At 70.0% G+C, this 227,405-nt stretch carries 194 protein-coding genes, 9 tRNA genes and 1 pseudogene (2 of these 204 running past the window's edge); 95 read left to right on the top strand and 109 right to left on the bottom strand.

All coding sequences use genetic code 11. The annotated features are described in order from the left end of the window. The 6 genes from queA to secF all read left to right on the top strand — a co-directional run. Positions 1-1,061: the 3' portion of a tRNA preQ1(34) S-adenosylmethionine ribosyltransferase-isomerase QueA gene (gene queA / locus BN3794_RS08340; RefSeq protein WP_066095960.1), read on the top strand. It extends 1 nt beyond the left edge of the window; the window shows 1,061 of its 1,062 coding nt (coding positions 2-1,062); only part of the start codon is in view: it crosses the left edge, with 2 bases visible at positions 1-2; the stop codon is at positions 1,059-1,061. Further along, positions 1,051-1,659, top strand: a complete 609-nt coding sequence (locus BN3794_RS08335; protein ID WP_066095955.1) for a flavin reductase family protein — start codon at positions 1,051-1,053, stop codon at positions 1,657-1,659. The genes queA and BN3794_RS08335 overlap by 11 nt, the downstream gene beginning before the upstream one ends. A gap of 17 nt (positions 1,660-1,676) precedes the next feature. Next, a complete protein-coding gene (gene tgt / locus BN3794_RS08330; RefSeq protein ID WP_066095952.1) occupies positions 1,677-2,816 on the top strand; it encodes a tRNA guanosine(34) transglycosylase Tgt in 1,140 nt (379 codons plus the stop codon). Positions 2,817-2,940: 124 nt separating this feature from the next. Next, the gene (gene yajC / locus BN3794_RS08325; RefSeq protein ID WP_066095949.1) at positions 2,941-3,291 is read left to right on the top strand and encodes a preprotein translocase subunit YajC; all 351 of its coding nucleotides are present in this window, start codon (positions 2,941-2,943) and stop codon (positions 3,289-3,291) included. A 55-nt stretch (positions 3,292-3,346) separates the two neighbouring features. Continuing rightward, entirely contained in the window at positions 3,347-5,191 is a 1,845-nt protein-coding gene (gene secD, locus BN3794_RS08320) for a protein translocase subunit SecD (protein ID WP_066095946.1), read from the top strand. Positions 5,192-5,255: 64 nt separating this feature from the next. Then, positions 5,256-6,224, top strand: coding sequence for a protein translocase subunit SecF (secF, locus tag BN3794_RS08315; protein WP_066095942.1), 969 nt, complete (start codon positions 5,256-5,258; stop codon positions 6,222-6,224). A 1,166-nt stretch (positions 6,225-7,390) separates the two neighbouring features. Here the strand turns inward: secF and BN3794_RS08310 are convergent. From BN3794_RS08310 to BN3794_RS08300, 3 genes and pseudogenes are all read right to left on the bottom strand, one after another. Continuing rightward, positions 7,391-10,561 carry an efflux RND transporter permease subunit gene (locus BN3794_RS08310; RefSeq protein WP_066095940.1) on the bottom strand — a complete coding sequence of 1,057 codons (3,171 nt, stop codon included), beginning with the start codon at positions 10,559-10,561 and terminating at the stop codon, positions 7,391-7,393. Between the two features lie 33 nt (positions 10,562-10,594). Continuing rightward, positions 10,595-11,752 (bottom strand): annotated as a pseudogene (locus BN3794_RS08305) (efflux RND transporter periplasmic adaptor subunit); the annotation flags it as partial. Beyond that, complete coding sequence (locus BN3794_RS08300) at positions 11,749-12,414, bottom strand: TetR/AcrR family transcriptional regulator (protein WP_066095937.1); 666 nt, start codon at positions 12,412-12,414, stop codon at positions 11,749-11,751. The pseudogene BN3794_RS08305 and the gene BN3794_RS08300, both read right to left, overlap by 4 nt. Before the next feature lie 155 nt (positions 12,415-12,569). Here BN3794_RS08300 and BN3794_RS08295 point away from each other — a divergent pair, with 155 nt between their 5' ends. The 4 genes from BN3794_RS08295 (at position 12,570) to BN3794_RS08280 (ending at position 20,189) form a co-directional block, all read left to right on the top strand. Continuing rightward, positions 12,570-17,540: an NAD-glutamate dehydrogenase gene (locus BN3794_RS08295; RefSeq protein WP_066097172.1), complete on the top strand. Its 4,971-nt coding sequence runs from the start codon at positions 12,570-12,572 to the stop codon at positions 17,538-17,540. A 93-nt stretch (positions 17,541-17,633) separates the two neighbouring features. Next, a complete protein-coding gene (locus BN3794_RS08290) occupies positions 17,634-18,404 on the top strand; it encodes an NAD kinase (protein ID WP_066095934.1) in 771 nt (256 codons plus the stop codon). 88 nt (positions 18,405-18,492) lie between these two features. Then, positions 18,493-19,461, top strand: coding sequence for a 5'-nucleotidase (locus BN3794_RS08285; protein ID WP_066095931.1), 969 nt, complete (start codon positions 18,493-18,495; stop codon positions 19,459-19,461). After that, a complete protein-coding gene (locus tag BN3794_RS08280) occupies positions 19,458-20,189 on the top strand; it encodes a spermine/spermidine synthase domain-containing protein (protein ID WP_066095929.1) in 732 nt (243 codons plus the stop codon). Before BN3794_RS08285 ends, BN3794_RS08280 begins: the two co-directional genes overlap by 4 nt. Before the next feature lie 135 nt (positions 20,190-20,324). Here BN3794_RS08280 and BN3794_RS08275 read toward each other — a convergent pair whose 3' ends face one another. From BN3794_RS08275 to asnS, 12 genes are all read right to left on the bottom strand, one after another. Next, positions 20,325-21,335 carry an MBL fold metallo-hydrolase gene (locus tag BN3794_RS08275; RefSeq protein WP_066095926.1) on the bottom strand — a complete coding sequence of 337 codons (1,011 nt, stop codon included), beginning with the start codon at positions 21,333-21,335 and terminating at the stop codon, positions 20,325-20,327. Further along, positions 21,332-21,874, bottom strand: coding sequence for a DUF2939 domain-containing protein (locus BN3794_RS08270; RefSeq protein WP_066095923.1), 543 nt, complete (start codon positions 21,872-21,874; stop codon positions 21,332-21,334). Before BN3794_RS08270 ends, BN3794_RS08275 begins: the two co-directional genes overlap by 4 nt. A 394-nt stretch (positions 21,875-22,268) precedes the next feature. Further along, positions 22,269-22,955 carry a DUF2461 domain-containing protein gene (locus tag BN3794_RS08265; protein ID WP_066095921.1) on the bottom strand — a complete coding sequence of 229 codons (687 nt, stop codon included), beginning with the start codon at positions 22,953-22,955 and terminating at the stop codon, positions 22,269-22,271. After that, on the bottom strand, positions 22,952-24,403 hold the full coding sequence (sbcB, locus tag BN3794_RS08260) for an exodeoxyribonuclease I (protein ID WP_066095918.1): 1,452 nt from the start codon (positions 24,401-24,403) through the stop codon (positions 22,952-22,954). Before sbcB ends, BN3794_RS08265 begins: the two co-directional genes overlap by 4 nt. Before the next feature lie 63 nt (positions 24,404-24,466). Then, the gene (locus BN3794_RS08255) at positions 24,467-25,831 is read right to left on the bottom strand and encodes an FAD-dependent oxidoreductase (protein ID WP_066095916.1); all 1,365 of its coding nucleotides are present in this window, start codon (positions 25,829-25,831) and stop codon (positions 24,467-24,469) included. Further along, entirely contained in the window at positions 25,828-27,117 is a 1,290-nt protein-coding gene (kynU, locus tag BN3794_RS08250) for a kynureninase (RefSeq protein ID WP_066095914.1), read from the bottom strand. Before kynU ends, BN3794_RS08255 begins: the two co-directional genes overlap by 4 nt. Before the next feature lie 50 nt (positions 27,118-27,167). Beyond that, positions 27,168-27,701, bottom strand: a complete 534-nt coding sequence (locus BN3794_RS08245) for a 3-hydroxyanthranilate 3,4-dioxygenase (protein ID WP_066095909.1) — start codon at positions 27,699-27,701, stop codon at positions 27,168-27,170. 26 nt (positions 27,702-27,727) lie between these two features. After that, on the bottom strand, positions 27,728-28,390 hold the full coding sequence (gene can, locus BN3794_RS08240) for a carbonate dehydratase (RefSeq protein WP_066095906.1): 663 nt from the start codon (positions 28,388-28,390) through the stop codon (positions 27,728-27,730). Between the two features lie 73 nt (positions 28,391-28,463). Then, positions 28,464-29,102 carry an FMN-binding negative transcriptional regulator gene (locus BN3794_RS08235; RefSeq protein WP_066095903.1) on the bottom strand — a complete coding sequence of 213 codons (639 nt, stop codon included), beginning with the start codon at positions 29,100-29,102 and terminating at the stop codon, positions 28,464-28,466. A gap of 9 nt (positions 29,103-29,111) precedes the next feature. Continuing rightward, positions 29,112-29,426, bottom strand: coding sequence for a hypothetical protein (locus BN3794_RS08230; protein ID WP_066095900.1), 315 nt, complete (start codon positions 29,424-29,426; stop codon positions 29,112-29,114). A gap of 47 nt (positions 29,427-29,473) precedes the next feature. After that, positions 29,474-29,710 (bottom strand): hypothetical protein, encoded by a 237-nt coding sequence (locus BN3794_RS08225; protein ID WP_066095897.1) that lies wholly within the window; start codon positions 29,708-29,710, stop codon positions 29,474-29,476. A 1-nt stretch (position 29,711) separates the two neighbouring features. Then, positions 29,712-31,112 carry an asparagine--tRNA ligase gene (gene asnS, locus BN3794_RS08220; RefSeq protein ID WP_066095894.1) on the bottom strand — a complete coding sequence of 467 codons (1,401 nt, stop codon included), beginning with the start codon at positions 31,110-31,112 and terminating at the stop codon, positions 29,712-29,714. Between the two features lie 110 nt (positions 31,113-31,222). Between asnS and BN3794_RS08215 the strand changes: the two genes are divergently transcribed. The 16 genes from BN3794_RS08215 to BN3794_RS08140 all read left to right on the top strand — a co-directional run bounded on the left by BN3794_RS08215 (position 31,223) and on the right by BN3794_RS08140 (position 54,532). Beyond that, positions 31,223-31,561, top strand: a complete 339-nt coding sequence (locus BN3794_RS08215; RefSeq protein WP_066095891.1) for a HesB/IscA family protein — start codon at positions 31,223-31,225, stop codon at positions 31,559-31,561. Positions 31,562-31,697: 136 nt separating this feature from the next. Beyond that, positions 31,698-32,129, top strand: coding sequence for a 30S ribosomal protein S6 (gene rpsF, locus BN3794_RS08210; protein ID WP_066095889.1), 432 nt, complete (start codon positions 31,698-31,700; stop codon positions 32,127-32,129). 11 nt (positions 32,130-32,140) lie between these two features. Next, the gene (rpsR, locus tag BN3794_RS08205) at positions 32,141-32,371 is read left to right on the top strand and encodes a 30S ribosomal protein S18 (RefSeq protein WP_066095887.1); all 231 of its coding nucleotides are present in this window, start codon (positions 32,141-32,143) and stop codon (positions 32,369-32,371) included. 155 nt (positions 32,372-32,526) lie between these two features. Then, positions 32,527-32,979, top strand: coding sequence for a 50S ribosomal protein L9 (gene rplI, locus BN3794_RS08200; protein ID WP_066095884.1), 453 nt, complete (start codon positions 32,527-32,529; stop codon positions 32,977-32,979). A 223-nt stretch (positions 32,980-33,202) separates the two neighbouring features. Next, positions 33,203-36,709: a chromosome segregation protein SMC gene (gene smc / locus BN3794_RS08195; protein WP_066095881.1), complete on the top strand. Its 3,507-nt coding sequence runs from the start codon at positions 33,203-33,205 to the stop codon at positions 36,707-36,709. A 69-nt stretch (positions 36,710-36,778) separates the two neighbouring features. Continuing rightward, positions 36,779-37,468: a lysozyme inhibitor LprI family protein gene (locus tag BN3794_RS08190; RefSeq protein ID WP_147675708.1), complete on the top strand. Its 690-nt coding sequence runs from the start codon at positions 36,779-36,781 to the stop codon at positions 37,466-37,468. A gap of 109 nt (positions 37,469-37,577) precedes the next feature. Continuing rightward, positions 37,578-38,315 (top strand): cell division protein ZipA, encoded by a 738-nt coding sequence (gene zipA / locus BN3794_RS08185; protein WP_066095875.1) that lies wholly within the window; start codon positions 37,578-37,580, stop codon positions 38,313-38,315. A gap of 170 nt (positions 38,316-38,485) precedes the next feature. Next, on the top strand, positions 38,486-40,984 hold the full coding sequence (ligA, locus tag BN3794_RS08180; RefSeq protein WP_066095872.1) for an NAD-dependent DNA ligase LigA: 2,499 nt from the start codon (positions 38,486-38,488) through the stop codon (positions 40,982-40,984). Continuing rightward, complete coding sequence (locus BN3794_RS08175; protein WP_066095869.1) at positions 40,981-41,451, top strand: GNAT family N-acetyltransferase; 471 nt, start codon at positions 40,981-40,983, stop codon at positions 41,449-41,451. Before ligA ends, BN3794_RS08175 begins: the two co-directional genes overlap by 4 nt. Then, on the top strand, positions 41,448-42,395 hold the full coding sequence (epmA, locus tag BN3794_RS08170) for an EF-P lysine aminoacylase EpmA (RefSeq protein ID WP_066095866.1): 948 nt from the start codon (positions 41,448-41,450) through the stop codon (positions 42,393-42,395). The genes BN3794_RS08175 and epmA overlap by 4 nt, the downstream gene beginning before the upstream one ends. A gap of 86 nt (positions 42,396-42,481) precedes the next feature. Beyond that, a complete protein-coding gene (locus BN3794_RS08165) occupies positions 42,482-43,153 on the top strand; it encodes a DUF3011 domain-containing protein (protein WP_425476711.1) in 672 nt (223 codons plus the stop codon). 34 nt (positions 43,154-43,187) lie between these two features. After that, the gene (gene mtnA / locus BN3794_RS08160; protein WP_066095864.1) at positions 43,188-44,270 is read left to right on the top strand and encodes an S-methyl-5-thioribose-1-phosphate isomerase; all 1,083 of its coding nucleotides are present in this window, start codon (positions 43,188-43,190) and stop codon (positions 44,268-44,270) included. A gap of 639 nt (positions 44,271-44,909) precedes the next feature. Further along, positions 44,910-47,636, top strand: a complete 2,727-nt coding sequence (gene gyrA, locus BN3794_RS08155; protein WP_066095861.1) for a DNA gyrase subunit A — start codon at positions 44,910-44,912, stop codon at positions 47,634-47,636. A gap of 432 nt (positions 47,637-48,068) precedes the next feature. After that, positions 48,069-50,384 carry a TonB-dependent receptor gene (locus BN3794_RS08150; RefSeq protein ID WP_201455261.1) on the top strand — a complete coding sequence of 772 codons (2,316 nt, stop codon included), beginning with the start codon at positions 48,069-48,071 and terminating at the stop codon, positions 50,382-50,384. Positions 50,385-50,440: 56 nt separating this feature from the next. Beyond that, positions 50,441-53,089, top strand: coding sequence for a M14 family metallopeptidase (locus tag BN3794_RS08145; protein WP_066095859.1), 2,649 nt, complete (start codon positions 50,441-50,443; stop codon positions 53,087-53,089). 165 nt (positions 53,090-53,254) lie between these two features. Further along, positions 53,255-54,532 (top strand): alpha/beta hydrolase, encoded by a 1,278-nt coding sequence (locus BN3794_RS08140; RefSeq protein WP_066095856.1) that lies wholly within the window; start codon positions 53,255-53,257, stop codon positions 54,530-54,532. Positions 54,533-54,547: 15 nt separating this feature from the next. Here BN3794_RS08140 and BN3794_RS08135 read toward each other — a convergent pair whose 3' ends face one another. Together BN3794_RS08135 and BN3794_RS08130 are read right to left on the bottom strand one after the other, a co-directional pair. Next, positions 54,548-54,940: a DUF3037 domain-containing protein gene (locus BN3794_RS08135; RefSeq protein ID WP_066095853.1), complete on the bottom strand. Its 393-nt coding sequence runs from the start codon at positions 54,938-54,940 to the stop codon at positions 54,548-54,550. Next, entirely contained in the window at positions 54,918-55,694 is a 777-nt protein-coding gene (locus BN3794_RS08130) for a HipA family kinase (protein ID WP_066095850.1), read from the bottom strand. The genes BN3794_RS08135 and BN3794_RS08130 overlap by 23 nt, the downstream gene beginning before the upstream one ends. A 118-nt stretch (positions 55,695-55,812) precedes the next feature. Between BN3794_RS08130 and BN3794_RS08125 the strand changes: the two genes are divergently transcribed. After that, positions 55,813-60,618 (top strand): alpha-2-macroglobulin family protein, encoded by a 4,806-nt coding sequence (locus BN3794_RS08125; RefSeq protein WP_066095847.1) that lies wholly within the window; start codon positions 55,813-55,815, stop codon positions 60,616-60,618. Positions 60,619-60,640: 22 nt separating this feature from the next. Next, the gene (gene pbpC / locus BN3794_RS08120) at positions 60,641-63,028 is read left to right on the top strand and encodes a penicillin-binding protein 1C (protein ID WP_066095843.1); all 2,388 of its coding nucleotides are present in this window, start codon (positions 60,641-60,643) and stop codon (positions 63,026-63,028) included. Positions 63,029-63,099: 71 nt separating this feature from the next. Here pbpC and BN3794_RS08115 read toward each other — a convergent pair whose 3' ends face one another. Continuing rightward, positions 63,100-63,987, bottom strand: a complete 888-nt coding sequence (locus BN3794_RS08115) for a LysR family transcriptional regulator (RefSeq protein WP_066095842.1) — start codon at positions 63,985-63,987, stop codon at positions 63,100-63,102. Positions 63,988-64,063: 76 nt separating this feature from the next. Here BN3794_RS08115 and BN3794_RS08110 point away from each other — a divergent pair, with 76 nt between their 5' ends. After that, positions 64,064-64,813: a sulfite exporter TauE/SafE family protein gene (locus BN3794_RS08110; protein WP_066095839.1), complete on the top strand. Its 750-nt coding sequence runs from the start codon at positions 64,064-64,066 to the stop codon at positions 64,811-64,813. Positions 64,814-64,838: 25 nt separating this feature from the next. Here the strand turns inward: BN3794_RS08110 and BN3794_RS08105 are convergent, their stop codons facing one another. Both BN3794_RS08105 and BN3794_RS08100 read right to left on the bottom strand, forming a co-directional pair. Continuing rightward, on the bottom strand, positions 64,839-65,198 hold the full coding sequence (locus BN3794_RS08105) for a glycine zipper 2TM domain-containing protein (RefSeq protein WP_066095836.1): 360 nt from the start codon (positions 65,196-65,198) through the stop codon (positions 64,839-64,841). 89 nt (positions 65,199-65,287) lie between these two features. Beyond that, on the bottom strand, positions 65,288-67,423 hold the full coding sequence (locus tag BN3794_RS08100; RefSeq protein ID WP_425476702.1) for a TonB-dependent receptor family protein: 2,136 nt from the start codon (positions 67,421-67,423) through the stop codon (positions 65,288-65,290). Positions 67,424-67,724: 301 nt separating this feature from the next. Between BN3794_RS08100 and BN3794_RS08095 the strand changes: the two genes are divergently transcribed. Both BN3794_RS08095 and BN3794_RS16370 read left to right on the top strand, forming a co-directional pair. Continuing rightward, a complete protein-coding gene (locus BN3794_RS08095) occupies positions 67,725-70,193 on the top strand; it encodes a S9 family peptidase (protein WP_066095833.1) in 2,469 nt (822 codons plus the stop codon). Between the two features lie 194 nt (positions 70,194-70,387). Then, complete coding sequence (locus BN3794_RS16370; protein ID WP_147675706.1) at positions 70,388-71,197, top strand: hypothetical protein; 810 nt, start codon at positions 70,388-70,390, stop codon at positions 71,195-71,197. Here BN3794_RS16370 and BN3794_RS08085 read toward each other — a convergent pair. Next, positions 71,188-72,144, bottom strand: a complete 957-nt coding sequence (locus BN3794_RS08085) for an IS30 family transposase (protein WP_066093824.1) — start codon at positions 72,142-72,144, stop codon at positions 71,188-71,190. The two genes, BN3794_RS16370 and BN3794_RS08085, sit on opposite strands and share 10 nt — an antisense overlap. Before the next feature lie 359 nt (positions 72,145-72,503). On the opposite strand from BN3794_RS08085, the gene BN3794_RS08080 reads away from it, so the two are divergent. After that, entirely contained in the window at positions 72,504-74,231 is a 1,728-nt protein-coding gene (locus tag BN3794_RS08080; protein WP_066095827.1) for a M1 family metallopeptidase, read from the top strand. A gap of 359 nt (positions 74,232-74,590) precedes the next feature. Here BN3794_RS08080 and BN3794_RS08075 read toward each other — a convergent pair whose 3' ends face one another. The 5 genes from BN3794_RS08075 to hutI form a co-directional block, all read right to left on the bottom strand. Next, a complete protein-coding gene (locus BN3794_RS08075; protein ID WP_078059650.1) occupies positions 74,591-75,922 on the bottom strand; it encodes a retropepsin-like aspartic protease in 1,332 nt (443 codons plus the stop codon). An 846-nt stretch (positions 75,923-76,768) separates the two neighbouring features. Continuing rightward, positions 76,769-78,436 carry a urocanate hydratase gene (gene hutU, locus BN3794_RS08070; protein WP_066095822.1) on the bottom strand — a complete coding sequence of 556 codons (1,668 nt, stop codon included), beginning with the start codon at positions 78,434-78,436 and terminating at the stop codon, positions 76,769-76,771. A 97-nt stretch (positions 78,437-78,533) separates the two neighbouring features. Beyond that, positions 78,534-79,391, bottom strand: coding sequence for an N-formylglutamate deformylase (gene hutG / locus BN3794_RS08065; RefSeq protein ID WP_066095820.1), 858 nt, complete (start codon positions 79,389-79,391; stop codon positions 78,534-78,536). Between the two features lie 139 nt (positions 79,392-79,530). Then, positions 79,531-81,117, bottom strand: coding sequence for a histidine ammonia-lyase (gene hutH, locus BN3794_RS08060; RefSeq protein WP_066095817.1), 1,587 nt, complete (start codon positions 81,115-81,117; stop codon positions 79,531-79,533). Further along, positions 81,114-82,325 carry an imidazolonepropionase gene (gene hutI, locus BN3794_RS08055; protein WP_066095815.1) on the bottom strand — a complete coding sequence of 404 codons (1,212 nt, stop codon included), beginning with the start codon at positions 82,323-82,325 and terminating at the stop codon, positions 81,114-81,116. Before hutI ends, hutH begins: the two co-directional genes overlap by 4 nt. A 72-nt stretch (positions 82,326-82,397) precedes the next feature. On the opposite strand from hutI, the gene BN3794_RS08050 reads away from it, so the two are divergent. Together BN3794_RS08050 and hutC are read left to right on the top strand one after the other, a co-directional pair. Beyond that, positions 82,398-83,768, top strand: a complete 1,371-nt coding sequence (locus BN3794_RS08050) for a formimidoylglutamate deiminase (RefSeq protein WP_066095812.1) — start codon at positions 82,398-82,400, stop codon at positions 83,766-83,768. 40 nt (positions 83,769-83,808) lie between these two features. Then, positions 83,809-84,540 carry a histidine utilization transcriptional repressor HutC gene (gene hutC, locus BN3794_RS08045; protein WP_066095810.1) on the top strand — a complete coding sequence of 244 codons (732 nt, stop codon included), beginning with the start codon at positions 83,809-83,811 and terminating at the stop codon, positions 84,538-84,540. 38 nt (positions 84,541-84,578) lie between these two features. On the opposite strand, the gene BN3794_RS08040 is transcribed toward hutC, so the two are convergent. The 3 genes from BN3794_RS08040 to BN3794_RS08030 form a co-directional block, all read right to left on the bottom strand. Further along, positions 84,579-85,535 (bottom strand): restriction endonuclease, encoded by a 957-nt coding sequence (locus BN3794_RS08040; protein ID WP_066095808.1) that lies wholly within the window; start codon positions 85,533-85,535, stop codon positions 84,579-84,581. A gap of 212 nt (positions 85,536-85,747) precedes the next feature. Continuing rightward, positions 85,748-86,281 carry a phasin family protein gene (locus BN3794_RS08035; protein WP_066095805.1) on the bottom strand — a complete coding sequence of 178 codons (534 nt, stop codon included), beginning with the start codon at positions 86,279-86,281 and terminating at the stop codon, positions 85,748-85,750. A gap of 97 nt (positions 86,282-86,378) precedes the next feature. Then, entirely contained in the window at positions 86,379-86,654 is a 276-nt protein-coding gene (locus tag BN3794_RS08030; protein WP_066097164.1) for a polyhydroxyalkanoic acid system family protein, read from the bottom strand. A gap of 129 nt (positions 86,655-86,783) precedes the next feature. On the opposite strand from BN3794_RS08030, the gene BN3794_RS08025 reads away from it, so the two are divergent. The 4 genes from BN3794_RS08025 to aroA all read left to right on the top strand — a co-directional run bounded on the left by BN3794_RS08025 (position 86,784) and on the right by aroA (position 91,378). Beyond that, a complete protein-coding gene (locus tag BN3794_RS08025; protein WP_066095802.1) occupies positions 86,784-87,590 on the top strand; it encodes an FHA domain-containing protein in 807 nt (268 codons plus the stop codon). A gap of 91 nt (positions 87,591-87,681) precedes the next feature. Beyond that, a complete protein-coding gene (gene serC / locus BN3794_RS08020) occupies positions 87,682-88,767 on the top strand; it encodes a phosphoserine transaminase (RefSeq protein WP_066095800.1) in 1,086 nt (361 codons plus the stop codon). 67 nt (positions 88,768-88,834) lie between these two features. Then, on the top strand, positions 88,835-89,992 hold the full coding sequence (pheA, locus tag BN3794_RS08015; protein ID WP_066095796.1) for a prephenate dehydratase: 1,158 nt from the start codon (positions 88,835-88,837) through the stop codon (positions 89,990-89,992). A 66-nt stretch (positions 89,993-90,058) separates the two neighbouring features. Beyond that, positions 90,059-91,378, top strand: coding sequence for a 3-phosphoshikimate 1-carboxyvinyltransferase (gene aroA, locus BN3794_RS08010; protein ID WP_066095794.1), 1,320 nt, complete (start codon positions 90,059-90,061; stop codon positions 91,376-91,378). A gap of 165 nt (positions 91,379-91,543) precedes the next feature. Here aroA and BN3794_RS08005 read toward each other — a convergent pair whose 3' ends face one another. Then, positions 91,544-92,224: an energy transducer TonB gene (locus BN3794_RS08005; protein WP_066097162.1), complete on the bottom strand. Its 681-nt coding sequence runs from the start codon at positions 92,222-92,224 to the stop codon at positions 91,544-91,546. A gap of 112 nt (positions 92,225-92,336) precedes the next feature. Here BN3794_RS08005 and serS point away from each other — a divergent pair, with 112 nt between their 5' ends. From serS to BN3794_RS07985, 4 genes are all read left to right on the top strand, one after another. Continuing rightward, positions 92,337-93,617 carry a serine--tRNA ligase gene (serS, locus tag BN3794_RS08000; RefSeq protein WP_066095791.1) on the top strand — a complete coding sequence of 427 codons (1,281 nt, stop codon included), beginning with the start codon at positions 92,337-92,339 and terminating at the stop codon, positions 93,615-93,617. A gap of 86 nt (positions 93,618-93,703) precedes the next feature. After that, positions 93,704-94,696: a LysR family transcriptional regulator gene (locus tag BN3794_RS07995; RefSeq protein WP_066095788.1), complete on the top strand. Its 993-nt coding sequence runs from the start codon at positions 93,704-93,706 to the stop codon at positions 94,694-94,696. 59 nt (positions 94,697-94,755) lie between these two features. After that, positions 94,756-94,845: transfer RNA gene (locus BN3794_RS07990), tRNA-Ser, on the top strand. 255 nt (positions 94,846-95,100) lie between these two features. Next, positions 95,101-96,021 carry a M14 family metallopeptidase gene (locus BN3794_RS07985; protein ID WP_066095787.1) on the top strand — a complete coding sequence of 307 codons (921 nt, stop codon included), beginning with the start codon at positions 95,101-95,103 and terminating at the stop codon, positions 96,019-96,021. Positions 96,022-96,060: 39 nt separating this feature from the next. Here the strand turns inward: BN3794_RS07985 and BN3794_RS07980 are convergent, their stop codons facing one another. Continuing rightward, positions 96,061-98,289: a penicillin acylase family protein gene (locus BN3794_RS07980; protein WP_066095784.1), complete on the bottom strand. Its 2,229-nt coding sequence runs from the start codon at positions 98,287-98,289 to the stop codon at positions 96,061-96,063. Positions 98,290-98,455: 166 nt separating this feature from the next. Between BN3794_RS07980 and BN3794_RS16620 the strand changes: the two genes are divergently transcribed. After that, positions 98,456-98,860 (top strand): hypothetical protein, encoded by a 405-nt coding sequence (locus BN3794_RS16620; RefSeq protein WP_160330908.1) that lies wholly within the window; start codon positions 98,456-98,458, stop codon positions 98,858-98,860. Positions 98,861-99,069: 209 nt separating this feature from the next. Here BN3794_RS16620 and BN3794_RS16690 read toward each other — a convergent pair whose 3' ends face one another. Next, positions 99,070-99,489 (bottom strand): hypothetical protein, encoded by a 420-nt coding sequence (locus BN3794_RS16690; protein ID WP_066095778.1) that lies wholly within the window; start codon positions 99,487-99,489, stop codon positions 99,070-99,072. 609 nt (positions 99,490-100,098) lie between these two features. On the opposite strand from BN3794_RS16690, the gene BN3794_RS15895 reads away from it, so the two are divergent. Continuing rightward, entirely contained in the window at positions 100,099-100,347 is a 249-nt protein-coding gene (locus BN3794_RS15895; protein WP_078059649.1) for a DUF3653 domain-containing protein, read from the top strand. A gap of 144 nt (positions 100,348-100,491) precedes the next feature. On the opposite strand, the gene BN3794_RS16360 is transcribed toward BN3794_RS15895, so the two are convergent. The 9 genes from BN3794_RS16360 to BN3794_RS16615 all read right to left on the bottom strand — a co-directional run bounded on the left by BN3794_RS16360 (position 100,492) and on the right by BN3794_RS16615 (position 106,426). Continuing rightward, a complete protein-coding gene (locus BN3794_RS16360; protein ID WP_160330907.1) occupies positions 100,492-100,800 on the bottom strand; it encodes a hypothetical protein in 309 nt (102 codons plus the stop codon). Between the two features lie 121 nt (positions 100,801-100,921). Further along, positions 100,922-102,097 (bottom strand): zonular occludens toxin domain-containing protein, encoded by a 1,176-nt coding sequence (locus BN3794_RS15890; protein WP_078059648.1) that lies wholly within the window; start codon positions 102,095-102,097, stop codon positions 100,922-100,924. After that, the gene (locus tag BN3794_RS16355; RefSeq protein WP_147675703.1) at positions 102,094-102,465 is read right to left on the bottom strand and encodes a DUF2523 family protein; all 372 of its coding nucleotides are present in this window, start codon (positions 102,463-102,465) and stop codon (positions 102,094-102,096) included. The genes BN3794_RS15890 and BN3794_RS16355 overlap by 4 nt, the downstream gene beginning before the upstream one ends. 67 nt (positions 102,466-102,532) lie before the next feature. Further along, positions 102,533-103,834, bottom strand: a complete 1,302-nt coding sequence (locus tag BN3794_RS16350) for a virulence factor TspB C-terminal domain-related protein (RefSeq protein WP_160330906.1) — start codon at positions 103,832-103,834, stop codon at positions 102,533-102,535. 259 nt (positions 103,835-104,093) lie between these two features. Beyond that, positions 104,094-104,336 (bottom strand): major capsid protein, encoded by a 243-nt coding sequence (locus BN3794_RS07960; RefSeq protein WP_066095772.1) that lies wholly within the window; start codon positions 104,334-104,336, stop codon positions 104,094-104,096. 422 nt (positions 104,337-104,758) lie between these two features. Continuing rightward, positions 104,759-104,944 carry a hypothetical protein gene (locus BN3794_RS16345; RefSeq protein ID WP_147675701.1) on the bottom strand — a complete coding sequence of 62 codons (186 nt, stop codon included), beginning with the start codon at positions 104,942-104,944 and terminating at the stop codon, positions 104,759-104,761. 3 nt (positions 104,945-104,947) lie between these two features. Then, positions 104,948-105,235 carry a single-stranded DNA-binding protein gene (locus BN3794_RS07950; protein WP_078059647.1) on the bottom strand — a complete coding sequence of 96 codons (288 nt, stop codon included), beginning with the start codon at positions 105,233-105,235 and terminating at the stop codon, positions 104,948-104,950. Continuing rightward, positions 105,232-106,212, bottom strand: coding sequence for a YagK/YfjJ domain-containing protein (locus tag BN3794_RS15885; protein WP_078059646.1), 981 nt, complete (start codon positions 106,210-106,212; stop codon positions 105,232-105,234). The genes BN3794_RS07950 and BN3794_RS15885 overlap by 4 nt, the downstream gene beginning before the upstream one ends. 46 nt (positions 106,213-106,258) lie before the next feature. After that, complete coding sequence (locus BN3794_RS16615) at positions 106,259-106,426, bottom strand: hypothetical protein (RefSeq protein WP_160330905.1); 168 nt, start codon at positions 106,424-106,426, stop codon at positions 106,259-106,261. Positions 106,427-106,588: 162 nt separating this feature from the next. Between BN3794_RS16615 and BN3794_RS15880 the strand changes: the two genes are divergently transcribed. The 5 genes from BN3794_RS15880 (at position 106,589) to BN3794_RS07930 (ending at position 108,004) form a co-directional block, all read left to right on the top strand. After that, positions 106,589-106,972: a DUF3693 domain-containing protein gene (locus BN3794_RS15880; RefSeq protein ID WP_078059645.1), complete on the top strand. Its 384-nt coding sequence runs from the start codon at positions 106,589-106,591 to the stop codon at positions 106,970-106,972. A gap of 572 nt (positions 106,973-107,544) precedes the next feature. After that, a tRNA-Ala gene (locus BN3794_RS07945) sits at positions 107,545-107,620 on the top strand. A gap of 46 nt (positions 107,621-107,666) precedes the next feature. Further along, positions 107,667-107,742, top strand: a tRNA-Glu gene (locus BN3794_RS07940). A 65-nt stretch (positions 107,743-107,807) separates the two neighbouring features. After that, a tRNA-Ala gene (locus BN3794_RS07935) sits at positions 107,808-107,883 on the top strand. Positions 107,884-107,928: 45 nt separating this feature from the next. After that, a tRNA-Glu gene (locus BN3794_RS07930) sits at positions 107,929-108,004 on the top strand. Between the two features lie 15 nt (positions 108,005-108,019). Here BN3794_RS07930 and BN3794_RS07925 read toward each other — a convergent pair. Next, a complete protein-coding gene (locus tag BN3794_RS07925) occupies positions 108,020-108,607 on the bottom strand; it encodes a cytochrome b (RefSeq protein ID WP_066095766.1) in 588 nt (195 codons plus the stop codon). 170 nt (positions 108,608-108,777) lie between these two features. Here BN3794_RS07925 and amaB point away from each other — a divergent pair, with 170 nt between their 5' ends. The 7 genes from amaB to BN3794_RS07890 all read left to right on the top strand — a co-directional run bounded on the left by amaB (position 108,778) and on the right by BN3794_RS07890 (position 116,507). Continuing rightward, positions 108,778-110,310 carry an L-piperidine-6-carboxylate dehydrogenase gene (amaB, locus tag BN3794_RS07920; RefSeq protein WP_066097159.1) on the top strand — a complete coding sequence of 511 codons (1,533 nt, stop codon included), beginning with the start codon at positions 108,778-108,780 and terminating at the stop codon, positions 110,308-110,310. A 25-nt stretch (positions 110,311-110,335) separates the two neighbouring features. Next, the gene (locus BN3794_RS07915) at positions 110,336-110,620 is read left to right on the top strand and encodes a DUF4190 domain-containing protein (protein ID WP_066095763.1); all 285 of its coding nucleotides are present in this window, start codon (positions 110,336-110,338) and stop codon (positions 110,618-110,620) included. Continuing rightward, positions 110,620-111,405: a class I SAM-dependent methyltransferase gene (locus tag BN3794_RS07910; protein ID WP_066095760.1), complete on the top strand. Its 786-nt coding sequence runs from the start codon at positions 110,620-110,622 to the stop codon at positions 111,403-111,405. The genes BN3794_RS07915 and BN3794_RS07910 overlap by 1 nt, the downstream gene beginning before the upstream one ends. A 2-nt stretch (positions 111,406-111,407) precedes the next feature. Continuing rightward, on the top strand, positions 111,408-112,448 hold the full coding sequence (locus BN3794_RS07905; protein ID WP_066095757.1) for a quinone-dependent dihydroorotate dehydrogenase: 1,041 nt from the start codon (positions 111,408-111,410) through the stop codon (positions 112,446-112,448). A gap of 22 nt (positions 112,449-112,470) precedes the next feature. Further along, positions 112,471-113,511 (top strand): UDP-N-acetylmuramate dehydrogenase, encoded by a 1,041-nt coding sequence (gene murB / locus BN3794_RS07900; RefSeq protein WP_066095756.1) that lies wholly within the window; start codon positions 112,471-112,473, stop codon positions 113,509-113,511. Next, positions 113,511-114,413: a DMT family transporter gene (locus BN3794_RS07895; protein ID WP_066095754.1), complete on the top strand. Its 903-nt coding sequence runs from the start codon at positions 113,511-113,513 to the stop codon at positions 114,411-114,413. Before murB ends, BN3794_RS07895 begins: the two co-directional genes overlap by 1 nt. 120 nt (positions 114,414-114,533) lie before the next feature. After that, positions 114,534-116,507, top strand: a complete 1,974-nt coding sequence (locus tag BN3794_RS07890) for an alpha/beta hydrolase family protein (protein WP_066095750.1) — start codon at positions 114,534-114,536, stop codon at positions 116,505-116,507. 62 nt (positions 116,508-116,569) lie between these two features. Here BN3794_RS07890 and BN3794_RS16930 read toward each other — a convergent pair whose 3' ends face one another. Both BN3794_RS16930 and ispG read right to left on the bottom strand, forming a co-directional pair. Then, entirely contained in the window at positions 116,570-117,073 is a 504-nt protein-coding gene (locus tag BN3794_RS16930) for a phosphatase PAP2 family protein (protein WP_066095748.1), read from the bottom strand. Positions 117,074-117,221: 148 nt separating this feature from the next. Next, positions 117,222-118,499, bottom strand: a complete 1,278-nt coding sequence (gene ispG / locus BN3794_RS07880; protein WP_066095746.1) for a flavodoxin-dependent (E)-4-hydroxy-3-methylbut-2-enyl-diphosphate synthase — start codon at positions 118,497-118,499, stop codon at positions 117,222-117,224. Positions 118,500-118,643: 144 nt separating this feature from the next. On the opposite strand from ispG, the gene BN3794_RS07875 reads away from it, so the two are divergent. After that, complete coding sequence (locus BN3794_RS07875) at positions 118,644-119,879, top strand: ATP-binding protein (protein WP_066095743.1); 1,236 nt, start codon at positions 118,644-118,646, stop codon at positions 119,877-119,879. Next, positions 119,872-120,447, top strand: a complete 576-nt coding sequence (locus BN3794_RS07870; protein WP_066095740.1) for a response regulator transcription factor — start codon at positions 119,872-119,874, stop codon at positions 120,445-120,447. The genes BN3794_RS07875 and BN3794_RS07870 overlap by 8 nt, the downstream gene beginning before the upstream one ends. 61 nt (positions 120,448-120,508) lie before the next feature. On the opposite strand, the gene pgi is transcribed toward BN3794_RS07870, so the two are convergent. The 6 genes from pgi to pcnB form a co-directional block, all read right to left on the bottom strand. Next, positions 120,509-122,023, bottom strand: coding sequence for a glucose-6-phosphate isomerase (pgi, locus tag BN3794_RS07865; RefSeq protein ID WP_066095735.1), 1,515 nt, complete (start codon positions 122,021-122,023; stop codon positions 120,509-120,511). Beyond that, positions 122,020-122,400 (bottom strand): aspartate 1-decarboxylase, encoded by a 381-nt coding sequence (gene panD, locus BN3794_RS07860; protein ID WP_066095732.1) that lies wholly within the window; start codon positions 122,398-122,400, stop codon positions 122,020-122,022. The genes pgi and panD overlap by 4 nt, the downstream gene beginning before the upstream one ends. A 133-nt stretch (positions 122,401-122,533) precedes the next feature. Further along, the gene (panC, locus tag BN3794_RS07855) at positions 122,534-123,376 is read right to left on the bottom strand and encodes a pantoate--beta-alanine ligase (RefSeq protein WP_066095730.1); all 843 of its coding nucleotides are present in this window, start codon (positions 123,374-123,376) and stop codon (positions 122,534-122,536) included. After that, the gene (gene panB, locus BN3794_RS07850) at positions 123,373-124,188 is read right to left on the bottom strand and encodes a 3-methyl-2-oxobutanoate hydroxymethyltransferase (RefSeq protein WP_066095727.1); all 816 of its coding nucleotides are present in this window, start codon (positions 124,186-124,188) and stop codon (positions 123,373-123,375) included. The genes panC and panB overlap by 4 nt, the downstream gene beginning before the upstream one ends. Positions 124,189-124,223: 35 nt before the next feature. Continuing rightward, positions 124,224-124,712 (bottom strand): 2-amino-4-hydroxy-6-hydroxymethyldihydropteridine diphosphokinase, encoded by a 489-nt coding sequence (gene folK / locus BN3794_RS07845; protein WP_066095724.1) that lies wholly within the window; start codon positions 124,710-124,712, stop codon positions 124,224-124,226. Position 124,713: 1 nt separating this feature from the next. Beyond that, positions 124,714-126,090: a polynucleotide adenylyltransferase PcnB gene (pcnB, locus tag BN3794_RS07840; RefSeq protein ID WP_187128047.1), complete on the bottom strand. Its 1,377-nt coding sequence runs from the start codon at positions 126,088-126,090 to the stop codon at positions 124,714-124,716. Between the two features lie 69 nt (positions 126,091-126,159). Between pcnB and BN3794_RS07835 the strand changes: the two genes are divergently transcribed. Both BN3794_RS07835 and fdxA read left to right on the top strand, forming a co-directional pair. Continuing rightward, positions 126,160-126,234: transfer RNA gene (locus tag BN3794_RS07835), tRNA-Glu, on the top strand. Between the two features lie 159 nt (positions 126,235-126,393). After that, positions 126,394-126,717 carry a ferredoxin FdxA gene (fdxA, locus tag BN3794_RS07830; protein ID WP_066095721.1) on the top strand — a complete coding sequence of 108 codons (324 nt, stop codon included), beginning with the start codon at positions 126,394-126,396 and terminating at the stop codon, positions 126,715-126,717. 72 nt (positions 126,718-126,789) lie between these two features. Here the strand turns inward: fdxA and BN3794_RS07825 are convergent, their stop codons facing one another. After that, the gene (locus BN3794_RS07825; RefSeq protein WP_066095719.1) at positions 126,790-127,305 is read right to left on the bottom strand and encodes a hypothetical protein; all 516 of its coding nucleotides are present in this window, start codon (positions 127,303-127,305) and stop codon (positions 126,790-126,792) included. A 15-nt stretch (positions 127,306-127,320) separates the two neighbouring features. Continuing rightward, complete coding sequence (dapA, locus tag BN3794_RS07820; protein WP_066095716.1) at positions 127,321-128,229, bottom strand: 4-hydroxy-tetrahydrodipicolinate synthase; 909 nt, start codon at positions 128,227-128,229, stop codon at positions 127,321-127,323. A 140-nt stretch (positions 128,230-128,369) separates the two neighbouring features. On the opposite strand from dapA, the gene BN3794_RS07815 reads away from it, so the two are divergent. The 9 genes from BN3794_RS07815 (at position 128,370) to BN3794_RS16340 (ending at position 134,929) form a co-directional block, all read left to right on the top strand. Further along, positions 128,370-128,945 (top strand): glycine cleavage system transcriptional repressor, encoded by a 576-nt coding sequence (locus tag BN3794_RS07815; RefSeq protein ID WP_147675699.1) that lies wholly within the window; start codon positions 128,370-128,372, stop codon positions 128,943-128,945. Positions 128,946-129,005: 60 nt separating this feature from the next. Next, positions 129,006-129,485 carry a peroxiredoxin gene (locus BN3794_RS07810; RefSeq protein ID WP_066095709.1) on the top strand — a complete coding sequence of 160 codons (480 nt, stop codon included), beginning with the start codon at positions 129,006-129,008 and terminating at the stop codon, positions 129,483-129,485. 82 nt (positions 129,486-129,567) lie between these two features. Beyond that, the gene (locus BN3794_RS07805; protein WP_066095706.1) at positions 129,568-130,971 is read left to right on the top strand and encodes a PhoH family protein; all 1,404 of its coding nucleotides are present in this window, start codon (positions 129,568-129,570) and stop codon (positions 130,969-130,971) included. Between the two features lie 59 nt (positions 130,972-131,030). Further along, the gene (locus BN3794_RS07800) at positions 131,031-131,456 is read left to right on the top strand and encodes a hypothetical protein (protein ID WP_066097155.1); all 426 of its coding nucleotides are present in this window, start codon (positions 131,031-131,033) and stop codon (positions 131,454-131,456) included. Positions 131,457-131,523: 67 nt separating this feature from the next. Further along, positions 131,524-132,210, top strand: a complete 687-nt coding sequence (locus BN3794_RS07795) for a YoaK family protein (RefSeq protein WP_066095703.1) — start codon at positions 131,524-131,526, stop codon at positions 132,208-132,210. A gap of 104 nt (positions 132,211-132,314) precedes the next feature. Next, positions 132,315-132,391 (top strand) — tRNA-Arg (locus BN3794_RS07790). Between the two features lie 35 nt (positions 132,392-132,426). Then, positions 132,427-132,503, top strand: a tRNA-Arg gene (locus BN3794_RS07785). A 348-nt stretch (positions 132,504-132,851) separates the two neighbouring features. Further along, positions 132,852-133,106 carry a hypothetical protein gene (locus tag BN3794_RS16685; RefSeq protein WP_187128061.1) on the top strand — a complete coding sequence of 85 codons (255 nt, stop codon included), beginning with the start codon at positions 132,852-132,854 and terminating at the stop codon, positions 133,104-133,106. A gap of 1,313 nt (positions 133,107-134,419) precedes the next feature. Beyond that, positions 134,420-134,929, top strand: coding sequence for a MarR family transcriptional regulator (locus BN3794_RS16340; protein WP_147675697.1), 510 nt, complete (start codon positions 134,420-134,422; stop codon positions 134,927-134,929). 9 nt (positions 134,930-134,938) lie between these two features. Here the strand turns inward: BN3794_RS16340 and mobQ are convergent, their stop codons facing one another. After that, positions 134,939-136,339 carry a MobQ family relaxase gene (gene mobQ / locus BN3794_RS16335; RefSeq protein ID WP_147675696.1) on the bottom strand — a complete coding sequence of 467 codons (1,401 nt, stop codon included), beginning with the start codon at positions 136,337-136,339 and terminating at the stop codon, positions 134,939-134,941. Positions 136,340-136,578: 239 nt separating this feature from the next. Between mobQ and BN3794_RS16330 the strand changes: the two genes are divergently transcribed. Then, entirely contained in the window at positions 136,579-136,806 is a 228-nt protein-coding gene (locus BN3794_RS16330; RefSeq protein ID WP_147675695.1) for a hypothetical protein, read from the top strand. Between the two features lie 11 nt (positions 136,807-136,817). Here BN3794_RS16330 and BN3794_RS07775 read toward each other — a convergent pair whose 3' ends face one another. From BN3794_RS07775 to rlmE, 16 genes are all read right to left on the bottom strand, one after another. Beyond that, positions 136,818-138,344: a DUF6538 domain-containing protein gene (locus BN3794_RS07775; protein ID WP_160330903.1), complete on the bottom strand. Its 1,527-nt coding sequence runs from the start codon at positions 138,342-138,344 to the stop codon at positions 136,818-136,820. Positions 138,345-138,423: 79 nt separating this feature from the next. Beyond that, positions 138,424-138,516: transfer RNA gene (locus BN3794_RS07770), tRNA-Ser, on the bottom strand. A gap of 87 nt (positions 138,517-138,603) precedes the next feature. Further along, entirely contained in the window at positions 138,604-138,804 is a 201-nt protein-coding gene (gene csrA, locus BN3794_RS07765; RefSeq protein WP_066095697.1) for a carbon storage regulator CsrA, read from the bottom strand. Positions 138,805-138,928: 124 nt separating this feature from the next. Further along, positions 138,929-141,580, bottom strand: coding sequence for an alanine--tRNA ligase (gene alaS / locus BN3794_RS07760; protein ID WP_066095694.1), 2,652 nt, complete (start codon positions 141,578-141,580; stop codon positions 138,929-138,931). Positions 141,581-141,682: 102 nt separating this feature from the next. Then, positions 141,683-142,165, bottom strand: coding sequence for a recombination regulator RecX (gene recX / locus BN3794_RS07755; RefSeq protein WP_066095691.1), 483 nt, complete (start codon positions 142,163-142,165; stop codon positions 141,683-141,685). Positions 142,166-142,266: 101 nt separating this feature from the next. Beyond that, positions 142,267-143,298: a recombinase RecA gene (gene recA, locus BN3794_RS07750; RefSeq protein WP_066095688.1), complete on the bottom strand. Its 1,032-nt coding sequence runs from the start codon at positions 143,296-143,298 to the stop codon at positions 142,267-142,269. A 175-nt stretch (positions 143,299-143,473) separates the two neighbouring features. Next, positions 143,474-144,118, bottom strand: coding sequence for a transcriptional repressor LexA (lexA, locus tag BN3794_RS07745; protein WP_066095686.1), 645 nt, complete (start codon positions 144,116-144,118; stop codon positions 143,474-143,476). 51 nt (positions 144,119-144,169) lie between these two features. After that, the gene (gene ubiB / locus BN3794_RS07740) at positions 144,170-145,846 is read right to left on the bottom strand and encodes a 2-polyprenylphenol 6-hydroxylase (RefSeq protein WP_066095679.1); all 1,677 of its coding nucleotides are present in this window, start codon (positions 145,844-145,846) and stop codon (positions 144,170-144,172) included. 28 nt (positions 145,847-145,874) lie between these two features. Then, positions 145,875-146,375, bottom strand: a complete 501-nt coding sequence (locus BN3794_RS07735; protein WP_066095676.1) for a CinA family protein — start codon at positions 146,373-146,375, stop codon at positions 145,875-145,877. Positions 146,376-146,477: 102 nt separating this feature from the next. Beyond that, entirely contained in the window at positions 146,478-147,782 is a 1,305-nt protein-coding gene (locus tag BN3794_RS07730) for an MFS family transporter (RefSeq protein WP_066095673.1), read from the bottom strand. 165 nt (positions 147,783-147,947) lie between these two features. Beyond that, entirely contained in the window at positions 147,948-149,294 is a 1,347-nt protein-coding gene (gene hflX / locus BN3794_RS07725) for a ribosome rescue GTPase HflX (protein ID WP_066095669.1), read from the bottom strand. Beyond that, positions 149,281-149,556, bottom strand: a complete 276-nt coding sequence (gene hfq / locus BN3794_RS07720) for an RNA chaperone Hfq (protein ID WP_066095666.1) — start codon at positions 149,554-149,556, stop codon at positions 149,281-149,283. Before hfq ends, hflX begins: the two co-directional genes overlap by 14 nt. Positions 149,557-149,628: 72 nt before the next feature. Then, positions 149,629-150,615 carry a tRNA (adenosine(37)-N6)-dimethylallyltransferase MiaA gene (gene miaA, locus BN3794_RS07715; protein ID WP_066095662.1) on the bottom strand — a complete coding sequence of 329 codons (987 nt, stop codon included), beginning with the start codon at positions 150,613-150,615 and terminating at the stop codon, positions 149,629-149,631. After that, complete coding sequence (gene folP, locus BN3794_RS07710; protein ID WP_066095659.1) at positions 150,615-151,511, bottom strand: dihydropteroate synthase; 897 nt, start codon at positions 151,509-151,511, stop codon at positions 150,615-150,617. Before folP ends, miaA begins: the two co-directional genes overlap by 1 nt. 126 nt (positions 151,512-151,637) lie before the next feature. After that, a complete protein-coding gene (gene ftsH / locus BN3794_RS07705; protein ID WP_066095656.1) occupies positions 151,638-153,575 on the bottom strand; it encodes an ATP-dependent zinc metalloprotease FtsH in 1,938 nt (645 codons plus the stop codon). A gap of 57 nt (positions 153,576-153,632) precedes the next feature. Then, a complete protein-coding gene (gene rlmE, locus BN3794_RS07700) occupies positions 153,633-154,262 on the bottom strand; it encodes a 23S rRNA (uridine(2552)-2'-O)-methyltransferase RlmE (protein WP_066095653.1) in 630 nt (209 codons plus the stop codon). A gap of 66 nt (positions 154,263-154,328) precedes the next feature. Between rlmE and yhbY the strand changes: the two genes are divergently transcribed. Further along, a complete protein-coding gene (yhbY, locus tag BN3794_RS07695) occupies positions 154,329-154,634 on the top strand; it encodes a ribosome assembly RNA-binding protein YhbY (RefSeq protein ID WP_066095650.1) in 306 nt (101 codons plus the stop codon). A gap of 13 nt (positions 154,635-154,647) precedes the next feature. Beyond that, on the top strand, positions 154,648-155,025 hold the full coding sequence (locus BN3794_RS07690) for an Mth938-like domain-containing protein (protein ID WP_066095648.1): 378 nt from the start codon (positions 154,648-154,650) through the stop codon (positions 155,023-155,025). Positions 155,026-155,860: 835 nt separating this feature from the next. Here the strand turns inward: BN3794_RS07690 and BN3794_RS07685 are convergent. Genes BN3794_RS07685 through surE form a run of 4 tightly spaced genes read right to left on the bottom strand, consistent with a single transcriptional unit; the run spans position 155,861 to position 158,740 of the window. Further along, positions 155,861-156,649, bottom strand: a complete 789-nt coding sequence (locus BN3794_RS07685) for a peptidoglycan DD-metalloendopeptidase family protein (protein ID WP_066095643.1) — start codon at positions 156,647-156,649, stop codon at positions 155,861-155,863. Continuing rightward, complete coding sequence (locus BN3794_RS07680; RefSeq protein ID WP_066095640.1) at positions 156,649-157,263, bottom strand: YqaA family protein; 615 nt, start codon at positions 157,261-157,263, stop codon at positions 156,649-156,651. The genes BN3794_RS07685 and BN3794_RS07680 overlap by 1 nt, the downstream gene beginning before the upstream one ends. A gap of 14 nt (positions 157,264-157,277) precedes the next feature. Then, positions 157,278-157,955: a protein-L-isoaspartate(D-aspartate) O-methyltransferase gene (locus tag BN3794_RS07675; protein ID WP_066095637.1), complete on the bottom strand. Its 678-nt coding sequence runs from the start codon at positions 157,953-157,955 to the stop codon at positions 157,278-157,280. Then, positions 157,952-158,740, bottom strand: a complete 789-nt coding sequence (surE, locus tag BN3794_RS07670) for a 5'/3'-nucleotidase SurE (protein ID WP_066095634.1) — start codon at positions 158,738-158,740, stop codon at positions 157,952-157,954. Before surE ends, BN3794_RS07675 begins: the two co-directional genes overlap by 4 nt. Positions 158,741-158,833: 93 nt before the next feature. Between surE and BN3794_RS07665 the strand changes: the two genes are divergently transcribed. Next, positions 158,834-159,376, top strand: coding sequence for a Smr/MutS family protein (locus BN3794_RS07665; protein WP_066095631.1), 543 nt, complete (start codon positions 158,834-158,836; stop codon positions 159,374-159,376). Positions 159,377-159,455: 79 nt separating this feature from the next. Here the strand turns inward: BN3794_RS07665 and truD are convergent, their stop codons facing one another. The 9 genes from truD to BN3794_RS07620 form a co-directional block, all read right to left on the bottom strand. Continuing rightward, on the bottom strand, positions 159,456-160,532 hold the full coding sequence (gene truD / locus BN3794_RS07660; protein WP_066095628.1) for a tRNA pseudouridine(13) synthase TruD: 1,077 nt from the start codon (positions 160,530-160,532) through the stop codon (positions 159,456-159,458). After that, entirely contained in the window at positions 160,529-161,017 is a 489-nt protein-coding gene (gene ispF, locus BN3794_RS07655) for a 2-C-methyl-D-erythritol 2,4-cyclodiphosphate synthase (RefSeq protein WP_066095626.1), read from the bottom strand. Before ispF ends, truD begins: the two co-directional genes overlap by 4 nt. 22 nt (positions 161,018-161,039) lie before the next feature. Next, positions 161,040-161,735, bottom strand: a complete 696-nt coding sequence (ispD, locus tag BN3794_RS07650) for a 2-C-methyl-D-erythritol 4-phosphate cytidylyltransferase (RefSeq protein WP_187128059.1) — start codon at positions 161,733-161,735, stop codon at positions 161,040-161,042. After that, positions 161,732-162,091, bottom strand: a complete 360-nt coding sequence (gene ftsB / locus BN3794_RS07645) for a cell division protein FtsB (RefSeq protein WP_066097153.1) — start codon at positions 162,089-162,091, stop codon at positions 161,732-161,734. Before ftsB ends, ispD begins: the two co-directional genes overlap by 4 nt. A 14-nt stretch (positions 162,092-162,105) precedes the next feature. Then, the gene (gene eno / locus BN3794_RS07640; protein WP_066095620.1) at positions 162,106-163,398 is read right to left on the bottom strand and encodes a phosphopyruvate hydratase; all 1,293 of its coding nucleotides are present in this window, start codon (positions 163,396-163,398) and stop codon (positions 162,106-162,108) included. Continuing rightward, a complete protein-coding gene (locus tag BN3794_RS07635; protein WP_066095614.1) occupies positions 163,395-163,775 on the bottom strand; it encodes a hypothetical protein in 381 nt (126 codons plus the stop codon). The genes eno and BN3794_RS07635 overlap by 4 nt, the downstream gene beginning before the upstream one ends. Then, positions 163,772-164,611: a 3-deoxy-8-phosphooctulonate synthase gene (gene kdsA / locus BN3794_RS07630; protein WP_066095610.1), complete on the bottom strand. Its 840-nt coding sequence runs from the start codon at positions 164,609-164,611 to the stop codon at positions 163,772-163,774. The genes BN3794_RS07635 and kdsA overlap by 4 nt, the downstream gene beginning before the upstream one ends. Next, positions 164,608-166,272 carry a CTP synthase gene (gene pyrG, locus BN3794_RS07625; RefSeq protein WP_066095607.1) on the bottom strand — a complete coding sequence of 555 codons (1,665 nt, stop codon included), beginning with the start codon at positions 166,270-166,272 and terminating at the stop codon, positions 164,608-164,610. Before pyrG ends, kdsA begins: the two co-directional genes overlap by 4 nt. Before the next feature lie 123 nt (positions 166,273-166,395). Next, positions 166,396-166,653: a hypothetical protein gene (locus tag BN3794_RS07620; protein ID WP_066095603.1), complete on the bottom strand. Its 258-nt coding sequence runs from the start codon at positions 166,651-166,653 to the stop codon at positions 166,396-166,398. 180 nt (positions 166,654-166,833) lie between these two features. Here BN3794_RS07620 and parE point away from each other — a divergent pair, with 180 nt between their 5' ends. Next, positions 166,834-168,723: a DNA topoisomerase IV subunit B gene (gene parE / locus BN3794_RS07615; RefSeq protein WP_066095600.1), complete on the top strand. Its 1,890-nt coding sequence runs from the start codon at positions 166,834-166,836 to the stop codon at positions 168,721-168,723. Positions 168,724-169,315: 592 nt separating this feature from the next. Here the strand turns inward: parE and BN3794_RS07610 are convergent. Both BN3794_RS07610 and BN3794_RS07605 read right to left on the bottom strand, forming a co-directional pair. Continuing rightward, on the bottom strand, positions 169,316-170,071 hold the full coding sequence (locus tag BN3794_RS07610; protein WP_066095596.1) for a YdcF family protein: 756 nt from the start codon (positions 170,069-170,071) through the stop codon (positions 169,316-169,318). A 105-nt stretch (positions 170,072-170,176) separates the two neighbouring features. Continuing rightward, a complete protein-coding gene (locus BN3794_RS07605) occupies positions 170,177-170,959 on the bottom strand; it encodes a CDP-diacylglycerol diphosphatase (RefSeq protein WP_078059641.1) in 783 nt (260 codons plus the stop codon). A 125-nt stretch (positions 170,960-171,084) separates the two neighbouring features. On the opposite strand from BN3794_RS07605, the gene BN3794_RS07600 reads away from it, so the two are divergent. Then, on the top strand, positions 171,085-172,572 hold the full coding sequence (locus BN3794_RS07600; RefSeq protein WP_066095591.1) for a S10 family peptidase: 1,488 nt from the start codon (positions 171,085-171,087) through the stop codon (positions 172,570-172,572). A gap of 71 nt (positions 172,573-172,643) precedes the next feature. Beyond that, positions 172,644-172,775, top strand: a complete 132-nt coding sequence (locus BN3794_RS16325) for a zinc-binding dehydrogenase (RefSeq protein WP_187128045.1) — start codon at positions 172,644-172,646, stop codon at positions 172,773-172,775. Between the two features lie 49 nt (positions 172,776-172,824). Here the strand turns inward: BN3794_RS16325 and BN3794_RS07595 are convergent, their stop codons facing one another. Beyond that, on the bottom strand, positions 172,825-173,946 hold the full coding sequence (locus BN3794_RS07595; RefSeq protein WP_066095588.1) for an inorganic phosphate transporter: 1,122 nt from the start codon (positions 173,944-173,946) through the stop codon (positions 172,825-172,827). Between the two features lie 133 nt (positions 173,947-174,079). Continuing rightward, positions 174,080-174,706, bottom strand: a complete 627-nt coding sequence (locus BN3794_RS07590) for a DUF47 domain-containing protein (RefSeq protein ID WP_066095585.1) — start codon at positions 174,704-174,706, stop codon at positions 174,080-174,082. A 227-nt stretch (positions 174,707-174,933) separates the two neighbouring features. On the opposite strand from BN3794_RS07590, the gene BN3794_RS07585 reads away from it, so the two are divergent. Together BN3794_RS07585 and BN3794_RS07580 are read left to right on the top strand one after the other, a co-directional pair. After that, entirely contained in the window at positions 174,934-176,247 is a 1,314-nt protein-coding gene (locus BN3794_RS07585; protein ID WP_066095581.1) for a hemolysin family protein, read from the top strand. After that, entirely contained in the window at positions 176,231-176,884 is a 654-nt protein-coding gene (locus tag BN3794_RS07580) for an exopolysaccharide biosynthesis protein (RefSeq protein ID WP_066095578.1), read from the top strand. Before BN3794_RS07585 ends, BN3794_RS07580 begins: the two co-directional genes overlap by 17 nt. Before the next feature lie 4 nt (positions 176,885-176,888). On the opposite strand, the gene BN3794_RS07575 is transcribed toward BN3794_RS07580, so the two are convergent. The 5 genes from BN3794_RS07575 to BN3794_RS07555 all read right to left on the bottom strand — a co-directional run bounded on the left by BN3794_RS07575 (position 176,889) and on the right by BN3794_RS07555 (position 183,096). Further along, the gene (locus tag BN3794_RS07575; RefSeq protein ID WP_066095575.1) at positions 176,889-177,398 is read right to left on the bottom strand and encodes a pyridoxamine 5'-phosphate oxidase family protein; all 510 of its coding nucleotides are present in this window, start codon (positions 177,396-177,398) and stop codon (positions 176,889-176,891) included. A 73-nt stretch (positions 177,399-177,471) separates the two neighbouring features. Beyond that, positions 177,472-178,473 (bottom strand): LLM class flavin-dependent oxidoreductase, encoded by a 1,002-nt coding sequence (locus BN3794_RS07570; RefSeq protein WP_066095571.1) that lies wholly within the window; start codon positions 178,471-178,473, stop codon positions 177,472-177,474. Between the two features lie 120 nt (positions 178,474-178,593). After that, on the bottom strand, positions 178,594-179,868 hold the full coding sequence (locus tag BN3794_RS07565; protein ID WP_236493226.1) for a replication-associated recombination protein A: 1,275 nt from the start codon (positions 179,866-179,868) through the stop codon (positions 178,594-178,596). Between the two features lie 128 nt (positions 179,869-179,996). Beyond that, on the bottom strand, positions 179,997-180,629 hold the full coding sequence (lolA, locus tag BN3794_RS07560) for an outer membrane lipoprotein periplasmic chaperone LolA (RefSeq protein WP_066095566.1): 633 nt from the start codon (positions 180,627-180,629) through the stop codon (positions 179,997-179,999). 118 nt (positions 180,630-180,747) lie between these two features. Then, complete coding sequence (locus BN3794_RS07555) at positions 180,748-183,096, bottom strand: DNA translocase FtsK (protein WP_066095563.1); 2,349 nt, start codon at positions 183,094-183,096, stop codon at positions 180,748-180,750. Between the two features lie 252 nt (positions 183,097-183,348). On the opposite strand from BN3794_RS07555, the gene trxB reads away from it, so the two are divergent. The 4 genes from trxB (at position 183,349) to infA (ending at position 186,614) form a co-directional block, all read left to right on the top strand. Continuing rightward, positions 183,349-184,317 (top strand): thioredoxin-disulfide reductase, encoded by a 969-nt coding sequence (gene trxB, locus BN3794_RS07550; protein WP_066095560.1) that lies wholly within the window; start codon positions 183,349-183,351, stop codon positions 184,315-184,317. Between the two features lie 38 nt (positions 184,318-184,355). Next, positions 184,356-185,495 (top strand): GNAT family N-acetyltransferase, encoded by a 1,140-nt coding sequence (locus BN3794_RS07545; protein ID WP_066095558.1) that lies wholly within the window; start codon positions 184,356-184,358, stop codon positions 185,493-185,495. Between the two features lie 34 nt (positions 185,496-185,529). After that, positions 185,530-186,294: a leucyl/phenylalanyl-tRNA--protein transferase gene (gene aat / locus BN3794_RS07540; RefSeq protein WP_066095557.1), complete on the top strand. Its 765-nt coding sequence runs from the start codon at positions 185,530-185,532 to the stop codon at positions 186,292-186,294. Positions 186,295-186,395: 101 nt separating this feature from the next. After that, positions 186,396-186,614: a translation initiation factor IF-1 gene (infA, locus tag BN3794_RS07535; RefSeq protein WP_005409596.1), complete on the top strand. Its 219-nt coding sequence runs from the start codon at positions 186,396-186,398 to the stop codon at positions 186,612-186,614. A 102-nt stretch (positions 186,615-186,716) separates the two neighbouring features. On the opposite strand, the gene clpA is transcribed toward infA, so the two are convergent. Together clpA and clpS are read right to left on the bottom strand one after the other, a co-directional pair. Continuing rightward, entirely contained in the window at positions 186,717-188,999 is a 2,283-nt protein-coding gene (clpA, locus tag BN3794_RS07530) for an ATP-dependent Clp protease ATP-binding subunit ClpA (protein ID WP_066095554.1), read from the bottom strand. Positions 189,000-189,114: 115 nt separating this feature from the next. Beyond that, positions 189,115-189,435 carry an ATP-dependent Clp protease adapter ClpS gene (gene clpS, locus BN3794_RS07525; protein ID WP_066095552.1) on the bottom strand — a complete coding sequence of 107 codons (321 nt, stop codon included), beginning with the start codon at positions 189,433-189,435 and terminating at the stop codon, positions 189,115-189,117. 105 nt (positions 189,436-189,540) lie between these two features. Between clpS and BN3794_RS07520 the strand changes: the two genes are divergently transcribed. From BN3794_RS07520 to BN3794_RS07500, 5 genes are all read left to right on the top strand, one after another. Beyond that, positions 189,541-190,011: an NUDIX hydrolase gene (locus BN3794_RS07520; RefSeq protein ID WP_066095549.1), complete on the top strand. Its 471-nt coding sequence runs from the start codon at positions 189,541-189,543 to the stop codon at positions 190,009-190,011. Then, positions 190,008-191,195, top strand: coding sequence for a tRNA 2-thiouridine(34) synthase MnmA (gene mnmA, locus BN3794_RS07515; RefSeq protein WP_066095546.1), 1,188 nt, complete (start codon positions 190,008-190,010; stop codon positions 191,193-191,195). Before BN3794_RS07520 ends, mnmA begins: the two co-directional genes overlap by 4 nt. Next, on the top strand, positions 191,195-191,809 hold the full coding sequence (gene hflD, locus BN3794_RS07510; protein WP_066095543.1) for a high frequency lysogenization protein HflD: 615 nt from the start codon (positions 191,195-191,197) through the stop codon (positions 191,807-191,809). The genes mnmA and hflD overlap by 1 nt, the downstream gene beginning before the upstream one ends. Positions 191,810-192,079: 270 nt before the next feature. Next, positions 192,080-193,471, top strand: coding sequence for an NAD-dependent succinate-semialdehyde dehydrogenase (locus tag BN3794_RS07505; RefSeq protein WP_066095540.1), 1,392 nt, complete (start codon positions 192,080-192,082; stop codon positions 193,469-193,471). Positions 193,472-193,577: 106 nt separating this feature from the next. Beyond that, on the top strand, positions 193,578-195,548 hold the full coding sequence (locus BN3794_RS07500) for an oleate hydratase (RefSeq protein WP_066095538.1): 1,971 nt from the start codon (positions 193,578-193,580) through the stop codon (positions 195,546-195,548). A 157-nt stretch (positions 195,549-195,705) separates the two neighbouring features. On the opposite strand, the gene acnB is transcribed toward BN3794_RS07500, so the two are convergent. Genes acnB through BN3794_RS07485 form a run of 3 tightly spaced genes read right to left on the bottom strand, consistent with a single transcriptional unit; the run spans position 195,706 to position 198,990 of the window. Then, entirely contained in the window at positions 195,706-198,297 is a 2,592-nt protein-coding gene (acnB, locus tag BN3794_RS07495) for a bifunctional aconitate hydratase 2/2-methylisocitrate dehydratase (protein ID WP_066095535.1), read from the bottom strand. 44 nt (positions 198,298-198,341) lie between these two features. Further along, positions 198,342-198,740: a type II toxin-antitoxin system VapC family toxin gene (locus BN3794_RS07490; RefSeq protein WP_066095532.1), complete on the bottom strand. Its 399-nt coding sequence runs from the start codon at positions 198,738-198,740 to the stop codon at positions 198,342-198,344. Positions 198,741-198,747: 7 nt separating this feature from the next. Beyond that, a complete protein-coding gene (locus BN3794_RS07485) occupies positions 198,748-198,990 on the bottom strand; it encodes an AbrB/MazE/SpoVT family DNA-binding domain-containing protein (RefSeq protein WP_066095529.1) in 243 nt (80 codons plus the stop codon). Between the two features lie 145 nt (positions 198,991-199,135). On the opposite strand from BN3794_RS07485, the gene acnA reads away from it, so the two are divergent. Further along, the gene (gene acnA / locus BN3794_RS07480) at positions 199,136-201,898 is read left to right on the top strand and encodes an aconitate hydratase AcnA (protein ID WP_066095526.1); all 2,763 of its coding nucleotides are present in this window, start codon (positions 199,136-199,138) and stop codon (positions 201,896-201,898) included. A 63-nt stretch (positions 201,899-201,961) separates the two neighbouring features. Here the strand turns inward: acnA and BN3794_RS07475 are convergent, their stop codons facing one another. Next, positions 201,962-202,399, bottom strand: a complete 438-nt coding sequence (locus BN3794_RS07475; RefSeq protein ID WP_147675691.1) for a nuclear transport factor 2 family protein — start codon at positions 202,397-202,399, stop codon at positions 201,962-201,964. A 99-nt stretch (positions 202,400-202,498) separates the two neighbouring features. On the opposite strand from BN3794_RS07475, the gene BN3794_RS07470 reads away from it, so the two are divergent. Continuing rightward, entirely contained in the window at positions 202,499-204,199 is a 1,701-nt protein-coding gene (locus tag BN3794_RS07470; RefSeq protein ID WP_066095523.1) for a long-chain fatty acid--CoA ligase, read from the top strand. A 172-nt stretch (positions 204,200-204,371) separates the two neighbouring features. Continuing rightward, positions 204,372-205,232: a crotonase/enoyl-CoA hydratase family protein gene (locus BN3794_RS07465; protein WP_066095521.1), complete on the top strand. Its 861-nt coding sequence runs from the start codon at positions 204,372-204,374 to the stop codon at positions 205,230-205,232. A 42-nt stretch (positions 205,233-205,274) separates the two neighbouring features. Here the strand turns inward: BN3794_RS07465 and BN3794_RS07460 are convergent, their stop codons facing one another. The 4 genes from BN3794_RS07460 to prfB all read right to left on the bottom strand — a co-directional run bounded on the left by BN3794_RS07460 (position 205,275) and on the right by prfB (position 211,406). Beyond that, positions 205,275-207,443 (bottom strand): ATP-binding protein, encoded by a 2,169-nt coding sequence (locus BN3794_RS07460; protein ID WP_066097145.1) that lies wholly within the window; start codon positions 207,441-207,443, stop codon positions 205,275-205,277. Beyond that, positions 207,440-208,585, bottom strand: coding sequence for a cyclic di-GMP phosphodiesterase response regulator RpfG (gene rpfG / locus BN3794_RS07455; protein ID WP_078059640.1), 1,146 nt, complete (start codon positions 208,583-208,585; stop codon positions 207,440-207,442). The genes BN3794_RS07460 and rpfG overlap by 4 nt, the downstream gene beginning before the upstream one ends. A 118-nt stretch (positions 208,586-208,703) precedes the next feature. Further along, positions 208,704-210,221, bottom strand: a complete 1,518-nt coding sequence (gene lysS, locus BN3794_RS07450; protein WP_066095515.1) for a lysine--tRNA ligase — start codon at positions 210,219-210,221, stop codon at positions 208,704-208,706. Positions 210,222-210,280: 59 nt separating this feature from the next. After that, positions 210,281-211,406, bottom strand: a protein-coding gene (gene prfB, locus BN3794_RS07445) for a peptide chain release factor 2 (RefSeq protein WP_147675690.1) whose coding sequence is annotated in 2 segments (ribosomal slippage) — positions 210,281-211,330 and positions 211,332-211,406 — 1,125 coding nt in all. Because the reading frame shifts where the segments join, the coding sequence is not laid out codon by codon here. A 174-nt stretch (positions 211,407-211,580) separates the two neighbouring features. Between prfB and BN3794_RS07440 the strand changes: the two genes are divergently transcribed. The 4 genes from BN3794_RS07440 (at position 211,581) to BN3794_RS07425 (ending at position 215,964) form a co-directional block, all read left to right on the top strand. After that, positions 211,581-212,504, top strand: coding sequence for an aldo/keto reductase (locus BN3794_RS07440; protein WP_066095509.1), 924 nt, complete (start codon positions 211,581-211,583; stop codon positions 212,502-212,504). Then, positions 212,491-213,804, top strand: coding sequence for an NTP/NDP exchange transporter (locus BN3794_RS07435; RefSeq protein ID WP_236493198.1), 1,314 nt, complete (start codon positions 212,491-212,493; stop codon positions 213,802-213,804). Before BN3794_RS07440 ends, BN3794_RS07435 begins: the two co-directional genes overlap by 14 nt. 85 nt (positions 213,805-213,889) lie before the next feature. Beyond that, positions 213,890-214,570, top strand: coding sequence for a heavy metal response regulator transcription factor (locus BN3794_RS07430; RefSeq protein WP_066095506.1), 681 nt, complete (start codon positions 213,890-213,892; stop codon positions 214,568-214,570). Beyond that, the gene (locus tag BN3794_RS07425; RefSeq protein WP_078059639.1) at positions 214,567-215,964 is read left to right on the top strand and encodes a heavy metal sensor histidine kinase; all 1,398 of its coding nucleotides are present in this window, start codon (positions 214,567-214,569) and stop codon (positions 215,962-215,964) included. The genes BN3794_RS07430 and BN3794_RS07425 overlap by 4 nt, the downstream gene beginning before the upstream one ends. Positions 215,965-216,014: 50 nt before the next feature. Here BN3794_RS07425 and BN3794_RS17055 read toward each other — a convergent pair whose 3' ends face one another. The 4 genes from BN3794_RS17055 to BN3794_RS07405 form a co-directional block, all read right to left on the bottom strand. Then, complete coding sequence (locus BN3794_RS17055; protein WP_425476710.1) at positions 216,015-216,569, bottom strand: c-type cytochrome; 555 nt, start codon at positions 216,567-216,569, stop codon at positions 216,015-216,017. A 416-nt stretch (positions 216,570-216,985) separates the two neighbouring features. Further along, the gene (locus tag BN3794_RS16985) at positions 216,986-219,232 is read right to left on the bottom strand and encodes a GMC family oxidoreductase (RefSeq protein ID WP_328585343.1); all 2,247 of its coding nucleotides are present in this window, start codon (positions 219,230-219,232) and stop codon (positions 216,986-216,988) included. Then, the gene (locus tag BN3794_RS07410) at positions 219,229-219,987 is read right to left on the bottom strand and encodes a gluconate 2-dehydrogenase subunit 3 family protein (protein ID WP_066095502.1); all 759 of its coding nucleotides are present in this window, start codon (positions 219,985-219,987) and stop codon (positions 219,229-219,231) included. Before BN3794_RS07410 ends, BN3794_RS16985 begins: the two co-directional genes overlap by 4 nt. 286 nt (positions 219,988-220,273) lie before the next feature. After that, entirely contained in the window at positions 220,274-221,140 is an 867-nt protein-coding gene (locus BN3794_RS07405; protein ID WP_066095499.1) for a LytTR family DNA-binding domain-containing protein, read from the bottom strand. A 155-nt stretch (positions 221,141-221,295) separates the two neighbouring features. On the opposite strand from BN3794_RS07405, the gene BN3794_RS07400 reads away from it, so the two are divergent. Then, positions 221,296-222,519, top strand: a complete 1,224-nt coding sequence (locus tag BN3794_RS07400; RefSeq protein ID WP_066095496.1) for an acyltransferase — start codon at positions 221,296-221,298, stop codon at positions 222,517-222,519. Between the two features lie 5 nt (positions 222,520-222,524). On the opposite strand, the gene recJ is transcribed toward BN3794_RS07400, so the two are convergent. The 4 genes in view from recJ to carB are tightly spaced (at most 3 nt apart) and all read right to left on the bottom strand, a layout consistent with a single transcriptional unit that may run on beyond the window. After that, on the bottom strand, positions 222,525-224,291 hold the full coding sequence (recJ, locus tag BN3794_RS07395) for a single-stranded-DNA-specific exonuclease RecJ (protein WP_066095493.1): 1,767 nt from the start codon (positions 224,289-224,291) through the stop codon (positions 222,525-222,527). Next, a complete protein-coding gene (locus BN3794_RS07390; protein WP_066095490.1) occupies positions 224,288-225,208 on the bottom strand; it encodes a phosphoglycerate mutase in 921 nt (306 codons plus the stop codon). The genes recJ and BN3794_RS07390 overlap by 4 nt, the downstream gene beginning before the upstream one ends. Positions 225,209-225,211: 3 nt before the next feature. Next, a complete protein-coding gene (gene greA / locus BN3794_RS07385) occupies positions 225,212-225,688 on the bottom strand; it encodes a transcription elongation factor GreA (RefSeq protein WP_066095487.1) in 477 nt (158 codons plus the stop codon). Then, positions 225,685-227,405 carry the 3' portion of a carbamoyl-phosphate synthase large subunit gene (gene carB, locus BN3794_RS07380; protein ID WP_066095485.1) on the bottom strand. It continues 1,522 nt past the right edge of the window, so the window shows 1,721 of its 3,243 coding nt (coding positions 1,523-3,243); its start codon lies beyond the right edge, outside the window — the gene reads right to left on this strand; it ends in the stop codon at positions 225,685-225,687. The genes greA and carB overlap by 4 nt, the downstream gene beginning before the upstream one ends.

Genomic DNA, 227,405 nt, shown 5'->3' with positions numbered 1-227,405 from the left:
TGAAGAAGTCCGATTTCCACTACGACCTGCCCGAGGAACTGATCGCGCAGGCGCCGCTGCCGGAGCGCTCGGCCAGCCGCCTGCTGGTGGTACCGCCGGCGCCGGCCGCGTTCGCCGACCGCCACGTGCGCGACCTGCCCGGCTACCTGCAGCCCGGCGACCTGCTGGTGTTCAACGATACCCGGGTGATTCCGGCACGGCTGTTCGGCCACAAGGCCAGCGGCGGCCGGGTCGAGATCCTGATCGAGCGGCTGCTGCCCGGCAACGGCGCCCGCGCGCAGCTGGGCGTGAGCAAGTCGCCCAAGCCGGGCAGCCGCATCGTGCTCGATGCCGGCGGCGAGGCCGAGGTGCTGGGCCGCGACGGCGAGTTCTACCGGCTGCGCTTCGACGTGGACGGCCCCCTGGAAACCTGGCTGACCCACGCCGGGCGGCTGCCGCTGCCGCCGTACATCCACCGCGACCCCGGCGCCGGCGACATCGAGCGCTACCAGACCGTGTTCGCCCGCGAACCGGGCGCGGTGGCCGCGCCGACCGCCGGCCTGCATTTCGACCAGGCGCTGCTGGCGGCGTTGGCGGACCGGGGCATCGAGACCGGCCATGTCACCCTGCACGTCGGTGCCGGCACGTTCCAGCCGATGCGCGTGGAGGACGTCAGCCAGCACCACATGCACAGCGAATGGTGCCGGGTCGAGGCCGGGCTGGTGGAGCACATCGCCGCCACGCGCGCGCGCGGCAACCGCGTCGTGGCGGTGGGCACCACGGTGGCGCGCTCGCTGGAGACCGCCGCGCGCGGCGGCACGCTCGCCGCCTTCGCCGGCGAGACCGACATCTTCATCTATCCCGGCTACCGCTTCGCCGCGATCGATGCGCTGTTCACCAACTTCCACCTGCCCGAGAGCACGCTGATGATGCTGGTGTCCGCCTTCGCCGGGAAGGAGCGCATCTTCGCCGCCTATCGCCATGCGGTGCGCGAGCGCTACCGGTTCTTCTCCTATGGCGATGCCATGCTGCTTTTCCCCCAGGACGCCGCCGCGGGGGAAGGATCGGACCATGCGCCTTGATTTTCGCCAGCTGGACGGAGCCGAAGCCTATCGCTGGCTCGCCGCCACGGTCACCCCACGGCCGATCGCCTGGATTTCCACGCGCTCGGCCGCCGGCGTGGACAACCTGGCGCCGTTCAGTTTCTTCCAGGTGATCTGCGACGCACCGCCGACGCTGATCGTGTCGATCAGCCCGCGCCCGGACGGCAGCGAGAAGGACACCCTGCGCAATGCGCGCGACAGCGGCGAGCTGGTGGTGCAACTGGTCAGCCAGGCACAGGCCGAGGCGATGAACGCCAGCTCGGCGACCCTGGGGCCGGAGGTCAGCGAGTTCGAGCGCTGCGGCATCGCCTCGGTCGCCAGCGACACGGTCGCGCCGCGGCGCGTGGCCGGCGCGCCGGTCGCCTTCGAGTGCCGGCTGGTGCAGGCCATGCCGTATCCCGCCGGGCACCCCAGCCGCCACCTGCTGTTCGCGGAGGTGCTGGTGGCCCACATCGACGATGCGGTGCTGGCCGATGCGCGCCATGTCGACCCGCGCCAACTCGACCTGGTCGGCCGCCTGGGCGGCAACCAGTACACCGGCACCCGCGACGTGTTCGCGATGACGCGCCCGGCCTGAACGACCACGAGTAGCCCATGTCACGACTGAGCTTCAACCTGACCCACCGCGACGGCCGCGCCCGCCGCGGCCAGCTGGCCTTCCCGCGCGGCACCGTGCAGACGCCGACCTTCATGCCGGTGGGCACCTACGGGTCGGTCAAGGGGATGCTGCCGGAGCAGCTGCGCGCGCTGGGTGCGGAGATGATCCTCGGCAACACCTTCCACCTGTTCCTGCGCCCGGGGCTGGAGGTCATCGCCGCCCACGGCGGCCTGCACGGATTCTGCCGGTGGGACGGGCCGATCCTGACCGACTCGGGCGGCTTCCAGGTGTTTTCGCTGGCGCATCGCCGCAAGATCACCGAGGAAGGCGTCACCTTCGCCGCGCCGACCGACGGTTCGCGGGTGTTCCTGAGTCCCGAGGTCAGCATGCACATCCAGCACGTGCTGGACTCGGACGTGGTGATGATCTTCGACGAGTGCACGCCGTACCCGGCCACCGATGAGGTGGCGCGCCGCTCGATGGAGCTGAGCCTGCGCTGGGCCGCGCGCTCGCGCGAGGCGCACGACGCGCTGGGCAACGACGCCGCGCTGTTCGGCATCGTCCAGGGCGGGGTGCACCCGGGCCTGCGCGACCGCTCGGCCGAGGGGCTGCAGGCGATCGGCTTCGACGGCTACGCCATCGGCGGGCTGGCGGTGGGCGAGCCCGAGCACGAGCGCAACGCCATGCTCGACCACATGCACCCGCTGCTGCCGGCCGAGCGGCCGCGCTACCTGATGGGCGTGGGCCGGCCCGAGGACCTGGTCGAGGGCGTCTACCGCGGCGTGGACATGTTCGACTGCGTCATGCCCACCCGCAACGCCCGCAACGGCCACTATTTCACCTCGTTCGGCACGGTGCGCATCCGCAACGCCAGGTACGAGCGCGACCTGGACCCGATCGAGCCCGGCTGCGGCTGCCACGCCTGCCGCGGCGGCTACAGCCGCGCCTACCTGCGCCACCTGGACCGCTGCAACGAGATGCTGGGACCGATCCTGGGCACCCTGCACAACCTGTACTACTACGAGAAGCTGATGGCCGACATGCGCGCGGCGATCGAGGCGGGAACCTTCGCCGCGTTCCGGCAGTCCTTCTATGCGGCCCGTGGCGCGCTGCCGCCGCCGTCGCGCGGCGACTGAGCCCCGTCCGGGCAGGCAGCGGCGCGCTCGTGGCATAATCGCGAGCTTGTTCGCCGCCGTGACGGCGGCCTCCACTCCACGGCCCGCGCCAGGCGCAGGCCGTACAAACCATGGGACGTGACCGATGAACCTGCTCGACTTCCTGATTCCCGTTGCCCACGCCCAGGCGGCCGGCGGCGGCCAGCCTGCCGGCGGCATGGGGATCACCACGCTGCTGTTCCCCATCATCCTGATCGCGGTCATGTACTTCCTGATGATCCGCCCGCAGGTCAAGCGCCAGAAGGAACACCGCGCCATGCTCGAGAAGCTCAACCGCGGCGACGAGGTGATCACCAACGGCGGCCTGGCCGGCGTGGTCACCGACGTGGGCGAGAGCTTCATCACCGTGGAAGTCGCCGACAACGTGCGCCTGCGCGTGCAGAAGGGCGCCATCGCCAACGTGCTGCCCAAGGGCACGCTCAAGTCCGCCGCCTGATCCGTTTCTGACCCCACTGGACGCGGTGCCGACCGGCGCCGCGCGGGATTGCGCAATGCTCGAATTTCCCCGCTGGAAATACTTCCTCATCCTGGCCGTGCTGGTCGCCAGCGTGATCTACGCGCTGCCGAACGTGTACCAGAAGGACCCCTCGGTCCAGATCACCGCCAACCGCGGTTCCCAGCTCGACGACGCCCTGCGCCAGGGCGTGCTGGACGACCTGGCCACCGCCGGCATCAAGCCCAAGTCGGTGGCGCGCGAAGGCGACAGCATGATCGTGCGCCTGGATTCGCTGACCACCCAGTCGCGCGCCAACGACGTGCTGCGCGACAAGCTGGGCGAGAACTACGTGGTGGCGCTGAACCTGGCCTCCACCGTGCCGGACTGGCTGACCCGGCTCGGCGGGCGCCCGATGGTGCTCGGCCTGGACCTGCAGGGCGGCGTGCACTTCGTGCTGCAGGTGGACCAGAAGGCGGCGCTGGAAAAGCGCGTGGACGCCTATGCCGAGGACATGCGGGTGACCCTGCGCGATGCGCGCATCGCCTACCAGTCGGTGGACCGCCGCCCGGACAACAGCATCGTGGTGGCGCTGGGCAGCGGCAGCAATCCCGACCAGGCCCGCGACGCGCTGGCCAAGTCGCAGCCGACGCTGGGCTATGCGGTCTCCGGCAGCCGCATCACCGTGACCATTCCCGACAGCGAGCTGGCGCAGATCGCCTCCGGCGCGATCGAGCAGAACATCACCACGCTGCGCAACCGCGTCAACGAGCTGGGCGTGGCCGAGCCGATCATCCAGCGCCAGGGCAGCGACCGCATCGTGGTCGAGCTGCCGGGCGTGCAGGACACTGCCGAGGCCAAGCGCATGATCGGCGCCACCGCCACCCTGGAGTTCCGCTCCGTGGTCGACGGCGATGCGGTCGATGCCGCGCGTACCGGCCGGGTGCCGCCCGAGGCGCGCCTGTACCACGTGCGCGACACCGGCATGCCGGTGCTGCTGAGCAAGCGCGTGCTGGTGACCGGCGACCAGATGGTCAATGCCACCACCGGCGTGGACGAGAACGGCCTGCCGGCGGTGAACATCACCCTCAACAACGTGGGTGGCCAGCGCATGTTCGACTTCACCAGCGCCAACGTCGGCAAGCTGATGTCGGTGGTCTACGTCGAGCGCATCCCCACCGTGACGGTGGTGGACGGCAAGGAAGTGCGCGGCACCCGGGTGCGCGAGGAGGCCCTGTCGCCGACCCGCATCGCCGGCGTGTTCGGCAAGAACTTCCGCACCACCGGCCTGGAGAAGAAGGAGGCCGACAACCTCGCCAAGCTGCTGCGCGCCGGTTCGCTGGCCGCGCCGATGGATTTCGTCGAGGAGCGCATCATCGGGCCCAGCCTGGGCGCGGAGAACGTCCAGCGCGGCGTCACCGCGGTGGTCTATGCCTTCGTGTTCACCCTGGTGTTCTTCAGCATCTACTACCGCGTGTTCGGCCTGATCACCTCGGTGGCGCTGCTGTTCAACCTGCTGATCGTGGTGGCGGTGATGTCGGTGTTCGGCGCGACCATGACCCTGCCGGGCTTCGCCGGCCTGGCGCTGTCGGTGGGCCTGTCGGTGGACGCCAACGTGCTGATCAACGAACGCATCCGCGAGGAGCTGCGCCTGGGCCTGCCGGCCAAGGCGGCGATCGCGGCCGGCTACGACCGCGCCGGGGGCACCATCCTGGACGCCAACCTCACCGGCCTGATCGTCGGCGTGGCGCTGTATGCCTTCGGCACCGGCCCGCTCAAGGGCTTCGCGCTGACCATGATCATCGGCATCTTCGCCTCGATGTTCACTGCGATCACGGTCTCGCGCGCCCTGGCCACGCTGATCTACGGCCGGCGCAAGAAGCTCGCCACCGTGGCCATCTGAGCAGCACGCGAATCCTTCGCAAGAGCCCGCGCCGGTGCGCGGGCTTCCAAGAGAAGAGCACGTCATGAAACTCTTTCCGCTCCACATCATCCCGAACAACACCTCGTTCGACTTCATGCGCCACCGCAAGCCGGTGCTGGCGTTCATGGGGCTGCTGCTGGTGCTGTCGATCGGCGTCATCGCCTTCAAGGGCTTCAACTACGCGCTGGAGTTCACCGGCGGCACCGTGGTCGAGCTGCGTTTCGACAAGCCGGTGGACACCGACCAGATCCGCGCGAAGCTGGCCACCGCCGGCTTCGAGAACGCCCAGGTGCAGAGCTTCAGCGGCGGTGGCAACGACCTGCAGGTGCGCCTGCAGCCGCGCGGCGAGAGCGACAACAACACCGGCAACAACGGCATCGGCCAGCAGGTGGCCCGCGCCGTCGGCACGGCGGACAACACCGCCACGGTGCTGCGCACCGAGTTCATCGGCCCGCAGGTGGGCAAGGACCTGGCCCTGAACGGGCTGTACGCCACGATCTTCATGCTCGCCGGATTCCTGATCTACATCGGCTTCCGGTTCGAGTGGAAGTTCGCCATCGTCGCCTCGCTGACCGCGTTCTTCGACCTGGTCCTGACCATCGCCTACGTGTCGCTGCTGGGGCGCGAGTTCGACCTGACCGTGCTGGCCGGCCTGCTGTCGGTGATGGGCTTCGCGATCAACGACATCATCGTGGTGTTCGACCGCGTGCGCGAGAACTTCCGCAGCATGCGCGCCGACCACCTGGAGGTGCTGAACCGCTCGATCAACCAGACCCTGTCGCGCACGATCATCACCGCGGTGATGTTCTTCCTGTCGGCGCTGGCGCTGTACCTGTATGGCGGCACCTCCATGGAGGGCTTGGCCGAGACCCACATGATCGGCGCGGTGATCGTGGTGGTGTCCTCGGTCATCGTCGCCGTGCCGATGCTCTCGATCGGCTGGTTCAACGTGACCAAGCAGGACCTGATGCCCAAGACCAAGGACGTGGAGGCGCTGGCGCGCCGTCCCTGAGCGTCCGCCGCGGCGGCATGCAGGAAAGGAGAGGGGCCGCGCTTGCGCGGCCCTTTTCCTTGGGCGACTGGAACCGCCATGCGGGCCCGGGAGCGGCCGGCCTTCCGGGGAGGGGGGGGCTGCGGGCGCCGGCGATGGGCCATCGCCGCCCGGGCCCTAGATTCGCAGGCCCCCGGCAGTCGCGGGCAAAGCGACCGCAGCCCTGGCAGATGACCGGCGGCGTACCCGCCGATTTCCGCACGTCGGGTGGGACTGGGACCCCGCGGCTGCCTGCTCCACGCGGGGTCCAGCCGGACCTGGCCGTGCATTTGTCGAATGATCTCCACGGGCGGGAGGGCATTGCCGTGCCTCGAACTGCTTCCCGGTGCGTGCGCCGCAGCGGCCTGTCGCCCATCGGCTGCGTCGGACCGGCCCCGGCAGGCAGAAGGGATGCCTGCGGGGCATCGACAGGCAAGAGATACGACGGCCGGACGGCGCCGCTGTCCCCAAGCCCCCAAGTCGCGGAATCCTGGAGTCCCTGAGTCCTTCAAGCCTTCCTTTCCCCCGATTTCCCGGGATGCTAACGATCGCGCGTCACCTCGCGGCTTGCCGTCCGGCCGTTCTCCGGGGCACTCGCATGCGGAATCCCTCGAGCCTTCCTTTCCCCAGGTTTCCCGGGATGCGAACGATCGCGCGCCACGTCGCGGCTTGCCGTCCAACCATTCCCCGGGTCACTCGCATGCGGAATCCCGGAATCCCTCGACCCGGTCCCCAGGTTTCCCGGGACGCGAACGATCGCGCGTCACCTCGTGGCTTGCCATCCAACCGTTGCCCGGGCCCCTCGTATGTGGAATCCCGGAATCCCTCAAGCCTTCCGGTACCCGGTTTCCCGGGACGGGAGTGATCGCGCGCCACGTTGCGGCTTGCCATCCAACCGTGCTCTGGGCGCTCGTATGCGAAATCCCGGAATTCCTCGAGCCTCCCTGTCCTCAGGTTTCCCAGGATGCGAACGATTGCGCGCCACGTCGCGGCTTGCCGTCCGGCCGTTCCGCGGGGCACTCGTATGTCGTCGTGAGCCGGGAGGGCAGGGAGCGCGTGGCCCAGGCAGGCGTCGCCGGACCCGGGGTGCGGAAACGAAAAGGCCCCGGCACGAAGCCGGGGCCCGATGAAGCGACGCGCGGTCCGGATCAGCGATCCGGACGGTGCACGTCCTCGCCCTGCTGGGCGGCCAGGTACTCGCTGGACTGCTCGTCGAGCTTTTCGCCCAGCACGCGGCGCACCAGCACGAAGAACAGCGGAATGAACAGCACGCCCAGGGTGGTGGCGAACAGCATGCCGCCGATCACGCCGGTACCGATGGAGTGGCGCGAGTTGGCGCCGGCACCGCTGGACAGGGCCAGCGGCAGCACGCCCAGGATGAACGCGAAGGAGGTCATCAGGATCGGGCGGAAGCGCAGGTGCGCGGCCTCGATCGCCGCCTCGCGCAGGGTCTTGCCGGCGGCGCGCTGCTCCACCGCGAACTCCACGATCAGGATCGCGTTCTTGGCCGCCAGGCCGATCACCGTGATCAGGCCGATCTTGAAGTACAGGTCGTTGGGCAGGCCGCGCAGCATCGAGAACAGGGTCGTGCCCAGCAGGCCGATCGGCACCACCAGCAGCACCGCCACCGGGATCGACCAGCTCTCGTACAGCGCCGCCAGGCACAGGAACACCACCACGATCGACAGCACCAGCAGCAGCGTGGCGGCGTTGCCGGCCAGGATCTCCTGGTAGGACATGCCGCTCCAGTCGTAGCCGAAGGTGCTGGGCAGGTCGTCGTGGACGATCTGCGACATCAGGTCCATCGCCTGGCCCGAACTCACACCCGGCATCGGGCTGCCGACGATGTTGACCGCCGAGTAGCCGTTGTAGCGCTGCAGCGAGGGCGCGGCGGTGTCCCACCTGGCCTTGACCACGTTGCTCAGCGGGATCATCGCGGCCTGGCCGCTGCTGTCGGTTGCGCTGGTGCTGGGCACGTAGAAGTCGCCCAGCGATTCCAGGCCGGTACGGTACGGGGCGTCGGCGCGCACGTTCACGCGCTTGATGCGGCCTTCGTAGAAGAAGTCGTTGACGTACACCGGGGCCAGCATCAGCTGGATCGTGGTGTAGATCTCGCTGACCGACAGGCCCATCGTCTGGGCCTGCAGGCGATCCACGTTCAGCTGCAGCTGCGGGGCGTCCTCCAGGCCGTTGGGACGCACCGCGGTGACAGTCTCCGGGTGTGCTGCCGCCTTGCCCAGCACGATGTTGCGTGCCTGGGTGAGGGCGTCGCTGCCGGCGCCGGCGCGGTCCTGCAGCCACATGTCGAAGCCGCCGAACTGGCCCAGGCCCTGCACGGTCGGCATGTTGACCACGAAGATCTGCGCGTCCTTGATCCCGTAGAACATGCCGTTCACCTTCTGGATGAACTCGGTCGCCGTTTCCTTGCGATCGCTCCAGTCCTTGAGCCGGATGAAGCCCATGCCGACGTTCTCGCCCAGGCCGACGAAGCTGAAGCCGGTGACCTGCATCAGGCCCTCGAAGGCCGGATCCTGCTGCAGGATGCCGCGCATCTGCCCGAACACCTCGTTGGTGCGCTCCTTGGTGGCACCCGGCGGCAGCTGGACGATGGCCAGGGCGAACCCCTGGTCCTCGTCAGGCAGGAAACTGGATGGCAGGCGCATGAACAGGAAGCCGCACAGCGCCACCAGCACCACGAACAGCACGATCCAGCGCGGCGCTCGGTTGAGCGTGCGCCCGACCGCGCCGACGTAGCCCTTGGCCAGGCGCTCGTAGTAGCGGTTGAAGGTGCGGAAGATCCAGTTCGGGTTGGCGTTGTGGGTGGGCTTGAGGAAGGCCGCGCACAGGGCCGGGGTGAAGCTCAGCGCCAGGAACGCGGAGAAGCCCATCGCCATGGCGATGGTGATGGCGAACTGCTTGTAGATCGCGCCGGCCGCGCCGGGCTGCAGCGCCGAGGGGATGAACACCGCCGCCAGCACCACGGTGATGGCCACCACCGCGCCGGTGATCTGGGTCATCGCCTTGTGGGTGGCCGGCTTGGGCGGCAGGTGCTCCTCGCTCATGATGCGCTCGACGTTCTCGATCACCACGATCGCGTCGTCGACCACGATGCCGATCGCCAGCACCATCGCGAACAGGGTCAGCTGGTTGATGGTGAAGCCCACCAGCCACATGCCCAGGAACGTGCCGAGCAGGGCGACCGGGATCACCAGGGTCGGGATCAAGGTGGCGCGGAAGTTCTGCAGGAAGATCCACATCACCAGGAACACCAGCACGATCGCCTCGATCAGCGTGTGCACCACCTCGTCGATGGAGATGGTCACGAACGTGGTGCTGTCGTAGGGCGCGAACCAGGTCACCCCCTGCGGGAAGCTCGGCGCCAGCTCGTCCATCTTGGCGCGCACCGCCTCGGCCACGTTCAGCGCGTTGGCGCCCGGCAGCAGCTGGATGGCGAAGGCGCCGACCGGCTTGCCGTTGTACTGGGTGTCGAAGCCGTAGTTGGCCGGGCCGAAGCCGACCCGCGCCACGTCCTTCAGGCGTACCACCGCGCCGTTGGCGTCGGTGCGCAGCAGGATGTTCTCGAACTCCTCGGGCGAGGAGAAGCGGCCCTCGGCCGAGACCGTGGCGGTGAACTTCTGCCCGGCCGGGGCCGGGTCGGCGCCGATCGCACCGGCGGCGAACTGCACGTTCTGCGCGGCGATGGCGCTGTACACGTCGCTGGCCGCCATGTGGTAGCCCTGCAGCTTTTCCGGGTTCAGCCAGATGTTCATGGCGTACTCGGAGCCGAACTGCTGGGTGCTGCCCACGCCGGGCACGCGCGAGATCTGCTCGAGCACGCGCGCACCGACGATGTCGTTCAGCGCGTCGCGGTCGATGGCCGGGTTCTCCGAGCGCAGCGCCACCGCCATCAGGAAGCCGGCGTTGGCCTTGGCCACCACCACGCCTTGCTGGGTCACCTCGGTGGGCAGGCGCGGCGTGGCCAGCGACACCTTGTTCTGCACCTGCACCTGGGCGATGTCCGGGTTGGTGCCGGTCTCGAAGGTGAGGGTGATCGTGACCCGGCCGTTGGCGGAGGAGGACGAGTTGAAGTACATCAGGTGGTCGATGCCGGTGAGCTGCTGCTCGATCACCTGGGTGACGGACTTCTCCGCGGTGTCGGCGCTGGCGCCGGGATAGCTGGCGGTGACCGTGACCTGCGGCGGGGCGATGCTCGGGTAGGACTCGACGCCCAGGTTGAGCATGGCGATGATGCCGGTGAGGCTGATCAGGATCGCCACCACCCAGGCGAACACGGGGTGTTCGATGAAGAATTTAGGCATGGTCGGTTCCCGTCAGTTCTGCTCGGTCTGGTCGGCCGCCGGCTGCGCGGCCTGGCCCGGTTGCGCCTGCGGCTGCCACGGGGTCGCCTTGGCCGGCTCGCCTTCCTTGACCTTCTGCAGGCCCGAGACGATCACCTCGTCGCCCGGCTGCAGGCCGGCGCCGACCAGCCACTTGTCCTGCTGCTGGCCATCGAGCTCCACGTTGCGGCGCACGACCTTGCCGTCCTTGCCGACCACCAGCAGGTAGGCGCCCACGGTGTCGCGCTGCAGGGCCTCCTGCGGCACCAGGTAGGCGCTCTTGCGCTCGCCCAGGGTCGCCTTGAAGGAGACGAACGAGCCCGGCAGCAGCACGTGGTCGGGGTTGGGCAGCAGCGCGCGCAGCGACACCGCGCCGGTGCTGGGATCGACCGTGGCGTCGGCGAAGTCGAGCACGCCCGGCTGCGGATAGGCGCTGCCGTCGGGCAGCGAGACCTGGATGGACGCCTTGCCGTCGCCTTCCAGGGTGATCTGGCCCTGGCTCTGGGCGCGGCGCAGCGCGGCCAGCTCGTCCGAGCTCATCGAGAAGTTCACGTACAGCGGGTCGAGCTGGTCCACCGTGGTCAGCAAGGTGGCCTCGCTGCTGCCCACCAGCGCACCCTCGGTGACCTGCTGCTTGCCGGCGCGGCCGGCGATCGGCGAGGTGACCCGGGCATAGCCCAGGTTGATCTGGGCGGTGTCCACGGCGGCACGGGCCTGCTTGACCGACGCCGCCGAGGAACGTTCGGTGGCCTCGGCGGTGTCCAGGTCGGCGCGGGACACGTAGGCCTGCGGCGCCAGGCTGCGGGCGCGGTCGGCGGCGACCTTGGCGTTGGTGTACTCGGCCTGGGCGGCGGCGAGCTGGCCCTGGGCCGAGGCCAGCGCGGCCTGCAGCGGCGCCGGGTCGATCTGGAACAGCACCTGGCCCTCCTTCACGTCGCTGCCTTCCTCGTACAGGCGCTTGAGCAGCACGCCGGCCACGCGCGCGCGCACGTCGGCCGAACGGTACGGCGAGAGCCGGCCGACCAGCTCGCGCTGCAGCGGCAGCGCCTGCGGGGTGGCGGTGACCACCCCGACCTCGGGCGTCGGCGGGGCGGGTTGTTCCTGCTTCTTGCAGGCAGCCACGGCGAGGGCGACGGCGCAGGCCAGGGCCAGGGTGCGGAAGGGGGAGGTCATCGGGGAGTGCTCCGTTTCTTGTTGTCTTGGAGAGGGCCGGCCGCCGGCGGCGCAAAGGCCCGCAGGAACGCGTCGACCGCGAATTCTGCCCACCGGCCGATGTCGCCGGCGTGCACGCGATGGGGGGTGTTGAAGCGTTGGCGCTCGAAGTCCAGGCCGACAATCATGCCGAGCAGCAGCTCGGCCATATAGTGCGGATCGTCACGACGCAGGCGCCCGTCCGCGACCGCCCGCTCCAGCCACAGGGCGAGCTGGTCCAGCAGCGGGGCCACGCCCTCGCTCCACAATTCCGGCCCGGTGGCCGGGAAGTTGCGCGCGGCGGCGCTGGCCAGCAGGCAGCTCTGCATCACCTCGGGGCGGTTGAGGTTGCGCAGATGCTGCAGTGCGAAGGCGACCAGGCCCTCGCGCAGGTCGTCCCCGGCCGGCACCAGCAGGGCCGATACCGGCTCCAGGTGTTCGTGCATCACCCGCTTGATCAGCTCGTGCTTGTTGCCGTAGCGGCTGTACAGGGTCTGCTTGGAGCAGCCGGCGCGCAGGGCCAGCGCGTCCATGCTCATGTTGACTCCCTGCTCGGCCAGCAGCTCGCGCACCGCATCGAACACGCGCCTGTCGCGCATGCCGGCGCAGGTGTCGCTGGCTTGGAGGGCATCGGGGGACGTCATGGGACGTGGACTATACCGTCCAGTTCAGAATTTTGACAGGCCGGGCGGCGGCGGGGAGGGCGCCCGCGGGCATGTGCTCATGTCGCCCTGCAGCAAGGCCGAAAACGGGGCCGGACTACAATTCGCGTTTCCCAACGCGCTTGTGAATGCTCTTCATGGCCTCCGCAAAGAAACAGTCCTCTTCCCGTTCCAGCACGTCCAAATCCGGGGAGGCGGCCGCCGTCGCGGCCGGATTCTCGCTGGCGCCGGTGTTCGCGGCGCTGGGCAAGCGCTTTGCCGCCGATGCCCAGCCGCTGGCGCGCGCCTTCACCGCCGATTTCTACCGGCGCATGCAGGAGGACGAATTCCCGCACCACAGCGCCGAGGAGTGGGCGGCGATGGCCGCGGACATGCTCGAATTCGTGCGCAACCGCAAGGCCGGCACCGCCAAGGTGCGGGTGTTCAACCCGACCCGGCGCGGCAACGGCTGGGAGTCGGCGCACACGGTGCTGGAGATCGTCAACGACGACATGCCGTTCCTGGTCGATTCGGTGGGCATGACCCTGGCCGGGCTGGGCATCGGCGTGCACGTGCTGGGCCACCCGGTCCTGCGCGTGGCCCGCGACCGCGGCGGCCGCCTGACCGGGGTGGAGGAGGGCAAGCCCGAGTCGCTGATGCTGCTGGAGATCGACCGCCTGCCGCCGGAGGAGATGGACCGGGTCGAGAAGGCGGTGCAGGCCACCCTGGCCGACGTGCGGGCGATCGTCGGCGACTGGAGCGCCATGCGCGAGCAGATGCTGCTGGTGGCCGAGGACCTGGCCACCCGGCGCATGCCGGTGGACGATGCCAGCCGCCGCGAGGCGCAGGAATTCCTGCGCTGGGCCGCGGCCGAGCACTTCGCCTTCTTCGGCTACCGCGAATACCGCGTGGAGAAGCAGGGCAAGGTGGACGTGCTGGTGCCGGACAACGACAGCGGCCTGGGCCTGCTGCGCAAGCCCTCCGGCACCGTGCATCCGGTGGCGTCCCTGGCCGCCCACAACCTGGGCGCCGGCCAGGCCGAGGTGCTGATCCTGACCAAGACCGCCGCCCGCTCCCACGTGCATCGCAGCGGCTACATGGACTACATCGGCGTGCTGGCGTTCGATGCCAAGGGCCGCATCGTCGGCGAGCAGCGCTTCCTGGGCATGTTCACCTCCGGGGCCTACAACCGCCGTCCGTGGGAGATCCCGCTGGTGCGCCGGCGCTACGACTACGTGATGGACCGTTCCGGCCTGGCGCCCAACAGCCACAGCGGCAAGGCGCTGCGCCACATCCTGGAGACGCTGCCGCGCGAGGAGCTGTTCCAGTCCAACGGCGAGGAGCTGTACCGCACCGCGATGGGCGTGCTCGGCCTGCAGGAGCGGGTGCGCAGCCGCCTGTTCGTGCGCCGCGACAAGTACGGCCGCTTCATCTCGGTGATCGTCTACATCCCGCGCGATCGCTTCAACACCGACGTGCGCCTGCGCATCGAGTCGCTGCTCAAGGACGCCCTGCACGGCGAACAGGTCGATTCCTCGGTGGTGCTGGGCGAGTCGCCGCTGGCGCAGCTGCACCTGATCGTGCGCCCGTACCCGGGCCAGGCCCTGGGGGTGGACGCGGCCGCGCTGGAGGCGCGCCTGGACCACCTGCTGCGCAACTGGCAGGACGACCTGCGCGAGCTGCTGGTCGCCCGCCACGGCGAGACCGTCGGGCTGCGCATGGCGGCCAGCGTCGGCCGCGCCCTGCCGGCCGGCTACATCGAGGATTCCTCGATCGAGGCCGCCGCCAGCGACGTGGAGAACCTGGCGGCGCTGACCGGACCCGACGACCTGCGCCTGAACCTGCAGGCGGTGAACCGCGACGGCCGCGCCGGCCTGCGCCTGAAGCTGTACCGCCAGCTCGACGACATCCCGTTGTCGGACGTGCTGCCGATGATGGAGAACATGGGCCTGCGGGTGATCGCCGAGCGCCCGTACCGGCTGCAGGTGGGCGAGATCCCGGTCTACGTGCAGGACTTCGAGGTCGAGTCGGCGGTCGGCGGCATCGACGCCGACGGCCTGGATGGCCTGTTCGACGAGGCCTTCGCCCGGGTCTGGCACGGCGATGCCGAGAACGACGGCTTCAACCGCCTGGTGCTGGCCGCGGCCCTGCACTGGCGCCAGGTCGCGGTGCTGCGCGGCTATTGCAAGTACCTGCTGCAGACCGGCGTGCCGTTCTCGCAGGCCTATGTCGAGGCGACCTTCGCGCGCTATCCGTTGCTGGCCCGGCTGCTGGTGGAGCTGTTCGAGGCGCGCTTCGACCCGGCCACCGGCGCCGAATCGCGCAAGCAGATCGCCGAGGGCCAGCAGCGCCTGCGCCTGCAGCTGGGCGCCCTGGCGGCCGGCGACGAGGCCACGCTGAAGACGCTGGAGCCGGTGATCGCCGCGCGCGGTGCCGGCCGCGCCGAGCAGGAGGCCACCACCCGCGCGGCGCTGCTGGAACTGCTCGACCGCGTCTCCAGCCTGGACGAGGACCGCATCCTGCGCAGCTTCATCGGGGTGATCGGGGCGACCTTGCGCACCAGCTACTACCAGGGCGGGCGGCAGGGCCTGCCGGCGCCGGTGATCGCCTTCAAGTTCGATTCGGCCAAGGTGCCGGACCTGCCGCGGCCGCATCCGTACCGCGAGATCTTCGTCTACGGCCCGCGCGTGGAGGGCGTGCACCTGCGCTTCGGCCCGGTGGCGCGCGGCGGCCTGCGCTGGTCCGATAGGCGCGAGGACTTCCGCACCGAGGTGCTGGGCCTGGTCAAGGCGCAGATGGTCAAGAACACGGTGATCGTGCCGGTCGGCGCCAAGGGCGGCTTCTTCGTCAAGCGCCCGCCCGCCGGCGGCGACCGCGACGCGGTGCTGGCCGAGGGCATCGCCTGCTACAAGGTGTTCATCCAGGGCCTGCTGGACATCACCGACAACATCGTCGCCGGCAGGATCGTGCCGCCGGCGGAGGTGGTGCGCCACGACGGCGACGATCCGTACCTGGTGGTGGCCGCCGACAAGGGAACGGCCAGCTTCTCCGACATCGCCAACGGCCTGGCCATCGATCACGGCTTCTGGCTGGGCGATGCGTTCGCCTCCGGCGGTTCGGTCGGCTACGACCACAAGGGCATGGGCATCACCGCGCGCGGCGCCTGGGAGTCGGTCAAGCGCCACTTCCGCGCGCTCGGCCGCGATTGCCAGGCCGAGGACTTCACCTGCATCGGCATCGGCGACATGTCCGGCGACGTGTTCGGCAACGGCATGCTGCTGTCGCGCCACACCCGCCTGCTGGCCGCGTTCGACCACCGCCACGTGTTCCTGGACCCGGATCCGGACCCGGCCGCGTCCTTCGCCGAGCGCGAGCGCCTGTTCAAGCTGCCGCGCTCGAGCTGGGCGGACTACGACGCCCGGCTGATCAGCGCCGGCGGCGGCGTCTACCCGCGCACGCTCAAGAGCATCCCGGTCGGCGCGCAGGTGCGCCGTGCGCTGGGCCTGGAGGACGGCGTGGACCACCTGCCGCCCGAGGCGCTTATCAGCGCCATCCTGCGCGCGCCGGTGGACCTGTTCTGGAACGGCGGCATCGGCACCTACGTCAAGGCCGCCACCGAGAGCAACGCCGAGGTCGGCGACCGCGCCAACAACGGCCTGCGCGTGGATGGCGGCCAGCTGCGCTGCCGGATCGTGGGCGAGGGCGGCAACCTCGGCCTGACCCAGCGCGGGCGCATCGAGGCCGCGCTCAACGGCGTGCTGCTCAACACCGACTTCATCGACAACTCCGCCGGCGTGGACACCTCCGACCACGAGGTGAACATCAAGATCCTGCTCGACAGCGTGGTCCACGCGGGCAAGCTCAAGATGGACGCGCGCAACCGCCTGCTGGCGTCGATGACCGACGAGGTGGCCGGGCTGGTGCTGTGGGACAACTACCGGCAGAACCAGGCGCTGAGCCTGATGGAACGCATGAGCGTGCGCCGGCTGGGCTCCAAGCAGCACTTCATCCAGACCCTGGAGCAGCAGGGCCTGCTGGACCGGCAGATCGAGTTCCTGCCCTCGGACGCGGAGATCGCCGAGCGCAAGGCCAAGGGCCTGGGCCTGACCCGGCCGGAGCTGGCGGTGCTGCTGTCCTACGCCAAGCTGGTGGCGTTCCAGCAGCTGGTGGAATCGGACGTGCCCGAGGACCCGTACCTGTCCAAGGAACTGCTGCGCTACTTCCCCACGCCGCTGCGCAAGAAGTACGCCCAGGCCATGGAGCGGCACCGCCTCAAGCGCGAGATCATCGCCACCGCGGTGACCAACGCCACCATCAACCGCATGGGCTCGACCTTCCTGCTGCGCATGCAGGAGGACACCGGGCGCAGCATCGGCGAGGTCGCCAAGGCCTACACCATCAGCCGCGAGACGCTGGACGCGCGTGCGCTGTGGACGCAGATCGACGCCCTCGACGGGCAGGTGCCCGAGCCGGTGCAGATCGATGCGCTGGAGGTGATCTGGCGCCTGCAGCGCTCGTTCGTGCGCTGGCTGCTGTTCCGCCCGGGGGCGATCCCGGCGATCACCGACGCGGTGCAGCGCTACCATGGGCCGTTCAACGAGATCCGCGTCGCCGCCGGCGTGCTGCCGGACGCGCGCCGGCCGGAATACGAGGCGCGCGTGGCCGGCTGGAAGGACAAGGGCGTGCCGGCGCCGCTGGCGACCCAGCTTGCCGAGCTGCGCTACCTGGAGCCGGCGTTCGACATCATCGAGCTGGCCGGCGCGCGCAAGCTGCGCCCGGTGGACGTGGCGCGGGTGTACTTCCGCCTGGGCACGGCGCTGCGCCTGCCCTGGCTGTCCGAGCAGATCGATGCGTTGCAGGTGGAAGGCCGCTGGCATGCCATCGCCCGCGGCGTGCTGCGCGACCAGCTCGCCGCCCACCAGCGCGACCTGGCCGCGCAGGTGCTGGCGATGCCGGGCGAGGCGGGCGATGCCGATGCCAAGGTCGCCGCGTGGATGGGGCGCGACGACTCCGGCCTGCGTTTCACCCTGGCGATGCTGCAGGAGCTGGAGACCCAGAAGAACCTGGACTATCCGACCGTCTCGGTGGCGGTGCAGCGCCTGGGCCAGCTGGCCGCGCACGGCCGCTGAGCCGCGCGCGGCCGTCCGTGCCGGTGCCCGCCGGGTGCCGGCACGGATGGGCCGCGGTATCCTCGGCGCACCCGCACCGGAGTCGCCGAATTGATGGACCAGCCGCGCCGCATCGCTTTCCTGGCCAGCACGGTCGAGGCCGCCCAGCTGGCGCTGGAGCGGATGACCGACGAATACGGGCAGTACCGGCCCGACGAGGCCGACGTCATCTGCCCGCTGGGCGGCGACGGCTTCATGCTGCAGACGCTGCACCGCTACGGCACGCTCGGCAAGCCGGTGTTCGGCATGAAGCTGGGCACGGTCGGGTTCCTGATGAACCAGTACCGCGCCGAGGGCCTGCCCGAGCGCATCGCCCGCGCCGAGCCGGCGCGGCTGCGGCCGCTGGAGATGCTGGCGCACACCGAATCCGGCGCCAGCGTCGGCTCGCTGGCCTACAACGAGGTGTCGCTGCTGCGCCAGACCCGCCAGGCCGCGCACATCCGCATCGACCTCAACGGCCAGACCCGCATCGACGAGCTGATGTGCGACGGCGTGCTGGTGTCCAGCCCGGCCGGCAGCACCGCCTACAACTTCTCCGCCTACGGCCCGATCCTGCCGCTGGGCTCGCACGTGCTCGCGCTCACCCCGATCGCGCCGTACCGGCCGCGGCGCTGGCGCGGGGCGATCCTCAAGGCCGATACCGAGTTCCGCATGCGCGTGCTGGAGGCGCACAAGCGCCCGGTCAGCGTCACCGCCGACTCGCACGAGGTGCGCAACGTGCTGGAGGTGGTCATCCGCGAATCGCGCGACCGCCAGGTGACGCTGCTGTTCGACCCGGAGCACAACCTGGAAGAACGCATCATCAGCGAGCAGTTCATGGTCTGAGCGCACGGGATGGCGGGCGGGCATGCTGTAGGCTGATGCGCGCCCCTGGTTGCGTTCCCCGTTTTCCCTTTCCGGTTGCCCCGACCCCATGTCCGACAACACGCCCCGCCTGCTGACCGTCGCGGTGACCTCGCGCGCGCTGTTCGACCTGGAAGAGGGCCATGCGCTGTTCGAGCGCGCCGGCGTGCAGGCCTACGCCGACTACCAGCGCGTCCACGAGGACGACATCCTCGAGCCGGGCATCGCCTTCCCGGTGGTGCGCAAGCTGCTGGCGCTCAACGAGGGCGCGCCGGCCGAGGCGCCGCGCGTGGAGGTGATCCTGCTGTCGCGCAACTCGGCCGACACCGGCCTGCGCATCTTCAATTCCATCGAGCACTACGGCCTGGGCATCGTCCGCGCCACGTTCACCTCCGGCGAGGCCACCTGGCCCTACGTCAAGCCGTTCGGCACCGACCTGTTCCTGTCGGCGAACCCGGACTCGGTGCGCCAGGCACTGGCCAACGGCGTGGCCGCCGCCACCCTGCTGCCGCCCCCGCCGGGCGAGCGCGCGGCCCAGGCCGCCGCCGCCCGCGGCCGCGCCGACGAGGCCGTGCGCCCGGCGTCGTCGCAGCTGCGCATCGCCTTCGACGGCGACGCGGTGCTGTTCGGCGACGAGAGCGAGCGGGTCTCGCGCGAACAGGGGGTGGAAGCCTTCGGCCGGCACGAGCGCGAGCGCGCGCGCGAACCGCTCAGCGTCGGGCCGTTCCACAACTTCCTGGCCGCGCTGCACCAGCTGCAGGAGGCGTTCCCGGCCGGGGTGCAGGCGCCGATCCGCACCGCCCTGGTGACCGCGCGCTCGGCGCCGGCGCACGAGCGGGTGATCCGTACCCTGCGCGAGTGGGGCGTGCGCATCGACGAGGCATTGTTCCTGGGCGGCCGGCACAAGGGGCCGTTCCTGGAGGCGTTCGGCGCGGACATCTTCTTCGACGACTCCCAGCACAACATCGACAGCGCCCGCCTGCACGTGGCCGCCGGCCACGTCCCGCACGGCGTGGCCAACGACCCGCCGGCGCGATGAGCCCGCCGCGGCCGGCCCGCGCGGGCGGTGCGCCCTACGTGCACCGCGGCTGGCGCTACGTGGAACTGCGCTTCCGCGAGGACGTCACCCAGACGCGCATGCTGCGCTGGGCGCCGGACTGGCTGCAGGTGGGCTACACCCGCACCATGCTGGCCGCGCTGCTGCTGCAGCCGCGGCCGGCGCGGATCGGCATCATCGGCCTGGGCGGCGGGGCGCAGGCGAAGTTCTGCCACCGCTACCTGGCGCCGGCGCGGATCGACGTGGTGGAGAACGAGGCCGGGGTGCTGGCCCTGCGCGAGGCGTTCCGGATCCCGGCCGACGATGCGCGCCTGCAGGTGGTGCTCGGCGACGGGGCTGCCTGGTTGCGCGCGCACCGGGCCTGCTTCGACCTGCTGCTGGTGGATGCCTACGACCTGCAGGGGATCCCGCCGGCGCTGTCCACCCAGGCGTTCTACCGCGACTGCCGCGCCGCGCTGCGGCCCGGCGGCGCGATGGCCACCAACCTGTACGCCACCGACCTGCGCACCCATGTGCTGCGCCTGCGCCGGGCCTTCGATGGCCGCGCGAGGGTGCTGGAGGAGCCGGGCATGGACAACCGCGTCGCCTTCGCCTGGTGCGAGCCACGCCCGGCGACCACGCCGGCGCAGGTGCTGGCCGGGTTGCCGTGGCTGGCCCGCCGCCAGCTGGCGCGGCCGATGCGACGGCTGGCGGCGGCACTGTCGCGCTAGCGTCGCCGATCGCCGGCGCGGCGATTGCCCGGCGGCAGTCCGCGTGCCGGAGCCGCCGCGCTGGGTGGCGTCGGCAGGCGCAACAACGGTGCCGGTAGCGGGGACCCGTACCCGGAGGTGGACGGCCCGCGGGCCTCAGGCGATCGCGGGATCGCCCTGGCGGTGTCCGTGGACGGCGGCTTCCCAGGTCTCGCCGGCCTGCAGCGCGGCGAAGCGGGCCGGGTCCAGGCCGCGCTCGCGCAGGGTGCGCACCAGCAGGCCCGGCGGTTCCAGGCGCGGCTCGTCGGTCAGGCGGAAAGTGCCCCAGTGCACGCCGACCGCATGGCCGGCACCGCAGTCGAGCATCGCCTGCACCGCCTCGTCCGCACCCATGTGCTGGGCGCGCATGAACCAGCGCGGCGCGTAGGCGCCGATCGGCAGCACCGCCAGGTCCGGCGCGCCCAGGCGCGCGCGCAGCTGGCGGAACGGCCAGCCGTTGCCGTAGGCGGTATCGCCGGCGACGTAGCAGCTGGCATCGCCCTGCAGGTGGAAGCCGCCCCACAGTGCCATGCGCCGGTCGCCCCAGCCGCGCGCTGACCAGTGCAGCGCCGGCACCAGCGTCACCCGCAGCGGACCGACGGCGGTCGCCTGCCACCAGTCCAGCGTATCGACCTGCAGGCCGGGCAGGTGGCGCCGGATCACCGCGTCGTTGCCCAGTGGCGCCAGCACGCGCGGCGCATGGGCCTGTTGCAGGCGCGCCAGCGTGGCCAGGTCCAGGTGGTCGTAGTGGTTGTGGGTGACCAGCACCGCATGGACCGGCGGCAGCGCCTCCAGGGCGACGGCCGGGGCGTTCCAGCGCCGGGGGCCGAGCCAGCGCAGCGGACTGGCACGCTGCGACCAGACCGGGTCGACGAGCAGGTTCATGCCGTCCATCTGCACCAGCACGCTGGCGTGGCCGACCAGGGTGACGGCCAGCGCCCGGCGCCGGGCCGGTGGCCGGATCGACGGGCTCGGCGGCGGCACGTCCCAGCGCGCATGGCGGTCGAACAGGCGCCAGCGCAACAGCTGGCCCAGGCTGCGGTCGGTGGCGGGATGGTCGGGATTGAAGAAGCGCAGGCCGTCGAAATGGTCGCTGGGCGGGCCGCTGTAGTAGGGATTGCGTTTCATCGGGAGGCGGGCAGGTGGATGTCGGTCAGGCGCCAGCGCAGGCCCTGGCGGGTGAAGACGAAGGCCGCCTCGCCATCGCCGGCAGGCACGCGGGCGAGGAAGCGGGAAGGGGATTCGAAGCGGCCATGGGCCTGCCGCAGCGGCCGGTCGGGCGTGGTCGGGGACCAGCTGTCGCCGCCCACGGTGTCGCCGCCGGCGCGTTTCCACAGGGTGCGCCCCTGTATCGCCGCGGCGAGCCCGGCCGGGGTGACCAGCGTGTCCACGCCGGCAGCGGCGACCCCGCCCAGTGCCTGCTGCGCCAGCGCGGCGAATGGGCCGGCGCGCAGCGCCGGGTCCAGGCGGCGGGCCAGCCAGCCGTCCAGATGCGCCTTCAGGTTGGCCCGCAACGCGGGGAAATCGACGTAACGCTCCAGCGCGGCCGCGTCCTGGCGGGCGATCGCGCGGTCGATGCCGTTCATCGCCAGCCAGGGACCGGCGACGCCATAGCCGGCCAGCGCCAGCACGGCGAGTACCGGCAATGTCCACCACCATTTGCGCATCGAGCGGCTCCGCAGGCGACCGCGGCAGGATACGCGCGGCGCCCGGCTGGCGCTCCCGCGTCCGGTCGCGCATTCAGGCAAGGGCCACCCGGGTCGGCGCGGGTCCGGGCCGGTACCGCATCCGGCGGATGCACACCGTCGGATCGGCGATCCGACGGCTCCTATCCGGTGCAGGGTTGTGGGAACCGGACCCATCGTGCGACGGCCGGCTGGTGCGATGGCCGATCCCCCGGCACGCCCGCCGCGTCGCCCCGGCCACGTGGCCCGGGATGCGCGACGGCGGCAGCCATGGCCGTGGTGGCTGCCTCGCTCGACCGGCGCAACTTCCATGTGCGCCCCATGCCTGCGCCGCGGCAGCGGGATCCGGCCGCGGGCGGTTTCGCCGGAAGGAACCTCAGAACTCCAGGTCCAGCGCCGCGCACAGGTAGTCCACGAACGGGCCGAGCCGGCCCAGGTCGCGGGCGAGCACGCCGCGCAGGCGCGGCCCGGTCATCGTGGCGTCGTCGAGCGGGCGCCACATCACCCAGTTGCGCTGCTTGAGATCCTCGATGAACGCGAAATCGGCGGGGAAGCCGCGCGGGGTACGCACCATCTTCTCGCTCTGGTCGAGGTCGAAGGCGCGGCGGAAGGCCGGGTCGTGCGCGGCCGCCTTCCAGCTGCCCGGGTTGTCGAAGACGAACTGGCGGATGCGGCGCTGCACGTCCGGTTCCGGATGCCAGATGCCGGCACCGACGAAGCTCTCGCCCGGCTGCAGGTGCAGGTAGAACGAGGGCGCCGGCACCTCGCGGCGGCGCGCGTGGAACAGCCGTGCGCCCTGCCAGGACTTGTACGGCGACTTGTCGTGGGAAAAGCGCGCATCGCGGTAGATGCGGAACAGCGAGCCGCCGTTGCCGCGCGGATCGGCGCGGAAATGCGGGCTGACCTCGGCCAGCGCCGGCTGCAGGTCGGCGATCAGCTGCAGGAACGGCAGCCGCACGTGCTGCTCGTAGTCCTCGCGGTGGGCGTTGAACCAGGGTTTCTCGTTGTGCAGCGCCAGCCCGCGCAGGAAGCGCAGGCTGGCATCGGTGAAGTAGGCGCTCATAGGGTGCGTTGCAGGTCCAGGTTCCAGGCGGCCAGTTGGTCGAGCAGGTGCAGGGCCCCGGGATCGCCGGCACGGGCCTGGCGCAGTTCGGCGATCTGGGCGGAGGACTGTTCGAAGGTCAGCTCGGACAGGCCGTGGTCCTCGGTCAGGCGGCGACGGCGGTAGGCGTCCCAGCGCCCGCGCTCGGCCGGGTCCAGGGTCTGCGGCCAGTTGCGCGCGCGGTAGCGGAACAGCAGCTCGGGCAGGCGCGGGTCGCGGAAGCGGCCCTCCAGCGCGGCCAGGTCGGCCGGGGCGGTGGCGCGCACCAGCGGCATCAGCCGGCGGTCGGCCTCGTCCAGGAAGCCGTCGTACAGGGCGCCGTCGACATCGCCGGCGGCCAGGCCCGCGCGCGGCTGCGCGTAGACGCGGCGGACCTTCTCGGCCAGTGCCGGGCCCACCTCGCGCAGGCGCGCGGCACGCGCCTCGATCTGCGCCGGATCCAGCCCCAGGCGCTGGAAATCCGGGGCGCGCAGGTGCTGCCAGGCGGCCAGGCCGGGCACCTTGTTCAGGTGCACCTCCTTGAGCGGGATGCGCTGCTCGCCCTCGGGCAGGTCGGCGGCGCGCACGTACAGGCGCTCGGCGATCTCCTCGGCGGACAGGCGCAGCAGCGCGTCGACGTCGCCGAGCAGGTCGAACACGATCACCCGGCTGTCGATCAGCGGATGGCGCGCCAGCGGCAGTACCGGCGCCGCGCACAGCCGCTCCACCGGGTAGCGCTGGGAAACATGCAGCACCGGCTGCATCGCCACCGTGTCCAGCAGCGAGGCGGCGAAGCGCTTGTCGCGCAGGCGCAGGGCGTAGTCCCACATGCGCGGCTGCGCGCGGCGGAACAGGCGCGCCAGGCCGACGGTGGCGTACACGTCCGACAGCGCCTCGTGGGCATCGCCCTCGCGCACGCCGTTGGCCGCGGCCAGGTGCTCGAGCTTGAAGGAAATGCCGCGGCCGTCCTCGCGCTGCGGCCAGACGATGCCGTCCGGGCGCAGCGCGTGCAGCAGGCGCAGCATGTCCAGCAGGTCCCAGCGCGAGTTGCCGCCGCGCCATTCGCGCTCGTAGGGATCGTGGAAGTTGCGGAACAGGCCGTGGCGCACGAACTCGTCGTCGAAGCGCAGCGTGTTGTAGCCCAGCGTGCAGGTGCGCGGGCGCCCCATCAGCTCGGCGATGCGGGCGAAGGCCTCGGCCTCGTCCACGCCCTCGGCCAGCGCGCGCTGCGGGGTGATGCCGGTGACCAGGGTGGCGTAGGGCGAGGGCAGCAGGTCGTCGGCGGGCTTGACGAAGAAGCTGGTCGGCTCCTCGATCACCTCCAGCGCCGCATCGGTGCGCACCGCGGCGAACTGGGCGATGCGGGTCCTGCGCGGATCCTGGCCGAAGGTCTCCAGGTCGTAGAACAGGAAGCTGTCGCTGTCGGGCATCGGGGGAGGCACCGCGGTCATCGGAAAGTGTCGGAATACATATGGTGGCGCCGGGGCGCCGCGTCAATGCGCCCCGGCCAGCACCGGCAGGCGTTCGTGCACCTGGCGCGCCAGCGCTTCCCAGTCCAGTCCGTCCAGGTCGTGGCGGCCGGCGGTGGCCTGCTCCAGCAGCTCGCGCTGGATCTCGCTGCGGCGCAGGGCCTCGGCGTAGGGCAGGGTCATGAACGTGACCATGGTGTAGTGCGGCACGAAGCGATCGGGGTGGCGCGCCTGCAGTTCGCGCTCCAGGGCGCGCTGCAGCAGGAACGCCGGGTCGTCCACCCGGTCGCGCATCTCGATGTAGTTCTCCAGCGCCATCTGCTGGATCGCGCGCGCGTCGGGCAGGCGCTGCGCCTGGAAGGCGGCGAAGGCCTCGGCCGGGTCGGCATGGGCGCGCAGCTGCGCGGCCAGCGCCACGCAATCCTCGAAGGCGCAGTTCATGCCCTGGCCGTGGAAGGGCACCATGGCATGGGCGGCGTCGCCGAGCAGCACCGCGCGCCGGTCCAGGTGCCAGCGGTCCAGGTACAGCGTGCCGAGCAGGCCGGGCGGGTGTTCCTCCCAGTCGCGGCACAGCTCCGGGATCAGCGGCAGGGCGTCGGTGAACTGGCCGGCGAACAGGGTGTGGGCATCCTCGCCGCTGCGCACCCGGGCGAAGCTGGGGGTGCCGTCGTCGGCGTTGTCCGGCAGGAACAGGGTCACGGTGAAGGTGCCGCCGGCGTTGGGCAGGGCGATGCACATGTAGCGCCCGCGCGGCCAGATGTGCAGTGCGTGCGGCTCGATGCGGAAGCCGCCGCCGGGCGCGGGCGGGATCTCCAGCTCCTTGTACGAGTGGTCCAGGAACGCGGTCAGCTCCTCGGCCGGGGCGCGCCGCTGCATCGCCGCGCGCAGGGCCGAACCGGCGCCGTCGGCACCGACCAGGGTGTCGAAGCGGATGTCGTGGGCCTGGTCGTCGCGGTCGTCGATGAAGCGGGCGTGGCCGGCGTCGAAATCCACCGTGTGCAGGCGCCGGTGGAAATGGATGCGGGCGCCGGCGCGTTCGGCCAGGTCGAGCAGCACCACGTTCAGGTCGGCGCGGTGCACCGACCAGATCACCTCGCTGTCGTCGCGGCCGTAGCGCAGCAGCTGCGGCGCGCCGTCGAGGGGGTGGACCATGCGCCCGCGCATCATCACCGCGTGGGCCATCACCGCGTCCTCCGCCCCCGCGGCGCGCAACGCCATGCGCCCGCGCTCGGCCAGGGCGAGGTTGATCGAGCGGCCGCGCTCGTAGCCGGTGACGCGCGGATCGCCGCGACGCTCGTAGATCTCCACCCGGCGCCCGTCGCGGGCGAGCAGCACGGCCAGCAGGCAGCCGGCCAGGCCGCCGCCGACGATGGTCAGCGGCCGGCTCATGCGCCGCCGCGCCCGGCCCAGGCCTCGACCGTCTCGACGAAGGCGTGCAGGTCCTCGAAGCGGTTGTACATCGGCACCGGGGCGATGCGGATCACGTCCGGCTCGCGCCAGTCGCCGAGCACGCCGTGCGCGTGCAGGTACTCGAACAGCGCGCGGCCGCGCTCGCGCCCGCCGGCCACGCGCAGCGACAGCTGGCAGCCGTGGCGCGCCGGGTCGGCCGGGGTGACGACGTGCAGGACATCGGCCAGGCGCGCCTGGATCAGCGCGCGCAGGTGCGCGTCCAGCGCCAGCGACTTGCCGCGCAGCGCCGCCATGCCGGCCTGCTCGAACAGCGCCAGCGAGGCGCGCAGCGGGGCCAGCGCCAGGATCGGCGGATTGCTCAGCTGCCAGCCCTCCGCCCCGGGAGCCGGGTCGAACCCCGGGCCCATGTGGAAGCGGGTGTGCTTGTCGTGCCCCCACCAGCCGGCCAGCCGCGGCAACGCGGGATCGCGGGCGTGGCGCTCGTGGACGAAGCAGCCGGCCACCGCGCCCGGGCCGGCGTTGAGGTACTTGTAGTGGCACCAGGCGGCGAAATCGGCGCCGCTGTCGTGCAGGGCCAGCGCCAGGTTGCCGGCGGCGTGGGCCAGGTCGAAGCCGACGCGGGCGCCGGCGGCCCGGGCCAGCCGGGCGACCTGGGCCAGGTCGAAGGCCTCGCCGGTGCGGTACTGCACGCCCGGCCACAGCACCAGCGCCAGGCGCGGGCCATGCACGCCGATGGCGCGCTCGATGGCGCCCATGGAGATCGTGCCGTCCGCTTCGTCCGGCTCGACTTCGACCAGGCAGTCGGCCGGGTCCAGGCCGTGCCAGCGGATCTGCGATTCCACCGCGTGGCGGTCGGAGGGAAACGCGCCGGCCTCGATCAGGATCGCCGGGCGCTCGGCTGTGGGCCGGTAGAAGCTGGCCATCATCAGGTGCAGGTTGGTGGTGAGCGAGTTCATCGCCACCACCTCGACCGGCTTGGCGCCGACCACGCGCGCCAGCGGCTCGGTGACCAGCTCCTGGTAGGTCATCCACTGCGCCTGGCCGGTGAAATGGCCTTCCACCGCCAGCCCGGCCCAGTGGTCGAGCACCTCCTGCACCATCGCCGCCGCCGCCCGCGGCTGCAGGCCCAGCGAATTGCCGACGAAGTAGTGCTGCTCGCCCTCGCCGTGGCGCGGGAACAGGAACTGCGCGCGCAGGGCGCGCAGCGGGTCGGCGGCGTCGAGCGCCAGCGCGTGCTGGCGGGAAAGCGGTTCGGCGGGGGACATGGCGGGCCGTGCGGCGGGAAACCCGCGCAGTCTACCCGGCGCTCCGGCCCTCAGGCCGGGTCGAGCGCGGCGTAGCGCCCGGGCGCCGGGTGCAGCTCGCCGCAGGCCTGGCAGGTGCGCAGGGCCCGCGAGCGGTAGAAGCGGTCGAACACCGGCGGGAAATCGGTCTCGATGTCGCGCAGCGGGAAGTACGCCTCGTACAGCAGGTGGTTGCAGGCCTCGCAGAACCACAGCAGGCCGTCGTGCTCGTGCGGCAGGCGCCGGCGCTCGACCACCAGCCCGACCGAGTCGGGCATGCGCTGCGGCGAGTGCGGCACCTTCGGCGGCAGCAGGAATACCTCGCCGGCCCGGATCGGGATGTCGCGCGGCGCGCCGTCCTCCTGCACCCGCAGCACCATCTCGCCCTCGATCTGGAAGAACCACTCCGGGCCTTCGTCGTAGTGGTAGTCGGTGCGGGTGTTGGGGCCGCCGACGATCATGATGATGAAGTCGTCCTGCTGGATGCACTTGTTGCCCACCGGCGGCTTGAGCAGGTGGCGGTGTTCGTCGATCCAGGCCAGCAGGTTGATGGGCGGGGGCAGCATCGCAGGCTCCGTCGGCGGGGTGCCGGTCAGTCGCGCTTGTGGTCCACGGGGATGTTCGCCAGGGCATTGGCGTAGGCGGCAGGCAGCGCCTGCAACGAGTCCACGTCCATGCCCAGCTGGCGCACCAGGCCGTCGAACAGGCTGTAGCACCAGGCGTGCAGCTTCAGCGTCTGGCCGCGCGCCCAGGCATCCTGCACCACCGTGCTGTGGCACAGGTTGACGGTCTGCTCGATGGCGTTGAGCTCGCACAGGCGGGCATGGCGCAGCTCCTCGCCGGGCACCTTCGCCAGCAGCGCGGCGTGCTTCTCGCGCACGTCGCCGACATGGCGCAGCCAGTTGTCGGCCAGGCCCACGCGCTGGCCCACCAGCGCGGCGTGCACGCCGGAGCAGCCGTAGTGGCCGACCACCAGGATGTGGCGCACCTTGAGCACGTCGATGGCGAACTGCACCGTGGACAGGCAGTTGAGGTCCGAGTGCACCACCACGTTGGCGACGTTGCGGTGGACGAAGACCTCGCCCGGATCCAGGTTGAGGATCTGGTTGGCCGGCACGCGCGAGTCGGAGCAACCGATCCACAGGTACATCGGCGACTGCTGCTTGGACAGGCGCTCGAAGAAGCCGGGATCCTCGCGCTGGATGCGCTCGGCCCATTCGGCGTTGTTCTTGAGCAGTTGCTTGAGTTCTGGCATCGGGGATACCCCGCGGGGGAAAGGGGGAGCGCAAGGGTAGCGCCGTTGCCGCGGCCGCGCGATGCAGCGGCGCTCAGCGCCGGGTGTCGTCCGGCGCGGGCAGCAGCTGCGCCATCGCCGCGGCGACCTCGGCCTCGCGCCCGCCGCGTGCCTGCAGCCGGTCGATCACCGCCGCCATGTTGGCGCGCGGATGGTTCTGGCCGAGCTTGCGCTTGATCTGCACCTGCGCCACGCGCAGGCGGAAGCCGACGATGCCGGCCAGCATGCGCGTCTGGCGGATGTCGTCGCGGTCGAACCCCCAGTCGCCGCCGGCGCGGGCCTCATGCACGCGGCTGAGCGCATCGACCACCGCTGCCAGAGCGTCGGCGTCGTCGAACGTTTCCAGCGTGCCGCGCAGGTGGGCGGCCTCGTAGTTCCAGGTGGGCACGCGCCCGGCGCTGGCCTTGTCGGGATACCAGCCGGCCGACACGTAGGCATGCGGCCCGTGGACGATGGCCAGCGCGGTGCCGGCATGGCGCCCTTGCGGGTTGGGCCGCGCCCAGTGGCCTTCCAGCACGATGCCGGCGTCGTCGCGGCGATAGAGCACGGGCAGGTGGCTGGCGAACGGCATGCCTTCGCCGTCGACGGTGACCAGGGTGACGAACGGATCGCGACCGACCAGGGCGTCGAGCCGGGCCAGGTCGTCGGAGGCGAACCCCGCGGGGACGTACACCGGCCGGTCTCAGGCGCGGCCGCCGAGCGGCTGCACCATGCGCGCGACCAGCGCCTCGTCGTCGTCGGCCTGGGGCGGCAGGAGCTCCTCCAGCGCCACGCCGCGGGCGAGCGCGTCCTCCTCGTCGAGCCCGTCCCAGGCGACGAAGCCGGCGTCGAACAGGGCATTGCGCGCCGAATCGGCGCTGTCGTAGGCCAGGGTGGTGCCGGCGCTGTCCAGGACCTCGGCGGTCCCGGCGTCCTTCACCCGCAGGCGTGCCCACACCAGCATCCGCCCCAGGCTGGCCAGCCACCACTGCTCGTAGGGGCGATCGTGGTCGTTCATCGAAGTCTCTCCGTGTCGGGGTGGGCACGCCGCGGCGTGCGATCGGGTCAGGCCTGCATCCAGGCCAGCACGCGCGGCGCGGCGGCGCCGGCCAGGACCAGCACCGCCGCCAGCCACAGCGGGCGCACCGCGCGCGACAGCGCCTCGGCGCCGGCGAGCGTGTCCCAGCCGGGCGGGGCGCCATCGGCCCGCGATGGGCGCAGCAACCGCAGCAGCCGCGCCAGCCCGGCCACGGCGGCCAGCAGCGCCAGCGCCCACAGCACCAGCTGCACGGTCAGCGCCATCTCAGAACTCGGCGCTGCCCGGCGCCCGCGGGTAGGGGATGGCGTCGCGGATGTTGGACAGGCCGCACACGTACACCACCAGGCGCTCGAAGCCCAGGCCGAAGCCGGCGTGCGGCACGCTGCCGTAGCGGCGCAGGTCGCGGTACCAGCCGTAGTGCGAGGCGTCCAGGCCGAACTTGGCCATGCGCGCGTCGAGCACGTCCAGGCGCTCCTCGCGCTGGCTGCCGCCGATGATCTCGCCGATGCCCGGCGCCAGCACGTCCATCGCCGCGACGGTCTTGCCGTCGTCGTTCAGGCGCATGTAGAAGGCCTTGATGTGCTCGGGGTAGTTGGTCACTACCACCGGGCGGCCGACGTGTTCCTCGGTCAGCCAGCGCTCGTGCTCGGTCTGCAGGTCCAGGCCCCATTCGACCGGGAAGTCGAACTTGCGGCCCGAGGCCTGCAGCAGGCGGATCGCCTCGCCGTAGTCGATCTGCTCGAACGGCGCGTCGATGAACGCCTGCAGCTTGGCGATCGCGTTCCTGTCCACGCGCTCGGCGATGAACGCCAGGTCGTCGCCGCGTTCCTCCAGCACCGCCTTGAACAGGTACTTGAGGAACGCCTCGGCCACGCGCGCGTCCTCGGCCAGGTCGGCGAAGGCAATCTCCGGCTCGATCATCCAGAACTCGGCCAGGTGGCGGCTGGTGTTGCTCTTCTCGGCGCGGAAGGTCGGGCCGAAGGTGTAGACCTTGCTCAGCGCCAGCGCGTAGGCCTCCACGTTGAGCTGGCCGGACACGGTCAGGAAGGTCTCCTTGCCGAAGAAGTCGCGCGAGAAGTCGATCTCGCCCTCGTCGGTGCGCGGCAGGTTGGCCAGGTCCAGCGTGGAGACGCGGAACATCTCGCCGGCGCCCTCGGCGTCGGAGGTGGTGATGATCGGCGTGGAGATCCAGGCGAAGCCGTTGTCGTGGAAGAACCGGTGCACCGCCTGGGCCAGGCAGTTGCGGATGCGCGCCACCGAGCCGAACAGGTTGGTGCGCGGGCGCAGGTGGGCGACCTCGCGCAGGAATTCCGGCGACATCGGCTTGGGCTGGATCGGGTAGGTCAGCGGGTCCTCGACCCAGCCGACCACCTCGATCGCGCTGGCCTGGATCTCGTAGCTCTGGCCCTGGCCCTGGGAGGCGACCAGGGTGCCGGTGGCGATCACCGAGCAGCCGCTGGTGAGCCGGCGCACCTCGCTCTCGTAGTTGGGCAGCGCCGCCGGGGCCACCACCTGGATCGGGGCGAAGCACGAGCCGTCGCTGATGTTGACGAAGCTCAGGCCCGCCTTGGAGTCGCGCCGGGTACGTACCCAGCCGCGGACCGTCACTTCCTGCCCGGCGGGGACCTTGCCCGCCAGCGCCTGTTCAACGCTTGCCAACGCCATGTCTTGAATACCGCCGCAGCGGCCCGGATCTTGAGGGAGAAGCCGAAGTTTAACTGCGTGCACCGCCGCGCGTCCTATAATCGACCACGCATCGTCCCGGAGTCCCGCCCATGGCCGTCACCCTCAGTCCCGCCGCCTGGCAACGCGTGCAGCAGTTCGTCGAGCACACGCCCGGCGCGCTGGGCCTGCGCTTCGGCGTGGAGCGCACCGGCTGCTCGGGCTGGGGCCACGTTACCGAGCTGGCCACCGAGCAACGCCCGGACGATGCCGTGTTCGAGCAGGACGGCGTGCGCGTCTACGTGGCCGCCGCCAGCCTGCCGCTGGTGGACGGCACCCGTATCGACTTCGCGCGCAAGGGCCTGAGCCAGACCTTCGTGTTCGACAATCCCAACGCCACCGCCGAGTGCGGCTGCGGGGAGAGCTTCACCGTCGAGGCCGACAAGGCCTGACCGCCCGCGCTTGCGGCCGCCCCGGGCGGCTGCCATAATCAGCGGCTGCCCGCGCCATGCGGGTTTCCTTGCTCCACCGCCATCGTCGCGGGGGGCTGTCCGGCCCCTAGGGGCCACATCCGAAAGGTAGAACCACATGAGTCGTCATTACGAAATCGTGTTCCTGGTCCACCCGGACCAGAGCGAACAGGTGCCGGCGATGATCGAGCGCTACAAGACGCTGGTCGAGAACGGCAACGGCACGATCCACCGCCTGGAAGACTGGGGCCGCCGCCAGCTGGCCTATCCGATCCAGGACCTGGTCAAGGCCCACTACGTGCTGTTCAACGTCGAGGCCGACCAGGCCGTGCTGAACGAGCTGGTGGAGCTGTTCCGCTTCAACGACGCGATCCTGCGCCACCTGGTGATCAAGCGCGACGAGGCCGACACCGAGCCGTCGTTCATCATGAAGAGCAAGGACGAGAAGGGCGACAAGCCCGAGCGCGCCGAGCGTCGTCGCCGTGACGACGAGGAAGGCGAGTCCTCCAACGACAACGAGGCCGACGGCGACAACGCCGCCGCGGCCTGAGGAGCACACCCATGTCCAAGTTCTTCCGTCGCCGCAAGTTCTGCAAGTTCACCGCCGAGGGCGTGAAGGAGATCGACTACAAGGATCTCAACACCCTGCGCCAGTACATCACCGAGAACGGCAAGATCGTGCCGAGCCGCGTGACCGGCACCAAGTCCAAGTACCAGCGCCAGCTGGCCACGGCGATCAAGCGCGCCCGCTTCCTGGCGCTGATCCCGTACACGGACAACCACGACGTCTGATCCGAGCCCCTCGGAGGAGCCCGTGCATCCGCGCGCGGGTTCCGGCGGGAAGGCGTCCTCCCCGAGGGCCTTCCCGGCATCTTTCCCGTCCTATTCGGACAGCAATGCGTTGCGGCGGCCGCCAGGCCGTCGCTAACGAATAACGGAGCACCACCATGGATCTGATTCTGCTGCAGAAGGTGACCAACCTGGGCAACCTGGGCGACAAGGTCACCGTCAAGCCGGGCTACGGCCGCAACTACCTGGTTCCGCAGGGCAAGGCCGTGCCGGCCACCGCCAGCAACGTCGCTGAGTTCGAGACCAAGCGCGCCGAGTACGAGGCCAAGGCCCAGTCCATCCACGACGAGGCCCAGGCCCGCGCCGACAAGTTCGAGGGCCAGAGCGTGACCATCGCCGCGCATGCCTCGACCGAAGGCAAGCTGTACGGCTCGGTCGGCCCGCGCGACATCGCCGAGGCGTTCACCGCCGCCGGCCTGCCGCTGCACAAGAGCGAGGTCATCCTGGGCGAAGGCGCCTTCCGCAACGTGGGCGAGTACGACGTGCTCGTGCACCTGCACGCCGACGTCGAGGCCACCGTGAAGGTGATCATCGAGGCCGAGGCCCACTGATCCGCGGCCCCCGGGCCTGGATCGACGCGGAACGGGCGCCTTCGGGCGCCCGTTTCCGTATGGGCCCCGGCCGCGCGGCGGCGGCGACCGGCTCGGCTATACTCGCCCGGCCCCGCCTGCGGCGCGTGGCCGATCCCGTGCCGGATCAAGCGCTTGCCGCCGGCCACCTCCGTATTACCGCCGCTGCGGCGCCGCCCGCGCCCCGCCCGGAAACCACTGCCCGATGCGCCTTTCCACGATCAAGCTGTCCGGTTTCAAGTCGTTCGTCGATCCGACCACGATGCACCTGCCGACCAACATGACCGGCGTGGTCGGGCCCAACGGCTGCGGCAAGTCCAACATCATCGACGCGGTGCGCTGGGTGATGGGCGAAAGCTCGGCCAGCCGCCTGCGCGGTGACTCGCTCACCGACGTGATCTTTTCCGGCTCGTCCTCGCGCAAGCCGGTGTCGCAGGCGACGGTGGAGCTGATCTTCGACAACGCCGACCACGCCATCGCCGGCGAGTACGCCGCCTATAACGAGATCTCGGTCAAGCGCACGGTCAGCCGCGACGGCTCCAGCGCCTACTACCTCAACGGCGCCAAGTGCCGCCGCCGCGACATCACCGACCTGTTCCTCGGCACCGGCCTGGGCCCGCGCAGCTACTCGATCATCGAGCAGGGCATGATCAGCAAGGTCATCGAGGCGCGCCCGGAGGACCTGCGCATCTACCTGGAGGAGGCCGCCGGCATCTCCAAGTACAAGGAGCGGCGCAAGGAGACCGAGACCCGCATCCGCCACACCCGCGAGAACCTGGACCGCCTCAACGACCTGCGCGAGGAGATCACCAAGCAGCTGGCGCACCTGCAGCGCCAGGCCAGGCAGGCCGAGCAGTACCAGCAGCTGCAGGAGGAGCGCCGGGTCAAGGACGCGGAATGGAAGGCGCTGGGCTACCGCGGCCTGGACGGGCGCCTGCAGTCCCTGCGCCAGGCCATGTCGCAGGAAGAGACCCGCCTGCAGCAGCTGATCGCCGAGCAGCGCGAGGCCGAGAGCCGCATCGAGACCGGGCGCGTGCACCGCGACGAGGCCGCCGAGGCGCTGGCCCGTGCCCAGGCCGAGGTGTACCAGGTCGGCAGCACCCTGGCGCGGGTGGAACAGCAGATCCAGCACCAGCGCGAGATGGCCCAGCGCGTGCACAAGGCCCACCAGGAGGCGCTGACCCAGCTCGGCGAGCTGGCCCGCGACATCGGCGGCGACGAGGCGCGGCTGACGGCCCTGCGCGCGGCGGTGGCCGAGGCCGAACCGCGCCTGGAGCAGCTGCAGGAGGAGGCCGAGGCCAGGCAGGAGGCGCTGCGCGAGGCCGAGGCGCGCCTGGCCGACTGGCAGCAGCGCTGGGAGACGCTGGCGCGGGAAAGCGCCGAGGCATCCCGTGCCGGCGAGGTGGAACGCACCCGCGTGGACTACCTGGACCGGCAGTCGCTGGAGGCCGGCCGCCGGCGCGAGGCGCTGGAAGCCGAGCGTGCCGGCCTGGACCTGGATGCGCTGGCCGAGGGCTTCGAGCAGATCCAGCTCGAGCACGAGACCCGCCAGGCCGCGCTGGACGGGCTGAACGAACAGGTCGAGCAGCGCAAGCAGGCAGTGTCCGAACTGGGCGAACGCCAGCGCGGCATGCAGGCGGAGCTGGCCCAGGTGCGCCAGCAGGCCCAGGCCGCACGCGGCCGCCTGTCCTCGCTGGAGACCTTGCAGCAGGCCGCGCTCGGCCAGGAGCAGGGCGCCGCGGTGGCCTGGCTCAAGGCGCACGGGCTGGATTCGGCCGCGCGCGTCGGCGAGCGCCTGCAGGTCGAGCCGGGCTGGGAGACCGCCGTAGAGAGTGCGCTGGGCCCGCTGATCGAGGGCGTGCTGGTGCAGTCGCCGGCGGCCCTGGTCGAGGCCCTGGCCGACCTGGACGAGGGCCGGCTGGCACTGGTGGCCGACGATGCCGGCGCCGATCCCGGTTTCGCCCCGACCTCGCTGGCCAGCCGGGTACGCGGGCCGATCGCCATCCGCCGGCTGCTGGCGCGGCTGCACGGGGCCGACGACCTGGCGCAGGGGAGCGAATTGCTGGCCACCCTGGGCGAGGGCGACTCGGTCATCACCCGCAGCGGCGAGCGCCTGGGCGAGGGCTGGGTGCGGGTGTCGCGGCAGGGCGCGGCCAAGCAGGGCGCGCTGCTGCGCGAGCGCGAGATCCAGGCGCTGCGCGGGGAAATCGACGAGCTGCACGCGCGCGAGATGGCGCTGGACGAGCAGCTCACCGCCCTGCGCGCGCAGCTGCTGTCGGCCGAGCAGGCGCGCGAGGAAGCGCAGCGCCAGCTGTACATGGCCCACCGCGGCGTGTCCGAGCTGGCCGGCCAGCTGCAGGGCCAGCAGGGCAAGCTGGAGGCCGCGCGGACGCGGATCGCCCGCATCGAGGCCGAGCTGGGCCAGCTCGGCCAGGCCCTGGAGGGCACCGGCGAGCAGGCGCGCGAGGCGCGCGCGCACCTGGAGGACGCGGTGGTGCGCATGGCCGAGCTGGAGGAGCAGCGCCAGGCCCTGGAAAGCGAGCGCCGGCGCTTCACCGAGACGCGCGACCTGGCCCGCGATGCCGCCCGCGGCGTACGCGAGGCCGCCCATGCCACGGCGCTGTCGCTGGAATCCCAGCGCGCCCAGATCGCCTCGCTGGCGCAGTCGCTGGAACGCATGGGCCACCAGCGCGGCCAGCTGGAGAACCGGGTCGGCGACCTGTCGGCGCAGCTGGACGAAGGCGACTCGCCGGTCGAATCGCTGGAGCAGGAACGCCAGGCGGCGCTGTCCGAGCGCGTGCGCACCGAGCGCGTACTCGGCGAGGCGCGCAGCGTCCTCGACGGCATCGACCAGGAGCTGCGTGCGCTGGAACAGACCCGCCAGCAGCGCGACGAGCAGGCCATCGCCCAGCGCGAGCGCATCGCCCAGCGCCGCCTGGACCAGCAGGCGCTGGCGCTCAGCGCCGAGCAGCTGTCGGCGGCGGTGGCCAAGGCCGGCTTCGTGCTCGAGGACGTGATCAACGCCCTGCCCGAGGACGCCGACCCGGGCGAATGGGAACAGGCGGTGGCGCAGATCGACGCGCGCATGCGCCGGCTGGAGCCGGTCAACCTCGCCGCCATCCACGAGTATGGCGAGGCCGCCCAGCGCGCCGAGTACCTGGAATCCCAGCATGCCGACCTGACCACCGCGCTGGAGACCCTGGAGGAGGCGATCCGCAAGATCGACCGCGAGACCCGAGGGCGCTTCAAGGACACCTTCGACCGCGTCAACGCCGGCATCCAGGCGCTGTACCCGCGCCTGTTCGGCGGCGGCCACGCCTACCTGGAGCTGACCGGCGAGGACCTGCTCGACACCGGCGTGGCGATCATGGCGCGGCCGCCGGGCAAGCGCGTGTCCAGCATCTCGCTGCTGTCCGGCGGCGAGAAGGCGATGACCGCGGTGGCGCTGGTGTTCTCCATCTTCCAGCTCAACCCGGCCCCGTTCTGCCTGCTCGACGAGGTCGATGCGCCGCTGGACGAGGCCAACGTCGGCCGCCTGGCCAACATGGTCGGGGAGATGAGCGAGAAGGTGCAGTTCCTGTTCGTCACCCACAACAAGTCGATGATGGAGGCCGCGCGGCAGCTGTCCGGCGTGACCATGCGCGAGCCGGGCGTGAGCCGCCTGGTGAGCGTGGACCTGGCCGAGGCCAGCCGCCTGGCCGGTGCGGCGTGAGCCCGACATTTGCTTCGTCCGGGCCGCGTTGGAGATAATCGACGGGCAGCTTTCCCCGGGGTTCCGCGCATGTCCTCGTTTCCATCTTGGAGCGTTCTGCTATCGGGCATCCTGCTGTTTTCCCCGCCGGCCGTGGCCGGTTCGCCGCCGGCATTGGTCGATTGCGCATCCAGCTCCGCGGTGGACCGATTCGTGTGCGCCACGCCTGCGCTCGACCGGTCGCTGGTACGTATCGGCCAAGTCTACGAGCAGGCCGGGCGCAGCGCTGACTCCGATGTCCGCTTCCTTGCAGCCAAGGACAGGGCCTTTTTCGCCAAGCGCCTGAGGAACTGCAACAATGCGCAGGCCCCTCAGGCGCGGGCACCGCGTGATTCGCCGCGGGCCTGCGCGGCCTGGGTGATCCAGGAAAAGGAGCACGCGCTCGCGAAGCCCCCGACCGCCGGCATGCTGAAGGCGCAGATTGTCAATTCTGGCTTTCTGGACGTGGAGACGGTGGAGCGCTTTCCACAGGAATTCGTCGGTGTCGATGCCAGCTTCGCCGTGCAGGTCGACTTGGAGAAGACCGGTCCGTCCAGCCTGGGCGGCACATTCACTCAAATCGGGTCGAAGCGGCGCCATCCTGTCGTGGTGCCCGACGCCAAGCCCGCCACGCTCAACTTCTTTTCGGTCCACCCGTCCGTCTTTTCGTGGTTCTTCGGGCACATGGAGCGGCAGCAAGGCGTCCTGACCCTGGTCATGGCCGACGACGGTGTCTACTGACATTGCAGTGCCGCGAGCGGCGCCGCGTGCAGGGATCGCCAAGGCGAGTCCGGCATGACATGCTTGTCACAATGATTTGCCCCGAATCCAAGCGCCGGAGTGCCTGCTGATGTCCGAAATGGCCCTGTTGCGCATCGGCATCCTGGCCGCCGGCCTGCTGCTGATCGTTGCCATCTTCCTGTTCAGTCGTCCCAAGAAGCCTGCCCAGGGACGGCGCATCGAGACGCCCGAGCCGGCCGCGCGCGAGCGCCGCGAGCCGGTGCTCGGCGAGGACGGCGGCAGTGTCGATGAAGCCGGCGCCGGCGAGGGCGACGATGCGGTGCAGCAGGAACTGGGCCTGGACGAGGCCTCGGGCCCGGTCTCGTCCAGCGAGGTCGGCAAGCGCCCCAACCAGGACTTCGACCGGATCGTCTCGCTATTCGTGGCGGCCAAGGCCGACCAGGTGCTGCGCGGCGAGGACATCGTGGTGGCGGCCGAGAAGACCGGCATGGTGTTCGGCCACATGAACGTGTTCCACCGGCTGGTCGAGGGCCATCCCGAGCGCGGGCCGATCTTCTCGATGGCCAGCATCCTCAAGCCCGGCAGCTTCGACATGGCCAACATCCGCGACATGGAGACGCCGGCCATCGCCTTCTTCCTGACCCTGCCGGCGCCGATGACCGCGCTCGACGCCTGGGAGACCATGCTGCCCACCGTGCAGCGCATGGGCGAGCTGCTCGACGGCGTGGTGCTGGACGATGGCCGCAACGCCCTGGGCCGCCAGCGCATCGCCCACATCCGCGACGAGCTGCGCGCCTACGACCGCCAGCACGAGGCCCCGCCGCTGACGCGCCCGCCGCGCTGGTGAGCCGCGCCGGGCGCCGCGGCCAACGCACGCGGTGCCCACGTCCGCCGCCGTATCTTCGGTGACGGCGCATCCCGGGCTGCCGCCGTGCGGCGCGCCGGGTCATCCCCGCATCGCGGGCGCCGCGTTCCGTCCATGAACGACCCCGAACCACCAATGCCGGCTTCCAGCGCATGACCGCCAAGACCGATCCCGCCGCGCGCGCGGCCGAGCTGCGCCGCCGCATCGACGACGCCAGCCACCGCTATTACGTGCTCGACGAGCCGGACATCCCGGACATCGAGTACGACCGCATGATGCGCGAGCTGGAGGCGCTGGAGGCCGCGCACCCGGACCTGGTCAGCGCCGATTCGCCGACGCGCCGGGTCGGTGCGGCGCCGTCGTCGAAGTTCGCCCCGGTGGTGCACAAGGTGCCGATGCTGTCGCTGGCCAATGCCTTCAGCGAGGCGGAGGTGCGCGAGTTCGTGGCCCGCATCCGCGAGCGCACCGGCCGCGACGACCTGGTGTTCTCGGCCGAGCCGAAGATGGACGGCCTGGCGATCGGCCTGCGCTACGAGGACGGGGTGCTGGTGCAGGCCGCGACCCGCGGCGACGGCACCACCGGCGAGGACGTCACCGCCAACGTGCGCACCGTGCGGGTGATCCCGCTGCGCCTGCGTGCGCCGGACGACGCGGCCGGCGCCGCGTTCCCGGTGCCGCCGGTCCTGGAGGTGCGCGGCGAGGTGTACATGCCGCGCGCCGGCTTCGAGACCTACAACGCGCAGGCGCGGCTGCACGGCGGAAAGGTGCTGGCCAACCCGCGCAACGGCGCGGCCGGTTCGCTGCGCCAGCTCGATCCGCGCGTCACCGCGCGCCGGCCGCTGGCGTTCTACGCCTACGGCCTGGGCGAGGTCGAGGGCGGGGCCATGCCCGATACCCACTCGGGCATCCTGGCGTTGCTGAAGAGCTGGGGCCTGCCGGTCAGCGACCTGGTCGAGCGCGTCCACGGCGCCGACGGCCTGCTCGACTACTACCGCCGCATCGGTGCGGCGCGCGACGGCCTGCCGTTCGACATCGACGGGGTGGTCTACAAGCTCGACGACCTTGCCGGCCAGCGCGAGATGGGCTTCGTCGCGCGCGCGCCGCGCTGGGCCATCGCCCACAAGTTCCCGGCGCAGGAACAGACCACGGTGGTGGAGGGCATCGACGTGCAGATCGGCCGCACCGGCGCGGCCACGCCGGTGGCCCGGCTGCGGCCGGTGCACGTGGCCGGGGTGGTGGTCAGCAGCGCCACGCTGCACAACGCCGACCAGGTGGCGCGGCTGGACGTGCGCGTGGGCGATACGGTGATCGTGCGCCGCGCCGGCGACGTGATCCCCGAGGTGGTCAGCGTCGAGCTGGACAAGCGCCCGCCCGGTGCCGAGCCCTGGCACATGCCCGAGCGCTGCCCGGTGTGCGGCGCGCAGATCGTGCGCGAGGAGGGCGAGGCGGTGTGGCGCTGCTCGGGCGAGCTCAGCTGCCCGGCGCAGCGCAAGGAGGCGATCTTCCATTTCGCCTCGCGCCGGGCCATGGATATCGACGGGCTGGGCGGCCGCTTCATCGACGCGCTGGTCGATGGCGGCATGGTCGAGCGCGTGGCCGACCTGTACCGGCTGGACCTGGACCAGTTGCTGTGGCTCAAGCTGGTGCTCGGTGCCGGCACGCGCGCGGACCTGCTGGCCGAGGTGCACCCGCACCTGGCGCCGGCGGATTACGCCGGGCTGCTCAAGCGGGTGGACGCGCTGCAGGTGGAGGCCGGCGACGACATGGGCTGGCGCACCGAGCTGCTGCGCCAGGGCGTGCCGGCATTCGAGTGGAACCGCAAGAAGATCGCCACGCGCTGGGCCGAGAACCTGCTGCAGGCCATCGACCGCAGTCGCGACACCACCCTGGAGCGGTTCCTGTTCGCGCTGGGCATCGAGCATGTCGGCGAGGCCACCGCCAAGTCGCTGGCGGCCTGGCTGGGCGAGCTGGAGCTGATCCGCCACCTGCCGTGGCCGCTGTTCCGCCGCCTGCCCGACATCGGCGGCGAGGTGGCGCGCGCGATCGGCCACTTCTTCGACCAGCCGGGCAACCAGCGCGCCATCGACGAGCTGCTCGCTGGCGGGGTGCGCATCGGCGACAGCCACCCGCCGTCGCCGAAGCTGCGCGGGGACCTGGCACTGGCCAAGCTGCTGGAGGACTTCGAGATCCCCAAGGTGACCGCGGTGCGTGCGGCCCAGGCCGCCGCCGCGTTCGATTCGGTCGACGCCTTGCGCGCGGCCGGGCCGGCCGGGCTGGCCGAGGCCGGCCTGCCGGAGGCCGCCGCCCGGGCGCTGGCGGACTGGCTGGCCGGCAATGGCGAGCTGGCCGGGCGTGCGCAGCAGGCCATGGAGGCGCTGCGGGCGCGCCTGCCTGCCGGGGAGGAGGCGCCGGCCGGGCCGCTGGAGGGCGCCACGGTGGTGCTGACCGGCACGCTGGACGCGCTGACCCGCGACGAGGCCAAGGCGCGGCTGGAGGCGCTGGGCGCCAAGGTCGCCGGCAGCGTGTCGAAGAAGACCGATTTCGTCGTCGCCGGCGCCGAGGCCGGCTCCAAGCTGGCCAAGGCCGAGCAGTTGGGCGTGCCGGTCTGGGACGAGGCGCGGTTGCTTGCACTGCTGGAGCAGCACCGGTGAGCACGGCCCCGGACTGGCGCCGTGCCGGCACGGACGACCGCGCGTGCCTGCTGGCGATGATGCGCGACTTCTACGCCGAGGACCGGATCGGGTTCGACCCGGTGCGGGTGGAGCGCGCACTGGCGGCGCTGCTGGCGGAGCCGGCCTGCGGGGAGGCGCTGCTGTGGCTGGACGCGCAGGCGGCGGTGGTCGGCTATGCTGTGTGGACGCGCTGCTTCAGCCTGGAGCAGGGCGGCTGGCACGCGCTGCTCGACGAGCTGTACCTGGCCCCGGCCGGGCGCGGCCGGGGACGCGGCGCGCGGGCGCTGGAGATCGTCGCCGCGCGCGTGCGCATGGCCGGCCTGGCGCGCCTGCGGCTGGAGGTGAACCGCCACAACGCCGCGGCCCGGCGCCTGTACCTGCGCCGGGGCTTCCGCGACGAGGCCCGCGACCTGCTCACCCTGGACCTGGCCGGAGGCCCGGCATGAACCCGGAGCGATTGCGGCTGCGCGCGGCGCTGTACGCGATGCTGCGCGGCTACTTCGCCGAGCGCGGCGTGCTCGAGGTGGAGACGCCGGTGTTGTCCGCGGCGGGCAACACCGAGCCCAACATCGACAGCTTCCAGACCCGCTTCACCGGCCACGTGGACGCCGGCTCGCCGGTGCGCTGGCTGCGCACCTCGCCGGAGTATCCGCTCAAGCGTCTGCTCGCCGCCGGCGTGGGCGACTGCTACGAACTCGGGCGGGTGTTTCGCAACGGCGAGGCCGGCGGCCGCCACAACCCCGAATTCACCATGCTGGAGTGGTACCGGGTCGGCTGGGACCACCTGCGCCTGATCGAGGAGACCATCGACCTGGTGCGCCGTGCCCTGGCATTGGTCGGGCGCGACGCCACGCCGGTCGTGGTCGCCTACCGCGACCTGTTCCGCCAGGCCGTGGGCGTGGACCCGTTCGCCGACGAGCTGGATGCCCTGCGCGCGCCGCTGGCCGGCATCGCCATCGACCCGGCCGGGCTGGGCCGCGACGACTGGCTGGACCTGCTGTTCACCCACCGCATCCAGCCGGACTTCGCGCCCGGGCGTATCACCGTGGTCGTGGACTGGCCGGCCAGCCAGGCGGCGCTGGCCCGCATCCGCCCGGGCCAGCCGCCGGTGGCCGAGCGCTTCGAGCTGTACCTGGGCCGGTACGAACTCGCCAACGGCTACCACGAGCTGAACGATGCGGCCGAGCAGCGCCGGCGCTTCGCGCACGACCTGCAGGTGCGCCGCGCGCGCGGTGCGGTGCTGCCGCCGCTGGACGAGCGCCTGCTCGCCGCGTTGCCGGCGCTGCCCGACTGCGCCGGCGTGGCGGTGGGCGTGGACCGGCTGTTGATGGCCCTGTGCGGCAGCGATCGCATCGGCGACGTGCTGGCCTTCGATTTCGCGCAGGCGTGACATTCGCCGTCGCCGGCTTCCAGTATGCTGCCGGCGATCCGGGCCATCGCCCGGCGCTGCGGAACCGCACGGAGTGGGGCATGAGGTTGCGTTGGCTGTACCTGTTGCTGGGCATGCATGCCTGCGGCGCCTGGGCCGAGGCGTCGGCGGCCGCACCCACGGTGAAGTGCGAATCGCGCGACGGCGGCATGGTGCGCTGCCCGCTGCCGGCCGACGGCCCGGTGCAGATGGTGCGCCAGCTCTCGGACACGGCCTGCATCCGCGGCAGCCGCTGGGGCACCTACGACGGCGGCGTATGGGTGACCCAGGGCTGCCGTGCCGAGTTCATGGCGGCGGCCCCGGAGGCCGATCCCGGGCTGGTGCGGCGCGTGCTGCGCTGCGAATCCAACGGCGGCGTGCAGTCCTGCCCGGTGCGCCTGCGCGGCGCGCCGGTACGCCTGCTGCGCCAGCGCTCGGCACTGCCGTGCCGCGAGGGCCGCACCTGGGGCGTGCGCCGCAACGAGGTCTGGGTCTCGCGCGGGTGCGACGGCGATTTCGAGATCGGCAACGAGCAGGGCGGCTTCGTCGACGTGCCGTGGCTGGTCAGCTGCGAATCCAAGGGCAGCCTGCGCCGCACCTGCGGCGCCAGCATCGCCCACGGCGCCACCCTGTACCGGCAGCTGTCGCGCTCGCCCTGCGTGGAGGGCCGCAGCTGGGGCTGGGACCAGGACGGCGTATGGGTCGACGAGGGCTGCCGCGCCGAGTTCAGCGTGCGCTGAGCCCGCGCCGGGGACGGCCGCTACAATGCGGCCGATGAACACGACCGCTTCCGTGTCCGCGCCGGACATCGACTACGCCCGCTACGACCACGTCCGCCCGATCCGCTGGACCGGCGACGCCCTCGACCTGCTCGACCAGCGCAAGCTGCCGTTCGCCGTGGAATACGTGCGCTGCACCGACGGCGACGCGGTGGCCGAGGCGATCCGCAGCCTGACCGTGCGCGGCGCGCCGGCCATCGGCATCGCCGCCGGCTGGGGCACGGTGCTGGCCGCGCGCGACGTGCAGGCCGAGGACGGCGCGGCGGCACTGGCCGCGCTGGAGCCGGCCCTGCAGGCGCTCAACGCCGCCCGTCCCACCGCGGTCAACCTGGCCTGGGCGCTGGCAAGGATGCGCCGGGTGCTGGCCGCTGCCGGCGGGGACTGGCGGCAGCGGCTGGAACGCGAGGCGCAGGCCATCGCCGAGGAGGATCTGGCCGCCAACCGCCACATGGGCGAACTCGGTGCGGCGCTGATCGCCCCGGGCAGCGGCGTGCTGACCCACTGCAACACCGGCTCGCTGGCCACCGCCGGCTTCGGCACCGCGCTGGGCGTGATCCGCGCCGGGGTGGCGCAGGGCCGCATCGCGCGCGTGTTCGCCGACGAGACCCGGCCCTGGCTGCAGGGCGCGCGCCTGACCGTGTGGGAACTGCAGCAGGACGGCATCGACGCCACCCTGATCGCCGATTCGGCCGCCGCGCACCTGATGAAGACCGGCGCGGTGCAGTGGGTGGTCGTCGGCGCCGACCGGATCTGCGCCAACGGCGACACCGCCAACAAGATCGGCACCTACCAGCTGGCCATCGCCGCCCGCCACCACGGCGTGAAGTTCATGGTGGTGGCGCCGTCCTCCACGGTGGACATGGCCACCGCCAGCGGCGAGGCGATCGAGATCGAGCAGCGCGACCCCGGCGAGCTGTTCGGCGTCGGCGGCGTGCGCACCGTGGCCGAGGGCGTGCGCGCCTGGAACCCGGTGTTCGACGTGACCCCGGGGACGTTGATCGACGCCATCGTCACCGAGCACGGCGTGGTCGAGCGGCCGGACGCGGCGAAGATGCGCCGCGCCTTCGCGGCCGGCTGATCCCTGACCTGGCCGGCCGCGTTGCGGGCCGGGATTGCCGCGCCCCCGCCGCGGGGGCAAGCACGCAATGGACGCACGGCATCGCGCCGGCCGGCGCGGCGCAACGCCGCGTTCTTGCGCTGCGGCCGCTGCCGGGGTGCCGCGCGGACGGGCCCACTATGGCCCGCGCCGGGAAGCGGCCGGCCAGGTCGCGGACGCGGTGAAGATGCGCCGCGCCGTCTCTGCCCGCTGAGCCAGCTCCCGGCCGGCCGGGCGCGGACCGGGGGTGCCGCGCCTCCGCGGCATTCAGCGGCACGCGATGGACGCACGGCCGCGCTCCGGCCGGCAGTTGCGCTCCCGCGGTCTTGCGGATGCGGCCGGTGCATGGCGCCGGCAGTTGCGCGGTCCGGCTGCCGGCGAGCGGTGCTCGGCATGCGTCCGTGCAGGTTCCCTGCCGCGCCCGCGTCGCCGGCCGGGCCGTGGCGCTCGAGTGCTTCGCGCGGCCACGCCTAACCGGTTGATTTTCATGGTGGCGACCAGGCGGGAAAGGGGCGCGCGTGGTACAATTTCGCGCTTCGGGCAAAGCCTTGCCGACACCGTCCGCCGCGTTCGGATTCGTCGCCCGGCGGCGGGGCGATGTCGGCGCAAAACGGATATCGAATGAGCGATCACGCCAAGGAAATCATCCAGGTCAACCTGGAAGACGAGATGCGCAAGAGCTACCTCGATTACGCCATGAGCGTGATCGTGGGGCGCGCCCTCCCGGATGCCCGCGACGGCCTCAAGCCGGTCCATCGCCGCGTGCTGTTCGCGATGAACGAGCTCGGCGCGCACAGCAACAAGCCGTACTACAAGTCCGCGCGCATCGTCGGTGACGTGATCGGTAAGTACCACCCGCACGGCGATTCGGCGGTGTACGACACGCTGGTGCGCATGGCCCAGCCGTTCTCGCTGCGCTACCTGCAGATCGACGGCCAGGGCAACTTCGGCTCGGTCGATGGCGACTCGGCGGCGGCGATGCGCTACACCGAGGCGCGGCTGTCGCGGCTGAGCCACGAGATGCTGGCCGACATCGACAAGGAAACCGTCGATTTCCAGCCCAACTACGACGAGAAGGAACTGGAACCGACGGTCATGCCGACCCGGTTCCCGAACCTGCTGGTGAACGGTTCGGCCGGCATCGCGGTGGGCATGGCCACCAACATCCCGCCGCACAACCTGACCGAGTCGATCAACGCCTGCATCGCCCTGATCGACGACCCGGAGATCGACGTGGACGGGCTGATGGAATACATCCCCGGCCCGGATTTCCCCACCGGCGGCATCATCAACGGCACCGCCGGCATCGTCGCCGGCTACCGCAGCGGCCGCGGCCGCGTGCGCATCCGCGCGCGGGCCGAGGTGGAGGTCCACGACAACGGCCGCGAGGCCATCATCGTCACCGAGATCCCCTACCAGGTGAACAAGGCGCGGCTGATCGAGAAGATCGCCGAGCTGGTCAAGGAACGGAAGATCGAGGGCATCTCCGAGCTGCGCGACGAGTCCGACAAGGACGGCATGCGCATCTACATCGAGGTCAAGCGCGGCGAGTCGGCGGAGGTGGTGCTCAACAACCTCTACCAGCAGACCCAGATGGAGTCGGTGTTCGGCATCAACATGGTCGCGCTGGTGGACGGGCGCCCGCAGCTGCTCAACCTCAAGCAGGTGCTGGATGCGTTCATCCGCCACCGCCGCGAGGTGGTCACCCGGCGCACCATCTTCGACCTGCGCAAGGCGCGTGCCCGCGCCCACATCCTGGAAGGCCTGACCGTCGCGCTCGCCAACATCGACGAGATGATCGAGCTGATCAAGACCTCGGCCAACCCGGCCGAGGCCAAGGAGCGGATGCTGGCGCGGCGCTGGGAGGCGGGCCTGGTGGGCGCGCTGCTGGCCGCCACCGGCGCCGAGGCATCGCGGCCGGAGGACCTGCCGGCCGGCGTCGGCCTGATCCAGGGCCACTACCAGCTCACCGACGTGCAGGCCCAGCAGATCCTGGAGATGCGCCTGAACCGGCTGACCGGCCTGGAGCAGGACAAGCTCACCGAGGAATACAAGCTGCTGCTGGATACCATCGCCGGGCTGATCGAGATCCTGGAGAACCCGGACGTGCTGCTGCGCGTGATCCGCGAGGAGCTGATCAACGTGCGCGAGGAGTACGGCGACGAGCGCCGCAGCGAGATCCGCCAGAGCGAGGAGGGCCTGGACATCCTCGACCTGATCGCGCCCGAGGACGTGGTGGTCACCCTCAGCCATGCCGGCTACGCCAAGCGCCAGCCGGTGTCGGCCTACCGCGCGCAGAAGCGCGGCGGCCGCGGCCGCAGCGCCGCGGCGACCAAGGAAGAGGATTTCATCGAGCAGCTGTGGCTGGTCAACACCCACGACACGCTGCTGACCTTCACCAGCAGCGGCAAGGTGTTCTGGCTGCCGGTGCATCAGCTGCCGGAGGCCGGCTCCAACGCGCGCGGGCGCCCGATCATCAACTGGATCCCGCTGGAAGAGGGCGAGAAGGTGCAGGCGGTGCTGCCGGTGCGCGAGTACGCCGAGGGCCGCTACGTGTTCTTCGCCACCCGCAACGGCACGGTGAAGAAGACCCCGCTGAGCGAGTTCGCCTTCCGCCTGGCGCGCGGCAAGATCGCCATCAACCTCGACGAGGGCGATGCGCTGGTCGGCGTCGGCCTGACCGACGGCGGCCGCGACATCCTGCTGTTCGCCTCCAACGGCAAGACCGTGCGCTTCGGCGAGGAGACGGTGCGCTCGATGGGCCGTACCGCCACCGGCGTGCGCGGCATCCGTCTGGGCGCGGGCGAGAGCGTGGTCAGCCTGATCGTGGCCGACAGCACCGCCAACCCGCTGCTGGAGGAGGAGGCGCCCGACGAGGAGGAGGCCGGGGCCGCGACGGACGTGGCCGAGCCAGCGCAGGGCAGCGAGGACAACGAGCCCGACGCCTACGTGCTCACCGCCACCGAGAACGGCTACGGCAAGCGCACCCCGTTGGGCGAGTACCCGCGCAAGGGCCGCGGCACCCAGGGCGTGATCGGCATCCAGTGCTCCGAGCGCAACGGCCGGCTCGTCGCCGCGGTGCTGCTGAGCCGCGAGGACGAGGTGCTGCTGATCTCCGACGGCGGCACGCTGGTGCGGACCCGCGCCTCGGAAGTCTCGCGGGTGAGCCGCAATACCCAGGGCGTCACCCTGATCAAGCTCGGCAAGGGCGAGAAGCTGCAGGCGGTCGAACGCCTGGACGGTACGCTCGAGCAGGAGGGCGAGGACGGGGTCGATGCGGCCGCGGAAGCGGGCGAGGGCCAACCCGGTACCGAGGTACCGCCGGCGGGCCCGCAGCCCGAGGCCTGAGCCCCATGCAGCAAGCACACGACGCCGGCCGATGCCGGCGTCGTCGTTTCCGGGGCTGCGGTGCTGCGCAGTTGGCGGCCGCCAGGGCCGTCGCCGGTGCCTTGCCGCCGCCCCGTCTTCGTCTCGTTTCGCCCCTTGTTTGCACCTTCCGCGTGCGCTCGAAAAACATGCAAGTGAAATCGAATCCGCGGCCGTGTGCGCAGGACCGCGTGTTTTCCGGGCTGCGCCCGGAGGCGCCGGGCGGGGCGGTGGCCACGTGCCCGGTTTGCACCGCGCTGGGGCCCCGGCATGGTGCGTCGGACTCACTTGTATATACGTAATTGGCTGTGTATGGATTTGTCGCAGGGGCTGCGCCCCGCCGCGTGGCAGGTACCGCATGGAGCGGGGTGTATCGGCCACATCTCCCCCCACTTTCCTCCCCCAGGAAACAGCATGAACGTCATTGGCTCCCTCGCACGTACCCCCGTTCGCTCGCCCCGGCCGAGTCCCCTGTACCGCTGCCTGCTGGCGGCCGGCATGCTGGGCGCTTCGAGCGCCCCGGCCCTCGCCCAGGACGCGCAGGCGCCTACCGCGTCCGGGTCCAAGGCGGTCACCCTGGACGGCGTCAAGGTCACCGCGGCCAAGCGCACCACGCTGATCGAGAAGACGCCGATGGCGATCAGCGCCATCACCGCCGAGCAGCTCGACGAGCTGGGCGCGGTCGACGTCAAGGACTACGCCGCCCAGGTGCCGGGCATGCGCATCCAGTACAACGGCCCCGGCGCCAACCGCATCAGCCTGCGCGGCATCAATTCCTCCGGCGAGGCGACCGTGGGCGTGTACTACGACGAGACCCCGGTGGCCGGTTCGACCGGCGTCAGCAGCGATGCCGGCGGGCGCTCGCCGGACCTGGAACTGTTCGACGTGGACCGCATCGAGGTGCTGCGCGGCCCGCAGGGCACCCTGTACGGCGCCAGCTCGATGGGCGGCGCCATCCGCATCCTCTACAACAAGCCCGACAGCCAGGCCTTCGCCGGCCGAGTCGAGGCCGGCTACGAGGCCACCGACGGCGGCGATCCGTCCAATTCCCAGAACCTGATGCTGAACCTGCCGCTGGTCAAGGACGTGCTCGCCGCGCGCGTGACCGCCTACAACCGCAACACCGGCGGCTACGTGGACAACACGTTCCTGGGGATCAAGAACGTCAACAGCGCCCACGCCAAGGGCGAGCGCCTGCAGCTGCGCTACACGCCCAACGAGGACGTGACCATCGACCTGAGCCACATGAAGGGCAGCACCTCGGCCTGGTCCTCGAGCTGGAATCCCACCGCGGGCGACTACAAGCAGCTGTCCCAGGTCAAGCTGCCCTACGACGACGACACCCGGCTGGACAGCTTCGCCCTCACCTGGGACCTGGGCTGGGCATCGCTGAGCGCCAACGCCGCCTACCAGAAGCGCGCCTCGACCTACGTCAGCGACGACAGCTACTACATCCAGACCTACCTGACGCCGTCCTCGTGCGCCTCCGGTCTGGGCGTGGGCAGCTGCAGCGATACGCAGCTGCAGTCGTGGTACGACCAGGTCAACGCGCTGTCCCCGGCGGCGCTGATCCACGACGGCATGACCCGCGACCGCACCGCCGAGCTGCGCCTGACCTCGGCCGACAGCGACTTCATCGACTGGACGGTCGGCCTGTTCAGCGAGAACCGCGACAACTACGTGGCCAGCGAGGACACCCGTGCCGATCCGTCCACCGGCGTGATCATCACGCCCTGGAACCTGTTCTACCGGCGCCAGATCTGGGACAAGCTCAAGCAGAAGGCCGCCTACGGCGAGGCCACCTGGCACGCGACCGCGCGCATCAACGTGACCGCCGGGCTGCGCTGGTACGACTACGACAAGACCGTCACCGGCATCACCGACATCCCGTGGGACATGATCGGCGCCGGCTACAAGCCGCTGACCAGCGTGGACGCCAGCGAAAGCGGCTGGCTGCGCAAGTTCACCGTGGACTACACCCTCAGCGACAACGCGATGCTGTACGCGACCGTGGCCGACGGCTTCCGCCCGGGCGGCGCCAACCAGGTCATCGGCCTGCCCGACGCATTGACCGCCTACCACTCCGACAAGCTCTGGAACTACGAGATCGGCGCCAAGACCGCGTGGCTGGACCGCAGCCTGTTCCTCAACGCCGCCCTGTACCAGATCGACTGGGACGACATGCAGGTCAGCGGGCGCACGCTCAACGGCGCCTTCTCGTTCCTGTCCAACGCCGGTGCGGCGCGCATGCGCGGCGCCGAGCTGGAGGCCACCTGGCGGCCGCTGGCCGGCCTGGACGTGTCGGCCAACTTCAACTACAACGACGCCAAGCTGACCGCCGACCAGATCAGCGACGTGGTCAGCGGCGCCGGCCGCAAGGGCGACCGCGTGCCCAACATCCCGCGCACCAGCGCCATGCTGGCGGCCGCCTACCGCTTCCCGATCACCCCCGGCCTGGACGGCATGGTGCGCCTGGACGGCAGCTACGTCGGCGGCAGCTGGTCGCTGTTCCGCGGCACCTACAACGTCTACAAGGCCTCGTACACCACCGTCGGCCTGCGCGCCGGCGTGGAGAGCACCGACGACAAGTGGGCGGCCTACCTGTATGTGCGCAACCTCACCAACGAGGTGGGGCTGAACCAGTACACCAGTTCCTCCACGCCGCCGTACACCTCGGCCACCAGCCTGACGCCGCGCACCGTCGGCGTCAGCGTCTCCTACAACTTCTGATGTCCGCCACGCCCGGGCGCCCCGCCGCGCCCGGGCCCTTGCCCCCGGGGAAAACCATGCCTTCCACCCTCTCCAAGTCGCGCCGGCCGTTGCGGCGCCGCAGGCTGTCCGCGCTGGTGCTGTCGCTGGCGCTGGCCGGCATCGCCACCGCCCAGGCGGCCGTGCCGTCGCCGCGCGACGTGCTCGGCCACATGCCGGGCGACGACTACTACCTCGCCAACTACGAGGATTCGCTCAAGTACTTCCATGCGCTGGCCGCCGCGGCGCCGGACCGGATGAAGATGTTCACCGCCGGCAAGAGCACCCAGGGACGCACCTACGAGTACGCGGTGATCTCCTCGCCGCAGAACGTGGCCCGGTTCGACCACTGGAAGCAGGTGTCGCGGCAGCTGGCGGACTCGCGCTCGCTCACCCCCGAGCAGGCCAGGGCGCTGGCCGCCGAGGCGAAGATCATCGTCCACATCGATGGCGGCATGCATGCCAGCGAGGTGTCCGACCACCAGCTGCCGATCGCGCTGGCCTACTACCTGCTCTCGCATCCGGACGATCCGGAGGTGAAGGCGATCCTCGACGACGTGGTGCTGGTGCTGTGGCCCACGCTCAATCCCGACGGCCAGGACATGATCGTCAAGTGGTACCGCGAGCACGCCGATCCGAAGGCGGGCCCGGCGCGGGCGCAGAAGATCGGCGGGCGCTGGAAGGTGCCCAACCGCGACCCGGCGATGCCGTGGCTGTACCAGGAGTACGTGGGCCACGACAACAACCGCGACGGCTACATGCTCAACATGGTCGAGAGCCGCACCGTGGCCGAGGCCGAGCAGGAGATCTCGCCGGCGATCTGGTATTCGCAGCACCAGACCGCGCCGTTCCCGGCCCGCATCTGGGTGCCGCCGTTCGCCGACCCGATCTCCAGCAACATCAACGCGCGCATCCGCCAGGGCACCACCCAGATCGGCGTCAACATGATCTCGCGCTTCGCCGTGGAGGGTAAGCCGGGTGCCATCGCCGAGGCGCGCTTCGACAACTGGTACCCGGGTTTCATGGACTACACCCAGGTGTTCCGCCACACCATTTCCTACTTCACCGAGACCGCGCACGATTCGGCCACCCCGCGGGTGTATTCGGTCGAGGAGTTCCCCAAGGGCTTCCAGGACCTGAAGGCGCTGGTGATGTACCCCGATCCGTGGAAGGGCGGGCTGTGGCGGCTGAAGGATTCGGTGGACTACATGATGACCGCCTCGCTCTCCACCCTGGAGACGGCGGTGAAGTACCGCTCCGACATCCTGCTGAACCGCTACATGGCCGGACGCGAGACCATCGCCCGCTTCAGCGGCGGCGACGGCCCGCGCGCCTGGGTGATCCCGGGCGGCCAGGCCGATGCCGCCAGTGCCGCGCTGCTGGCGCAGAAGATGGTCCAGCAGCAGATCGAGGTCTACCAGGCGCAGGCGCCGCTGACGCTCGGCGGCAAGGCCTATCCGGCCGGCTCGTGGGTGATCCCGATGGACCAGCCCTTCGCCGGCCTGGTGCAGGAGCTGTTCGAGCGGCAGAAGTACCCGGATGCCGTGCTCGAGGATGTCGGCGGCAACGCCGCGCCGCTGCCCTACGACACCACCGGCTGGACGCTGCCGCTGCAGTTCGGCGTGGACGCCGAGCCGGTCGCCGCGCCGCTGCCGGCGGAGCTGAAGGCCTCGCTGGTGCGCGTGGACAAGGCCGTGCACCCGGGCGGGGTGAGCGGGCAGGGCGAGGCCTTCGCGCTCAGCCGCCAGGTCAACGCCAGCTTCGCCGCGGTCAACCTGGCGCTGCAGCAGGGCGCCCGGCTCGGCATCGCGCAGGCGCCGGTGGACACGGTCAACGGCCCGGAGGCCGGTGCCTTCGTGCTGACCGGCCTGTCCCGGGCGGCGATGGAGAAGATCGCCGCCGGGCTGGGCGTGGACGTGGTCGCGCAGGCGGCGCCGCGGGCCGATGCGGTGCGGCTGGCGCGCGTGGGCCTGTACCGGCAGTGGGGATCCAACATCGACGAGGGCTGGACCCGCTGGCTGCTGGAGCAGTACCACTACGCGCCGACCAGCGTGTACAACAAGGACATGCAGGCCGGCGGCCTGAAGTCCAAGTTCGACGTGCTGATCCTGCCGGACATGGGTGGGCGCGGCACCAGCGCCGAGAAATCCCTGCTCGAGGGCTTCTCCGCCGACGACGAGCCGGCGCCGTATGCCGGCGGCATCGGCGCCAAGGGGACCGAGGCGCTCAAGCGCTTCGTCGCCGACGGCGGCACCCTGGTGGCCTTCAGCAAGACCGCCGATGCGGTGATCGGCCTGCTCGACCTGCCGGTGGAGAACGTGCTGGCCGGGCTGAAGCCCGAGCAGTTCTTCTGCTCCGGCGCCCTGCTCAAGCTCGACGTGCAGCCCGGTCCGGCCACCGCCGGCCTGCCGGCGCACCCGACCGGCATGTTCGAGAGCGGCCCGGCGTTCGCGCCCAGGGACGGCTTCCAGGGCACGGTGCTGGCGCGCTACCCGGCCGAGGAGAACCCGCTGCTGTCGGGCATGCTCAAGGGGCCGCAGGCGATCCAGGGCAAGGCCGCGGCGGTGCAGGTCGCATACGGCAAGGGCACGGTCTACCTGTACGGCTTCCGCCCGCAGTGGCGCGGCCAGTCGCAGGGCACCTACAAGTTCCTGTTCAACACGCTGTACGCGCCCGCGGCGCACTGAACGGCCGATCCGCGCGCGACGGGGCCCGGCGGGCGACCGCCGGGCCCCGTCGCGTTCGGGTGAAACGCGTCACCGGCATTTCTCCTGCGTTACCGTACGATCCGGTACGTTCGCCCGTGGCCCCGGCAAGGGGGCGGGCTTGACGGGCAATCGGAAGGAGAACGGATGAAGCGGAGCACCCTGATCTGGACGGCGCTGGCCGGGGCCACGGTGGCGGGCCTGGGCGTGGCGGCCTATCGCCGCCTGCCGAAGCTGGAGCCGTTCGTGGAGACCGCGCACGAACGCCGCCTGCGCCGGTTCTACAGCCGCCCGGAGCACCAGTTCGCCCGGCACCTGCGCGATTCGCGGATCGTCGTCGACGGCCAGACGCTGGACGCCAAGTTCCAGCACCTGCTGGAGCTGGGCGGCGAGCGCGAGGCGGCGCGGCGCATGTTCCGCCTGCTGTTCGCCACCTCGGCCGGCCGCCACTACCTGCGCCTTGCCGGCGACCGGCGCTGGCTGGTGTTCTCCAAGGAAAGCGCGCCGATGCGGCGCACCACCGACCTGCGCGTGCAGGGCCGGGGCGGCGCGGTGCCGGTGCGCATCTACTGGCCGCAGGTGGACGACGACGCGCCGCTGCCGATCCTGGTCTATGCCCACGGCGGCGGGTTCATCGCCGGCAGCATCGCGGCGATCGACCGGGTGGCGCGGCTGATGGCCAACGAGACCCGCGCGATCGTGGTCTCGGTCGGCTACCGGCTGGCGCCTGAGCATCCGTTCCCGGCCGCGGCCGACGACATGGAGGACGTGTTCCTGTGGGTGCGCCGCCACGCCGGCGCGCTGGGCGGCGATCCGGCCCGGGTCGCGGTGGGCGGCGACAGCGCCGGTGGCCATGCCGCGATCAACGTCGCCCAGCGCCAGGTGTTCGCGCACCGCGCGCCGCCGGCGATGCTGCTGCTGTTCTACCCGGCCGCGGGCCTGCCGCTGGCCGACCGCTCGTTCCGCCTGTTCGCCTCCGGCTTCGGCCTGGACGCGGCGTTCATCGACTACCTGTTCCCGCGCGTGTGGCCGACGCTGGTGCCGGGCAAGGACAAGCTCGACGCGCTGGTCGATCCGCGCGGGGCACCGAGCCTGGCCGGCCTGCCGCCGGCCGTCGTGGCCACCGCCGGCTTCGACGTGCTGCGCGATGCCGGTGCCGGCTTCGCGCGGCGCCTGCGCGAGGCGGGGGTGCCGGTGCGCTACCGCAACTACGGCGCGCTGGTGCACGGCTTCCTGCAGTTCGGCGGGGTGGTGGAGGCGGCGGACGAGGCGGCGACCGAGACGCTGCAGGCGTTCGGCCGGGCGCTGCAGCTGGGGTACCTGCCCGAGGATATGGATGCGGCACCGGCGCAGCACACGCCGGCGGCCGCCACCCGCGCGGCCGGCAGTGCCGAGGACAGTCCCGGCCTGGCCGCGATGCACTGAACCCGGTGCGGGTACTCAGCGCGGGACCCGCACCATCCTGTCGAGCAGGTGCTCGACGATGCGCTCCGGGTGCGCGGTGCGCCCCACGTGCGTCGGCGAGACCTGCACCACCGCGCTGCGCCGGGCGGTGAGGAAGTGGAAGCGCGCCCGCGGCGGCAGCGCGGCGATGGGGCCGGCGGCCGGATCGCCGGCGCAGATGGCCACGATCGCCTGCAGCGCCGGGCGCAGGCCGTCCAGGTCCAGCGCCGGGGCGAAGGCGTGCAGGCGTGCCTCGTCCAGCTCGATGGCGGCCTGCAGGTGGCGCGCGCCGGGACAGGACACGATCACCCCGACGTTGACGAATTCCTCGCGCTCCACCCGCGGCACCACGCGGATCACGGCGTAGTCATACGTATGCAGCGTGGGCACGGACGGCCTCCTGCACGAAGGCGGCGCGGTGCTCGCGCCGCGCCCGCAGATAGTCGGCATAGGCGCGCCGGTGCGCGGCGGCATCGGCATGGGCGGGCTCGCCGGCGAGCCAGTCGTCCGGCAGCAGCGCGACGATGCGCTCGATCGCGGCATCGTCCATGCGCGCGGCCAGTTCGGCGTCCACCTCGGCGATGCGGCTGGCGAAGGGCAACAGCACGTGCTCGCGGATCTGCACGAACGGGCGCCTGCAGGCCTCGGCCGCGTGCTCCCAGTCATGGTGGAAGTACAGTGCCGCGCCATGGTCGATCAGCCACAGCCGGCGATGCCAGACCATCAGGTTCGGGTTGCGCGCGGTCCGGTCCACGTTGCTCACGCAGGCGTCGAACCAGACGATGCGCGAGGCCAGATCGGCGTCCACCGCCATTGCCGCCGGATCGTAGTTGAGCGCGCCGGGCAGGTAGTCCAGGCCCAGGTTCAGGCCCTCGCTGGCGCGGATCAGGTCCTGGATCTCCGGGTCCGGCTCGGTGCGCGCGAACTCCGCGTCCAGGTCCACCTTGACGATCTCCGGCACCGGCAGGCCCAGGGTGCGCGCCAGCTCGCCGGCGACCAGTTCGGCCACCAGCGCCTTCGGCCCCTGGCCGGCGCCACGGAACTTGAGCACATACATGCCGTCGTCGTCGGCCTCGACCACGGCGGGCAGCGAGCCGCCTTCGCGCAGCGGCGAGACGTAGCGGGTGGCGTGGACGGTACGCAAGAGAGGATCGGCCGGGCGTCGGGAACGAGGGCGCCAAGCCTAGCGCAATGTCCGCGGCCGGCGCTGCGCGGGGCGCCCGTATACTCCGGCCATTCGCCAGGGAAGCAGGGAGCGGGACATGGGACAGGCGGGCGCGAACAGGGCCGCACGAGCGCCGCGCGGCGGCGGATTCCCCGCCTGGCTGGTGCTGGCGCTGCTGGTGGCATGCGCGCTGGCCGCCTGCGGCCGTGGCAGCCAGGTACCCGCGCTCTCCGGCGAGGTGGTCAAGGCCGAGCGCCAGGCGCCGGTCAAGGGCTTCGGCCTGGTGGCGGCCTACCCGGACGAGGCCGACGGCGGCACCTCCCTGGCCCTGGAGTTCAGCCGCCCGCTGGTGCAGGAACAGGATTTCGACGCGGTCCTGCACCTGGCCGACGACAAGGGCGTGGCGGTGAACACCAGCTGGGTGCTCGACGACCAGGACCCGCGGATCGTGCGAAGCCCGTCGGTGGAGCCGGCGCGCGAGTACGAGGTCAGGATCGACACCGGGCTGCAGGCGGCCGACGGCAGCACCCTGGCGCAGGCGATCGCGCGCACGGTGCAGACCGGGCCGCTCAAGCCGGTGGTCGGCTTCGCCTCGCAGGGCAGCGTACTGCCGGCGCGCGACAGCGGCGGGCGCACGCCGCTGGGCAAGCTGGCCGAGCCGGTCTACCTCAACCGCTTCGCCCTGGACGGCAAGCCCAACGAGCGCGTGCTCAGCTACCTGCCGCTGGCGGGGATCAAGGAGCTGCAGGCGCCGGGCCTGTACGTGGCGGTGATGCGGCGGCCGACCGAGTTCGCCGGCGGGGTGCAGGCCAGCTACTTCGTGGTCAGCGACCTGGGCCTGCACGTGCGCGCCTACAAGGACACGCTGTTCGTGCACGCCGCCACCCTGGCCGGCGGCGATGCGGCCGGCAACGTCGACCTGCGCATCCTCGACGGCAAGGGCCAGGTGGTGCTCAAGGGCCGCACCGACGGCGACGGCAATGCGCTGCTGCGCTACACCCTCGACCCCACGCACGTGATGCTGGCCAGCCGCGGCAAGGACGTGGAGTTCCTGCCGTTCAACCGGCCGGCGCTGGACCTGTCCGAATTCGACGTGGCCGGCCGCCGCGATGCGTGGTTCGACGTGTTCGCCTGGTCCGGCCGCGACCTGTACCGCCCGGGCGAGACGGTGCGGGTGTCGGCGCTGCTGCGCGATCGCGACGGCCGGCCGGTCAAGGCCGACCAGCCGCTGTACCTGCGCCTGAAGCAGCCCGACGGCAAGGTCTTCCGCGAGACCCGCCTGGCCGCCGGGGCACAGGGCTATTTCCAGTTCGAGCAGATCGTCCCGGCCGATGCGCCCACCGGGCGCTGGCAGGTGGAGTTCCGTACCGACCCGGCCAGCCAGGAACGGATCGAGGGCCTGGCACTGCGCATCGAGGAGTTCCTGCCCGAGCGCATGAAGCTGGACCTGTCCGCGCCGGCGACGCTCGCGCCCGGCAAGCCGCTGGCGCTGTCGGCCGATGCGGCCTACCTGTACGGCGCGCCGGCGGCCGGCAACCGCTTCACCGCCAAGCTGGCGGTGGCGGTGGCGCGGCACCCGCTGGAGAAACTGCCCGGCTGGTTCTTCGGCGACCCGACGGTGCCCCTGCCGGCCACCGCCAGCGACGTGGCCGACGGCAGCTTCGACGCCCGCGGCCACTTCGCCCAGGACATCGCGCTGCCGGCCGAGGTCAAGGGCAACACGCCGGTGGACGCGATCGTCGCCGGCAGCGTGTACGAGAGCGGCGGGCGCACCGTCAACCGCGTGCTCATCCGCACGCTGTGGCCGGCCGCCGCGCTGGTCGGCGTGCGGCCGCTGTTCGAGGACAAGGACGGGCCGGGCGCCAATACCGCGGCCGGCTTCGAGATCGCCCGCTTCGACGCGGCCGGCAACCGCGTGGCCGGCAAGGGCCTGCAGGTGGCGCTGATGCGCGAGATCCGCGAGTACCACTGGAGCCACGACGAGGGCACCGGCTGGAAGTTCGACTACGTCCAGCGCTTCGAGAAGGCCGGCGGGCAGACCGTGGACGCCGGCGCCGGCGCGGCCCGGGTGAGCTTCCCGGTGGAGTGGGGCGGCTACCGGCTGGAAGTGACCGATCCGCAGACCGGCCTGGTCACGCGCTACCCGTTCCAGGCCGGCTGGGGCTGGGACGACGAGAACCGCGGCGTGGACGCGCGCCCGGACAAGGTCAAGCTGGCGCTGGACAAGACCGCCTACCGCGCCGGCGACACGCTGCGCGTCACCGTGACCCCGCCGCACGAAGGCAAGGGCGTGCTGATCGTGGAGTCCGACCACCTGCTGTACGCCCGGGACGTGGACGTCAGGAACGGCAGCACGTTCTCCATCCCGGTCACCGCCGACTGGGAACGCCACGACGTCTACCTGACCGCGCTGGTGCTGCGCGGTGGCAGCGCCACCTCCAAGGTCACGCCCGCGCGCGCCGTCGGCGAAGCCTTCGTGGCAATGGACCGCAGCGCACGCAAGGTCGCCGTGGGCCTGAGCGTGCCGGAGAAGATGCAGCCGGGGCAGGCGTTGCCGGTGACGGTGAGCGCGCCGCAGCTGGCGGGCAAGCCGGCGCACGTGACGGTCTCGGCGGTGGACGTGGGCATCCTCAACATCACCCGCTACCCGGTCCCGGACCCGGGCGCCTGGTTCTTCGCCCAGCGCCGCCTGGCGGTGGACGCCTACGACATCTACGGCCGCGTGGTCGAGAGCTTCGACGGCGTCAACGCCCGGCTGCGCTTCGGCGGCGACATGGGCCTGGGCGCGTTGCCGCAGGCGCGCCGGCCGACCGCGCACGTGCAGACCGTGGACCTGTTCTCCGGACCGGTGCAGCTCGATGCCCGGGGCAACGCCCGTGTCCGCCTGCAGGTGCCGGACTTCAACGGCACCCTGCGGGTGTCCGCGGTGGCCTATGCCGACGATCGCTACGGCGGCGCGGCGCGGGAAACCGTGGTGCGCGCGCCGATCGTGGCCGAGGCCAGCGCGCCGCGCGTGCTGGCGCCGGGCGACAGCAGCACGGTGACCCTGGACGTGCAGAACTTCACCGGCCGCGCAGGCCGCTTCGCGGTGCGCGTGGACGGCATCGGCCCGCTGGCGGTGGGCGAGGGCAGCCGCAGCGTGGAGCTGGCCGACGGCGCCAAGCGGACCCTGAGCTTCCCGCTGGAGGCGCGCGAAGGCTACGGCACCGCGCAGGTACGGGTGCGCGTGGACGGCGACGCCGGCGGCTACAAGGTGGACCGCCGCCTGGACGTGCCGGTGCGCGCCGGCTGGCCGGCGGTGGTGCGTACCCGCGCCGTGCGCGTTGAGGCCCCGGCCGCCATCGCCATGGATGCCGGCCTGGCCGACGGCCTGATGGACGGCTCGGTCGGCGCACGCATGGTGGTCAGCGCGTTGCCGCCGCTGCCGTTCGCCGCGGCCCTGCAGGATGCGCTGTTGTACCCGTACGGCTGCATCGAGCAGACCACCAGCAAGGGCTACGCCGCGCTGATCCTGGACGCGCCCACCGCCGCGCTGCTCGGCGTGCCGGGCCTGGACGCGGCCAAGCGCCGCGAGCGCATGGAGGGCGCCTTCGCCCGCATCGCGGCGATGCAGGTGGCCAACGGCAATTTCTCGATGTGGGGCGGCGAGGGCGGCAGCGTCACCCCGTACCTGACCGCCTACGTGGCCGACTTCCTGCTCGACGCGCGCGAGGCCGGCTTCGCCATCCCCGAGGCGGTGCTGCAGAAGGCGCTGGACGGGCTCAACGAGGGCCTGCTCTCCGGCGGCTTCCCCTACTACGGCTATGCGAACCGCGAGCACATGCGCTTCGCCACCCAGGCCTACGCCGGCTACGTGCTGGCGCGCGTGGGCCGTGCGCCGCTGGGCACGCTGCGCGCGCTGTACGACAACGACCGCGGCAAGGCGCGCAGCGGCCTGCCGCTGGTGCAACTGGGCATCGCGCTGTCGCTGCAGGGCGACCGCAAGCGCGGCCAGCAGGCCGTCGCGGCCGGGTTCGCCTGGTCCGGCGACCGCCCCGGCTGGCTCGGCGACTACGGTTCGCCGCTGCGCGACGACGCGCTGATGCTGGCCCTGGTGCAGGAGCGCAAGCTCGATGCGCCGGGCCTGGCCGACCGCACCGAGGCGCTGGGCCGCGAGCTGGAGGAACGGCGCAAGGCGCGCTGGTTCTACCTGAGCACCCAGGAACAGGTGGCCATCGGCCGGCTCGGCAAGGCGTTGCTGGTCCAGGGCCAGGGGCGCACGGTCTCCGGCACCTGGCACCTGGGCGGCGACCAGCAGGCGGTCGCCGGCGAACGGGTGAGCGCACGCGGCTTCGATGCGAAGGCGCTGGCCGGCGGCGTGCGCTTCGAGGCGGCCGGCAGCGGGCCGGTGTACGCCAGCCTGGAGGTGGCCGGGGTGCCGCGCACCGCGCCGGCCTTCGACGACAGCCAGGTCGGGGTGGAACGGCGCTACTACACCACCGACGGCAAGCCCTGGCAGGGCGGTGCGCTCAAGGAAGGCGAGGCGCTGGTGGTCGGCCTGCGCATCACCGCCGATCGCGACATGCCCGATGCGCTGCTGACCGACCTGCTGCCGGCCGGCCTGGAGATCGAGAACTTCAACCTCGGCGATGCCCGGCAATGGGCCGACGTGGTGGTCGACGGCATCGCCCTGGACGCGCGCGGCGAGGCCGCCAGCCTGGTCCACGAGGAGTTCCGCGACGACCGCTACGTGGCCGCGCTCAAGCTGCAGTGCGGCCGCACCGCCAAGGTGTTCTACCTGGTGCGCGCGGTGACCCCGGGCAGCTACCGGGTGCCGCCGCCGCTGGTGGAGGACATGTACCGGCCGCAGCTGCGCGGCGTGGGCAAGGCCGCCGTCGAGCGGATCCAGGTGGTGCAGCCGTGAGCGGGGGCGTCGCGCGCGACCGATGAGCACCGCCGTCGCCCCGCGGGCCGGGCGTTGGATCCGACGCGCTTCGCCCTGGCTGCGCTGGGGCACGGCGGCGGTGCTGCTCGCGCTGCTGGTGCTGGACCGGCAGTTCCCGCCGCCGCTGCCGCGCGCGCGCGACACCTCCACCCTGGTGGTCGCGCGCGACGGCACGCCGTTGCGCGCCTTCGCCGACGCCGACGGGGTGTGGCGCTACCCGGCCACGCCGGAGACCGTCTCGCCGCTGTACCTGCAGGCGCTGCTGGGCTACGAGGACCGCTGGTTCTGGCGCCATCCCGGGGTCAATCCCGTGGCGATGGCGCGCGCGGCCGGGCAGTGGCTGGGCCAGCGCCGGATCGTCTCCGGCGGCTCCACGCTGACCATGCAGGTGGCGCGCATCCTCGACGGGCAGGGCGACGGGCCGTCCACGCGCACGGCCCGGGGCAAGGGCCTGCAGATGCTGCGGGCGGTGCAGCTGGAGGCGCACCTGTCCAAGCGGCAGATCCTGCAGCTGTACCTGGAGCGGGCACCGTTCGGCGGCACCGTGGAAGGCGTGGAGGCGGCCAGCTGGGCCTACCTCGGCAAGCCCAGCGCGCACCTGTCCCTTGCCGAGGCGGCGCTGCTGGCGGTGCTGCCGCAGTCGCCGAGCCGGCTGCGCCCGGACCGCCATCCCGGCGCGGCGCGGGTGGCGCGCGACAAGGTGCTGCGGCGGATGGCGACGCTGGGGCGGTGGGACCGGGCCACGGTGGACGATGCCGCCATCGAACCGGTGGTCTCGCGTTCGCTGCGCCCGCCGTTGCTGGCCGGGCTGCTGGCCCAGCGCCTGCACGAGGACGACCCGCGCGCCGCGCGCATCCGCTCCACGCTCGACGCGGACCTGCAGCGCACGCTGGAGGAGCGCGTGGCCGGCTACTTCTCCGGCCTGCCCGAGCGCACCTCCGCGGCCCTGCTGGTGGTGGACAACGCGACCATGGAGGCACGCGCCTATGTCGGCTCGGTGCGCTTCGGCGATGCCGCGCGCCTGGGCCATGTCGACATGGTGCGGGCCTGGCGCTCGCCCGGCTCCACGCTCAAGCCGTTCCTGTACGGGCTGGCGCTGGAGGACGGGCTGATCCATTCCGAGAGCCTGCTGGTGGACGCGCCGCAGGATTTCGGCGGCTACCGGCCCGGCAACTTCGGCCTGGCCTACAACGGCCCGGTCGGCGCGGCGGAGGCGCTGCGCCTGTCGCTCAACGTGCCGGCGGTGGACCTGCTCGACCGCGTCGGTCCGCCGCGCTTCGCCGCGCGCCTGGCCAACGCCGGGGTGGAACTGCGCCTGCCGGACGGGGCAGCGCCGAACCTGGCGCTGATCCTGGGCGGTGCCGGCGCGCGCCTGCAGGACCTGGTCGGCGCCTTCGCCGCGTTCAACCGCGGCGGCCTGGCCGGGCGCGTGCGCCTGCGCCCGCAGGACCCGCATATCGACCGCCGCCTGCTCGCCCCCGGCGCGGCCTGGATCGTGCGCGAGATGCTGCAGGCCGCGCCGCGTCCCGGCTATGCCGTGGACACCTTCGATCCCCGCGGGCGCCCGCCGGTGGCCTGGAAGACCGGCACCAGCTACGGCTTCCGCGACGCCTGGGCGCTGGGCGGCACGCGCCGCTACACCGTCGGAGTGTGGGTCGGGCGTCCGGACGGCACGCCGCTGCCGGGCCAGTACGGCGCGGTCACCGCGCTGCCGCTGATGTTCGAGGTGATCGACAGCCTGCCGCGCCAGGCCGGTGACGGCGCGCCGCCGCCGGCGCCGGCCGAGGTGGCCGCAGCCGAGATCTGCTGGCCATTGGGCCTGCCGCCGGACCCGGCGCGGCCGCAGCTGTGCCAGCGGCGGATGCGTGCCTGGACCCTGGCCGGCAACCTGCCGCCCACCTTCGCCGAGCGCGATGCGCGACTGTGGCGGGCCGGCGTGGAGACCTTCGCGCAGGACGCCCGTACCGGCCAGCGCCTGTCGGCCAGCTGCGCGCGCCCGCATTCGCTGCGCACCGGCGCGGTCGCACGCTGGCCGGCGCTGGCCGCGCCCTGGCTGAGCGCGGCCGAGCGCGCGGCCTCGGCGTTGCCGCCCCTGGCCCCGGACTGCGCCGCCGACGGGCGCGAGGCCGCCGAATCGCTGCGCATCGACGGGCTGGCCGACCGCGCGACGCTGGCGCGTCCGCCGGGCAGCCCGCACGGGGTGCGCGTGCGGTTGCGGGCGCTGGGCAGTGCGCGCCCGGTGCGCTGGCTGCTGGACGGCCGGCTGGTCGCCGTCACCGAGGGAGCGGCCAGCTTCGAGCACGAGCTCGACCAGCGCGGCCCGCACACGCTCACCGCGCTGGCCGACAGCGGCGCCTGGGCCTCGATCGGCTTCACCGTGATGCGGTGACCGGCGTCGCGCCGGACCACCGCGGCGCTACCGCCGCGCGTGGCAGGAAAGCAGGTACACCGGCACCGGATTCAGGCCGCCGCGCCGGCCAGGTAGTCCAGCAGCTCGCGTGCCGGCGGCGGCAGCGCGGCCCGGTCGCGGAAGCACAGCGACAGCCGGCGCGTGGCCCAGGCATCGTCCAGGGCCACGCGGCGCACGCCGGCGATGCGGATCCGGCGCAGCGCCGTGGCCGGCACGATGGCGATGCCGACCCCGGCGCCGACCATCCGCAGCATGCCCTCGAAGGTGCGCAGGCGGATGCGCACGTCGAGCCGGAACCCGGCCTGCGCGGCATGCTCGTCGATGTGGTCCTGCAGGGCGCTGCCGTCGCCGAGGCCGACGAAGGCCTCGCCGGCCAGCCCGGCGAACGCGGCCCGGCGCTGGGCCGCCAGGCGATGGCCGGCGGGCACCGCCAGGACCAGCCGGTCCAGCGCGAACGGGCGCAGGTGCAGCCCGCCGGCGTCGAGGGCGTCGGTGACGATGCCCAGGTCGGCCAGGCCGGCGGCGATCATCTTCACGGTCACGCTGGTGGTGCGCTCCTTCATCTCCACTTCCACGTCCGGGTGGGCGGCCAGCCAGGCCGCCAGCGGGACCGGCAGGTGCTCGGCGATGGCCACCGTGTTGGCGAGCAGGCGCACGCGCCCGCGCAGGCCGCGCACGAATTCGTCCAGTTCGCCGCGCAGCAGTTCGTCCTGGCGCAGCATCAGCCGGGCATGGTGGGCCAGGGCCTCGCCGGCGGCGGTGGCATGCACGCCGCGGGCGTGGCGCTCCAACAGGGCCAGGCCGGCGGCGTCCTCCATGCCGCGCAGGCGCTCGCTGGCGGCGGCCAGCGACAGGTGCGCGCGGGCCGCGCCGCCGGTGATGCTGCCGGCCTCGATCACGTGGACGAACAGGCGCAGGTCGGTCAGGTCGAGGTGCATGAGGTTTCGGCCGTGCCGAAGGGTAGGGGGCGATTGCCGCATTGTGCCGCCTCGGGCGCCGGAGTCGAATGCCGGCATGTCGATCGATCTGACTTCCCTGTGGCTGCCGTGCGTGGCGGTGTTCGTGCTGGCCGGCTTCGTCAAGGGCGCCACCGGCATGGGCCTGCCGACGGTGGTGATGGCGCTGCTGTCCGGGCTCATGCCACTGCCGCTGGCGGCGACCCTGCTGGTGCTGCCCTCGCTGGTCACCAACGCGCAGCAGATGCTCGACGGCCCGGCCATGCGCGTGCTGGTGCGCCGGCTGTGGCCGATGTTCGCGGCGATGGTGGCGGGCACGGTGGTCGCGGCGCCGTGGCTGGCCGGCTCCGGCCATGCGATCTCGCCCGGCTGGCTCGGCATCGTGCTGATCGCCTACGCCCTGCAGGCGCTGCGCCCGGATCCGTGGCAGGTAGCGCCCGGGGCCGAGCGCTGGCTGTCGCCGCTGATGGGGGTCCTGGCCGGCGTGGCGGGGAGCGCCACCGGCGTGTTCCTGGTGCCTTCGGTGCCTTACCTGCAGGCCCTGGACCTGCAGCGCGAGGCGCTGGTGCAGGCCCTGGCGCTGACCTTCACCGTATCCACGCTGGCGCTGGCCGCGGTACTGGCCCGCCACCAGCTGCTGGATTTGCGGACCGGGGCATGGTCGCTGGCCATGGTCCTGCCGTCGCTGGCCGGGCTGGTCGCGGGCAACTGGCTGCGCGCGCGCATCGGGGCGAAGGCATTCCGGCGCGGGTTCCTGCTGTGCCTGGTGGCGCTGGGCGCGGAACTGGTGTGGCGGGCCTGGCACTGACGCGCCGGGCCCGCCCGGTCACTGCCTACTTGCGCTCGCAGCGGCGCTCGACCACGCGGTCGCCGTGGGTGTCCTGGTAGCGGCCCTGTGCGTAGCGGCCGGTGGCGCCGCCGGCGACCGCACCGCCGACCGTGGCCAGCTTGCGGCCATTGCCCTTGCCGATCTGGTTGCCGAGCAGACCCCCGACCACGGCACCGGCGGCGGTGCCGGCGATGCGGTTGGAATCCTTGCTGTTCTTGCGCACTTCGACGTTGTGGCAGACCACGCGGGTGCCATCGTTGAAGCGCCGGCCCTCGTCCTTGGGACCGTAGGTCTGGGCGGCCAGGGCCGGCACCGCGGCCAGCGCCAGCAGCAGCCCGCCGAGGGAGACGACGTTCGCTTTCATGGTTCACCTCGCTTGCGATGGAATGGCGCCATTGGGCGCGCGGGCATGGCAACCGGGGGTGAAACCGCGCCGCTGCCGTTCAGGATCGGTCAGCGGCGCTTCCAGGTGACGCCGGCATAGAGGCCGAAGCCTTCGCCGGGCGTGGACCGGGCCAGGTCCGCGCCGGCGTCGTCGTAGCCCGGCGTCACCGTCGCCACGTAGCGGCGCCCGCCGAGGTTGCGCAGCTGCAGCCAGCCCTGCCAGCGGCCATCGGGGGCGTCGTAGCCCAGGCTGGCGCCGAAGATCAGGTGGCCGGGGGCATGGACGCTGTTGGCGTAGTCCACTTCCATGCGCGAGGCGTACTCGGTATCCACGCCGGCATGGAAGCCGGAGGGATGGGCATAGCGCAGTTCGGCCTGGTAGTAGTGGCGCGGCAAGCCGGGCAGGCGGTTGCGGCCGAAGCGGGCGTCGCCGCGGTAGCGGTAGTCGCCGTAGGTGTAGGCCTGGCGCAGCGACAGGCTGCCGGCCTGACCCTGCCACAGGGGACTGTCCAGCCCGGCCTCGATGCCGCGGTGGAGGGTGGGGCTGGCATTGGATTCGGCGACGTAGGCATCCGCGCCGCTGCCCACCAGCACGCTCAGCAGCTCGTGCCGCACGTCGGCGCGGTAGGCGCTGAGCTGCCAACGGCCGAACGCGCCCTCGCCGCGCCCGCCGAGTTCCAGGGTAGTGGCGGTCTGGTTGTCCAGGCGCACCGCGGCGCTCTGGCGCCCGGCGGCGGGCCCGGCGTCGGCGCCGAAGTACTGGTCCGAGCCCCACAGCATCGACCACGGGTGCGGCGGTTCCACCGAGCGGCTCAGGTTGCCGAACAGCTGCGTGCGCGCCGTAGCCTGCCAGTCCAGGCCCAGCCGCGGTGCGTAGTCCCACTGGTACTGCGCGGTGCGCGCGGCGGTGGCCGGCCAGTACACCCAGGCCTTGCGCGTGCTGTAGACCAGCGCCAGCCCGGTCTGCAGGTGCAGGCCGGGGGCCAGGGCGAGGTCGTTGGCCAGGCGCAGCTGGCTGTTGGTGCCGCGGTGCACGTAGTCGCGGGTGCGGGTACCGGCCGGATAGCCGCCGAGATCGAAGCGCAGCGTCTCGCGCGCGTGGTTGCCGGGCAGGTCGTGGGTCACCTGCGCGGCGAGCGTGGTCAGGCTGTCGCGGCCCCACAGCACGTGGCGGTGGCGGTAGTCGAGCGTGGCGTTGACGTCGGCGTAGGCCAGGCGCTGCCGGTAGCTGCTTTCCTGCAGGTCCATAGGGTAGTCGTGGTAGGCCAGGCCGGCGACGAGGGTGGAGTCCTCGTCCAGGTGCAGCGTGGTCCTGTTGGCCAGCCAGGTGCTGCCCGGCTGCGGGCGGCGGGCGTCGATGGCCAGGAAGGCGGCGTTGGCCGCGCGCGGGTCGTCGCGGACCTGCGCCTGGGTGAGCCGGCCCGGCGTGAGGTGGAAGGTCTCGCGGTAGCGCAGGTAGAAGCGCGTCTCCAGCACCGGGGAGATTTGCCAGCCGACGGTGCCGGCCACGCCCTTGCCGTCGCCGGAGGCGTGGTGCTGGTAGCCGTCGTAGCGGGTGCCGGTCCAGGCCAGGTAGTAATCCAGGCCGCCGCGCGCGCCGCCGCTGGACGCGCCGTACTTGCGGTAGCCGCGGCTGCCGGCCTCGTAGTGCAGTTCCAGCGGCGCCGCGTCGCGGCCGTCGCGGGTGACGTAGTCGATGGCACCGCCCAGGGCGAGCGCGCCGCGGTCGAAACCGTTGGCGCCGCGCAGGATCTCCACCCGCTGTGCCCACAGCGGTTCGAGCAGTTCGTAGGGCGTGCCGCCCGGCTCGGTCAGCGGCAGCCCGTCGAGCAGCACGGTCACCCCGGACGCGTGCGCGCCGGGGGCGCGGTTGACGCCCGAGCCGCGCATCGACACCTTCACCCCCTCGTTGCCGGGGGATTGCGCGTACACGCCGGGCTGGATCGCCAGCGCGTCCTGGGTGCCGGCCAGGCGGCCCCCGGCCGGCGCGCGCAGGTCGACGAGGCCGGTGCCGCCCGGTACCCGTTCCAGGACGGCGCGGGCGCGCTCGGTCGCATCGGCGTGCGCGACCACGGTCACCCTGTCCAGCTGCACGGCGGCGGGGTCGTCCTGGGCGGCCAGTGCGGGCAGGGGCAGGGCAAGCAGTGCGGTGGCCAGCCCGGTGGACAGGCGGGCTGGAGCGGGAAACGGGACGGGCGAGGGCAACGGGGTCATCCGGGCAGGTGAGGGCAAGGACCGTCATGCCGCCGGGGCCGGCGATGCGAACGGGAGCGAGGGCAGGGGCGGCGTCGGCGTGCGGCCCGTCGTCGGGGCGACGGGCAATGCCACGCGTCTCGTGTAAACCTTGTTGTTGAAATAAATGTTAACGGATGCCGCCGGGCCCGTGAAGCCCGGGCCGGGTCCACCGCTCCCGCCGGCGCCGACCGCGCCCCTGACCAATGGCGCAGGCGCAGGCCCCGCCTCCGGTGGTAGCGTTCCGGCCACTCAACCGTCCAAGGGGACTCCGATGCTTCTGCACCGCCCTCCGGCGTTCGCGGCCGTGGCCGTGGCTGCCGCCCTGCTGGCCAGCACCGCGGCCCATGCCGAATACGCCACGCCGCCGCCGGCCCTGCTCAAGGTGCTCAAGGCACCGCCGCCGCCGACGCCCAGCGTCGACCCGACCGGCCAGCGCCTGCTGCTGGTCACCGCGCAGACCTACCCGTCGATCGAGCGCGTCGCCCGGCCGTACTACAAGCTCGCCGGCGTGCGCCTGGAGCCGGCCAACCGCAGCCGCCACGACACCCGCGCCGGCTACGGCATCCCCGCGTGCGTGGCCGACTTCACCGTGGTCGACATCGCCAGCGGCAAGGAAACCCGCGTGCCGCTGCCCGAGGATGCCTGCCCGGGTATGGCCTCGTGGTCGCCGGACGGCCGCCAGTTCGCCTTCCAGAACGTCACCGCCAGCTCGGTGGAGCTGTGGCTGGGCGATGCCGCCACCGGCCAGGCGCACAAGGTGCCCGGCGTGGCGCTCAACCCGATCTTCGACAGCGCCGTGCAATGGCTGGACGGCAGCCGGACCCTGCTGGTCAAGCGCGTGCCCGACGGCCTGGGCGCGCCCCCGGCCGAGGATGCGGCGGCGATCGGCCCGGACATCCAGCAGTCGCTGGGCGGCAAGGGCGAGAGCAGTACCTACGAGGCGCGCGACCTGCTACGCGGGCCGCTGGACGAGGCGCGCTTCGTCTACTACGGCACCTCGCAGCTGGCGGTGGTCGATGCCGCCAGCGGCAAGGTGCGCGACGTCGGCGCGCCGGCCATCTACGACGACGTGGACGGCGCCCCGGACGGCGTCCACGTGCTGGCCGAGGCGATCAAGCCGCCGTATTCGCACACCGTGACCTACCAGCGCTTTCCCCGCGACGTGGCGGTGCTGGACGTGTCCAGCGGCCGCTCGGTCACCGTCGCCAGCCTGCCGCTGGCCGACCGCGTGCCGGTGCACGGCGTGCCCGAAGGCCCGCGCGAGTTCGGCTGGCGCGCCACCGACCCGGCCACGCTGGTCTATGCCGAGGCGCTGGACAAGGGCGACTGGAACGTCGAGGTCCCGGCGCGCGACCGCGTGCTGATGCTCAAGGCGCCGTTCACCGGCAAGCCGACCGAGGTCACCCGCACCCGCCAGCGCTTCGTCGGCTACGTGTGGACCGAGCGGCCGGACGTCGCCTTCCTCTACGAGGAAGACGAGAACCGCCACTGGCAGACCACGCGCATCGTCGACGTGGACAAGCCCGGCGACGCCGGCCGCGTGCTGTGGGACATGTCCAGCGACGAGCTGTACAAGGATCCCGGCAGCTTCGTCTACAAGCGCCTGCCCAACGGCGCGGTGGTGGCCCGCCAGGAAGGCGGCCACCTGTTCCTGCGCGGGCAGGGCGCATCGAAGCAGGGCGACCGCCCGTTCCTGGACCGCCTGGACCTGGCCACGCTCAAGACCGAACGCCTGTTCCGCAGCGGCACCGACGACTACGACGTGTTCCTGGGCTTCACCGCCGAGCCGGGCAGATTCCTGACCTGGCACCAGTCGCTGGTCGATCCGCCCAACGCCTTCGTGCGCACCCTGGGCGCGCCGGCCGCCGATGCCGCCGAGGGCGAGGCCCGGTTCGCCAGCAGCGGCACCCAGCTCACCCGCGTGGCCGACCCGACGCCGGAGGTGCGCCAGATCAAGAAGCGCCTGGTGACCTACAAGCGCGCCGACGGCCTGGACCTGTCCTTCACCCTGTACACGCCGCCCGGCTACACCGAAGGCCAGCGCCTGCCGGCGATCCTGTACGCGTATCCGGCCGACTTCGCCAGCAGCGAGCAGGCCGGGCAGGTGTCCGGCAGCCAGAACACCTTCACCCGGCTGCCGTACTACCGGCTGATGCTGCTGGCCGGCTACGCCATCATCGACAACGCCAGCTTCCCGATCGTCGGCGATCCCAAGACCGCCTACGACACCTACCTGGAGCAGCTGGAGGCCGACGCCCAGGCCGCCGTGGACAAGGCGGTGGAACTGGGCGTGGTGGACCGCGACCGCATCGGCGTCACTGGCCACAGCCACGGCGCGCTGATGACCGCCAACCTGATCGCCCACACCGGCCTGTTCCGCGCCGGCGTGGCCACCAGCGGCTCGTACAACAAGACGCTGACCCCGTTCGGCTTCCAGAACGAGCGCCGCTCGGTATGGCAGGCCCGCGACGTGTACATCAAGGCCTCGCCGTTCTTCTACGCCGACAAGATCAAGCTGCCGCTGCTGCTGATCCATGGCGACGACGACGCCAACCCGGGCACCGAGCCGATCCAGTCGCTCAAGCTGTTCCAGGCCATCCGCGGCAACGGCGGCACCACCCGCCTGGTGATGCTGCCGCACGAGCCGCACTGGTACACCGCGCTGGAATCCAACGAGCAGGTGGTCAGCGAGATGCTGGCCTGGTTCGATACCTACGTGAAGAACGCGCCGGCGAAGTAGGCCATGTAGCATGCAGGGGAGAAGGCGTGGCCTGGAAGGCCACGCCTTCCATCCTTGAATTGCTTCCAGTCGTTGACAGCATCATCTAGTTGCGACGCAGGGTGTTCTCGTGAATGGGAAATGGCTGAATCCAAAGATATATCAAGGTCCCAGATCAATTTGCGCGAAATCCTGACTTGAAACGGAGTTTTCAGATGAGGCGCTATTGGGTGCCGATCACGATTTCTATCGTATTATTGGGGGCGTTGGCTGCATATTTTATTTCTCTCTTTTCGGGAGGCGGCGCGGGCTTGAGTCGGCACGTTCTCAGCAAGGACATGTCAGCTGTCAATGACTATTCTGGGGGCGATCGAGCTGGGCATGAGGCCAGGGAAAGCAGCAGAGCGAAATACTCAGTGGAGTCCAGCCATTCGGCCGCAATTTCCAATTCATTCGAGCCGCGGGAGTATGGCTATGCCTGGGATTCAAATAATCCAGGCATTGCGCGGAACGAGGAAGATGCAAAATGGCTGGAGGCGCATGGTTATCCTGGGCCGGATGTCGAAACATATCTAAAGGAAATGGCCCTGGGGCCTTTGAAGGACTTGGCCGACAGGGGGAATCCTGCCGCACAGGCAATCTATGCGTACAGGTTGGCGAAGCAGGATGCGCCCAAGTCCGAGGTCCAGGGGATCCTGCTGGAGAGTGCCGTTTCCGGCTCGGTATATGCGCTTAAGATGGCTGGCGACATATACTTCACCGTCGATGGATATCGCGACCTTGCCGTCGCAAAATCCTATTACGGGATGCAGGCAAGGGCCGGTGATCAGGCTGGTTTTGTTCAGGGCTATCTTGTGGGGGCGCAATTGACGAATGAGCAACGGTTGAGGGCGGAAATAATCGAGGAAGCGACGTGGAGGAATATTGATTCGACAGAAGACGCTTCATCCAGCATCAGGAGGGATGCCAGGCCTGGCTACATGCAATTCATGGAGGCTGCGCTTGGACGGCGAATTCAACTTTGATTCGCAACACAATTGCTGAATTCCTTGACGAAGACGTCGAGGGGCGTCTTGAATCCTAGTGTCTTGCGTGGTCGCGTGTTGAGCCGTTGCTCGACCCAGCGCAATTGTTCATCGGTGATGGCCGCGAAGTCCATGCCTCGTGGAAGGTACTGTCGGGTCAGTCCGTTGGCGTTCTCGTTGCTGCCACGCTGCCAGGCCGAGTACGGATCGGCGAAGTAGACATCTGCCTGCAGGGAGGCAGCGATGGTCTGGTGTTCGGCGAACTCCTTGCCGTTGTCGGCGGTCAGCGTATGCACGCCATCGCGTACGCGGCCCAACCTGCCGACGATGGCGCGCATCACGTTCTCGGCCGTGCGATCGACCGACTTGGCCAGCAGGTGGAGCCGGGAGCGTCGTTCGGTCATGGTCACCACAACCGTCTTGCCGCTCGAGGCGTGCATCGAGTCGATCTCCCAGTCGCCCAGGCGGGAGCGCTGTTCGACCACTGCAGGGCGTTCACGCCAACTGCGGCGGTGCCGAAGCTGGCCCCGGCCATCGCGCATCCCGCGCCTGCGGCGCTGGCGCCGACGGCGGCGCAAGGTCTTGAACAGGGTGCCCCCGCGCCGCTGTTCTGCGTAGATGTGCTGATAGATCCACTCGTGGCTCGCCAGTCCGGTGGCGCCTGCCACCTGCTCCGGGCTCCAGTCTTCGCGAAGGCACGCTTCGATCCGCGCGATGTGCTCCGGGCCGATGCGTTTGCGACGGCTGGCCTGTGAACGGCGATGGTCACTGATCCGCTGTGCCTGGGCAGGGTCGTAACACCGACCAGGGCTGTTGCGCCGCAACTCGCGGCTGATCGTGCTGGGCGCACGATCCAGAGCAAACGCGATCCCGCGAAGGGAACAGCCGGCTTCATGCAAGGCGTGGATGCGATATCGTTCGTGCTGGTTCAGGCGGCCATTGGCCATGGGCAACTCCACTTGGCGGTGAAGCTGCTCAGGTCAGGTCGCCTGGGCCTCTTCACAACCTCGGGTGTTGCGATCGAGAGTTGAATCCGCCGACCGAAAACCAACAAGGAAGGATGAAGGAATCCGGCTCATGTCGGGAGCGAGGCAGGTGGCATCGCCGAAACCGCCCGTCAGGACGCCGGGCCGATAGCGGCAGCTATCGGCCCTGACAGTCGTTTCCACTCGCAGGGCAGCCGCCGGCCTGTATTCGGGCATGAGACGGAGTGAGGCTGTCACTGACAACGACATGACCAACGAGCCATGCGTGGCGGCGGGCGTGCTGCGATGCTGGCAGGGTTTCCCCACTGGCTGTCGTCCGCATGTCCCGTCTGCCCGTTTCGCTGTTGCTTGCCGCCTCGCTGCTGGTGCCCGCCGTGGCCGGTGCCCGCCAACCCGATCTCACGCCGCTCACCCGCGACAGCGGCCGGCCGATGGCGCCGGAGCAGGCCGGCGTGGCGTTCGAGCATGCCGACCTGGCGTTCAAGGTGATCCCGCGCAAGCGCCGGATCGAGGGCGATGCCACGCTGACCTTCCGTGCCAAGGCGCCGCTGCAGGCGCTGGTGGTGGACCTGGACCGCAACTACGCGGTGAGCCGGGTCGAGGTGGACGGCCACGCGCTCGAACGCCAGGCCTGGAGCAACCCGGAGGGCCGCATGCGCGTGGCGTTGCCGGCGCCGCTGGCGGCCGGGCAGTCCGTGGCGCTGCGCATCGTCTATGCCGGCCAGCCGCACGTGGCGAAGAAGGCGCCTTGGGACGGCGGCTTCGTCTGGGCCACCGCGCCGAACGGCGAGCCCTGGGTGGCCTCGGCCGTGGAAGGCGAGGGCTGCGACCTGCTGTGGCCGTGCATCGACCACCCGATGGGCGAGCCGGCGCGGGTGGACGAGCGCATCACCGTGCCGGCACCGCTGGTGGCGCCGGGCAACGGCGTGCTGGTGGACATGCGCGAGCAGGACGGCTGGCGCACCTACCACTGGCGCGCGCGCCAGCCCGACACCTATGCGGTCACCCTCAACGTCGGCCCGTTCGAGGAATTGACCGGCGAATACCGCAGCCGCTACGGCAACACCGTCCCGCTGGCGTTCTGGTACCTCGAGGGCAACCGCGAGAAGGCGCAGAAGCTGTTCGCCGAATTCCCGAAGATGCTGGACTTCTTCGAGGGCGTGATCGGCCCGTACCCGTTCGGCGACGAGAAGATGGGCGTGGTCGAGACCCCGCACCTGGGCATGGAGCATCAGACCGTCAACGCCTACGGCAACGGCTACAGGCGCGACAAGTACGGCTACGACTGGCTGCTGCAGCACGAGTTCTCGCACGAATGGTTCGGCAACCAGGTCACCAATGCCGACTGGGACGACATGTGGCTGCACGAGGGCTTCGGCAGCTACATGCAGCCGCTCTACCTGCAGTATCTGCGCGGGGAGATGGACTACCGCGCCGCGCTGCTGGACCAGCGCGCCGGCGTGGTGAACAAGGTGCCGATCGTCAGCGGCCACACCATGACCGAGGAGGCCGTGTACAGCCACGACGCCGGCCCGGGCAACGACATCTACTACAAGGGCTCGTACATGCTGCACATGCTGCGCGGGCTGGTCGGCGATGCCGCCTTCTTCCGCAGCATCCGCGAGCTGGTCTACGGCACCGACACGCCGCGGCCGGGCCACTTCGCGCCGCGCTATGCCACCACGCAGGACTACATCGACATCGTCAACCGCGTCACCGGCCAGGACTACGGCTGGTTCTTCGACGTGTACCTGCGCCACGCCGCCTTGCCGCAGCTGCTGGCCGAACGCGACGCCACCGGCCTGGCGCTGCGCTGGCAGGTACCCGGCGACGGCCCGTTCCCGGTGCCGGTGGAGGTGCGCGTGGGCGGCAACGACGGCCGCGTGGTGACGGTGCCGATGACCGGTGGCCGCGGCCACGTGGAGCTGGCGGCGGATGCCCTGTACACGCTCGACCCGGACTCGAAGCTGCTGCGCGAGGAACCGCGCTTCGCCGAGGCGCGCGAGGATGCCGCGGCGCGGGCGAAGCAGCGCAAGGGCGGGCACTGAGGCCGGCCGTCGCTCTCGTCCGCGGCAAACCGCAGGTTCGAAGCCCGGAGCCGGGAACAACGAGGCCTGGCCGCGCGTCGCTGCGGATCGCCCCGCTCGGCAGGAACGCTCGTGGCGGCGAGGCCGGCACGCGCCTCGCCGCCATGTTCCGGAGCCGTCGCTACACGCCAGACGAAGCGCGGGCCGGGCTCGCTTCCCGCGGGCGCCCCCGCAGGCGGGGAACGCGCCGCCACTCCATCCCGGCCATCGACGCCAGGGCGGTCGGCGCTTCCCTGGATCCGGCCCGGGCATCTCCCGGCACCTGCCCGGTTGCCCGGCGGCCGGGCGAGCCGATGCGCACGGCCCGCCTGCGGATCACTTCAGGTTCGGATGCAGCGCGAAGCACTGCCGGCCGTTGCGGAAGTCCAGCACGAAGTCCATGTCGCGCAAGGCGCCGGCGCCGAGCAGTACCTGCCACGAGCCACTGGCATCGACGCGACGTAGACCGGGAAGTTCACGTCGAACGGCTGGCCGGAGATCACCAGGTTGACCTTGGCGGCACGGACGTTGGCGAAGGCATGGCCGCCGCCGATGTCGCGGGTGGCCAGATGGCCGCGACTGCGCAGTTGCACGTCGTCCACGATCGCCTGGCTGCCGGCCAGGTACATGCTCAGGCCGGTGTCCAGCAGCACGCTGCGGGGGCGGCCGTCGATCGGCAGTTCCGGCACCAGTCGCAGGTTGTTGCCGAACAGGTCGCTGGCCACGCGCATCGGCGAGTCGCAGGTCGGGGCCGTGTCGGAAGCGGCCGCGACGTAGAGCGCATCCCGGGTGAAGCGCAACGACCCCAGCGGGGTCATCAGGCTCAGCCCCAGGATCGCCATGTCCGGGGTCGCAATGACATTGACCGGCAGGTCGTGCAACACCAGCGGGCCGATGGCCAGCGTGTCCAGCACGCCCTCGCGGACCGGCACGTCGTTCGAGAGCACGCCGCCGGTGTGGTGTTGCCGGTCCTGCAGGCGAACGCCCAGGCGCTTGGCGAGTTCCTCGCTCAGGGTGAGGGAGCTGGCGCCGGTATCCAGCAGCAGGTCGAACGACCTGCCCGCGGCCTTGGCCTGCACCACGGGGCGCAGGATCTGGCCGTGGTCGGGCACGTAGGCGAGTTTCACCGGCTCGGCGGGCGGGACGATCCGGGGCCGGGGTACCTGCTCGCGCCCGCGCTGGTATGCGGACATGGCCTGCGCGCCCTTGCCGGCGCCGCCGCCGCGACCGGCGTAGCGCTGGGCCAGGGTCTTTTCCAGTTGCCAGGCCCGCTCGAACTGGCCGGCCAGGCGCAGGTTGCCGCTCTGGAACTGGCCGCAGCGCAGGGCCACGGCCGGTTGCAGCTCGGACAGCGTGTCCTGGCAGGCCTGCGCGGCGCGGTTGGCGGCGTCGAGGTTGAAGCGCACCCGCTCCAGCGCCATGACGGCCCAGATGTGGGTGATCGAGTCGTGGTTCTCGTCGTGGATGCGCTGCAGGGTCGCCTCGTCGGCTTCGCCCATCGCCTTCTCGATCGTCGCCAGGCTGCGGACCGTGGTGGCATCGGCCAACCGCGCAGGCGCGGCCGGCGTGGCTCCCGACGCTAGAGGCGAGCCGAGGCCGAGCATGCCGGCACCGGCCAGGGCCATCGCCATCGCCCACAATCCCTGCACCGGCCGCCGTCGCACACGCTGCATCGCGCTTTCTCCCGGGGAGTCGAGGCGGCAGCTTAATCACCGGGCCGCGCCGATGTATGTCGGCCGCCAGGGGCGCTCACCCGGCCGATGGCGCGCGCCGGTGCGGTTCCCGGGGAACGGCAAAGGCATGCCGACGGTGGTCGCTGGCCGTCGCAGGCGTGCGCCCGGTGTTTGCTGGGTCAGCGGGACCGGCCCGGCGGCGACCGGAGCGACGAGCGGCAGCAGGCGCCCGGTGTGTCGGCGAGGGCCCCGCAGCCAGGTTTCCCGCAGCGCCTGGAGCGCCGGGCGTGGAGGTGCTGTCGATCCTGCGGCACGCCCTGTCCGCACGGTACGCCTTGTCCGGGGCGGGAGAACGCGCAAGGCCGTGTCATCCGGGCCCGACGCTGCGCTCGTCGGCTGCCACCAGGCAACGTGCAGATGTCCGTCCACGGCGGTGTAGCGCCGCCGCGGACGGCGTGCGCGTACCGACCGGGGCGATCCATGCCGCGGTACCGCCTCCCGAGGCCGGCCGGCGTTTCGCCTGCGACGTGTGGTGCAGGACGCGCCCGGCAACCGCTCGGCCACCGTCGCCCGCTGCGGCCGGCCGAGCGCGGGCCGGTGCACGGTGCGCCCGAAGGCCGCGCAGGCCCGGCTGGCGCGCCATCGTGGCTTCCTGCAACGTGTGGTGCAGGATGCGCCCGGCAACCGCTCGGCCACCGTCGCCCACTGCGGCGGGCCGAGCGCGTGCCGGTGCACGATGCGCCCGAAGGCCGCGCAGGCCCGGCTGGCGCGCCATCGTGGCTTCCGGGACGCGTGCCCGCAGCGTGTTCCCCCGCCGGGAGGGAATGCCGGAAAACCGGGATCCGCTCAGCCGAGGATCCCGGGCAGGTCCAGCCCTTTCTCCCTGGCGCACTCGAGGGCGAGGGGATAGCCGGCATCGGCATGGCGCATCACCCCGGTGGCCGGGTCGTTCCACAGCACGCGTGCGATGCGCCTGTCGGCAGCCTCGCTGCCATCGCAGCAGATGACCAGGCCGGCGTGCTGGGAGAAGCCCATGCCGACGCCGCCGCCGTGGTGCAGCGACACCCAGGTGGCGCCGCCGGCGGTGCTGAGCAGGGCGTTGAGCAGCGGCCAGTCCGATACCGCGTCCGAGCCGTCGCGCATGGCCTCGGTCTCGCGGTTGGGCGAGGCCACGCTGCCCGAGTCCAGGTGGTCGCGGCCGATCACCACCGGCGCCTTCAGCTCGCCGTTGCGCACCATCTCGTTGAAGGCCAGGCCGAGGCGGTCGCGATCGCCCAGGCCGACCCAGCAGATGCGCGCCGGCAGGCCCTGGAAATGGATCTTCTCGCGCGCCATGTCCAGCCAGCGGTGCAGGTGCTTGTCCCCGGGCAGCAGTTCCTTGACCTTGGCATCGGTCCTGTAGATGTCCTCCGGGTCGCCGGACAGCGCCACCCAGCGGAACGGGCCGACGCCGCGGCAGAACAGCGGGCGGATGTAGGCCGGCACGAAGCCGGGGAAGTCGAAGGCGTTGTCCACCCCTTCCTCCAGCGCCATCTGCCGCAGGTTGTTGCCGTAGTCCACGGTCGGTACGCCGAGCGCGTGGAAGCCGAGCATGGCGCGCACGTGCACCGCCATCGACGCGCGGGCGGCGCGCTCGACCGCCTTGGGCTCGCCGGCGCGCTTTTGTTCCCACTGCTCCACGCTCCAGCCGATCGGCAGGTAGCCGTTGACCGGGTCGTGGGCGGAGGTCTGGTCGGTGAGCACGTCCGGGCGGATGCCGCGCGCCAGCAGCTCCGGCAGCACTTCGGCCACGTTGCCGAGCAGGCCCACCGACAGCGGCTTTCTGGCGGCGCAGGATTCGTCGATCAGGCGCAGCGCCTCGTCGAGGTCGTCGGTCCAGGTGTCCAGGTAGCCGGTGCGCAGGCGCATGTCGATGGACGACTTGCGGCATTCCACCGCCAGGCACGAGGCACCGGCCATCACCGCGGCCAGCGGCTGCGCGCCGCCCATGCCGCCCAGCCCCGCGGTGAACACCCACTTGCCGGACAGGTCGCCGCCGAAGTGCTGGCGGCCCATCTCCACGAAGGTCTCGTAGGTGCCCTGGACGATGCCCTGCGCGCCGATGTAGATCCAGCTGCCGGCGGTCATCTGCCCGTACATCGCCAGGCCCTTTCGGTCCAGCTCGTTGAAGTGGTCCCAGTTGGCCCAGCGCGGCACCAGGTTGGAGTTGGCGATCAGCACGCGCGGGGCGTCGGCGTGGGTACGGAACACGCCGACCGGCTTGCCGGACTGCACCAGCAGGGTCTGGTCGTCCTCCAGCCGCTTGAGCGTCTCCACGATGGTGTCGAAGGATTCCCAGTCGCGCGTGGCGCGGCCGATGCCGCCGTACACCACCAGTTCCTGCGGGCGCTCGGCCACGTCCGGGTCGAGGTTGTTCATCAGCATGCGCAGCGGCGCCTCGGTCAGCCAGCTCCGGGCATTGAGCGTGGTGCCGGTGGGGGCGTGGATGACGCGGTTCGGGTCCAGGCGGGTCATGCGGGGGTCCTCTCGGGATGGTCCGCACGCGCGGGTGCGGGGCGTTGCGAAGGCAAGGGCGTATCGGTGCCTCGGCGATCTGCGGGCCGGGCCCGGGTCATGCGGTTCGGCGCGGCGGCGGCGATGCGGCCGCCGCGTCGCGGGCGAAGTCGAGGCAGGCGCCGAGCACCTGCTGCAGCGTGGCGCGCAGCGCGGCGGCGCGCTCGGGGCGCCAGGGCGAGGGCCAGTTGCCCTCGTCCACCTGCGCGGGCTCGTCCATGTAGCCGCGGCACCCCAGCTCCATCTGGATCGCATGCACGCCCTGGGCAGGGTCGCCGTGGTGGCGGGTGATCCAGCCGCCCTTGAAGCGGCCGTCGCGCACGGTGGAACGGCCACTGTCGCGGCAGGTGCGTTCCACCGCCTCGGCCAGTGCCATGGCGCAGCTGGCGCCGGCGTTGGTGCCGATGTTGAACTGCGGCAGCTCGCCGTCGAACAGGTGCGGGATGCGCGAGCGGATCGAATGCGCGTCGTAGACCACGACGGCCGGGTGGCATGCGCGCAGGCGCGCGATCTCGCCGGCCAGCACGTCGTGGTACGGGGCGAACCAGGTGGCGCGGCGGTGCGCGATCTCGGCCGCGTCCGGTTCTTCGCCGGGCAGGTACAGCGGCTCGTCGTCGAAGGTGGCCAGCGGGCACAGGCCGGTGGTGTTCTGCCCCGGATAGAGCGAGGCCCCGCTGGGGTCGCGGTTGACGTCGATCACCGAGCGCGAGATCGCGGTGCGCAAGGTGGTCGCGCCCAGCTCGCGGGCGAAGTCGTAGAGCAGGTGCACCCACCAGTCGGCGTCGCGGCGCGCCAGCCAGGTGGAGGCGAAGCGGTGCTCCAGTCCCTCCGGCAGGTCGGTGCCGGTGTGCGGGAAGCTGACGATCAGCGGCGCGTCGCCGCGGTGGATTTCCAGCCAGTCGGGAAGGGGATTCATGCCGGTCTCCGCGATGTTTCCACCGTCGTCCCCGCGCCGGCGGGGACCCGGCGGGTTGCACGCGATCTGGACGCAAGGCACGGGGTTCCCGCCTGCGCGGGAGCGACGAAGTGCAGCATCCGGTACCTGAGGGAAGGCCTCATGCCCCGTCCTCCACGCCCGGCAAGCCGATCCCCGCGCCGTGCACCAGCGCGCCCGAGCGCACCAGCGCGGCGGCGGCCTGGATGTCCGGATGGAAGTAGCGGTCCTCGGCCAGCGCCGGCACCTGTGCGCGCAGCGTGGCGCGGGCGGCCTCCAGGGCCGTGCTGGAGCGCAGCGGCGCATGGAAGTCGCAGCCCTGCACCGCGGCCAGCAACTCGATGGCGACGACCTGCGCGGCATTCTCGGCCATCGCCGCCAGGCGGCGCGCACCGTGCGCGGCCATCGACACGTGGTCCTCCTGGTTGGCCGAGGTCGGGATCGAATCGACGCTGGCCGGGTAGGCGCGCTGCTTGTTCTCCGACACCAGCGCGGCGGCGGTGACCTGCGGGATCATGAAGCCGGAATTCAGCCCCGGCTTCGGGGTGAGGAAGGCCGGCAGCCCGGAAAGCGCCGGGTCTACCAGCATGGCGATGCGGCGTTCGCTGATCGAGCCGATCTCGCACACCGCCATGGCCAGCATGTCGGCGGCGAAGGCCACCGGCTCGGCGTGGAAGTTGCCGCCGCTCAGCGCCTCCTGCGTGTCGGCGAACACCAGCGGATTGTCGGACACGCCGTTGGCCTCGGTGGCCAGCGTGCGCGCGGCGGCGCGGATCACGTCCAGCGCCGCGCCCATCACCTGCGGCTGGCAACGCAGGCAGTACGGGTCCTGCACGCGCACGTCGCCCTCGCGGTGCGATTCGCGGATCGCCGAACCGGCCATCAGCATGCGCAGCGCATCGGCCACGACGATCTGCCCGGGCTGGCCGCGCAGTGCGTGGATGCGCGCGTCGAACGGCGTGTCCGAGCCCTTGGCCGCCTCGGTGGACAGCGCGCCGGCGACCAGCGCGGCGCGGAACACGTCCTCGATGGCGAACAGGCCGGCCAATGCATTGGCGGTGGAGAACTGGGTGCCGTTGAGCAGCGCCAGCCCTTCCTTGGCGCCCAGCTCGACCGGTGCCAGCCCGGCGCGCGCCAGCGCCGCGGCCGCCGGCAGGCGCTGGCCGCGATGGAACGCCTCGCCGATGCCGATCATCACGGTGGACAGGTGCGCCAGCGGGGCCAGGTCGCCGGAGGCGCCGACCGAGCCCTGCGCCGGCACCACCGGCACCACGTCGCGGGCGAGCATGGCCTCGAGCAGGTCCAGCGTGGCCGGGCGGATGCCCGAGGCGCCCTGGGCCAGGCTGGCGAGCTTGAGCGCCATCATCAGCCGCGTGGTCGCCGCCGGCAGCGGCTCGCCGACGCCGGCGGCGTGCGAGAGCACGATGTTGCGCTGGAGCGTGGCCAGGTCGTCGCGCTCGATGCGCACGCTGGCCAGCTTGCCGAAGCCGGTGTTGATGCCGTAGACCGGCGCGCCGCGGGCGACGATCGCCTCCACCGCGCGGGCGCTGCGTTCGACGTCGCCACGGGCGGCCGGATCGAGCGCGACCGGCGCGCCCTCGTGCACGGCGCGCCATTGCGCCAGGGTGACCGCGCCGGGGCGCAGCAGGACCGGGCCCGCGGACGCGGGCCTCGCGTGCGGGGAACGTGCGGACGGGCTTTCGTTCATGGGGTCTCCGCGGCGATGCCGCGATGGATGCGGGAATGCAGGGGGTTGAAGCCGATGCGGTAGACCAGGTCGGCGGGCGCGTCGATGTCCCAGATCGCCAGGTCGGCATCGAGACCGGCACGCAGCCGGCCGGTGCGGTCGCCGCGGCCGAGCGCGCGCGCGGCCTCGCGGGTGAAGCCGGCCAGGCATTCGGCCACGGTCAGGCGGAACAGGGTGGCGCCCATGTTCATCGCCAGCAGCGGGCTGGTCAGCGGCGAGGTGCCGGGGTTGCAGTCGGTGGCCAGGGCGATCGGCACGCCGGCGTCGCGCAGCGCCTGCACCGGCGGCACGCGGGTATCGCGGGTGAAGTAGAACGCGCCCGGCAGCAGCACGGCGACGGTGCCGGCGGCGGCCATTGCCGCGACGCCGGCGGCGTCCAGGTGCTCGATGTGGTCGGCCGACAGCGCGCCGAAGCCGGCGGCCAGCGCGGCGCCGTGCTGGTTGCTGAGCTGCTCGGCGTGGATCTTGACCTTCAGCCCGTGGCGCGTGGCCGCCTCGAACACCTGCCGTGCCTGCGCCGGCGAGAAGGCGATGTCCTCGCAGAACACGTCCACCGCCTCGGCCAGGCCCTCGGCGGCGATGGCCGGGATCATCCGCGTGCAGACCTCGTCGATGTAGTCCTGCGCCTGGCGCCCGTCGGGCACCGCGTGCGCGCCGAGGAAGGTCGGCACCACCGCCACCGCGCGCAGTTGGCCCAGCCGGCGCGCCACGCGCAGCTGCTTGAGCTCGCTGTCCAGGTCCAGGCCGTAGCCGGACTTGATCTCCACGGTGGTCACGCCCTCGGCCAGCAGCGCGTCGAGGCGGGGCAGGGACTGGGCAAGCAGCTCGTCCTCGGAAGCGGCGCGGGTGGCACGGACGGTGGCGACGATGCCGCCGCCGGCACGGGCGATGTCGGCGTAGCTGGCGCCGTCCAGGCGTTGCTCGAACTCGTTGGCGCGGTTGCCGGCATGGACCAGGTGGGTGTGGCAGTCGATCAGGCCGGGGGTGATCCAGCGGCCGCCGCAATCGATCTCGCGCCCGGCCTGCAGGTCGGGCGGCAGCCGCGTTGCCGGCCCGGCCCAGGCGATGCGGCCGTCGCGGCAGGCGAGGGCGCCGTCGCGCACGATGCCCATGCCGGCGTCGTCGAGCGTGGCCAGGTGGGCGTTGTGCCACAGGATGTCGCAGCGCATTGCGGGCGGTCCGGCGTGATTTGTATATACAATAATCACGAAATTCCTCCAGCGTCCAGCAGGTGTCGCGCCATGTCCCACGTCCATGCCCCGCAGCACCATTTCTGGCTCGAACGGGCGCTGCTGCCTGCCGGCTGGGCCGGCGGCGTGCGCCTGGGGGTGGCGGCCGGGCACATCGTCTCGCTTGCGGCCGGCGTCGCGCCCGAGCCGGGCGACGAGCGCCTGGGCACGGTGCTGCCCGGGCTGGGCAACCTGCACAGCCACGCCTTCCAGCGCGGCATGGCCGGGCTGGCCGAGGCCGGCAGCGCCGGCGGCGACAGCTTCTGGAGCTGGCGCGAGGTGATGTACCGGTTCCTGGACCGGCTCGGCCCGGAGCAGGTGGAGGCCATCGCCGCGATGGCGTACGTGGAGATGGTCGAGTCCGGCTTCACCCGGGTGGGCGAGTTCCATTACCTGCACCATGCCCCGGACGGCCGTCCCTACGACGACCCGGCCGAGCTGGCGGCCGCGATCGCCGCCGCCGCCCATGCCAGCGGCATCGGCCTGACCCTGCTGCCGGTGTTCTATGCCCACGCCGGTTTCGGCGGGCAGGCACCGGAGCCGGCGCAGCGGCGCTTCCTCCACGGCCTGGACGATTTCGCCGCGCTGCTCGGCCGGTGCGCGCGCCTGCTGCGGCCATTGCCGGGCGCGGTGCTGGGCGTGGCGCCGCACAGCCTGCGCGCGGTCGCCCCGGAGGAGCTGGCGGTGCTGCCGGGCCTGGTCGATGGCCCGGTGCACATCCACATCGCCGAGCAGATGCGCGAGGTCGAGGCCTGCCTGGCCTGGAGCGGCCAGCGACCGGTGCAGTGGCTGCTGGCGCACGCGCCGGTGGACGAGCGCTGGTGCCTGGTGCATGCCACCCACGTCGCCACCGGCGAGCTGGACGGCATCCGCGCGCGCGGCGCGGTCGTCGGCCTGTGCCCGATCACCGAGGCCAACCTCGGCGATGGCCTGTTCCCGATGCCGACCTTCGTCCACGGCGGCGGGCGCTTCGGCGTCGGCTCGGACTCCAACGTGCGCATCGACGCCAGCGGCGAGCTGCGCCTGCTCGAGTACGGCCAGCGCCTGCACCTGCACGGCCGCAACGTGCTGGCCCCGGCCGGCACCAGCACCGGAACCTTCCTCCACCGCGGCGCGGTGGCCGGGGCGGCGCAGGCGCTCGGCGTGCTGGCCGGCCTGCAGCCCGGCGCGCCGGCCGACCTGGTGGAACTGGCCGGCGACCATCCGGCCCTGGTGCAGCGCCGCGACGATGCCCTGCTGGACAGCTGGGTGTTCTGCGGCGGCACCGCGGCGATCCGCAACGTGTGGTGCGGCGGCCGCCGCCAGGTGGCCGACGGCCGCCACCTCGAGCGCGGGCGGGTCGCGGCGCGCTATGCGCGCGCCCTGGCGCATGTGCTGCAATGAGCCGATCGAACGCGCCGCGCCCGGCGCCAGGGATGGATCCGTGAACGACAGGACCGGCGTCACGCTGCACCAGCGCATCCGCGGCGACATCGAGGGGCGCATCCTCAGCGGCGAGTGGCCGCCGGGCCACCGCATCCCGTTCGAGCACGAGCTGATGGCGCAATACGGCTGCTCGCGCATGACCGTCAACAAGGTGCTCAGCCTGCTCGCCGACGCCGGCATGATCGAGCGTCGGCGCCGCGCCGGCTCGTTCGTCTCGCGCCCGCATCCGCACATCGAGCAGGTGGCGCTGGACATCCCCGACATCCCGCTCGAGGTGGCCGCGCGCGGCCATGCCTACGGCTTCCGCCTGGTCTCGCGCCGCCACCGCCGTCCGCATGCCGGCGATGCGGCCGAGCGAGAGTTCGCCGGCGACGGCACCCGGGTGCTGGCCCTGCGCAGCCTGCACCTGGCCGATGGCCGGCCGCTGGCGCTGGAGGACCGGGTGATCAATCCGCAGGCGGTGCCGGAGGCGCTGGCGATGGACTTCTCCGCGACCGCGCCCGGCAGCTGGCTGCTCGAGCACGTGCCGTGGACGCGGGCGGTGCACCGGATCAGCGCCATCGGCGTCGATGCCGGCCAGGCGGCCCTGCTCGAAGTGGCCGCCGGCACCCCGTGCCTGGTGATCGACCGCCAGACCTGGCGCGGCGAGCAGCCGGTCACGCGGGTGCGGCAGATCTTCCTCGGCGATGCCTACGACCTGGTGGCGCGGTTCACGCCCGGCAACCGCTGAGCCCGGCCGCGGCCCGGGGGGCGCTCACGACGGACCGCTCAGAACGTGCGGCACTGCCGCCAGCGCACCGGCTCGTCGTGGCCGGGACGCGGGTTGAGCTGCACCCGCGAGGTCCGCAGCGCCGGATAGCGTTCCAGCCGCGCGCACACCGTCTTCCAGGCGCTTTCGTCGTCGGCCTCGTCGCGGTCCACCGCCAGGGTCGAGCGCGTGGTCCAGACCCCGCGCACGATGCCGGGGGCGCCGAGCAGTGCCTTGGACACGGCGTGTTGCTGGGCGAGCAACGTGGCCGCGTCCGGTTCGGCGTCGCTGTCGCCGGCCTCGGCTCCTGCCTGTGCCGGTGTCGCCGCCGGGGCCGGGTGCGCGGCTGCCGGCGGCCGCGACGCGATCTGCACCGCGGCCGCCGGGCCGGTCGCGAAAGGCGTCAGTTGGGCCAGCAGCACGCCCAGCGCGATCGCGCCGAGCGCGGCCATGCCGATCTGGCGCACGGCGCGCAGGCGCGCGCGGGCGATGACCGCGGCACCGGACTGGTTGCGCAGCAGCGGGCGCACCATCGGCCACAGCCGCGGCCCATCGAGGATCTCGATGCCTTGGCGCAGCGCGCTCTCGCTGCCCTCGCGCTCGACCCGGCCCTCGGTCGCCAGGATGCCGCCTTGCACCCCGGCCAGGCGTACCGCCGAGGCCAGTTCGTCCACCGCGACCGCGCCGATGCGGTAGGCGCGGCCATGCTTGCAAAGCACCATGCGGCGCTGGCCGCTGCTGTCGTGCACGGTGAATTCGCTGCGCGGGGCACCCTCGGCGAGATCGTCGCGGACCAGTCCGCGCGAGGTCTGCAGGGCACGCGCGACCAGCGCGGCGAACTCGCGCCAGTGCATGGCCACCAGCAGGTCCAGGCCGGCCGCGGTCTCGTCGACGCGACGCCGTACCAGCCACAGGTAACACGACAACCCCGCCCACAGCAGCAGGGGAACCAGGACGACGATGAGCCAGTGCAGCATGGATGCGGGAGACGTCGGGAATCGGGTAAGGCACCGCGGCCGGGCAGTCTAGCCGGAGGCGGCGTTCCCGGACGCAACGCAGTGCGCAGAAAAAGGAGGACCCGCCAACCGGTGAGCCGAACGGGGAGGGGAGCGACGGCAAGAGCGGGCTGGCGGGTCCGTTCCCGATTGTGTGGCGGTCCATGCTGCTTTGCAACATGGATGCCGGGCGGTCAGCCCTCCGGCGGTGCCGCGGCCGGGGGCTCGTGCCGCTCGCCGTGCAGCGGTTCCACCGGATGCGGGCGCGGTGCGCGCGTACGCGGCTTCGGCGCGGGACGCGCGGCCAGGCCGTCGATGCGCCGCTCCAGCGCCTCCAGCTCCTCGCGGGTGGGGATGTCCAGGCGGCGCAGCAGCGCCTGCAGGCGCTCGTCGACCGCGCGCTCGACCCATTGCACGGTGGCCGAGGTGCGCTCGCGCGCCGCCGCGGTGCGGCTCTCGATCGTCTCCAGCAGGGCATCGGCGCGCTCGCCGGCGCGGTTCAGCGCCCGGTCCTGCACCTCGCGTCCCTCGCTGGCGAGCGATTCGAACAGGCGCGTGCCCTCGGACTGGGCCCGGCCCAGCGCGCCCAGCCCGGCCAGCCAGACCTGCTGCACCGAATCGGCCACCCCGCCGAGGGTGGACGAGACGGGGCCGGGGGCGCGCTTGCGCCGCTGCGAAGCCGCGCCGGACGCGGCGGTACGTCGGGTCGATTTCTTGGTCGTGGCCATGTCGATCCTCGTTGATGGACGGTCGGGCCGGCCGCAACCGGCCCGGATGCAGCATACGCCGGCCCCCGGCGCGGATCGCGTGAGCGCCGCGCCGGGTTCAGCCGAGCTTGTCGGCCAGCACGCGGCGGATCTCGTCCTCGACCAGGCCCTGGAAGGCGGCGAACAGGAAGCCGAGCTGCGCCTGCACCTTCACCTGCCCGGGCAGCACCGCGATGCGCCCTTCGACGCCGGGGCGCGCGAACTGCAGTTCATCGCCCTGCCAGTGCGATTCCACCCCGAAGCGCTCGCGCAGCTTGGCGGCGGCCTGGTCGATGGCCTGGCGGGCCTCGGCCTGGGTACGGGCATGGGGGTGGACGATCTCGATGCTGGACATGGCGGCCATCTGGCGGAAACCGCGCATTGTCCCCGCTGCGCGCGCCGGTACCAAGTCCGCCACGTCCATGGACGCGCGTGTTTTCCCTATGATGGCGCCACGTTCCCCGATCGCCCGCGCAAAGGATCCATGCACATCCATTTCAGCCAACGCCAGCAGCCGGACCTGGAACTGCAGCCGGGTGTCCACCGCGTCGTGCGCCATGCGTCCGGCACCGTGCGCGTGGAAGGCGAGGGCCAGGCGATGGCGCTGCTGCTGGCGCAGTACTGCCTGGACCGGCGTGGGCTGTGGCTGCAGGTGGCCACCGGCCAGCGCGGCGTCCACGTCAACGGCCGCCCGGTGCGCCGCATGGCGTTGCTGCGCCCGGGCGACGCGGTGCACGTGGACGGCGTGGAGATGGTGGTGCGCGAGGCGGTCGCCGTGCCCGACGCGGTGCCGCCGGCGGAGGCGGCGGGCAGCGATCCGCAGTGCCTGGCGCTGCTGCGCGGCATCGGCGGGCCGCACCACGGGCGCAGCTGGCGCCTGGACCGGCCGCTGATCGTCGGCAGCCTGCGCGAGGCCGACATCGTGGTGGAGGATCCGTCCTTCGCCGGGCGCCATGCGCGCGTGGAGATGCACGAGGGCCGGGCACTGCTGCGCGACCTGGGCTCGGCCGAGGGCAGCCTGGTCAACGGCAACCCGGTGCGCGACTGCTGGCTGGCGCCGGGCGACCAGGTCGTGTTCGACGGCGTGCAGCGCTTCGTCCTGGAGGTGCCGCTGGTGGCCGCGCGCCGCGACGCGCCCAGCGTGGCCGAGGCCGAACAGGCCCTGGCCGAGGCCGCGCCGGTGCCCGCGGCCCGGCCCGCCCCGACGGTGCGACGCTGGCCCTGGCTGCTGCTGGCCGCGCTGCTGCTGGCCGCCGGGATCAGCGCGCTGCTGTGGTTCGGCGCCCGCTGAGCCGGGGCACGTGCTGGTTGCAGGAAAAACCATCCCCGCCTCCCCGCGTTGCGCTGCGGCATACTAGAGGCCTTGTCCCGGATGGTGTGACATGACACGCGTGTACAACTTCAGCGCCGGCCCGGCCGCGCTGCCGGAGCCGGTCCTGCGCCAGGCGCAGGCGGAAATGCTGGATTGGAAGGGCCTGGGGGCCTCGGTGGCCGAGATCAGCCACCGCAGCGCCGAGTTCATGGCCATGGCCGCGGAGACCGAAGCGGACCTCAGGCGCCTGCTGGGCGTGCCCGACGACTACGCGGTGCTGTTCCTCGGCGGTGGCGCGACCTCGCAGATGGCGCTGCAACCGCTGAACTTCGCCGCCCCGGGCCAGGCCGTGGATTTCGTGGTCACCGGCCACTGGAGCAAGACCGCGATCAAGCAGGCGCGCCCGTACGCCGACATCCACGTGGTCGCCGACGGCGAGCCCGGCGGGTTCCGCGACATCCCCGCGCGCCAGACGTGGTCGTTCGCGCCGGGCGCGGCCTACGTGCACATCACCGCCAACGAGACCATCCACGGCGTGGAGTATCCGGACGCGCCGGAGGTGGGCGCGGCGCCGCTGTTCGCCGATTTCAGCTCCTCCATCGCCTCGCGGCCGATCGACGTGTCCAGGTACGGGCTGATCTACGCCGGCGCGCAGAAGAACCTGGGGCCGGTCGGCATCGCGGTGGTGATCGTGCGCCGCGAGCTGCTCGAGCGCGCCGGCCAGCCGCGCGCGGACATCTTCACCTACGCCTCCCACCTGGCGCGCGACTCCATGCTCAACACGCCGCCGACCTGGAACTGGTACATGCTCGGCCTGACGGTCAAGTGGATGCTGGCCGAGGGCGGGGTGGAAGCGTTCGGCCGCCGCAACGCCGCCAAGGCGCGGCTGGTGTACGAGGCCATCGACGGCTCCGGCGGCTTCTACCGCAACGAGGTCGTCCCCGCGGTGCGCTCGCGGATGAACATCCCGTTCTTCCTGCCGACCCCGGAACTGGACGCGCTGTTCGTGGCCGAATCGCGCAAGGCCGGCATGATGGGCCTGAAGGGCCACAAGGCCCTGGGCGGCATCCGCGCCTCGCTCTACAACGCCGTGCCGCACGAGGCCGTGCAGGCGCTGGTCTCGTTCATGGGGGGGTTCCGGCAGCGCTACGGCTGAGGCGCCCGGCCCTTCCCGAACCATCGCCGCGCCCGCCGGGCGGCGGCACCGCACCGACAGGATTTCCATGCCCGCCACGCCCAAGAAACCCGCATCCGCCGCCCGGCCGAAGGCTCCGGCCACGGCGACCAAGGCCGCGTCCGCCGCTCCCGTCCTGGCCGACGTGCGCGCCAAGATCGACGAGCTCGACCGCACCATCCAGGCGCTGATCGCCGAGCGCGCCGGGTTCGCGCGCCAGGTCGGCAAGGCCAAGGGCAAGCTCGCCGCGGCGGTGGACTACTACCGCCCCGAGCGCGAGGCGCAGGTGCTGCGCATGGTGGTGGACCGCAACGAGGGCCCGCTGTCCGACGAAGTGCTGGTGCACGTGTTCCGCGAGATCATGTCCGCCTGCCTGGCCCAGCAGGAGCCGCTGAAGATCGGCTACCTCGGCCCGGAGGGCACCTTCAGCCAGCAGGCCGTGCTCAAGCACTTCGGGCGCTCGGCGGTGGGCCTGCCGATGGGCAGCATCGAGGAAGTGTTCCAGGAGGTGGAAGCGGGCAACGCCGATTTCGGCGTGGTGCCCGTGGAAAACTCCGGGCAGGGCACGATCCAGGTCACGCTGGACATGTTCCTGACCTCCAACCTGAAGATCTGCGGCGAAGTCGAGCTGCGCGTGCACCAGTACCTGCTCTCGCGCAGCGGCCGTATCGAGGACATCGAGCGCATCTACGCCCACCCGCAGTCCTTCGCCCAGACCGCAGGCTGGCTGCGCGCCAACCTGCCCCGGGTGGAGAAGGTGCCGGTGTCCAGCAACGCCGAGGGCGCGCGCCGCGCGCGCAACGCCGACGACGCGGCCGCCATCGGCGGCGAGAGCGCCGCGCACGTGTACGGCCTGAAGAAGGTCATCATGAAGTCGATCGAGGACGACGACGACAACACCACGCGCTTCCTGGTCATCGGCCGCAAGATCTTCCCGCCCTCCGGCCACGACCGCACCTCGATCCTGGTGTTCATCCACGACAAGCCCGGCGCGCTGTTCGACGTGCTCAGCCCGTTCGCCCGCCACGGCATCAGCATGAACCGCATCGAGTCGCGGCCCTCGCACCAGGCGCGCTGGGAATACGGCTTCTTCATCGACCTGTCCGGCCACGTCGAGGACGAGGCCATGCAGCAGGCGCTGGCCGAGCTGGAGGCGCATTCGGCGCAGATCAAGGTGCTCGGTTCCTACCCGGTCGCCATTCCCTGAGGACGGCCGGGGCACCGGTGCCACCGCAACGTCCCGCCGGCGGCGGGGCTTCGCACGAGAACATCCATGACGAGCACGCAGCAGTACTGGATCGCCGCCAGGGGCACGGCCCTGCAGGGCAGCCTGACGGTTCCGGGTGACAAATCGGTTTCCCACCGCGCGGTGATGTTCGCCGCGCTGGCCGACGGCACCTCGCACATCACCGGCTTCCTGGAGGGCGAGGATACCCGCGCCACCGCCGCGATCATGCAGCAGCTGGGCGTGCGCATCGAGGCCCCGGCGCCGGGCGAGCGCATCGTCCACGGCGTGGGCGTGGACGGGCTGCGCGCCCCGGCCGGCGACCTGGACTGCGGCAATGCCGGCACCGGCATGCGCCTGATGGCCGGCATCCTCGCCGGGCAGGCGTTCGATACCGTGCTGGTGGGCGACGCCTCGCTCACGCGCCGGCCGATGAAGCGCGTGACCGAGCCGCTGGCGCAGATGGGTGCACGCATCGACACCGCCGAACGCGGGACGCCGCCCCTGCACGTGCACGGCGGCCAGGCGCTGCACGGGATCCGCTACGACTCGCCGGTGGCCAGCGCCCAGGTCAAGTCGGCGGTGCTGCTGGCCGGCCTGTACGCCGACGGCGAGACCGTGGTGGACGAGCCGCACCCGACCCGCGACTACACCGAGCGCATGCTCTCCGCCTTCGGCGTGGGCGTGGAGTTCTACCCGGGCCATGCGCGCCTGCGCGGCGGCCAGCGCCTGCGGCCCACCGACGTGGCGGTGCCGGCGGACTTTTCCTCGGCGGCGTTCATGCTCGTGGCCGCCTGCATCGTGCCCGGCTCGGAACTGGTGCTGCGCCAGATCGGCCTGAACCCGCGCCGCACCGGCCTGCTGGCCGCGCTGCGGTTGATGGGCGCGGACATCAGCGAGTGCAACCACGGCGAGCACGGCGGCGAGCCGGTGGCCGACCTGATCGTGCGCCATGCGCGGCTGCGCGGGGCGCATATCCCCGAGGCGCTGGTACCGGACATGATCGACGAGTTCCCGGCGCTGTTCGTGGCCGCCGCCGCGGCCGAGGGCGAGACCGTGGTCCGCGGCGCGGCCGAGTTGCGGGTCAAGGAGTCCGACCGCCTGGCGGCCATGTCCGCCGGGCTGCGTACCCTGGGCGTGTGCGTGGACGAAGCCCCGGACGGCGCGACGATCCACGGCGGCCCGATCGGCAGCGGCACCATCGACAGCCATGGCGACCACCGCATCGCCATGGCCTTCGCCGTGGCCGGCCAGCTTTCCGGCGGGCAGGTGCGCATCGACGACGTGGCCAACGTCGCCACCTCGTTCCCGGATTTCGACGGCCTGGCGCGCGGCGCCGGCTTCGGGCTGCAGGCGCACCGCGGCTGAGTCCGGCGGGCAGCGGCCGGGCGCGCTCCCTGCGCACGAATCCGGAGCAGGTTGGCCGGGCGTTCGACCGGCCCGCCTGGCCGCCCGTGCGGCGCCGGAGACCGGCGCGGCCGGCGACATGAGCGGCGGCCGCGGCGAGTGCCGCTGCGCCGGCCGGTCCTGGATCTAGCGCGTCTTGAAGTCGAAGGGCACGTCCACGGTGCCGACGATGGCCTGGCCATCGCGTTGCGCCGGCCGGAAGTGCCAGCGCCGCACCGCGTCCATCGCCGCCTGGTCGAGCTCGCGCGAGCCGCTGTGCTGGAGCACGCTCACGCCCGAGGGCACGCCGGTGGCGTCCACGTCCACGCGCACCACGACCGTGCCCTGGTCGCCGCGGCGCAGCGCCTCGGGCGGGTACTGCGGGGCCGGCTGGTCGGGCAGCGGCACCGGCTGGCCGCCGGGTGCCAGCTCGCCGGCCTGCGGTGCCGCCACGGGCGGGGCAGGGGGCGTCGCGGACGGCGGCACCGGTTCGGCCTGCGCCGGGGCGGCGGCCACGGGTGCGTCGGCGGGAGCCGCGGCATCGGCCTGCTCCGGCGTGGCTTGCGCCTGGTCGCCGCCGCCATCGCCGCGCGCGGCGGGCATGTCGCTGGCGCCGTCGCCTGCCGCCAGCGGCGCGGGCAGCGGCGCATCGTCGCTGGCCGCCTCGGTCTTGTCCTCGGCCTGCGGGCGGTAGAAGTCCTCGCGGCGGCCGGTCAGCCAGACCAGGCAGAACAGGACGATGCCGGCGCAGAAGGCGATGCCGGCGATCTTCAGGGCACTGCGCGGCAGGCGGAACACGAAATCGGAACTGGAGCGCGAATCGGGCATGGCGGCATCCATGGAGACCGGCCGATTCTGGCACAGCGCCGCGGCGATGCGCGGCAGGGGAGCGCATAACAGGCGATAATCGCGGTTTCCGTTCAAGCTGCGTGTCCCTTCCATGCTCGATCCTGTCCTGCTTCGCCAACAACCGGCCGAACTGGCCGAACGGCTGCGTGCCACGCGCGGCTACGCACTCGACGTGCCCGCCGTCGAAGCCCTCGAGGCCGAGCGCAAGCACATCCAGGTACGCACCCAGGAGCTGCAGGCCCTGCGCAATGCGCGCTCCAAGGCGATCGGCCAGGCCAAGGCGAAGGGCGGGGACGTCGCCGCGCTGATGGCCGAGGTCGCCGGCTTCGGCGAGGAACTCAAAGCCTCGGAGGTCGCGCTGGACCGCATCCGCGGCGAGCTGGAGGCGCTGGCGCTGGGCATTCCCAACCTGCCGGCCGATGACGTGCCTGCCGGCAAGGACGAGCACGACAACGTCGAGGTGGCGCGCTGGGGCACGCCCAAGGCGTACGACTTCCCGGTCAAGGACCACGCGGAGCTGGGCGCACCGCACGGCTGGCTCGACGGCGAGACCGCCGCCAAGCTCTCCGGCGCGCGGTTCACCGTGTTGCGCGGCCCGGTCGCGCGCCTGCACCGCGCCCTGGCGCAGTTCATGCTCGACCTGCACACCGGCGAGCACGGCTACGAGGAGACCAACGTGCCGGTGCTGGTCAACGCCGAGACCATGCGCGGCACCGGCCAGCTGCCCAAGTTCGAGGACGATCTGTTCAAGACCGTGGTGAGCGATTCGGTGCGCTACCTGATCCCCACCGCCGAAGTGCCGCTGACCAACATGGTGCGCGGCGACATCGTCGAGGCCGAGCGCCTGCCGCTGCGCGTGACCGCCCATTCCATGTGCTTCCGCGCCGAGGCCGGCAGCGGAGGCCGCGATACCCGCGGCATGATCCGCCAGCACCAGTTCGAGAAGATCGAGCTGGTCAGCATCGTGCGCCCGCAGGACAGCGTGGCCGAGCACGAGCGCATGACCGCCTGTGCCGAGACCGTGCTGCAGCGCCTGGGCCTGCCGTACCGCAAGGTCCTGCTGTGCACCGGCGACATGGGCTTCTCGGCGACCAAGACCTACGACCTGGAAGTGTGGCTGCCCTCGCAGGACACCTACCGCGAGATCTCCTCGTGCTCCAACTGCGGCGATTTCCAGGCCCGGCGCATGCAGGCGCGCTGGCGCAACCCGGAGACCGGCAAGCCCGAGCTGGTGCACACCCTCAACGGCTCCGGCGTCGCCGTGGGCCGGGCGATGATCGCGGTGCTGGAGAACTACCAGAACGCCGACGGCTCGATCACCGTGCCCGAGGTGCTGCGCCCATACATGGACGGCCAGGAGCGCATCGGCTGAGGCGCGCCGGGATCGGCCGTGGGCGTTGCGGCCGTGGGACGACCGTGCTTGAATCGCGGCATTCGTTCCACGGCTGAAGCAACCACGTGCAGGATCTCAACGATCTCTACTATTTCGCCATGGTCGTGGACCATGGCGGTTTCGCGGCCGCCGAGCGGGCGCTGGGCATTCCCAAGTCGCGCCTGAGCCGGCGCATCAGCCAGCTCGAGACCGACCTGGGCGTGCGCCTGCTGCAGCGCTCCACGCGGCGCTTCGCGGTCACCGACGTGGGCATGAGCGTGTACCGCCACGCGCAGAGCATGCTCGCCGAGGCCCAGGCGGCACGCGAGGTGGTCGATCGCCTCAGCGCCGAACCGCGCGGCGTGGTACGGGTGAGCGTGCCGGTCTCGCTGGCCCAGATGCAGATGCCCAAGCTGCTGCCCGGCTTCATGGACGCCTACCCGCTGGTGCGCCTGCAGCTGCACATCAGCAACCGGCGCGTGGACCTGATCAACGAGGGCTTCGACGTCGCCCTGCGCGTGCGCTCGCGCCTGGACGACGACGGCAGCCTGGTGATGCGCAGCTTCGGCCAGGTGCAGGAACTGCTGGTGGCCAGCCCGAAATACCTGGACCGGGCAGGGCGGCCGCGCGACCCGGACGACCTGGCCGCGCACGTCACCCTCAGCAGCAGCGAGGACGAGGCGCGCCAGCGCTGGGAGCTGCACGGCCCCGAGGGCGAGGTGCGGCGGGTGGACCTGCAGCCGCGCATCGCCGGCTTCGATTTCCCGCTGCTGCAGTCGATGGCGCGCGAGGGCTTCGGGATCACCATGCTGCCGGAGACCATCTGCGCCGACGCGGTGCGCAACGGCGAGCTGGAAGTGGTGCTGCCGGAATGGTCGCTGCCGCAGGGCATCTGCCACGCCGTGTTCGCCTCGCGCCGCGGCCTGCTGCCGGCGGTGCGGGTATTCATCGACTACCTGGCCGAGCACCTGCCCGAGGAACTGCGCGCCTCGCGGCTGGAATGCGACGGCGGCTGCCAGCGCGCCCGCGAACGCATCAAGGCCACCCGCACCAGCGCGCTCACCGTGGACGCGGGCTGATTTGCCCGTCGCCGCATGCGACAATGCGGCCGCCGCCGACGCCGCCAGGCGCCCGCAACGGAGAGATGGCCGAGCGGTTTAAGGCACCGGTCTTGAAAACCGGCGAAGGGTCAAACCTTCCGTGGGTTCGAATCCCACTCTCTCCGCCAAACCCCAATGATCGTCGCGCAGAGTTCGTCGGAAGTGTCCCGTGGCGGCATGGGACTCGAGCGCAAGATGGGCGCAAGATCGGCGCGGTCACGCCATCGGCGAAAGGGACGCGCCCCCGGCGGGCGCGTCGCTTCATCATCAACACCCGAGCTTCGCTCTTGGCAGGCCGCCGCAATCGCGCTGCGATGCCGGCCGCATGCCGGACCCGGCGTAGAATTTCCGCTTCGAATGCCGCATCGAGACGGAACATTTCCATGCACCAGCAGCCCTTCTATCCCATCGGTACGCCCGGCCAGCGCTGGGGGGCGGAGGAACGGGCGCAGTGGCGCGCGCGCCAGCGGCGCCAGCGCAGCCATGCCGAGGACGTGGTGAAGGCGATCGATGCCCTGCGCGGGGACTTCGACGTCGTCCAGTACGGCGCGCTGGACTACGCTCCGGACACGTATCCGCTGCTGGCCGTGCGCAGCCGCGACTGGCGTGCCGACCGGCCGCTGGCCCTGGTCACCGGCGGCGTGCACGGCTACGAGACCAGCGGCGTGCACGGTGCGCTGCAGTTCCTGCGCGAGCGGGCCGGCGCCTACGCCGGCAGGGTCGACTTGCTGGTGGTGCCGTGCGTGAGCCCGTGGGGCTACGAGCGCTTCGATCGCTGGAATCCGGACGCGATCGACCCGAACCGCTCCTTCTACCCGGACAGTCCCGCGCAAGAGTCGGCGGCGCTGATGGCCCTGGTCGCGCCGCTGCGCGGACGCGTGCTGATGCACATCGACCTGCACGAGACCACCGATACCGACGAGAGCGAGTTCCGGCCGGCCCTGGCGGCGCGCGACGGCAAGGCGTTCGTGCCCGGCGAAATCCCCGATGGCTTCTACCTGGTCGACGACGCCGACAACCCGCAGCCGGCGTTCCAGGACGCGGTGATCGAAGCCGTCGCCCGGGTCACGCACATCGCACCGGCCGATGCGCGCGGGGAGATCATCGGCTCGCCCGTGGCGGCGCCGGGGGTAATCCGCTATGCGCTGCGCGAGCTCGGCCTGTGTGCCGGCATCAGCGGCGCGCGCTACACCACCACGACCGAGGTATATCCGGACAGCCCGCGCGCGAGCCCGGCACAGTGCAACCAGGCGCAGGTGGCGGCGGTATGCGCCGCCCTGGACTACGCCCTGGCCCATCCCTGAGACAGCGGCCCGCCGCCGGAGGCAAGGCGCACGCGCCGGTCAGGACTCGCCCGGCCGGTAGGTACGCCGGGCATGCGCGGCCACGTCCTCGGCGGTGAAGTGCACCGGGCGCAGGTCGCCGTCCGCATAGCGCTGCGCCTGGTCGGCGAAATGGGGCGAGGACGGATCGCCGCTTTCGCCGCCGGTGCTGACCGCGCGGGCCACTGGTCCCTGCGGCCCGAATTCCACGACCGCCACGAAGCTGTTGCCCGAGGTGCCGTACAGGCGCCGGGTACCGGGGTAGGCACGCGCGCCGAACGAGGCCAACGATCCCCATTTGGCCGAGGAGAACGGTACCGGCAGGCTCGGCCTGGCATCGTCGAACGTCTGCACGATGGCACCGTCGTTGCGCTGGTAGCGGTTGACCTGCGCCCACGCCACCTGCCAGCTGCCGAATTCCTGCTGCAGCTTGTCCACGGCGGCCTGCAGGGCATCGAGCCGTTGCTGCGAGGTGGCCGTTCCGGCGGCGTAGCGCCACACCGGCACGTCCGCCGCCTGGGCGGCCGCGGCGATCTGCGGCCACAACGCATCGCCCCAGAACTGCGCCAGGGTCATCGCCGTGGAGTCCAGGCCCCAGCGGTAGTCCCAGCCACGCAGCAACGCCACCGGTGCGGCCAGCCGCGCGCGGCGTACGTCGGTGGCGGGCAGGGCTTCGTAGTCGGCGAGCAGGGCCGGCACCATGTCGGCGAAGGCGGGCTGCCAGCTGTCGTAGGCGGCGGCCATCAACCCGGGCAGGGTGAAATCGCGGTGGCCCTGCAACAGCCGGACGGCGTGCGGGCCGCGCGGGTTCTCGCCGGCCTGGTCCATGTACGGCGGGAAATCCTCGCGGCGCGGGCTGTCCGCGCCGGCCGCGGTCCACGGCCAGTTGTTGGTGTTGAACACCCAGCCGCTGGCCGGGGCGATCGCCTGCGGCAGCTGGTCCAGCGTGTGGATCCCGTGCCAGTCCGCGGCCGGATCGCTGCCGTCCACCGGCCGGCGATAATCGAGCTTCGGGTTGCGCACCGGCACGAACTGCGGATGCAGGTAGGCGATGGTGCCGTCGGCATCGGCATAGATCGTATCGTTGGACGAGTTGGCCTGCAGCCGGGCCACGTCGAGGAAGCCGGCGAAATCGGTGGCCTTGGTGCGCAGGAACGACTGCTGCAGGGCCTGCACCGGCCGGTCCATCATCGCGAAGGCGATCCAGCGGCCATCGTCCTGCGCGCGGATGATGGGGCCGTGATGGGTGGCATAGGTGTCGAAGCTGCGCCGGCCCATGCTGCCGTCGGGCTGCCGGTAGGCGAGGGTGACCTGGCGCACCCGCACCGGCCGCAACTCGTCGCCGTAGCGGTAGGCGAGGGTGCCGTCCTTGCCGCGCACGATGGTCTCGGCGAACTCGTCGACGCGATCGACTCCGCTGGTGGTATGCATCCAGCCGGCGCGGCGGTTGAACCCCTGGTAGACGAAGAACTGGCCCCAGGTCACCGCGCCGTAGGCATCCAGTCCCTCGTCGCTTTGCATCTGCAGCTCGGAGCGGAAGAAGAAGCTGGTGTGCGGGTTGATCAGCAGCAATGCGTGGCCGTCGCGGGTCAGCTGCGGTGCGATGGCGATGCCGTTGGAGCCGCTCGGCTCGCGCAGCGACGCATCGCGCTCGAGCGCGGCCAGCGCGATCGGGCGATTCTCGTAGAAGGCCTGCAGCTGCGTCAGCGGGATGTACTCGATGTCGCCACCGATGCTGCCTTCGGTGAAGCACATCGTCATCCACGGCTCGAAGCGGGTGATCAGCCGCGGCTTCACCTGCGGATGGGTGGCCAGGAAATAGTTCAGGCCGGCCGCCCAGGCATCCATCAGCTGCTTCAGCCAGTCCGGGCTGGCGGCGTAGTCGGCCTTGAGCGAGGCCTCGTCGAAGTACAGGCGCTGGCGCAGGTCCTGCCAGATCGCCTTTTCGCCCTCGACCTCGGCCAGGCGCCCGAGGTTGGTGATGTAGTTGGTCTCGACGCGGTTGAAGTCGTCCTCGGCCTGCGCGTAGACCATGCCGAACACCGCGTCGGCATCGCTCTTGCCGTGCACGTGCGCGATGCCCCACTCGTCGCGGGTGATGGTCACCCGCCGCGCCTGGGCCTGCCATGCGGCATCGACGGACGCGCCGGTCGTCTTCGCGTACGCCGCATGGCCCACCGAAAGAAGAAGCAGCGCGACGGCGGCCAGCAGGCGAGGGCGGCGCGCCCGGGATGCGGAAGCGTTCGGCATGGTCGTGGCGGTTCCGAGGGGAGGGGGATCGGCCGATTCTAGCGCCGCTCCGGGCCCGGTCCGTCAGGAGGTACGCCGGGGAGAAAACCGACACGCCGTGCAGCCGGATGCAGCTGCCCACTGGGCAGGCACCACCACTATCGTGCACGCAGGACAGGAGGTGGCGATGGACGTGCGATGGTGTGTGGCCGCGGCGATGCTGGCCTCGATGCCGGCCTGGTCGCAGCAGGTCTACAAGTGCGCACAGGTCGCACAGGGCGCAGGGCCGGTCTATCAATCCGAGCCGTGTTCCGGAAAGATCCTCCGCGCGTGGGATGCGACGCCGGACCCTGTGGATCCGGCCGTGCAGCAAAGCCTGCGGCAGATCGACGAGCAGCTGTGGCAACGCAATCGCCCGTCATCGCAGCGCCAGGCCCGGTCCAGAGTGTCGACCCGCAAATCGGCATCCGTGGTCTCGCCATGCGAACGGGAAAAGCTGGCCAGGACCGCCGCATTCGAGGCTGCGGGCATGAAGCGCACGTTCGCCCTGACCCGGCGCTGGGACGACCGGGTGGCCGCGGCGTGCCGTTAGCCGTGAGCGTGGGTCCGAGTCGTCCCATGGACTTCGGGAAAGGGACGAGGCGAAGGAGTCCCGCGTAGGCGCTTTGGTGCCTCGTCGCTGAACCTGCCCGTCGCTACCCGGCAAAGCGGCGTTCTACGAGGATCGCCGCCGAGCGGGCCGGTCTGTCCAGGTCCTGGTTGTCCACGAGATCCTTTCGCGTAAGCGGTTGAAGCCCTGGTTCAGCAGGGTTCGCGGGGGAGTTGCACCCAACCGTTCTCGACACGCTGGAACCGCTGGCCCTGGATGCATCGCTGGCCGGGCTTGAGTGCCTTCGCCCTTATTTCCTCTCGGCTCTGCTGCTCCGCTCGCTTTTGCCAACCGAATGGATCAGGGTCATTTGCGTCTTTGATGAACTTTTCGACGGCGGTGCGCTGGGCTTTTTCCTGCTCTTCGGCCACGGCCGATGCGCCGATTCCGAGGAGGGTGCAGGTGGCCAACAGGCATAGCGACATGCCAATGAAGACGCCGATCGCTACCTTCCAGACCAGCCCGTCATTGGTGCTACTGGCTTGGTACTGCGCACCGCGGCAGGTGCCGTTTCTGAACTCGATCCCGCTCATGTCCGGGCTTTTGCCGAACTTGGGTTCTTGGCGTTCCATGGCTCCCCCTGTGGATCCGGGAGGCATTGTAGGGGGCAGGAGATCTCCAGTGGACGATGTGTCCCCGCAGCGGTAGCGCCTCGGCCTGCACGTGGAACGGACAACGGTTACTCGGTCAGCGACTTCGCGCGTTCCCCTTGACCATGCTCGCGTCTTTGCCGGAGCACGTCTCGCAAATTGATCACGTGCGGATCCTTACGCCACGAGGGTTCCGGGGCATCCGCCGATCAAGCGGCCGCATCGCGGGCTTCGGCCATCATCAACCGCCATTCCCTGGCGATGTTGCAGGTCAGGGACCACCAGGCCATGTCCTCGGGGAACAGGCTGTGGCTCTTGGGTGTCCACATGTGGCCACCCTGGAAACCAAAACCGGCCCAAGGGCGGTCAGTTCGGTGCGTTCGGTGGGGTCGATCTCGCTCATGCCTGGAGTTCCGTTTCCTTGGGTGGACGCTGAGGCAAGCAAGAGACGAGCCACATCCAGATCCATCGGAGTCGCCTCGCAGAATTTCTCATTTCGCATAATGCATATTATGTCACGCGTGAGGGAGCGAATCCGCGCGCGCTTCACCGCGATCCGACGAAGCTGGGCCGCCGGATGGATCCCGGCACATGCGTAACCAAAAAATGACCGGCCGCTGGGCCGGTTTTTCATTCGACAACGATGCCCTCGTGACACCCGAAGGCCGCAGGCTGTTGCCAGAAGATCTGGCGTGGATCTCACTCACTGCAGCACTGGCACAAGAATGGCGCCGGATGATGGAGGAAAAGCGGGCTTGCAACAGGGTGACGAGGCGGGACGCGGGAACGGCATCGGTGATCCTACTGCGGCAGGCGCTGAACGATCGTGCGCGCGGGTGAGGCGCTTGCGTAGGGGGCGAGCCCCCTACACCCCCGGTCAGCGACCAGAACGACCGGAGCGATAACGAAACTCACACCAGGCCAGGCGTGCGCCCAAGACGAGGACGACGACGCCGGCGATGATCTTCTGAATTTCGTAGAGCATCACTTTTTCCTCAGTCGATAAATATCTTCATGGCCAGAATGGTGACGCTTCACCAATTCCTCGATGTACATATCAAGACCCGATTGACGATCCGGGTCCGAACCAGGACGACGCAAGTACCACCTCAGTGAATCAAATAGTGACGCATCACTCATCGTGTCGACAGGATCAACGCAGAACTTTCGACGGAAGCGATATTCCCGCGCACGCGCAGCCGGATCCATCGGACCCGAAGCATGTTTAGGCGGACGCCCACGCTTGCGAGGAAGTGACATTTCAAGAGTGCCGGGGTCCTTTTCATCACGCATCACTAAATCCTCGCCAGTTAACATCATCATATTATCGTGGCGCATCACGATTGTATAATGATGATTGGATATAAGTGACGCGATACAATAATATAATGACATCAATCGAGATCACCGCGAACTACAGCGAGGCAGACGGCAAGGAAGATTCATAGGGCTTGGACTCCGGAAACGTGCCCTGCCCCCGCTCAGCCGCGGAAATAGCTGCAGTAGCCGGAGCCGCAGAAGGCGCCTGAGCAGCGTCAGACGAGGCGACAGCGACGCCGGGCTGCAGAGGATCACGGTACGGGTTGTAAACACCCTCCCGCGCGACAGACCGGCAAATCTCAATCGGCACAGATAGCTTCGTGGCCTGCTCGCTATAGCAGTGGCACCCGTCCTGGCCATCCTGGCCAACCGACATGCAATAAATCTCAGGCTTTGCGACCACATCCCTACCCTGATACACGGGCGCCGACCACGGCATATAGGGCACAACAGGCTGAAACTGAGCGAGATACTTCCCAGGGTCAGTAGTGGCCTGAATACGCGTACCCTGCTCCGAACTAGCACCCGCAGTGCTACTACTACCCGACAAGGAAACCTGATCGACCTTTGGAGGCGCAGCGAGATGCGTACTACCAGCAACCATCGAGGACATAGTACGAGCCCCACGAAATCCAAACCACAAGATGGCCGGAACAATAATCAAAAGCGCCCAAATACGCAGCGGCAACCGAACACGAAAACGATGCGCTGAAGCCGATTCATACCAATCATAATACTTCTTAGGATGCCACCAATTAGAAACAATAGCTTCCTTGCGAGCTTCCTTATTCTCCGCAGGATTACCGACAAAACGCTCAGACCATTCAAAAATAGTCGAACGCGCCATGAAACCCTTACGCGAAAGATGAAAGTGCTTGTTAAGCCGCGTCCCCTTTAAGAAATGATCGAACTCACCAGACTGAGTTAACAGAATCCAACGAACATCACGGCGGCGAGATTCCGCCATCTCCTCAATCCACTTCGGCGGACGACCAGGACCGCGCTGCGGCATCCATTTATGAAACTCATCGACAATAATAACCGTGTTTTTCAACTCACCTCGATCAGCACGAATAGCCCATTCTTCAATAGGAAAAGGCAAAACAGGCAGCTTGCGAGTATCAGCGCCATTAATTCCGATCTGATAAACGCGATCCGCAAGCTTATTTTTAAGAAGCAAATCGGCCTGCTCAATTGCAAAAAGAGTTTTACCAGCTCCCAAAGTGCCGGTAATAACATTCAAAGGCGCAATGATTAGGGGCTTCTTCATAGCGGCTGATTCAAAGCATCCGAACGCTTAGCGGCAGCAACATTAGATGCCGCGGCAATAGCAATAGCCGAAAGAACAACAGTAATAGCCGAATCAAGCTTGACCATCTTGATATAAACAATCCACGTAGCATCCAAGCCGGCAAACTTACCAGCAAACCAATTAGTAAGAGTAGGCGTCACCCACTTATTAACAACGAACGAAAGGCCGAGAAACTTAATGATCTTGGCGACAATACCGCCACCATAAACCATTAAATAGAAGATGATCCACTTGCCCATCCGTGAACCACGGACAGCCCGAAAAATACGAAGTACCAGCGGTCCAATCCGACGAATCCAACTGAAAATACCGAGCAACCAAGCCATAAACACCTCAGAAGGTTAACGCGGCTGGGCGCAGACGCCTTTGGCTTTCTCTGCACCGCAGCCGCGATTACTTGGATTTAGCGAGAATCCGAATCGCCAGCCAATAAGCCAGCGCCATCACCATAATTCCCACATTCCGCAAGATCGAACAAATCGGGTCCATGCTAATCGTGAAACTCGCAGCCCCCACCTTGAACGACGGCAGCTGAGGGCACTGATCCGAACCAGAAAGAAAGCCCGACGCATCAAGCTTACTCAGCTCATCGGAAATATCCTTTTCCTGCCACATGGAAATCCCCTGATCGGCCGTATCGCCCGTACCAATATTCGAAACATCCGGCTCATCAGATCCATCACCCTCCGCCCCCATTTCGTTATCGAATCCAGTATTAGGCGAACCCGCCTCAGCATCCGATTTACCCTCACAGCGCATATTCCAGAGCATTTGACCGACATAGCAATCGGACGCGTTACCAGTGCACGTCGGCGGCGCATCACAATTAGCGCCACCATTTAACTCAACTCCCTTGCAACGCAAATACCACGTTTGAATCAATTGATTGCATTCGACACTAGACATATCCGAGCACTGAAACGAAGAAACATCGCAACCCGCGCCCGTTGCCGCAGTAGGAGATTGACCATCCTTATTTTCGTCTCCCTCAGCTTTGCCATCACCCTCAGAGCCAAAAGAGGAAATCCACGTCAAAATATTAGTAACAGTAGATGATCCGCCAGAAGTAGTAGTTACCGTCCCGCTAGGGCCCGAGGTCCATTCACCACCATTAGCCGGCCTAGTAGTAGGTGCGTTAATAGACGCACTGCCCTGAACCGCCGCCGCCGCATCATTCTCGCTATACTTGACGCCCTGCTCAGTTTGCTTCCAGCAAAATTGCTTACCGCTCGACGCGGTAACGCACTGCCGCCCATCCTTCTTCATACACTGCGTAAGCGAGCCTTGCTGCGTGCAATCCTGATCGGCGCTGACTTCTTCACCAGAGCCATCACCAGCAGAACAAGTGCCCCCATCAGCCCTCCAGCCAGACGTAGCGGACGTGTATACGGGACCTGATCCAAGCTGCACCGACGCGATGTTTCCCACCGGAACGAACTTGCATCCGTCCGAACATGCAATACCGCCAACACCGCTAGCGCCCTTCGTCATTGAAGCCGGCAAGTTGCTACGAGCCGAACAGGCATTGGAGAAGTTGAAATAATTGCCCACGGGCACGGTCAAATTGGTGTTATTTGCGTCGCTATAAGTCCACCAAGCGCGATAGTTTCCTAAGGTGGCAGAACCACTCAAAGTGCACCCGCGCGCGCTCACCGTGACGCCTGAGGCAGGAACCAAAGAATTGACATAGCTCATGCACGCCTGATAAGCACTGCCCTGATCAGCAGCTGAAACTGACGCGCTAACCAGCAACGCCAACGAAAGAAACGACAGCAGCGCAGCAAGCCTCACCCGAATCGAAGTGCGCACGTCAATCCCCCGAAATGATCCGCATGGCCATGTAGGTGCTCAGCAGCACCAGCCAACCCGCGTAGTCGTTCCACATAAAAGCCTCCGAAAAGACAAGGGGGCCGAATGACCCCCCTGCCCCACTACAGAACAGCGCCAGGACAGGTCAGATCAGGAAGGCGATGACCCACTTGAAGACGATGCCCGCGGCCACGGCGCTGACCATGAGCGGACCCACCTCGCCCACGGCGGTGGCGACCTGCTGGAGACCCGACGTCGCCGCCGACACGTCCACGCTGCCCGCAGACTGGGCGCACGCCAGACCGGCGGCCATGGCCATGCCAGACCCGACCAGGATCTTCTTGCCCAGCGAGACACGCGGGGCCGAGGACGGATGCTGCTTTTCCATAAAACGCTCCTTGAGAAATGCCCTCAGGACCGAGGGCTGAGATACCGCCGAACGAACTTGAAGCCCCACGCCGTCATGGCAATCGACACCATCAACCCGGACAACTGGAGCCCCTGAGCAACCGAAAGCGGCGGCAATAGCCCCGGCTGCTCCACCCACGCCTGCGACGTGCACGTATCACTGGTGTCGTCGTACGCAACACAGGCCAGGACCTTCATCGACGAGCGACCTCCCGACGCGCCTCAGCAACCAGGGCATAAGCCCGAAACTCCGCATCACGGCGACGGTACTCAGCAAGGCGCAGCCACCGCACCCACCGAACAAGACCGAAAGACACGAAGAAACAAGCTCCGATCAACGCACCCCAACAGAGCGCGTGAGATCCGGCGACCAAGACAGCAACCAGGAAAGCACCCATCGCGCTACCTCAAATCCAACGGAATCTGATTACGTGACGCATCACGCTTAAACGACTTGAACGAAGCCAACAGCGCGCAGCACACCGCCACGAACGTCAGCACCAGGAACAGAAGGGACGTGTTGCCCGATGCCGTCAGCCGCATCACCGCCGACCAGATCGCGAGCAACCAGAACTCGACCGGGCGCACGGATTAAGCCGCCCTTGCCGAGGACTTGCCGGTATCCAGGGCGATGAGCTTGATGCGACGACCGAAGCCCGGAGCGCCGAACTCATCGACCTGCAACGACTCCGGATCCACCTCATACACGCCGGGCGGATACGGCACCTGCTCGTCATCGAGCGTGAGCTTGAAAGGCAAAACGAAATTGCCCGGACGCTCGAAAGCCGCACCCTGGGTGCGAAATGTCAACTCACCCCGCTTGTCGTTCGCGGGGATGACACGGGTTTCCACGTTCGTATTGAGGATCTGAACCTTCATAGGGTCACCAATTTCCATGCAATAGTCCGGCCAAAGACAAATGTGACTTTCCACGGGGACGGCCAGAACTCCCCGGTAAGCCTGTCGAACCACCCGCCGTTGCACTTGCGAACATCGGCCGCCTCGCCGAGGAACTCACGGGCTTCTTTTGAGGCCTTCCACCAACGCAGCTCGCGGCGCGACTCTTGACTGAGCCCACCAACGCCATGCGTGCGAAACCCCTTAGGAAATGCACCAGCGGTGACGCTGGTGAACTTGCTTGCGTACTTTGCCAAGTAGCCGACGCAGTTACGTGCACGCTCGATTTGGCTTAGGCCGTGAGGCCACCAGCCCCGCTGATCGACCTTGCCGAAGTACATGCCACGAGGCACCCACAGCATCACGTGATAGTGCGGGCGCAGGCGCTGAGTAAGCTCGCCGACCCATACGTAACGGAAGCTTTCACGCGCCCACCGTTGGGTCCGAGATCGAGCGCGATTGAAGTGGCCCCGCATGCGCTTAAGTAGCTCGCTAACGTGACGAGGGCTGCTATCGCATCCGTCTCGGTAGGTGAGGGTGAGGAAGTACCAAGCGCCTCGAAAGCCACCGACTTTTGCTTCTTGATCATGTAGGCGTGCCGAAGTGATGACCGACTTGCGAAGCCGGTTCGCGCGGGTGAGGAGCGGGTCGATCTCTAACGAGAGGACCGCTGGAACTTGTTGCGTGTCACTTGTTTTGTAATTGACAAGCCCAAGGGCCGCCGCTTCGCGGCGGCCCTCAGGGGTCAGCTTCACGGGCTTGGCACGGACGTACTCAGCCAACGACGTGCCCGCAAGCCGCTTCTGACGATGCAGGGCAGCGGTAGCTTCATCAGTGCGGCGCTGAGACGCGACCATGAGCCCGACCTGACGATCGAACTCAGCAAAGCGCTCCTGAGGCCTGGGCGGGTCCACGAGGACAAGGGAAGCATTGCGGTCAGTAGTGCACGCAATGCACATCCGGCCCTCAAATAGCTGGACCGAAGGTTCGCCGCAGAAGGCGCACTCACCGATCACAGGGACCACCCGAGATGAAAATGGCGACGACGTAGATCGCCGACATCAAGACCAGGGCGATCAACAAAGCTCGATTGGCGTCATCGACAAAGTGCAAGGCCAGGACGTAAGCACCCAAGGCACCGGCAAGCGCGACAGGAAACAGCGGCTCCGACACGATCCACACCCTTATCGTGACGGGTCACAATTAAGCAGCGACCCTCCCCTCCCCTAAGGCCACGGCCCGGCCAGGGGAAAACCGGGGCCGTGGCGTCAGGAAGCGTCCTGACGAAGGGGATGTAAGCTGATGTCCTGACCCAATGTCAACTGGAATCCTGACATGAATGCCATAGCTGAACTAATCGATCAGGTGCGAGAGGCCGGAAAATTCAATTCAGACATGGGCTTAGCAGAGAGGATCGGAGTAAAACGACAGACCTTGCACGCCTGGAGGCACGGAGCAGCGCCAATGCCAGACGAACGAATTGCGCAGCTGTGCGCTCTAGGAAAGCTGGACGGCCCGACATGGATGGCCAAGATCCACGCCGAACGCGCGGAATCCCCTGCCGAGCGGCAACTATGGAGATCGACGCTGGAAAGGCTCGGGGCGGTGGCAGCAGTGCTGGCAGTCGTGGCAATCACGATTCCTGCAGCACATGCCGGAAATCACATGGAGATCAATCACTTGCACGGCGCAAGTGCGGAGATCATGCATATTATGTAATTTAAGGGATCTCGAAGATGCACTACCGGTTCGGCCCTCTGCGCCCAATGACTTCTGTTGCGATCTGCTCCAGCAACCATGACTGTCGCCATGGATTGTCTGCGTCGGTGGCCTGTTTTGCAGTTCTAGACGTCCCGAGGCACACAGTGTCTGGTGTGAGTCGGATGGTCGTCTTGTTGCCGCGATTCGCACGTGCCTCCCGGGCTGCTCCATCTGCTGTCATTGGCAGCCAATAGTTCGATCTCGTTGGACCAGAGGAAGTCGATATCCAGGCGGACGGCGGGCCTGGGGTGAGGTGCGCTGTACCCGGACCTCGTCCATCTTCGCCTGTCGGAGCCGTCTCCCAGGCTTCCAGGAACTTGTCCATCTACTACTTCGCGATGCCATGACTCCTCGCCTGCGAAACAGGGGGCGATGCGGCTGGCATCGATGGAACGCTTCCGCCATCGCGTGCGGCCGCGGCACGTGTCACGCCGGTGGTTGTGCCCCTCGCCCATGGCCGCGCATCGGATGCACGAAAAAGCTTGCGCAGGGTGAAGGGCATGGCTATGATTTCGCTCCTCCCGCCGCGTGGGGCCATAGCTCAGCTGGGAGAGCGCTTGCATGGCATGCAAGAGGTCGCCGGTTCGATCCCGGCTGGCTCCACCAACTTTTCCAGGCACTAGGCCTGTCTGGATGGGTAAGGATTTAAAGCGTCCCCATCGTCTAGAGGCCTAGGACACCACCCTTTCACGGTGGCGACCGGGGTTCGAATCCCCGTGGGGACGCCACTGATCAAGCTTCGCCCCAACGAAGTTTGTCGACAACTCGAAGTTCTCGTCACGATGCATTTCGTGGGGCCATAGCTCAGCTGGGAGAGCGCTTGCATGGCATGCAAGAGGTCGCCGGTTCGATCCCGGCTGGCTCCACCATTTCTTCGCCGCCGGCCGCTCGGGCCCGCGGCCGATCTGCCAAACGTCCCCATCGTCTAGAGGCCTAGGACACCACCCTTTCACGGTGGCGACCGGGGTTCGAATCCCCGTGGGGACGCCATTCCCGTTTTTCCGGTCATGTCGCGCTGCTTCCGCGCCCCAGCATGCGGGCCAGCACGCCGTCGTCGAGCACGAAGCGGTGTGCCAGCGCCGCAACCACGTGGCCGACGATCAGCACCAGCAGCATCCAGCCCAAGGGGCCGTGCAGCATCTCCGCCGGTGGCCTCATCCAGGCGATGTCGCGCCCGGGCGCCGCCTCCCAGATCGGGATTCCGAACGGCTTCAAGGCGCGCCCGCTGCCGTAGTGGCGCATCAGCGCCAGGGCCGGAATGACGAGCATCAGCAGGTAGAGCAGGCCGTGCCCGAGGCGCACCGCGAGGCCTGCAAGACCGGTGCCGTGCGACGGGCGGCGGCGCAGGTTGACCAGGGCCCAGGCCACCCGCGCCAGTACCAGCGCCATCAGCACGGCGCCCAACGGGACGTGGGTGCCGACCAGGAACGCGGTCAACGGCGTGCGGCCGATCGCCAGCTTCACGAGCATGCCGCCCAGCTGCCAGGCCAGGATCGCCGCCATGCTCCAGTGCAGCAGCCGGGTGATGCGCCCGTAACGGTATTCGTCGTCGAGCCAGACCGAGGTCGTGCCGCGGGAAGGGGCGCTGGCCATGTTCCGTATCCTGGGCGTCGGGGAGATGATCCATCCTAAGCGGTGAGGCGCGCTTGGCGCGAGCGGCGCGGCGGGTAGGACGGCGCCGCTCTGTTAACATCCCTGCCCCGACGCGATCCGCCTCCGCGGGGGCGCCGGCGCGTCTTCCGCCTCGCTTCCCAGGAGACATGATGTCCGCAGATCTGCTCAAGGCGCTCGACCTCGCCGCGTCCAATTCCGGCACCTACCTCGGCCAGGGCCGCTGGTCCGATGCCGCCGGCGCCGGCACGCTCAGGCCGTTGAACCCGGCCACCAACGAGGTCATCGCCGAGGTGCAGGCCACCCCGGTGGAGGACTACGAGCGCGTGGTCGCGCACGCGCAGGAAGCCTTCAAGGTCTGGCGCACCACCCCTGCCCCGCGCCGTGGCGAGGCCGTGCGCCTGTGCGGCGAGGCGCTGCGCCGGAACAAGGACGCGCTCGGTTCGCTGGTGGCGCTGGAGATGGGCAAGAGCAAGCCCGAGGGCGACGGTGAAGTGCAGGAGATGATCGACATCGCCGACTTCGCGCTCGGCCAGAGCCGCATGCTGTACGGCTACACCATGCATTCCGAGCGTCCGGGCCACCGCATGTACGAGCAGTACCAGCCGCTCGGCCTGGTCGGCATCATCAGCGCGTTCAACTTCCCGGTCGCGGTGTGGAGCTGGAACGCGTTCCTGGCGGCGATCTGCGGCGACATCTGCATCTGGAAGCCGTCCAACAAGACGCCGCTGACCGCGATCGCGACGATGAAGATCTGCAACGCGGCGCTGGCCGAGGCCGGCTTCCCGGACATCTTCTTCCTGATCAACGACGCCGGCACCGAGCTGTCGGAGAAGCTTGTGGACGACACGCGCGTGCCGCTGATCAGCTTCACCGGTTCGACCCAGGTCGGCCGCATCGTCGCCGAGAAGGTGGCGCGCCGCCTGGGCCGCAGCCTGCTGGAGCTCGGCGGCAACAACGCGATCATCCTCGACGAGACCGCCGACCTGAAGCTGGCCATCCCCGGCATCGTGTTCGGCGCGGTCGGCACCGCCGGCCAGCGCTGTACCACCACGCGCCGGCTGATCGTGCACGAATCCATCTACGATACCGTGCTGGCCACGCTGGTGAGGGCCTACAAGCAGGTCGAGGGCAAGATCGGCGACCCGACCGATCCGGCCAACCTGATGGGCCCGCTCAACAGCCGTGGCGCGGTCGAGCAGTTCCTGGCCTCGATCGAGAAGGCCAAGGCCGCCGGCGGCACGATCGAGACCGGCGGCACCGCGCTCGATCGCCCCGGCAACTTCGTGCTGCCGGCGATCGTCACCGGCCTGAAGAACAGCGACGAGGTGGTGCAGCACGAGACCTTCGCCCCGATCCTGTACGTGATGAAGTATTCGACGCTGGACGAGGCGATCGACATGCAGAACGGCGTGCCGCAGGGCCTGTCCTCGGCGATCTTCACCCAGAACCTGAAGGCGGCCGAGACGTTCCTGTCGGCGGCCGGCAGCGACTGCGGCATCGCCAACGTCAACATCGGCACCTCCGGCGCCGAGATCGGCGGCGCCTTCGGCGGCGAGAAGGACACCGGCGGTGGCCGCGAGTCCGGCTCCGATGCCTGGAAGGTCTACATGCGCCGCCAGACCAACACCATCAACTATTCCGACTCGCTGCCGCTGGCGCAGGGCATCAAGTTCGACCTGTGATCGCGACCCTCGCAAGGACAATCCGATGAACAGCACCGTGCCACGCCGCACCAGTACCCTCGCCGTTCTCAGCCTGGTGTTCGGCATCCTCGGCTGGAGCGTGATCCCCTTCCTCGGCAGCCTGGTGGCCATCGTCACCGGCCACATGGCGCGCGCGGAGATCCGGCGCGACCCGCAGATGGACGGCGATGGCCTGGCGGTCGCCGGGCTGGTGCTGGGCTGGCTGATGGTGGCCCTGGCCGTGCTGGCCCTGTTCGTCCTGGTGGTCTTCTTCGGCGGGCTGGCCTGGCTGGCGCACCTGCACAGCTGATGGCCACCCCTCCCGCCACCGCTGCGCGTTTCGACGGGCGCGTACAGGACTACGCGCGCTTCCGCCCCGGCTATCCGCCCGGCCTGCTGGACTGGGTGCACGGCGAGCTCGGCGTTCCCCCCGCCGCACGCGTGGCCGACATCGGCGCGGGCACCGGGTTGTCCTCGCGCCCGTTCCTGGAGGCCGGCCATCCCGTGGTGGCGGTGGAACCGAACGCCGCCATGCGCGCGGTGGCCGAGCGCGACCTGGCCGGTTTCCCGGGGTTCTCGGCGGTGGACGGACGTGCCGAGGCGACGACCTTGCCTGCCGCGAGCGTCGACCTGGTCGCCTGCGGCCAGGCCTTCCACTGGTTCGACCCGGCAGCGGTACGCCGGGAATGGGCGCGGATACTCCGGCCGGACGGACTGGCCCTCGTGTTCTGGAATACCCCCTTGTTCGATTCGCCGTTCATGGGCGGCTACGAGCGCCTGCTGCTCACCTACGGCACCGACTACACCGCCGTGGCCGAGCGCCATCCGGACGATGCGACGATGCGTGCGTGGTATGGCGCCGGCTGGCGCGGCGCCTGCCGCCTGCGCAACGACCAGCCGATGGACTTCGAGGCCCTGCGTGGCCGCCTGCTGTCGTCCTCGTTCGCGCCCCGCGCGGGCCATCCCGCGCACGCGCCCATGCTGGCCGCGCTGCGCGAGCTGTTCGACGCACACGCCGGCGGCGACGGGCGCATCATGTTCGAACACGTGACCCGCGCCTTCGCCGGTACCTTGCCCCCGCCCCGTTCGCCGTGACCATGTATTCCCTCGCCCGTCCGTTCCTGTTCGGTCTCGACGCCGAACGCGCCCACGATCTCGGCCTGGGCGCACTGGATCGCCTGCAGCGCCTGGGCCTGGGCCGCCTGGCCGCGGCGCGGATCGCGCCGATGCCGACCCGTGCGTTCGGGCTGCAGTTCCCCAACCCGGTCGGCCTGGCCGCCGGCCTGGACAAGAACGGCGAGTACATCGACGCGTTGTTCGGGCTCGGGTTCGGCCACGTGGAGGTCGGCACGGTCACGCCGCGGCCGCAGCCGGGCAACCCGCGGCCGCGGCTGTTCCGGCTGCCGCGTCACCGCGCGATCGTCAATCGCATGGGCTTCAACAACCTCGGCGTGGACGCCCTGGTGCGCAACGTCGCCCAGGTGCGGCGGCGCGACCGCGGCGTGCTCGGCATCAACATCGGCAAGAACAAGGACACTCCCAACGAACGCGCGGCCGAGGACTACCTGGCCTGCCTGGAGAAGGTGTACCCGCTGGCCGACTACGTGACCGTCAACATCTCCTCGCCCAACACCGCCGGCCTGCGCGAACTGCAGGAGGAACAGGCCCTGCGGAATCTGGTGAGCCAGCTGCGCGAGCGCCAGGCGGCATTGGCGGCGCGCCACGGCCGCCATGTGCCGCTGCTGGTCAAGGTGGCGCCGGACCTGAACGACCGCGATATCGACGCGGCCGCGCGCGTGCTCGGCGACCTGGCGGTGGACGGGGTGATCGCCACCAACACCACCATCGCCCGCGTCGGCGTGGAGGACGAACCGCTGGCGCGCGAGGCCGGCGGCCTGTCCGGCGCGCCGCTGATGGGCCAGGCCACGCTGGTGCTGCGCCGCTTGCGCGCGCGCCTGCCCGAATCCGTCCCTCTCATCGGGGTCGGCGGGATCATGTCCGGTGCCGACGCCGCCGCCAAGATGGCCGCCGGCGCCGCGCTCGTGCAGCTCTACAGCGGCCTGGTCTACCGCGGTCCGGCGCTGGTCGCCGAATCGGTGGAGGCCATGCGCCGCCGCCGCGACCCCATTCCCCGTTGATCCTGCCGGTTGCCCTGCCTCGATGACTCCCGCCTGGACGCTGCTCCGGAACGCCCCGCTGCGCGCACTGAATACCTTCCATGTCGACGCGACCGCGCCGCTGCTGCTGCGCGTGGATCGGGCGGAGGCACTGCCCCAGGCGCTGGCGCTGCCCGAACTGGCCGCGCGCCCGTTGTTGCCGCTCGGCCGCGGCAGCAACGTGCTGCTGGCCGGCGATCCGGAGGCGACGGTGCTGGTGTTCGGCGACGGCAGCATGGAGGTGCTCGAGCACCGCGCCGACCACGCCATCGTGCGCGTCGGCGCCGGCAAGCCCTGGCACGCGCTGGTGATGGAGTCGCTCGCCGCCGGCCTGTCCGGGTTGGAGAACATGGCATTGATCCCCGGCAGCGTCGGCGCCGCACCGGTGCAGAACATCGGCGCCTATGGCGCGCAGATGGGCGAGTTCGTGCACGTGGTCGAGGCCTGGGACCGCGACCAGGCCCGGTTCGTGCGGCTGGACCGCGAGCAGTGCCGGTTCGGCTACCGCGACAGCCTGTTCAAGCACGAGCCCGGGCGTTACCTGGTGGTGGCCGTGGAATTCAACCTGCCGCTGCTGGCACCGCTGCGCCTGGACTACGCCGGCATCCGCGAGGAGCTGGCGGCGATGGGCATCGCCCAGCCGGTGGCGGCCGACGTGGCCGAGGCAGTGATCCGCATCCGCCGGCGCAAGCTGCCCGACCCGGACCGGCTCGGCAACGCCGGCAGTTTCTTCAAGAACCCGATGGTGACCGTGGAACAGGCCGAAGTGCTGCGGCAGGACTGGCCCACCCTGCCCGTCTACCCGGGCGACGACGCGCAACGGCGCAAGCTTTCCGCCGCCTGGCTGATCGAGCAGGCCGGCTGGAAGGGCTTCCGCGACGGCGACGCCGGCGTCTCCCCCGACCATGCCCTGGTGCTGGTCAATCACGGCCACGCCACCGGCGCGCAGCTGCTGACCCTGGCGCGGCGCATCGCCGCCTCGGTGCGCGAGCGCTTCGGCATCGAGCTGGAACCGGAACCGCTGCTGGTGGGAGCGCGCTGGTGATGCCCACCGCCATTCGTGCCGCGCTACTGATGCTGGCCAGCACGCTGGCCTTCGGCATGATGGCGGTGACCATCCGCCTGTCGGCCGGTACCGGCGTGCCGACCACCGAGATCGCCTTCTTCCGCAATTTCTTCGGCCTGCTGGCCCTGCTGCCGCTGGTGCTGCGCCCCGGCCATGCGCTGCCGCGCACGCGCCATCTGCCGCGCTACTTCATCCGTACGCTGATCGGCCTGGCCTCGATGCTGTGCGGCTTCTGGGCCATCGCCCACCTGCCGCTGTCGCAGGCGATCTCGCTGTCCTATTCCACGCCGTTGTTCGTCACCATCGCCGCGGCGTTGTGGTTGAACGAGAACGTGCGCCTGCGCCGCTGGCTGGCGGTGCTGGCTGGCTTCGTCGGCGTCCTGGTGATCCTGCATCCCGGCCGGGGCCACTTCAGCCCGGGGCTGCTGGTGGCGTTGTCGGCGGCGATGCTCTCGGCGCTGGTGGCCATCCAGATCAAGCAGCTGGCGCGGATGGATCCGCCGGACACGGTGGTCTTCTACACCTACCTGTTCTGGGTGCCGATGTCGCTGGTCCCGGCACTGTTCCAGTGGACCTGGCCCCACGCCACCGGCTGGCTGTGGCTGGCCGCCACCGGCGTGCTGGGCACCCTGGGCCAGCTGTTGTGGACCCGGGCGCTGAAGATCGGCGAGATCTCCGCGCTGCAGCCGATCAGCTTCATGCAGCTGCCGCTGGTGGTGGTGTTCGGCTGGCTGCTGTTCGACGAGCCGCTCGACTGGGGCACCGGCATCGGCGCGGCGATCATCCTCGGCGCCAACGCCTACATCGCCCAGCGCGAGGCCCGCCTCGCCCGCCACGCCGCCACCATCACCCCCACCGCAGGGACCAAGCCGGCGGAGTGAAATCCGCGGCCGTGGCGCGGATCACGAACCACGGTTCCGGGGATTGCCTCGCGCCTGGATTTATTTATGATTCGTTAATTTTTCGAATCAGGGGGAGCGGCAATGAACGGATTGGCTCGAATGGTCCTGCTGGGGCTTTGCGGATGGGGCCTGCTGCAAGGCGGCGCGGTGGCGGCCGAGCCGGGCGGAGGCGCCTTGCCGATCGAGGCATTCACGCAATCGCCCCCCATCTCCTCTCCCCGCCTGTCGCCCGACGGCCAGTACGTGGCGGCCAACGCCGCCTACGACGACGGCAACTACGCGGTGCTGGTGTACCGGACCGCGGACATGAAGCCGGTGTCGATGCTGCGCCTGCCGCGCTACGAACTCGCCGTGCAGATCGCCTGGGTCAGCGGGCGGCGCCTGGTCATCGGCAAGGGCCGCAAGGTGGGCTCGCTGGAGAAACCCTGGCCGACGGGGGAAATCATCGCCACCGACCTGGACGGTACCCGCCAGACCTACATCTACGGCTACCAGCAGACGGGGCGCGTGGTCGGGCTGAGCAGGGGATTCGGCTACATCGCGGGGCTGCCGCCCATGCCCAATGGCCGCTTCTACATGCGCCAGTACTCGCCCGACAGCCATCATTCGATGCTCTACGACATCGATGCGGAGTCCGGCTCCAGCCGCCTGGTGGCCGACGTGCCGGTTCCGGACCTGGATTTCGTGCTCGACGCGCAGGGCACGCCGCGCTACGCCTATGGCACGGACGAAAACGACGACAACCAGCTGTTCTCCGTCGATGATCGCGGTGTCTGGAAGCCGATGCCCCAGGTGCAGGCGTCGTGGATCCCGGTCGCCCTGTCCCGCGACGGGAAGAGGGCCTTCGGCTATTACGGCCAGGGCGGGCCGGTGGCCCTGGTCTCCAGTGGCCTGGACGGCCAGGACAGGACGGTGATCGCCTCCGACCCGTTCTACAGCATGGACGACCTGCAATGGAGCAATCGCCCGGCCGTGCCGTTCGCGGTCGGTGCCAGCAGCGGCGGATCGCAGGCCCTGTATCTGGCCGATGGCGAGGAGACGCAGCTGCACCAGGCATTGCGTGCGGGCCTGCCGGGCCGGCAGATCGAATTCGTCGACTACAGCACCGACGGCAGCCACGTGCTGATGCGCATATCCAGCGACCACGACGCGGGGGGCTGGTACCTGTACGAACGCGCGGCCAACAAGCTGCACCGCCTGCTCCTGGTCCGGCCGGAATTGCCGCCGGAGCGCCTGGGCGAGCGCCGGCTGGTGCGCTTCCAGGCACGCGACGGCATGACCCTCGATGCGGTGCTCACCTTCCCGCCCGGACGCCAGCCCGGCGGCGCGCCGCTGCCGATGGTGCTGTTGCCCCACGGCGGTCCGCACGCACCCGGCGACCGCTGGGCTTTCGACAGCGATGCCCAGTTCCTGGCAAGCCGCGGCTACCTGGTCCTGCAGGTGAACTACCGCGGCAGCCAGGGGCGCGGCAACGATTTCGAGAAGGCCGGCTATCGCCAGTGGGGGGATGCGGTCCAGAACGACCTGCTCGACGGGGTCCACTGGACGATCGACCAGGGAATGGCCGAGCGCGGGCGCATCTGCGCCTACGGCGCCAGCTTCGGTGCCTATGCCGCGATGATGGTCACCGTGCGCGAACCGGGACTGTTCCGCTGCGCCGCGGGGCTGGCCGGCATCTACGACCTGAAGATGATGTACGCCAAGGGCGACATCCGCCAGAGCGAATACGGGCGCAACTATCTGGTCCGTGCCATCGGCAGCGACGACGCGGTCCTGGCGCGGAATTCGCCGGTCAATCTCGCCGGCCAGATCCACGTCCCGGTCCTGCTCGCACATGGGGAGCAGGACCAGCGCGCCCCGTTCGCGCAGGCCAGGGCCATGCGCGCCGCCCTGGAAAAGGCCGGCAACGCGCCGGAATGGATGGCCGTCCCGCGCGAGGGACACGGCTTCTACAAGGACCAGAACAACGTCGAGTTCTATCGTCGCCTGGAAGCGTTCCTGGCGCGCAACCTCACTGCGACGTCGCAGGCCGCCCTCCCGCCGGTCACGGCGGAAGCGGCGAAGATGCCCTGAACCCCGGCATGCACCCTGCCAGGCCGGTGCCGGCACGGCAAGCCGGCACCGGCGAGCGCGCCCTAGCCCGCTGCGCCGCGGCGATGCAGTAGCAGCCACGCGGCTGCCACCCAGGCCAGCGCCAGGCACCAGCCCGCGAGGATGTCCGAGGGGTAGTGCACGCCCAGGTAGGGTCGCGACAGGCCCACCAGCGGCACGAAGGCCAGTGCGGCCAGAAGCACCGGCCAGCGGGCGCGGGTGGGCCAGGCGAGCAGCACCAGCACCGCCGCCAGGGCCATCGAGGCGGTGGCATGGCCACTGGGGAAGCTCCAGGTGGTCTCCTGCGGGATCGTCTCCCACAACGCCGGGCGTTCGCGCCGCAGCAGGCGCTTGGCCGCCATCACCAGCAAGGCCGAGCCGCCGAGGGAGACGGCCGCGAAACGCCAGGCCCGCCAACGCCCCACCGCCGCCAGGCCTGCCAGCAGCAGGATGTCGGCCGGGATCACCCCGCCCTCGTAGCCGGCACGGGCCACCTGTGCGAAGAAGCGATCCAGGCCAGGCGAGGCATGGTCGTACAGCCACGCCATCGGCGAAACGTCGAATCCCCGGGGCCCCGCGCGGCCGGTGGCGATGGCCAGTCCGGCGAAGACGGCCGCCGGCAGGACGACGGCGAACCACCATGCGGCAGGCCGTCCCCGCCCGGCCCGTGCCGGCCGGCGCCCCTGCCTGCCCGGCTCAGCCGGCCGCGGCGGCCCCACGCGCGTACTTGTCCTCGACGTAGCGGTCGATCAGTTCCACGAATTCCTGGGCGATGTGCTCGCCGCGCAGGGTCACGGTCTTCTCGCCGTCGACGAACACCGGTGCCGATGGCGCCTCGCCGGTACCCGGCAGGGAAATGCCGATGTTGGCGTGGCGCGACTCGCCCGGGCCGTTGACCACGCAGCCCATCACCGCCAGGGTCATGTTCTCCGCGCCCGGGTGGGTGACGCGCCATACCGGCATCTTCTCGCGCACGTGGTTCTGCACCACCTTGGCCAGCTCCTGGAAGAACTCGGAGGTGGTGCGGCCGCAGCCCGGGCAGGCGGTGACCATCGGGGTGAAGGCACGCTGGCCGGTGGTCTGCAGCAGCTCCTGGGCGACGACGACCTCCTGGGTGCGCGGCTGCCCCGGCTCGGGCGTGAGCGAAATGCGGATGGTGTCGCCGATGCCTTCCTGGAGCAGCACCGCCAGCGCCGCCGACGAGGCGACGATGCCCTTGGAGCCGATGCCGGCCTCGGTCAGGCCCAGGTGCAGGGCGAAGTCGCAACGGGCGGACATGTCGCGGTACACCGCGATCAATTCCTGCACGCCGGAGACCTTGGCCGACAGGATGATCCGGTCGCGCGCCAGGCCCAGTTCCACCGCGCGCTCGGCCGAATCCACCGCCGAACGGATCAGCGCCTCGCGCAGCACCCGCCCGGCGTCCCACGGCACCTCGCGCCGGCTGTTCTCGTCCATCAGCTGCGCGGCCAGGGACTGGTCCAGCGAGCCCCAGTTGGCGCCGATGCGCACCGGCTTGTCGTAGCGGATCGCGAACTCGATCAGCTGGGCGAACTGCAGGTCCTTCTTCTTGCCGAAGCCGACGTTGCCGGGATTGATGCGGTACTTGGCCAGCGCCTCGGCGGCGGCCGGTTCGCCGGCCAGCAGCTGGTGGCCGTTGTAGTGGAAATCGCCGATCAACGGCACCTGGATACCCATCATCGCCAGCTTCTCGGCGATGCGCGGCACCGCGGCGGCGGCGGCCGGCGTGTTCACCGTCATGCGCACCATTTCCGAGCCGGCGCGCCACAGCTCGGCCACCTGGCGGGTGGTGGCGTCCACGTCGGAGGTATCGGTGTTGGTCATGGACTGCACCACCACCGGATGACCGCCGCCCACGGTCACGTTGCCCACCTTCACCGCCTGGGTGACGCGGCGGGGCCAGGCACTGGCGCTGGCGGGCGGGGTCGGTCGGGTCACGGCATCGTGTTGCATGCGCGCATTCTATCGTGCCGGCCGGTGCCGGCGCGGCAGCGGCGTGAACGCGGTGTGTCCCGTCGCCGCCCGCGTTGCGACGCTTTGTCGCAAGCGCTCCGGCGTCACGGCAGGAACGGCGGCCAGCGCATAGCATGTAGCGCGATGAATGCGATCGACGCCTCCTTCCTGCGCACCCTGTGCAGCCTGCGCTGGCTGGCCACCGCCGGCCAGGCGGCGACGATCGTGGTGGCCACCGAGGTCTTCGGCCTGCCGCTGCCGCTGGGGCCGCTGTGGGCGGGCGTGGCGGCGCTGGCGCTGTTCAACCTCTATGCCGGGCTGAGTTCGCACTGGCTGCGCGGCGAGGTGGGCCCGGCCACGGCCTTCGGCCACCTGCTGGTGGACATCACCATCCTGACCTGGATGGTGGGCTGGAGCGGCGGACTGGCCAATCCGTTCGGTTCGTTGTTCGTGGTGCTGGTGGCGCTGGCGGCGATGGCCCTGCCGCCGCGCTGGACCATCGCCGTGGCCGCCGCCAGCGTGGTCGGCTACGCCGTCAGCGCGGTCTTCGGCCTGCCCCTGCCGGGCGGGCGCCTGGATCCGCGCAGCCTGCACCTGGGCGGCATGGCCGCCAGCTTCCTGATCACCACGGTGGTGGTGCTGGTGTTCTCCACCCGCCTGTCGGGCGCGCTGCGCGAACGCGAGCGCGAGCTTTCCGTGCTGCGCGACCGCTTCACCCGCAACGAGGGCATCGTCGCCCTGGCGACCCATGCCGCGTCGGTGGCGCACGAACTGAACACGCCGCTGGCGACCATGACCCTGCTGGTCGGCGACATGGCCGAGCAGGCGGACGATCCGGTCACGCGCGAGGACCTGGAGACGCTCGACGACCTGCTGGCGCAGTGCCGGGAAAAGGTCCAGGCCCTGGCGGCCCCGGCCGACAGCCGCCGCCGCCAGCCGGTTTCGCTGGCCTACGTGCTGCAGCAATGGCAGCTGGTGCGGCCCACCGTCCAGCTGGACTGCAATGCCGATGCGCCGCTCCAGCGCCGGGTCGAACCCGCCATCGGCCACCTGCTGCAGGTGCTGCTCAACAACGCGGCCGATGCCGGCGAGGCCGCGCAGCGGCCCGGCATCGACCTGACGTTGCACATCGAGGACGGCACCCTGTACGGCGAAGTCCGCGACCACGGGGCCGGGTTCGACACCTCGCGCCCGCTGCTGCCCGGCACCACCCTGTTCGGCAGCGGCAAGCCGCACGGCATGGGCGTGGGGCTGGCGCTTTCCCATGCCACGGTCGAACGCCTGCGCGGCGACCTGTGGATGCGTCCGGCCGGCGACGGACCGGGCACCCGGGTGGGCTTCCGCCTGCCCTTGCAGGATCAGGAGGATTCCGATGATTGAACTGCCCCTGCGCGGCATCGCCGTGGACGACGACGCGCTGTACCTGCGCACCCTGCAGCGCGCCCTCGCCCGCCGCGAGGTCGAGGTCACCGCCTGCGAGAGCGCGGCGCAGGCGCTGGACGTGGCCCGCGCGCAACCGCCGGACTTCGCACTGGTGGATCTCAAGCTGGGCAGCGAGTCCGGGCTGGCCCTGATCCGGCCGCTGCGCGAGCTGCGCGCGGACATGCGCATCCTGCTGGTGACCGGCTACGCCAGCATCGCCACCGCGGTGGAGGCGATCAAGCTCGGCGCGGACGACTACCTGCCCAAGCCGGCGACAGTGCAGATGATCCTGCGCGCGCTCGGGCTGGAGGGCGAACCGGTCGCCCGGCCGGTGCAGGCCGAGGAAGCCCCGGAAGAGGAGCTGCCCGGCAAGATGACCCCGCTCAACCGCCTGCAATGGGAGCACATCCAGCAGGCCCTGCACGAGACCGGGGGCAACATCTCCGCCGCCGCACGCTTGCTCGGCATGCACCGCCGCTCGCTGCAGCGCAAGCTGGCCAAGCGCCCCAGCCCGCAACGCCCGTAGCCCGCAAACGCGACGAGCCGGCATGGGCCGGCTCGTCGTCGCACGGATACCCGGGCGTGGGTCAGCGCGTACGGATCTGCGCCAGCGCCTCGCGCGTGACCGGATCGGCCGGCGCCTCGCCCTGCCCCTGCACGGCCGGCAGCAATTGCCCGGCCAGCTGCTTGCCCAGCTCCACGCCGAACTGGTCGAAGGCATTGATGCCCCAGATCACCGACTGCACGTATACGCTGTGCTCGTACAGCGCGATCAAGGCGCCCAGTGCCTGCGGGGTCAGCGCGTCGAGCAGGATCAGCGTGCTCGGGCGACCGCCCGGATAGACGCGGTGCGGGTCGTCGCTGCCCTGGCCGTTCGCCAGCGCCTCGGTCTGGGCGAGCAGGTTGGCCAGCAGGGCCTGGTGGTTCTCCAGGTACGGATCGTCGTTGTGCACGGTGCCGATGAAATCGGCCGGCACCACGCTGGTGCCCTGGTGCAGCGCCTGGAAGAAGCTGTGCTGCACGTCGGTGCCGGCCCCGCCCCACCACACCGAGGCGGTATCGCCTTGCACCGGCGTACCGTCCAGCTCCACCCGCTTGCCCAGGCTCTCCATCACCAGCTGCTGCAGGTAGGCGGGCAGCAGCGCCAGGCGCTGGTCGTAGGTGAGCACGGCATGGGTGGCGCGGCCGAGCACGTTGCGGTTCCACACCTCGGTCAGCCCGTGCAGCACCGCGGCATTGCGGGCCGGCGCGCTGTCCAGCACGTGCCGGTCCATCAGCTCCGCGCCCGCCAGCAACTGGTCGAAGCGCTCGCTGCCGATGGCAATCGCGATCGGGAAGCCCACCGCGGACCACAACGAGTAGCGGCCGCCGACCCAGTCCCACATCGGCAGCACCCGTGCCGGGTCGATGCCGAAGGCCTGCGCGGCGCGCTCGGGATTGGCGCTGACCGCGAACAGGCGGCCCGCGCCGCCGAGCCAGTCGTGCAGGATGCGCCCGTTGAGCAGCGTCTCCTGGGTGCCGAAGGTCTTGGAAATCAGCACCCCGGCGCTGCGCGCCGGATCCAGCCCCGCCAGCGTGCGCTGCATGGCCGCGCCGTCGACGTTGGAGACGAAGTGCACGCGCAGGTCCGAGCGCAACGGGCGCAACGCATCGACTACCAGCCGTGGCCCCAGGTCCGAGCCGCCGATGCCGACGCTGACCACGTCGGTGATGTCGCTGTCCTCGATCGCATCGACCAGGGCGCGCATGCGTGCGCGCACCTCGGTCGCCTCGGCGGCGGCGGCCGCCGCCACCGGCGCGCCGGTCAGGTCGCCGCGCAGCGCGGTGTGCAGCGCGGCGCGGTGCTCGGTGACGTTGACCTGGTCGCCCCGGAACAGGCGCGCGAAGGCGCCTGGGACGTCGCGTTCGCCGGCCAGGGCCAGCAAGGCTTCCAGCGCGGCAGCGTCGTAGCCCTGGCGGGCGAAGTTGAGGTACACCGGACCGACGCGCAGCGCCAGGTCGCGTTCGCGGCCGGGCGCGTCGGCCAGCAGTTGGCGGATGGACACGCCGGCCAGGCGGCGGGCGTGGTCGTGAAGCGCGTCGAATCCGGTGTCGTGGCTCATGCGGCCTGTACGGGAATGGTGTCGTTGGTTCGGGCGATGCGATTGTTGGCGTCGACGTAGACCAGCTTCGGCTTGAAGTTGGCGGCCTCGGCCTCGCTCATGACCGCGAAGGCCGCGACGATGATCACGTCGCCCACCTGCACGTGGCGGGCGGCGCCGCCGTTGAGCGAGATGACGCCGCTGCCGGCCTCGGCGCGGATCGCATAGGTGGTGAAGCGCGCACCGTTGGTCACGTCCCAGATGTGCACCTGCTCGAACTCGCGGATGCCGGTGGCACGCAGCAGGTTGTCGTCGATCGCGATCGAGCCCTCGTAGTTGAGCTCGGAATGGGTCACGACGGCGCGGTGGATCTTGGTTTTCAGCAGGGTGAGTTGCATGGATGCGGCACTGCGGTAAACAAAGCGGCAGTCTAGCACCTGCCGGGTGCGGGGCCGGGGCCGGCCCTCCCTGCCCACATGCGGGCGCGGCACCGCAGCGGAAGGGGCGGTGCCGGTGCCCGTCGTGGCAGGTTCAGAATTCCAGGTTGTCGATCAGGCGGGTGGTGCCCAGGCGCGCGGCCACCAGCGCCACGAGCGGGCCGGACTCGCCGGCGGCCGGCTCGGCCAGGTCCGGTTGCCGCACCACGCAGTAGTCCACGTCGAAACCGGCGGCCTGCAGCTGCCGGGCGGCGTCGGTCTCGGCCTGCGCGTACGGGACGCCGGCGCGGACCTGCCGGCCCAGTTCCAGCAGGGTACGGTGCAGCGCAGGCGCCTGCAGGCGCTCGGCCGGAGACAGGTACTGGTTGCGCGAGCTCAGCGCCAGGCCGTCGTCGGCGCGCACGATCTCGGCCGGCACGATCTCCAGCGGGATCGCCAGGTCCGCCACCACCTGCCGGATCACCGCCACCTGCTGGTAGTCCTTGCGGCCGAAGACGGCCACGTCCGGCTGCACCTGGTTGAACAGGCGGGTGACGACCGTGCACACGCCATCGAAGTGGCCCGGGCGGCGCGCACCCTCGAGCACCTCGCTCACGCCCGGGGCATGCATCCGCGTGGCACGCTCGGTGCCCAGCGGGTACATGGCCGCCACCGACGGCAGCCACACCAGGTCGCACCCGGCGCGCTCGAGCCCGTCGCGGTCGGCCTCGGGCGTGCGCGGGTAGCGGTCGAAGTCCTCGTTCGGGCCGAACTGGGTCGGGTTGACGAAGACGCTGGCCACCACGCGGTCGGCATGGCGGCGCGCCAGCTGGACCAGGGAAAAATGGCCGGCGTGCAGGTTGCCCATGGTGGGCACCAGCGCCACGCGCAGGCCGGCGCGCTTCCACTTGCCGACCGCCTCGCGCAGGCGGGCAAGTTCGTTGACGGTTTCGATCATGATGCGTAGCTGTGTTCGGCGTCGGGAAAGGTGCCGGCGCGCACCGCGTCGGCGTAGGCCCGGACCGCGCCGGCGACGGAGCCGCCTTCGGCGAGGAAGTCCTTGACGAACTTGGGACGGCGATGGCCGCTGTCCAGGCCCAGGAAATCGTGCAGCACCAGCACCTGCCCGTCGCAGCCGGGACCGGCGCCGATGCCGATGGTGGGAATGTCCGACTCGGCCGTGATCTGCGCGGCCAGCGGCGTGGGCACGCACTCGAGCACCAGCAGCGCGGCACCGGCCGCGGCCACGGCGCGGGCCTCGGCGCGCAGGCGTTCGCCGGCCTCGCCGCGGCCCTGCACGCGGTAGCCGCCGAAGCGCAGCACCGACTGCGGCGTCAGGCCCAGGTGCGAGCACACCGGCACCTCGCGCTCGACCAGGTAGCGGATGGTGTCCAGCTTGTGGCCGGCGCCTTCGATCTTGACCATCTCCGCGCCGGCCTTGAGCAGCGCGGTGGCCGCGTCGAGCGCCCGCTCGGGCGTGGCGTCGGCCTGGAACGGCAGGTCGGCCACCAGCAGCGCCCGCTCGATCCCGCGCGCCACGCAGGCGGTGTGGTAGGCCATGTCGGCCACGCTCACCGGCAGGGTCGAGTCGTGGCCCTGCACCACCATGCCCAGCGAATCGCCGACCAGGATCAGGTCGATGCCGTTGGCGTCGGCGACCCGGGCGAAACCGGCGTCGTAGGCGGTCAGCATGGCCAAGCGGCGCTTGTCGCGCTTGGCCTCGGCCAGCGCGGGAACGGTCCAGGGTTTGCTTTCGGCGTGGGTGCTCATGAGGGGGCGGCGGCGCTGAACGAGGCGCGCATTATCTACCCGATCGGTGCAATTGCACCGGTTTCGTGCAGTTCCTGCAAAAGCGTGCGCGCGTCGCCGCGGCCGGGTATCCGCGCCGACGGCAACACGTCCAGCAGCGGCACCAGGGCGAACGCGCGCTCGTGCAGGTAGGGATGCGGCACGGTCAGGCGCGGGTGCGCGATGACCCGGGTGCCGTACAGCAGCACGTCCAGGTCCAGGGTGCGCGGCCCCCAGTGGTTGCCGGCGGTGCGCACCCGGCCGAAGCGGCGCTCGATTTCCAGCAGGCCGTCGAGCAGGTCCAGCGGCGCCAGCGCCGTTTCCAGGCGCACGGCGGCATTGACGAAGTCCGCCTGCGCCACCCCGCCCCAGGCCGGCGTGCGATACAGGCGCGAGACGGCCGCCACCTGGCTGTGCGGCAGGGTGGCCAGGGCCTCGACCGCGCCGAGCACGTTGGCCGCGGCATCGCCGATGTTGCTGCCGAGGCCGACGACGGCGGTGTCCATGTCAGTCGTGGCCGGCACCCGACGGGCGACGCCGGCGACGCCGGCGCCGGCGCGGCTGGCCGCTCTCGTCCTCCTCCTCGCCGGCTTCCGCGGCGGCGGCATGGGACTGGATCAGCTCGGCCAGTTCCGCGCCGGACTGGCGTTGAGCTTCCTTCCAGAACGCCAGGTCGGCTTCGTGTTCCGGCGCGGCGGCCTGGCGCAGGGCCAGGAAGTCATAGGCGGCACGGAAGCGCGGATGGGCCAGGGTGCGCAGCACGCGCCGGCGCTGGCGCAGCGGGAAGCGCGACTGCAGCAGCCAGATCTCCTGCATTGGCAGCGAGAACCGGCGCGGCAGCGCCACGGCGGCCAGTTCGCGGATCGTCACCCGGTCGGCGGCGCGGCGCTGGGCCTCGTCGCCCTGCATGCCCTGCGCCTGCAGGCGCGTGAGCTCGCGGCAGAACGCCGGCCACAGCAGCAGCGCGAACAGGAATGCCGGCGAGACCGGGTCGCCGGCGGCCACCCGGGCATCGGTATTGGCCAGTCCCTCGGCGATCACCCGGCGCAGCGCGCCGCTGCGGTTGGCGCGCAGCGCGGCGGCGGTATCGGGGAACAGCGAAGCGAGCAGGCCGAAACGCTCCAGCTCCTCGAAGCTGGCCACGCCGTGGCCGGAGAGGAACAGCTTGAGCACCTCCTCGAACAGCCGCGCCGGCGGCGTGTCGGCCAGCAGCCCGGCCAGGCGCGGGATCGGCTCGGCCGTGGCCGCCTCAATGGTGAAGCCCAGCTTGGCCGACAGCCGTACCGCGCGCAGCATGCGCACCGGGTCCTCGCGGTAGCGCCGCTCCGGATCGCCGATCAGGCGCAGCACGCGGTCCTGCACGTCGCGGAACCCGCCCACGTAGTCGCGCACCGAGAAATCCTCGATCGCGTAGTACAGGGCGTTGCAGGTGAAGTCGCGGCGGATCGCATCGTCCTCGATCGAACCGTAGACGTTGTCGCGCACCAGGCGCCCGTTCTCCAGCTCGCGGTCGCCGCTGCCGTCGTCGCTGTTGGCGCGGAACGTGGCCACCTCGATGATTTCGCGGCCGAACACCACATGCGCCAGGCGGAAGCGGCGGCCGATCAGGCGGCAGTTGCGGAACAGCGCCTTGACCTCCTCCGGCGTGGCATCGGTGGCCACGTCGAAGTCCTTGGGCAGCTGGCCGACGAGCAGGTCGCGTACCGCACCTCCCACCAGGTAGGCACCGAAGCCGGATTCGCGCAGGCGGTAGAGCACGCGCAGGGCGTTGGGGCTGATGTCCTTGCGGGAAATGGAATGCTGTTCGCGCGGGATGACCTGCAGCGGATACGTCGGAGAGTCTTGCGTTTCGATGGTGGCGCTTCCGTTTCTGGACAGATGCACGTCGGGCTTGCCGACCGGATTGAAGCTCCATATACTAGCGCGCCTCGCAGCGATGCAGCGACTCAAAACGCTCCCTTCGTCTAGTGGTTAGGACGTGGCCCTCTCAAGGCTAAAACAGGGGTTCGAGTCCCCTAGGGAGCGCCAGCTGCCCGATGCGATGGAAGGAAAAGCCCCGCGAATGCGGGGTTTTTCGTTTGTGCCGCCCGCGGCACGGGCCCGCCCGTGCCGGCGCCGCGGCGGGCCGTATCGGCCTCTTCCTCCGGCGGGCTCTAGAATGCCGCCGGCCCACTGCCGGATTCCGTCATGCCCTTCGTCGTCACCGAAAACTGCATCAAGTGCAAATACACCGACTGCGTGGAAGTCTGCCCCGTGGACTGCTTCCACGAAGGCCCCAACTTCCTGGTCATCGACCCGGACGAATGCATCGACTGCACGCTGTGCGAGCCGGAGTGCCCGGCCAACGCGATCTATCCCGAGGACGACGTGCCCGCCGGCCAGGAGGGCTTCGTCGCGCTGAATGCCGAACTGGCCAAGGCCTGGCCGGTATTGACCACGCGCCGCGACCCGCTGCCGGGCGCCGCCGAATGGGACGGCAAGACCGACAAGCTGCCGTTGCTGGAACGTTGATCGCCGCAGCGGTCGGCCGATAAGAAAAGGGCGCCCGGAAGGCGCCCTTTTTTGCGGATCCCTGGAGCCGGCTCAGTTGCCGAGCGCGGCCTTCAGCGCCGCGATCAGCTTGATCGGCGCCTCGGCGGTGGCCGGCAACCCGCGCGGATCGACCGCGGACACGGAGCTGCCCGCCTCGACCTCGCTCACGCGCACCAGGAAATTGGCGCCCTCGTAGCTGACGTCGAACGACCCCAGCAGCTGCGCGCGGCTGGCGATGGTGACGCCGGGGATGTTGGCCAGCGCGTCGCCGACGCGGCCGAAGACCTCGTCGCGCGCGCCGGCGACGGTGAAGCCGTTGCCCGCCGGCGCACCGGCCTGCGCCGGCCGGCCCGGCTGCCGCGCCGAGGCCAGCGCCGGCACCTGCATGGCGCTGCTGGTGTCGGGCACGTTCAGGTCCGGCGGCACTTCCAGCGGGCGTTCCTGCGCCGGCAGCGCGTAGTCGCCGCGCGGCCCCTTGTGGAACCAGCTGCAGCCACCGGCACCGACGACGGCCACCGCCAGCAGGGCGGTGGGCAGCACGCGGAACGTGGAACGGGAAAGACGCATGGGGATCTCCTGGGTTCAGGCCGCCTGGAGCAGGCGGCTGGATTGTTCTTCCAACGCGGCGGCGTCGGCGGCGAGGCGTTCGGCCTGCGCATGATGGACCGATGCCAGCGTCTGCAGCGGCAGGCGCAGCGCCTGGCCGATGCCGCCGAGCGCCAGCAGCGCTTTGATCGGGATGGGATTGGATTCGATGCCGCAGAATACGTGGAAGGCGCGAAGCGCGCCGTCGAGCGACTGCGTCGCCGCGGCATCGCCGCCGCGCGCCGCGTCGCACAGGCGGCGGAACGTGGCCGGCAATACGTTCGAGCCGACCGAGATCAGGCCGTCGGCACCGGCGAGCATCGCCCGCGCGGCACTGCCGTCGTCGCCGCTGAACACGGCGAAGCCCTCCCCACACAGCTGCAGCAGCGCCTGCATGCGGGCCGGGTCGGTATTGGCTTCCTTGATCGCGACGATGTTGGGATGCTCGCTCAGGGCGGCGACCGTGTCCGGCGACATGTCGCAGCCGGTGCGCCCGGGCACGTTGTAGAGCACCACCGGCAGGCCGCCATGCTCGGCCACTTCCAGGTAATGGGCGCGCAGGCCCGCCTGGGTGGGACGCACGTACGGCGGCGTCACCACCAGCGCATAGTCCGCGCCCAGGTCGGCCGCGCGCCGGGTCTGGCGCACGGTGTTGGCGGTCCCCGATTCGCCGGTGCCGGCAAGCACCGGCACGTGCCGCTCGATCCGTTCGAGTGCCGCCACCAGCAGGGCGTCGTACTCGTCTTCCTCCAGCGTGGCGGCCTCGCCGGTCGAGCCGGCCACGACCACGCCCTGCACGCCGCCGGCCAGCTGGCGTTCCAGCAGCCATTTCCACCCCGCCCGGTCCAGCGAACCATCGGCGAGGAACGGGGTGGCGAGCGCGGTGACGATCCCGGAAAGGGCCATCTTGGGAAGTGACTCCATGAACGTGGAACGGCGCCGAACGGGACGGCGGACAGGGCTGCGATGTTACTTGCGGCGCGAAAGCACCGGCAAGTATGCTGGCCGCCAGCACCGGGCCCGTCCCGGCCGCCATTCAGAATGCAATGCCGGAAACCCCTTTGACCGATTCCACTCCCCGGCCCGCGCCGACCGAAAACCACCTCCTGATCAACGCCTACGCGACCCATCCGGAGTCTCCCCTGCTTCCCGTCACCCGCCGCATCGCCGACAGCGGCTGCAACCTCGTCGATGCGCGCCTGTCCACCGTCGGCCGCGACGTCTCGGTCACCGCGCTGGCCACCGGTTCGTGGGACGCCGTGGCCAAGCTCGAGTCCATGCTCGGCCGCCTGGAGCGCGAGGAGGAGATGAAGCTGGTGTGGTACCGCACCGGTCCCAAGCCGGAGCAGTCCAACCTGCTGCCCTACATCGTCGAGGTCATCGCCGCCGACAAGCCGGGCATCCTGTTCCAGCTGGCCGATTTCTTCGACCGCCAGGGCATCACCATCGAGAACCTGCAGAGCACGCGCTACCGCGCCATGCAGACCGGCGCGGAGATGTTCTCGGCCCAGGTCACCATCGGCGTGCCGGCCAACATGCACATCGCCACGCTGCGCGACGATTTCCTCGAATTCTGCGACCACCTCAACCTGGACGCGATCATGGACCCGATGAAGTTCTGATCGACCGGCCGGACCGCGGTCCGGCCTGCGACGTGCACCATCCGCCAAGGAGACGCGAGCATGAATCCCGGCGACACGCTTTCCAAGGACGTCCTGGCCCTGCCCCTGGCGCTGTCCGGGGGCGATGCGGCAACGCTCGGCGACTACGCCGGCCACTGGCTGGTGCTGTATTTCTATCCCAAGGACAGCACGCCCGGCTGCACCACCGAAGGCCTGCAGTTCAATGCACTGCTGCCGCAGTTCGAACGCGCCGGCGCGGCAGTGCTGGGCGTGTCGCGCGATTCGCTGCGCTCGCACGACAATTTCCGCGCCAAGCAGGGTTTCGGCTTTGCCCTGGCCAGCGATCCGGACGAAGCGCTGTGCCGCGCCTTCGACGTGATCCACGAGAAGAACATGTATGGCCGCAAGGTGCTCGGCATCGAGCGCAGCACCTTCCTGATCGACCCGGCCGGCACCGTGGTGCAGGCCTGGCGCAAGGTCAAGGTGGCCGGCCACGCCGAGGCCGTGCTCGACGCCCTGAAGGCCGCACGCGCCAAGTGAGTGCCCTCGCCTTCCCCTCCCGCCATCACCCTGCCGCGCAGGCCGTGATGGCGCGACCCTGTCCGACCACCAGGAAGCAACGATGACCCGAGGCAAGCGCATCTACGTGCTGGATACCAACGTGCTGATGCACGATCCCACCGCGCTGTTCAAGTTCGAGGAGCACGATGTCTACCTGCCCATGCAGGTGATCGAGGAGCTGGACAACGCCAAGAAGGGCACCTCCGAGGCGGCCCGCAACGCCCGCCAGGTCAGCCGCTTCATGAACGAGCTGATCGAGGAACAGGGGACCGACAAGATCGCCTCCGGCCTGCGCCTGGCACCGCCGGGCGGGCTGCAGCTGCGCGGCGGCGCCTCCAGCGGCCACCTGCGCTTCCAGACCTCGATGCCGGCCGAGGACCCGACCTCGTTCGGCGCGGTGGCGCCGGACAACCGCATCCTCGGCGCGATCCTCGCCCTGCGCCGCGCCGAGCCGGACACGCCGGTGGTGTTCGTCTCCAAGGACATCAACCTGCGGATCAAGGCGGCCATCGCCGGCATCCCCAGCGAGGACTACGAGAACGACCGCGCCCTGGACGACTTCAGCCTGCTCTATACCGGGGCCACCGAGCTGTCCGAGGACTTCTGGCAGAAGCACAACAAGGACCTGCGCAGCTGGAGCGACCGCGGCCGCACCAGCTACGAGGTCGTGCTGGCCGAGGACGAGGACTGGCATCCCAACCAGTACCTCTACCTGCCCGGCGCGGACGAGATCGAGTTGCGCGTGGTCTCGGTCGGTCCCGACCGGCGTGCGCTCCTGACCCTGGTGGAGGACTACCGCAGCGGCCAGCACGCGGTCTGGGGCATCGCCGCGCGCAACCGCGAGCAGAACTTCGCGCTCAACGCGCTGATGGACCCGGAGATCGACTTCGTCAGCCTGCTCGGCACCGCCGGCACCGGCAAGACCCTGCTGGCGCTGGCCGCGGGCCTGGCGCAGACCATGGACCAGCAGCGCTACCGCGAGATCATCATGACCCGCGCCACGGTCAGCGTCGGCGAGGACATCGGCTTCCTGCCCGGCACCGAGGAGGAGAAGATGACGCCGTGGATGGGCGCGCTGACCGACAACCTGGAGGTGCTCACCCACAACCAGGAAGGCGGTGCCTGGGGCCGGGCGGCGACCAACGACCTGCTCGCCGCGCGCATCAAGATCCGCTCGCTGAACTTCATGCGCGGGCGCACCTTCCTGTCGCGCTACCTGATCCTGGACGAGGCGCAGAACCTGACGCCGAAACAGATGAAGACGCTGATCACCCGCGCCGGCCCGGGCACCAAGATCGTCTGCCTGGGCAACGTCGAGCAGATCGACACGCCCTACCTCACCGAGACCACCTCGGGCCTGACCTACGCGGTGGACCGCTTCAAGCACTGGCCGCACAGCGCGCATGTCACGCTGCGCCGTGGCGAACGCTCGCGCCTGGCCGACTATGCCTCGGAGGTCCTGTGAAAACTCTCCCGGGCATCGTCTCCCTATTGCTGCCGCTGGCGCTGGCCGCGTGCGCCGGGATGTCCGGTCGCCCGGCCAGCGTGCCGACCAGCCTGAAGACCGGCCAGTCGTGGGTGGTCACGCGCCAGCCCGTGGCCGAGCGCGTGCTCGACACCTGCTCGCGCGCCAGCCCGGCGCGCCAGCCTGGCCGCGTAAGCGGCTACTGGGCACCCGGGCCGCAGCAGGTGGACGAACTGGAGGCCCGCCAGCAGGCCCTGGCCCCGACGATCGCCTCCCCGCAGGACTACGACCGCCAGTACGTGGGCGTGGTGGTCGATGGCCGGCGCCTCATCTACATCAATGCGTTCAAGTTGCCGGACCAGTCCGACATCGACCCGTCCCGCGAGGCCGTCGTGATCTGCGATGCCGGCCCGCGCGCCTGGGGGGCGCTGTACGATCCGCAGACCGGCGCCTTCTCGGAAATCGAGATCGACGGCACGCGCTGACCGCGATGGGCGCCCCGCCCTTCCCGGCGCGATAATCGCCCCGTTTTGGCCGCCGCACCGGAGAAGGATGGGAATCACGCTGCCGCGCTGGGTCTGGATCGGCGCCGTCTCGCTGTCGTGCGTGGCGGGCATGGTCAACGCCGTCGGCTTTCTCGGCTTCGAGCACCAGGCCGTCAGCCACATGAGCGGGAGCACGACCCAGCTCGGCATCGCCCTGGTCGAGGGCGACGTGCCGTCGGTGATCCACCTGTGGGGGCTGCTGATCGCCTTCAGCCTGGGCGCGACCATCAGCGGCGTCATCATCCAGGACAGCACCCTGCGCCTGGGCCGGCGCTACGGCGTCGCCCTCGCGCTGGAATCGCTGCTGCTGTTCCTGGCCGTACCGCTGTTCAAGCACCAGCAGGTCTGGGGTGCCCTCGCCGCCGCGATGGCCTGCGGCCTGCAGAACGCGCTGGCGACCACGTTCAGCGGTGCCGTGGTGCGCACCACGCACCTGACCGGCATGTTCACCGACCTGGGCATCGGCCTGGGCCACCTGCTGCGCGGCATGCCGCTGCCGGTACGGCGGCTGACGCTCAGCGGCCTGATCATTTCCGGTTTCCTGGGAGGCGGCATCGCCGGTGCCTGGCTGTACGCACGGCTGCACTACGATGCCCTGATCGTGCCCGCCGTCCTCACCGGCATGGTTGGCGTGCTCTACATGCTTTATCGCCAGTGGCGCCTGTTCCGCGACGCGGGGCTGGACCAGGACTGACCTCATGCCCGATGGACTTCGCCAACCACGCCGTACGCGAAAATCCTTGCAGGCAAGGATTGACGCAACGACGCGGGTTCAGCATAATTTCGCTTCTGACGAATGCGCCCGTAGCTCAGTTGGATAGAGTACCTGGCTACGAACCAGGCGGTCGGGAGTTCGAATCTCTCCGGGCGCACCACTCGTCAGTACCCGCGGTCCACCCACCGCAAAAGCGCGCCCGTAGCTCAGTTGGATAGAGTACCTGGCTACGAACCAGGCGGTCGGGAGTTCGAATCTCTCCGGGCGCACCATTCCAGGAAACGCCGGGCCTTCGGGTCCGGCGTTTTCTTTTGCGCCTCGCACTCGTGCCGACGTTCCTGCCGTTGCTGGCCGCCGCGTGGCCTGCAATGGCCCGCAACGCAGACCGGCTGGATGAAGGACACCGCACTGCCGGGCCTCCGCCCACGGGCGCCATGCCGTGGGCGGCGCGTCTCACCTCGTCCGCAGTCCCTCCTCGTCCCATGCTGGACCGGCGCGTCGAGACACGCCTGTCACCTTCCGTCGTGCCACTTTCGCCATGCAGGTGTCCCCGCAGCGCTTCGTCCAGATTCTGCGGCACCACCACAGGCGGGCTGTGCGCGGGACCCCACCTGGCCGTATTGCACGTCTACGACAACAGCGATCCCGCCGATGCCGAGGGACAGGCCAGTCCGCTGCTCGTGCTGGAAATGGATCGGCAAGGCATCCGCTACCCGCGCGGGCCCAAAGACCTGGAGCAGGTGCCCGGATGGGCCAAGCCGATCGTAATGGGAGCGTTGCAAGCGCAAGCGCCGCGCTGGCTCGACGTTCCTTCTCGATTGGTTCTATCCCGAGTGCTGGATTTCCGGCTTGCGGCTGTGAATGAGTGCCTGTGAAAGCAGATTCCCCTCCGCGCCAGAAAGAAAGGCATGCCCGACGACACCGGTCTTCGTATCGTCAGCCCAATTCCTGGTCGCTTGACCGAGACCTCATCGAGGTCGGCCCGAACGGTTCGGTGACATCCGTTACCTGCCCGATCCAGGGCCAAGCGAATGCGTCAGTCGCCGCGGGAGCGGCGCGTTGCCGCACGCGACTACGCGTCACTCCAACCATCCAGGACGGCGCCATGGATTCGAACCCAGAAGGCCGCGATCGCGCGCGAGAAGCGGCCACGAATCGCGCATGAGCTGCCAAGGCAGAGGATGTCCCTGGAGGCCTCACGATAACCGGGACATCCCAAGGCGAGGACAATCCACTACGGAGATATCCGGTGCAGAAGCGTCAGCGATTCACGGCTGAATTCGATCGGAAAGCGGTACTGCAGCACGAGAACGAACGACTGCGCGAAGGAGTCTGGATCCAGCAGCGTAGTTTCGCGTGGATGATGCGGCGGAATCGCCTGGATCCGGGGTCGCCGGGGTACCCCGGCTCTGCCATGCGCCGGCGTGTCGCCCAGCGGCCACTGCGCATGGCGAACTCGTCGCCCGGGCCGTCCGCGGGCAAAGACAAGACCGGGCTGGTGCAGGCAGATCGAGCCACCGCAACGACAGACCCGCAATCCATACGGCAACGTGCGTCTGCGCGACCAGGCGGCATAGGCCGGCAGGACGCCCCGGACGCGGGTCATCGGCAGTGGAGTCGGAAGGCCAACCACTCTGCCACGCGGATTTCCATGCGGGCGATTCACCACGCACGCATATCGATCGTCGCCCCGGATAAGCCTCACCCGGGCTGAAGTCGGCGCGCGGACGAGACGGACAAACAAAAAGCCCCCGGCGAACACCGGGGGCTTTTCTTGTCTGGCGGAGTGAGAGAAGGACACCGGCACACCCGCCAAGCCGCTGATTTGAAACGAATTTTACCGCATTTTTTGAAGCGGAGTGTGTCCCCGCAAGTGTCCCCACTATCCACAGCCCAAAGGCCGTAGGCGGCGGGGCACTGTCCCCGCCCTCTCCCCTCCTCCCCATCAAAACCGCTTTTGCTCGTCCCACTTTCTGCAACCCCAGTTGCAGAAAGTGGGAGTGGAGTTGCAATAAGTGGGACGAAATTCCCACTTACTGCAACTCACCCGCCCGGAAACCCTTGCGGCGCAAGGCTTTCCAAAAATCAGCTCTCTCTCTTATTCTTATTCTGTTTTTATTTACTCTTGACAGTGGGAAATATTCTCATATAACAAAAACAAGTCCCACCAAAAAAAAGAGTCTACTGTATGCAAAAACAAGTCCCGCAAGCATCAATATCAAAAATCAAATCCGAGATTCTCGACGCCGACAATCAGGATGCAGTTGGCGACATACACATCCACATCGCCAAAAAACGGGAAAAAATTGTTCCAATCAATGCGTTTGCGCTGTGCTTTACTGCGTCGCTGGCGGAAATTATGGACAAGCACAACCTATCCCGCCCTGCCATCCGCCTGCTGTTGGAAATTTTGAATACAAGCAAGGCGGGCAACCTCATTTCCATAAACCAAAACGGCTTGGCCGGGCGCCTAGGAGTATCGAAATCAAGCATAAGCCGGAGCATGCAAGAACTGCAAAAAACTGGGGTAATGCTAAACACGGATGTGGGTTTGTTTCTAAACCCGCAGGTAATCAGCAAGCAAGGCTTGGACACTATCGCAAAAAACTACCCCGCAGAAGTTTTGGCGGGAATCGAAGCCTTGCAAACGCTGGGTATTGAAGCCAACTGGCTGCCGCCCAAAGTCAAAAGCAACTGAATGGTGTGGTCACATCTCAAAGCCGCTATCGCGCTGACGCTCGCGCGCTCGCTGTGCTTCCTTCTGCTCAATCGAAGCATCGAAGTTTTTGCTTAATGCTTGATTTCGCGCGGCTATGTTGCCCCATATGTCTTTTTTGCGCGCAGCGGCTTCGAGCCGCTGCTTCTGCCATAAAGCGGGGTTGTCTTGCTTTAGCCGCTCGTCGTCCACGCCAGACCACCGCGACAAAACAACTTGCTCGCGCCGTTCTTCCTCCGCCCGCCATTTTTTTGCTTGGTCATCGAAGTGGGCGAAGTCTTTGCTCAACGCTCCGACCTCCGCCGCCGCCTCATTGCGGCGATGGGTTGAAGCCTTGAAATCCCCATGCAATTTAATCAATTCGCGCTCGTACTCGGCAGCGCGCTTTTCCGAGCGTTGCACGCGCGGCGGGGAATAAAATTTGCCTAAAACGGGATGGCTTTTTTTCCACGCCGCCGTAACGGCTTTATGCTCTGCCAACCGGCGCGATAGTTGGTTCATCTCGGCGGCTTGCATCTTCCTCAACGCCTCCGCCGCATCGGCCTGCGCCCGCGCGATTTCCAGAGCGTGACCCGCTTGCTCCGCCTGATGCCGGAAAGCATCCGCGCTTTCGCGCGCCTGTATAAAATCGTCCATACTGCTGCGCAAGTGCTTATTCCACTCCTGCTCACGCTTCTTCTTTTGCTCCAACTCCGCAATCGCGGGCTCAGCCACGGGTGCGGGCTGCTTCGTTCGTCCGACCTGCAAGCCTCGCTTTTCCATCGCCGCGGCGTGCGGCCCCTGGTGCTGACTTGCCTCACGGTCAAACACGCGCTGCTCAAGAAGCGTGCGGTGGTCAATGCGCGCTTCCACCCCCGCACGCTCCAAGGCAAGGTTTGCGTGCTGCGCCCACTGCTCGCGCCACGTCTGCAGCAATGTCCTATCGTTCCATTCGCGATTTTTCTTGCCAAAGCCATCGGCGCTGACCTCGCGCAGCGTGGTCATAATGTGGATGTGCGGGTTTGCGCTGTCCACGTCGTGAAATGCAACCATTGCCACCATCCCGCGATTTGTAAACTGGTCCTGAACATAGCCAAGCGCAAGGTCGCGGCGATGCTTTGGCGACAACTCGCGCGGCAGTGCAATGTCGAAATCGCGTGCCAACTGCGCGTCCTTTCGCTTTTCCAGTATTTCGATTTTATTCCACAACTGCGCGGGGTCGTGGACAAAAGCGGGTGCATTGTCCGGCGCCAAAGTCACCACCTCGTCCAGGCCGGCTTTGTGGCTGTAATCGTGCAACACGCCCGTGCGCTCGTCGCGGAATTTATCACCGCATCGATAGGCCGCGCTCGCTACGCTGCTCTTGCCTGCGGAGCGTCCGATGATTGCAGCGTGATAATGATAAATTGCCATAGGTCAGCCGTTTGCTCTGCTTTTGATTTTGTCCCGAAGGGACCGCACACATTGGCCGAAGGCCAATGTATAAGTGCGCCCTTGCTTTAATCCGACCGGTCGCTAATCGCTCCCGGTCGGGCAAGGGATGCCCTCTGCTGCGCAACGGGCCTAATCTAAAAATAGCAGAGAATCTTACTTGCGCAATATCAAAATCGCCGTATAACTAAATAACCACCACGAACTGGAAAAAATAAAATATGGGCACGCGAAAAACCCCGGAACAACTCATCGCTGACTACTCCGCAAAAATCGCACGCGCGAAGGAACAGGCACGCAAAGCCCGCACCCGCCGACTTATACAAGCGGGCGCGTATTTCGAAAATTTCTTAACGGAATGGGAGCAATTGCCGGAAGCGGACAAGCGTCAACTTGCGAACGGCGTCGCTAACGCCGTCCGCAATCGCCTGAATAAGCCGCCGGCTTGACCAGCCAGCGCTTATTTCAAAATGCGCTTGAATGCTTCGATATCCACCACGCCCTTGTTCGACCAGTTCAGCGGCGGATGGCAATGCGCGGCCAAGGCCGCGATGATTTCGGCTTCCTTGCTGTACCGCTCGACGCTCACGCTTTGCAGCGTGTTCGGCTCGTCGTCCTTGTGCCCTGCATAACGCTGCCGCCAGCCAAGCGCCACGCCGGCTTCGTCAAGCGTGCTTATTACGGTGCTACGCAGGCTGTGCACCCCCACCAGCCCATCGCCCCGCGCCTTCACCCCGCTTATTACGGTGCTACGCAGGCTGTGCACCCCCACCAGCCCATCGCCCCGCGCCTTCACCCCTACCCGCCCCAGCAACCGGCTAAACGCCCGCTGGGGCGCGTTGGCCGGCCCGTTCTGCGCGGCGAAATTAAGGCCCGGAAAAAGTTTTTTGTGGCCGGCCTGCCGCAAGGCGGCCACCTTGTCCAAAAAGCCGAGGGCGATAAGGTCGGGATGGATGGGGATTTTTCGCAAACTTTCCGCCGTTTTTACCGACTTGTCTTCGCCCAACACCGTGATTTCCAGCGCCCAGTGCTCGCCCTTCTGGGCAATGTCCTCCAACTCCAAGCGCGCGATTTCGTTGCTGCGCGCGCCGGTATAAAGCAGCAGGATGGGAAGCCATCGGCTTTCATCCTCGCGGATGCTGGTATAGGTCGCGGGGTCAAAAATGGCGTGCAGTTGTTCGGTCTTGAACATCTGCCAGCCCCGTGCCACCTGCAACACCTTTTCGCGCTTGGAAAACTTGATGTGCCCGGAAGTGGGGTCTTGCCCCTTGGGGTAGTGCCCGTTATTTGCAGCCCACGCAAAAAACCCGCGCAAAACGCTGACTTTGTTGTTTACGTAGGTTTTCGCGTGACCCTTGTTCAACTGGGTTTGCGTGTAGTTCCCCAAGTCGTTCGGCGTGAGGGTGTGGACTGGGGTTTTGTCCTTTCCGACCCAGCCGCTGAACTCGGCCAGCACCATCTTGGCTTTGCCGTGCTCCTTTGGCGTCAACTGTGATTGCTTCCAGGCCAAGTAGCCGGTGATGGCCGCACCCAAGGGCTTGGGCGTGATGCCTGCCGGCACGCCGGTCATCTGCGCCACGGATGGCATTGCCGGCGCGGGCGCGGACTGTGCCAGTGGCGCGGCGTGTTTCAGGGCTTGCAGAACGCGCTCGTGTTCGGCCTGAGAACCATCGGTGGAAATTTCCAACCCGCCGATGCGCAGGGTGTACTCGCGCCCCGTGCCGCGCTCTGCCAGCGCTTGGGCAGCGCTGGCATAGAGTTCTTCAAAGGTTTTGTTGGACACCTGTGCCCCGCGTGCCACCTGCTCGAAAAGTCGAGTGTACGCATTGGACAGCACCAGCGCCCACGCAAGCGCCTCGCGCTTGCTGTGCGTGGGAAGGGTGCGTTTGAAGGATGCGCGGCCAACAGCGGCCCGCAGGGACGCCGGTACGACGATGCGAAAGGCCAGCGCGTGGCGATGGCGAACCAAGTAGCACGGAAGACGCACGGGAGTGTCCCCAAATGTGTCCCCCAAGCCAAGGCCCTGAAAGCAAAAAACCCCTGAAAAATCAGGGGTTTAGAGCATTTGGCGGAGTGAGAGGGATTCGAACCCTCGATAGAGCTTTTGACCCTATACTCCCTTAGCAGGGGAGCCCCTTCGGCCTCTCGGGCATCACTCCGGGTTTCGTTGCCGGAGCATCTCTCCAGCAGGCCGCGCAGAATACCTGTTCAGGCCGAACGAGGCAATCCTTGCGAGCAGGCGTGGGTCACGCCTCCGTATCGTCGGTACCCGCGCCCGGCTCGTCGCCGCGCTGGATACGCTGGTAGATCTCTTCGCGATGCACGGCAACATCCTTCGGCGCGGTGATGCCGATGCGCACCTGGTTGCCCTTGACGCCGAGCACGGTGACAGTGACCGTGTCTCCGATCATCAAGGTTTCGCCTACACGGCGAGTCAGGATCAGCATGTGTTCCAGTCTCCACAAAACAGGTGGGACCACGACATGCGAAAGAGCAAGGGCATGCGTGGGGAAAGGCGTCGATATTAAGGTCCAGGCCCCTGCGCAGCAAGGGCCTTGAGGCCTCTTCGGATCAAGTCAGGCGTGTGCGCACCCAGTCGGCGACGCCCTGGACGGCAGGGGCAAGGGCGGGCCCGTCCTCGCCACCACCCTGAGCGAGGTCCGGGCGACCGCCGCCCTTGCCTCCAATCTGACTGGCGACATGGGACAACAGTTCCCCGGCCTTGATCCGGCCCGTTGCGGCGCCGTTCACGCCGGCCACCAGCGCGACCTTGCCCGCGTGGGGCGCGGCCAGCACGATCACCGCGTCGCCGAGCTGCTGCTTGAGACGGTCCACCGCTTCGCGCAGGCCCTTGGCATCGAAATCGGGCAGCACGCTGGCCAGCACCTTGACGCCCGCCACGTCCACCGCCGTAGCGGCCAGCTCGGAGGTGGCACTGGACGCCGCCTTGGCCTTGAGCGACTCCAGTTCGCGTTCCAGTTTCTTCTGCCGCTCCAGCAGGTGCTGCACCTTGTCGATGACCTCGCCGGCGTTGCCGCCCAGCAGCATCGCCGCATCGTGCAGGCGGCGCTCCTCGTCATCGACGTGGTCCAGCGCGCCCTGCCCGGTCATTGCCTCGATGCGGCGCACTCCGGCCGATACGCCGCTCTCGGCGACGATCTTGAACAGGCCGATATCGCCGGTGCGGTGCACGTGGGTGCCGCCGCACAGTTCCGTCGAGTAGTCGCCCATCTTCAGCACGCGCACGTGCTCGCCGTACTTCTCCCCGAACAGGGCCATGGCACCGAAATCCAGGGCTTCCTGCATGCCCATGTGCAGCACGTCCACCGGCAGGTTGGCACGCACTTCCTCGTTGACGCGGCGTTCCACGTGGGCGAGCTGGTCGGCGGTCATCGGCTGCAGGTGCGAGAAATCGAAGCGCAGGCGATCGGGCGCGACCAGCGAGCCCTTCTGGTGCACGTGGGTACCCAGGATCTCGCGCAGCGCGGCGTGCAGCAGGTGGGTGGCGGAGTGGTTGAGCACGGTGGCCTGGCGCCGGGCCGCGTCGATGTGGCCGGACACCACATCGCCAAGTTTCAGGCTGCCGCTGTCCAGGCGCCCGACATGGCCGTAGAACTGCCCGGCGAACTTGCGCGTGTCGGTCACGCCGAAGCGCACGCCCTGCCCGTCCAGCTCGCCGGTATCGCCCACCTGGCCACCGGATTCGGCGTAGAACGGCGTGCGGTCGGTGAACACGATGGCATCGTCGCCGACGCCGATCGACGGGACCGGGTGGCCGTCCTTGAGGATGGCCACCACCTTGAGATCGCCCGCGGCGGTCTCGTCGTAGCCCAGGAACACCGTCGGCTGCAGCTGCGCCACCAGTTCGGCCGGCAACGTGGTGCCGGTCCCGAACTTGCCGGCCGCGCGCGCGGTTTCGCGCTGGTGTTCCATCGCCGTCTCGAAGCCGTCCATGTCCACGCGCATGCCGCGCTCGCGGGCGATGTCGGCGGTCAGGTCGACCGGGAAGCCGTAGGTGTCGTACAGCCGGAACGCCTCGGTTCCGGGGATGACGCTGCCGTCGGCGCGGGCGGCGATCTCGTCGAAGATCTTCATGCCCGCATCCAGGGTCTCGGCGAAACGCTCCTCCTCGGCCTTTAGCGTGGCCTCGACCGTCGCCTGGGCAGCCGGCAGCTCCGGATAGGCCTGGCCCATCAGTGCGGACAGCGTGCCCACCATCTTGTAGAAGAACGGCTGGCGCACGCCCAGCATCCAGCCATGGCGCAGGGCGCGGCGGATGATCCGGCGCAGCACGTAGCCGCGGCCTTCGTTGGACGGCAGCACGCCATCGACGATCAGGAACGAACAGGCGCGGATGTGGTCGGCGATCACGCGCAGCGACTTGTTCTCCAAGTCGGCGGTGCCGGTCAGCGCCGCCGCCTCGCGGATCAGGGCCTGGAACAGGTCGATCTCGTAGTTGCTGTGCACGTGCTGGAGCACGGCCGCGATGCGCTCCAGGCCCATGCCGGTATCTACGCAGGGGGCCGGCAGCGGTACCAGCGTGCCGTCGGGCTGGCGGTCGAACTGCATGAACACCAGGTTCCAGATCTCGATGAAACGATCGCCGTCCTCGTCCGGCGAGCCCGGCGGGCCACCGGCGACGTCCGGGCCATGGTCGTAGAAGATCTCCGAGCACGGGCCACACGGACCGGTATCGGCCATCTGCCAGAAATTGTCCGAGGCGTAGGGCGCGCCCTTGTTGTCGCCGATGCGGATGATGCGCTCTTCCGGCAGGCCGACCATGTCGCGCCACAGCGCGTGGGCCTCCTCGTCGTTGTGGTAGACGGTGACCAGCAGGCGTTCGGGCGGCAACTTCCAGACCTGGGTCAGCAACTCCCACGCCCAGGCGATGGCTTCCTTCTTGAAATAGTCGCCGAAGGACCAGTTGCCCAGCATCTCGAAGAAGGTGTGGTGGCGGGCGGTGTAGCCGACCGCGTCCAGGTCGTTGTGCTTGCCGCCGGCGCGCAGGCAGCGCTGGACGTCGGCGCAGCGCACGTAGCTGCGCTTCTCGGCCCCGAGGAAGACGTCCTTGAACTGCACCATGCCGGAATTGGTGAACAGCAGGGTCGGGTCGTTGCCGGGCACCAGCGGCGCCGACGGCACGATGGTATGGCCCTTGTTCCGGAAGAAATCGAGGAAATCGCTGCGGATCTGGGCGGTGGTGATCTTGGTGGGTGCGTTCATGTGACTGGCATCGGGCGGGCTGTACCGGCGCCGGGTCTTCCCATCTGGGGACGGCCACGCTGCGGCGCAACGGAGCCGCCAAGATTAACAGGCCCGGGCGGTTCAGTCGTCAGGACCGCCGCGTATCACCCGCCACAGGATATCGGCCGGGAAACCGCGCCGGGCCAGCAGGTCGATCGCCTTGCGCCGCCGGGCGGGATCTTCGGGCACTCCCCCGAAGCGCCGTTGCACCAGCTCGCGCGCATTCGCTTCCCAGTCGCCCTCGTACCCGGCCATCGCCTGTTCGATCAGCTCGCCGGGCAGGCCGTGGGTCCCCAGTTCCGCACGCACGTGCAGAGGGCCGTAACCGCCCCCGGCACGGCTGCGCACCAGCGACTCGGCGAAACGGGTGTCATCCTGCCAGCCCTCGCCGGCCAGGCGCTCGACCGCTGCCTGCGCCTGCTCCGGCTCGATGTCGCGGGCCTCGAGCTTGTTCACCAGCTCGCGCCGGGAGTGCTCGCGCCGTACCAGCAGCCCCAGGGCCCGTTGCAGGGGCGTCTGCTCGCGCGGACGCCTGCGTCGGGAAGATGGCGTGTCCTCGTTCATGACCGGATGCCGGAAGTCGCCGTCCCTGGCGCTGTCCCTTCCTGGACCACATGAGCCTGCCGGGCAGCGGCGTCACTGACTCCGCCGCCGCCCGGGCGGACTCAATCCTCGTCGGCGCCGTCCTCCTCGTGGGGAGCCTCGGCGGGCTGGAACTTCTCGCGCAGCTCGGCCTCGATCTTGGCCGCGACCTGCGGGTTTTCGCGCAGGTAGTTGCGGGCGTTGTCCTTGCCCTGGCCGATGCGCTCGTCGCCGTAGCTGTACCAGGCACCGGCCTTCTCCACCAGCTTGGCATCCACGCCCATGTCGATCAGTTCGCCCTCGCGGCTGATGCCCTCGCCGTACAGGATCTCGGTGATGACCTGCTTGAACGGGGGCGCCAGCTTGTTCTTGACGACCTTGATCTTGGTCTGGTTGCCGATGATCTCGTCGCCCTTCTTGATCGAGCCGATGCGGCGGATGTCCAGGCGCACCGAGGCGTAGAACTTGAGCGCATTGCCGCCGGTGGTCACCTCCGGGCTCTGGCCGGGCATCATCACGCCGATCTTCATGCGCAGCTGGTTGATGAACACCACCAGCGTGTTGGAGCGCTTGATGTTGCCGGTGAGCTTGCGCAGCGCCTGGCTCATCAGGCGGGCCTGCAGGCCGGGCAGCTGGTCGCCCATCTCGCCCTCGATCTCGGCCTTGGGCGTCAGCGCCGCGACCGAGTCGACGACCACGATGTCCACCGAGCCCGAGCGCACCAGCATGTCGGCGATCTCCAGCGCCTGCTCGCCGGTGTCCGGCTGGGACAGCAGCAAGTCGTCCACGTTCACGCCCAGCTTGGCGGCGTAGATCGGGTCCAGGGCGTGCTCGGCATCGATGAAGGCGGCGGTGCCGCCCTTCTTCTGGCACTGGGCGATCGCCTGCAGGGTCAGCGTGGTCTTGCCCGAGGACTCCGGCCCGTAGATCTCGACCACGCGGCCCTTGGGCAGGCCACCGATGCCCAGGGCGATGTCCAGCATCAGCGAGCCGGTGGGAATGGCTTCCACCGGCTCGACCACGCGGTCGCCCATGCGCATCACCGAGCCCTTGCCAAACTGCTTCTCGATCTGGCTCAGGGCCGCGGCCAGGGCGCGCTTCTTGTTTTCGTCCATCGTGGTGGTCCTCGTCAGTGAACTCGGTTGGGAGGCACTCTACGCGTGCCGTATCGCACAGGCTGAGACAGGCTCGCCGGGCAGTGGAAATGTCGCCCCAGGCACCTGCCCCGGCCAGCGGCGGAAACGTGGCCGGGACGTCGGGGAACACCGCGGCCGTGCACGGGAAAAGGCATCAGCGATTGGGGCGGACCAGGCCGCAGTACAGGCCCTCGATGGCGAAGTCCTGGTCCGGGCGCACCTCGATCGGGGCGTAGTCGGGATTGCGCGGCAGCAGGCGGATGCGGTCCTTGCCGATCCGCAGCAGCTTGACGGTGATCTCCTCGTCGATGCGGGCGACCACGATCTGCCCGGAACGGGCGTCGCGGGTGCGGTGCACGCCGATGAGGTCGCCATCGAAGATGCCCTCGTCGCGCATCGAATCGCCCTGCACCTTGAGCAGGTAGTCCGGCGAAGGCGAGAAGAACACCCGATCCAGCACCACGTAGTCGTCCGAGCCGATGTCGGCACCGATCGGCGGACCGGCCGCCACGCGTCCGAGTACCGGCAATCGCAGTGCCTGGCCGTCGTCGTTCGCCGCATCCGCTGCGGTGCGTTCCTGGGTGGCCGGCGTGGCCAGCACCTGCAGGCCACGGGCACGGCCCGGGATGCGCCGGATCGCCCCGGCCTGCTCCAGCGCCTCCAGGTGGTATTGCGCCGCCCGTACCCCGCTGAAGCCGAACGCGCGGGCGATCTCGGCCTGGGAAGGCGGCAGGCCCTCGTGCTCGATACGCTCGGCGATCATGGCGAGGATCGCCTGCTGGGTCGGGGTAAGCTCCATGGTTAGTAGTAATACTACTAACGCCGCCCGCGGCGCAAGTGCCCTGCCCGTTCAGCGGTTGCTGCGCCAGATCGAGAACAGGATCCAGACCCCGCACAGCGCCGCGCCGACGAAGCCGGCCACGCCGATGGCCAGCAGCCAGCGGCTGGCGATGCCGCCCACGCTGTTCATCACGATCGAGGAGCCGATGATCAGCGCGGCGGTGACGATACCCATGGTCAGGCGGTTGATGGCCCGGTTGATCTGCTCGCCGAAGCCCTGCAGCGAACTGGTTTCCACATGGATCTGCAGGCGCCCGCCGCGGGCCATCTGCAGCAGCCGGCGCAGGTCGCGCGGCAGCACCCCGAGCAGGTCCAGGGTGGCCGACAGGCTGCGCCGTGCGCGCTTGAGCAACTCGCGCGGGGAGTATTGGTGCAGGATGGCGCGCTGCAGGTAGGGCTTGGCGGCGCTGGCCATGTCGAAATCCGGGTCCAGCTGCCGGCCCATGCCTTCCAGGCTCAGGAAGGCCTTGATCATCAGCGCCAGGTCCGCCGGCAGGGTCAGCGCGTAGGCGCGCAGGATCCCGGCCACGTCGCCGAGCACGGCGCCCATGCGCAGGTCCTTCAGCGGCAATCCGCGGTACTGGTCCACGAAGACGCCGATCTCCTGCTGCAACTGGACCTCGTCCACCTCGGTGGCGCCCTGGGTCCACTCCAGCAGCACGTCGGTGACCGACTCGGCGTCCTGCACCACCACGCCGTTGAGCAGCTGGGCGATCTGGAAGCGGCGGCGCTCGGCGATGCGCCCGACCATGCCGAAATCGATCAGGCCGATGCGCCCGTCGCGCATGTAGAAGATGTTGCCGGGATGCGGATCGGCGTGGAAGAAGCCGTCCTCCAGCACCATCTTGAGCACGATGCCGGCGCCGCGCCGGGCCAGTTCGGCGCGGTCGAGCCCGGCCGCATCGACCGCGGCCAGGTCCATGCCCGGGATGCCGTCGACGAAGTCCTGCACGTTGAGCGTCTCGCAAGTCCACTGCCAGTGCACCTGCGGGATCAGCAGCTCCGGATGGCCGGCGAAGTTGGCGGCGATGCGCTCGGCGTTGCGGCATTCGGCGACGAAATCCAGCTCGCGGCGCAGCGATTGAGTGAACTGCTGGACCACCTCGGTGGGGTGGTAGCGCTTGAGGTCCGGCGCCTGGCTCTCGACGATCTCGGCCAGCCGCGCGAGCAGGCGCAGGTCGGCCTCGATGACCTCGCGGATGCCGGGCCGGCGCACCTTGAGCACCACGGCGCGGCCGTCCTGCAGCCAGGCGCGGTGCGTCTGCGCCAGCGACGCGGCGGCCAGCGGTTTTTCGTCCAGGTACTTGAACACCTGGTCCGGCGGGCCGCCCAGGTCACGCTCCAGCTGCGGGCGGATGGCCTCGAACGGCAGCGCCGGCACCGCGTTCTGCAGCTTGCTCAGCTCGTTGATCCATTCCGGCGGCAGCAGGTCCACGCGCGTGGCCATGACCTGGCCGAGCTTGACGAAGGTCGGCCCGAGATCCTCCAGCGCCCGCCGTACCCGCGTGGGCGCGGACATGCGCAGCAGCTCCTCGGTATCGTTCCAGTGCAGCAGGCGGCCGGCCTTCTCGAGCACGTCGGCCATGCCGATGCGCCGCACCACGTCGCCGAAGCCGTAGCGGATCAGGACCGAGGCGATCTCCTGCAGGCGCCCCAGGTCGCGTACCGTGCCCAGCGTTTCCCACATCGACGGCATCAGCACGGCTCCGGGCGGGTCATGCCTGCAGCTGCCGCAGCAGGCCGGACAGGGCGGTGGCGACGGTCTGACGGCGCACTGCCTCGCGGTCGCCGTCGAAGCGGAACACCTGGGCGTCGGTGTAGCCGCCGCGGCGTTTCCAGGCGATCCACACGGTACCGACCGGCTTGTCCTCGCTGCCGCCACCGGGGCCGGCGATGCCGGTCACCGCGACGGCCACGGTCGCGCCGGAATGGGCCAGCGCGCCGGCCACCATCTCCGTGGCCGTCTCGCGGCTGACCGCGCCGGTGGTTTCCAGCGTATGGGCACGCACGCCAAGCAGCGCCTGCTTGGCCTCGTAGCTGTACACCACCAGGCCGCAGTCGAACCATCCGGAGGAACCGGGCACGTCGGTGATGGCCTTGGCGATCCAGCCGCCGGTGCAGCTTTCGGCGGTGGCCACCTGCGCCCGCAGGGTCTGCAGGCGCTGCCCCAGGGCGTGCGACAGGTTCAGGAGCTCGCGATCGTCGGGAATGGGCATGCGCGTTCCGGAGGTGGGCCGCGCCTATTTAGCCCGAACCGGCGCGCATTGTCTTGCCCTGCCCGCCGCCGGAAGGCGCAGGGCCTTCCGGCGGCGGCACCCTCAATGGTCGTCGTGCAGGTAGGACGCCTTGCGCGGCAGGCGCATGCTGACCAGGAACGCCAGCACCATCATCACCGTCACGTACCAGAAGAACGTCGATTCGTGGCCGACCGACTTCAACTTCAGCGCGACGAACTCGGCACTGCCGCCGAACAGGGCGTTGCCGATCGCATAGGCCAGCCCGACGCCGAGCGCACGCACTTCCGGCGGGAACATCTCCGCCTTCACGATGCCGCTGACCGAGGTGTACAGGCTGACGATGGCGAGCGCCACCACGATCAGCAGCAACGCCATCCAGGGACTGGACACGTACTGCAGCGTGGTCAGGATCGGCACGGTGAACAATGCACCCAGCGCGCCGAACAGCAGCATGTTGTTGCGCCGGCCGATGCGGTCGGAAAGCATGCCGAACAGCGGCTGCATGCACATGTACAGGAACAGCGCGGCGGTCATGACGTTGGTGCTGGTCTTGATCGGCAGGTGCACCGTGTTCACCAGGAACTTCTGCATGTAGGTGGTGAACGTGTAGAAGATCAGCGAGCCGCCGGCGGTATAGCCGAGCACCGTCAGGAACGCGGGCATGTGGTTGCGGAACAGGTTGGACAGGCTGCCTGCCCCCTTGGCCGAGCGCTTCTCCTCGGTCTGGGTCTCGGTCAGCGTGCGCCGCAGCAGCAGCGCGATCAGCGCCGCGATCGCGCCCACGACGAACGGGATGCGCCAGCCCCAGGCGCGGATCTCGTCCTCGGTGAGCAGCACCTCGATGATGCCGATCGCCAGCACCGCCAGCAGCTGTCCGCCGATCAGGGTGACGTACTGGAACGAGGAGAAGAAGCCGCGCTGGCCGCGCAGGGCGACCTCGCTCATGTAGGTGGCGGTGGTGCCGTACTCGCCGCCCACCGACAGGCCCTGCAGCAGCCGTGCCAGCAGCAGCAGCGCCGGTGCCGCGACGCCGATGCTGGCGTAGGTCGGCAGGCACGCCACCATCAGCGAGCCGAAGCACATCATCACCACCGAGATCAGCAGCGAGGTCTTGCGCCCGTAGCGGTCGGCGATGCGCCCGAACAGCCAGCCGCCGATGGGCCGCATCAGGAAGCCGGCGGCGAACACGCCCGCCGAGTTCAGCAGCTGGACGGTGGGATCGGCCTTGGGGAAGAACGCCGCGGAGAAATACAACGCGGTGAAGGCGTAGACGTAGAAGTCGAACCATTCCACCAGGTTGCCGGAAGAGGCCGCCATGATGGCGAAGATGCGATGGCGCTTTTCCTTCGCCGTGTAGTGCGGCACCGTGTTGCCGGTATCGGACATGGACAAACTCGCGATGATGGGGTGAGGGCTCCGTCCGGAGCCAGCGTGCAGGCTACCCCTTGCAACGCGAAAAGTCCGCAGCCGGAACCGGCTGTGGCGGCCGGCCGGGCTAACCCATTGGTCTTACTCCCGCCTTCGCCATCCGGATGCCGGCGCGGCCGGGCATCAGTAGTCCGGCTCCGGTGGCGGCAGCAGGGGCTGCAGGAGCTCGCCCCCGGCATCGGCCGCGAGCCGGTTGGCCTCGGCCAGCGGCATGTCCACGCGCAGCTGCCAGCCACCCTGGTCGTCGGCGTGCTCGGCCTGGACCACGTCCAGCGCATGCAGCCTGGCGCGCAGGCGGCCGGCCGTCGGCGGCAACCGCAGTTCGCCGCTCACGCGCTGCACGCCGAGGCGGTGCCCCAGGGCCTGTTCGAGCAGGTCCAGCCCGCGGCCATCGCGCGCGGAGATCCACACCCGCTCGCGCGGGGCGTGCTCGGGCGAGCCGTCCTGCGCATCGTGGCGCGGCTCGGCACCCTCGATGCGGTCGATCTTGTTGAATACCAGCAGCTGCGGAAGGTCGCCGGCTCCCACCACCTGCAGCACCTCGTCCACCTGGGCGATGCGCTCGTCGTGCTGCGGATCGGACGCGTCGACCACGTGCAGCAGCAGGTCGGCCTCGCGTGCCTCCGACAGCGTGGAACGGAAGGCCGCGACCAGCTCGTGCGGCAGGTCGCGCACGAAGCCGACCGTATCGGCCAGCACCACCTGCCCGCCCGGGATCGGCGCGCGCCGTACCGTCGGGTCCAGGGTGGCGAACAACTGGTCGGCCGCGTATGCCTCGGCGCCGGCCAGCACGTTGAACAGGGTCGACTTGCCGGCATTGGTGTAGCCGACCAGCGCCACCCGGGGCAGTTCGCTGCGCACGCGGGCACGACGCATCTGGGTGCGCTGCACCTCGACCTTGTCCAGGCGCTTCTGCAGCTGCTCCACGCGCTTCTGCAGCAGGCGGCGGTCGGTTTCCAGCTGGGTCTCGCCGGGACCGCGCAGGCCGATGGAACCGCCGCGCTGGCGTTCCAGGTGGGTCCAGCCACGCACCAGGCGCGTGGCCAGGTGGCGCAGCTGGGCCAGCTCGACCTGCAGCTTGCCCTCGTGGCTGTGCGCACGCTGGGCGAAGATGTCCAGGATCAGCCCGGTGCGGTCGATCACGCGCCGCTCCAGCGCCCGCTCCAGGTTGCGTTCCTGCACCGGCGAGAGCGTGTGGTTGACCAGCACCAGGTCCGCGCCGGTGGCATCGGCGGCGGCCTTGACCTCCTCCACCTTGCCGCTGCCGATCAGCGTGGACGGGCTGGGCCGTTCGATGCGCGCGGTGATGGTGGCGGCGATGCTCGCGCCGGCCGAACGCGCCAGGTCGGTGAATTCCTCGAGCACGTCTTCCTGCAGAGGCCCGCCGGCGAATGGCTGGATCAGCAGGGCATGCTCGCCCTTGCGGGTGCGCTCGCCCGCAAGGGTGTCGCCATGGTCAATCGGCGGCATCGTCGTCCGCTGCCGGGGACTCGTTGGTCTGCACGTAGCCACCGCCAGGGCCCACGCGCACGTTGCGCGCCGGCACCACGGTGGAGATGGCGTGCTTGTAGACCATCTGGCTGACGGTGTTGCGCAGCAGGACCACGAACTGGTCGAAGGACTCGACCGTACCCTGCAGCTTGATGCCGTTCACCAGGTAGATCGAGACCGGAACGCGCTCGCGGCGCAAGGCGTTGAGGAAGGGATCCTGAAGGGACTGTCCCTTGGACATGAATGGACTCCGTTTATTGTTATTGTCGGTCTTGCTTCTGCCCGGGCTCCCCGCCCGGACATTGGCGCGATGTTACACGTCCGCGCCCGTACGTCCGGTGACCGGATCGCCAAGAAACAGGTCGATGGCCTCGTCGAGTGCGCCGCGCTGGCCGAGTGGGTCGAACCAGCGCAGCTCCGGGCGCCCGCGCAGCCAGGTGAGCTGGCGCTTGGCCAGCTGCCGGGTGGCGTGGATGGCGCGATCGCGGAAACCGGCCAGGTCGCCCTGCCCGTCCAGGTACTCCCAGGCCTGGCGGTAGCCCACGGCGCGGATTGCCGGCAGGTCCAGCGGCCGCGCCACTTCGCGCATCTGCGGCAGGGCGCGCAGGCGCTCGACCTCGGCCAGGAAACCGGCCTCGATCATCGCCTCCAGGCGCCGGGCGATGCGTTCGTGCAGGACCGCGCGCTCCGGGGGCGCCAGCACCAGGCGCAACACCCGCACCGGCAGTCGCCCACCCTGCGGCGGCATCGCCTGCCATTGGCTGATCGGGCGGCCGCTCAGGCGGTACACCTCCAGTGCCCGCTGGATGCGCTGCGGATCGCCGGGGCGGATGCGCGCGGCGGCGAGCGGATCGACCTGGGCCAGTTGCGCATGCAGGGCCGGCCAGCCGACCCGTACGGCCTCGGCCGCGATCCCCGCGCGCACGCCGGCATCGGCAGCCGGCATCGGCGAGAGCCCCTGCAGCAAGGCCTGGAAATAGAGCCCGGTGCCACCGGCCAGGATCGGGAGGCGCCCGCGCGCCAGGATGGCGTCGATGGCGGCACGGGCATCGACGGCGAACTCGGCGGCCGAATACGTCTGCCACGGGTCGCGCAGGTCCAGCAGATGATGCGGCACGCGCGCCTGCATCGCCGCATCCGGCTTGGCCGCGCCGATGTCCAGGCCGCGGTACACCAGCGCCGAATCGACGCTGACGATCTCCCCGCCCAGGCGTTCGGCCAGGGCGATCGCCACCGCGGTCTTGCCCGAGGCGGTGGGACCCATCAGGGCGATCGCCGGGGGCCGCGTATCGACCGGCATCAGTCCTCGTCCGGCCAGCGCGGGGCGACTACCGGCTCGCGGCGCGGAGCCGGAACGTCGGCCACGGCCTGCCACACCTTCAGCGCGTCCACGGTCGCCGCCACGTCGTGCACGCGCAGGAGGCGGGCACCTCGCTGGGCCGCGAGCAGGTGCGCGGCCACGGATCCGGCCACGCGCTCTTCCGGGACCTGGCGGCCGGTGATCTCGCCGATGCTGCGCTTGCGCGACAGCCCGGCCAGTACCGGCAGCCCCAGTTCCGCCAGTCCCTCCAGCCCGGCCAGCAGCGCCAGGTTGTGCGCGGTGGACTTGCCGAAGCCGAAGCCGGGATCCAGCACCAGGCGCCGGCGCTCGATACCGGCCATCTCCGCGGCGAACACGCGCTCGGCCAGGAAGCGCCGCACTTCGCCGACGACGTCGTCGTAGGCCGGTGCCTGCTGCATGGTGCCCGGCTCGCCCAGCATGTGCATCAGCACCACCGGCACGCCGAGCTCGGCCGCCGCTTCCAGCGCGCCCGGCTGGCGCAGGGCATAGATGTCGTTGACCATGCCCGCCCCGGCCGCGACCGCCGCCCGCATCACCTCCGACTTGAAGGTGTCCACGCTGATCGGCAGCCCGGTCTGGCGGACCAGGCCCTCGACCACCGGCACCACCCGGGCCAGTTCCACCTCCAGCGGCACCGGCGCCGCGCCGGGCCGGGTGGATTCCCCGCCCACGTCGAGGATGTCCGCTCCCTCGGCGGCCAGGCGCAGGCCATGGGCGATGGCGGCCTCCGCGGTGGCATGGCGGCCGCCGTCGGAGAACGAATCGGGAGTGACGTTGACGATGCCCATCACCCGCGGCCGGTCCAGCCGCAAGGGGCGCCCGAGGCAGTCCAGGGTCGGTGAGGTGTCGAACATGGCGTGGTTCCAATGCCGCCAGCGGCGTGGCGAAGGCGTCATTGTCGCCCGGCGGCGGGCGCAAACGGCAAGGGCCGGGAAATCCCGGCCCTTGCATGGCATGGCGTGGACTGCAGGGCGGAGGGCTCAGGTCTGCTCGGCAGGCCCGGCGATCGGCGGCACCGGGCGCGCGCTGCCGCCCTTGTCGTTGTTGCCGCCGTCCTTGCCGGACTTGGTCCAGCCCTGCGGCGGCGGCGGCTCGCGGCCTTCCATGATCGCGTCGATCTGCGGCGCATCGATGGTCTCGTACTGCAGCAGCGCCCTGGACATCGCGTGCAGCTTGTCGATGTTGTCGGTGAGGATCTGGCGGGTGCGGCCATAGGCCTTGTCCAGGATGGTGCGCACCACCTCGTCGATCTTGCGCGCGGTGTCGTCGGAGACGCTCTTGTGCTGGGTCACCGAGCGGCCCAGGAACACCTCGTCGTCCTCCTCGCCGTAGGCGATCGGCCCCAGCTCGTCGGACAGGCCCCACTTGGTGACCATGTTGCGCGCCATCTTGGTGGCGCGCTCGATGTCGTTGGAGGCGCCGGTGGTGACCTTGTCCTCGCCGAAGATCAGCTCCTCGGCCACGCGCCCGCCGTACAGCGAGCACAGCTGCGACTCGATGGCGACCTTGTTCATCGAGTACTTGTCGCCCTCGGGCAGGTACATGGTCACGCCCAGGGCACGGCCGCGCGGGATGATCGTCACCTTGTAGACGGGGTCGTGCTCGGGCACCAGGCGGCCGACGATGGCGTGGCCGGCCTCGTGGTAGGCGGTGAGCGTCTTCTCCTCCTCGCTCATCGCCATCGACCGGCGCTCGGCACCCATCAGGATCTTGTCACGCGCCCGGTCGAAGTGGTCCATGCGCACGTCCTTGGCGTTCTCGCGCGCGGCGAACAGCGCGGCCTCGTTGCACAGGTTGGCCAGGTCGGCACCGGAGAAGCCGGGGGTGCCGCGGGCGATGACCATCGCGTTCACGTCCGCATCCAGCGGCAGCTTGCGCATGTGCACCTTGAGGATCTGCTCGCGGCCGCGCACGTCGGGCAGGCCGACCACCACCTGGCGGTCGAAGCGGCCCGGGCGCAGCAGCGCCGGGTCGAGCACGTCGGGGCGGTTGGTCGCGGCGATCACGATCACGCCCTCCCCGCCCTCGAAGCCGTCCATCTCCACCAGCAGCTGGTTCAGGGTCTGCTCGCGCTCGTCGTGGCCGCCGCCCAGGCCGGCGCCGCGATGGCGGCCGACCGCGTCGATCTCGTCGATGAAGATGATGCACGGGGCATGCTTCTTGGCCTGCTCGAACATGTCGCGCACGCGCGAGGCGCCGACGCCGACGAACATCTCGACGAAATCCGAGCCGGAGATCGAGAAGAACGGCACCTTGGCCTCGCCGGCAATGGCCTTGGCCAGCAGCGTCTTGCCGGTGCCGGGCGGGCCGACCATCAGCACGCCGCGCGGGATCTTGCCGCCGAGCTTGGTGAACTTGGACGGGTCGCGCAGGAAGTCGACCAGCTCGGACACCTCCTCCTTGGCCTCGTCGCAGCCGGCCACGTCGGCGAAGGTGACCTTGATCTGGTCCTCGCCCTGCAGCTTGGCGCGCGACTTACCGAAGGCCATGGCGCCCTTGGCGCCACCGCCGCCGCCCTGCATCTGGCGCATGATGAACAGCCAGAAGCCGATGATCAGGATGACCGGCAGGAAGTTGAGCACGATCGACCAGAAGCTCGGCCCGCTGGCGGGCTTGGCCCGGGTCATGTCCACGTTCTTGCTGTAGAGCACGTCCACCAGCTTGTCGTCGCGCGGACCGTAGACCAGCCCCTCGCTGCCGTCGCTGCGCTTGAAGCGGATCGCGTTGACCGCAAAGCCGCTCTCGTCGGTGAAGTCCACCGAGCGGACGCGGCCGTTGTCCACGTCGTGCAGGAACTGGCTGTAGCTGATCGTGTCGCCGCCGTTGCCGGCCAGGCGCGGCGAAAAGCTCTGGAACACCACCATCAGCACGACGGCGACGACCACCCACAGCAACAGATTCTTGGTCAAGTCGTTCATCCTCATCGGCTCCGCGGGTTCCTTCGGGTGCTTGCGTTCTTCAAGGGCGTCTGCAGCTTACTTCATCTGGGTGCGCTTGCCCCGGCCGAGGGCGTAGACCTCCGGCGAGCGCTTGCGCGAGGCCGCCGGCTTGCGGATCACCACCTTGTCGTAGCGACGCCGCAGCTGGCGGATGTAGTCGTCGAACCCGACGCCCTGGAACAGCTTGATCAGGAACGCCCCGCCCGGCTTGAGGTGGTTGTCGGCGAAATCCATCGCGAGCTCTGCCAAGTGCATCGCCCGCGGCTGGTCCACCGCATCCACGCCACTCTTATTGGGGGCCATGTCCGACAACACAAGGTCCACGGGCTGCTCGCCCAGCATGGCCTCGAACTGCGATAGGACGGTTTCTTCCCTGAAGTCGCCGTGAAGGAACTCCACGCCCGCCAGGGCCGGCATCTCCAGGATGTCCAGCGCCAGCACGCGGCCGCGCTCGCCCAGCTGGCGCCGCACCTGCTGCGACCAGCCGCCCGGGGCCGCGCCCAGGTCCACCACCACCATGTCCGGCTTGAGCAGCTGGTCGCGCTCGAGCAGCTCCTCCAGCTTGTAGGCCGCACGCGAGCGCATGCCCTCGCTCTGCGCCTTCTTCACGAAGGGATCGGCGAAATGCTCCTTGAGCCAACGCTGGCTGCTCTTGCTGCGGGACATCGGGGCTGCGGCGGGGGCGGTCGTCCATGATACCCTGACACCCCCTGATTGCCCGTGTTTTCTCGAATGTCGACTGTCCTGACCCCGGCCCAGACCCGTTTCCTCCGCGGCCAGGCGCACGGACTCAAGGCCCTGCTGCAGATCGGCGGCAAGGGCCTGACTCCGGCCTTCGTCGCCGAGCTGGACGTGGCCCTGGAGCACCACGAGCTGCTCAAGGTCAAGGTCGCCGCGGAGGACCGCGAGGCCCGCGACGCGCTGATCGACGAGCTGGCCGAGCGCAGCGGCAGCGCGCTGGTGCAGCGGATCGGCCACATCGCCGTGCTGTACCGTCCGGCCCGGGAGAAGCGGCAGATCATCCTGCCACGGGCGTGACTGCGGAGGCGCCATGCAGCTGAGCCGCGAATTGCCCGACTACACCTACGCCCTGCGTTCGGCCGGCGGCCACCAGGCACGGGTCAACGAGCGGGTACTGGACCGCAGCTTCATCCTGGCCCCGGACACGCTGGTCGAGGACTGGCCGGTTCCCACGGATGCCGCGGCCCTGCAGCCCGCCGACCTGGAGCCGGTGCTGGCGCTGCAGCCCGCCCTGGTGTTGCTGGGCACCGGCGAGCACCAGGTGTTCCCGCCGGCGGCGGTGCTGGCGCATTGCCTGGCCCGGGGCATCGGCCTGGAAGCGATGAGCAACGATGCCGCGGCCCGGACCTATTCGGTGCTGGCCGGCGAAGGCCGGCGGGTCGTGGCGGCGCTGATCCTGGCGGGCTGAGGCCGCGCCGGGCCCGGCCGGCCATTCGCCTTCCATTGGGCAATCGCCCGCTCTGCGCAAGGTCGGTCCAGCTGCAGCCTGGATACCACTTCGCAGTCGCGATACTGCAGCGCTGGTCCGGACAGCCGCGAAGTCAGGCGCTGCACCGGGGAATCGTGTTGCCGAATCTCGTCGCGGCCATGGTGTGCCCGGAAGCCGGGCGAGCGCGACCCGGCACACCTGGCCGGTCGGCGGCGCGAGGCCGAGGTTTCGTCGCGGAGGGGGAATCTCGAGATGGCATCGCGATAGGCCGGCGCGCTCTCCTACGGGGAAGCCGGATCTCCGGCGTGCAGGCATGGCGGCAGCGGCCTGCCAGCGAGCACCGCGTCGAGCGACAGTTGCCGATGCATCGTCGTCCCGCCCTATCGCTTCATCCGGTACCGCAGGACGACCACCGGCTTGCCGTGGTAGCGGGCGGTCCTTTGGACCGTGCGCCCTGGAGCGCCCGGCACGCCGGGGCCGGGGATCCAACCGATCCGACCGCGGCGCCCTCTTACCTTCTGGAAAGGTATAGCAACGGGCAGGTCGACTTGCCGTTGTAGCGGGCGAGAGGACGCCACTTGCGGTCCTCCGCGCCGTGTGTCCTGGAGCGCCCGGCACGCCAGTGCCGGGCCGGGGATCCGCCCGATCCGGCGCTGGCGCCCCTTACTTCCTGGGAAGGTACAGCAGCGGATCGACCGGCTTGCCGTTGTAGCGGGCGAGAGGACGCCGCTTGCGGTCCGCCGGGCCGCCGTGCGTCCTGGAGCGCCGGCACGCCAGTGCCGGGCCGGGGATTCGCCCGATCCGGCTGCGCCCATTACTTCCTGGGAAGGTACAGCAGCGGATCGACCGGCTTGCCGTTGTAGCGGATCTCGAAATGCAGCAGGTCGCGTGCGGCGCCGCTGCGTCCCATCTCGGCGATCTGCTGCCCTGCCTTCACGCTCTGTCCCTCGGACACGAGACGCTTGCGGTTGTGGCCGTAGGCCGAGAGCCACTGCTCGTTGTGCTTGATGATGATCAGCTCGCCGTAGCCGACCAGGCCGTTGCCCGAGTACACCACCACGCCGTCGGCGGCGGCGCGCACCGGCTGGCCGCTGGAACCGGCGATGTCGATGCCCTGCTTGGTCGTCTCGCCGGCCACGAAGTTGCCGACCACCGCGCCGTCGGCCGGCCAGCGCCAGCTGAAGCCGCTGCTCGGCGGCGTCGCCACCGGCGGAGCCGGCGTCGCGGCGGGCGCGCTCGACGGGCCGGACGGCCGCACCGTCGTGGCCGCGGCGCTGCCGGCCGGATACAGGCGCAGCGTCTGCCCGGGATAGATCGTGTTCGGCGAGGACAGGTTGTTCCAGGCCACCAGGTCGTTCGGGTTGATGTCGTAGCGCCTGGCGATGGCGTACAGCGTGTCGCCGCGCTGCACCTTCACCGTCGCCCCCGGCCGTGCCACGGAGCGCACCGGGGTCGCCGATGCGGCCGAGGACGGGCCGGAACCGCCGCCGGAAGCGGGCCGCTTGACCACGGTGGCGGTGCCGCAGCCCGCCAGCAGCGCCGCCAGGGCCATGCCGGCCAGCAGCGGGCGGCCGTGGCGCAGGAAAAACCTGTTCTTGTTCATCATCCGAATTTCGCTCTCCAGATCAGCCACAGCACCCCGGCGCCCAGCAGGCCCGAGGCGATCCAGCCCAGCGGCTCGATCCACCGGTGCAATGCAGCCTCGGCGCGTTCGCCGCCCAGGCGGATGGCGCCGGCCACCAGGTACACCCGCTTGCCACGGCCGACCAGCATGCTCGCCAGGAACGGCAGCACCGGTACGCCGACGATGCCCGAGGCCCAGGTGAATATTTTCAACGGAATGGGCGTGAAGCCCGCGAGTACCAGCAGCCAGAATGCCTTCCACGGCGACTGCGCCACCACCTGGCGCAGGTGCTCGACCTGGCCGTCGATGGCCTGGCGCCAGCCCAGCCATTCGATCAGCGGCTGTACCGCGGCATAGGCGAAATGCCCCAGGGTGTAGCCGACCAGCGCGCCGGCCAGCGAACCGGCCAGGCTGATCGTGGCGAACCACAGGGCGCGCCGCGGCTGCGACAGCGACATCGGCGCGAGCATGATCTCCGGCGGCACCGGGAAGACCACCGCCTCGGCGAAGCTCAGCCCGCCCAGGAACCACGGCGCGCGCGGATGGCGCGCCCAGCGGATCGCGTGTTCGTACAGGGGGCCGAAGATCTTCATGGGTACGCGTCCGTTCAGTCCAGCAGGCCGGGCAGCAACGGCACGAAGCTCACCGGGTCCATCTCCAGCGACCGGATCGTCCCGTCCGTGTCGCGCTCCATCAGTACCAGCGCCTGGCCGCCGGCGCCACCGACCGGCGCCAGCAGGCGCCCGCCCGCGCGCAGTTGCCCGAGCAGCGCGTCGGTCAGTGCCGGCGCGGCGGCGGTGACCACGATGGCGTCGTACGGGCCGTACTCGATCCAGCCGGCGCGGCCGTCGTCGTGCTTGCTGCGCACGTTCAGGCCGAGCTGGCGGAAGCGCTTGCGCGCCTGGCGCAGCAGTTCGCCGATGCGCTCGACGGTGTACACCTCCACCCCGAGCGCGGCCAGGATTGCGGCCTGGTAGCCCGAGCCGGTGCCGACCTCCAGCACCTTCTTCGGCGCGATCGCCATGGCCAGCTCGGTCATGCGTGCCACCACCCAGGGCTGGGAGATGGTCTGCCCCAGGCCGATCGGCAGCGCGGTGTCCTCGTAGGCGCGCGATGCCAGCGCCTCGTCGATGAACAGGTGGCGCGGCACCACGCCGAAGGCGGTGAGCACGGCCTCGTCGACGATTCCGGCTTCGCGCAGGCGCGCCACCAGTCGGTCGCGCACGCGCTGCGAGGTCATGCCGATGCCGATGGCCTCGGGCTGCAGCCGCAGGCGCGCGGTCATGCCGCCGCCCCGCCGGCGGCCAGCGCCGCGCCGAGCCCGTCCACCCAGCTGGCCACCTTCTCCAGCGCCTGGTAGCGGGTCAGGTCCACCTGGATCGGGGTGATGGAGATGTGGCCGGTGTGCACCGCGTGGAAATCGGTGCCCGGCCCGGCGTCCTGCTCGGGGCCGGCCGCGCCGATCCAGAACACGGTGTGCCCGCGCGGGTCGGTCTGCGGCAGGCACGGTTCGGAACGGTGGCGGTTGCCCAGGCGCGTGACCTCGAAGCCGCGCACGTCCTGCCAGGCGAGATCCGGCACGTTGACGTTGAGGATGGTGTCGGCCGGCAGCGGGTCGGCCTTGAGCCGGGCCACGATCTCCACCGCGGCCCGCGCGGCGGTCTCGAAGTGGCGCGGCTGGTGGTTGCGGCTGGCCAGCGACATCGCCACCGCCGGCAGGCCCAGGAAACGCCCCTCCATCGCCGCCGATACGGTGCCGGAATAGATGACGTCGTCCCCCAGGTTGGAGGCGTTGTTGATGCCGGAGACCACGATGTCCGGCTCGTAGTCGAGCATCCCGGTCAGGGCGAGGTGGACGCAGTCGGTCGGCGTGCCGGCGACCGAGACGGTCCGGGCATCCAGCCACTTGATCCGCACCGGCAGGTCCAGGGTCAGCGAATTGCTGGCGCCGGAACGATCGCGATCGGGAGCGACCACCATCACCTCGTGACCGGCGCGGCGCAGTCCATCGGCGAGTATCCCGATGCCGGGGGCATCGACGCCATCGTCGTTGGAAACCAGTACGCGCATGTCGCTCCTCGTGAAACCCGGGCATCATACCGGAAAGCGCGAAACCGCTTCCCCGTTTTTGCCCGCCGCGGCCCGTCCCGCTAGGCTGTGCGCATGCAAGACGATCCCGAGGACGACGACGATGCGGCCCTGTTCCGCGCCGCGATCGGCGAGGTGAAGCCGCTGCGCCATGCCCCGCGCGTCGCCGCTGGCGGCAAGCGGCTGCCGCCGCGCGCGCGCATGGCCGAGCGCGACGAGGCCGAGGCGCAGGGCGAGTTCGCGCGCCTGCTGGCCGGCAGTGCGCCGCTCGAGGCCGCCGACACCGCCAGCTATCGCCGCGACCACGTTCCCGGTCGGCTGCTGCAGCGGCTGCGGCGCGGCCAGTTCTCGGTACAGGACGAACTCGACCTGCACGGTGCCACCGCCGCCCAGGCCGAGGCGATGCTGCGCCAGTTCCTGGCCGAGGCCCATGCACGCGAATACGGCTGCGTGCGCATCATCCACGGCAAGGGGCTGCAGTCCGACGGCGGCCTGCCGGTGCTGAAGAACCTGGTGGACCGCCTGCTGCGCCAGCGTGCCGACGTCCTGGCCTTCCACTCCGCCCCGCCCGGCCAGGGCGGGACCGGCGCGGTGCTGGTGCTGCTGGCGCGGGACTGATCCCGTCCTGTCGGCACCGGGCACCCGCCCATCCCTTCCTACACCGATGCCCGCCGGTTTCCTCCACGATGGGCGCAACCTAGGCCGGCGGGTACTCGCGTTGCGGCTCGCCGGCCTCGCCCAGCTCGTGCAGCACGGCCGTGGCATAGCAGCCGGGCGGCAGCGCAAAGGCCAGCTCCAGCGACTGCGGATCGCGCCATTGCCACTGCAGGGCCTGCACCGGCAGGCGCAGGGCGCGGCGCTCCTGCTTGAGGCCGGCCTGCTCGAGGCCTTCGCGCAGCGCGAGTGCGTCCGGATCGGCCAGCGCCGCCTGCTCGAGCGCGGCGACCTCGCCGTCGCTGCGCGGTGCGCCGCGTCCCCACAGCGGCCCGGTCGGATGGATGTCGCCGCGTGCCAGCCGCTCGGCCAGCGCCTCGCTCCACGGCTCGGGGCCGAACACGCTGTGGCTGCCGTCGAGCATCCACACCTCGCCGGGAAGCCCGGCATTCCAGTCGCCACGTGCCACGCGCGCGGCCAGCACCCGGTTGAACAATTCCGAGCGCGCCGCCGACAGCAGCAGTGAGCGCTGGTCGCGGCGCATCCGGGGCGCCCCGCGCGCGCCGTCCTGGCCCGCACGCGCCTGCCCGAACATCGCCAGCGCGGCCGCGACGTTGCCGCCATCGCGGCCGAAACGCTGCTCGCCGAACCAGTTCGGCACGCCCTGCGCGGCCACTTGCCGCAGGCGCGCGTCGATGGCGGCCGGATCTCCCGCCACCTCGCGCAGCACCAGGGTGAAGCGGTTGCCGGCCAGCGCGCCGCGCTGCAGCTTGCGGTTGTGCCAGGTCGACTCCACCACCTGCAGCGCGTCGGAGGCCAGCGTGGCCGGATCGGGCGCGACCCGCCTGGGCAGGTGCACGCTGAAGCGCTGGGTGGTCACCGCGTGGCGGTCCTTCAGCCCGGCGTAGCTCACCGCCATTTCCGGTACCCCGGCCCACTGCGCCAGCTGGCGGGCGATGAACCCGGTGTTCTGGCCGCGCTTGCGCAGGGTCAGCAGCAGGTGCTCGCCCTCGCCGCTGGGCTCGAAGGCCGGCAGTTCGTCGACCTGGAAATCCTCCGGCGTGCAGCGGATGCGGGCCTGCAGCACGGCCTCGCCGAAGGCGCGCGGCAAGGCGTTCATGCGCGCACCAGCAGGGCCACCGCCTGCGCGGCGATGCCTTCGCCGCGGCCGGTGAAGCCGAGCTTCTCGCTGGTGGTGGCCTTCACGCTGATCCGGTCCTCCGGCACCTGCAGCAGCGCCGCCAGCCGCGCGCGCATGGCCGCCGCATGCGGGCCGATCTTCGGCCGCTCGCAGATCACAGTGATGTCGGCATTGCCCAGCTCCCAGCCGCGTTCGCCGGCCAGGGTGCGGCAATGGACCAGGAAGGCGGCGCTGTCGGCATCCTTCCAGCGCGCATCCGAGGGCGGGAAATGCTGGCCGATGTCGCCCAGCGCCAGCGCCCCCAGCAGCGCATCGCACAGCGCATGGATGACCACGTCGCCGTCGCTGTGGGCCAGCACGCCGCGCGCATGCGCCACGCGCACGCCGCCGATCATCAGGTGGTCGCCCTCGCCGAAGGCATGCACGTCGAAGCCCTGGCCGATGCGGAATTGCGGTTCGTTCATGGTGGGATCCTGCGTCCGCCGCTCAGGCGCGGCGGGCTAGTTCGTATTCGAAGCGGGCCAGGTCGTCCGGCGTGGTGACCTTGAAGTTGCCCTCGGCACAGGCGACCAGGCGCGCATGCAGCCCCATCCGCTCCATGGCCATGGCCTCGTCGGTGACCTCCACGCCCGCGGCGGCCGCCTGCCGCAACGCCGCCAGCAACGGGCCGCGGCGGAACATCTGCGGGGTGAAGGCGCGCCACAGGGCCTCGCGCGGTTCGGTCGCGGCGATGGTGCCGTCGCCGGCCGCGCGCTTGAGGGTGTCGCGCACCGGCGCGGCCAGGATCGCCCCGACCGGGTCGGCCCGGCCGGCCTCGACCAGCCGCGCCAGGTCATCCGGCGCCAGGTTGGGCCGGGCGGCATCGTGGACCAGGACGAAATCCGCCTCGCCCACCTCGGCCGGCAGCGCCGCCAGCGCGGCGGCCACCGAGGCGGCGCGCGTGTCCCCGCCGGTGCAGGTCAGCACCGGCTTGCCCGCCACCCGGGTCCAGCCCGGCCAGTCGGCGTCGCCGGCAGCGAGGGCGACCATCGCCCCGGACACCGCCGGATGGGCCAGCAGCGCCTCCAGCGCATGGGCGATCAGCGGGCGGCCGCCGGCCTGCAGGTATTGCTTGGGAAGGGCTGCGCCGAAGCGCGTGCCGCGGCCCGCGGCAGGCACCACGGCCCACAGTGCGCCCATCAGGGATGGTCCTGCGTGTCGCCATCGCCGGCCGCGTTGCCGGCGTCCGCGGGCGCGGCCGAGGGCTGCGCCACCGGGGCATCCTCGACCACGCGGTAGAACTTCTCGCCGGGCTTGATCATGCCCAGCTCGCTGCGCGCGCGCTCCTCCACCGCTGCCTCGCCTTCCTTCAGGTCGCGCACTTCCGCGGCCAACGCCGCGTTGCGCTGGCGCAGGCCGTCGTTGTCGCGCTGCTGGTGCTGCACCTGGCCCTCGAGCATCATCACCTCGCCGGAGTTGCCCGGGCCGAACCAGAACTTGTACTGCAGCCAGGCCAGCAGCACCGCCAGCAGCAACAGGGTCCAGCGCCAGTTGAGCAGCTTCACGGGACGGCTTACTTGTTCAGGGACACGAACGCGGCACGGCCGGCGTAGCGGGCGTCCTCGCCCAGGGCCTCCTCGATGCGCAGCAGCTGGTTGTACTTGGCCACGCGGTCGGAACGGCACAGCGAGCCGGTCTTGATCTGGGTGGCGGTGGTGGCCACGGCGATGTCGGCGATGGTGGTGTCCTCGGTTTCGCCGGAGCGGTGGGAGACGATCGCCGCGTAGTTGGCGTGGTGGGCCATGGCGATGGCTTCCAGGGTCTCGCTGAGCGTGCCGATCTGGTTGACCTTGATCAGGATCGCGTTGGCCACGCCGGACTCGATGCCTTCCTTGAGGATCTTCGGGTTGGTGACGAACAGGTCGTCGCCGACCAGCTGGACCTTGCCGCCGAGCCGCTCGGTCAGCACCTTCCAGCCGTCCCAGTCGTCCTCGGCCAGGCCGTCCTCGATGGTGACGATGGGGTACTGGCGCGCCCAGTCGGCCAGGAAATCGACGAACTGCTCGCTGGTCAGGCGCTTGTTCTCGCCGACCAGGTTGTACTTGCCGTTGTCGTGGAACTCGGACGAAGCCACGTCCAGGCCCAGCAGGATGTCGTCGCCGGCGGTGTAGCCGGCCTTGCCGATGGCCTCCAGGATGGTATCCAGCGCCTCGACGTTGGAGCGGAAGTCCGGGGCGAAGCCACCCTCGTCGCCGACCGCGGTGCTCAGGCCGTGGCCCTTGAGCACCGACTTGAGCGCATGGAAGATCTCCGCGCCGGCGCGCAGCGCCTCGGAAAAGCGGGTGAAGCCGACCGGCAGGATCATGAATTCCTGGAAGTCGACGTTGTTGTCGGCATGCGCGCCGCCGTTGATGATGTTCATCATCGGCACCGGCAGCGACACGTCGGCCTCGGCGATGTCGGCCAGGTGCTGCCACAGCGGCTTGCGCTTGGCGGCGGCCACCGCATGGGCGTTGGCCAGCGACACGCCGAGCAGCGCGTTGGCGCCCAGCCGGCCCTTGTTCTCGGTGCCGTCCAGCTCGATCAGGCGCCGGTCCAGCGCTTCCTGGTCGCCGGCATCGAAGCCGCGCAGGGCCTCGGCGATCGGGCCGTTGACGTTGGCCACCGCCTTGAGCACGCCCTTGCCGCCGTAGCGGGTCTTGTCGCCATCGCGCAGCTCCACCGCTTCCTTGGTGCCGGTGGAGGCGCCCGACGGCACCGCCGCGCGGCCGAACGAGCCGTCTTCCAGGGTGACTTCCGCTTCCAGGGTGGGATTGCCGCGGCTGTCGAGGATCTCGCGGGCGTGGATTTTGGCGATCTGGGTCATCGTGGTCGTGAAGGATCGTTCGGTTGGGAAAGGGAATGGTGGCGATGGCCGAGCGAGGCCATGAACTCCAGCTCGCGGGCCGCGGCCGAGCCCCGCCGGTACCGCTCGCCGCGGACCAGGACGATGAAGCGGCCGGCCAGCCAGGCCACGCCGAACGTGGCCAGCGCCAGGCCCACACATCCGTAGAGCACGGCATCGAGCGCCTGCTCCGGACGGGCCTGCCCGGCCTGCACCCGCGCCGCCCAATGCGGCACGAGCAGGTGCCGCGCCAGTAGGAAGGCCGCGGCGCAGGCGCCCAGCCTCCACGGCCAGCCGCGCCGCGCCCGGGCCGGAGCCCCGGGCGGCCAGCGGCCGGCAGCGGCGCGGGCGGCGCTCATGCGTGGAAGTCCGCCTCCGGGAAGCCGTGCTTCTTGGTCACCGCGTCCAGCTCCATCAGCGTCTCCAGCAGCTGCTCCATGCGGTCCAGCGGCCAGGCGTTGGGGCCGTCGGACAGGGCACGGGCCGGATCGGGATGGGTCTCGGCGAACAGGCCGGACACCCCGGCGGCCACCGCCGCGCGCGCCAGCACCGGCACGAACTCGCGCTGGCCGCCGGAGCTGTTGCCCTGCCCGCCCGGCAGCTGCACCGAGTGGGTGGCATCGAACACCACCGGGCAGCCGGTGTCGCGCATCACGCTCAGCGAGCGCATGTCGCTGACCAGGTTGTTGTAGCCGAAGCTGGCGCCGCGCTCGCAGACCATGATCTGCGCGTTGCCGGTGGACTTGGCCTTCTCCACCACCGGCTTCATGTCCCACGGCGCGAGGAACTGGCCCTTCTTGATGTTGACCGGCTTGCCGGCCGAACAGGCCTTGAGGATGAAGTCGGTCTGGCGCACCAGGAAGGCCGGGGTCTGCAGCACGTCCACCACCGAGGCGACCTCGTCCATCGGCGTGTACTCGTGCACGTCGGTGAGCACCGGCACGCCGATCTGCTTCTTGACCTCGGCCAGCACCTTGAGCCCTTCCTCCAGCCCCGGGCCGCGGAAGCTGTTGACCGAGGTGCGGTTGGCCTTGTCGAAGCTCGACTTGAAGATGAAGTTGACCCCGAGCCTGCCGGTGATCTCCTTGAGCCTGCCGGCCACGTCCAGCTGCAGCTGCATCGACTCGATCACGCACGGACCGGCGATCAGGAACAGCGGCCGGTCCAGGCCGACCTCGAACCCGCACAGTTTCATGCCACGGCCTCCTCGGGCAGCGCAGCGCCGGCCTTGCGCTCGCGCGCGGCGCGGATGAACCCGACGAACAGCGGATGGCCGTCGCGCGGGGTGGACAGGAATTCCGGGTGCGCCTGGCAGGCCAGGAACCACGGGTGCCGCGCCTGCGGCAGCTCGACCATCTCCACCAGCGTGTCGTCCAGCGACTTGGCCGAGATCACCAGGCCGGCGTCCTCCAGCGCGCTGCGGTAGCGGTTGTTGAACTCGTAGCGGTGGCGATGGCGCTCGGCCACGATGTCCTTGCCGTAGAGGCGGTGGGCCAGCGTGCCCGGCTTCAGGCGCTGCTCCTGCAGGCCCAGGCGCATGGTGCCGCCCAGGTCGGACTTCTCGTCGCGGCGCTCGATCTCGCCGCTGGCGGTGCGCCATTCGGTGATCAGGGCGATCACCGGGTGCGGCGACTGGCGGTCGTTCTCGGTGGAATTGGCGCCTTCCAGGCCGGCCACGTGGCGCGCGTAGTCCACCACCGCCGCCTGCATGCCGTAGCAGATGCCGAAGTACGGCACCTTGTGCTCGCGCGCGTACTGCGCGGTCAGCACCTTGCCCTCGAAGCCGCGGTCGCCGAAGCCGCCGGGAACCAGGATGCCGTCGATGCCGGCCAGCGCCGACAGGTCGGTACCTTCCAGCTCCTGCGCCTCGATCCACTTCAGCTTGACCCGGGTGTGCTGGCGCAGGCCGCCGTGCTTGAGCGCCTCGCCGACGGACTTGTAGGCATCCTGGTGGTCCACGTACTTGCCGACCACGGCGATGGTGACCTCGTCCACCGGATGGGTAACGGCATCGACCACCGCCTCCCACTCGGACAGGTCGGCCGGGCCGACCTTGTCGCGCAGCTGCAGCTGGTCGATGACGATCTCGTCCAGGCCCTGGCGGTGCAGTTCCAGCGGCATCTTGTAGAGCACGTCCACGTCGGCGGCGCTGATGACGGCACGCTCGGGCACGTTGGTGAACAGCGCGATCTTGCGCTTCTCGCCCTCGGGGATCTCGTGCTCGGAGCGGCACACCAGCACGTCCGGCTGGATGCCGATCGAGCGCAGCTCCTTGACCGAGTGCTGGGTGGGCTTGGTCTTGAGCTCGCCGGCGGCGGCGATGAACGGGACCAGGGTCAGGTGCATGAACAGCGCCCTCTCGGCGCCGCGCTCGGTGCGTACCTGGCGGATCGCCTCCAGGAACGGCAGCGACTCGATGTCGCCCACGGTGCCGCCGATCTCCACCAGCGCCACGTCGTAGCCCTCGGTGGCCTCGTCGATGCAGCGGCGGATCTCGTCGGTGATGTGCGGGATCACCTGCACGGTCGCGCCGAGGTAGTCGCCGCGGCGCTCCTTGCGGATCACGTTCTCGTAGATACGGCCGGTGGTGACCGAGTTCTTGCGGCTCAGGCGCGTGCGCAGGAAGCGCTCGTAGTGGCCCAGGTCCAGGTCGGTCTCGGCGCCGTCGTCGGTGACGTAGACCTCGCCGTGCTGGAACGGGCTCATCGTGCCCGGGTCCACGTTGATGTACGGGTCCAGCTTCATCATCGTGACCTTCAGGCCACGCGCTTCGAGGATGGACGCCAGCGATGCGGCCGCGATGCCCTTGCCGAGCGAGGACACTACGCCGCCGGTTACGAAGATCAGGGGGGTCATGGCTCCTCCTGGAAAGCCATAGTCTAACGGGTGGCGGCCGGCAGCCCAAGCGCCGGCCCCCGCAAAAAGCAGGACGCCCCGGCCTGCGCCGGGGCGTCCCTGGATGAGCGCCGATTGTATCGCTCAGCGCACCGGTTTTTCTTCCTCTTCCTCGTGGCGTGCGAGCTTGCCGCTCTTGATGGCCTGGCTCTTCTGCGCCTCGGCCTGGGCGCGGCGCTTGGCCTTGGCGTCTTCCTGGGCCTTCTGTTGCGCTTCCGGCGACGGCGCGGCGGCCGCCCCCTGTGCCTGGACCTTGTCGGCCTGCGCCTGCTGGGCCAGCGCGGGCAGCGCGACGAGCGCGGCCAGGGCGGCGGACAGGGCGATCACGGTACGGGTCTTCATGGCGTTTCCTCCTCGGTGGCGCATCGCCCGGCAGGCGGATGCCGCCGGGCTCTGCAAGCGGGCGACAGACTAGCCGGACGCGCCTGCCCTCGCCCTGAACGGGCCGCATGGGTGCAAAAAACACCCCCAGGCCGCACACTTGCGGGTCGCAACAGACCCGCACACGCCCTGCCCCCACGCATGAACGCACGCTACAACGCCGCCGACATCGAAGTCCTCTCCGGCCTGGATCCGGTCAAGCGCCGCCCCGGCATGTATACCGACACCTCGCGCCCGAACCACCTGGCGCAGGAAGTGGTCGACAACTCGGTGGACGAGGCCCTGGCCGGCCATGCGCGGCGGATCGACGTGATCCTGTACAAGGACGGCAGCTGCGAGGTGGCCGACGATGGCCGCGGCATGCCGGTGGACATCCATCCGGAGGAGAAGATCCCCGGCGTGGAACTGATCCTCACCCGCCTGCATGCCGGCGGCAAGTTCAGCAACCGCAACTACACCTTCTCCGGCGGCCTGCACGGCGTGGGCGTGAGCGTGGTCAATGCGCTGTCCCACCGGGTGGACGTGTTCATCAAGCGCGACGGCAACGAATACCGGATGACGTTCCACGACGGCGACGCCGCCTCGCCGCTGGAGGTGGTCGGCACCGTCGGCAAGCGCAATACCGGCACGCGCCTGCGTTTCTGGGTGGACCCGAAGTACTTCGACACGCCCAAGTACAACGTGCGCGCCCTGCGCCACCTGCTGCGCGCCAAGGCGGTGCTGTGCCCGGGCCTGACCGTCACCCTGTTCGACGAGGCCAGCGGCGAACGCGACGAATGGCACTACGAGGACGGCCTGCGCGACTACCTGCTCGGCGAGCTGGCCGGGCGCGAACTGCTGCCGCCGGCGCTGTTCTGCGGCAACCTCGGCAAGGACACCGAGGTGGTGGACTGGGCCCTGGCCTGGGTCCCGGAGGGCGAGCTGGTGCAGGAGAGCTACGTCAACCTGATCCCCACCGCCCAGCACGGCACCCACGCCAACGGCCTGCGCACCGGCCTGACCGAGGCGCTGCGCGAGTTCTGCGACTTCCGCAACCTGCTGCCGCGCGGGGTCAAGCTGGCGCCGGAGGACGTGTGGGACCGCGTGGCCTTCGTGCTGAGCCTGAAGATGACCGACCCGCAGTTCTCCGGCCAGACCAAGGAGCGCCTGTCCTCGCGCCAGGCCGCCGGCTTCGTCGAGAACGCCGTGCACGATGCCTTCAGCCTGTGGCTCAACCAGAACGTGGAGGTCGGCGAGCGGATCGCCCAGATCGCCATCGACCGCGCCAGCGCCCGGCTGAAGACCGAGAAGCAGGTCACCCGCAAGAAGGTCACCTCCGGCCCGGCCCTGCCCGGCAAGCTGGCCGACTGCATCAGCCAGGACCTGGCGCGCACCGAGCTGTTCCTGGTCGAGGGCGACTCGGCCGGCGGCTCGGCCAAGCAGGCGCGCGACAAGGATTTCCAGGCGATCCTGCCGCTGCGCGGCAAGATCCTGAACACCTGGGAGGTGGCCTCCGGTTCGGTGCTGGCCTCCGAGGAAGTGCACAACCTGGCCATCGCCATCGGCTGCGACCCGGGCAAGGACGATATCGCCGGCCTGCGCTACGGCAAGATCATCGTGCTGGCCGACGCCGACTCCGATGGCCTGCACATCGCCACCCTGCTGTCGGCGCTGTTCCTGCGCCACTTCCCGTCGCTGGTGCGGGCCGGCCACGTATTCGTGGCGATGCCGCCGCTGTTCCGCGTGGACGTGGGCAAGCAGGTGTTCTACGCGCTGGACGAGGACGAGAAGCGCGCGATCCTGGAGAAGATCGAGCGCGAGAAGCTCAAGGGCCAGGTCCATGTCACCCGCTTCAAGGGCCTGGGCGAGATGAACCCGCAGCAGCTGCGCGAATCGACCATCCATCCCGACACCCGCCGCCTGGTCCAGCTCACCGTCGACGACGACTCGCAGACCAATGCGCTGATGGACATGCTGCTGGCCAAGAAGCGCGCTAGCGAGCGCAAGACCTGGCTGGAGACCAAGGGCGACCTGGCCTCGCTGGAGGTCTGATCGCGGCCGTTCGCCTGCACCGCCGTGGCGACGGCTCCGGCATGGCCTCACGCCGGAACGAATGGCTCGGCGCAGCAGGAGACCGAGGGGCCCCTTGCCTCACTGGAAGCCTGATCCCCGCTTCGCCTGCATCGGCCGTGGCGATGGTTCCGGCATGGTCACGCCGGAACGAATCGCCGGCACGGCTGGAGACCAAGGGCGACGTGGCTTTGCTGGAAGTCGGATCACTGCCGTTCGCCCGCATCGGCCATGGCGATGGCCCGGGCATGGCCACGCCGGAACGGATGCCCTGGCGCGGCTGGAGACCAAGGGCGATCAGGCCCCGCTGGCGGCCTGATCGCCACCACTGGCCGGCAATGGCTGGCCAGTCCCCCGTCATCGCCGTGCAGGAACGAACCGCCGGGCCGATCGGAAAGCCCAAACGCTCCTGCATCGCTGGAGCCCGATGCAGGACTCGAGGACCTGCTGCAACTGCACAACGCTTGAGCCACGGCCGACCTTGTGGCCGGAATGAAGGGCCCGGACCAGCGCTCCGTGCCGCGGCCGTCAAGCGGGAAAGCGGCGACGGGCCGTCCGCCCCGCCCAAGGGAATTCACAGCGCCCCGGCCCGGGTCGCCTCCACGTTCCAGCCCAGCGCCTGGTAGAGGTGGTAGCGGGCGATGCCCAGGTACTCGTGCAGGGCCACGTCAGCGAGCATGAAGTTCGCACCTGAAGGCAACCCGCCGGGGGCGGTGTCCAGCCAGTCCGCGCGCACCGGCACCGCGGCGATCCCGAAATGGGCGAAATACAGCTGCGCACGGCGCAGGTGGGTGGCGGAGGACACCAGCAGCACCCGGTCCGCGCCTTCGCGGCGCAGCAGCGGCGCGCTGAATTGCGCGTTCTGCCAGGTGTTCATGCTGGCGGGCTCGACCAGCAGGTCGGCCGGTGCCACGCCCAGCCCGAGCAATGCGTCGCGATAGACCGCGGCCTCCGAGGTGCCGTTGCCCCGGGCATCGCCGCCGCTGATCTCGATCCTGCACACGCGCGCCGGCGCTTGCCGGCAGGCGTGCCACAGGCGCGCGGCGGCACCGAGGCGCCCCTGCGCGAACAGGCTCGGCTCCACGCCGGCGGGCGTGCGCACGGTACCGGCACCGAGCAGCACGATGACGTTGCGCCGGCCCCAGCCGGCGAACCCGGCCCCCGGGCCCGCCTGCAGCCCGGACAGCATCCAGGCCGGCACCGGGCCGCAGCCCACCGCCAGGCCCAACGCCATCGCCGCCCCCCCGGCCGCCAGCGCACTCCGGCGCCAGCGGCGCCAGGCCAATACGCCAGCCAGCAGCGCGAGCAGGAAGACGAGCGACAGGGTCACTGCGTGTCTCCCGCGGGCGGCGGAAGGGATCCCGGCCGCCGCATCGGCGAATGGGCGCTGCGGCCACGTACCGGCATGGCGCCCGGGCCTGCCGGTCGATGGCGATCAGCGCACGCCATCGAGCGCCTTCGCCCCGGTGAGCGCCCCGCAAGCATGGTCCTGCAGCTCTTCGCCGCTGGCGAAGTTGCCGGACAGCGGATCGAAGCGGGTCGCCAGCACGACGAAGCCGGGGCCGGCCGCATCCTCGGTGCCGGCCACCACCAGCGAGTAGCGGTCGATCCGTTCGTCCCCGGCCAGCGACTGTTCCAGCAGGTGCAGCGGATCGGCGGTCAGCTCGGCGCCGTCCAGTCGCCGCGCCAGGTAGCGGTGGCCGCGCAGCGGCTCGGGCAACACGGCGAAGTCCGGACCGATCGCCGCAGACTGCCGCGCCAGCGCGGCGGCGACGTCCTCGCGCAGGCAGTCCAGGTGGATATGGAACTGGTTCTGCGAGCGTCCGTACGGCGAGTTCAGCGCCAGGCTCATGTAGCGTCGCGGCACCGGCCGGCCGAGCGCCTGGGCGACGAAGCCGCGCGCCTGCCAGGCCAGGGCGAAGTAATTGGGCAACGCCGCCCGCCGCAGCTGGTCGTCCTCGATGCCGGTCAGCCGCGGCAGCGGCAACAGCAGGTACTGGTAGCGCCCGTGCGAGTCCTTGAGCACCACCGCGCGACGCGCCGGATCGGCCCAGACCGCCACGCAGTCGGCCGGCCGGTCGGCATCGGCGCTGCTGCTGCAGCGGTTGACCAGGCGCCACAAGGCATCCGGGTCGTGCGCCTTGCGCGCCGCGCCCGCGCCGGCGCAGGCCGTGATCGTCAGCAGGCACAGCGCCGCCAGCAACCGCTTGTTCACCATGCCGCGTCCTCGGGATCAGCCGCCATCATACGGGCCGGCACCGGCCCGCACATGGCTTTGGGCACATCCGCCGCCGGCCGGGACCACCTAGCATCGGGCATTCTTCCGGTCCGTCGTCCCTGCCCATGAAAGTCCTGCCGTACACGCTGCTCGCCACCCTGCTGGCCGTCCTGCCCGCCTTCGCCGACGACAAGCCCGCGACCGACGACCGCCCGGCCACGCCCGCCGCCGCCCCTGCAGCGCTGCCGGCTGATGCCTCGGTACGCCAGTCCATGCGGATCGACGGCCGCACGCTCGACTACACGGCCACGGTCGCCACCCTGCCGGTGCACGATGACAAGGGCAAGACGATCGGCGAGGTGGTGGTCACCGCCTACACCACCGGCGGCAAGGATCGGCCGGTGACCTTCGCCCTCAACGGCGGCCCCGGCGCGTCGTCGGTCTACCTCAACCTGGGCGCGATCGGCCCCAAGGTGGTCGCCTTCGGCAGCGAAGGCGACAGCGCCTCGGCGCCGGCGACGCTGCGCGACAACCCCGGCACCTGGCTGGACTTCACCGACCTGGTGTTCATCGACCCGGTCGGCACCGGCTTCAGCCGCTCGCTGGTCGGCGAGGAGGAAGCCAAGAAGCAGTTCTACAACCCCAAGGCCGACGTCGAGTACCTCTCGCGCACGATCTACGACTGGCTGGTCAAGAGCGGGCGCCTGCAGTCGCGCAAGTACCTGGTCGGCGAGAGCTACGGCGGTTTCCGCGGCCCGCGCATCACCCACTACCTGCAGACCCGGCTGGGCGTGGCGATGAACGGGGTGGTGCTGGTCTCGCCCTACCTCAACCCGACCCTGGACGACAACGGCGACGTCTCGCCGCTGGCGTGGATGCTGACCCTGCCCTCGATCACCGCCGCGCACCTGGAGCGCGAGAACCGGCTGACGCCCGAGGCGATGCGGCAGGTGATCGACTACACCCGCGGCGACTACGCCACCGCCCTGATGAAGGGGCGCAGCGATCCTCAGGCGACCGAGCGCATGCTCGCCCAGGTCGCGGCGATGACCGGCCTCGATCCGGCCTACGTGCGCCGCGCCGGCGGCCGCCTGGAGACCCAGTCCTACCTGCGCGAGGTGTTCCGCGACAAGGGCGAGCTCGGCAGCCGCTACGACTCCAACGTCACCGCCTTCGACCCGTTCCCGAACGATCCGGAGCAGCGCGCCAACGATCCGCTGCTGGACAGCATCATCGCCCCGACCACCACCGCGATGGTGGACTTCGTCACCCGCGTGGTCGGCTGGAAGGTCGATGCCCGCTATCAGGCGCTGAACTACGACGTGAACCGGCTGTGGGACTGGAACGACGAGCTGCGCAAGGGCGCCGTGACCCAGCTGCGCCAGGCGGTGGCGATCGACCCGCAGCTGCGGGTGCTGATCGCCCACGGCTGGAACGACCTGTCGTGCCCGTTCATGGGCTCGGTGCTGACCGTGGACCAGATGCCGGCGATGGGCCAGGATCCGACCCGCGTCCAGGTCCGCGAATACCCCGGCGGGCACATGTTCTACAGCCGTACCGACAGCCAGGCCGCGTTCCGCCGCGACGTGATGGCGATGTACGCCGCGCACTGAGCCTGTCGCGCATCGGGCCGGCCCCGCTGTCATCGGATCCCGGACCGCCGGCGCGCCACGCCTTCAAGGCGATGAACCGCGCACTCGCGCGGCACCGCATCGTCCCGGTGGTCGATGCCCGCTACGGTTTCGACGCCGTGCCGGAGGCGTTCGCGCACCTGCGCCGCGGCGCGTTCGGCAAGGTCGTGGTCACGCTGGATTGAATCGAGCGGTCCCCCGCGCGGCGCCGGCGGCGCCGGCACCACGCGGGCTTCAGGTCCAGCCGGCCAGGCGGAACAGCTCCAGGATCAGGTAGCCGATCAGGCCGGAGGCGGGAATGGTCAGGATCCAGGCCCACACGATCCGCTCGATCACCCCCAGCTTCAGCGAGTGCGGGTTCTTGGCGAAGCCCACGCCCATGATCGCGGTGGAGATGCTGTGGGTGGTGGACACCGGCATGCCGAAGTGCGCGGCCAGGGTCAGGATCGAGGCCGAGCTGACCTCGGCGGCGAAGCCGTGGATCGGGTGCAGGCGCACCATCTTGTGGCCCAGCGTGCGGATGATCTTCCAGCCGCCGGACGCGGTGCCCGCGGCCATCACCAGCGCGCACGAGAGCACGATCCACAGCGGGATGCCGTCGCCGCCGTGGGCCGCCGGATGCAGGAACGCCAGCCAGCCCGGCAGATCGTCCAGCGCACCCACCGACTGCGCCCCGACCAGGGTCATGGCGATGATGCCCATGGTCTTCTGCGCGTCGTTGTGGCCGTGCGCGTAGCCCATGTAGGCGGCCGAGGCGATCTGCGCCTTGCCGAAGAAGGCGTTGACCCAGCGCGGCCGCGCCAGCCGCCCGACCGGGCCGCCGATCCGGGCCATGCCGGCGATGATCGCCCACAGCGCCATCATCACCACGATGCCGAGGAAGAAGCCGGCGACCGGCGAGGTCACCATCGGCACGAACACCTTCCACAGCAGGCCCTTGTTGTGGGCCCAGTCGCCCACGTTCTGCGACCAGATCAGCGCGTTCCAGTCGTTGCCGGCCGCGGCCAGGCCGGCACCGCACAGGCCGCCGATCAGCGCGTGCGAGGACGAGGACGGCAGTCCCCGCCACCAGGTGATCAGGTTCCAGATGATCCCGCCGAGCAGCGCGCACAGCACCACCTGCGGGGTGACCTCGACCACGTCGGTGTCGAGCAGGCCCGAGGCGATGGTCAGCGCCACCGCGGTGCCGGTCAGCGCGCCGACCAGGTTCATGCCCGCGGCCAGGATCACCGCCCAACCCGGGGTGAGCACCTTGGTGGAGACCACCGTGGCGATCGAGTTGGCGGTGTCGTGGAAGCCGTTGATGAACTCGAACACCAGCGCGGCCAGCACCACCACTATCACCAGCGTCAGCATGGCAGCGGCCTCCCGGGCGCGGACGCGCGGATGCGGCGGGCGGCGGCATGGGCGGACCGGAGCGACACGCGGCCCGCGGCGCGGACGCCATTGCTCTTCCCGGCACCGGGATGCGGCAAGGTCGGCATCGCCATCAGGAATTCTTGAGCACGATCTGGTAGACCACCACGCCGGCCTCGCGGCAGCGGTCGATGGCCTTCTCCAGGATCTCGAAGAACTCCTTGAGCAGGAACATCTGCTGGTAGTCCAGCCGGCCGGAGTAGATGTCCCGGTACAGCTCGAGCATCAGCCGGTCGGCCTCGTTCTCGATCGTGCGCAGCTTCTCGTTGAGCGCGGTGGTGCGGTCCAGGTCCATGTTGCGCAGGTCGTGGACCATCTCGCACACCACGCTGGCGGCCTGCTCGAGCATCGCCGCGCGCGGGGCGAAGTCGATGTGCTCCAGGTGCTTGGTGGCCAGCGCGTAGCGGTCGGCGAACTTCTCGATCTGCTTGGGGATCTTGTACAGCGCCGACCCCAGCGCCTCGATGTCCTCGCGCTCGATCGGGGTCATGAAGCTGTCCACCAGCGCCTGGCCGATCTTGTCCGAGGCGGTGCGCTCGCGCAGGCGCGCCAGCTTAAAGGCATCCAGCGCCGGCTGGCGGTCGGCGTCGCGCATCATGGCGTGCAAGGCCTTGGCGCTGTCGTAGGCGGCGTCGGCGGCTTCGTCGAGCAGCGTGTAGAACTGCTTGCCGGAGCCGAAGATGGTCTGCAGGGAAAACATGGAGAAGGCATCGTCCTGCCGTCTGGGAGGACGGCGCAGGGCGGAATTATGACTGTTCCGTGACAGCCCGGGTATCCACCGGGCGCGCAACCGGCCGCGGACTTGCGCCGCCACCGCCCGCATTTGCTACGATTGGCCGGCGCTTGACCGCGCATCCTATGGAAAATTCCTCGAAACCTCCCCCCCGCCCGCCTCCCCCCCTTCCCTGGCTACAGGGAGGCCCGGCGATGATCGAACTTCTGATCGTCCTGGCCCTGGTCATCCTCAACGGCTTCTTCTCCATGTCGGAGATGTCCGTGATGACCTCGCGCAAGAGCCGCCTGAAGCAGATGGCCGCTTCCAGCAAGCGCGCCGCCGCCGCACTGAAGCTGGCCGAGAAGCCGGACAACTTCCTGTCCGCGGTGCAGATCGGCATCACCCTGATCGGCGTGCTCACCGGCCTGTTCGGCGGCGAGGCGATCGGCCTGGTGATGGCCGAGTGGATCAAGGCCGGCGTGCCCGCCCTGGCGCCGTGGGCCGACGGCATCGGCAAGACCGCCGCGGTCGCGCTGATCACCTTCCTGACGCTGATCTTCGGCGAGCTGGTGCCCAAGCGCCTGGCCATCACCCGGCCGGAGACCATCGCCGGCATCGTCGCCACGCCGATGGGCTGGCTGGCGCGCATCGCCGCGCCCGGCGTCTGGGTGCTCGCGCGCACCACCCGCCTGGTGCTGCGGCTGCTGGGCCTGGGCAACGAGCAGTCGGCCAAGGTCTCCGAAGAGGAGATCCGCATGCTGGTGGCCGAAAGCCACGAGCAGGGCGTGATCGACGACGACGAGCGCAACATGATGAACCGGGTGCTGCGGCTGGGCGACCGCACCGCCGACAGCCTGATGACGCCGCGCAACCGCATCGCCTGGCTGGACACCGAGGCGGCGCCGGAGAAGAACCTGCGGACCATGCGCGAGCACCAGTTCTCGCGCTACCCGGTGTACCGCGGCAACGACCAGGACGTGGTCGGCATCCTCGAGGTGAAGTCGCTGATCGTGCGCATGGACGGCGATCCGCAGCACCTGTTCGAGAACCTGCGCGAGCCGCTGTACGTCTCCGATTCCACCCAGGCCATGAAGCTGCTGGAGATCTTCCGCGAGGAGCAGCAGTCGATGGCGCTGGTGGTGGACGAATACGGCGAGATCCAGGGCCTGGTCACGGTCAGCGACCTGATGGGCGCGGTGGTCGGCCGCATCCAGGCCTTCGAGAACGGCAACGACGACGCCCTGGTGGTGCAGCGCGAGGACGGCTCGCTGCTGGTGGACGGCTCGCTGCCGATCGACGAGCTGCGCGAGGTGCTCGGCGGGGCCGAGCTGCCGCCGGCGCAGGAGGGCGATTACCACACCCTGGCCGGCCTGTGCATCTACTACTTCGGCCGCATCCCGCACGCCGGGGAGTACTTCGACTGGGCCGGCTGGCGCATCGAGGTGGTGGACCTGGACGGGGCGCGCATCGACAAGCTGCTGCTGCGCAAGCTGCCCGAAGACGGGACCGATGACCTCACCGGATGAGGGCAACGCGCCCGGCCCGGGCGAGGCGTTCGGCAGCGCGGGCATCCGCACGCTGTTGTCGGTGTTCCTGCAGGGCGATCCGGACCAGGTCCTGAGCCTGCGCGAGATCCTGGCGGACATGCAGGAAAGCGCGTTCGGCATGTTCCTGTTCGTGGCGATCCTGCCGGCCTTCATTCCCCTGCCCGGCGTGTCCGGGGCGGTCAGCGGCCCGCTGGTGGCCCTGGTCGGGCTGCAGCTGCTGCTCGGGCTGCGCCGGCCCTGGCTGCCCGGCCCGATCGGCCGCCGCGGGCCACGCCGGCGCACGGTCGGGCGCTTCGTGGCGCGCATCTCGCCGCTGCTGCGGCGCCTGGACCGCCTGCTGGCGCCGCGCTGGCGCGTACTGGTCGCGCCGCTGCCGGCACGCCTGGCCTGCGGCGCCCAGCTAGTGGTGCTGGGGATCCTGCTGTCGCTGCCGATCCCGATGACCAACTACCTGTTCGGGGTGATCCTGCTGCTGTATGCCCTGGCGCTGCTCGAGCGCGACGGCCGCCTGATGGCGGTGGCGTGGACCGCCGGGCTCGCCAGCATCGCCGCCACCGCCCTGGCCTCTGGCGGCCTGATCGGCCTCGGCCGCGACCTGCTGCACCGTCTGCACTGACACTTCAGCGCCGGCGATGGGGCTCCAGGTCGAGCACGTCGCTGCCGCTCATGGCCGGCGGTTCGTCGCCGACCGCACTCATCACGAAGTGCAGCACCCGCCCCAGCAGCGGCCCCGGACCGTTCCAGCACTCGGCCGAATCGGCCACCACATGAACCAGGCACAGGTCCCCGTCCTCGCGCCCCTCGGGGAAGAACATCGCCAGCGCCCGGCTCTGGTAGGCCGCGGCGCGGGCCGGGTCGTGGACGATGCGCGCCTGGCCGGCGATGGAAACGTAGGCGTTGCGCGCCGGCACCGCATAGGCCACGTTGACCTGGGGATTGGCATGGATCTCGGCCACCTTGGGGCTGTCGCTGCGGGTGACGAACCACAGCTCGCCGTCGAACTCCGCATCCTCCGTGCACAAGGGCCGGCTGACCAGGCGGCCGTCGGCGTCGACGGTGGTGAGCATCGCCACCTCGACGTCGCGGATCAGCCCGGCGACCTCGTCCACGTGCCTTCTGCGCTGCTGCATGGGTACCACTCCCTCGCGAAAACCGGTCTCCATCTTGGGCGTGCCGGCGGGCAAGGAGGCGTGAAGCGGCCGGTCAGGCCGCCCCGCCCTGCACCTCGCGCCAGGCCTCGGCCACGATGCGGAACGATTCCAGCCGCGCGGCATGGTCGAAGATGTTGGCGGTGACCATCACCTCGTCGGGCCGGTGGCGCGCGACGAATGCCGCCAGGCCCTGCGCCACCGCCGCCCGGTCGCCCAGCACGGTGCACGCCAGGGCCTGCTGCACGCCGAGCTTCTCGTGCGGCTGCCAGAACGTCTCGATGTCCTCCACCGGTGCCGGGATGCGCCCGGGGCGGCCGCGGCGCAGGTTGACGAAGGCCTGTTGCTGGCTGGTGAACAGGCGCCGCGCCTGCTCCGCCGAGCCCGCGCCGACCGCATTGAGCGCCAGCATCGCGTAGGGCTGTGCCAGCCGTTGCGAGGGACGGAATTCCTGGCGGTACAGGGCGAGCGCCTGGTCCATCAGGTCCGGCGCGAAATGCGAGGCGAAGGCGAACGGCAGGCCCAGCGCCGCAGCCAGGCGCGCACTGAACAGGCTCGAGCCCAGCAGCCACACCGGTACCGGGATGCCGGCGCCCGGCACGGCCTGCACCGGCTGCCCCGGCCGCGCCGGCTCGAAGTAGCGCAGCAGCTCGGCCACGTCCTGCGGGAACTGGTCGGCCGCATCGAAATAGCGCCGCAACGCCCGCGCGGTGGCCTGGTCGGTGCCCGGCGCCCGCCCCAGCCCGAGATCGATGCGGTCCGGGTACAGCGCGGCCAGGGTGCCGAACTGCTCGGCCACCTGCAGCGGCGAATGGTTGGGCAGCATGATGCCGCCGGCACCGACGCGGATGGTGCGCGTGCCGCCGGCGACGTGGCCGATCAGCACCGCGGTGGCGGCGCTGGCGATGCCGGGCATGTTGTGGTGCTCGGCCAGCCAGTAGCGGTGGTAGCCCCAGGCTTCGGCATGGCGGGCCAGGTCGAGCATGTTGGCGAAGGCGGCGGCCGGGGCGCTGCCTTCGCAGACCGGGGCGAGATCGAGCACTGACAACGGGATCATGCGCGGGTTCCAGTGGGTGGATGTCCCTCTACATGGGGGAGGTCCGCGGCGATTGCCAGCCGCCTCGCGCCGAATACCGGCAGTGCAGGCCAGCCGGGGGCCGCACCGGGGCCGCTGCGCCTACTCCTTGCCCTTGCGCGCCTGCTCGCGCGCGGCGCGCAGGCGGTCCAGCTTCTCCTTGAGCTTGATCTCCATGCCGCGCTCGACCGGGCGGTAGTAGACCCGCTCGCCCATCGCGTCCGGGAAGCCGGTCTGGTCCAGCGCGATGCCGCCCTCGACGTCGTGGTCGTACTGGTAATCCTTGCCGTAGCCGAGGTTCTTCATCAGCTTGGTCGGCGCGTTGCGCAGGTGCAGCGGCACCTCCTGGGTGCCGGTCTCGCGCACTTCGGCCTTGGCCTGGTTGAAGGCGGCATAGCCGGCATTGGACTTGGCAGTGCTGGCCAGGTACAGCACCAGCTGCGCGAACGCCAGCTCGCCCTCGGGGCTGCCCAGGCGCTCGTAGATGTCCCAGGCCTCCAGCGCCATGGTCTGCGCGCGCGGGTCGGCCAGGCCGATGTCCTCGATCGCCATGCGGGTGAGCCGCCGCGCCAGGTAGGCCGGGTCGCAGCCGCCGTCGAGCATGCGAGTGAGCCAGTACAGCGCCGCGTCCGGGTTGGAGCTGCGCACCGACTTGTGCAGCGCCGAGATCTGGTCGTAGAACTGCTCGCCACCCTTGTCGAAGCGGCGGGTGCGGTCGGCCAGCACCTGCTGCAGGGTCCGTGCGGTGATCTCCCCGCCCTCGCCCAGCGCCAGTTCGGCGGCGATCTCCAGCAGGGTCAGGGCGCGGCGCACGTCGCCGTCTGCGGCGCCGGCGATCTCGTGCAGCGATTCGTCGGTGATGCGGATGCCCTGCCCGCCCAGGCCGCGCTCGCCGTCGTCCAGCGCCCGCCGCAGCGCCTCGGCGATGTCCGCGGCCGACACCGCCTCCAGCACGTGAACGCGGCAGCGCGACAGCAGCGCCGAGTTCAGCTCGAACGAGGGGTTCTCGGTGGTGGCGCCGACGAAGATGATTGTGCCGCGCTCGATGTGCGGCAGGAACGCGTCCTGCTGGGCCTTGTTGAAGCGGTGCACCTCGTCGACGAACAGCACCGTGCGCCGGCCCTCGGCGAAGCGCTGCGCGGCCTCGGCCAGCACCTGGCGCACCTCCGGCAACCCGGACAGCACCGCCGAGATCGCCCGGAACTCGGCATCGGCATAGCGCGCCAGCAGCAGCGCCAGGGTGGTCTTGCCGCAGCCGGGCGGCCCCCACAGGATCATCGAGTGCACGCGCCCGGATTCGACCGCGCGCCGCAGCGCGCTGCCCGGGGCGAGCAGGCGCTTCTGCCCGACCATCTCGTCGAGCGTGCGCGGGCGCATGCGCTCGGCGAGCGGCTTGAGGTGTTCGGGTTCGGCACCGAGCAGGTCGCCGGTGCCGGGAGCGGGAATGCGGGTTCTTGCCACCGGCCGATTCTACCGCGCCGGCGCCAGCGCCCCGCGCGCGGCGTTCAGCGTTCGCCGACCACGTCCACGCCCTTGCCCGGCACGTAGCGGAAGGTGCCGGCGGCAAAGGCCGGGTTGCGCTGCCAGCCGCTGAAGTTGATCACGGTGCGCTGGCCGGCGGCATCGGTGATCTCCATCCGGCTCAGGCCCTGCGCGCCGAAGCCGAGGTTGGCGTACTGGAACACCGCATCGGCACCGGCCTTGGGCGAGAGCGCCAGCCACTGCAGGCCGTCGCGGCTGCCGGCCTCCTCGCTGACGTCGAACTGCCGGTCGAGCCGGCCGGGTTCGACCAGCGCGGCCAGCGGGCTGCTCGCTTCCTCGCTGCCCTGGTCGCGCACGGTGACCTGCTGCAGGTCCGGGTCGTAGACCCAGACCTTCTTGCCATCGGCCACGATCAGCTGCTCGAACGGCTTGGTGTACTCCCAGCGGAACAGGCGCGGTGCCGAAAGCGCCAGGCGCCCGCTGGACTTCTCCTTGAGCCGGCCCTTGCCGTCGTAGACCTGCTGGCTGAACTGCCCGTCCAGGCCCTTCAGGCCGTTGGTGAAGGTCTTGAGCTCCTCGCGCGCACCGGCGAAGGCGGAGGCGCTGGCCCCCATCAGGGCAAGGGCCAGCAGGGAGGTTCGCAACAGATGGCGCATCGCGGCGATTCCAGGAAATGGGGTGGATGGAGGAATTCTGAACGCACCTGGATGAACCGGCGCGGCGCGCGAGGCGCCGCGCACATGCCCATTCAGGTTCGAGCCGGACGTCGCCGGCTCACTTCGGCGGCGGCGGCGCCAGCACCGAGCGGTCGCCGTTGTGCTCCGGGGCGCTGACCACGCCGGCCGCCTCCATCGCCTCGATCAGCCGGGCGGCGCGGTTGTAGCCGATCTTGAGCCGGCGCTGCACGCCCGAGATCGAGGCGCGGCGGGTCTCGGTAACGATGCGCAGGGCCTCGTCGTACAGCGGGTCGGACTCGTCGCCGCTGCTGGCCACCTCGGGCAGGCCGGTGGCGCCGACCACGGTGCCGTCGCCCATGGTCTGCACCTCGTCCAGCACGCCCTCGATGTACTCGACCGGGCCGCTGGCCTTGAGGTGCTCGACCACCCGGTGCACCTCGTCGTCGGACACGAAGGCGCCGTGCACGCGCTCGGGCATGGCCGTGCCCGGCGGCAGGTACAGCATGTCGCCGTTGCCCAGCAGCGCCTCGGCGCCGGACTGATCGAGGATGGTGCGCGAGTCGATCTTGGAGCTGACCTGGAAGGCGATGCGGGTGGGGATGTTGGCCTTGATCAGGCCGGTGATCACGTCCACCGACGGCCGCTGGGTGGCCAGGATCAGGTGGATGCCGGCGGCGCGCGCCTTCTGTGCCAGGCGCGCGATCAGTTCCTCGACCTTCTTGCCGACGATCATCATCATGTCGGCGAATTCGTCGATGAAGATGACGATGAACGGCATCGGCTCCAGCGGCCGCGGCGCCTCGCCCAGCTCGGGGTTGGGCTTGAACAGCGGGTCCATCAGCGGCTGGCCGGCGTCCTGGGCCTCCTTGACCTTCTTGTTGAAGCCGGCCAGGTTGCGCACGCCCACCGCGCTCATCAGCTTGTAGCGGCGCTCCATCTCCGCCACGCACCAGCGCAGGCCATTGGCGGCCTCCTTCATGTCGGTGACCACCGGCGCCAGCAGGTGCGGGATGCCCTCGTAGACGCTCAGCTCGAGCATCTTCGGGTCGATCATCAGCATCCGCAGATCCTTGGGCCCGGCCTTGTACAGCAGGCTCAGCACCATCGCGTTGACCGCCACCGACTTGCCCGAGCCGGTGGTGCCGGCCACCAGCAGGTGCGGCATGCGCGCCAGGTCGGCCACCGTCGGGCGGCCGCCGATGTCCTTGCCCAGCGCCAGGGTCAGCGGGCTGGCGGACTTGTCGTACTCCTTCGAGCGCAGCAGCTCGGACAGGAAGATCATCTCGCGGGTGACGTTGGGGATCTCCAGGCCGATCACGGTCTTGCCCGGGATCACGTCGACCACGCGCACCGACTTGACCGACAGCCCGCGCGCCAGGTCCTTGTCCAGCGAGCTGATCTGGCTGACCTTCACGCCCGGCGCCGGCTCGATCTCGAAGCGGGTGATCACCGGGCCGGGATAGGCGCCGACCACCTGCGCATCGATGCGGAAGTCCTTGAGCTTGAACTCGATCTGGCGCGAGAGCGTCTCCAGGGTCTCCTCGTCGTAGCCCTTGGGCTGCGGCTTGGGGTCGTCCAGCAGCGCCAGCGGCGGCAGGTCCGAGCCGTCCTTGTTGACGCCCTGGAACATCGGGATCTGGGTGTCGCGCTTGGCGCGCTCGCTCTTCTCCACCACCGGCGCGGCCGGCGGCTCGATCTTCACCGGCTCGCGCTTGGCGCGCTGCACCGCCTCGGTCTTGCGCACCTCCTCGCGCTGTTCGCGCAGCTCGCGGGTCTGCTGCCACTCGCTGGCCTGGCGCTGCGAGCGCTGCAGCCACGGGCCCAGCGCGAGCACGCCCTGCCCGATCCGCTCCATGAGCTGGATCCAGGACAGCCCGGTGGCCAGGGTGATCGAGGCCAGCAGCAGCACCAGCACGAACAGGTTGGCCCCGAGCGCGCCGAAGCCGACCGTCAGCGACTTGCCCACCGCCTGGCCGAGCACGCCGCCGGCATGGGCCACGTCGCCGTGGAACAGGCGCAGGTGCAGCAGGCCGGTGGAGGCGATGAGGAAGCCGACGATGCCCACCAGCTTCAGCGCCGGGCCCAGGTCGCCCTCGCGCTGGCCCTCGCGCTCCATGCCGAACAGGGCGATCCAGGCCACCATGCCCAGCACCAGCGGCAGCAGGAAGGCCACATAGCCGCACAGCTGCAGCAGCACGTCGGCGATCCAGGCGCCGAACTTGCCGCCCATGTTGTGCACCGGCGCGACCACGCTGCCGGTCTGCGACCAGCCCGGATCGGCCGGGGAATAGGTGAACAGGCTGGCCAGCAGGTACAGCAGCGCCGGCGCGATGGCGATCAAGGCCAGGTCGCGCCACAACCGCTGCCGGGCCGGGTTGGCCGGCGTGGCTGCGCGTGCGGATTTGCCGTCCTGCTTCTTGCCGCGCTCCGGAAGCTGCTTCGCCACCCTTGATCCAACCTCAGAAATATTGCGTTAGCGATTGATAATAAACGAAATGGACCTGGCTTTCAGCCGCGACCGGCCAATCCGGGCACGAGCCGCGGCCGGCGCGGCGGCACCGTGCCAGGGCCACCGGTGGGCCACGCCGTTGCAGCCGTCGATGCTTGATAACCCCTGCCGGCGCGACCACTCTATGCCCACGTCGCGCCCGGTCCAAGCCACCGCGCGCCCATGCAATCCGATGCGAAGCGAGTCCACATGAGCCTGACAGAAGCCAACCTGCCCAAGCACTCCCGCCTGCTGATCCTGGGCTCCGGCCCGGCCGGCTGGACCGCCGCGGTGTACGCCGCGCGGGCCAATCTCAAGCCGGTGCTGATCACCGGCCTGGAACAGGGCGGGCAGCTGATGACCACCACCGAGGTGGACAACTGGCCGGGCGACAGCGAAGGCGTGATGGGCCCGGAGCTGATGGCGCGCATGCAGGCCCACGCCGAGCGCTTCCATACCGAGGTGATCTTCGACCATATCCATACCGCGGACCTGTCGCAGCGCCCGTTCCGCCTGGAGGGCGACAGCGGCGTGTACACCTGCGACGCGCTGATCATCGCCACCGGCGCCACCGCCCGCTACCTGGGACTGGAGTCGGAGGAGAAGTTCAAGGGCCGCGGCGTGTCGGCCTGCGCCACCTGCGACGGCTTCTTCTACAAGGATCGCGAGGTGGCGGTGATCGGCGGCGGCAACACCGCCGTGGAGGAGGCGCTGTACCTGTCCAACATCGCCCGCAAGGTCTACCTGGTGCACCGCCGCGACACCCTGCGCGCCGAGAAGATCATGCAGGACAAGCTGTTCGCGCGCGTGGCCGAGGGCAAGATCGAGCCGGTGTGGTTCCACACCGTGGAGGAAGTGCTGGGCGACGAGGCCGGCGTCACCGGGGTGCGGCTGCGCTCGGTCGAGGACGGCTCGCTGCACGACATCCCGGTGCACGGCTTCTTCGTGGCCATCGGCCACCATCCCAACACCGGCCTGTTCGAGGGCCAGCTGGCGATGAACAACGGCTACCTGGACATCCGCTCCGGCCTGGGCGGCAACGCCACCCAGACCTCGGTGGAGGGCGTGTTCGCCGCCGGCGACGTGGCCGACCAGCACTACCGCCAGGCGATCACCTCGGCCGGCTTCGGCTGCATGGCCGCGCTCGACGCCGAGCGCTACCTCGACAGTCTGGGCTGAGCGGCCCCGGCGCCGGGACCAGGCAGGCCGGAGCGCGCATGTCCGCCACGGTGCGCTGGATCGAGCGGCTCGACGAGATCCCGGCGCAGGCCTGGGACGGCCTGCACGACGGTACCCACCCGTTCGTGCGCCACGCGTTCCTGTCCGGGCTCGAGCAGACCGGCTGCCTGCGCCCGGACTGGGGCTGGCAGCCGCACCATGCCACGCTCTGGGACGGCGGGCGCCTGCGCGCCGCCGCGCCCGGCTACGTCAAGACCAATTCGCACGGCGAGTTCGTGTTCGACCACGCCTGGGCCCATGCCTGGGCGCGGTACGGCCAGGACTACTTCCCGAAATGGCTGTGCGCGGTGCCGTACACGCCGGTCACCGGCCCGCGCCTGCTGGCCCCGGACCCGGCCGACCGCGCCGCGCTGCTGCAGGCCATGGCCGCGCACGTGGACGCGCGCGGCTGGTCCTCGGCGCACGTCAATTTCCCCGATGCCGGCGAGGACGCCGCCTTTCCCCCGGACTGGCTGGCGCGCATCGACGTGCAGTTCCACTGGCGCAATCCCGGCGCGTGGCGCACGTTCGACGACTGCCTGGCCGCGATGGACCACAAGCACCGCAAGAACATCCGCCAGGAACGCGCCCGGGTCGCGCGCGCGGGCATCGTCGTGCGCCAGTTCCATGGCGACCAGGCCGACGCGGCGGTGCTGGACGCGATGTACGGCTTCTACCTGGACACCTTCCGCGAATACGGCAACGCCCCGGCGCTGACCCGTGCCTTCCTCGACCACCTGGCGCGGCGGATGCCCGAAGCGCTGGTGATCTTCATGGCCTTCGCCGGCGCGACCCCGGTCGCCGGCGCCCTGTGCCTGCGCGGCGGCGACACCCTGTACGGCCGCTACTGGGGCGGCGCGCCCCTGCCCGGCCTGCACTTCGAGACCTGCTACTACCAGGGCATCGAGTACTGCCTGCGCCACGGCCTGTCCCGGTTCGAGCCCGGCGCGCAGGGCGAGCACAAGATCGCGCGCGGCTTCCTGCCGGCGATCGTGCACAGCCGCCACTGGATCGCCGACCAGGAATTCCGCCCGGCCCTGGAACGCTGGTGCGCCGAGGAAGCGGACGAGGTGCGCGCCCGCGCCGGGCGGCTGGCGCGGCATTCGCCGTTCCGGGCCGAGGCGGCACCGGCCGACTGAGCCGCGAACGGCCCCGGCGCCTACAATCGCCGCGATGGCCCGCTCGCTTCCCTACCTGCTCGACGCCGATCCGCGCGCGCCGTTCCCGCCCGCCGGATGCGCCCTGCGCGAGCCCGACGGGCTGCTCGCCGTCGGCGGCGACCTGTCGGTGCCGCGCCTGCTCAACGCCTATGCCGGCGGCATCTTCCCGTGGTTCTCCGCCGGCCAGCCGATCCTGTGGTGGTCGCCGGATCCGCGCACCGTGTTCGACACCGGCGCGGTGCACCTGTCCTCGCGCTTCCGCCGCGGCCTGCGCCACAGCCGCTGGCAGGTCGTCGCCGACACCGACTTCGCCGCGGTGATCGACGCCTGCGCCGGCACGCCGCGCCCGGGCCAGGACGGCACCTGGATCACCGCCGGCATGCGCGATGCCTACCTGGCCCTGCACGAACACGGCCACGCCCATTCGATCGAGGTCCGCGACGGCCAGGCGCTGGTCGGCGGCCTGTACGGCGTGGCGATCGGCCGGATGTTCTTCGGCGAGAGCATGTTCAGCGCGCGCAGCGGCGGCTCCAAGGTCGCCCTGGCCGCGCTGGCGCTGCGCCTGCATGGCTGGGGCTGGCCGTTGATCGATGCCCAGGTGAAGAACCCGCACCTGGTGCGACTGGGCGCGCGGCGCATGCCGCGTGCCGGGTTCCTGGCCGCGATCGCCCCGCTGGTGCGATCGACCGACGCGCCCGGCCCCTGGCGCACCCGCTTCGGCACCCTGGCGGCAGGCCTGCTGGCCCGGGATCCCGCGACCGCCGCGGCAGGCACCTGAACCCCGCGCCGCGGGCTTTTTGCGTCCGAACCGGCAGGCGCGTAAAATTTCCGTTCTTCTGGGCCTTCCCGGCCCGTCCGCGACCAATCGCACAGGATTACATGTCGAAAGACGATTCCATCGAATTCGAGGGCACCGTCAGCGAAACGCTGCCCAACACCACCTTCCGGGTCAGGCTCGAGAACGGGCACGAGATCATCGCCCACATCTCCGGCCGCATGCGCAAGAACTACATCCGCATCCTGACCGGCGACCGGGTCAAGGTCGAAATGACGCCCTACGACCTGACCAAGGGCCGCATCACCTACCGCATGAAGTAAGCGCCGCAGGCGCTTGCGCAGCGGCGGCCCCGCGGCCGCCCTCGCCTGGAACGGAACACGACCCGCGGCGGGCCAGGCCCGCCGCGGGTTTTTCCGTGCCCGTCACTCCACCGTGGCGGGTACCCGCGCCGGCTCGGCCTCGGTATCGACGACCAGCTCGCCGTCGCGCACGTCGATGCTGGCCCGGCCGCCCTCGATCAGCTTGCCGAACAGCAGCTCGTCGGCCAGCGGGCGCTTGACCTTGTCCTGGATCACCCGCGCCATCGGGCGTGCGCCCATCAACGGGTCGAAGCCGTGCTGGGCCAGCCACTCGCGCGCGGCCGGGGTGGTCGACAGGCTGACGTGCTTCTCCTGCAGCAGCGCCTCCAGCTCGATCAGGAACTTGTCCACCACGCGCAGGATGTGGTCCACGCCCAGCGGCTGGAACTGCACCACCGCATCCAGGCGGTTGCGGAACTCCGGGGTGAACGCGCGGCGGATGGTCTCCATCGCGTCGGTGCTGTGGTCCTGGCGGGTGAAGCCGATCGAGCGCCGCGCCGCCTGGGTGGCACCGGCGTTGGTGGTCATCACCAGGACCACGTTCTTGAAGTTCGCCTCGCGCCCGTTGGTGTCGGTGAGCACGCCGCGGTCCATCACCTGCAACAGGATGTTGAAGATGTCCGGGTGCGCCTTCTCGATCTCGTCCAGCAGCAGCACGCAGTGCGGGGTCTTGACGATCTTCTCGGTCAGCAGGCCACCCTGGTCGAAGCCGACGTAGCCCGGGGGCGCGCCAATCAGGCGGCTGACCGAATGCGGCTCCATGTACTCGCTCATGTCGAAGCGCACCAGCTCGATGCCCAGCTGCAGCGCCAGCTGCCGGGTGACCTCGGTCTTGCCCACGCCGGTGGGACCGGCGAACAGGAAGTTGCCGATCGGCTTGTCCGGGTTGCCCAGCCCCGAGCGTGCCAGCTTGATCGAGGAGGCGAGCGTGTCGATGGCTTCGTCCTGGCCGAAGATCACCATCTTCAGGTTGCGCTCCAGGTGCTGCAGCACGTCCTTGTCGGTGGCGCTGACCTGCTTGGCCGGGATCCGCGCCATCTTGGCGACGATGGTCTCGATCTCCTCCACGTCGATGCGCTCCTTGCGCTCGCCCTCCGGCAGCAGCCGCTGGCGCGCGCCGGCCTCGTCGATGACGTCGATGGCCTTGTCCGGCAGCAGGCGGTCGCCAATGTGCTTGACCGACAGGTCCACCGCCGCCTGCAGCGCCTCGTCGGCGTAGGTCACGCCGTGGTGCGCCTCGTAGCGGGGCTTGAGGCCCTGCAGGATCTGGTAGGTCTCCCCGGTGGTCGGCTCGACGATGTCGATCTTCTGGAAGCGCCGCGCCAGCGCCCGGTCCTTCTCGAAGATGCCGCGGTATTCCTGGAACGTGGTCGAGCCGATGCAGCGCAGCTCGCCGGAGGCCAGTGCCGGCTTGATCAGGTTGGAGGCGTCCATGGTGCCGCCCGAGGCCGAGCCGGCCCCGATGATGGTGTGGATCTCGTCGATGAACAGCACCGCGTTGGGCACCTTCTTCAACGCCGAGAGCACGCCCTTCAGGCGCTTCTCGAAGTCGCCGCGGTACTTGGTGCCGGCCACCAGCGCGCCCAGGTCGAGCGAGTAGATCACCGCGTCGGCCAGCACCTCGGGCACGGCGCCCTCGACGATGCGCTTGGCCAGGCCCTCGGCGATCGCGGTCTTGCCCACGCCGGCCTCGCCCACGTACAGCGGGTTGTTCTTGCGCCGCCGGCACAGGACCTGGATGGTGCGCTCGATCTCGTCGCCGCGACCGACCAGCGGGTCGATGCGGCCCTCGCGCGCGCGCTCGTTGAGGTTGGTGGCGTACTCGGTCAGGGCATCGCCCTTGCCTTCGCCCTCACCGGCCTCGGCCTTGCCCTCGCCTTCCGGCGGGGACGCGCCCTCGCCCTCCTCGCCCGACAGCTTGGAGATGCCGTGCGAGAGGTAGTTGACCACGTCCAGGCGGGTGATGTCCTGCTGGTTGAGGAAATACACCGCATGCGAGTCCTTCTCGCCGAAGATCGCCACCAGCACGTTGGCGCCGGTGACCTCCTTCTTGCCGGAGGATTGCACGTGGTAGACCGCGCGCTGCAGCACGCGCTGGAAGCCCAGCGTGGGCTGGGTGTCGCGGCCGTCGTCCTCGGCCAGGCGCGAGACCGAGGCTTCGATGGCCTGGTCCAGTTCCTCGCGCAGGCGGCCGATATCGGCGCTGCAGGCCTTGAGCACGGCCTGGGCGGACGGGTTGTCTAGCAGGGCCAGCAGCAGGTGCTCGACCGTCATGAACTCGTGGCGGGACTCGCGGGCACGCTTGTAGCACTGGCCGATGGTTTGTTCGAGGTCTTTGCTGAACATGGATCACTCCGACGGCGATTGCGGACAATATGCGGCCTGTTTCCGCGTTTTCCACAACCCTACCGGAATCCGGCGTTCAGATGGCGTTAGCGCGATCCCGAACGTCGCGCCGCCGCTACAGGCGCTCCATCGTGCACAGCAGCGGATGCTGGTTCATCCGCGCAAACTCGTTGACCTGGGCGACCTTGGACTCGGCCACCTCGCGGGTGAACACCCCGCACACCCCGCGCCCGCGGGTATGCACGTGCAGCATCACCTGGGTGGCCTTCTCCAGGTCCAGGGCGAAGAACTGCTGCAGCACGGCCACGACGAAGTCCATCGGCGTGTAGTCGTCGTTGAGCAGCAGCACCTGGTACATCGGCGGCGGGGCGACTTCCGGCTTGCCGGTTTCCACGGCCAGGCCGTGGTCCATGTCGGGGGAGGTTTCGCGGGGCATGCGTGGATTATAAGTCCGGCGATTGGACGTTCCGTCGCCGGGACCGCACAATTTCCCGTCCTGCGGCCGCTTGCCGGCACGCGCTTCAGTCCCCATTAGTCCGACATGGAACCCCTCACGACCGCCCCCACCGAGCGCTGGCGCCCGGAAGCCACCGTGGCCACCGTCGTGGCCCGCGACGGCAGGCTGTTGCTGGTGGAGGAGTCCAAGGGCGGGCGCCTGGTGCTCAACCAGCCGGCCGGCCACCTGGAACCGGACGAAAGCCTCATCGAGGCGGCAGTGCGCGAGACCCTGGAGGAAACCGCCTGGACCGTGCGCCCCACCGCGCTGGTCGGCGTGTACCAGTGGCGTGCGCCGGACGGGCACGATTTCCTGCGCTTCGTCATGGCCGCCGAGGCACTCTCGCACGATCCGGCGCGCGCCCTGGACGCCGGCATCGTCCGCGCGCTGTGGATGACGCCGCAGGCGCTGCGCGAGGCCGGCACGCGCCTGCGCAGTCCCCTGGTGTGGCAGGCCGTGGCCGACTGGATGGCCGGCAGCCGCCAGCCGCTTTCGCTGCTGAGGCGGTTGCCGTGAGCACGCCGCGGATCGTGGTCGGCGTCTCCGGCGGCGTGGATTCCTCCGTCGCTGCCTGGACCCTGGCGCGCGCGGGGGAATCCGTCGCCGGACTGTTCATGCAGAACTGGTCCGACGACGGCGATGCGCAGGCGCAGGCACGCGCCGGGGACGCGACGGCGGCGGCCAGGAGCGGATGCCGCGCCGAGGACGACCGCCGCGACGCGGTGGCGGTGTGCGGGCTGCTCGGCATCCCCTTCCATTTCCGCGACTTCTCGCGCGAATACTGGAGCGGCGTGTTCGAGCACTTCCTGGCCGAATATGCCGCCGGGCGCACGCCCAACCCGGACGTGCTGTGCAACCGCGAGGTCAAGTTCAAGCACTTCCTCGATGCGGCGCGCGAGCTGGGGGCCGAGCACATCGCCACCGGCCACTATGCCCGGGTGAATCGCCACGGCGGGCGCTGGCGGCTGTTGCGCGGCGCCGACCGCGGCAAGGACCAGAGCTATTTCCTGCACCAGCTGGGCCAGGCCCAGCTGGCCGCCACGCTGTTCCCGATCGGCGGGCTGGAAAAGCCGCAGTTGCGGCGCATCGCCGCCGATGCCGGCCTGCCGACCTGGGCCAAGAAGGATTCCACCGGCATCTGCTTCATCGGCGAGCGCGATTTCCGCAGCTTCCTCGGCCAGTACCTGCCGGCGCGCACCGGCGAGCTGCGCGATCCGGACGGGACCCGCATCGGCGAGCATCCCGGCGTGTTCTATTTCACCCTCGGCCAGCGCGAGGGGCTCAACATCGGCGGCGTGCGCGGCCGCCCGGCGGCGCCGTGGTACGTGGTCGGCAAGGACGTGGCCGGCAACGTGCTGTACGTGGACCAGGACCGCGACAGCCCCTACCTGATGTCGCAGCAGTGCCGCACCGAGGCCGCGCACTGGGTGGCCGGCGCCCCGCCGGCCCGCCGCTTCGACTGCACCGCGCAGAGCCGCTACCGCCAGGCCGACGAGCCCTGCCAGGTGAGCGTGCTCGACGACGGCAGCCTGGCCGTGCGCTTCGCCCGCCGCCAGCGCGCGGTGACGCCCGGGCAGTCGCTGGTGCTGTACGCCGGCCAGGAGTGCCTGGGCGGGGCGGTGATCGCCGCCACCGATGCCCCGATCGAGCGCCGCCTGGCCGGCCATGACCTTTCCCTTGCGACTACACAGGTGGCCTGATGAGTTTTCCCATGGACGAACGGGTGCTGGCGCTGGCCGGCGTGGCCCAGTGCCTGCGCGAGGTCCGGCGCGTCGCCGAGACCGGCCAGTCCGACGCCGCCGTGGTGCGCACCGCGATGGAGAGCGTGTTCCGCATCGACGCCGACTCCCCGGCCGCGGTCTACGGCCGCGCCAGCGACGTGGCGCCCGGACTGAAACTGCTGTCCGACTATCTCGGTAATCGCGGCCAGGACGTCGCCCTGCCGCGCCTGGCGCTGGCGGTGCTGCAGCTGGAACGGCGCTTCACCCGCACCGCCGGCACCGCCCATGCCGTGGGCCAGGGCGTCTCGCGCATCGCCGAGCAGGCCCGCACGCTGGGCGACCCGGCCCATCCGGACGTACTGTCGGCGCTGGGCCGGCTGTACACCGACACCGTCAGCCAGCTGCGCCCGCGGATCATGGTGCAGGGCAACCCGCACTACCTCGGCCAGGCCGGGGTCGTCTCGGAAATCCGCGCCCTGCTCATGGCCGCGCTGCGCTCGGCGGTGCTGTGGCGCCAGCTCGGCGGCAACCTCTGGGACTTCCTGTTCTTGCGCCGGGCCATGGGCGAGGCGATCGCACGCCAGCTGCGCTGAACGGCGGGCCATCGCCTCCCTCCCGGTCACGATCGCCTGACGGAAGTTTCACCGAATCGTCAACCAAGGGCGCCGATCATGGCTGGGTGCTCCGGCACCCCCCTCGCGCCTTGGCGTGAAGACTGGCTGTCGGAGCGGACCAGGCTTGATCGTGATCAAGGCCGGCGTCGTCCGGGCCCGCACATCATCCCTCCACACACCCCGGTTGGCCCCACGTACGTCGGTGGACAACCCAGGCAACCATCAACCGCAGGAGTGACGGAGAACACCATGGCATACGCAACCACCAATCCTTTCACCGGCGAGGTCGTCAAGACCTTCCCGGATGCGACCGACCAGGAAGTGCAGCAGGCCCTGGACAAGGCGCAGGCCGCATTCGACACGTGGAAGGACGTCAGCTTCGCAGACCGCTGCGCCGTCCTGCAGAAGGCCGCCGATCTGCTGCGCAAGGACCACACCACCTACGCCAAGATCCTGACCCTGGAAATGGGCAAGCTGCTCGCCGAGGCCGAGGCCGAGGTGGAGCTGTCGGCCTCGATCCTGGAGTACTACGCGCAGAACGCCGGCAAGCTGCTGGCCCCGGAGAAGCTGCCCAGCAAGCATCCGTCCTATACCGACTGCTGGGTCGAGCACGTGCCGCAGGGCATCCTGCTGGCCATCGAGCCGTGGAACTTCCCGTACTACCAGGTGGTGCGCATCGCCGCCCCGCAGCTGGCGGCCGGCAACGTGATCGTGCTCAAGCACGCTTCCAACGTGCCGCAGAGCGCGGCGATGTTCGACAAGCTGTTCCGCGACGCCGGCCTGCCGGAAGGCGGCTTCAAGAACCTCTACCTCACCCGCTCGCAGATCTCCACGGTCATCAACGACCCGCGCGTGCAGGGCGTGGCCCTGACCGGCTCGGAAGGCGCCGGTGCCGTGGTCGCCGCCGAGGCGGGCAAGGCGCTGAAGAAGTCCACCATGGAGCTCGGCGGTGCCGACGCCTTCGTGGTGCTCAAGGACGCCGACCTGGAGAAGACCGTCAAGTGGGCCGTGCTCGGCCGCCACTGGAACGCCGGCCAGGTCTGCTGCTCGTCCAAGCGCATCATCGTGGTCGACGAGATCTACGACAAGTTCCTGGAGATGTACAAGGCCGGCGTGGCCAAGCTGAAGGCCGGCGATCCGCTCGACCCGTCCACCGACCTCGCCCCGCTGTCCTCGCAGGGGGCCAAGGACACGCTGGAGGAGCAGGTCAAGCAGGCCGTCGCCCATGGCGCCAAGGTCGAGGTGATCGGCGCCGAGGTCCCGTCCAAGGGTGCGTTCTTCCGCCCGGTGCTGCTGAGCAACGTGGCCGACGAGAATCCGGCGCACTACTGGGAGTTCTTCGGCCCGGTCTCGCAGGTCATCCGCGCCAAGGACGAGGCCGATGCGATCCGCATCGCCAACGATTCGCCGTTCGGCCTGGGTGGCTCGGTGTTCACCACCGACCTCAAGCACGGCGTCGAAGTGGCGCAGAAGATCTCCACCGGCATGGTCTACGTCAACCACCCGACCGGCGTGGCCGCGGACCTGCCCTTCGGCGGCGTGCGCCGCTCCGGCTACGGCCGCGAACTGGTCGGCCTGGGCATCAAGGAATTCGTCAACCACAAGCTGATCGCGGTGACGGACATCGACGGCGCGTTCTGATCGCCGCCCCTGCCCGAAACGATCCCCCGGCCCGACACCCCGGGGGATTTTTTTTTGGCGCGCGTCCCTGCGGCGCCCGCCTTCCTTCCCTCCCGAGGAGCCGCAGATGAGCACGAGCGATCGCCCCGTCCCCGCCTTCGACCATTCCCCCGATGCCTCCACCGGCTACTGGCGCAACCGGCCGGACAACAGCCTGCCGCCGCCGGACATGCTCGGCCCGTACACCCGCAACCGGCCGCTGCCGCCGCCGGGCATCGCCGGGCGCAAGGCCTACATCGTCGGCACCGGCATCGCCGGGCTGGCCGCGGCGTTCTACCTGATCCGCGACGGCCACATGCCCGGCCGGAACATCACCCTGTTCGACAGCCTGGAGGTCGCCGGCGGCTCGCTGGACGGGGCCGGCAATGCCGAGGAGGGCTACATCGTCCGCGGCGGCCGCGAGATGAACTGGAACTACGACAACTTCTGGGACATGTTCCAGGACGTGCCGGCGCTGGAACTGCCCGAAGGCTTCAGCGTGCTCGATGAGTACCGGCTGGTGAACGACGCCGACCCGAACTGGTCCAAGGCCCGGCTCATGCACCAGCGCGGCAGGATCCGCGATTTCTCCACCTTCGGCCTGAGCCGCGCCCAGCAGTGGGAACTGCTGCGCCTGCTGCTCAAGCGCAAGGAGGACCTGGACGACCTCACCATCCAGGACTACTTCAGCGAAGGCTTCCTGCAGAGCAACTTCTGGTTCTTCTGGCGTTCCATGTTCGCCTTCGAGAACTGGCAGAGCCTGCTGGAGATGAAGCTGTACATGCACCGCTTCCTGGACGCCATCGACGGCCTGAACGACATGTCCGCGCTGGTGTTCCCCAAGTACAACCAGCACGACAGCTTCGTGAAGCCGCTGCTGGGCCTGCTGCAAAGCAAGGGCGTCAACGTGCGCTTCGGCGTGCACGTGCACGACCTCGACCTGGCGCTGGCCGGCGACGGGCAGGCGCGCACGGTGACCGCCCTGCACTGCCGCACCCGCGATGGCGAGGAGACCATCGCGGTGGGCGAAGGCGACCTGGTCCTCGCCCTGACCGGCTCGATGACCGAAGGCACCGCCTACGGCGACCTGGACACCGTGCCGGTGCTGGAGCGTGGACGCGGCGAGCCCGGGCCCGGCAGCGACTGGACGCTGTGGCGCAACCTGGCGGCCAAGTCGCCGGTGTTCGGCCGGCCGGAGAAGTTCTACGGCGACGTCGACCGTTCGATGTGGGAATCGGCGACCCTGACCTGCCGCCCGTCGCCGCTGACCGAGAAGATCCGCGAGCTGGCCGTCAACGATCCGTACTCGGGCCGGACCGTCACCGGCGGGGTCATCACCTTCACCGATTCGAACTGGGTGCTGAGCTTCACGGTCAACCGCCAGCCGCATTTCCCCGACCAGCCCGGCGACGTGCTGGTGGTGTGGGTCTACGCGCTGCTGATGGACCGCGAAGGCAACTACGTGAAGAAGGCCATGCCCGCCTGCACCGGGCGCGAGATCCTCGCCGAGCTGTGCTACCACCTGGGCATCGAGGCGCAGCTGGACGCGATCGCGGCCGCCACCCGGGTGCGCACCGCGCTGATGCCCTACATCACCGCCCAGTTCATGCCGCGCGCCGCCGGCGACCGGCCGCAGGTGGTGCCCGCCGGCTGCACCAACCTGGGCCTGCTCGGCCAGTTCGTGGAGACGCCCAACGACGTGGTGTTCACCATGGAAAGCTCGGTCAGGACCGCGCGCATCGCGGTCTACACGCTGCTCGGCCTGGCCAAGCAGGTCCCCGACATCAGCCCGAGCCAGTACGACGTGCGCGCGCTGATCCGCGCCGCGCGCACGCTCAACAACGGCACGCCGTTCGCCGGCGAACGACTGCTGCACCGGTTGCTGGACAAGACCTACTTCGCCCACGTCCTGCCGCCGCTGCCGGAGCCGGCAGGCAACACCCGCGAACGCGTGGAGGAGGAGCTGGCCGGGCTGCTCGGCAAGGGCAGCGACCTGCTGCGCAGCGCCTCGGCATGGCTGGAACGCTACGGCGAGAACCTGCGCAACAAGCGCGGCTGAGCGCGGCCGGCCGGCAGCGTCGGCGAATCGGGACACGGCCCGGGTCCCGGCCCCATGGCGCACGGACGCCCGGTCACCGGCCTGGCCCCCGCGCGCCGGACAAAAAAAGGACGCCCGGCATCCGCCGGGCGTCCTTCATCGCCTCACCGCCGGTCGATCAGGCCGCGACCTGGTCGGCCACGTCCTTGTAGTCGGCGATCCGGTCGAAGTTCATGTAGCGGTAGATCTTGTCGCCGTTGGCGTTGACCACGCCGATGTCGGCCATGTACTCCTCGCGGGTCGGGATGCGGCCCAGCCGCGAGCAGATCGCCGCCAGCTCCGCCGAGCCCAGGTAGACGTTGGTGTTGCGGCCCAGGCGGTTGGGGAAGTTGCGGGTGGAGGTCGACATCGCCGTGGCGCCCTCGCGGATCTGGGCCTGGTTGCCCATGCACAGCGAGCAGCCGGGCATCTCCATGCGCGCGCCGGAGGCACCGAAGGTGCCGTAGATGCCCTCGTTGGTCAGCTCGGCGGCATCCATCTTGGTCGGTGGCGCGATCCACAGGCGCGTGGGGATGTCGCGCTTGCCCTCCAGCAGCTTGGCGGCGGCGCGGAAGTGGCCGATGTTGGTCATGCACGAGCCGATGAACACCTCGTCGATCTTGGCACCGGCCACGTCGGACAGGGTCTTGGCATCGTCCGGGTCGTTCGGGCAGCACACGATCGGCTCGTGGATGTCGGCCAGGTCGATCTCGATGACCGCCGCGTACTCGGCGTCGGCATCCGGCTCGAGCAGCTGCGGGTCGGCCAGCCACTCCTCCATCTTCCTGATGCGGCGGGCCAGGGTGCGCGCGTCGGCATAGCCTTCGGCGATCATCCACTTCAGCAGGGTGATGTTGCTGTTGAGGTATTCGATGATCGGCGCCTTGTCCAGGCGCACGGTGCAGCCGGCGGCCGAGCGCTCGGCCGAGGCATCGGCCAGCTCGAAGGCCTGCTCCACTTTCAGCTCCGGCAGGCCCTCGATCTCCAGGATGCGGCCGGAGAAGATGTTCTTCTTGCCCTTCTTCTCCACCGTCAGCAGGCCCGCCTTGATCGCGTACAGCGGGATCGCATGGACCAGGTCGCGCAGGGTCACGCCCGGCTGCATCTGGCCCTTGAAGCGCACCAGCACGCTCTCGGGCATGTCCAGCGGCATCACCCCGGTGGCCGCGGCGAAGGCGACCAGGCCCGAGCCGGCCGGGAACGAGATGCCGATCGGGAAGCGGGTGTGCGAGTCGCCGCCGGTGCCGACGGTATCGGGCAGCAACATGCGGTTGAGCCAGCTGTGGATGATGCCGTCGCCGGGACGCAGCGAGACGCCGCCGCGGGTGGAGATGAACTCCGGCAGGGTGTGGTGGGTCTTCACGTCCACCGGCTTGGGGTAGGCCGCGGTGTGGCAGAACGACTGCATCACCAGGTCGGCCGAGAAGCCCAGGCAGGCCAGGTCCTTGAGCTCGTCGCGGGTCATCGGGCCGGTGGTGTCCTGCGAACCCACCGAGGTCATCCTCGGCTCGCAGTAGGTGCCCGGGCGCATGCCCTTGCCTTCCGGCAGGCCGCAGGCACGGCCGACCAGCTTCTGCGCCAGGGTGAAGCCCTTGCCGGTATCCGGCGGGTTGACCGGCAGGCGGAACAGGTCGGTGGCCGGGAGCTTGAGCGCCTCGCGCGCCTTGGCGGTCAGGCCGCGGCCGATGATCAGCGGGATGCGGCCGCCGGCGCGTACCTCGTCCAGCAGCACTTCGCTCTTGAGCGCGAACTCGGCGATGACCTTGCCGTCCTTGAGCGCCTTGCCCTCGTACGGGCGCAGCTCGATGACGTCGCCGTAGTCCATCTGCGAGACGTCCAGCTCGATCGGCAGGGCGCCGGCGTCTTCCATGGTGTTGTAGAAGATCGGGGCGATCTTGCTGCCCAGGCAGACGCCGCCGAAGCGCTTGTTGGGGATGTAGGGGATGTCCTGCCCGGTCCACCACAGCACCGAATTGGTGGCGGACTTGCGCGAGGAACCGGTGCCGACCACGTCGCCGACATAGGCGACCAGGTGGCCCTTGTCCTTCAGGCCGAGGATGGCCTGGATCGGGCCGCGCTTGCCGTCCTCCTCCGGCACGAACGGCGCGCCGTCGCGCTTGTTCTTCAGCATCGCCAGCGCGTGCATCGGGATGTCCGGGCGGGTGGTGGCGTCGGGCGCCGGCGACAGGTCGTCGGTGTTGGTCTCGCCCGGCACCTTGAACACGGTGACGGTCAGGCTGTGCGGCACTTCCGGCTTGCTGGTGAACCACTCGGCCTCGGCCCAGCTCTTTAGCACGGCCTGGGCGTTGGCGTTGCCGGCCTCGGCCTTCTCCTGCACGTCGTGGAAGGCATCGAACACCAGCAGGGTGTGCTTGAGCGCGTCGGCGGCAAGGGTGCCGACCTGCGGGTCGTCGAGCAGCTCGACCAGCGGCGCGACGTTGTAGCCGCCGAGCATGGTGCCCAGCAGCTCGGTGGCGCGCTCGCGCGAGATCAGCGCGTTCTTCTCGCTGCCGAAGGCCAGCGCGGCCAGGTAGCTGGCCTTGACCTTGGCGGCGTCGTCCACGCCGGCCGGCACACGGTGGGTGAACAGGTCGAGCAGGAACTCGGATTCGCCGGCCGGCGGGTTCTTCAGCAGCTCGATCAGGTCGGCGGTCTGCTGGGCGTTCAGCGGCAGCGGCGGGATGCCGAGCGCGGCGCGTTCGGCGGCGTGGTGGCGATAGGCTTCCAACATGGATGGCAACTCCGGACTTGCGGACAGGATTCGGTGGGATGGGCTCAGGCTTGCGGCACGATCAGCTTCAGGCCCTTGAAGTAGTCGCGGTAGAAGGTGGCGTTCCAGGTGACCAGCCCGTCGCACTGCAACAGGGCATGGGCGCCGACCAGGAAGTCGTCGATGCTGCGGCCGCCGCCACCGCGCTGGCGATGGCGGCGCAGCATCTCGCCGGCGCGCAGGGCCGACTTGGCCTCCAGCGCGTCGAAGTGGACGCCCATCTCCTCCAGCGCGCCCAGCACCTCGGCCCCGCCGCGCAGGGCAGCGCTGATCTCGGCCAGGACGGTGTCGCAGACCACCACGCGACCGTCCACCAGGCACTGGCGCAGGCAGGCCTCGACCGCGTCGGCCTGCGGGCGGTCGGCGAGCAGTTCGATCAGGACCGGGGAATCGACGGCGATCATGCGCGGATCAGGCGTCTTCCGGCCCGTTGCCGGCGTCGCGGCTGGCGCGCACGGCCTGCTCGGCCGATTCGAAGCCGTCCAGCGCGAACTTGCCGCGCACCCGGGAAATGGCATCGTCCACGCTCTTGCGCAGGATGATGCGGCTGCCGTCGAGCTCGACCTTGAGCAGCGTGCCCTTGGTCAGGCCGAGCGCATCGCGCACCGCCTTGGGCAGGGTGATCTGGCCGCGCTCGGCCACGGTGGCTTCCATATCGGTACGCCCCATGAAGTATGCATGGATTATACATACCGGGCGGCGCATACTCAACGCGTCGCCACGACGAGGACGCCGCGCCCACGCGCGCCGGGCCACAATCGCGGCCATCCCTAGAGCCCATCGCCATAGGAGTTGTGCCATGTACGATTCGTTCTCCACCCGCAGCCAGCTCGCGGTCAACGGCAAGACCTACGCGTACTTCAGCCTGCCCCGGCTGGGCGAGCGCTTCGACATCGCCCGCCTGCCCTATTCGATGAAGATCCTGCTGGAGAACCTGCTCCGGCACGAGGACGGCGGCATCACCGTCGGCAAGGACCACATCGAAGCGGTCGCGCAGTGGGATCCCAGAGCCGAACCGGACACCGAGATCGCCTTCATGCCGGCGCGCGTGGTGCTGCAGGACTTCACCGGCGTGCCCTGCGTGGTGGACCTGGCGGCGATGCGCGACGCGGTGGTCAAGCTCGGCGGCAACGCCGACCAGATCAATCCGCTGATCCCCTCCGAACTGGTGATCGACCATTCCATCCAGGTGGACGTGTTCGGCAAGCCCGACGCGCTCGACCTCAACGGCCAGATCGAGTTCAAGCGCAACAAGGAGCGCTACAGCTTCCTGCGCTGGGGCCAGAAGGCCTTCGACAACTTCAAGGTGGTGCCGCCCAACACCGGCATCGTCCACCAGGTGAACCTGGAACGGCTGGCGCGCGTGGTGATGACGACCGAGCACGACGGCACCGCCCTGGCCTATCCGGACACGGTGTTCGGCACCGACTCGCATACCACGATGATCAACGGCATCGGCGTGCTCGGCTGGGGCGTGGGCGGCATCGAGGCCGAGGCGGCCATGCTCGGCCAGCCGTCCTCGATGCTGATCCCGCAGGTGGTCGGCTTCAAGCTCACCGGCAAGCTGCCCGAGGGCGCCACCGCCACCGACCTGGTGCTCACCGTCACCCAGATGCTGCGCAAGCTCGGCGTGGTCGGCAAGTTCGTCGAGTTCTACGGCGACGGCCTGCAGCACCTGCCGCTGGCCGACCGCGCCACCATCGGCAACATGGCGCCCGAGTACGGCGCCACCTGCGGCATCTTCCCGGTCGATGCCGAGGCGATCCGCTACCTGCGCCTGTCCGGGCGCAGCGAGGAGCAGATCGCGCTGGTGGAGGCCTATGCCAGGGCACAGGGCCTGTGGCACGAGCCGGACAGCCCGCATGCCGAGTACAGCACCTCGCTGGAACTGGACATGGCCACGGTCAAGCCCTCGCTGGCCGGGCCCAAGCGCCCGCAGGACCGGGTGCTGCTGGAGGACGTGAAGGAGAACTACCGCCAGAGCCTGGCGCCGATGATCGCCAACCGCGACAAGCGCAGCCAGGCGGTGGCCGATTTCGTCGCCGAGGGCGGCGGTGCCGCCGTGGGCAACGAATCGCTGCAGAAGGGCGTGGCCGACATCGAGATCGACGGACAGTCGCTGCGGCTGAAGGACGGCGCGGTGGTGATCGCGGCGATCACCTCGTGCACCAATACCTCCAACCCGGCGGTGATGGTCGGCGCCGGCCTGCTGGCACGCAACGCCGCGGCCAGGGGCCTGAACCGCAAGCCGTGGGTCAAGACCTCCATCGGCCCCGGCTCGCGCGTGGTCACCGACTACCTGGAAAAGGCCGGCCTGCTCGACGAGCTGGAGAAGCTGGGCTTCTACATCGTCGGCTACGGCTGCACCACCTGCATCGGCAATTCCGGCCCGCTGCCGGAGGAAGTCTCCGCCGGCATCGCCGAGGGCGACCTGGTGGTGTGTTCGGTGCTGTCGGGTAACCGCAACTTCGAGGGCCGCGTGCACCCCGAGGTGAAGATGAACTACCTGGCCAGCCCGCCGCTGGTGGTGGCCTACGCGCTGGCCGGCACCACCGACATCGACCTGACCTCCGAGCCGCTGGGCACCGGCAGCGACGGCCAGCCGGTCTACCTGCGCGACATCTGGCCGAGCAACAAGGAGATCGGCGACACCATCGCCGCGACCGTCGGCCCGGAAATGTTCAAGCAGAACTACGCCGACGTGTTCAAGGGCGACACCCGCTGGAACACCATCGATTCGCCGGAGGGCGAGCTGTACGCCTGGAATCCCGCCTCCACCTACATCAAGGACCCGCCCTACTTCGAGGGCATGACCATGCAGGTCGGCCATGTCGAGGACGTGCACGGTGCGCGCGTGCTCGGCCTGTTCGGCGACTCCATCACCACCGACCACATCTCGCCGGCCGGCAGCATCAAGAAGGACTCGCCGGCCGGGCGCTTCCTGCAGGCGCGCGGCGTGCAGCCGGCCGACTTCAACAGCTACGGCAGCCGCCGCGGCAACGACGACGTGATGGTGCGCGGCACCTTCGCCAACATCCGCATCAAGAACCTGATGTTCGGCGGCGAGGAAGGCGGCAACACCCTGTACTACCCGCCCGGCGGCGGCGCGCCGGAGAAGCTGGCGATCTTTGACGCGGCAGTGAAGTACAAGGCCGACCGCGTGCCGCTGGTGGTCGTGGCCGGCAAGGAATACGGCACCGGCTCCTCGCGCGACTGGGCCGCCAAGGGCACCAACCTGCTCGGGGTCAAGGCGGTGATCGCCGAGAGCTTCGAGCGCATCCACCGCTCCAACCTGGTCGGCATGGGCGTGCTGCCGCTGCAGTTCATGCCCGGCCAGAACGCCCAGTCCCTGGGCCTGGACGGCTCGGAGGTGTTCGACATCACCGGCCTGGACGACGGCGCCAGCAAGCGGGCCCGGGTCACGGCCAGGAAGGCCGACGGCACCCGGGTGGAGTTCGAGGCCAAGGTCTTGCTGCTCACCCCGAAGGAGGTCGAGTACTTCAAGCACGGCGGCCTGCTGCAGTACGTGCTGCGCCAGCTGGCGGCGAGGAAGGCCGCCTGAGGCCCGCGACGGCGTCGCGGCATCCCGGCGAGCGCGGGGCCCACGCGCCCCTGCGCGCGGCGTCTACCAGGGCTCCCAGCGGGCGTAGTAGACCTGCCAGTCGCCATCCACCTCGCGCCAGCCGGTGGTCAAGCGGTAGGCGCCGGCACTGTCGGGCAGCCCGCGTTCGCCGCCGCCGGTCAGCAGTACCCGCGACTCCACGGTCGCCGTGGTCCCGTCGATCCGGACCTGCAGCGGCCCGAGGGTCGCGCCCAAGCGCGCATGCGCCAGCAGCTGCGCCCGCAGCAGGTTGTGCAGCGCAGCACGGTCCATGCCGCCATTGCCGGCAAAATCCGGGGCGACGGCGGCCATGAAGTCACGCGGCCGTCCCTGCTCGAGCGCGTGCTGCATCCCCTCGATCGTGCCGCGCAACCGCGCTTCGGGCGCGGCGGGTTGGCAGGCCGCCAGCAGGGCCAGGCAGGCGAGCAGCAGCCACGGGAGGAAGCGGAATTTCGTCGTCATGGGTGGCTTCGCGTTTACCATTCGCAGCGGTATGCTGCTGCAGTTTAGGCGCCGCCGGCCGGTGGCGCCTCCACATCTTTCCCTGGAGGGGGGCCAACCATGCAAGAAGACAAACCCTGGCTCGCGAGCTACCCGGCCGGCGTCCCCGCCGAGGTGGACGTCGATGCGTACCGCTCGATCCCGGACGTGTTCGCCCATTCGGTCTCCCGCTTCGGCGACCGCCCCGCCTACAGCAACTTCGGCAAGACCCTGACCTACGCCGAGCTGGACGCGCTGGTGGATCGGTTCGCGGCCTACCTGCTGGGCGAACTGCAGCTCAAGAAGGGCGACCGCGTGGCGGTGATGATGCCCAACTGCCTGCAGTACCCGATCGCCGTGTTCGGCACCCTGCGCGCCGGCCTGACCGTGGTCAACGTCAACCCGCTGTATACCGCGCGCGAGCTGCAGCACCAGCTCGAGGACGCCGGCGCCTCGGTGCTGGTGGCCATCGACAATTTCGGCGACAACGTCGAGAAGGTGATCGGCCAGACCCCGGTCAGGCAGGTGATCACCACCGGCCTGGGCGACCTGCTCGGTTTCCCCAAGGGAGCGCTGATCAACTTCGCGCTCAAGTACGTCAAGAAGATGGTGCCGGACTACCACGTCCCCGGCGCGATCCGCTTCCGCGAGGCGCTGGCGCTGGGTGCCCGCCACGCCGTGCCGCAGGTGGACATCGAACCGGGCGACATCGCCTTCCTGCAGTACACCGGCGGCACCACCGGCGTGGCCAAGGGGGCGATGCTCACCCATCGCAACCTGGTGGCCAACATGCAGCAGGCCTCGGCCTGGATCTCGGCCAGCGGCGAACTGAAGGAAGGCCACGAGGTCGTCATCACCGCGCTGCCGCTGTACCACATCTTCGCGTTGACCGCGAACTGCCTGGTGTTCATGAAGCTCGGCGGGCTGAACCACCTGATCACCAATCCGCGCGATATGCCCGGCTTCGTCAAGGAGCTGTCCAAGATCCGCTTCACCTCGATCACGGGCGTGAACACGCTGTTCAACGGCCTGCTCAACACCCCCGGCTTCGACAAGCTGGATTTCTCCTCGCTCAAGGTCACCCTGGGTGGCGGCATGGCGGTGCAACGCACCGTGGCCGAGCGCTGGAAGCAGGTCACCGGGGTCACGCTGGTGGAGGCCTACGGCCTGACCGAGACCTCGCCGGCGGCCTGCATCAACCCGCTGGACCTGAAGGAGTACAACGGCTCGATCGGCCTGCCGATCCCCTCCACCGACGCCTGCATCAAGGACGACGAGGGCCATGTCCTGCCCGTCGGCCAGGCCGGCGAGCTGTGCATCCGCGGCCCGCAGGTGATGAAGGGCTACTGGCGCCGGCCGGAGGAGACCGCCAAGGCGATCGACGCCGACGGCTGGCTGCATACCGGCGACATCGCGCGGATGGACGAGAAGGGCTTCTTCTACATCGTCGACCGCAAGAAGGACATGATCCTGGTATCCGGCTTCAACGTGTACCCCAACGAGGTCGAGGACGTCATCGCGGCCATGCCGGGCGTGCTCGAGGTGGGCGCGGTGGGCGTGCCCAGCGAACGCTCCGGCGAGGTGGTCAAGGTGGTGATCGTGCGCAAGGACCCGAACCTCACCGAGGAACAGGTCAAGGAGTACGCCCGCGCCAACCTGACCGGCTACAAGCACCCGCGCATCGTCGAATTCCGCAGCGAGCTGCCCAAGACCAACGTCGGCAAGATCCTGCGCCGCGAGCTGCGCGATGCGCCGCCCGGGCAATCGCCTGCGCCGCACTGAAGCACGTGGCCGGACGGACCGGCCGGGTCCACCTCGACGGGGAGCTTCCGCAGGGAGCTCCCCGTTGCTTTTCCTGCGACCGGCGCGGGGTAGCATCGGCGCGTGGAGCACGCCACGCCCGCCGCCCACGCACTTCCCCCTCTTCGCGGGCATTCTTCGAGGACGACCCACCATGAGCATGATCGAAACCCTGCGCCCTGTCCGTTCCACCGTCCGCTTCGAGTCCAGCCAGTCCGGCGATGCCCACTGGCTCCACATGCATGCCGACGCCGACAATGGCGTGCGTCCCTGCTTCCGCCCGGCGTTGATGCGCGAAATGCACGCTTGCCTGGACACGCTGTGCCGCACCCAGCCTGCGCAGCCACGCCAGATCCGCAGCCTGGTACTGGCCTCCGATGCCGATGCCTTCAATCTCGGCGGCGACCTGGAAGTCTTCGCCGCCCTGATCCGCCGCGGTGACCACCAGGCCCTGTTCGATTACGCCCGCAGCTGCGTGGATGGCGTGCATCGTTTCCATGAAGGCCTGGATGGCAGCTTCCGTACGATTGCCCTGTTGCAGGGCGACGCCCTGGGAGGCGGCCTGGAGATGGCCCTGGCCTGCCACACCATCGTCGCCGAGGAAGACGTGAACATGGGTCTGCCGGAAGTGTTGTTCGGCCTGTTCCCGGGCATGGGCGCCTATTCCTACCTCACCCGCCGGGTCTCGCCGCAGCTGGCGGAGAAGCTGATCCTGGAAGGCCGCGTGTACAGCAGCCAGGAAATGCATGCGATGGGCATCGTCGATGTCCTGGTGCCACGCGGCGAGGGCGAGGATGCCGTGCGCGAACTGGTGCGCCAGCAGCAGCGTGCCCCGACCGCCTACCGGGCGATGAACGCGGTGCGGCGCCTGTCCTCGCCGGTGAGCTACGAGGAGCTGATCGACATCACGCGCGTGTGGGTGGACACCGCCCTGCTGCTGGAAGAAAAGCAGCTGCGCGTGATGGACCGGCTGGTCAAGGCCCAGGCGCGTCGCGCCACCCGCCAATCGGCATGAACGTCATGGGCGGCAGCCGCTGCCCACGGCTGCCGCCGGCATTCACGGAACACTGCTGCCCTGCGAATCGCTTTGCCCACGACGCCGCGCGAGCGCCCGTTGCCCTTCTTCCTGTGCCGAACCGAGGTCCTTGAGCCGGCGAGTCCATTCCGAGCGCAACTGCCAGTCCTGCAACCGCATCAGTTCCCCGGCATGCCGTGCCAGTCGCGGCATGCCGAGGTTGCCGGCAATGCCCTTGAGCGCGTGGGCCTGTTCGCGCATCGTCTCCCACGCCTGCTGCTGGCCGGCCACTTCGAGCGCGGCCATGCAGCGCGCCGCATCGCCCAGGCACTGGCCGATGAATTCGCGTTCGAATTCCGCACCCAGACCCAGCTCGGCCAACTCGTCGAGCACGCTCGGATCCAGCGCCATGTCGGTGCCACCGCCCGTCTCCGCCGGTGGGGGTGCCGCCACCAGCCCACGGGCACTGGACTGCGTGGCGGCGACTTCGGCCAGCGTGTCCAGCAACCGCGACGCCACTACCGGCTTGGGCAGGAACGCACGGGCACCGGCCTGCTCGCAACGGCGGATCGACTCGGGCGTCACGTCCGCGCTGAGCACGATCACCGGAACCTGCGGGGCCCCCGAAACCTGCAGCATCTTCAATTGGCGCAGCATGTCGAGGCCGCTCATGCCCGGCATGTGCAAGTCGATGATGGCCGCGTCGTAATCGCCTTCGACCAGCGCATCGAGTACCGGCTCGCCTCCCGGCATGCTGCCTACGCGGTGGCCGGCCTTCTGCAACAGGCGTTCCAAGACCATGCGGTTGGCCTCGTTGTCGTCGGCGACCAGGATGTGCATGCTGCGCACGCGTGCACGATGGCGCAGGAATGGGTCCGAGAAGGCGATGACGTTCGCCCCGTGCTTGTCCGCCTCGGCCTGGCGTGCCGCCAGCATCGATACCGGCGTTCCCGGCTCGAACGGCAACTCGACCCAGAAACGACTGCCCTGCGGCACATTGGCCTCCAGCCCGATGTTGCCACCGAGCGCCTCCACCAACCCCTTCGCGATGGTGGTGCCCAGGCCGCTGCCCTGATAGCGCCGCGACAACCCGGCATCGCCCTGTTCGAAGGCATCGAAGATCCTGTCCCGCATCGCCGCCGGGATACCGATACCGGTGTCGGCGATCTCCACCCGCAACCAGATGGCGCTGCCTTCCTTCGAATGCAGCGTGCGCACCTGCACCGTTACACCGCCGCGGTCGGTGAACTTGATGCCGTTGCCGGCCAGGTTCAACAGGATCTGGCGCAGGTGATCCGCATCCCCGAACAGACGATCGGGCACGTCCGCGTCCACGTTCGCCACGTAGGCCAGGCCATGGGCACGCGCCTGCGGCTCCAGGATCAAGCCCACCGCGTCGAGCACTTCGCGCAGCGAGAAGTCCTGGCGATTCAGTCGTGCCTTGCCGGCCTCGATGGCGGATATGTCCAGCACCTCCTCCACCAGCGCCAGCAGGCTGCGCGTGGATGCCTGGATGGTATTCAGGCACTCGCGCTGTTCATCGTCCAGGCGCGTGGTGGCCAGGACCTCGGCCATGCCGGACAGGCCATTGAGCGGCGTGCGGAACTCGTGGCTCATGTTGGCCAGGAAGCGGCTCTTGGCTTCGCTGGCACGGCGGGCCTCCTCCGTGGCCCGGGTCAGCGCGAGCAGCAAGCGCGACAGGTACAACGGGATCGCCGCCAGGCCGGCCAACAGGCCAAGGCCGAGCGAGAGGTTCTCGTGCCAATAGGTATTGGTGGCCAGCGTGAAACCGAAGCTGGCCAGCGACAGGCCCACCGCCAGCATGAGGTAGCGGTTGCCATAGCGCAGTCCGTTGCCGATGGTGACCCACATCACAACGACGTAGATCCAGGCCATGGGCTTGCCTACCGCGCTCATGGCCATGGCCATCAGGCCGTAGTCGGCCAACATGCCCACCACGCGCCGGAAGTCCGAGCGCTGCGGCCGCCACAGCAGCCAGCCCAGCAGCGCCAACGCCAGGCACAGGGAGATCACCGTCAAGGCAACGACGTAGTCGAAATTTCTTTGTGCGGCGCCCCAGTGGTCGCGGGACAGCAGTTCATAGGCCAGGATCGTGGTGACCATGGCAACACGGGTGAACGCCTGGCCATGTTCGCTGTCGGCGCGGCGCCGCAGTCGATCACGCAACCCGTACCAGACGCCGGGATTCATGATGCCGCCGGCCGGCTGCTGGCGATGGAGCACTGCTGGCATATCTCCAGCAGGCGATCCTTGGCCTTGAGCAAGGCCTCCACGCAATGCGGGTCGAACAGGCGGCCGCGCTGGGCGTACAGGTAGGCCAGCGCGGCGTCCACCGTCCAGGCCGGCTTGTACGGGCGCGGCGAGAGCAGCGCGTCGAACACGTCCGCCACGGCCACGATGCGGGCTTCCAGCGGGATGGCTTCCCCGACCAGGCCGTCCGGATAGCCGCTGCCGTCGTAGCGCTCGTGGTGGCGCAGCGCGATCAGCGCCCCGATCTGGATGAAGCGGTTGCGGCTGCCGCTGAGCAGTTCGTAGCCGATGCGCGGATGCCGGCGCATGACCATGCGTTCCTCGTCGGTGAGCGGCCCGGCCTTGAGCAGGATCGCGTCGGGAATGGCGATCTTGCCCATGTCGTGCAGCGGCGCGGCCATCTCGATCAGCCGCGCCTCGTCCTCCGACAACCCCAACTGCTCGGCGATCAACCCGGCCACGCGCGACATCCGCTCCAGGAACGCGCTGGTGCCGATGTCGCGGTACTCGATGGCCCGCGCCAGGCGCGAGAGCGTCTCGCGCTCGCGCTCCTCCAGTTCGTTCATGCTGGCCAGCAGCCGCTGCTCCAGCGACAGGGCACGCTGCTTGGCGTTCTCGCTGTGCTGGCGCAGCTGCAGCAGGTTGTGGCAGCGCGCCCGCAGCTCGCGCGGGCGGATCGGCTTGACCAGGAAATCGATCACGCCCGCCTCGAGCGCGGCCTGGCGCACCGGTTCGTCCCCGACCACGGTGATCAGGATGATCGGAATGTCGCGGTGGCGCGGCAGGCGCCGGAAGCGCCGCGCGAATTCCAGCCCGTCCATGCCGGGCATGCGGTAGTCCAGCAGCACCAGGTCCACCGGCGCCTGCTCGCTCCAGGCCAGCGCCTGCAGCGGATCGCCGAAGTCGTGGACATGCAGCTCCGGGGTGATGTTCTCGATGACGCGCCGCAGCATGGTGCGTGCGGAGGTCTGGTCATCGACGATGACGATGTTCAGGCCGCCGCTGCCTTCCGGCTGCACGCCGGCATCGTCGTCGGGGGAGGAACTGACCGGCAAAGTATGGATGGCATGCTGGATATGCATCGACCCCTCCGTAGCCTGCGACCGCCCGGCCGCGGCAGCCGAACCGTCAGGCGTTACAGAATACGCACAAAACGGCCGGGACAGGACGATCCCGTCCCCACCGTTTTCGCGACGTGGTTCAGCTTTCCGGACGCATGTACGGAAACAGCAGTACGTCGCGGATGGAGCTGCTGCCGGTCAGCAGCATCACCAGCCGGTCGATGCCGATGCCCAGGCCGCCGGTCGGCGGCATGCCGTACTCCAGCGCACGGATGTAGTCGGCGTCGTAGTGCATCGCCTCGTCGTCGCCGCCTTCCAGCGCGGCCACCTGCGCCTTGAAGCGCGCGGACTGGTCTTCCGGGTCGTTGAGCTCGGAGAAGCCGTTGGCGATCTCCTTGCCGTTGATGAACAGCTCGAAGCGGTCGGTATAGCCCGGATCGGTGTCGCTGGCACGCGCCAGCGGCGAGACCTCCACCGGGTGCGAGGTGATGAAGGTCGGCTGCACCAGCTTGTCCTCCACCGTGGCCTCGAAGATCTCCTGCAGCAGCTTGCCCCAGCCCCAGGCGGGCTTGGTCTTGATCTTCAGCCGCTCGCAGTGGCGCGCCAGCGCGTCGCGGTCGGTGGTCTCGGCGGCGGCGATCTCCTGGTTGTAGTGGCAGACCGCCTCGTCCATGCGCCAGCGGCGGAACGCCGGGCCGACGTCGATGTCGGTGCCGTCCCAGGGGAACACGGTGGTGCCCAGCACCTGGGAGGCGACGTCGCGGATCACCGCCTCGGTCAGGTCCATGATCCCGGTATAGGTGGCGTAGGCCTGGTACAGCTCGAGCATGGTGAACTCGGGGTTGTGCCGGGTGGACACGCCCTCGTTGCGGAAGTTGCGGTTGATCTCGTAGACGCGCTCGAAGCCGCCCACCACCAGCCGCTTGAGGTACAGCTCCGGGGCGATGCGCAGGTACAGGTCGATGTCCAGCGCGTTGTGGTGGGTGACGAAGGGCTTGGCGGTGGCGCCGCCGGGGATGACCTGCATCATCGGCGTCTCCACTTCCAGGAAGTGGCGCGCATCCAGCCAGGCGCGGATGGCGCGGATGATCTTGGAGCGCTTGACGAACACCTCGCGCGATTCGGGATTGACGATCAGGTCGACATAGCGCTGGCGGTAGCGCTGCTCGACGTCGCTCAGGCCGTGCCACTTGTCCGGCAGCGGCCGCAGCGACTTGGTCAGCAGGCGCAGCGAGGCGGCCTTGACCGACAGTTCGCCGGTCTTGGTGCGGGTCAGCCCGCCCTCCACGCCGACGATGTCGCCCACGTCCCAGCCCTTGAAGGCGTCGTAGGCCGGGCCGAGCACGTTGGCCTGCAGGAACACCTGGATGCGCCCGGACTCGTCCTGGATCTGGGCGAAGCTGGCCTTGCCCATCACCCGCTTGGCCATCAGCCGGCCGGCGAGCTTCACCTGCCGCGGCAAGGCTTCCAGCGTGTCGTGCGTCCACTGTCCGGCGTCGGCGTACTCGTCCTGCAGCTCGCCGGCGAACTCGACGCGGCGGAAGTCGTTGGGATAGGCGATGCCCTGCCCGCGCAGCGCCTTGAGCTTGGCGCGGCGCTCGGCGATCAGGCTGTTCTCGTCGACGGCGGGCTGGGAGGTGGGGGTCTGGTCGGTCATGGCGGCTCGGTGGTTCGATGGGACGGAAAAGGAGCGGCGCGCGGTGCCGCTCGCCGGACTCAGGCGTCGACGCGTTTGGCGCCGGCCTCCAGGCCCGCCTTCAGGCTGGCCTCGACGAACTCGTCCAGGTCGCCGTCCAGCACCTTCTGGGTGTCGCTGCGCTCGATGCCGGTGCGCAGGTCCTTGATGCGGCTCTGGTCGAGCACGTAGTTGCGGATCTGGCTGCCCCAGCCGATGTCGGACTTGGTCGCCTCCACCGCGTCGCGCTCGGCGTTGCGCTTCTGCACTTCCAGCTCGTACAGCTTGGCCTTCAGCATCTTCATCGCGCGGTCGCGGTTGGCATGCTGGCTGCGCTCGGTCTGGCAGGCCACCACCACGCCGGTGGGCATGTGGTGGATGCGCACCGCCGACTCGGTCTTGTTGACGTGCTGGCCGCCGGCACCGGAGGAGCGGTACACGTCGGTCTTCAGGTCGGCCGGGTTGATCTCGATGTCGATGTCATCGTCCACTTCCGGCGAGACGAACACCGAGGTGAAGCTGGTATGGCGGCGGTTGTCCGAGTCGAACGGGCTCTTGCGCACCAGCCGGTGCACGCCGATCTCGGTCTTGAGCCAGCCGTAGGCGAAGTCGCCTTCCACGCGGAAGGTGGCCGACTTGATGCCCGCCACTTCGCCGGCGGACACTTCCATCATCTCGGTCTTCCAGCCGCGCGATTCGCACCAGCGCAGGTACATGCGCAGCAGCATCTCGGCCCAGTCCTGCGCCTCGGTGCCGCCGGCACCGGCCTGGATGTCCACGAACGCATTGGAGCTGTCCATCTTGCCGGAGAACATGCGGTGGAACTCCAGGCGCTCCACGTCGTGCTGGTAGCGGTCCACGTCGGCCACCACGGCCTGCGCGGTCTCCTCATCCTGCTCGCTCTCGGCCAGGTCCAGCAGCTCGTTGGCCTCGGCCAGGCCTTCCTGGACATCGGAGATGCCGCCGACGAACTTCTCCAGGGTGGCGCGCTCGCGGCCCAGCGCCTGGGCGCGCTCCGGGTCGTTCCAGATGTCCGGGATTTCCAGCTCCCGGGTGACTTCCTCTAGACGCTCCTTCTTGGCGTCGTAGTCAAAGATACCCCCTCAGCGAGACCATCCGATCGTTCAGATCGGTGATTCGCTGGCGGATCGGATTCAGTTCGATCATCGCGTCGGATTCGGCTAACCAAAGAACGCCAATTCTACCAGTTGCGCCCGCATCCGGCCGCCCGCAGCGACCCGGGCGCCGCCACGAACCTGACACGATTGTCAGCCGGCCGTCAGCCGTCCACCACGCCGCCCCCCTAGGATCGTAGCCTTGCCCAATACGGAGAACCGAGCCATGACCACGAGCCGTCGCCAGTTCCTGGGGGGTGCCCTGTCGGTGGCCGCGCTGGCCGGCCTGCCCGTGGCGCCGCCGCTCCGCGCCCAGCCGGCCGCGGGCGCATTGATCACCCGGCCGATCCCGGCCAGCGGCGAGCAGCTGCCGGTCATCGGCGCGGGCACCTCGGGCAGCTTCGAGGCCACGCCCGGCACCGAGAAATGGAACCAGCTAAGGCAGGTGCTCGAGGTCTTCTTCGATGCCGGCGCACGCCTGATCGATACCTCGCCCAACTACAGCGGCGCCGATAACGCGCTGGGCGCGCTGCTGGCCGAGGGCGGCTGGCGCGAGCGCTGCTTCCTGGCCACCAAGATCGCCGCCGACAGCCGCCCGGCCGCCGAGGCGCAGTGGCAGGAATCGCTGCGGCGCCTGCGTACCGACCGGGTCGAGCTGCTGCAGGTGCACAACCTGCGCGACTGGCAGCACCAGTTGCCCTATGCCCGCGAACTGAAGGCCCAGGGCAAGACCCGCTATGTCGGCGTGACCCACTACACCGCGGCGGGACTGGCCGAGATGGAACGGATCATGCGCGCGCACAAGCCGGACTTCATCCAGATCAACTACTCGCCCAACGCCACCGAGGCGGCCAGGACGGTGCTGCCGCTGGCCCGCGACAGCGGTATCGCGGTGATCATCAACCGCGCCTACGACGACGGCCGCCTGTTCGCGCGGGTGGAAGGCCGGCCGCTGCCCGCCTGGGCAGGCGAGGTGGGCGCCGCCTCGTGGGCGCAGATCTTCCTCAAGTTCGCCCTGAGCGGGCCCGGGGTGACCGCGGTGATCCCGGCCACCAGCCGCCCGGATCGCCAGCGCGACCAGCTGGCCGCCGGCCATGGGCGCCTGCTGACGGCGGCGCAGCAGCAGGACGTGATCCGTGCCCTCGCCTGACCTTCCCGCCCGCACCTGGCCGGCGCGCCTGCTCGGCGTGCGCGACGGCGAGCTGGCCCCTACGCTGGCCGCGCTGGCGATGTTCTTCCTGCTGTTCGCCGGCTATTTCATGCTGCGCCCGGTGCGCGAGACCATGGGCGTGGCCGGCGGCGTGCGCAACCTGCAATGGCTGTTCACCGGCACCTTCGTCGCCACCCTGGCGGCCCTGCCGCTGTTCGGCTGGCTGGCGTCCCGGGTGCGCCGCCGCCGCATCCTGCCGTGGACCTACGCCTTCTTCGTGCTCAACCTGCTGGCCTTCGCCGTATCCATGGCGGTGGACCCGGGCAATGTCGTCATCGCCCGCACGTTCTACATCTGGCTGTCGGTGTTCAACCTGCTGACGATCTCGCTGGCCTGGAGCGTGCTGGCCGACATCTTCCCCGCCGACCAGGCCAAGCGCCTGTTCGCGCTGATGGCCAGCGGCTCCAGCCTGGGCGGCCTGACCGGCCCGATCCTGGGCACGCTACTGGTCGAGCCGCTGGGCCACGCCGGGCTGCTGGTGCTGTCGGCGGTCCTGCTGGCCGGCAGCGCCGGCGCCGCCGCCTGGCTGCAGGGCTGGCGCGACCGCCATCCCCTCGCCGGGGGCGAGGCCCACCTGCGCTCGCGCCCGCTCGGCGGCAACCCGTTCGCCGGGGCGACCGCGGTGCTGCACTCGCCCTACCTGCTCGGCATCGCCAGCTTCGTCCTGCTGCTGGCCACGGCCAGCACCTTCCTCTATTTCGAGCAGGCCCGGCTGGTGGCCTCCACGTTCCCCGACCAGACCCGCCAGACCCAGGTGTTCGGCATCATCGACATCGTCGTCCAGGCCCTGGCCCTGCTGACCCAGTTCTTCTTCACCGGCCGCCTCGCCCAGCGCCTGGGCGTGGGCGTGCTGCTCGTGGCGGTACCGCTGGTGGTCGCCGCGGGCTTCCTGTGGCTGGCCCTGGCGCCGGTGTTCGCGGTGCTGGCCGTGGTGATGGTGGTGCGCCGCGCCGGCGAGTACGCACTGGTCCGGCCGGGGCGGGAGATGCTCTATACCGTGGTCGGCGCGGAGCAGAAGTACAAGGCCAAGAACTTCGTCGATACCGTCGTCTACCGCGGCGGCGATGCGATCAGCGGCTGGGCCAAGCACCTGATCGACCTGCTCGGCAGCCATGCCGGCGCGGCGATGCTGATCGGTGCCGGACTGGCGCTGGCCTGGGCCGGCAACGGGCTGCTGCTCGGCCGTGCCCAGCGCCGGCGCGAGGACGCGATGCAGGCGGGATCCTCGAACGCGCCGTGACGCGGCCGCCCTGCCCGCCGGCGGCACCGCGACGCCCGGCCGGCGTGCCTGTCGCGCCGGCCGGGCCGTCGTACCATCGGGACGCATGAGGATCCTGATCGTCGAGGACGAGGAGAAGACCGCCCGCTACCTGGCCCGCGGCCTGCGCGAGCAGGGTTTCGCCATCGACGTGGCCCACCGCGGCGAGGAAGGCCTGGAGCTGGCCCTGGCCGGCGACCATGACGCGGTGGTGCTGGACATCATGCTGCCCGGGCTGGATGGCCTGCAGGTCCTGCGCGAGCTGCGCGCCCGGCGCGATACGCCGGTGATCATGCTGACCGCGCGCGACCGCATCGAGGATCGCGTCGATGGCCTGGGCGCGGGTGCGGACGACTACCTGGTCAAGCCGTTCTCCTTCCTGGAACTGCTCGCGAGGCTGCAGGCCATCACCCGGCGCGGGCGCGGCCACGAGGCCACGCGGTTCCAGATCGGCGACCTGCACGTGGACCTGATCGCGCGCCGCGCCAGCCGCGGCCGGCGCCGACTCAACCTCAGTGCGCGCGAGTTCGCCCTGCTGGCCCTGCTCGCCCGCCACCGTGGCCAGGTCCTGTCCAAGACCGCGATCACCGAGGCGGTGTGGGACATCCACTTCGACACCGGCACCAATGTCGTGGAGGTGGCCGTCGCCCGGCTGCGCGCCAAGCTGGAGGAGCCCGGCCGGCCGGACCTGCTGCACACCGTGCGCGGCATGGGCTACCTGCTGGAGCTGCGCGAGGAGGCGCCGTGATCGGCCGCTCGCTGGCCACCCGGCTCGGCGGCATGTTCGGGCTGGCCGTGGTCGGCGTGCTCAGCATCGCCGCGGTCGCCCTGTTCGTGTTCATGGCCCACGAGCTGCAGCGCCACAAGCGCGAGGAGCTGCATGCCCGGTTCGTCATCGTCGAGCGCCTGGCCCGCCATGCCGATACCCCCGCCGCGTGGCAGCACCTTGCCGGCAAGGTGGCCGATTTCAGCCCCGACGACGGCAGCCTCTACTTCCTCGCCGACAGCGCCGATCCGCGCTTCGCCTTCGGCGGCGCCACGCTGCACCGCATGGCGCTGCGTGATACCGGCGACCAGGCCGGCCGCGACGGCGAGGTCTATCGCCAGGGGCGCCTGGACGGACAACGCTACCTGGTGCTCGAGCACTTGCTGCCGGCCAGCGGGGCCCGGCCGCCGACCCGGCTGATGATCGCCAGCGCGATGCACGACCTGGACAGGACCGTGGTCGCGGTCGCGGTGGCCATCGGCCTGATCCTGCTGCTGTCGACGCTGGCGGTGTTCGCGCTGGGCTGGCGCATCGCCCGGCTTGGCCTGGCACCGGCGGATCGCCTGTCCGCGCATGCCCGCCAGCTGGGCGGCAGCGACCTGGGCCGGCGCCTGCCCGAGCAGGACCTGCCCGCGGAACTGGAAGGCCTGGTGGTGTCGTTCAACGGCGCGCTGGAGCGGCTCGAGCACACCTGCCTGCAGCTGTCCGCGTTCAACGCCGATGTCGCCCACGAGCTGCGCACGCCGCTGGCCAACCTGATCGGCGAGACCCAGGTGGCGCTGTCGCGGTCACGGACGGCGCGTGCCCTGGAGGACGTGCTGCAATCCAACCTCGAGGAGCTCGAGCGCCTGCGCCGCATCGTCAACGCGATGCTGTTCCTGGCGCGGGCCGACCGCGGCGAGACGGCGCGCGACCGGCAGGAGGTCTCGCTGCGTGCCGAGACGCTTCGCGCGGTCGAGTTCATGGACGTGCTGCTGGAGGACGCCGGCATCGCCGTGGTCGTGGACGGCGATGCCGGCTTGCCCGTGGAGGATTCGCTGTACGCCATGGCGATCACCAACCTGCTGGACAACGCCCTGCGCCACGGCGACGGCGGCCCGGTGCACATCCGCATCGACGCCGGCGCCGCGACGGTGAACGTCACCGTGGCCAATCCGGCCGCCGCACTCGCGCCGGAGCAGCTGGACCATCTCTTCGACCGCTTCTACCGGCCCGATCCCGCGCGCACCGGCAGCCGCCAGGGCCACGGCCTGGGGCTGGCCATCGTCCGGGCGATCGTGCAGCTGCATGGCGGGCGGGTGGACGCGCACTGGCGCGACGGAATGCTGAGCATCGCGATGGCGCTGCCGCGCCCGGTTCCGGCCGCGGCACGCTGAGCCCGTCGCCGCGCCCCGCCGCAGCGGGACGCGACGCGCAGGCCGATGCGTCACTGCGCGGCGGCGTCTTCCGCCCGGGACGTGCCTTCCTGGTTGCGCTGGGTCTGCGGCTGGTTCTGGCGCGGGTCGTAGAGCGAATACGGGTTTTCCGGTGTCTTCAGCGCCGCCCGCACCGATTTCACCTTGGCCGGATCCACCGCCGCGGCCTGGTTGCCCCAGCTCCTGCGCACGAAGGTCAGCACCGCCGCCACGTCGGCATCGCTCAGGCGCTCGCCGAAGGCCGGCATCGCGAACTGCGCCGGCGCGGCCCGGGTGGTGGGCATGATGCCGCCGCTGATCACCAGGTTGATCAGGCCGGTCGGGTCGGCGCTGTTGACCGCCGCGTTGCCCGCCAGCGCCGGATACACGCCCTGCCAGCCCTGGCCCTTGCTGCGGTGGCAGGTGTTGCAGGTGTCCAGGTACACCCGTGCGCCGAGGTCGTCGCCGGGCGTGGCGGCCAGCAGGGTCGCGGCGGCCTTGCCGTCGTCCTGCGCCGCCGTCTCCTGGCGGTGGGGCGCGAGCGTCTTGAGGTAGGCCGCGATCGCCTTGAGGTCCTCCGCGTCCATGTAGCCGGTGCTGTGCTGGACCACGTCGGCCATGCCGCCGAAAGCGGCGCTGTCGTCGGTGCGGCCGGTCTGGAGGAAGGTCGCGATCTTCTCCGGGCTCCACTGCCCCAGCCCGCTCACCGGCTCGCCGCGCAGGCTCGGCGCGATCCAGTTGTCGGCCGACCCGCCGCTCAGGTACAGCGAGCCGTCGGCATCGCTCAATGCCTTCTCCTGCAGGGTGAGCGCGCGCGGCGTATGGCAGGAGCCGCAATGCCCCAGGCCCCCGACCAGGTAGGCGCCCCGCGCCACCGCCGGATCGGCCGGTGCGGCCGCCGCCAGCGCCTTCTCCGGCGTGGGCGCGAACAGGGTGCGCCACCAGGCCAGCGGCCAGCGCAGCGACAGCGGCCAGGGGATGTCGGTGGGCTTGTCCTTCTGGCTCACCGGCCGCACGCCCTGCATGAAATAGGCGTACAGCGCGGCCACGTCCTCGTCGGTGACGCGGGCATAGGACGGGAACGGCATGGCCGGGTACAGCGGCGTGCCGTCGTGGCCGATGCCGCGGCGCACCGCCCGCTCGAACTGGCCGTAGCTCCAGCCGCCGATGCCGCTGTCGCGGTCCGGGGTGATGTTGCTGGAATAGATCTTGCCGATCGGCGAGGCGATCGGCAGGCCGCCGGCGAACGGCGCGCCGCCCGGCGCGGTGTGGCAGGCCACGCAATCGCCGGCGCGGGCCAGGTAGGCGCCCCTGGCGACGAGCGCCGGGGTGACGGCGACGGGCGGGCCGGCCTTGGGATCGCCCCCGCCGCGCAACGCATAGCTGCCCAGCCAGGCCGCCAGGCCCAGTACCACGAGGATGGCCAGCACGATCCACGGCCAGCGGCGGCGCTTGTTCGATGTCGAGGTCGTGTTCGTGCGTGCACCATCGCCCCCGGGTTCTTGAGGTACTGCTCGCGGATCGCCTTGGCGGACCAGTAGGCCAGCGCGCCGACCAGGCCGGTCGGGTTGTAGCCGATGTTCTGCGGGAAGGCCGAGGCCCCCATGACGAACACGTTGGGCACGTCCCAGCTCTGCAGGTAGCGGTTGAGCACGCTGGTGGACGGATCGGTGCCGACGATCGCACCGCCGGTGGTGTGCGTGGTCTGGTACACGCGCACGTCGTAGTGGTCGCCCGGCTTCTTGACGCTGACGGTGTACTGCCGGGGGTTCATCGCCTTGGCGATCTGCTCGGCCTTGTCGGTGACGAACCGCGACATCTTGTATTCGTTGTCGTGCCAGTCGAAGGTCATGCGCAGCAGCGGCAGGCCGAAGGCATCCTTGTAGGTCGGGTCCAGGTCCAGGTAGCGGTCGCGGTAGGCCATCACCGAGCCGTGAATGCCGATGCTGGCCGCGTGCAGGTAGTTGTCCTTGGCCGCCTTCTTCCAGCCCGCGCCCCAGCCGGGCGTGCCCGGGGGCAGCATCAGCTGCTGCAGCGGCCGCCCGCCGGTCTGCCCGCCGTAGATGTAGGCGCCGCCGACGAAGCCATGCGCGGCGTGGTCGAAGTGGTCGGAGTTGAAGTCGTCCACGATCTGGAAGCCGCCCGCGCCGGCGCCGATGAACGGGTTGATCGCGGTGTCCTTGTCGTAGAACAGCTGGATGCTGCTCATCATCTGGTAGGCGTAGTTCTTGCCGACCGTGCCCTTGCCGCTGACCGGATCGTAGGGGGTGCCGATGCCGGACAGCAGCAGCAGGCGCACGTTGTGCATCTGGTAGGCCGACAGCACCACGATGTCGGCCGGCTGGAACACCTCCCGGCCCTGGCCGTCCAGGTAGACCACGCCGGTGGCGCGCTTGCCGGTGGAATCGAGCACGACCCGGGTGACGTGGCTGCCGGTGCGCAGCTCGAAGTTGGGCCGTTGCATCAGCACCGGCAGGATGGTGGTCTGCGGCGAGGCCTTGGAATACATGAAGCAGCCGAAGCGCTCGCAGTAGCCGCAGTAGTTGCAGGGCCCCAGGCGCACGCCCAGCGGATTGGTGTACGGCTGCGAGGCGTTGGAGGACGGCTGCGGGAACGGATGGAAGCCCAGCCCCTTGGCCGCCTCGGCGAACAGCGTGGCCGAGTAGATGTCGGCCATCGGCGGGTTGGGATACTCGCGCGAACGCGCGCCCTCGAACGGATTGCCGCCCTCGACGATCTTCCCGCCCAGGTTGCCGGCCTTGCCCGAGGTACCGCAGATGTATTCGAAGCGGTCGAAGAACGGCTCCAGCTCCTCGTAGTCGATGCCGTAGTCCTGGATGGTCATGTCCTGGGGCATGAAGCCGCGGCCGTAGCGCTGCTCGACGTGGCTGCGCAGGTTCATGTCCTCCGGCGAGGGCCGGTAGGTCTGCCCGTTCCAGTGCGCGCCGGCGCCACCGACGTTGTTGCCGAGCAGGAACGAGCCGTACTGCCGGTATGGGACCGCCGTGTCGCCGACGGCGTGGCGCACGGTCACCGTCTCCTTGGCCAGCGGCTGGAACAGGCGGCCGCGGATGCCGTAGGCCAGTTCGTCGATGATGCGGTTGTAGGCGAAGTCGGGCGAGGTGTCGCGGTATTCGCCGCGCTCCAGCGCCAGCACCTTCAGGCCGGCGTCGGTGAGCTGCTCGCCCATGATCGCGCCAGTCCAGCCGAAGCCGACCAGCACCGCATCGACGGGTTTCATGGTGATCATGCGCGCTCTCCCCGCAGCGAGACCGGGCCCAGCGGATAGGTCGTGTTGGGCTTTTCCGACCAGTCGATGAAGTCGGCCCGCGCGCCGGGGAAGCCGATCATCTTCCAGCTGCCCATGTGCTTGTTGCCGCCGTACATCGGGTCGGACAGGTAGCCCTCCTTGGTGTTGGTCAGCAACAGCGCGAAGAAGCTGGCCGCCGGCACGGTGTCCAGCTCGATGCCGCCGTGTTCGAGCTTGCCGAGGATGTCGTCGCGGCTGGCCTCGTCCAGGTCGGCGAAGGCCTTGCCGTGCTGCTTGCTGCACCAGCGCTCCACCGCGGCGATGCCGTTGCGGTACAGCTCGCGCGGGGTGAAACGCAGCTGGTAGCCCAGCGTCGGCGGGGTGTCCGGCAGGAACGGGCCCTGCATGTACCACAGCCCGCCGTGGCCGTAGTCCGATTCCATCTCCCGGTCCAGGAATTCGGGTACGCCGGCCTCCAGCGCGCCCGGGCCGTCCTCGTTGGCGGGGATCAGCCGGTCGACCGCGGCGGCCAGGAAGCTCCACTCGGCCGGGGTGAAATAGCGCGGCTCGTACTTGGCGTCCTCCGAACGGGCGGCCATGCGTCCGTCGGGCAAGGTGCCGACGGCACCGCCGGCGGCGGCGGGCCGGTCGCTGCAACCGCCCAGGGCGGTGCCCAGCACGCCGACCGCCGGCGCGACGGTCAAGGCCTGGATGAAATGACGGCGGGAGGTGGACGGGGATTTCGGGGTGGTCATCGCTGGCTCTCGGCTGGCGTGGGGTGGCGGACCCGGTGATATGGCCCGGCCTGGCGAGGACGCCCCTGCCGGGCGCATCGCGCGTGTATTCAAATGCCCACCGGCGTCGTGTCCACGTGAACGGGCCAGCGATCCGGCGCCCGGACGAACGCTTGTCAATGCGGCCAATTGCCGCACGGGGCGGATGCGAAGACCGCCGCCAAGACAGATTAAAAGCCGCGATATACGGCCATTACGCGGCCATCGGCGCCCAACGTCGCCAAATCAGCGAATCATTTGCCGGACTTCAGGCCGAGGAGCGCAGCGCCCCGCGATGGTTGCGGCTGCACGGCAGGGTCTGGCCGTCGCGCAGGTGGATCCGGGCGTCGCCGCTCTCGAGCGGCTCGATGGACTCGACCCGCTCCAGGTTGACCAGGTAGCTGCGATGGATGCGCGCGAACCGCTCCGGATCCAGCTGGGCCTGCAGCGTGGCCATGGTGCTGCGCAGCGGGTAGTCGTGCCCGCGCACGCGCAGGTTGACGTAGTTGCCCGCCGCCTGGGCCCACTCGATCTCCTCGGCGGCGATCAGGAACTCGCGCCCCGGCTTGCGGACCAGGAAGCGGGACGGCCGCTCCACCGGCTCCACCGGCGGCCCGTCGTCCGGGCGCCCGAGCACCATCGCCTCGCCCTGCATGCGCCGCAACAGCAGCCGGTAGAACTCGATCACCAGCACCATCAAGGCATAGGTGCGCACGTCCTTGAGGTATTCGTAGCCCCATTCGACCGGCCAGTACCCGAAGTCGTAGTGCCCGCCCTGCCAGCGGTACGCCAGCGTGCGCATGCCGACCATGGCCAGCACGTGCACGCCGGAGACCACCACACTGGCCAGCAGGTGCCAGGGCCACTGGCGGGTCCAGGTGTCCCAGTGGAAGGGAAAGCGGCGGCTGAACCAGGCCACCGGCCAGACCAGGGCCAGCCAAGCCAGGGCACTGCTCCATTCCCAGACCGCCGGTTCCCAATCGGCCAGGTTCAACCCGTCCCGGTGGGCGTCCATGACCATGGTGATGCTGTTGAAGCTGGCCCCGACGACGGCATTGGCCACGCAGACGCCGATCTCGAAGGGGCGCCGCCAGGGCAGGAAGCGTTCGTAGGCGGTGCGGGTGTCACGGGTCATCGCGCGATTCTACGGGCAGTCGCGGCGGCGGCCCCACGGCTCGTCCCTGCCAGCCCGCGTTTCGTCACGGATCCCGTGCAATCAAGCACTTGCCGGTGGCGTGCCCGGCGGCGCGCGGCCCACGCTGGCCGCACTTGCCAAACCGGGATCCGGCCATGCCACGCCGCCACGACATCGACGCCCTGCGGGTGATCGCCTTCGCCCTGCTCATCCTCTACCACTGCGCCATGGTCTACGTGGCCGGCTGGGACTTCCACATCAAGAGCCCGCTGCAGGCCGACTGGCTGCAATGGCCGATGATCGTGCTCAACCGCTGGCGCATGCCGCTGCTGTTCATGATCTCAGGCGTCGCCCTGGGCCTGGCCCGGGTGGAAGGCCGGCGCCTGCGCTTCGCCGCGCTGCGCAGCTGGCGCCTGCTGCTGCCACTGGCATTCGGCATGTTCGTCGTGGTGGCGCCACAGGCCTTCATCGAGGCCCGCGGCAACGGCCACTGGACGGCCGGCTGGTGGCCGTTCCTGTGGCGCTACTGGCAGGCCCGCCCGTGGCCGGAAGGCAGTTTCACCGGATCGCAGCTGGGCGTCACCTGGAACCACCTGTGGTACCTGGCCTACCTGTGGCCGTACACGTTGCTACTGCTGGTGCTGATGCCGGCGCTGCGCCGGGCCGGGGCCTGGCTGGCGGCGCCGGCGCGGGGGCGCCTGGTCGGCGCGGCGCTGCTGCTCGCCCCGGCGCTGTGGCTGGCGGCGGTGCGGCTGTGGGTGGCACCACGCTATCCGGAAACGCATGCGCTGCTCGGCGACTGGACGGTCCATGCCGAATCGCTGCCGCTGTTCCTGCTCGGCTACCTGCTCGCGTCCAGCACCCGCTTCTGGCAATGGACCGAGCGCCTGCGCCACTGGACGCTCGCCGCGGCCGTGCTGGCGATCTCGGTCGAACTGTCGCTGTACTGGCTCGGGCTGCACCCGCCGGCCGGGCCGCTGCCGCCATGGACCCGGCACGTGCCGTGGGACACGGTCGAGCGCATCGCCAGGGGCATGTACACCTGGGCCGCCCTGCTGGCCATCTTCGGCTGGGGCCGCGCCCTGCTGGACCGGCCGTTCCGCTGGCTGCCGTACAGCAGCGAGGCGGTGTTCTCCTGGTACATCCTGCACCAGACCCTGATCATCGTGCTGGCGTACTGGCTGATCCCGCTGCACCTGGGGCCGCTCGCCGAGCCGGCACTGGTGGTGGGGGGCACCGTGGCCGGTTGCCTGCTGCTGCACGAAGCGGTGATCCGGCGCGTGCCGGTGCTGCGGCCGCTGTTCGGGCTGAAGGGCCTGCCGCGCCGCGCGGCATCGATCCCGGCCCCTGCCCGTGCCCCTGCCCCGGTACAGCCGTGACCGCCTCAGCCGGCCGGCGCGCAATGCTCCACGATCAGCTGGATCGCCTCGCCGCCGCGGTAGTCGTCGGCCACCAGGCGATAGGCCAGGTGCAGGCGCGGCGCCGGCGCCTGGCCGGTCCAGCCGTTGAAGTGGATGGCGTTGAGCGGCTCGCCGCGCCCGGCGCAGTGCAGCACCAGCTTCAGGTGGCGCTCCTTGAGCACGCGCCACTGCACCACCTCGAACACGTCGTCGAACAGCGGCTCCGGGAAGCCCTGTCCCCAGGGCCCGGCCAGGCGCAGCAGCTCGGCGTGGACATGGTCCAGTTCCTGCGGCCGCAGGGCGCCGTCGCTGGCCAGTTCGGCCTGCAGCAGCGCGTCGTCGAGGCCGGCATCCACCACCTCGTGCAGGGCCTGGCGGAAGCTGGCCAGCGCGTCCCGCGGCAGGCTCAGGCCGGCGGCCATGGCATGGCCGCCGAACCTGGCGATCAGGCCGGGATGGCGTGCATCCACCGCCGCCAGCGCGTCGCGGATGTGGAATCCCGGCACCGAGCGCGCCGAGCCGCGCAGCTGGTCGCTGCCCGGTTCGGCCGGGGCGAACGCCACCACCGGCCGGTGCAGGCGGTCCTTCATCTTCGAGGCGACCAGGCCGACCACGCCCGGGTGCCACTCCGGATCGAAGAAGCAGGCCGCCTTCGGCAGCGTCCCGGCATCGTCCAGCAGCGCCCGCGCCACCGCCGCCTCGGCCTCGTCGGTCATGACCTGCTGCACCGCGCGGCGCTCGGCGTTGATCTGCTCGAGCAGCGCGGCGATCTCGCGGGCCTGGCGCGGCTCCTCGCACAGCAGCAGCTGGATGCCCAGGGCCATGTCCTCCAGCCGCCCGGCCGCGTTCAGCCGCGGCGCCAGCGCATAGCCGATGTCGGCCGCGGTCAACCGCGCCGGGTCGCGGCCGCTGGCCTCGATCAGTGCGCGCAGGCCGGCGCAGCCGCGTCCCTGGCGCAGGCGCTGCAGCCCGGCGGACACCAGGGCACGGTTGTTCGTGTCCAGCGGCACCAGGTCGGCGACGGTGCCGACCGCGACCAGGTCCAGCAGCGTGCCCAGGTCCGGGCGCGTTTGCCCGGACGGTCGGCCCGGGCGCGTCGCTTCCCGGTCTTCGCCCCCGGAGCGGTCGCCCGGGTACAGACGCGCGCGCAGCGCCAGCAGCACGTAGAAGATCACGCCGACGCCGGCCAGCGCCTTGCTCGGGAAGGGATCGCCCGGCAGGTTGGGATCGACGATGGCGTCGGCCGGCGGCAAGGTGGTGCCGGGCAGGTGGTGGTCGGTGACCAGCACCTGCCAGCCGTGCGCCTTGGCGGCGGTGACGCCGGCCACGCAGGCGATGCCCGCGTCCACGGTCACCAGCAGTTCCGGCGCCAGGCCCGCCAGCTCCTCCACCAGCGCCGGCGACAGGCCGTAGCCGTGGATCATGCGGTTGGGCACCGCCGGGATCACCTCGCCGGCGCCGAGCATGCGCAGGCCGCGCACCGCGACCGCGCAGGCGGTGGCGCCGTCGCAGTCGAAGTCGCCGACCACGACGATGCGACGCCCGTCGGCGATCGCCGCGGCGAGCAGGTCCACGGCCCGTTCGATGTTGCCCAGCCCGGGGGGCAGCAGCGATGCCAGGCGCGGGCGGGCCCGGGCGATGCCGCAGGCACCGCGGGCCTCGTACAGGCGGCGCAGCAGCGGCGGCACGTCCTCGGGCCAGGCGCCCGCCGGTCCCGCCGGGCGCCGCACGATCCGCACGGGGTCGCTCATGCGTCCAGCGCGGCCAGCGGGCGACGCCAGAACCGCCAGCGCTGGCGAGGCTGCAGGTCGAACCAGGCCCCGTCCTCGAAGTCCAGTTCCAGGCGCTGGAGTTCGCCGCGCGCCATGGCCGCCAGCAACGGTGCGATCGCCTCCGCGTCCAGCTGCGCCAGCGAACGCAGGTGGCGCAGGTCCATCAGGGCGTCCACGCCGCCATCGCCGTCGGTCTCCACGCCGGCCGCGCGCGCCAGCGCACGCAGCAGCGGGTCGCGGCTGCGCACCTGGGCATGGCCGCTGCGGACCGCGTCCGGCAGGCTGCCCGCCCCCCAGAACCACAGCGTATTGATCGCCGGCAACCCGCGCGCGGCGCGGTCGCGATTCCACGGATGCTGGTGCAGCAGCACCTGGACCTCGGTCAGCAGCGCGCGCCAGCGCCTGCCGTCATCGCCCTGCGGCAGGTGATCGAACAGGTCGTCGCCGAGCACCTGCTCGGGCGCGGCGAACGTGGGCAGCGGCTGGCCGGGCGCCACCTGCAGGTACCAGCGCGACGGAACCGGCGCATCCAGCAGCAGCCCGGCATCGCCGAACAGCGGCTTCAGCGCCGGCAGCAGCGCGTCGGCATCGGCCTGCTCCAGCTGCACGGCCTCGCCCAGCGCCAGCAGGCGCGCGCCCTGCATGTCCGGCGCGACATGGCCGGGGTCGGCGCGCAGCCAGGCCGATCCGGCGGCATCGCCGGCATCGAGCTGGCGGGTCAGCGCCGCCACCGGCCAGCCGGCCGGGACCAGGTCGAAATGGCGCTGCACCTGTTCGCGCTCGCCGGCCGCGCGCATGCCGCGCTCGGCCCGCCCCAGCGCCGCGGCCACCGCGGCGGAAAGCGGCCCGCCGCCGAGGCGGTGGCGGGCCGGCAACAGCAGCGTGGCCGTGGCCATCGGTCAGGCGAGGTACTCGACGCTGACCACCTCGTACTCGCGGTGGCCGCCGGGCGCCTCGATGGCGATGGTGTCGCCCTCCATCTTGCCGATCAGCGCACGTGCCACCGGCGAGGACACCGCGATCAGGCCCTGCTTGATGTCCGCTTCCAGGTCGCCGACGATCTGGTACTTGCGTTCCTCGTCGGTTTCCACGTCGGCCAGGGTCACGGTCGCGCCGAAGACGATCTTGTGGCCGGCATTGAGCTTGGCCACGTCGATGATCTCGGCGTGCGAGAGCTCGCCTTCGAGCTGCTTGATGCGGCCCTCGATGAAGCCCTGTTCCTCGCGCGCGGCGTGGTATTCGGCGTTTTCCTTCAGGTCGCCGTGCTCGCGCGCCTCGGCGATGGCGGCGATGATGCGCGGACGCTCGACGGACTTCAGGCGGTCCAGTTCCTCGCGCAGGCGCTGGGCGCCCTTGGCGGTCATGGGAGCTCTCATGCTTGCAACTCCTTGTGCAGTTCCTGCAGCGACCACACCGGGCCGCTGCCGCGGAATTCGAGTGAATGTACCAGCGCGCGGGCGCCGGCGATCGTCGTGGAATAGGTGATGCGCGACTGCAGCGCCTCGCGGCGGATCGAGAACGAGTCGGTGATCGCCGCACGGCCCTCGGTGGTGTTGACGATATAGACGATCTCGCCGTTCTTGATCAGGTCGACGATGTGCGGGCGGCCCTCGGTCACCTTGTTGACCACCTCGCACGCCAGGCCGTGCTGCTGCAGCCAGGCCGCGGTACCGCGGGTGGCCACCAGCGTATAGCCCTTGGCCACCATCGCCTCGGCCACCGGCAGCAGCCGCGGCTTGTCCGGGTCGCGCACCGACAGGAACACCTTGCCCACCGGCGGCGCCTTGATGCCGGCCGCCTCCTGCGCGCGCGCGAAGGCGGCGTTGAAGCTGCGGCCCACGCCCATCACCTCGCCGGTGGAGCGCATCTCCGGCCCCAGGATCGGATCCACGCCCTGGAACTTGGCGAACGGGAAGATCGCCTCCTTCACCGAGTAGTAGTCCGGCACCACTTCCTTCGTGGCGCCCTGCTCGGCCAGGGTCTTGCCGGCCATGCAGCGCGCGGCGATCTTGGCCAGCGCCACGCCGGTGGCCTTTGACACGAACGGCACCGTGCGCGAGGCACGCGGGTTCACTTCCAGCAGGTAGACCACGCCGTGGCCCTCGTCCTCGTGCTGGATCGCGAACTGGGTGTTCATCAGCCCGACCACCTTCAGCGCCTTGGCCAGCTCCACCACCTGGCGGCGCAGCTCGGCCTGGGTGGCCGGCGAGAGCGAGTACGGCGGCAGCGAGCAGGACGAGTCGCCCGAATGCACGCCGGCCTCCTCGATGTGCTCCATCACCCCGCCGATCAGCACGTTGCCGTCCTTGTCGGCGATGACGTCCACGTCGCACTCGACCGCGTTGTCGAGGAAGCGGTCCAGCAGCACCGGCGAGTCGTTGGACACCTTGACCGCGTCGCGCACGTAGCGGGCCAGGTCGGACTCGCCGTAGACGATCTCCATCGCGCGGCCGCCGAGCACGTAGCTCGGCCGTACCACCAGCGGGTAGCCGATCTCGCGCGCCAGCGCCAGCGCCTGCTCGGCGGTGCGCGCGGTGCGGTTGGGCGGCTGCTTCAGGCCCAGCTGCTCGACCAGGTGCTGGAAGCGCTCGCGGTCCTCGGCCAGGTCGATCGAATCCGGCGAGGTGCCGATCACCGGCACGCCGTTGGCCTCCAGCGCGCGCGCCAGCTTGAGCGGGGTCTGGCCGCCGTACTGCACGATCACGCCCTTGGGCTTCTCCAGCTCGACGATCTCCAGCACGTCCTCGAGCGTGAGCGGCTCGAAATACAACCGGTCGGAAGTGTCGTAGTCGGTGGACACGGTCTCCGGGTTGCAGTTGACCATGATGGTTTCGTAGCCGTCCTCGCGCAGGGCGAGCGCGGCGTGCACGCAGCAGTAGTCGAACTCGATGCCCTGGCCGATGCGGTTGGGGCCGCCGCCGAGGATCATGATCTTGTCGCGGTCGGTCGGCGCGGCCTCGCACTCCTGCTCGTAGGTCGAGTACAGGTAGGCGGTGCCGGTGGCGAACTCGGCCGCGCACGAGTCCACGCGCTTGTACACCGGGCGCACCTTGTGGGCGCGGCGCAGGGCGCGCACCGCGGCCTCGTTGGTGC

The sequence above is a fragment of the Xanthomonas massiliensis genome (genome assembly GCF_900018785.1).
Classification (GTDB): domain Bacteria; phylum Pseudomonadota; class Gammaproteobacteria; order Xanthomonadales; family Xanthomonadaceae; genus Xanthomonas_B; species Xanthomonas_B massiliensis.
The sequence above is the reverse complement of the archived record's forward strand: the minus strand, read 5'-3'. Positions and strand labels throughout refer to the sequence as shown.

What these genes read in the sequence shown, in the direction of transcription:
- BN3794_RS08335 (WP_066095955.1), top strand. Translation starts at nt 1,051, where the DNA reads ATGCGCCTTGATTTTCGCCAGCTGGACGGAGCCGAAGCCTATCGCTGG.
- recA (WP_066095688.1), bottom strand. Translation starts at nt 143,298, where the DNA reads ATGGACGAAAACAAGAAGCGCGCCCTGGCCGCGGCCCTGAGCCAGATC.
- rplI (WP_066095884.1), top strand. Translation starts at nt 32,527, where the DNA reads ATGGATCTGATTCTGCTGCAGAAGGTGACCAACCTGGGCAACCTGGGC.
- BN3794_RS07440 (WP_066095509.1), top strand. Translation starts at nt 211,581, where the DNA reads ATGACCACGAGCCGTCGCCAGTTCCTGGGGGGTGCCCTGTCGGTGGCC.
- hfq (WP_066095666.1), bottom strand. Translation starts at nt 149,556, where the DNA reads ATGTCCAAGGGACAGTCCCTTCAGGATCCCTTCCTCAACGCCTTGCGC.
- BN3794_RS07545 (WP_066095558.1), top strand. Translation starts at nt 184,356, where the DNA reads ATGTCCGCCACGGTGCGCTGGATCGAGCGGCTCGACGAGATCCCGGCG.
- BN3794_RS08095 (WP_066095833.1), top strand. Translation starts at nt 67,725, where the DNA reads ATGCTTCTGCACCGCCCTCCGGCGTTCGCGGCCGTGGCCGTGGCTGCC.
- panB (WP_066095727.1), bottom strand. Translation starts at nt 124,188, where the DNA reads ATGAGCACCCACGCCGAAAGCAAACCCTGGACCGTTCCCGCGCTGGCC.
- BN3794_RS07810 (WP_066095709.1), top strand. Translation starts at nt 129,006, where the DNA reads ATGAATCCCGGCGACACGCTTTCCAAGGACGTCCTGGCCCTGCCCCTG.
- BN3794_RS07690 (WP_066095648.1), top strand. Translation starts at nt 154,648, where the DNA reads ATGCAGCTGAGCCGCGAATTGCCCGACTACACCTACGCCCTGCGTTCG.
- pbpC (WP_066095843.1), top strand. Translation starts at nt 60,641, where the DNA reads ATGAGCACCGCCGTCGCCCCGCGGGCCGGGCGTTGGATCCGACGCGCT.
- hutI (WP_066095815.1), bottom strand. Translation starts at nt 82,325, where the DNA reads ATGCGCTGCGACATCCTGTGGCACAACGCCCACCTGGCCACGCTCGAC.
- lysS (WP_066095515.1), bottom strand. Translation starts at nt 210,221, where the DNA reads ATGACCGACCAGACCCCCACCTCCCAGCCCGCCGTCGACGAGAACAGC.
- BN3794_RS07950 (WP_078059647.1), bottom strand. Translation starts at nt 105,235, where the DNA reads ATGAAGGTTCAGATCCTCAATACGAACGTGGAAACCCGTGTCATCCCC.
- BN3794_RS07925 (WP_066095766.1), bottom strand. Translation starts at nt 108,607, where the DNA reads ATGGCCAGCGCCCCTTCCCGCGGCACGACCTCGGTCTGGCTCGACGAC.
- BN3794_RS07595 (WP_066095588.1), bottom strand. Translation starts at nt 173,946, where the DNA reads ATGCTGACGCTGGTGATAGTGGTGGTGCTGGCCGCGCTGGTGTTCGAG.
- BN3794_RS15890 (WP_078059648.1), bottom strand. Translation starts at nt 102,097, where the DNA reads ATGAAGAAGCCCCTAATCATTGCGCCTTTGAATGTTATTACCGGCACT.
- BN3794_RS08150 (WP_201455261.1), top strand. Translation starts at nt 48,069, where the DNA reads ATGAACGTCATTGGCTCCCTCGCACGTACCCCCGTTCGCTCGCCCCGG.
- BN3794_RS08295 (WP_066097172.1), top strand. Translation starts at nt 12,570, where the DNA reads ATGGCCTCCGCAAAGAAACAGTCCTCTTCCCGTTCCAGCACGTCCAAA.
- recX (WP_066095691.1), bottom strand. Translation starts at nt 142,165, where the DNA reads ATGAACGAGGACACGCCATCTTCCCGACGCAGGCGTCCGCGCGAGCAG.
- secF (WP_066095942.1), top strand. Translation starts at nt 5,256, where the DNA reads ATGAAACTCTTTCCGCTCCACATCATCCCGAACAACACCTCGTTCGAC.
- pyrG (WP_066095607.1), bottom strand. Translation starts at nt 166,272, where the DNA reads ATGACCCCCCTGATCTTCGTAACCGGCGGCGTAGTGTCCTCGCTCGGC.
- ubiB (WP_066095679.1), bottom strand. Translation starts at nt 145,846, where the DNA reads ATGTGGGAAACGCTGGGCACGGTACGCGACCTGGGGCGCCTGCAGGAG.
- BN3794_RS08080 (WP_066095827.1), top strand. Translation starts at nt 72,504, where the DNA reads ATGTCCCGTCTGCCCGTTTCGCTGTTGCTTGCCGCCTCGCTGCTGGTG.
- murB (WP_066095756.1), top strand. Translation starts at nt 112,471, where the DNA reads ATGACTCCCGCCTGGACGCTGCTCCGGAACGCCCCGCTGCGCGCACTG.
- hutG (WP_066095820.1), bottom strand. Translation starts at nt 79,391, where the DNA reads ATGAATCCCCTTCCCGACTGGCTGGAAATCCACCGCGGCGACGCGCCG.
- BN3794_RS07915 (WP_066095763.1), top strand. Translation starts at nt 110,336, where the DNA reads ATGAACAGCACCGTGCCACGCCGCACCAGTACCCTCGCCGTTCTCAGC.
- BN3794_RS08225 (WP_066095897.1), bottom strand. Translation starts at nt 29,710, where the DNA reads ATGGCGCTGACCGTGCAGCTGGTGCTGTGGGCGCTGGCGCTGCTGGCC.
- clpS (WP_066095552.1), bottom strand. Translation starts at nt 189,435, where the DNA reads ATGCCCCGCGAAACCTCCCCCGACATGGACCACGGCCTGGCCGTGGAA.
- BN3794_RS16360 (WP_160330907.1), bottom strand. Translation starts at nt 100,800, where the DNA reads ATGCGTGATGAAAAGGACCCCGGCACTCTTGAAATGTCACTTCCTCGC.
- BN3794_RS07465 (WP_066095521.1), top strand. Translation starts at nt 204,372, where the DNA reads ATGAGCATGATCGAAACCCTGCGCCCTGTCCGTTCCACCGTCCGCTTC.
- BN3794_RS08230 (WP_066095900.1), bottom strand. Translation starts at nt 29,426, where the DNA reads ATGAACGACCACGATCGCCCCTACGAGCAGTGGTGGCTGGCCAGCCTG.
- BN3794_RS15880 (WP_078059645.1), top strand. Translation starts at nt 106,589, where the DNA reads ATGAATGCCATAGCTGAACTAATCGATCAGGTGCGAGAGGCCGGAAAA.
- BN3794_RS08265 (WP_066095921.1), bottom strand. Translation starts at nt 22,955, where the DNA reads ATGAGCGCCTACTTCACCGATGCCAGCCTGCGCTTCCTGCGCGGGCTG.
- BN3794_RS16620 (WP_160330908.1), top strand. Translation starts at nt 98,456, where the DNA reads ATGGACGTGCGATGGTGTGTGGCCGCGGCGATGCTGGCCTCGATGCCG.
- epmA (WP_066095866.1), top strand. Translation starts at nt 41,448, where the DNA reads ATGAACCCGGAGCGATTGCGGCTGCGCGCGGCGCTGTACGCGATGCTG.
- BN3794_RS08285 (WP_066095931.1), top strand. Translation starts at nt 18,493, where the DNA reads ATGTCCGACAACACGCCCCGCCTGCTGACCGTCGCGGTGACCTCGCGC.
- rlmE (WP_066095653.1), bottom strand. Translation starts at nt 154,262, where the DNA reads ATGTCCCGCAGCAAGAGCAGCCAGCGTTGGCTCAAGGAGCATTTCGCC.
- panC (WP_066095730.1), bottom strand. Translation starts at nt 123,376, where the DNA reads ATGATCGAAACCGTCAACGAACTTGCCCGCCTGCGCGAGGCGGTCGGC.
- folP (WP_066095659.1), bottom strand. Translation starts at nt 151,511, where the DNA reads ATGTTCGACACCTCACCGACCCTGGACTGCCTCGGGCGCCCCTTGCGG.
- miaA (WP_066095662.1), bottom strand. Translation starts at nt 150,615, where the DNA reads ATGCCGGTCGATACGCGGCCCCCGGCGATCGCCCTGATGGGTCCCACC.
- zipA (WP_066095875.1), top strand. Translation starts at nt 37,578, where the DNA reads ATGTCCGAAATGGCCCTGTTGCGCATCGGCATCCTGGCCGCCGGCCTG.
- BN3794_RS08105 (WP_066095836.1), bottom strand. Translation starts at nt 65,198, where the DNA reads ATGAAAGCGAACGTCGTCTCCCTCGGCGGGCTGCTGCTGGCGCTGGCC.
- secD (WP_066095946.1), top strand. Translation starts at nt 3,347, where the DNA reads ATGCTCGAATTTCCCCGCTGGAAATACTTCCTCATCCTGGCCGTGCTG.
- BN3794_RS07815 (WP_147675699.1), top strand. Translation starts at nt 128,370, where the DNA reads ATGCCGGAAACCCCTTTGACCGATTCCACTCCCCGGCCCGCGCCGACC.
- BN3794_RS08145 (WP_066095859.1), top strand. Translation starts at nt 50,441, where the DNA reads ATGCCTTCCACCCTCTCCAAGTCGCGCCGGCCGTTGCGGCGCCGCAGG.
- BN3794_RS16325 (WP_187128045.1), top strand. Translation starts at nt 172,644, where the DNA reads ATGAACCGCGCACTCGCGCGGCACCGCATCGTCCCGGTGGTCGATGCC.
- BN3794_RS07800 (WP_066097155.1), top strand. Translation starts at nt 131,031, where the DNA reads ATGTCCGGTCGCCCGGCCAGCGTGCCGACCAGCCTGAAGACCGGCCAG.
- BN3794_RS08255 (WP_066095916.1), bottom strand. Translation starts at nt 25,831, where the DNA reads ATGAGCCGGCCGCTGACCATCGTCGGCGGCGGCCTGGCCGGCTGCCTG.
- rpsF (WP_066095889.1), top strand. Translation starts at nt 31,698, where the DNA reads ATGAGTCGTCATTACGAAATCGTGTTCCTGGTCCACCCGGACCAGAGC.
- BN3794_RS07730 (WP_066095673.1), bottom strand. Translation starts at nt 147,782, where the DNA reads ATGTCCGATACCGGCAACACGGTGCCGCACTACACGGCGAAGGAAAAG.
- greA (WP_066095487.1), bottom strand. Translation starts at nt 225,688, where the DNA reads ATGAGAGCTCCCATGACCGCCAAGGGCGCCCAGCGCCTGCGCGAGGAA.
- BN3794_RS07590 (WP_066095585.1), bottom strand. Translation starts at nt 174,706, where the DNA reads ATGTTTTCCCTGCAGACCATCTTCGGCTCCGGCAAGCAGTTCTACACG.
- truD (WP_066095628.1), bottom strand. Translation starts at nt 160,532, where the DNA reads ATGAACGCCTTGCCGCGCGCCTTCGGCGAGGCCGTGCTGCAGGCCCGC.
- BN3794_RS07390 (WP_066095490.1), bottom strand. Translation starts at nt 225,208, where the DNA reads ATGGCCACGGCCACGCTGCTGTTGCCGGCCCGCCACCGCCTCGGCGGC.
- BN3794_RS07795 (WP_066095703.1), top strand. Translation starts at nt 131,524, where the DNA reads ATGGGAATCACGCTGCCGCGCTGGGTCTGGATCGGCGCCGTCTCGCTG.
- BN3794_RS15895 (WP_078059649.1), top strand. Translation starts at nt 100,099, where the DNA reads ATGCGTAACCAAAAAATGACCGGCCGCTGGGCCGGTTTTTCATTCGAC.
- alaS (WP_066095694.1), bottom strand. Translation starts at nt 141,580, where the DNA reads ATGAACGCACCCACCAAGATCACCACCGCCCAGATCCGCAGCGATTTC.
- rpfG (WP_078059640.1), bottom strand. Translation starts at nt 208,585, where the DNA reads ATGCATATCCAGCATGCCATCCATACTTTGCCGGTCAGTTCCTCCCCC.
- BN3794_RS07985 (WP_066095787.1), top strand. Translation starts at nt 95,101, where the DNA reads ATGCACCAGCAGCCCTTCTATCCCATCGGTACGCCCGGCCAGCGCTGG.
- BN3794_RS16355 (WP_147675703.1), bottom strand. Translation starts at nt 102,465, where the DNA reads ATGGCTTGGTTGCTCGGTATTTTCAGTTGGATTCGTCGGATTGGACCG.
- BN3794_RS07735 (WP_066095676.1), bottom strand. Translation starts at nt 146,375, where the DNA reads ATGCCCATTCCCGACGATCGCGAGCTCCTGAACCTGTCGCACGCCCTG.
- BN3794_RS17055 (WP_425476710.1), bottom strand. Translation starts at nt 216,569, where the DNA reads ATGGACGCGGAGGACCTCAAGGCGATCGCGGCCTACCTCAAGACGCTC.
- BN3794_RS08035 (WP_066095805.1), bottom strand. Translation starts at nt 86,281, where the DNA reads ATGGCCACGACCAAGAAATCGACCCGACGTACCGCCGCGTCCGGCGCG.
- acnB (WP_066095535.1), bottom strand. Translation starts at nt 198,297, where the DNA reads ATGTTGGAAGCCTATCGCCACCACGCCGCCGAACGCGCCGCGCTCGGC.
- parE (WP_066095600.1), top strand. Translation starts at nt 166,834, where the DNA reads ATGAACGCACGCTACAACGCCGCCGACATCGAAGTCCTCTCCGGCCTG.
- BN3794_RS07635 (WP_066095614.1), bottom strand. Translation starts at nt 163,775, where the DNA reads ATGAGCGCCGCCCGCGCCGCTGCCGGCCGCTGGCCGCCCGGGGCTCCG.
- BN3794_RS07570 (WP_066095571.1), bottom strand. Translation starts at nt 178,473, where the DNA reads ATGATCCCGTTGTCAGTGCTCGATCTCGCCCCGGTCTGCGAAGGCAGC.
- BN3794_RS07475 (WP_147675691.1), bottom strand. Translation starts at nt 202,399, where the DNA reads ATGACGACGAAATTCCGCTTCCTCCCGTGGCTGCTGCTCGCCTGCCTG.
- kdsA (WP_066095610.1), bottom strand. Translation starts at nt 164,611, where the DNA reads ATGAAACTGTGCGGGTTCGAGGTCGGCCTGGACCGGCCGCTGTTCCTG.
- eno (WP_066095620.1), bottom strand. Translation starts at nt 163,398, where the DNA reads ATGACCCAGATCGCCAAAATCCACGCCCGCGAGATCCTCGACAGCCGC.
- amaB (WP_066097159.1), top strand. Translation starts at nt 108,778, where the DNA reads ATGTCCGCAGATCTGCTCAAGGCGCTCGACCTCGCCGCGTCCAATTCC.
- BN3794_RS07875 (WP_066095743.1), top strand. Translation starts at nt 118,644, where the DNA reads ATGAATGCGATCGACGCCTCCTTCCTGCGCACCCTGTGCAGCCTGCGC.
- panD (WP_066095732.1), bottom strand. Translation starts at nt 122,400, where the DNA reads ATGCAACTCACCCTGCTGAAAACCAAGATCCACCGCGCCGTCGTGACC.
- BN3794_RS08110 (WP_066095839.1), top strand. Translation starts at nt 64,064, where the DNA reads ATGTCGATCGATCTGACTTCCCTGTGGCTGCCGTGCGTGGCGGTGTTC.
- BN3794_RS08030 (WP_066097164.1), bottom strand. Translation starts at nt 86,654, where the DNA reads ATGTCCAGCATCGAGATCGTCCACCCCCATGCCCGTACCCAGGCCGAG.
- BN3794_RS16340 (WP_147675697.1), top strand. Translation starts at nt 134,420, where the DNA reads ATGCAAAAACAAGTCCCGCAAGCATCAATATCAAAAATCAAATCCGAG.
- fdxA (WP_066095721.1), top strand. Translation starts at nt 126,394, where the DNA reads ATGCCCTTCGTCGTCACCGAAAACTGCATCAAGTGCAAATACACCGAC.
- BN3794_RS08075 (WP_078059650.1), bottom strand. Translation starts at nt 75,922, where the DNA reads ATGCAGCGTGTGCGACGGCGGCCGGTGCAGGGATTGTGGGCGATGGCG.
- folK (WP_066095724.1), bottom strand. Translation starts at nt 124,712, where the DNA reads ATGGACACCGCCGTCGTCGGCCTCGGCAGCAACATCGGCGATGCCGCG.
- BN3794_RS07620 (WP_066095603.1), bottom strand. Translation starts at nt 166,653, where the DNA reads ATGAAGACCCGTACCGTGATCGCCCTGTCCGCCGCCCTGGCCGCGCTC.
- BN3794_RS08300 (WP_066095937.1), bottom strand. Translation starts at nt 12,414, where the DNA reads ATGACGTCCCCCGATGCCCTCCAAGCCAGCGACACCTGCGCCGGCATG.
- BN3794_RS07910 (WP_066095760.1), top strand. Translation starts at nt 110,620, where the DNA reads ATGGCCACCCCTCCCGCCACCGCTGCGCGTTTCGACGGGCGCGTACAG.
- ispF (WP_066095626.1), bottom strand. Translation starts at nt 161,017, where the DNA reads ATGAACGAACCGCAATTCCGCATCGGCCAGGGCTTCGACGTGCATGCC.
- acnA (WP_066095526.1), top strand. Translation starts at nt 199,136, where the DNA reads ATGTACGATTCGTTCTCCACCCGCAGCCAGCTCGCGGTCAACGGCAAG.
- trxB (WP_066095560.1), top strand. Translation starts at nt 183,349, where the DNA reads ATGAGCCTGACAGAAGCCAACCTGCCCAAGCACTCCCGCCTGCTGATC.
- BN3794_RS07605 (WP_078059641.1), bottom strand. Translation starts at nt 170,959, where the DNA reads ATGGTGAACAAGCGGTTGCTGGCGGCGCTGTGCCTGCTGACGATCACG.
- BN3794_RS07490 (WP_066095532.1), bottom strand. Translation starts at nt 198,740, where the DNA reads ATGATCGCCGTCGATTCCCCGGTCCTGATCGAACTGCTCGCCGACCGC.
- BN3794_RS08245 (WP_066095909.1), bottom strand. Translation starts at nt 27,701, where the DNA reads ATGCTGCCCCCGCCCATCAACCTGCTGGCCTGGATCGACGAACACCGC.
- ligA (WP_066095872.1), top strand. Translation starts at nt 38,486, where the DNA reads ATGACCGCCAAGACCGATCCCGCCGCGCGCGCGGCCGAGCTGCGCCGC.
- mtnA (WP_066095864.1), top strand. Translation starts at nt 43,188, where the DNA reads ATGAACACGACCGCTTCCGTGTCCGCGCCGGACATCGACTACGCCCGC.
- smc (WP_066095881.1), top strand. Translation starts at nt 33,203, where the DNA reads ATGCGCCTTTCCACGATCAAGCTGTCCGGTTTCAAGTCGTTCGTCGAT.
- BN3794_RS07580 (WP_066095578.1), top strand. Translation starts at nt 176,231, where the DNA reads ATGACCTCACCGGATGAGGGCAACGCGCCCGGCCCGGGCGAGGCGTTC.
- BN3794_RS07960 (WP_066095772.1), bottom strand. Translation starts at nt 104,336, where the DNA reads ATGGAAAAGCAGCATCCGTCCTCGGCCCCGCGTGTCTCGCTGGGCAAG.
- BN3794_RS08270 (WP_066095923.1), bottom strand. Translation starts at nt 21,874, where the DNA reads ATGCGCAAATGGTGGTGGACATTGCCGGTACTCGCCGTGCTGGCGCTG.
- pheA (WP_066095796.1), top strand. Translation starts at nt 88,835, where the DNA reads ATGCCCGCCACGCCCAAGAAACCCGCATCCGCCGCCCGGCCGAAGGCT.
- BN3794_RS08140 (WP_066095856.1), top strand. Translation starts at nt 53,255, where the DNA reads ATGAAGCGGAGCACCCTGATCTGGACGGCGCTGGCCGGGGCCACGGTG.
- clpA (WP_066095554.1), bottom strand. Translation starts at nt 188,999, where the DNA reads ATGTTCAGCAAAGACCTCGAACAAACCATCGGCCAGTGCTACAAGCGT.
- BN3794_RS07980 (WP_066095784.1), bottom strand. Translation starts at nt 98,289, where the DNA reads ATGCCGAACGCTTCCGCATCCCGGGCGCGCCGCCCTCGCCTGCTGGCC.
- serS (WP_066095791.1), top strand. Translation starts at nt 92,337, where the DNA reads ATGCTCGATCCTGTCCTGCTTCGCCAACAACCGGCCGAACTGGCCGAA.
- BN3794_RS07430 (WP_066095506.1), top strand. Translation starts at nt 213,890, where the DNA reads ATGAGGATCCTGATCGTCGAGGACGAGGAGAAGACCGCCCGCTACCTG.
- BN3794_RS07520 (WP_066095549.1), top strand. Translation starts at nt 189,541, where the DNA reads ATGGAACCCCTCACGACCGCCCCCACCGAGCGCTGGCGCCCGGAAGCC.
- aat (WP_066095557.1), top strand. Translation starts at nt 185,530, where the DNA reads ATGGCCCGCTCGCTTCCCTACCTGCTCGACGCCGATCCGCGCGCGCCG.
- BN3794_RS08275 (WP_066095926.1), bottom strand. Translation starts at nt 21,335, where the DNA reads ATGAAACGCAATCCCTACTACAGCGGCCCGCCCAGCGACCATTTCGAC.
- BN3794_RS16985 (WP_328585343.1), bottom strand. Translation starts at nt 219,232, where the DNA reads ATGATCACCATGAAACCCGTCGATGCGGTGCTGGTCGGCTTCGGCTGG.
- aroA (WP_066095794.1), top strand. Translation starts at nt 90,059, where the DNA reads ATGACGAGCACGCAGCAGTACTGGATCGCCGCCAGGGGCACGGCCCTG.
- BN3794_RS07825 (WP_066095719.1), bottom strand. Translation starts at nt 127,305, where the DNA reads ATGCGTCTTTCCCGTTCCACGTTCCGCGTGCTGCCCACCGCCCTGCTG.
- can (WP_066095906.1), bottom strand. Translation starts at nt 28,390, where the DNA reads ATGCCAGAACTCAAGCAACTGCTCAAGAACAACGCCGAATGGGCCGAG.
- hflX (WP_066095669.1), bottom strand. Translation starts at nt 149,294, where the DNA reads ATGCCGCCGATTGACCATGGCGACACCCTTGCGGGCGAGCGCACCCGC.
- BN3794_RS07500 (WP_066095538.1), top strand. Translation starts at nt 193,578, where the DNA reads ATGAGCACGAGCGATCGCCCCGTCCCCGCCTTCGACCATTCCCCCGAT.
- BN3794_RS07870 (WP_066095740.1), top strand. Translation starts at nt 119,872, where the DNA reads ATGATTGAACTGCCCCTGCGCGGCATCGCCGTGGACGACGACGCGCTG.
- gyrA (WP_066095861.1), top strand. Translation starts at nt 44,910, where the DNA reads ATGAGCGATCACGCCAAGGAAATCATCCAGGTCAACCTGGAAGACGAG.
- yajC (WP_066095949.1), top strand. Translation starts at nt 2,941, where the DNA reads ATGAACCTGCTCGACTTCCTGATTCCCGTTGCCCACGCCCAGGCGGCC.
- rpsR (WP_066095887.1), top strand. Translation starts at nt 32,141, where the DNA reads ATGTCCAAGTTCTTCCGTCGCCGCAAGTTCTGCAAGTTCACCGCCGAG.
- BN3794_RS08190 (WP_147675708.1), top strand. Translation starts at nt 36,779, where the DNA reads ATGTCCTCGTTTCCATCTTGGAGCGTTCTGCTATCGGGCATCCTGCTG.
- BN3794_RS07685 (WP_066095643.1), bottom strand. Translation starts at nt 156,649, where the DNA reads ATGAACAAGAACAGGTTTTTCCTGCGCCACGGCCGCCCGCTGCTGGCC.
- BN3794_RS08025 (WP_066095802.1), top strand. Translation starts at nt 86,784, where the DNA reads ATGCACATCCATTTCAGCCAACGCCAGCAGCCGGACCTGGAACTGCAG.
- recJ (WP_066095493.1), bottom strand. Translation starts at nt 224,291, where the DNA reads ATGAGCGACCCCGTGCGGATCGTGCGGCGCCCGGCGGGACCGGCGGGC.
- pgi (WP_066095735.1), bottom strand. Translation starts at nt 122,023, where the DNA reads ATGAGCCACGACACCGGATTCGACGCGCTTCACGACCACGCCCGCCGC.
- BN3794_RS07400 (WP_066095496.1), top strand. Translation starts at nt 221,296, where the DNA reads ATGCCACGCCGCCACGACATCGACGCCCTGCGGGTGATCGCCTTCGCC.
- BN3794_RS08005 (WP_066097162.1), bottom strand. Translation starts at nt 92,224, where the DNA reads ATGCCCGATTCGCGCTCCAGTTCCGATTTCGTGTTCCGCCTGCCGCGC.
- csrA (WP_066095697.1), bottom strand. Translation starts at nt 138,804, where the DNA reads ATGCTGATCCTGACTCGCCGTGTAGGCGAAACCTTGATGATCGGAGAC.
- BN3794_RS08085 (WP_066093824.1), bottom strand. Translation starts at nt 72,144, where the DNA reads ATGGCCAATGGCCGCCTGAACCAGCACGAACGATATCGCATCCACGCC.
- BN3794_RS16370 (WP_147675706.1), top strand. Translation starts at nt 70,388, where the DNA reads ATGAGGCGCTATTGGGTGCCGATCACGATTTCTATCGTATTATTGGGG.
- BN3794_RS07575 (WP_066095575.1), bottom strand. Translation starts at nt 177,398, where the DNA reads ATGCAGCAGCGCAGAAGGCACGTGGACGAGGTCGCCGGGCTGATCCGC.
- surE (WP_066095634.1), bottom strand. Translation starts at nt 158,740, where the DNA reads ATGCGCGTACTGGTTTCCAACGACGATGGCGTCGATGCCCCCGGCATC.
- BN3794_RS07895 (WP_066095754.1), top strand. Translation starts at nt 113,511, where the DNA reads ATGCCCACCGCCATTCGTGCCGCGCTACTGATGCTGGCCAGCACGCTG.
- BN3794_RS07505 (WP_066095540.1), top strand. Translation starts at nt 192,080, where the DNA reads ATGGCATACGCAACCACCAATCCTTTCACCGGCGAGGTCGTCAAGACC.
- BN3794_RS16330 (WP_147675695.1), top strand. Translation starts at nt 136,579, where the DNA reads ATGGGCACGCGAAAAACCCCGGAACAACTCATCGCTGACTACTCCGCA.
- BN3794_RS07485 (WP_066095529.1), bottom strand. Translation starts at nt 198,990, where the DNA reads ATGGAAGCCACCGTGGCCGAGCGCGGCCAGATCACCCTGCCCAAGGCG.
- BN3794_RS08280 (WP_066095929.1), top strand. Translation starts at nt 19,458, where the DNA reads ATGAGCCCGCCGCGGCCGGCCCGCGCGGGCGGTGCGCCCTACGTGCAC.
- BN3794_RS07600 (WP_066095591.1), top strand. Translation starts at nt 171,085, where the DNA reads ATGAAAGTCCTGCCGTACACGCTGCTCGCCACCCTGCTGGCCGTCCTG.
- dapA (WP_066095716.1), bottom strand. Translation starts at nt 128,229, where the DNA reads ATGGCCCTTTCCGGGATCGTCACCGCGCTCGCCACCCCGTTCCTCGCC.
- BN3794_RS08215 (WP_066095891.1), top strand. Translation starts at nt 31,223, where the DNA reads ATGGCCGTCACCCTCAGTCCCGCCGCCTGGCAACGCGTGCAGCAGTTC.
- BN3794_RS16690 (WP_066095778.1), bottom strand. Translation starts at nt 99,489, where the DNA reads ATGGAACGCCAAGAACCCAAGTTCGGCAAAAGCCCGGACATGAGCGGG.
- BN3794_RS07805 (WP_066095706.1), top strand. Translation starts at nt 129,568, where the DNA reads ATGACCCGAGGCAAGCGCATCTACGTGCTGGATACCAACGTGCTGATG.
- BN3794_RS07905 (WP_066095757.1), top strand. Translation starts at nt 111,408, where the DNA reads ATGTATTCCCTCGCCCGTCCGTTCCTGTTCGGTCTCGACGCCGAACGC.
- serC (WP_066095800.1), top strand. Translation starts at nt 87,682, where the DNA reads ATGACACGCGTGTACAACTTCAGCGCCGGCCCGGCCGCGCTGCCGGAG.
- BN3794_RS07565 (WP_236493226.1), bottom strand. Translation starts at nt 179,868, where the DNA reads ATGCGCCCGCGCACGCTCGACGAGATGGTCGGGCAGAAGCGCCTGCTC.
- BN3794_RS07460 (WP_066097145.1), bottom strand. Translation starts at nt 207,443, where the DNA reads ATGAATCCCGGCGTCTGGTACGGGTTGCGTGATCGACTGCGGCGCCGC.
- BN3794_RS16930 (WP_066095748.1), bottom strand. Translation starts at nt 117,073, where the DNA reads ATGGCGTGGCTGTACGACCATGCCTCGCCTGGCCTGGATCGCTTCTTC.
- BN3794_RS08050 (WP_066095812.1), top strand. Translation starts at nt 82,398, where the DNA reads ATGTCCCACGTCCATGCCCCGCAGCACCATTTCTGGCTCGAACGGGCG.
- asnS (WP_066095894.1), bottom strand. Translation starts at nt 31,112, where the DNA reads ATGGCGTTGGCAAGCGTTGAACAGGCGCTGGCGGGCAAGGTCCCCGCC.
- infA (WP_005409596.1), top strand. Translation starts at nt 186,396, where the DNA reads ATGTCGAAAGACGATTCCATCGAATTCGAGGGCACCGTCAGCGAAACG.
- ftsH (WP_066095656.1), bottom strand. Translation starts at nt 153,575, where the DNA reads ATGAACGACTTGACCAAGAATCTGTTGCTGTGGGTGGTCGTCGCCGTC.
- BN3794_RS07680 (WP_066095640.1), bottom strand. Translation starts at nt 157,263, where the DNA reads ATGAAGATCTTCGGCCCCCTGTACGAACACGCGATCCGCTGGGCGCGC.
- hutU (WP_066095822.1), bottom strand. Translation starts at nt 78,436, where the DNA reads ATGACCCGCCTGGACCCGAACCGCGTCATCCACGCCCCCACCGGCACC.
- BN3794_RS08115 (WP_066095842.1), bottom strand. Translation starts at nt 63,987, where the DNA reads ATGCACCTCGACCTGACCGACCTGCGCCTGTTCGTCCACGTGATCGAG.
- ispG (WP_066095746.1), bottom strand. Translation starts at nt 118,499, where the DNA reads ATGCAACACGATGCCGTGACCCGACCGACCCCGCCCGCCAGCGCCAGT.
- BN3794_RS07890 (WP_066095750.1), top strand. Translation starts at nt 114,534, where the DNA reads ATGGTCCTGCTGGGGCTTTGCGGATGGGGCCTGCTGCAAGGCGGCGCG.
- BN3794_RS07405 (WP_066095499.1), bottom strand. Translation starts at nt 221,140, where the DNA reads ATGACCCGTGACACCCGCACCGCCTACGAACGCTTCCTGCCCTGGCGG.
- BN3794_RS07665 (WP_066095631.1), top strand. Translation starts at nt 158,834, where the DNA reads ATGCAAGACGATCCCGAGGACGACGACGATGCGGCCCTGTTCCGCGCC.
- BN3794_RS16350 (WP_160330906.1), bottom strand. Translation starts at nt 103,834, where the DNA reads ATGAGCTATGTCAATTCTTTGGTTCCTGCCTCAGGCGTCACGGTGAGC.
- mobQ (WP_147675696.1), bottom strand. Translation starts at nt 136,339, where the DNA reads ATGGCAATTTATCATTATCACGCTGCAATCATCGGACGCTCCGCAGGC.
- BN3794_RS07410 (WP_066095502.1), bottom strand. Translation starts at nt 219,987, where the DNA reads ATGACCACCCCGAAATCCCCGTCCACCTCCCGCCGTCATTTCATCCAG.
- tgt (WP_066095952.1), top strand. Translation starts at nt 1,677, where the DNA reads ATGTCACGACTGAGCTTCAACCTGACCCACCGCGACGGCCGCGCCCGC.
- BN3794_RS07585 (WP_066095581.1), top strand. Translation starts at nt 174,934, where the DNA reads ATGATCGAACTTCTGATCGTCCTGGCCCTGGTCATCCTCAACGGCTTC.
- BN3794_RS08125 (WP_066095847.1), top strand. Translation starts at nt 55,813, where the DNA reads ATGGGACAGGCGGGCGCGAACAGGGCCGCACGAGCGCCGCGCGGCGGC.
- kynU (WP_066095914.1), bottom strand. Translation starts at nt 27,117, where the DNA reads ATGTCCCCCGCCGAACCGCTTTCCCGCCAGCACGCGCTGGCGCTCGAC.
- yhbY (WP_066095650.1), top strand. Translation starts at nt 154,329, where the DNA reads ATGTCGACTGTCCTGACCCCGGCCCAGACCCGTTTCCTCCGCGGCCAG.
- BN3794_RS07675 (WP_066095637.1), bottom strand. Translation starts at nt 157,955, where the DNA reads ATGACCGCGCGCCTGCGGCTGCAGCCCGAGGCCATCGGCATCGGCATG.
- BN3794_RS08040 (WP_066095808.1), bottom strand. Translation starts at nt 85,535, where the DNA reads ATGCTGCACTGGCTCATCGTCGTCCTGGTTCCCCTGCTGCTGTGGGCG.
- hutH (WP_066095817.1), bottom strand. Translation starts at nt 81,117, where the DNA reads ATGAACGAAAGCCCGTCCGCACGTTCCCCGCACGCGAGGCCCGCGTCC.
- BN3794_RS07470 (WP_066095523.1), top strand. Translation starts at nt 202,499, where the DNA reads ATGCAAGAAGACAAACCCTGGCTCGCGAGCTACCCGGCCGGCGTCCCC.
- hflD (WP_066095543.1), top strand. Translation starts at nt 191,195, where the DNA reads ATGAGTTTTCCCATGGACGAACGGGTGCTGGCGCTGGCCGGCGTGGCC.
- BN3794_RS08290 (WP_066095934.1), top strand. Translation starts at nt 17,634, where the DNA reads ATGGACCAGCCGCGCCGCATCGCTTTCCTGGCCAGCACGGTCGAGGCC.
- lolA (WP_066095566.1), bottom strand. Translation starts at nt 180,629, where the DNA reads ATGCGCCATCTGTTGCGAACCTCCCTGCTGGCCCTTGCCCTGATGGGG.
- lexA (WP_066095686.1), bottom strand. Translation starts at nt 144,118, where the DNA reads ATGGAGCTTACCCCGACCCAGCAGGCGATCCTCGCCATGATCGCCGAG.
- BN3794_RS08310 (WP_066095940.1), bottom strand. Translation starts at nt 10,561, where the DNA reads ATGCCTAAATTCTTCATCGAACACCCCGTGTTCGCCTGGGTGGTGGCG.
- BN3794_RS15885 (WP_078059646.1), bottom strand. Translation starts at nt 106,212, where the DNA reads ATGTGCATTGCGTGCACTACTGACCGCAATGCTTCCCTTGTCCTCGTG.
- sbcB (WP_066095918.1), bottom strand. Translation starts at nt 24,403, where the DNA reads ATGCCCGACAGCGACAGCTTCCTGTTCTACGACCTGGAGACCTTCGGC.